We start from the raw sequence: 230,686 nt of genomic DNA, 5'->3' as shown, positions 1-230,686 counted from the left end.
AAAAATATTTGATTCAGGCAGCTCAGGATTTTAAAAATGCTGATAAAACAGTAATCACCGATCAGAATTTTAATCTATATGAGCTGAAGGAAGGCGGTAAAATATATTATTGGAATGGCAGTCCGGATGAAATTGTTTCCAACCTTACCGATTTCTACTTTGAAAGTTTCGGAGCAAATGAATAACTGAAGCCATGCTTATAAAGAATAGAAAGTCCCGATTTAAAGGGACTTTTTTTATTTCACATACTTTACGTATTTTTGAGAAAAACCGATCAGTATGAATTTTAAACCTATATTGTTAACTGCTGGAGTGTTATTTTCAGCATCTTTTTATTCTCAGAAAATGAATTATCCTAAAGCATTAAAAGGAAGCCAGACAGATACCTATTTCGGAACTGCCGTTTCTGATCCTTTCAGAGATCTGGAAAATGATTCTGAAGCTACAAAAAAATGGGTAGATGAAGAAGTTGCCTACAGCCAGAATTATCTTTCTAAAATTCCGTTCAGGGATAAAATTAAAAGCCAGTTGAAAGACATCTGGAATTACGAGAAAATTTCAGCACCTTTCAAGGAAGGAGACTATACCTATTATTATAAAAATGATGGTTTGCAGGCTCAGTCTGTGTTATACAGAACCCATAACAAAACCAATGCAACGGAAGTGTTTTTAGATCCTAATAAATTTTCAGAAAAAGGAACTACTTCTCTTTCCAATCTGTCATTCAACAAAAAAGGAAATCTTGCAGCGTATTCTATTTCTGAAGGAGGAAGTGACTGGAATAAGATCATTATCATTGATGCAATTACCAAAAAACAGATCGATGAGACAATCGTGGATGTAAAATTCAGTGGGATTTCATGGCAGGGGGATGAAGGATTCTATTATTCAAGCTATGACAAACCGAAAGAAGGAACTGTACTTTCCGGAATGACGGATAAGCATAAAGTATACTTCCATAAACTGGGTACAAAACAATCTGAAGATCAATTGATTTTCGGAGGAGATAAAACACCAAGAAGGTATCTAAGCGCCGGAGTTTCTGAAGATCAGAGATACCTTATCATTTCTGCGGCTAATGCTACAAACGGAAATGAATTGTATATCAAAGACCTTAAAAAAGGAGGAGACTTTGTGCAGATTGTCAATGGGTTTGATATCAATGCCAGTATTGTTGATACACAGGGAGATGATCTCTTTATTTTTACTGATAAAGATGCTCCTAATATGCGTCTTGTAAAAACAACGATAAGCAATCCAGCTCCTGCCACATGGAAGGATGTGATTCCGCAGACTGAAAATGTATTGGGGATTTCTTCTGGTGGAGGGTATTTCTTTGCAACCTATATGATTGATGCGATAGACCAGGTGAAACAATTTGATAAGACAGGAAAACTGGTCAGAGAAATTACACTACCCGGTAAAGGAAATATCTCAGGATTCGGAGGAAAAGAGAAAGAGAAAGATGTTTATTACTCTTTCAGTAATTATATTACCCCGGGAACTACTTATAAATTCAATGTAGATTCAGGAAAATCTGAAGTTTATCAGAAACCAAAAGTGAAGTTTAACCCGGATGATTATGTTTCGGAACAGGTATTCTATACTTCAAAAGATGGTACAAAAGTTCCTATGATGATCAACTATAAGAAAGGAACTAAACTGGACGGTAAAAATCCTACTATTCTTTACTCTTATGGAGGTTTCAACATCAGCCTTCAGCCGTCATTCTCTGTAGTCAACGCTATCTGGATGGAAAATGGTGGTATTTATGCTGTTCCAAACATCCGTGGAGGAGGAGAATATGGTAAGAAATGGCACGATGCAGGAACAAAACAGCAGAAGAAAAATGTTTTTGAAGACTTTATCGCAGCCGGAGAGTACCTTCAAAATAAAGGCTATACTTCAAAACAATATATGGCACTTTCAGGAAGGTCAAACGGAGGATTGCTGGTAGGAGCAACAATGACAATGAGGCCGGACCTTGCGAGAGTAGCCTTTCCGGGAGTAGGAGTTCTGGATATGTTGAGGTATAATAAATTTACTGCCGGAGCAGGATGGTCTTACGACTATGGTACTGCGGAAGACAGCAAAGAAATGTTCGGATACCTTAAATCTTATTCTCCGGTACACAATGTAAAAGCAGGAACTTGTTATCCATCAACAATGATCATCACCAGTGATCATGATGACAGGGTAGTGCCGGCTCACTCATTTAAATTTGGAGCAGAGCTGCAGGAAAAGCAGGCATGTAAGAATCCTATTTTGCTGAGAATTGAAAAGAATGCAGGCCACGGAGCTGGAAGATCAACAGATCAGGTGATCAGTGAAAATGCAGATCTTATATCATTTGCATTGTATGAGATGGGAATAAAAAAATAAAAATAAAAAATATAATATTCAAAAAAACGGCTTTTTTTATTTAAAATTAGTCGTTTTTTTTGTTCTATTGTGTTTATAATTCTTATTTTTATGGCGGATATTTAAAGTTTATTAATTCTAAATTAATTAAGTAATTATGAAAAAAAGAATTTTACTGGTTTGTGCACTGGCGGCTGGGTTTTCCAGTTTCAATGCACAGAGGTGGCTGCCAGCCTCACAAAAAACATCTGAAATCAGAAAAGAGGTACAGGTACAGTATTCTTATAGGCTGGATTTACAGTCTTTAAGAGATGTTTTAAAAAATGCTGTAGAAACAGGAAAAGGTGCACAGGCTGTTATTGTTTCTTTACCTACCGCAGAAGGGAAAATTGAAAAGTTTGCAGTATACAGTGATCCCGTTGTTGAAAAATCAATGGCGGACAGGTACCAGCTAGGATCTTATGTTGGGGTAGGAGTTGATGATCCGGGTAAGTATGTAAGGTTCAGTACTGCACCTACTGAGTTGCAGTCTATGATTATCAAAGATGGCAAATTTCAGTTCATAGAACCCATTACCGCAGATAAACAGGTTTATGGGGTTTTTTATAAAACTGAAAGAGCTGCTGGAGATCATGGATTCGAATGTACTACAGAAGAAAAGAACTTTAAGGATATAAAATCATTAGAATTCAACGGAAAAAAAAATCTTTCTAATGTAGGAATTACGAACAGACCGGCAAGTACGAAATTCAGAACTTATAGATTAGCACTGTCTACCACAGGAGAATATACAAAGAAATTTGATCCGGCTGGAGGAATCACAAACACCGTTATTCAGATGAATGCTACGATGACCCGTGTGAATGGTATTTTTCAAAAAGATTTTGCCATTAAGCTGATCATTCAGGACTTACCTAATATCATATTCCTTGACCCTGCAACAGATCCTTACACAGGAAACTTAAATTTACAGCTTCAGCAAACTTTAACAAACACGGTAGGAAATGCTAATTACGATATGGGGCATGTTTTCAATGCTGCAGGAGGTAACGGTAATGCTGGTTCAATAGGCTCTACATGTGTTGATCCCGCCACTACAACTTCATTAGCAAAAGGATCTGCATTCACACAGAATACAAATCCGGTTGGAGACTCTTTTGATATAGATTATGTGGCTCATGAAATGGGACATCAGTTGGGAGGCAACCATACTTTTTCGCACGTTTCAGAAGGTTCCGGAGTAAATATAGAACCGGGAGGAGGAACTACTATCATGGGATATGCCGGAATTACCGGAGATAATGTTCAGGCTTATACTGATGCTTATTTTCATTACTCCTCTATTAATCAGGTTCTTAATAGTTTAGACAGCAAGCCTGGATGTGGAACCTCAGAAAATATAACTACGAATACAGCTCCTGTAATTTCACTTCTTCCTACCTACAGTATTCCAAAAGGAACAGCTTATTATCTTGATGCTACAGCTACAGATAATGATCCTGTTAAATATACATGGGAACAATATGACAGTGTTGACTCTTATAATTCAATCTCAGGAGACAGCGGTTGGGGATATAATGCTCAGGGAGCTTTAACAAGATCTTATTTTGGTACTGCAAGTGGAAGGAGGTATTTCCCAAGCCTTCCAATAGTAATGGGAGGATCTTTAACTGATAAGACTAAATGGGAAACAGTTTCTTATATTCCAAGAGTACTTAAATATGCAGTAACAGTTAGAGATGAGAATGCTACTACGCCAATGCTTGTATCCGCTGAAACTACTGTAACAGTTACAAATGACGGTCCTTTCAAATTTAATGGTCTTATTGATAGCAAAACATTATATAATAATGCAGCCAATACAATTTCATGGGATGTAGCTAATACCAATACTGCACCTTATAATGTAGCTAATGTAAAGATCGAATATACGACAGATCTTGTCAATGGATCAACATGGACTGAACTTGTAGCTTCTACTCCTAATACAGGAAGTTATACAGCACAAATGCCTTCTGGATTAACAGGTCCTATTAAATTGAGAATTTCAGCTATTGGTAATGTATTCTATGCTGTATCTCCTAAAATTATAGTGGGAGCTGCTCCAACTTCAACGACAGATGCTCCAACAGGAGTGGGTTCAATAGCAACAGAAATCTTAAAAACATCTGCTACTATCGGATGGAATAGTGTCCCAGGGGCTACTTATGCTGTTAAATATAGAAAATTGGGGGAAACAAACTGGACAAATGCTACAAGTACCACTAATTTTATATTATTGAATTCTCTTGAAGATGAAACAAACTATGAAGTTCAGGTAGCTGCAGTAGTGAATACAGTACCTGGAGCATTCTCTTCTACTTATACATTCAAAACAAAAGGTTTGAGAACTGGTTCAGATTATTGTTTAATGACAACAGGTGGAAATAGCTTTGCAAGTTTCAGCTTTAACAGTGGCTTAGCCCAGTTAAACTTAGCTAACCTGGCTTATTCTCAATTAACATATAAAACGATTTTCAGTACGTATCAGGATTTTACTGAAGATGCAACGAAAATAGTTAATTTAACAAAAGGAACACAGTATACGCTATCTTATTTCAATGTTGGTAATACAGCAGGGTATAATGACAGAATGGAAGTTTGGATCGACTTTAACAGAAATGGAGTTTTTGAAGCTTCAGAGAAAATAGGCTCTAAAACAACTATTCCTCCTTCAAGCGGTCAATATACAGGAACGATTGTATTTACTGTTCCTACTACTGCATATACAGGAGATAAATTATTGAGGATGAGAGTAGCAAATACTTTCTTTAATGCTGCTACCGGTCCATGTGGAAGTCCATCAGTTCCTGTACAGGGAGGTGGGGTTATCTCTCAGGGGTCATTCAAAGATTTTTCTGTGAAGATAACAGATAATCTTGCTGTGGATGAAACAAAAGATGTAAAATCATCTGAAATTTCAATTTACCCGAATCCAGCGGATACTTTCGTAGAAGTGAAGAATCTTAAAGGAAAAGCAGATTATAAAATCTATACTGCTGACGGAAGATTAGCTCAGGAAGGACAGATTGACGGACAAAGAATCAATGTTGCTTCATTAATCAAAGGTATGTATGTGATCACGATAAAAGATGACAAAAATACCTACAATACGAAGCTTATCAAAAAATAAGCAGACTATTTACCAATAAGAAGGGCCGGGCATTTACCCGGCCTTTCTCTTTTACTAAAACATAGAAAAACAGCATGTTAACAGAAGTTTCATGTTTCGTTCAAAAAAATTAACTTTACGGGGACAAAAATAATTGGAATGCGAAAGATAATTTCTGTGAAAAAACCGGATTTTAGTGTATCACCTCATGAAAAAGAGATTTATGACTTTGAAAAAGACGGGCTTGAACTCAAATCATCCTATGAGAAAAAAGATGTTAAAGATGAATCCTTAACGCAGACTTCTCCGGGAATTGAGCCCTATCTGAGAGGACCATATTCTACGATGTATGTACAGAAACCCTGGACGATCCGCCAATATGCCGGATTTTCTACTGCTGAAGAATCCAATGCTTTTTACAGAAGAAACCTTGCTGCCGGTCAGAAAGGACTTTCAGTCGCATTTGATTTAGCAACGCACAGAGGGTATGACTCTGATCACTCAAGAGTGGTAGGAGACGTAGGAAAAGCGGGGGTTGCCATTGATTCAGTGGAAGACATGAAAATTCTTTTCAATGAAATTCCGTTAGACCAGATTTCAGTATCTATGACCATGAATGGTGCTGTACTTCCTATTTTGTCTTTCTACATCGTAGCTGCAGAAGAGCAGGGTGTAAAGCAGGAGCAGCTTTCAGGAACCATTCAAAATGATATTCTGAAAGAATTCATGGTAAGGAATACCTATATTTATCCGCCGGCACCTTCCATGAAGATCATTGCAGATATTTTTGAATATACTTCGCAAAACATTCCAAAATTCAATTCCATCTCTATTTCCGGATACCATATGCAGGAAGCTGGTGCTACTCCAGTGCTCGAAATGGCTTACACTCTGGCAGACGGTCTTGAATATGTGAGAACCGGAATCAAAGCAGGAATGAATGTTGATGATTTCGCACCAAGGTTATCATTCTTCTGGGCAATCGGGATGAACCATTTCATGGAAATAGCTAAAATGCGCGCTGCAAGATACATATGGGCAACGCTATTAAAACAGTTTAATCCCCAGAATCCGAAATCGCTAGCATTAAGAACCCATTCTCAAACTTCCGGATGGTCCCTGACAGAACAGGAACCTTTCAATAATATCACAAGAACAGCCATTGAAGCTTTGTCTTCAGCATTAGGAGGAACTCAGTCTCTCCACACCAATGCATTAGATGAAGCCATTGCTCTTCCTACAGATTATTCAGCGAAAATTGCTAGAAACACACAGATCATTCTTCAGCAGGAAAGCGGGATATGTGATGTGGTAGATCCAATGGGAGGAAGCAATCTTGTAGAAAGCCTTACCCAGCAGATGATTGAAGAAGCGATGAGGTACATTGATGAAGTAGAGCAGGAAGGGGGAATGACCAAAGCTATCGAAGCCGGAATTCCGAAAATGAGAATTGAGGAAGCTGCCGCTAAAAAACAGGCTAAAATTGATAGCGGAGAAGAGTTCATTATCGGTGTGAATTCATTCAAATCCTCACTGAAGCAGGACCAGATAGAAATTTTAGATATTGACAACACAGAAGTTCGAAGAAAACAGATCGAAAGGCTGAATACGATTAAAACAGAAAGAGATCCTGAAGCCGTTGAGCAGATCCTGAATGAGATCCGTGAAAGCGCAAAAACAGGAAAAGGAAATCTTCTGGCATTATGCATCGAAGCGGCAAGAAGGAGAGTTACTCTTGGTGAGATGAGTGATGCTATGGAAGAAACCTTTGGAAGATACAAAGCTAATATTAAAACAATCTCTGGGGTATACGCAATGAATGCCGGTAAAAACGAATATTTTGAAAAAGCTCTTCATCTGACTCAGAAATTTGAAGAAGAGGAAGGACGCCGTCCAAGATTAATGGTTGCTAAAATGGGACAGGATGGGCACGACAGGGGAGCTAAAGTGGTAGCAACAGCATTTGCAGATATGGGATTTGACGTAGATGTAGCTCCGTTGTTCCAGACACCGGAGGAAGTAGCTAAACAGGCTGTAGAAAATGATATCCACATTTTAGGAGTATCTTCATTGGCTGCAGGACACAAAACATTGGTGCCGCAGGTTGTGGAAGAATTATCCAAATTGGGAGCAGATGATATTACCATTGTTGTAGGAGGTGTAATTCCACAGCAGGATTATGAATTCCTGTATGCTAACGGTGCAGACTTTATTTTCGGACCTGGAACCAACCTTCCGAAATGTGCCGTAGAAATTCTGGAAAGATTTTTAGAGAAATAAATAGAAAAGCTTTAATTTCAGCACGGAAATTAAAACATAACTATGAATCTGAAAAAAATTATAAAGTCTACGAGGAAAAAAATACTTCTTCTCGTAGGCTTATTTATTGTTATATGTTTCTTTCTGGTAGTTTCGGGGAAGAATAATCTATCAGCACAAAGCTCTCCGGTTGTAGCAGACACCGTTTTGGTAAAAAAGCATTTAGCAGCACTTACCCAAACTCCACAATTCAGGAATCATAAAAATATTGATCAGCTTAATGCCGTTGCAGACTACATCCATCAAACCTTTGCTGCTTATGATGACAGTACCTCTTTTCAGGAATATAAAGTAGACGGAAAAGTCTACAAAAACGTCATTACTTCCTTCGGGACAGAAAATACCAAAAGGATTATTATTGGAGCGCATTATGATGTTTGCGGAGACCAGCAGGGAGCAGACGACAACGCAACCGGAGTTACAGCCCTCCTGGAACTGGCAAGAATGCTGAAAGGGCAGAAGCTGAAGTACAGGGTAGATCTAGTTGCGTACACGTTGGAAGAACCACCTTATTTCAGAACAGAAAATATGGGAAGCTATGTCCATGCAAAATATTTAAAGGATAACAAGATCGACGTATATGGAATGGCCAGTGTAGAAATGATAGGTTATTTCCGTGACGAAAAAGGTTCTCAGGGTTTTCCTATAGGGTTTCTTTCTTGGTTCTATGGCGATAAAGGAGATTTTATTACTTTGGTCAAAAAATTCAGTGGTGCAGGTCAGTTTGTAAAAAATTTCATTGAAAATTTTAAAGGGTCAGAACAGATAAAAACAGAAACTTTCTCAGCCCCCAAATTTGTTGCGGGTATAGATTTTTCTGATCATCTTAACTATTGGAATTTTGATTTTCCTGCACTTATGATCACTGATTCTTCCTTCTTCAGAAATAAAAACTATCACGAACCCACTGACACTCTGGAAACGCTGGATACCAATAGGATGACAAAGGTTATAAATGCTATATTTCTCAGCATTATTCACCTTAAGTGAAAAAAATAATTTTGATTGTCAGAAAAATGTATATATTTGCACCTGAAAATCAAGTTTAACCATTAAAAACAACGAAGCAATGTTCAGAACAAATCAGAATTCTACAGTTGGATTACCGCTTATGGTGGTAACGCTTCGTGGTTTGGTACATTCTTAGAATAACAGTACAATGAAATATCAAAACCCGAAGTCGTAGAGATTTCGGGTTTTTTATTGCGCAATATTTCAAACTTCAAGTTTTCCCGAAATCTTTTTTAGTGTCATTAAAGGCAAAATAGGATGAGAAATATTCCTCAGAACTATTTCGTCTATTATTAATTCATTCAACTGATATTTTAGTTGATTAAAAGCTGTGCGAGATAAAAAATTAAGATCTCACATCAGGCTTGTGTGAACAATGGAAAATAATAACCTTCTGTTTTCCCGGCTGAGAAGCATGAGAAGCAGAAAAAGAGCAATTAGAAAAGATGTAGAAAAGCAGATAAGAAAACAATACAAACGTAGTAGAGAACTCTGGAAAATAAGAAGAAATCTTCCGTTGATTCCATTAGATAAACCTTATCAAAAAGGATTTGTAAGATTCTTTGTAGTGAGGGATGATGTAAAGCAATCCAAAGATGGAGATTTTTTCGAAGGAATTTTAAAGAAGATCAATACCTATTCGTATTCTGAAAACCGCAAGTTTCTCAAAAAGAAAAGAAAGTTCGGAAGAAAGATATATGTAGAAAGAGAACAGAAGCTCAGGTATATCACTTCATTTTCCTGGAATGATCCGAAATTGGGGCTTACCGACAGAGAAAGACAATACTTTGAAAAGAAAGAAGACTATTGCCCTGTTCGTAAGATATTCGGAACCTACTATAAATTCACTGAACCGTGGAGATTTACTCTGAGAGTAAAACCCAACATGATTACTCATTACAAACCCTTGGATCTGGAGCTGGAAAAAGAATATGCAGTGCTGGATTCCTATTTGGGAGAGTATAAGGTGATAGGGATTATGAACAAGACTATTTTATGTAAGTCAAATCCATGGAAAGAAACGTATCAAAGAAAACTTATCAAAAGCAGGAAATATGTGACCTGCACAATGTCTGCAACAGAGATTGCAGAAAGCTTACAGGACGAATAAGTCCAACTGTTATTTAAAACAAAAACAATGGGAAATTTAAAACTAAAAGGAAAAGATATATTAAAACTGGGCTATCCAAATAACCAAAGCGTAAACGTAGCATTGGAAGTCATGAAAAGAAATTTTGCAACGAAGAATATTCACCACGTAAAATCTCTTTTAAAGGAAATCCTGTTGAATCCGGAAGAATTTGAAAAAGATCTCACCTTCGGACAGATTGCAGAAACCCTGCTTTCATCCAAAAAAACTGAAAAGCGGATGCTGAATTCCCAGCGGGCTTCATTTCAGATTTTTGGTACTAATATCTCAGAAGAGGCAAAAAATCAGCTGTATACTGCTTTGAAACTGCCTGTTTCTACTCAGGGAGCATTAATGCCGGATGCCCACAGCGGCTACGGACTTCCCATAGGAGGAGTGCTGGCAGTAGAAAATGCGGTAATCCCTTACGGTGTAGGTATGGATATTGGCTGCAGAATGAGCCTTAGTATTTTGGATACACCGGTTTCTTATCTTGAAGGAGCAAGAGATAAATATGAAAAAGCGCTTGCTGAGCATACAAAATTCGGGATGTATGAAACGCATAAATCTCACATAGATCATGAGATTTTCGACAGGGATACATTTGATATGATTCCAATCTTAAGAAGATTAAAAGGAAAAGCGATCAAACAGATGGGGTCCTCGGGCGGCGGAAACCACTTTGTAGAATTCGGGGAAGTGGAAATCACTGAAGAAGACGAACAAATTGGCCTGCCAAAAGGAAAATATCTGGGAATTCTTTCTCATAGCGGCTCAAGAGGATTGGGAGCAGAGATTGCCCAATATTACTCAAGAATGGCTGTAGAACAGTGCCCGTTGCCAAAAGAAGCTCAAAATTTCGCATGGCTGGATCTGAGTACTCATCTGGGACTGGAATACTGGACCGCAATGAATCTCGCCGGAGATTATGCTTCAGCCTGTCATGATGATATTCACAGAAGGCTCGTTAAAGCGGTTGGTGGAAGAGTAAAAGCCAGAATTGAGAACCATCACAATTTTGCATGGAAGGAAATCCATAATGGAAAAGAAGTGATTGTTCACCGCAAAGGAGCAACGCCTGCCAATGAAAATGAACTGGGCATGATTCCGGGGTCTATGACGGCAAAAGGATTTATTGTTCGCGGAAAAGGAAACCCCGAATCCCTTAACTCAGCATCGCATGGAGCGGGTAGAGCCCATTCAAGAGGAGAATGCAAAAACCTTTTCACTCAGCATGATATCAAAAAAGAACTGAAACTGAAAAATGTCACACTGATGGGCGGAAATGCAGAAGAAGCACCAATGGCCTACAAAGACATTAATGAAGTGATGAATGCACAGAGTGAACTGGTAGATATCCTGGGAACATTTCAGCCGAGAATTGTGAGAATGGACAGGTAGCCAACCTGATATTTTACAACCTTACAGGTTTCAAAAACCTGTAAGGTTTAATAAATAAAATATTTAAAAACAAAAAAATGGGAGCACCACATAACATAAAAAGATACGGTGAAGTCTGGCCGGAATTCAGAATCCGGTTAGGGCTTGAAATTTTAGATAAATTAAGAGATAAAGTCATTTTATCAGGTGGCTGGGCATGGCATTTTATGTCAGAAACAGGACATATGGAATATAAACATGCACATGACCATAAGGATATTGATGTTTTTGTAAAGAAAGAAAATATAGCAGAGGTAGTGATCATTCTTCAGAAGGAAGGATTTCAGAAAGTCTGGACCCGGTATGATCATTTGCCCAGTGAGGAAAACTTTCGCAGATATGAAAAAACAGTTGAGCTGGAAAATGAAAAATTTCACAGAATTACCATTGACTTCTTTGAAAAAGATGATCTTGAAACAGTTGAAGCCAATGATTTTACCGTTGTGAGACCTGATATTTTACTTTCATTTTACAGGAATATTCACTCCAGTGACAAATGCTGGGCAGTAATGGCCGCAAAAGATTTATTACAAAAAGGGATAGATCCGGTGGGGCACCCTTTATTAAGTAAAATGCCAATATAAAAATGGAAAAATTAATACAGATCACTTCAGGAAGAGGTCCTTTGGAATGTCAGTGGGTAGTAGCCAGGGTTTTGAAGACCTTTCTTGAAGAGGCAAAACAAAATACAATAGAATACGAAATTATTCATCGTGAAAACGGTGATGAAAACCTGACATTAAAATCTGTGACTATCCTTTTGAAAGGAAAAGAAATAAATCTTTTCTTAAAAAACTGGCTGGGAAGTGTTTGCTGGATAGGGAAGAGTACATTCAGGAAACTGCATAAAAGAAGCAATTGGTTTATTGGAATTTTTGAATTGGAAAATATAAAAATGATCGATTTCAATGAAAAAGATATCCGGTTTCAGACTGCGAGAAGTCAGGGAAGTGGAGGGCAAAATGTAAATAAGGTGAATACTGCCGTGCGTGCTACCCATATTCCCACTAAGGAAACTGTTTTTGTACAGGATTCCCGTTCGCAGCTGGAAAATAAAAAACGTTCCGTTATCAGACTCAAAGAAAAGGTAATGGCAGCCTATCTGCAAAATTTGGAAAGAAACCTGAAAGAAACCTGGTCTCTTCAGATGCAGATAGAGCGTGGGAATCCGGTTCGTACATTCTCAGGAACAGATTTTAAAAAGAATTATGAAGACAGGACATTCAAAAAACAAAGGAATGCCTTGAAAAATGAACTTAAAAACTACAGAAATGACCTTAACTAAAAGTAAATATTATTTTGAAGCGCTGGACTACTTTCCTTTCAACCTTGCGGAGTGCATGGATGCGCTGAACTATGCCTTATCCTACGAACCGGAAGATGCAGACAGCCTTTGTCTGATGGGAAGAATATATTCAGAAGAATTGAAGGATTATGAAACGGCTAAGAAGTACTTTGATGAAGCAATGCAGAATAACATTGGAAATGTAAATACTCCAAAATATTATATTGAGTGTCTCCTGAATAATGAAGATTATAAAGAAGCAGAGAAACTGATTGAATTTGCTCTAAAGCTGAAAGGAATTGACAGATCGGAAATTCTCAACTGCCTGTCGCTTCTGCAGGAAAGAAACTTTGAGTACAAAAAAGCTTTAGCAACCCTTAAAGAGGCCAAAAAGTTTGCTTACAGCCGTGCTGCTCTTGAATTCATTGAAGATAGAGAAAAATTAATCAAATCAAAGACAACCAGAACAGGAACTGTAAAAAAGACAGAATAATCTGTTTTAACCTGATATCATTAAAGGAAAATAAGCTTTCAATTGAAAGCTTATTTTTTATTTACGGAAATCAGATAATCGTATACCATTTGATGTTGGTCATCCGTCAGCTTAGCCTTTGGAGCCATCCTGCTTAAGGTGTTGATCCATCCTTTGTCATCGTGCTTGGTAGGTTCCGGCAGCTTATGACATTTTGCACAGGAATTTTCGAAAATCGTTTTTCCCTGTGCCAATTGCTCAGATGAGGTATACTTAGGCCCTGTTACAGCCACACTTTTTGGTCCGCATGATACCAGAAATGCTGATGTTGCGATACCGGCTAAGATGATTTTTTTCATACTATTTTTGTTTGTTGATTACTTCTTCACAGAAACAATATAGTCATAAACCCATTGATGCTGTTCATCCGTCAGTTTAGCTTTTGGCGCCATCGAATTCATGATTCCTACCCATTGTACAGGGTTATGTGAAGCAGGATCCGGTAATTTATGGCATCTTCCGCAGGAATTTTCAAAAATGGTTTTCCCCTGAGCAATCTGTTCTGCAGTAGACGTTGCAGCGCCTGGAGTAGCAGTGGATGTAGCAGCTTTCGGCGTACATGAAACCAGCAGGATAGCAGTTAACGAAGCCGCAGCAATAAGTTTTTTCATGTTTCTTTTTTGATATATAACAAATGTAATAAATTCCTTAAGCTGTTGACATAGGGCTCTGTAGTTTTAATTTAGAAGAAATAAAAATTACCTTGATAAAAAAAATTGTTAACATCAGATCAGGACAATTTACGCCTTTTGCCTTATCAATATAAGACGGCTATTGACCATTCCCATTTTAATTATTAATTTTGAATCAATGAAATTTTCTACAGAAGAGTTAATAGAAGGAATACAGTCAGGAAACAAACGCCTGATTGCAAAAGCTATTACATTGGTTGAAAGTAAAAAAGCAGAACACAGGGTACAGGCAGAGGAACTTTTGAAGAAGATCATGCCCTTTACCGGAAACTCTGTGAGAGTAGGAGTTACCGGAGTTCCGGGAGCAGGAAAATCTACTTTTATAGAAAACTTTGGCAGATTGGTTATTGCTCAGGGAAAAAAAGTAGCAGTTTTAGCGATTGATCCCAGTTCGGCAATCAACAAAGGAAGTATTCTAGGGGATAAAACCAGAATGGAAGAACTTGCGAAAGAGGAAAATGCCTTCATACGCCCTTCACCAAGCTCTGGTTTTCTGGGTGGAGTGGCCAATACTACTTTTGAAACCATGATGATCTGTGAGGCCGCAGGATATGATTACATTTTAATAGAAACAGTGGGAGTAGGACAATCGGAAGTACTCGTGGCGGATATTACTGATGTTTTCTTATTCCTTAAAATCATTGGAGGTGGAGACGAACTTCAGGGTATAAAGCGCGGCATTATGGAAATGGTAGACGTTATTTTCATCAACAAGGTAGACCAGGATAATCTTCAGAAAGCAAAAAATACAAGGCTTGAATTAAAAAGAGCTTTGGACTTTATTCCTCCTAAGGAAAAAGGCTGGAAAATCCCTGTTCTGCTGGGCTCGGCCCTTCATAATGAAGGCTTGCAGGAGGTTTATGATAAAATATTTGAATTTATTGATCTGAAAAAGAAAAGCGGCCGTTTTGAAGAAATCCGCGTCCAGCAGGCTGAAAAACGTTTTGAATACTGGGTTCAGGAATATATTTTATCATTGATGAAAAAAGACAATTCTTTGGAAGAGGCTTATGATATGCACAAAAAAAATGCTTCAGCAATGATCTCTAATCCAAGTACTGAAGCAAAATTATTTGTTGAAAAATTTTTATCGGGAAAAAAGAGTGACTAAGGTTTTTCTTTTTCCTTTTTTTCCTGCATTTTTGAAATATATCCGTCGTAGCTAATCGGTTGCCTGTCATTACTTCTCATAGAAACTAAAGCTTTACCGTTTTTAAAAATTTCGATATTGATCTGATCCACATTTCTTGTATCATTAGGCTTGAACTTTAATGTCCAGGTTCCTTTTTTATTCTGAGTTTTCGTTACGGTGAAATCTTTTGAAGTAAATCTATAGCTGTTATCACTTGTATTTCCGTATGTTGGATTGAACAGTCTTCCGAAATAAGGCAACACTACATCAAGCGTATTTTTGCTAACATCAATGGTATAATCTCCGCTCAGGTTAAGTATTCTGGTGGCAGTAGCGTTAGGCATTGAATTCAAAACATTGATAACATCATAATTCGTAGGATTGGCTCTTTCTGCATGGAAGGTAAATTCCTGAGAACTTACTAAAGTGTCCACGGTTTTCGGATCTAATGAACCTTGTGACGCACAGCTCTGAAAAAAGAACAGGAATCCAAAAATCATCAGCAAAGAAATATACTTTTTCATAATGATATAATTGTTAAATTTAAACAGCAAAATGTATGCAAATATATTCTTTCTGAAATATTTTGGAATAAAAATTGTTAAGGTTGAATTATTAACACTCAAACTATGAAAGTTACACATCTATTAGGAATAGGAGCTATTGCTCTGTCGGCCGTTGCCTGTACTACAAACCCGATTACGGGAAGATCTTCTTTACAGCTGGCCAACAATTCAGAAATTTTAACAATGTCTTCACAGGAATACAGAACGACATTGTCCAAAGGTAAAGTTATTACCGGTACAGCAGATGCAAAAAGAGTGGTAAATGTAGGAAACAGAATTAAAAGTGCTGCGGAAAGATATTATCAGAGCATAGGAAGATCAGCAGATCTTGCCAACTATAACTGGGAATTTAATCTTCTGCAGAGTAATGAACTCAATGCATGGTGTATGCCTGGAGGTAAAGTAGCAGTATATACAGGAATACTACCGATCACAAAAGATGATAACGGACTTGCCGTCGTGATGGGACATGAGGTTTCCCATGCATTGGCAGGCCATGGAAACGAAAGAATTTCTCAGGCAATGGTAGCTCAGTATGGAGGAGCTATTCTGGGAGGCACCATTTCAAATTCCCAATGGGCCAGTGTTTTCCAGAAGGTTTATCCTATCGGTTCACAAGTCGCTTTATTGAAATATGGAAGAAATCAGGAATCAGAAGCTGATGAAATGGGGCTTTATCTGATGTCTATGGCAGGATATGACCCGAGGGCAGCGATCCCTTTCTGGAACAGAATGGAAGCAGCATCTTCAGGGTCCAGACAACCTGAATTCTTATCTACCCACCCGAATCCTGAAACAAGAATTTCAGATATCAACAAAGATCTTCCCAAAGCTTTGGAATATTATAAGGCTGCAGGAGGAAAACTATAATTAGAATTTTAATCTTGAGTAAGGCCTTATTAAATTTTTAGTAAATTTGGTAAGGCTTTTTTATGTAACCACCTAAACACAATATTATGAAGAGTTTATCAATTACCGGACTTATACTTTTAGCTGTTTCTGCATTACTTTTCTATCTAACGACCGATTTTGCCGTAGAACAAATAAAAATTTCCCACATTATGGGAATGATGGCAGGAGTTGGGATAGGACTTATCATTGGAGGAATGGTGGGGTATGTAAGTAAAGGCAGCGCTATCAGAGCAGAACAGAAGAAAAAAGAATTCAAGCAGCTGCAGAAAGACAAAGAAGAACTTGAGAAACAGGCTGCAGAAATTGCAAAACGTCAGGCTGAACTTGAAGCACAAAATAAAAACCCTCAAATATAAAATTTGAGGGTTTAAAGTTGTTATTTTCGATATTAAATTAGAATTTATATCCTAAACCTACCATAAACAGGTTGGGTCTGTTATCATATCTGATTTCCGAACCGGAAACTCTGTTGATAAAATTTCTCTGATCTTTACTGAAAGCTCCTTCATATTTTGCATTTACAATAAGCTTTTTGATTTCAAGCTGTGCGCCAAACTGATATCCTACTGTAAAGTCATTTTTAGCATTTTCTTTGAAATCGTTGTAAGTATTGTCTTTATTCAAGTTAAAACTTCCAACGGGTCCTACAAAAACCCCAAGCATATTCCCCAAAAGGTTATATCCTAAAAGAACCGGAACATCAATACGGTTGCTTTTTACATCAAAAGTAGTATTATCTGTAGTAAACTCATTTTTAAAGTGAGTATAATAGATTTCCGGCATCACAAACAATGAGGTAGGAAGCCCTACTTTTAAGGAAAGCCCAACATTGAAACCTACATTATTTTTACCTGTCCCTTCAATGGCATCATTCACTGTTCCTTTGATGTTGGACCATGATGGAGAGCCTGTAGGAAAAATTAAATTTGCCTTACCTGCCAGAGAGATCTGTGCAGACGCCCACATTGAAAACCCTATTAAAGCTATATTAAGTACCTTTTTCATTATCGTCTATTTTTGTATTCTCGATCGTTTTATTATTCTCAAGTAAATATTCTCTCAGTTCTTTAAAGAGCTCTGAAGAATAAACGAAATCAATCAGATTTTTATTGCCTGCTGTGATCAGAATGTCCTTATTACCTTCCCATTCTTTGATTCCTAATCTTAGGTATACAATTTTCTCGCCAATTGTCATTACCGAATTCATATCATGGGTATTGATGATGGTTGTTGTGTTGTATTCTTTTGTGATTTCATACAGGAGATCATCAATTACCTTTGAGGTATACGGATCCAGCCCTGAGTTGGGCTCATCACAGAACAGATACTTAGGATTGTTAACAATGGCCCGTGCAATAGCAACTCTTTTCTGCATTCCTCCTGAGATCTCAGAAGGATATTTTCTTTCTGCTTTATCAAGATGTACTCTTCCTATTACCTCAAAAACCCTTTTCTTTTTTTCTCTGTAAGTAAGGTTGGTAAACATATCGAGAGGGAACATAATATTTTCTTCTACTGTTAAAGAATCAAATAATGCGCTTCCTTGGAATACAGTCCCGATTTCCGAGCGGAGATGTTGTTTTTCATCTCTTGTCATGGTATTGATATCTTTTCCATCAAACAGGATTTCTCCTGATGAAGGCATATATACATTCAATAAACTTTTAAGAAAAACCGTTTTTCCCGAACCACTCTGCCCAATGATCAAGTTTACTTTTCCTTTATCAAATGAAGTTGAAATTCCCTTAAGTACTTCAACATCTCCAAAACTTTTCTTAAGATCTTTTACCTCAATCATCAGCTTAATATTAATTGGGTTAAAATTAATTCGGAAATGATAATGAATACCATTGTCCATACTACAGCCTGTGTACTGGCTCTACCTACTTCAAGTGAGCCTCCTTTCACATTATATCCGAAATAAGAAGGTACTGTGGCAATGATGAAGGCAAAAACGATTGTTTTGACAAATGCATAATAGATGAACAGATTGGGCATATACATTTGAATTCCTACGATATAGTCGTTCTCGGTCCAGTTTCCGGTCAGAATTCCGGCAATATATCCTCCGCCAATACCAAATACGATACTGATGGCGATAAGTAGCGGATTAAAGAGCATACAGGCAGCAATTTTAGGGAGAATCAAAAAATTGGGGGAGTTGACTCCCATGATATCCAGTGCATCAATCTGTTCGGAAACCCTCATCGTTCCAATACTGGATGCAATATAGGATCCTACTTTACCTGCCAGAATCAGACTGATAATAGTTGGTGAAAATTCCAGAACCAATACTGCCTTTGTAGCGTATCCTACAAATGAAGTAGGAATAGGAAATGAAGAAGCATCAAAGTTATTGAACATCTGAATAGCAACTACAGCCCCCACAAATATTGATGTAAAGACTACAAGCCCGAAAGAATTTACTCCCAAATCATTAATTTCTCTCATGAACAGCTTCCAGAAAACCCTCATTTTCTGAGGTTTCTGTAGGGATTTTCCCAAGAGGATAATGTATTCCCCTATCGCTGTGAAAAACTTTTTTAACATACTGCTAAATTAGACTTTTTTATTTAATTGGGCTAGAGTCAGGGATAAGACTCAAGCTTGGTTTTTTGTATTAAAATTATATACTTTATCCGGTTTTTACTTGGCATTTTTATCTCCTCCGATAACCAAAAAAATAGTTTTTAAAATTATCACCAGATCCAGTACAAAACTCCAGTTCCTTACATAAAATGTATCTGCCAGCACTCTTTTCTTCATCTCTACCTCCACATCCCCTAAGTCACCACGCAGCCCGTTTACCTGTGCCAATCCCGTAATGCCTGGATTAACCATGCTTCTTAAGCTGTATCTCCCGATCTTTGGTTTATAATAATTATCAACCGACAGCATGTGCGGACGTGGGCCTACCACAGACATGTCACCCTTCAATACATTAATGAACTGTGGAAGTTCATCAAGACTGGTTTTTCTTAAAAACCTACCCACTTTGGTAATCCTGGAGTCATTCAATGATGTGGTTTTGGTGGTAGACTCATCATTGACGATCATTGTTCTGAACTTAATACAATTGAAGACTTCCTCGTGAAAACCATACCTTTTCTGAAGGAAAAAAACCGGGCCTTTGGAAGTTGTTCTGATTAAAATGGCGATGATGGGAAATACCCATGAACATATAAAAATAAGTATAAGGGCAGAAAAGAAGATATCAAATGTTCTTTTCATCAGGTAATTAGAATAATAATCCAGCGGATACCGGGCCTGATTAAGTACCGGCTGAGTCTGTATATATCCAAGGTCATAAAGGAAAAAATCACTTTGTGTGATACTTGGGATGAGTGAGATATGAATCTTATGATCTTCTGCCAGCTTGAAAATTTCATTCTCAATCCTTTTATCATAAGAATTTTCCATAGATAGAAATAAAGTATGAATTCCGTTTTTTTGCCAGAAAGAAACCAGCTCACTGATATTGAGCTCAGGATTTTCATATTCAAATATCCGGTATCCATAATCTTTACGGTCGATAAAAATATTTTTAAGAATCTCTATAGAATGAGTGTCTCCAAGAAACATTACATTTCTGTAGTTGGCACCCAGGGATCGTAAATATTTGATCGCAAAATAGATCAGTGACTTTGCCAGAAATATGAAAATAAAAAGATAAAGTGAGAGCCAGTAAATATCCGAATTGAAAAATACATTCTTACTTACCTTTCCTATAAGCAGAACGCCAAGTATAAAAAATAGAAAATGAATTAAAAGGCGTTCAAGAAACAGGGTATAGGTGAGATTCCTCGGAATATTGTATATTTTTGTTCTGCCGCTCAAAAGCACCCAGAATAAAAATAACAGAATCAAAGAAAAAATATTCTGATACCAGGTTTCTTTATGGTATTTTAAACTTTCGTTTCTGCTTATAAAAAAGAATATAAAGACAGATGCAATAACCATGAGGTCAAGCAACATAATGATCGATTTCAGGTATCTGGAGTATCGAATTCTCTGCATCTATCGGTATTATAGCGGATAAGACCAGCTAATTTACACTTTTTTACGGTATGTTCAGATATTTGTGTGTCTGAACTGAAGCCTGCCATTCCGGATGTTCCAGAATGAAATCTGTGATCTTTGGATACATATCATTTCTTTTGCTCCACTCACTCTGAAGATAAAGTCTACAGTTTTCAGAAACTTTAGCTGCCTGCTCCTGAGCAAACGTAAAATCATGCTGATTGAAAACGATTACTTTAAGTTCATTGGCTTTTTGATAAATCTCTTCTTTAGGAAGTCCTGTTTTCTTAGGTGAAAGTGTAATCCAATCGAGATGCCCGCTCATAGGGTAGGCTCCTGAAGTTTCGATATGAATTGTGCATCCTAACTCTTTCAGTCTGGAGGTCAGTACATCTAAGTTCCACATTAAAGGCTCACCACCGGTCAGCACAATTGTTTTACAGTGTCTGGCTGCTGTTTCTGCAATTTCTGCAGCATTCATCAAAGGATGGAGCTTAGGGTCCCAGCTTTCTTTTACATCGCACCAGTGACATCCTACATCACACCCTCCCAGCCTGATAAAATAGGCTGCTTTTCCGGTATGCGCTCCTTCTCCCTGTAAAGTGTAAAAATGCTCCATGACAGGGAGCATTTTACCTTCTTTTAATAAAATATCTTCTTCTTTATTCATTGTAAAAATTAGTCGTTATAGACCGAAGTTTTGTAAGCAATGATGGTGTTTTTCATCAGCATCGCTCTCGTCATTGGGCCTACTCCTCCAGGTACCGGTGTGATCCAGCTCGCTTTTGCTGCACAGCTGTCAAAATCTACATCACCTGCAAGATAATAGCCTTTCGGAGAATCATTGTCTACTCTTGTGATACCCACGTCAATGATTACTGCTCCTTCCTTGATCATATCTCCTTTTAAGAAGTGAGGATCTCCCAAAGCTGTAATAACGATGTCTGCTTTTTTTGTATATTCTTCGATGTCTTTTGTATAAGAATGGGTAAGGGTAACAGTAGAGTTTCCGGGGAAATCTTTTCTTCCCATAAGGATACTCATCGGTCTTCCTACAATTTTACTTCTTCCGATAATTACACAGTCTTTTCCTTTGGTCTCAATATTATATCTTTCCAATAGTGTTAGAATACCAAAAGGAGTGGCTGGTAAGAAAGTATCCATTTCAAGAGCCATTTTTCCAAAATTTTCAGGATGGAAACCATCCACATCTTTTCTTGGATCAATAGCATTGATGATCTTTTCCTGGTCAATCTGGTCCGGTAAAGGCAACTGTACGATAAACCCATCCACTGCTTTAGATTTATTAAGCTCATCAATTTTTTCCAACAATTCAGATTCGGAAACTGTACTTGGAAATTTGATTAAGCTGGATTGAAATCCTACTTCCTCACAGTCTTTCACTTTAGAGTTTACATAGGCTTTGCTCGCTCCGTTATTTCCCACAAGAATGGCTACCAGATGTGGTGCTCTTCTTTTGCTTTCGAGAATCTTTTCTACTTCAACCTTGATCTCTGCTTTAATTTCCTTGGATACTTTAAGTCCGTCAAGAATTTCTGCCATTTTTACTTTTTTACTTTTATTTAGATTTTATTGAATACAACGATATCCTGAAATTCATCAGCATTTTCTTTATTTACATCATTTCTCCAGAATCCTTCTTTTATAACCGTTACTTTCATCCCGGCATCGTAAGCCATCTGATTGAGTAGCGGTAAGCTTACCGCTATATTGGCGGCAGTTACTTTATCATCCATTAATTTATATCCTTCATACTGATGAGGAAAGTGCATGCTTCCTTCCTCATTTTTAGAATGATCATACAGAAAGAAAGTAGCCAGACATTGTCCGTTGTTTTTAAGAACCCGGCTTATTTCTTTTAGGTATTGTCTGATCTCCGGGATCTGCATATGGGTGAAGACCGAGAACAGAAAGACTTTATCAAACAGTTCGTTTCCATAAGGAAATGTAAAATCTTCAGCTTTTTGGCTGTAGGTGTTATACAGATCATTATAAATTGGGGTGAACTTAAAATTGAAATTAGGATACTTTCTGTGAATATGCTTTTCACACCAAACAATTCCTTTTTCAACAGCATCAAAACCATCATAACTTCCTCTATCAATAAATCCCGTTAAAGCTATAGCCGTTCTTCCTATACCGCATCCAACATCCAGTACATGATCCGTATTGCTGAGTGAAATGTATTTTTTTAATACATTCATCTGCCGGATTCCGTGGGGAATAAAGTCGCTGCTTCCTACATAGATATCACCCTTTTTGGGCTCATTTTTAGCTCTTTTTCCAATAAGTCCTTCATAAAGATCTATAGGGAAGTAAAAAATTTTTCTTCCTAGAAGCCTGAAACCGGGAGGGAGTTTATAATAATATGATCTTAATGCAGACATCTGCTATTTATTTTGTTTATAATAACTAATCAGGCCGTTGGTAGAACTGTCGTGAGAGGTTATTGTTTCATTGTTTTCAAGTTCAGGAAGGATTTTATTGGCTAATACTTTTCCTAATTCCACTCCAAACTGGTCAAAGCTGAAAATATTCCAGATCACTCCCTGTACAAAAATTTTGTGTTCATACAAAGCGATAAGCTGTCCCAGTGAAAACGGAGTTAACTCCTTGAATAGTATTGAGTTGGTAGGGGTGTTTCCATGGAAGACCTTGAAATTGATCAGTCGGTCAATTTCTTCATCTGATTGGCCGGAATTTCTTAGTTCTTCCTCCACTTCTTCTTCCAGTTTTCCGAAGGCAAGTGCTTCAGTCTGAGCGAAAAAATTAGCTAATAATTTATCCTGATGGTCGGAAACTTTATTCGGGCTTTTTGCATAGGCAATAAAATCTGCCGGAATCAATTCAGTTCCCTGATGGATTAATTGATAGAATGCGTGCTGGCCATTCGTGCCTGGCTCTCCCCAGATGATAGGTCCGGTTTCATATTCTACAAATTCACCATTTCTGTCCACACATTTTCCGTTACTTTCCATATCTCCCTGCTGGAAATATGCTGCAAATCTGTCCAGATATTGAGAATAAGGCAGAATTGCATATGTAGTTGCTGCATAAAAATTGCGGTACCAGATTCCTAAAAGCCCCATTAATACAGGGATATTTTCAGAAAATTCTGCAGTCTGGAAGTGTTGGTCAGTATCAAAAGCACCTCTTAGAAGCTGTTCAAAGTTTTCATATCCTACAGAAAGAACAATGCTTAACCCGATGGCACTCCAAAGAGAATATCTTCCGCCTACCCAATCCCAGAACTCGAAAATATTTTCTTCTGCAATCCCGAACTTCTTAACTTCTTCAATATTAGTAGATAAAGCTACAAAATGTTTCGCGACATCCTCCTGTTTTCCTGCTTTCAGGAACCAGTCTTTAGCGGAGTTGGCATTGGTCATTGTTTCCTGAGTGGTAAATGTTTTGGAAGCAATGATGAATAAAGTAGTTTCAGGATTTAAATCCTTCACTACTTCTGCGATATGATTTCCGTCCACATTGGAAACAAAGTGAGCGTTTAATCTTGTTTTAAAATGCTTTAAGGCAGAGCAAACCATTACGGGACCTAAATCTGATCCTCCAATTCCGATATTGACTACATCTGTAATTTCTTTTCCACTGAAACCTTTATGCTCTCCTGAAATCACTTTTTCTGAAAAAGATTTCATATGTTCAAGAACTCTCTTGATCTGCGGTTTGATGTTTTCTCCGTCTACAAGGATCTCACGGTCTGAGAAATCTCTTAATGCAGTGTGTAATACGGCTCTTCCTTCCGTTTCATTGATTTTATCTCCGGAGAACATTTTGGAAATAGCATCTTTTAACTGACATTCTTCAGCCAATTGTAATAAAAGATCTTTTGTTCTTGAGTCAATTAAATTTTTAGAATAATCAAAAAGATAGTTGTCCTTTTGCAGGGAAAACTCGTTAAAACGGTTTGGGTTATACTGGAAAAGAGTTCTAAGATCAAAGTCATTTCCAGCGAAGTGTTCGTCAAGTGCTTTCCAGCTGTTAGTTTGTGTTGGATTTATTTTTGATAGCATATTACAGAATTTTTATCGTTCAGAAAATCATTTATGGATGATATAGCTAACAAACCATAATCATTTATTTCTGATTTGCAAATTTACGGAAAAATAAAACCTCAGATAAATTTGGAGATGATAAATAACGATTTTTTAAAAAAACAAAACCTCAGAACAGGTCTGAGGTTTTATAATAAGTCTTTTATGAGAGAAGCTCTGCTCTTATTCATCTATTTCGTTCAGGATGTTTTCCAGTTGCCGGGCGCTTCTTCCATAGACATATTTTGTCCATAATACAATACTTATTATGAATCCTAAAGTTCCGATGAGCACTATAATAATTAATCCCAGTTGATAAGAGTCGGTAAATCCTGCTAAAGATTTCCCTTTTTCTTTCATCGTGTTGTAGAAGATCAGTCCTATAGTTAAAAGTACGTGAGGGAGTAATAAAAACCCGAAAGACTGATATCGTTCCATATTCAGACGCAGTTCATGATATATTTTCCAAAGGCTGTTTTTGGTATTTCCTGTGTAAAGTTCTGTCTGTTTGTAAAATTTATAAAATCCAAACAGATAATACGAAGAGATAACGACCATCATGGTATAGGATACATAATAAATAATGTACTGTGATGAAGGAAATTTAAACTGAAAAGGGAAGAAAGCGATAAGAATGATGGCAAGAATCTGCATAGGAAATTCTTTTTTCATGTTTTTTTGGATTCTTTCTATAGGGTGTTTGCTTTCCTTTAGCTGTTCTATCGTATCAGGAATGTTGACATGATTGTCTTCTTTATTCCATTGTTCTTTTAATTGATCAAAATTCATAACCTGATTTTTTTATGATTTGCTGTATTTTTTCTTTTGTTCTGTTGAGTTTTACCCGGGCATTACCTTCGCTGAGGCCCAGATTGTTTCCAATCTCCTTATGTGACATTCCTTCCATGAAATAAAATATGACGGCTTTTTCTAATGAATTAAGTTCCTGAACCGCGCTGTAAAAAACTTCCAGCTGCCTGTCTTTGGTGGGATTATAATCTTCCTGCTGTAGTTCAAAGTAACTGGGAGCATCCGTTTGATTATCAGATCTTTGTTTTTCTTTTTTCAAAAAAGTAATTGCGGTATTGATTGCAACCCGGTACATCCAGGTGGAGAATTCACTGTTTCCTTTGAAAGTCTGATAAGATTTCCACAGCTGGATAAGAATCTCCTGCTGCAGGTCTTCCCGATCCTCTACAGAATCCGCATAGATTCGCGAGGCTTTGTATAAGATGCCTTTATGCTGGTTGACAAGCTTTAAAAAAGCAGTTTCTGTTGAATTACTCACAATCTTTCATGGTTTGGTTACAGTTATAAGTTTGATACAGGTTTTACCGTATAGCCTTTTGCTTGCAGAAGAGGGATAATTCCATTTTTACCCATAAGGTGTGATGCTCCAACAGCAAATAAAGAACTTTCTTTTTTCATCATGGCAGGCATTATTTTTACCCAGTTTTGATTTCTGTCGGTCAGCATTGCTTTTTCCTGTTGGGAATTCATAAATCTTTCATCTTTAAAAAGACGGTAAAGAGATTGTACATTTTCATTTTTAAAAGCTTCAATCATCTGTCCGAATAATATTTGATATTCCCTGCCCATTTTCAATTGAGCAATGGTGCTCTTAAGATCGTAAGCCTTATTAATCGATTTCATCTGATCTTCTACTTTTTCAAGCCCTTTGATGCTTTTTTTATCTTTCATTGCTCTCTGAAGAAGTTCCATTTCATAAAGCTTTACTTCAGTCTTTGGACATGGAGTGGCTTTGGTGGAAAGCAGCGCATAAAGTGACTGGGGACTTGAAGAATCAACACTTTTCAGATCAGTTCCGTAATTGGCAAGAATTGTATTTAATTCTTTAGCTTCTTCCGGGGAAAGCTGATCAGATATCTTGCTGTCAGCCTGAAACATTTTTTGCAGTGATACCATTTCAGCAGGATCTGTATAGTTAATTTCCATAATAAAGCTTTCTGTATTTTCAAGAGCTTTCAGAACCTTAGGTTTGATCTCAAAATCTTTACTGCATAAGATATGAAAAGTTCCGGTAATGTAAGATGGTTTAGGGAGACCGTTCCCCGAGACTTCCCAAAGCAGACTGTTGTCTTTTCCGTTGTTTGTGTTCTGTGCTTTTGCAGTCAAAGAGTTCACTGATAATAATGCGGCGAATCCAAGTTTTATTAAATTTTTCATAGTAGTTATTTTTTTGATTCTCTGTTCTTTTAAACAGTAGGTAAAACAGGAGTTGTAATCGTTACAGTTTTTTTTTCAAAAAAATAAAACCTCCCGAAAAAAGGAGGCTGTAAAATCTAAAATTATGATGATAACCAGTTGGTTATGAGTATTCTTTTATTCCTGGATTTTTGAATGTTCAGGTTTTGAAGTTTTTCTTTTTTTCAGAAAATAGATCAAAGCAGCTGCAATTAATAAGATCGGCCAAATGTTGATAAGAGCAACGATAATTCTCTGGATAAGGTAAAACCCATAGATGAAACCGTCTTTTGCGTCATAGATGAAATTGTATTTATATTTATTATCAATGCTTGTAGTATTGGTAACGGCAATTTCAGCAATACGCAATTGAGGCTCTTTGATGTAAATATCAACTGTGCTGTACTTCAGATCATCTGTCATATTCATACTTTGCAGCTTTTGAAGATTTCCTTCAGACATATTCTCATTATCCAGCGTTACTTTATCTTTATTTGTTTTCAGCTTGCTGATGTTTTCGGCGGTCTTTTGATTTCTTTTTCCTTCCAGTTCAGAATATTTGATGTTGGCTGTCACATCTTCCGCATTGATGGATCTTGAATTAAGGAATAATTTGTTGGCATTGATGGCTGTTAAAAGGTCACCCAGTTTTTCAGTGGGAATACGAACCTGCATTGTGTTTTCCGTTTGATATTTTTTAACAAGCATCGCTTCTTCATTAGAAGTATTATAGGTACTTTCAGAAACCACATTACTTTGAAGATTACTGTTGGTAACAAAACCACCGAGTTCCTGCACCGATTTTTCAATAGCGATGGTTGCATTATATACGTCTTTTACTTCCATACTGACGTCTCCTGTCTTGATGAACTGTTTGTCTTTTACCTTCATACTGGCTACTGATGAAATGCTGTCTGAAACAACAGCGGCAGTTGTATCACTGGTGGCATAAGCATCAAGATCAGTTGTGGCAACTTCTCCTTTTTTACATGAGTATATTCCTAATAAAAGAACAGCTGATAGGGATAATGTAATATAAGTGGTTTTCATAGCGTTGATTTTAAATGTTTTCCTTGAGCCAAAGTTCAGTCAGGATCTTTTGTAACGCTTGAAAATCAAAAGTAAAAAGTTTGTAAATAAATTTTCAGTTGTAATGGATTGAAATTGAATTCTTTGTAAAACAGATCTGTGTTCCTGCTATTGGTTTCGGAGCAGTTTTTGCTTATCTTTTACAAACCAAAACTACAATCTATCACTATGTCAAATACGTTTTCCAAAATCAGAGACGCAATAGGATTATTTACATCCATAGATTTTGATCAGTTGAGTGCTATTTCTCAAAAAGTAGATCTGCCCAGGCTGATGCATAATTTTTCAAAGCTGGATGACAAACAGCTTTCAGGATTGATGAAAATGCTTGATCCGGAAAAGAAAAAAAAAGAACTTCCGCCTATAGATGGTGATTTCTATGATATTTACCATACACTGACCCCTGAACAGCGTGAAATTCAGCTTAAAGTAAGGGCGTTCATGGAAAAAGAAGTAAAACCTCTTGTGAATCATTACTGGCTCAGAGATGAATTCCCTTTCGAGCTGATCCCTAAGTTCCAGAAACTTGACATCTGCGGTGTTACCTATGAAGGATATGGCTGCCCGGGAATGCCCTTCCTGATGGAGGGTGTTATTGCTATGGAAATGGCGAGAATTGATGCTTCAATTGCTACATTTTTTGGAGTACAGTCAGGGCTGGCGATGGGATCTATTTATATCTGTGGCTCGGAAGAGCAAAAACAAAAATGGCTTCCGCAGATGCAGAAATTTGAAAAGATAGGAGCTTTTGGGCTCACGGAACCGGAGGTTGGCTCAGGAGCTGCAGGCGGGCTTACAGTAACCTGTAAGAAAACTACTGAAGGGTGGGTGCTTAACGGCCAGAAGAAATGGATAGGCAATGCCACTTTTGCTGATCTGATCATTATCTGGGCCAGAGATCTGGACAGTGGTGAGGTAAAAGGATTTATTGTGGAAAAAGATAATCCAGGATATTCTGTAGAAAAGATTAAAGGAAAAATGGCTCTAAGGATTGTCCAGAACGGCTTGATCACCTTAAAAGACTGTCTCATAACTGAAGAAAACCGTCTGCAGAATGCTAATTCCTTCAAAGATACAGGAAAAGTCCTCAGAATGACCAGGGCCGGAGTTGCATGGATGGCCACAGGCTGTGCACGGGGAGCTTATGAAAGTGCACTGGAGTATACCCGAAAAAGAGAACAGTTTGGAAGACCTATCGCCTCATTCCAAATGATTCAGGGGCATCTTGTGGAAATGCTGTCTAACCTCACCGCAATGCAGACCATGGTTTTCAGATTGTCCGAAATGCAGGATGAAGGAATTTTAAAAGATGAACACGCTTCACTGGCAAAAGTTTTCTGTACGCTGAGAACAAGAGATATCGTTTCCAGGGCCAGAGAAGTGATGGGAGGTAACGGAATCCTGCTGGAATACGATGTAGCCAGATTTGTTGCTGATGCAGAAGCGATTTATTCTTATGAAGGTACAAAAGAAATCAACTCGCTCATCGTTGGACGATCGATTACAGGTTTCAGTGCTTTTGTATAGAGAAGAGGTCGGATGGCAGGTAATAAGTTGTAGGTACTGCAACCTGCAACCTATCATCTGTGACCTTACGAAACTAAGTGTTTATATTTTTCCCTATTATCAATAATCATCCAAAGGTTAATCAGAAACATCACTCCGGCAATACCCATTCCCATCGGAGATTTGTCCAAAGTGAAGACGTGAGCAACAATTCCTACCATAACAGGTAAAATAACGATAGCTCCTAAGGCTCTTGTTTTAGGAAAAATGAATAATAATCCGCCGATTACCTCTACAGTCCCTACTAGAGGCATCAGCCAGCTGATTTCTCCAAAAGCAGAAAAAAGTTTCATTTGTTCAGGTGTAGGTTTCTCCATCGGCATGTAATTAAAAAACTTGTTTAATCCGGCATTAATAAACATAAGTCCGAAAAGTAAGCATAAGATGAATTTTATTACTTTCATGATTGATGATTTTATATCAAATGTATAATAAAAATAGGATTCGTTGATTATATTTTTATAAGAAATATGCAATTAATGTTAATGTAAGGTTAACGTTGTGTTTTGAATAATTTTATTATTTATATTTGAAATGCAAACTAAACTAATAATATTATGCTGAAAAACCTTAAAAAGTTAAACCGTAGAAATCTGAGAGAAATCCATGGAGGAATTGATAAATGTGATATAGGGCCAATAGACTGTCCATGTAAAATTCCACCTGGGCATCCTTGCCTTGGGGGTGGAGGAGGTGGGAATCCTGAACCGGATAAAGGATACTGCCCGGACAGCCAAACGTATATTTTCTGTACAGAAACCTGTCCAAATGGAATGAGTCCTTTGTGTGCTATTTCATCATAAAATAAAACGACCGCCTTGAAAAAGGCGGTCGTTTTATTTAAGAGGTAAACAAACAATGTTGTAGGGTTATGTCAACTCTTACTCATTTTTCATTACTCATATTCTAGTCCATTTCCTTAAGTGTAATATTCTTGGAAATTTTATAACTTTTCTTTTTCTTATTAGCTTTCTGTTCCTCACCAAGAAGTCTTCCCCATGGTTTGAGATCATCTACCTTTTCACAGATAATTTTTATAATAGCTATTGCCGGAATGCAAAGGAACATACCCGCAATTCCCCAAAGATGTTCTCCTAAAAGAATGCCGATAAAAGAAAATAAGGCATTGATCTTTACTTTAGAACCCACCACAAATGGCAGAACGATATTGCCGTCTACAGCATGAATGGCAATATACCCCAATGCAACGTAAATACATGTTGAAGGAGTAGAAGTGGCAAATGCTATAAAGCAGGAGATTAAAAGAGAAATAAAAATCCCCAGATACGGAATGACATTTAACAGCCCGGTAAGAACTCCTAAGAGAATGGCGTATTTCACTCCCAGAATCGTAAGAAGAACAGATGTTAAAATGGAAACGATAATAACCTGGAGAAAAAGTCCGAAGATATATTTCTTGGTCATAATACGGATCTCATTTACAGCTTCCACTACGCTTGCTTTATGTCTTTCATTGAAAACCGTAACAATAAAATTATTTAACAGTCTTCTGTAATTTAAAATAAAGATAAAAAACAGCGTGAAAAATATAATAAACCCAAAGCCTGTTGAAAAAATTCCGAAAGTAAACCCTAAAATCATCCCTGAAGAAGATAACAGTTTATTCAATCCCTGATTGATATAATCTACCTGTTCATCCACTTTTACATTGAAGGTTCTTGAAACCCAGTGCTGAAGACTATTGAAAACAGTAGTAAACTGTTCCTGAAGATGAGGAAGATCTTTACTGAAATCAGACAGCTGGTTGGTAAAGAAATAGATAATACCACCCAAAATCATCAGCATAATGAATACCGAAGTCATTGTAGACATTGATCTCGGAAATCTTAGTTTTCTTTCCATAAAAGTGGCCGCCGGTAAAAACAGCATAGCCATAAGGAATGCCAGGAAAAAGGGGGCTAGAATAGTCTGTCCTAATGCCAGAAGATAGCCAAGACCAATGACAGAAACTACCACAAGGGTTAGCTTGACAAGGAAAGGAAGTCTAAGAAAATTCATAATCTAAAAAATCTGCAGTGTGGAATAAAAATAAGAAAAACCCGTGTGAATTGAAAAAAATTATTCAATCCTGCAGGATTTTCTTGTATTGAAGCAAATTTTATTCCACCTAAACAGGAAAATTGCACTTTTTTGTTCCTGAAAGAAAAAACACGCTCTGATATGCAGAACGTGTTTTCTTATGAGAAGTTGATATGTTATAAATTGTTTTATTCTTCGATGGCGATATCTATCACTTCTTCCATTCTGTTGACATAATGGACTCTCAGGTTTTTCAGATAATCTTTTTTGATTTCTTCCACATCTTTTCTGTTAGCCTCACAAAGGATAACATCTTTGATTCCTGCTCTTGTTGCCGCAAGCAGTTTTTCTTTAATACCTCCTACAGGAAGTACTTTTCCTCTCAATGTAATTTCTCCTGTCATCGCAAGGTGAGGTTTCACCTTTTTATTTTTAAATGAAGAAACCATGGAAGTCAGCATGGCGATACCTGCAGACGGCCCGTCTTTAGGGGTTGCTCCTTCAGGAACGTGTACGTGAATGTTTTTCTTATCCATGTCTTCCTGCGGAATCCCCAGCTCGTCATGTTTTGCTTTTATATATTCCAGGGCAATAGTAGCAGATTCTTTCATGACCGTTCCGAGGTTTCCGGTCATCGTTAATGCTCCTTTACCATTGCTTAAAATACTTTCAATATAAAGGATGTCTCCTCCTACACTTGTCCATGCAAGACCTGTTACAACACCTGGAACTCCCGTGATTTCCGACAGGCTTTTCGGTCTTGGTACTCCAAGAATTTCATCTACTTTTTCAAGTGAAATTTTGGGATCATATTCTTTTACCAGAGCAGTCTGAAGAGCTACCCATCTTGCAATGGCAGCAATTCTTTTTTCCAGGGTTCTCACGCCACTTTCTGAAGTGTGTGCTTCTATAATATGTTTAAGCTCTGCGTTTCCGAGTTTAAATGATTTTGCATCCAGACCATTTTCATCCTGTTGCTTTTTGATCAGATGTCTTTTAGCGATCTCAATCTTTTCCTCCAGCGTATAACCGGCAATCTGAATGATTTCCGTTCTGTCCAGAAGAGGAGTCTGTATTGTTGAAAGTGAGTTGGCCGTAGCAATAAACATTACTTTTGATAGATCATACCCCATTTCCAGGAAGTTGTCATAAAATGACTTATTCTGTTCAGGATCAAGGACCTCCAGTAATGCGGAACTTGGATCTCCATGCAGACCCTGTCCGATTTTATCTATTTCATCAAGAACGATTACCGGATTCGAAGTACCGGATTTCTTGATGGATTGCAAAATTCTGCCCGCCATGGCTCCAATATAGGTTTTTCTGTGTCCGCGGATTTCGCTTTCGTCATGGAGACCACCCAGTGATAATCTTACATATTTTCTTCCCAAAGCATCAGCGATGGATTTTCCTAAAGAAGTTTTACCAACCCCCGGAGGCCCTACCAATAAAAGGATAGGAGATTTCATGTTGTTTTTTAATTTTAAAACAGCCATGTGCTCCAGGATTCTTTTCTTGATATCTTCCAGTCCGAAATGTGCCTTATCTAGTACTTTCTCAGCTTTTGCAATATCAAAAATATCTTTTGTGTAGGTTTCCCAAGGAAGGTCAGTAAAGAAATCCAGATAATTTCTCTGCACATTATAGTCCGGAGAATTAGGGTTCTGGCGCTGAAGCCTGCTGATTTCCTTTTGGAAATATTCTTCTACTTCCTTGCTCCATTTCTTGTTTTTGGCTTTTGCAAGCAGATCTTCAACGTCACTTTCAGGGCCTCCACCCAATTCTTCCTGAATGGTTCTGATCTGTTGGTTCAGAAAATACTCTCTTTGCTGTTTGTCAAGATCTTTTGACGTTTTCTGGTGAATCTGGTTTCTCAGTTCAAGCTTTCTGAAATCCTCATGCATCATCTCATAGCACTGGTTGGCTCTTGTCATCAGGCTTTTCTCTTCGAGAAGCTTCTGCTTGGCTATCGAAGAAAAATTAGCGTTGGTGCAGATGAAATTCAGAAGATCATCATTATTATTAATATTTTTAATCGCGAAGTTTGCGGCATTAGGAATATTCGGATCAAGTTCAATAATCTTTAAGGCAAGGTCTTTGATGTTCTCCAGCAATGCTTCATATTCTTCCTGATCTTTGGGCCGGGTATCTTTTAATTTTGATATTTCTGCTTTGAAATATGGCTGGTTTTCAACAATTTTTTTGATCTTAAACCTATGAAATCCTTTGGTAATCGCTGTAATATTACCTTCCGGCAGCTTGATGATTTTAATGATCTTTGCCAATGTGCCGGTCGTATAAATATCTTTTTCGGAAGGTTGTTCCAGATCCGAATTTTTCTGGCTTACAATTCCTATAAAATCACCATTCTTCTGGGCTTCTTCAAGAAGCTGTATTGAGGTTTTTCTTCCTGCAGTAATGGGAATTACCACATTAGGGAACATCACCATATTTCTTACGGGAAGTATAGGGAATATCTTCTGTTCGGAATTTTTATCAGTCTCTGCAAAGTCTGAAAGATTGATTTCTTCAGTTACGATATCAAATCCGTCACTGATCATTTCTTCTAAACTAATATCTTCAAATTCTGTCATAGTCAATCGAATGACAAATTGTCATTTTCGTTTTTTATCGTTAAAGGGATTTTTTACAATATGCTCTGAAAACGTGTGGCATCTTATAATGTCTAAAAAATGCACAATACTTATGCCATTTGTTTTTTACTTAAAAATACGGCCAAAATTTCCTTTTTTAGATAATCTTTACATTAAAAATCAAAATAAAGCAGTTCTGTTTCTGTAATTTCTTAAAAATGTGTATTTTCGCAAACTGATAAAAAACTATAATTTATAAAATGGCAATTTTAGGACAGATTAGGAGTAAGCCTTGGCTTTTAATGGGAGTAATAGCCTTAGCGCTTTTAGCGTTTTTGGTGAACCCGGATAGTATTGACAAGGTTTTTGGTAAGAATCCTGATGTTTTAGGAAAAGTAAATGGTGAGAAAATCACCCGCGAAGAGTTCAATGATCAGCTTTTCGTGTTGCAACAGCAGGCTGAACAGCAAGGTCGTCCGAAAAACGGTCTTGAAGAGCAGGCTTGGCAGTTACTTGTACAATCTAAACTTATCAAGCAACAGTTTGAGAAACTGGGCTTTGAAATGACTGATGATTATTTCTGGAATCAGATCCAGTATGATCAGATGTTTGCTCAGAATAAGCAGTTCTTTGATGAGAAAGGTAACTTTAAAACTCAAGAGCTTAAAAAAGAAATTGAAACATTACAAAACACCAACCCACAAGGATATGCTCAATGGCTGAAAACCAGAAAGACAATTGAGTACAGACTAATGGCCAGACAGGTGTTTACTAATCTTTCAGTAGGGATTACTACAGGAAAGAAAGAAGCTGAAGAATTAATGAAGCAGAGAGATCAGCTTGCAGATATCGACTTTGTAAAAGTAGATTATGCAGCATATCTTCAAAAAACAAAGATCAATGTGACTACACAAGATCTTGCTGACTATATCAAACAGCATCCTGTAATGTTCAAAGCTGAGCCAAGCAGAAATATAGGGATTGTATTCTTCCCATCTAAGCCTAGTGCAGCAGATGATGCCGCAACTCTGAAAGAAATTACAAAATTATATTCAGGGGGTACGGATGCAAGCGGAGGTACTGAAAACTTCCAGAATACCAAAAATGACTCTATGTTTGTAACGGCGAATTCTGACGCGCCATTCAATCCTCAATATGTCAATCCTGCTCAATTGCCTCCAACGATCAAAGATCAGATCACTGCAGCAGCAGTAGGTCAGACTTTTGGCCCTTATAAAGAGCAAGATGTTTATGTCGTATCTAAGCTTGTAGGTAAAAGACCTTCAGACTCTACTTTATCAAGACATATCCTTATTGCATTCAAAGGAAGCCCTGCAGGTGAAGGAGTGACAAGAACCAAAGAGCAGGCTAAGAAATTAGCAGACTCAATTGGTGCTATTGTAAAGGCTACTCCTGCCAAATTTACAGAATTCCTTAAGCTTTCCAGCGATCCGAATTCTGCAGCTCAGGGAGGAAGTCTTGGATGGACCACTCCGGAAACACCTTTTGTTCCTGAATTCCTTGCTTACCTTGCAAACAATCCTAAAGGAGCTACAGGAGTAGTGGAAACTCAGTTCGGTTACCATATCATCAATATTGAAGATAAAAAATCCGGATCAATGGGGTATAAAGTTGCTAATCTTGTGAAAGCAATTAAACCTTCTGATGCTACTGAGGCTGAAACAGACAAAAAATCAAGAAAATTCATTCAGCAGGTTCAAGGGAAATCTTTCAATGATTTCGTAAACATTGCTAAGAAAAATAACTATCAGTTCTCGAATCCAAAAGCAGCTAAAAGATTTGAAGGTCAGCTTCAGGGCTTAGGTACCGAAAAAGATGCAGATATCCTTACATGGGCTTTCGATAAAAAAAGAACAAAAGGAGATACTGAATTATTTACAGTAGATGGAACAGGTGATAAAATTGTAGTTTATCTGAATGGAAAACAGGAAGCTGGTCTTGCTGATCCTGAATCTGTAAGAGATCAGATTGAAGTTATCGTTAAAAATAAACTGGCAGCAAAACAAATTTCTGATAAAATTACAGCAGCAAAAGCTTCCAGTTTAGATCAGATTGCTAAGTTATTTGCAGCTCCAAAACAGTCAGCTCAGGTAAACCTGCTGAACCCTTCAGTAGCTGGTGCTATGGAACCTAAAGTTGCCGGTGCAGCATTTGGTGTCGCAAAAGGTAAGCTTTCCAATCCGGTAGAAGGAGGAACAGGTGTTTATGTTCTGATCAAAAAATCAGAAACAGTCAACAAACAGCCTGGAGATCTTAAGCAGTTTACAGAATCTCTTACTCAAAGAAATGCCGGAATGTTCGGACAGGCTTGGATGAAGAGTCTTCAGGACAACGCAGATATCGAAGATTACAGAATCGAGATCTGGAACAAACTGGGAAATCAGCAACAATAAGAAATTCATTTCAATGATATAAAAAGCGACAAATTTTTTTGTCGCTTTTTTTGTATTTAACGCAGAATAATAAAGGAAAAGATTTATTTAAAATGTATTATATTTGCTTATTAGAAAAAAATTAGCAAGTGAAGTTCAGTAAAGAATTAAAAGCTGGTGTGATTGCACTTCTAGCTATCGTAGGCTTTGTGGTATTGTTTCAGTTTATGAAAGGGAAAAGCCTTTTTACTACCGACAATATATTTTACGCAAAATATGACAATGTAGAAGGTCTGGCGCAGTCTGCGGCAGTTTCTATCAATGGCCTTAAAGTGGGGCAGGTAGACAAGATTATTCCTATCACCTCAAAAGATGGAAAAATTAATTTTGTTGTAAAAGTTACTGTCGACAATAAATTTGAATTTTCAAAAAACTCATCACTGGAGATCTTTGAACCGGGATTAATGTCCGGTAAAGAAATGAGAGTAAACCTTATGTATGGAGGGCCAACTGCAAAAGACGGTGATACATTAAAAGGAGCTTTCAAACTGGGGACGCTGGGAAGCCTTTCTTCTCAGGTAGGCCCTGTAAAAGATCAGTTACAGGTGGTTCTTCATAGAGTAGACTCCCTGATGGCCAATGCAAACCAGGTTTTTGATGCTCAGAACAGAGCTGAAATTAAGGCTTTGTTAGCTAACCTTAACAAAACGGTTGGTGCATTACAGGCTACAGCAGGAAGTGTAAACAATCTGGTAGGACATAATGATCCAAAACTGCAAAAGGTGCTGGATGATGCAAGCCTTACCATGCAGAGCGGAAAAGTAACATTAGATAAATACGGACACCTTGCAGAAAGTATCGACACTAAACAGTTGAATGCTACCATTGCAAGTTTAGATGCTACAGTAGGAAAATTGAATCAGGTGATTGGTGGAATAGACAAAGGAGAAGGAAGTTTGGGTAAACTGATGAAGGATGATCAGCTTTACAACAACCTGAATTCGGCATCTTCCAATCTGAATACATTAATCGAAGATATGAAAGCGAATCCGAAGAGATACATCAACTTCTCGGTTTTCGGTAAAAATAACAAAGACTAATACACCTTATGCAGTACATCGATAACATTATTTTCCTGATTTTATTAGTGGCCGGATTTGGACTGTTTGCCAAAAGCCTGCAGAAGATCTACAGAAATATCAGGCTGGGTCGTGAAATCAATAGAAATGACAGAAAATCTGAACGCTGGAGTACCATGGCCAATGTAGCTATGGGCCAGAGTAAGATGGTAAAACGTCCTGTTGCAGGAATTTTACACATTTTTGTTTATGTTGGTTTTATTATCATTAATATAGAACTCATTGAAATAATTGTTGATGGAGTGTTTGGAACTCACCGTTTTCTGGCCTCGGTTTTGGGACACGGATTCTACAGTTTCTTTACAGCTACATTAGAAGTCCTGGCACTTTTGGTTGTAATAGGGGTCGTTATATTTTTTATCAGAAGAAATTTTTACGGGGTCAAAAGGTTAACAATGAAGGAACTTTTCGGATGGCCAAAAGAAGATGCCAACTGGATTCTTATCATTGAATTTGCCCTGATGATGGCTTTCTTTAAAATGAATGCTTCAGATTTTATTTTACAGTCAAGAGGCGTTTTACCAGTACATGGAAGTTTCCCGATCAGTGAAATGACATTGGTTCCGTTTTTGGAAACCTTCAATTTTGATAACGGATTTTTGATGTTCACAGAGAAAGCAGCCTGGTGGTTCCACTTTGTAGGGATTCTTTTCTTCATGAATTATCTTTATTATTCAAAGCATTTACATATTATTCTTGCATTTCCGAGTACATGGTATGCAAATCTTGAGAAAAAAGGGAAATTCAACAATCTTGAGTCCGTAACAAAGGAGATCAAATTAATGATGGATCCAAATGCAGATCCTTACGCTGCACCGGCTGAAGGGTCAGAAGCTGATGTGCCTTCGAAATTCGGGGCAGAAGATGTTTTTGATCTGAACCAGGTACAATTGCTTAATGCCTATTCATGTACGGAATGTGGACGTTGTACTTCAGTGTGCCCGGCCAATATTACCGGTAAAAAACTTTCTCCGAGACTAATCCTGATGAAAACCAGAGACAGGTTGGAAGAAGTGGGAAGAAACATAGATAAAAATGGAAAATTTGTAGACGACGGTAAAAAACTGTTAAACGATTATATTACAAAAGAAGAACTTTGGGCCTGTACAACATGTAATGCGTGTACAGAAGCCTGTCCGGTATTACTTGATCCGCTTTCCATTATTTTTGAAATGAGAAGATTCCTGGTAATGGAACAGTCTGCTGCTCCTCAGGAACTTAACCTGATGATGACCAATGTGGAAAACAATGCTGCCCCTTGGCAGTACAATCAGGCTGACCGTCTGAACTGGGCCAATGAAAATTAATATAACAAAGTAAAATAATGCAGCAATGTAGCAATCATTGGTAAATTGGTACATGAGCATATTGATAAATTTGAAAAGATGGATTTCAATATAAAAACAATGGCAGAATATGCTGCCGAAGGAAAAGCACCGGAAGTTTTATTTTGGGTTGGATGTGCGGGAAGTTTTGATGACCGTGCCAAGAAAATTACAAAAGCATTCTGCAAGATATTAAATAAAATAGGCGTTGAATTTGCCGTTCTGGGACAGGAAGAAAGCTGTACCGGAGACCCTGCAAAAAGGGCCGGAAATGAATTTGTTTTCCAGATGATGGCGCTTACCAATATCGAAGTACTGAACGCTTATGAAGTAAAGAAAATCGTAACAGCTTGTCCACATTGTTTTAATACTCTTAAAAACGAATACCCAAGCTTAGGCGGGCACTTTGAAGTAGTACATCATACCCAGTTCCTTAAAACCCTCATGGAAGAAGGAAGACTGAAAATTGAAGGAGGTGCATTCAGAGGGAAAAAGATTACCTTCCATGATCCATGTTATCTGGGCCGTGCCAACGATGAATATGAAGCTCCAAGAATGCTTCTTGAAAAGCTGGATGCGGAGCTTGTGGAAATGAAGCGTTGCAAGACCAATGGGCTTTGTTGTGGAGCAGGAGGTGCACAGATGTTTAAAGAACCTGAAAAAGGAAATAAAGACATCAATATTGAAAGAACAGAAGAAGCTTTATCTTTTGAACCTAAAGTAATTGCTACAGGATGTCCTTTCTGCAACACCATGATGACAGATGGGGTAAAACACTTTAATAAAAATACTGAAGTAGCCGTAAAAGATATCGTTGAACTTCTTGCTGAAGCAGAAGATTTATAATAACTTTTTACATACAGATTTAAACTCAGGAGTCATCCTGAGTTTATTGTTTTTATTTACTCTGAAGAAAAAATCGTAATTTTACAGTCTAAATTGAAGGATATGAAAATCGAAGAATCTAATATTGTAGAAACCAACGACTACAGAGTCATTATATATCCGGCTTCAAGGCCTTTTGAAACCAAAGAAGCAAAAGCCATTACTGAAAAATTATTTGATTTCCTTGCAACATGGGCAGCTCATGGAAAACCCCTTTCTTCTTCATTTAAAATTGAAAAAAATCAGTTTATCATCGTATGTGTAGACGAAGAAAAAAAAATGGCTTCGGGATGCAGTATTGATGCCTTAGGAAAAGTAATGAGAGAAATTGATGAAGAATATCAATTAGGCCTTTTCGACAGAATGAAAGCAAGTTTTGTAGAGAATGGTGAAGTAAAAACTTTAAAATTAATGGATTTCAAGACAAAGCTGAGAAACGGAGAACTTTCAGATGATATCCAGGTTTTTGACTTCTCTAAAAATACTTATCTGGATTTTTTGAGCCACTTCCTTCTTCCTTTGGAGAAAAGCTGGGCGGCCTCTATAAAATAACTGCTGTAAAGCAATACAGCAGAATAATCATAAAGTGGAAAATATATTTCCACTTTTTTGTTTTAATGTATCTTTGTGTAGATTCGAGTAGAGACTAATGCCTAAAGTACTTTTTTTAACGACATCCCACAGCTATAATGATGACCGTATTTTCTATCATCAGGCAAAAGCTCTTAGAGATAATGGGTATGAAGTGAAGATATGCAGTTTATATACAGATTACAGCGGTGGTATAGATGGCATTGACATAGAATCTTATGCTGTGCTGGAAGAAAGTATTGAAAAGAAAATGGAAACTTTCAGAAAGGTTTGCCATACGTTTCAGCCTCAGTGTATCATTTGCTCCGAACCTCTTGCAGTGGCAGCAGTAAGAAAATTTGTAAGGCAGCATAAAGCAGCTTGTATTTATGATGTTACAGAATGGTATCCTTCCATGTCAATGCTCCAAAAGTACCGGTTTCCTGTTAAAATTTTTCAGGCCGTGAAATTTACTTTTATTCAGCTGTATGCAGGATTTTTGAGTACCCGTTTTATTTTTGGAGAAACTACAAAAAAGTTCCCTTTAGCCTATTTTTTCGGATTTAAAAAGCATATGGTTCTTCCTTATTATCCGGATACCCATTATATTAGAGAAAGTGTTAAACAGCTTGAACTGGGTAGAGTTACCCTTTGCTATACCGGTCAGATTTCTAAAGATAAAGGAATTGATAATTTTTTTAAGACTGCAGATAAACTCCGCCAAAAAGCTTCTTCGCTTCATATCAGAATCCTGATCATCGGGTCCGCTGTAGAAGAAAGGGATAAACTTTATTTCTCAGCGTTACTGAAGAAATATAATTTCGATGATATTGAGATAAGAAAACCAACGGTTTTTGAACAGTTTACAGAAGAATTGGCTGATGCAGATATCTGTTTTGATCTTCGTGAAATCAACTTTGAAAACAACCATTCTCTGCCGATAAAGCTGTTTTATTTTATGGGAGCAGGTAAACCGGTAATTTATTCAGATCTGAAAGGGATCCGGAAACATATGGGAAAACTTTCTTTTGGGAGCTTGGTAGATCCTCATAATGCTGATGGGATCTCGGATGTTATTATTAATTATATCAGGAATCCTGAGTTGTATCACGCTCATGCGCTCAATGCTGTAAAAGAATTTAAAGAAAAATACAATTGGGAGATGATAAAATATTCCTTTGTTGATTTTGTGAAAAAATCCATTGATAAATAATCACCATGCAGCTTACTATCATTAAAACATTTGTCTCACGTTTTCTTATTCTGATCCTCAGTTTCGGGCTGGTGATCTATTCTACGAATATGTGGGGAAGTGAGGGTAAGGGAACTATTTCCATCGTAATTGCGAATGCAGCTGCAGTGAGTTTCTTCAGTAATATTTTTTCAGGGAGCAGCGCTTCTTATTTTGCTTCAAGATTCAAAATAGAAAAAATCTTACTTTATGCTTATCTTTGGTCACTTCTGACAGGACTTTTAATTCCTTTTTTATTCAGTCTGGCTTCTATTCAGGGAGAATACCTTTTCTATCTTATTGGAATCTCCGTTTTTTCTTCGCTTTTATCTACTAATGTCAGTTTATTTATTGGAACACAGGATATTAAAAAGTTTAATCTTTATACGGTTTTACAACAGCTTGTTCATATTATCTTTTTAGGAATACTGGTGTATGGGTGTGGGAAGAAAGATGTTTCTGTCTATTTTCTTGCACAGATCAGCTGTCTGGCTCTTCTTTTTATCTCCAGTTTTTTTCACATGATCAAAAAATGTAGGATTTCTGAAATATCATTCTGTAAAGATGTTGCTAAGAATATGTTTGAATATGGCTGGAAAACGCAGCTGAGCGCGTTTATTCAGTTTCTCAATTACAGGCTCTCGTTTTATTTTTTAGAACATTTTGAAGGGATTGCCAGTGTAGGAATATTTTCCATTGGAGTTACATTTTCAGAGGCCATATGGACTATTACCCGAAGTATTGCTGTCGTTTTATATTCAGATGTCGTCAATAGTAAAAGCCGGGAAGAATCTATAAGAAAAACCAAAGAGTCTTTAAAGCTGACCTTTACCCTAATGATAGGCTTCATTTTGGGGATTATTATTATCCCGTCACAGATTTATGAGATGATTTTTGGGAAAGAATTCAGAGATACCAAAGAAATTATGCTTCTTTTATCTCCAGGAATTTTTGCCATAGCCTTAAGTGATATGATTGGACATTACTTTTCAGGAATGAGAGACCTGAAGATTCTTAATATTAAATCAATTGTTGGGCTGGCAGTTACAGTGGTGTTTTCTTTTATTGCAATACCCGGATGGGGAATTTTAGGAGCCTGTATTGCCACTACGTCATCCTATTTGGTTTCAGCTTTCCTGTTGTTTCAAAAATTTTATCGCTCTACAGCATTTAGTTTGAAAGACTATTTTGTTTCAAAAGAAGAAATACAGCTTTTAAAAGAAAAACTTCTGAAGAAATAATTCTTTCGCAGACGCAAAGAAAATAATGTCATTTTCTTATTTTTACAAATCTATTAAGTATTACTATGTGCGGTATCAGCGGCTATTATTCATTTCATAAAAGTATTTCCTCTACAAATATTATGGAAATGAATCAGGCGATCAGACACCGCGGGCCGGATGATGAAGGGTTCTGGCTGTATGACCTTGTACGGGCAGTCTCTTTTTCAGGCAATGATTCTACCCAAAAGATAAAAAAGCAATTTCCGGTTTTACAGGATGAGACTTCACAGATTGCCCTGGGTTTTCGCAGATTATCCATTATTGATCTTTCTGAAAAAGGACACCAGCCAATGCTTTCTGAAAATGAGCAGATTATCATCACATTTAATGGTGAGATTTATAATTTTAAAAAACTAAGGAAAGAACTTGAAAGTTTAGGATATACCTTCCAAAGCACTTCGGATACTGAAGTTATCCTTGCGGCTTATGAAGAATGGGGGACTGCCACCTTTGAAAAGCTGGACGGAATGTTTGCCATTTGTATTGTGGATCTTATTTCACAAAAGCTTATCCTGGCAAGAGACAGAGTAGGGATGAAACCTTTGTTTTATCATCAAAGTGAAGAAGGACTGGTCTGGGCTTCAGAAATAAAAGCATTACTGAAAAATGAGTTTGTAAAGCCTGAAATCAATTGGAATGGAGTGTATACCAATTTTCTTTTTCAGACAACACTGAGCCCGCAAACCTGCTTTCAGCAAATTTTTTCTCTGGAACCTGCTTCCTTTATGACGGTTGATCTGAAGAGTAAAAACATTATAAAAGAAAAATTCTGGACACTGCCTTTCCCAGCTACAAAAAATATTTCTGAAGAGGAAGCTGTAAGAATAATAGATGAGCTGATTTCTGAGAGTATTTCAGAACAATTATATGCAGATGTTCCGGTGGCGGTTATGATGAGCGGAGGAATAGATTCTACCTTAATTGCTTCTAAAGCAAAATTTTTCAATACTGATATTAACACATACACTATATCCTATCCGTTTTCTGAAGAAGAAGTGAAAAATGCATCTATAGCGGCTAACTATTTTGGTGTTTCGCATGAGGTGAAAGAAGTGAGTGATGAAGAAGCTTTGGAACAGCTTAAGGAAAATATCCAGCATTTTGAAGAACCCTACAGTAGCATTGAAGTGTTGATCAATGCAGCAAAATATGCCCATGATAAAGATTTTAAGGTCGTGCTAAGCGGAAACGGGGCTGATGAGCTTTTTGCAGGCTATTCTCATACGCTGAAGCTAAATAAGTGGCTTCTGATGAGGAATTTTAATTTTCTAGGTCCACTTATCTTTACAAAAGATAAATTTTCACAACGGGTAAAAAATTATTTCTCTAAGGATGATATGTTTGATTTTTTCAGACAGAATCAGGTCAGTATGATGCCTCTGGAAGTTAAAACCCTTATAAAACAGGATATTTACAGAACAATTCATTCAGACCTTTCCCAATATCATCTTTCAGAAACAAAAAGCTATTCCGGTTATTTTGAATATGACATGAAATATTCGCTGTCCTCCCATCATGTTTTCCGGGATGATCTGAGTGCCATGAAATACAGTGTCGAATTTCGTTATCCTTATCTGAGCAACAGCCTGATAGATTATGTGTCAGCGCTACCTGAGAACATAAGATTTAATGGAAATCAGAATAAACCGTTATTGCGTAAAACCGCAGAAAAATATCTTCCCGAATCAGTTTTGAATATGCCTAAAAAAGGATTTTCATTTCCTGTCAATTATTTTATTAAAAACGAAAAAAAAGTTAGAGACTTTATTGTTGAAAATCTTGAAAGGTTAAAAAAGAGAAATTTCTTCAATGCTTCTGTAATTGATGAGTGGTGGAATCATCAGGAGCACGAATATGATTGGGTAAAAATATGGCAGCTGGTAACTTTTGAGTTATGGTATCAGAAATATTTTGAAAAATAAAGGAGGAGCCTAAAGATTAATATTTTACCTTTGTAGTCATGATGAAATATTTTTGGAGTATACTTGTTGCGGTTTTTGCACTGATAAGTTGCAAAAGTGATGATGATTCTTTGCAGAGAATAGATCAGTTGCTGAATATCTACATGAAGAACAGTGCCGGTCAGGATTTGCTGAACAGCAAGAAAACAGGATCTTATACTGGATATTCCGTGAATGATATTTTTGGAACCAAGGACATTTCTCCGGTAAGTATTCCGTTGAAAATGACAACAGACTCCCTGTTTTATATGGAATATCTGGCAGGTGCCAAAAGAAGAAGACTGGATTCTATAAGCCCTGACAATCCGGGAACAGGAACTTCTTACTATTCCAGAATGAAGATTACCTATACGAAAAGTACGAATGCAAATGATAATGTTATAGATACTTTGGAGGTTCAGTATCGGAATACACCAACGGTATTTCAGGTTTCAAAAGTTTTGTATAACAGGGTTCAGGTATTTTCAAAAGATGCTGATGCTCCTACTTCGATAAATACTGTTACGATCACAAAATAATTTTTAAATTTGTACAAGTGTTAGCTGATTGTAAGCTAACCATCTAATATTTAACATCTCAATAAAATGTTACAAGTCAATTTTTTGCGCGACAATAAAGAACGCGTTTTAGAAGGTCTTAAGAAAAGACAATTCAAGAATCTTGAGTTGGTAGACGAGGCTATCGCTGCCGATGACGAAAGAAAAAGAATCCAGTTTGAACTAGATTCCCAGCTTTCCGAAATCAACAAAATTTCGAAAGAAATCGGACTTTTGATGAAAGAAGGAAAAAAAGAAGAAGCGGAGTCAGCAAAATCTAAAACAGCACAATACAAAGAGTCGAGCTCAGAATTGAAATCTCAGTTAGAAGTTAAAGAAAATGACTTGCTGAATATCCTTTACCAGCTTCCCAATATTCCAAATGAACTGGTGAAGAGTGGTGCTTCTGCTGATGATAACGAAATTATTTTCCAGTCTCATCCTGTAGAAGGACTTGGTGAAGGTGCAATCCCTCACTGGGAACTGGCTAAAAAATATAACCTTATCGATTTTGAATTGGGGGTGAAAATTGCCGGAGCGGGTTTCCCTGTTTATTTAGGAAAAGGAGCCAGATTACAGAGAGCTTTGGTTCAGTATTTCCTGGATAAAAACGTGGAAAAAGGATATACGGAAGTGAATCCTCCTCACGTGGTAAATGAGGCTTCAGGTTTTGGTACCGGACAGCTTCCGGATAAAGAAGGGCAGATGTATTATGTCAATGAAGATAAATTATATCTTATTCCTACAGCTGAAGTTCCTGTAACCAATCTTTACCGTGATGTTTTGTTTGATGAAAAAGATCTTCCGGTTAAAAATACAGCATTCTCTCAATGCTACAGAAGAGAAGCAGGAAGCTATGGAGCTCACGTAAGGGGACTGAACCGTCTTCATCAGTTTGAAAAAGTAGAGATTGTAAGAATTGAGAAACCGGAAAATTCTTATGCTGTGCTGGAAGAAATGGTAGAACACATCAAAGAAATCCTGACAGACCTTGAACTTCCGTTCAGAGTATTGAGACTTTGCGGTGGTGACACAGGTTTTGCCTCTGCAATGACCTATGACTTTGAAGTGTGGAGTGCAGCTCAGGAAATGTGGCTGGAGGTAAGCTCTGTGTCTAACTTTGAAACATTCCAGGCGAACAGGCTGAAGTGCCGTTATAAAGCTGATGGCAAATCTCAGTTGGTTCACACCTTGAACGGTTCTGCGATGGCACTGCCAAGAATTATGGCAGCATTACTTGAGAATAATCAGACTACGGAAGGTATCAAACTTCCTAAAAAGATTGCAGAATATGCAAGATTTGACGTGATCAACTAAGTGGATCACTTAATTCAGTATATTATTATAAAACCCACCGGAGTCCGGTGGGTTTTGCTTTATTCTGTAATGATTATAATCTTTTTATCAGCGTTTTTAAGTTTTACATCTTTATCATAAATGGCTTTCAGATCATATTCTATCCTTATCGAATGATCATCAATCTGCTTCAGCCAGTCATGTTTCCCTGAAATTGATTGTATGGGATTCTCGAACTTTAAAGTAGTGCCTATTTTTTTGAAAAACATGACCATCATACCGGCAATTTTTTCAGCTTCTTCCTTTGAGCTTTTGGTTTTGATCGCTTCTTCAATGCTTTTAAGATTGAAATTTTCAGTATCAATTGTCAGCGTTTTTCCATCCCAGTTATTGTAAATATTCTGATCCAGCGGTATTTTTTCGGTTTTGGTAAAACTTTTCAGTACTTTATAATCATCTGGAGCAAAATGTTCCATCTTAAAAGAAAACCCAGCCAGTTTATTGTCCTCTTTTGCAGACTTCATGAAGATCTTTTTCATAATCCTGATGGAATCCGGATTTTCAGTTTTTAATTTTCCTTCCTTTTTGGCAAGATCATACATGCTTGTCCAGATCGTTGGAAGCTTATCTACTTCTCCAAATTCTTTCTCCTTTAATGAATCAGGTGTCATAGCCATCATTTCTGCCATAAACTCTCTTGTATCGATATCGGTAACAGAAGTAGAAGCGGCATCCTTATGATAAACAATTTCAGAATTCACACTGCAGGACTGCATCATAAAAAGGCTTATCAGGAATAAGACAATGATTTTCTTCATGGTTATGTAAATATAAATTTAATGGCAGTTAACAGCTCCGTTCGGATCTTTAACGATTGTCATAGCTTCTGCTTTCGGAGAAACGTATGGGATGCCCAGTTCAAGACCTCTCAGTATGAATAATCCTCCCAGAATAATCATAATCACCGGGACTGCTTTCAAAACTTTTATTCTGAAGGCCTGATTCATGAGATTACCGGCTAAGACGATGGCAAACATGAAGGGAAGAGTACCCAGACCAAATAAGGCCATATATAAAGCTCCCTGCCATATTCCTCCGCCTGCCAGACTTGCGGTAAGAGCCATATAAACCATTCCACAGGGTAAGAAGCCATTAAGTAGTCCTGTCGTAAATCTTGAACGGTAGTCTGCTTTCTGAAGAAGCCTTCCCAGATTCATTTTTACGCTGTACAGGAATTTAGAAAGAAAAGGAATTTTTGAAGCAAAATCTTTTCCTCCAAATGAAAATACAGCCATGATAATCAGAAGAACTCCGGCAGTAATAGTCAGATATTTCTGAAAGCCCGCCATTTCAAATCCCTGACCGATGATCCCCAGAAGTGCACCTAATAACGAATAGGTGAAAATTCTTCCGAATTGATAGGTAAGGTTCTGAAGATAGAAATTGGCAGCCTGTTTTTTGGTTAATCCCATCGATAATGCAATAGGACCGCACATTCCGATGCAATGAAAACCGGAAGCAAAGCCTAAAGCAATAGCCGACACAATAAGTCCTATTTCCATATCACATCATAATCCATTCTGTAGTCTGTTTTATCTTTCGTCCAGCTCAGTCTCAGGGTGTAGTTTCCTACTTTCAATACCTGTGCAGGAATTGTGAAAGACTGTCCGGCGTCAAGCTGTACAGATTTTTTAATGTCTAAATTCTGGTCGTCGGTTCTGTTTAAAACAAATTTTACCGTAGTATTGGAGTTGTTATAATCTTTTGGAAAAGTAATTTTAATTCCCTTGGTATCCTGGCTGTATACAGGTTTTTCCTGTAGTTCATCCGCTTTTTTCTTCGCATCAATAACGTCCTGATACTTCAACTCTTCTTCATAATAATTATCCGTTACCATTTCAGAGTTCTTCTGTCCGTTTGGAAAAAGAAACATCATGGATAATATAAAGATAATAAATGCTAATAATGCAATGACAACACCATGTCCCCAACTAAAGTTCTTCATTTTTTCTAATTAAAATTGCAGTTTGAATGGTCCTTCAAAATAGGTCTGATAAGAATCAATCAGTTTACCCTTCATATCGTAAACACCAATTGTGATATTCTGTTTAGAAAGCTTCATTTCATCTTCAGGGAAGCTGATATTGATTGTTCCTTTGGAAATTTTATCTCTGTCAACCTGAATTTTACTTGATGCACTGTAAGTAATTTCTCCATGCGCAGGATCGATTACTTTGATCGTAACAATTTTCTTATCATTCGTTTTATTAAGGAAAGTATAATTATAGGTATTGGTAATTTTACCGTCTCTTACAAAAAATGTACTTCCTGCCGGTTTAATGAATTTAGCCTCCATTTCACCACGGCTGTACAGAAGATATCCTAAGAAACCTACCAGTAGAAATAAGAATATTGAGAATCCTTTCATTCTTCCGGTAAACCTGAATGGGGTTTCTTTTTCAATTTCGTTCTCAGAAGCATATCTGATCAGTCCTTTTGGCAGACCTACTTTTTCCATAACTTCATCACAGGCATCTATACAGGCTGTACAGTTGATACATTCCAGCTGTTGTCCGTCCCTGATGTCAATTCCGGTAGGGCATACCACTACACACTGATGGCAATCAATACAATCACCCTTTCCAGCAGCTTTCCGGTCTTCTCCTTTTCTCCATTTCGCTCTGTTTTCTCCTCTTTTAAAGTCGTAGAAAACATTGATGGTATCTTTATCAATCAGTACTCCCTGAAGTCTTCCATAAGGACATACTAATGTACAAACCTGCTCTCTGAACCATGCAAATACAAAATAAAATGCAGCAGTAAGAAGAATCATTACAATAAAATTGGTAGGATGGGCAAATGGTCCTTCACCAACAATCTTAAATACTTCTTCATACCCTACAATGTACATAAACATAAAGTGAGTGATGATCAATGAAATGATGATATAAACAGTCCATTTTAAACTTCTCTTCCAGATTTTCTCACTATTCCATTCCTGTCTGTCCAGTTTCATCTGCTTATTTCTGTCACCTTCAATCAGATATTCTATTTTACGGAAGATAGATTCCATAAAAATTGTCTGAGGGCAAATCCACCCGCAGAAAATTCTTCCGAATGCAATCGTAAAAACAATAATGAAGATTAAAGATGCGATGGCACCTAAAGTAAGGATAAAAAAGTCCTGTGGATAGAAAGGCTGTCCAAAGATGAAAAATTCCCTGTCTATGACATTGAACATCAATAATGGATTACCATTGATTTTGATGAAAGGTAATGTAAAATAAATAATTAATAACAGATAACTTACAATATTCCTATAGTTGGTGTATTTTCCTTTGGGTTTTCTTGGAAATACCCATTTTCTTTTCCCGGATTGCTCCATTGTCCCTATAGAATCTCTGTAAGTTTCAGGGTCCAGAACCTGTCCCTGTCCGCCTCGTACTTCTATTTCTTCTATGTCTGACATATGTAATAGGTTTTAAAAAAGAAAAAACATAATTCGTTACTATTTTAATCTAATAACAAATTATGTTTTTTTCATATGTTTTCTAATTTTTTAAATTATTCTTTTTCCCAATGCGCTTCAGTTCCTTGAGGAGCTGCTCCTCCCTGAGCTGGAGTCACTGGTGGCTGCTCCTGATTGATGTGATATACATAAGCTGCAATCTTTTCAATCTCAGCACCTGAAACTTCTCCGTTCTTACCGAATGGTCTCATCGCAGGGTTAGTTGGAGAACCATTCCAGTCCATATGGAATACGTTTTTGAATAATGTCTTCTCAGGCTGGTTGATCCAGTAGTTATCAGTAAGGTTTGGACCAATACCTCCACTACCATCTTCCTTGTGACAAGATGCACAGTTTGTTTTGAATAATTCTTTACCTTCTGCGATATTATCAGCTGAATATTTAGCTGTTTCAATCGTTACAGGAGGTTGAGATTTCTGATATTCCTCAATACTTGCCAACTGCTCTTTATATTCTTTTTCATATTCGCTTAGTGGGTGAGCGAAATCTGTGAAAGAGTAAGCTGCAATATATACAATACAAAAAGCGGTCCCAAAATAGAATAAACCTACCCACCATTTCGGTAACTGGTTATCCAACTCCATGATTCCATCGAAACCGTGGTCGATAAGGATATCTTTTTCCTCAGAAGCAGATTGCTTTTTGAATGCACTTTGGTACAATCTTTTGAAATAAGGAACTTTCTTTTCAGCTAAATAAGCTGCCTTCTCTTCAGGAGATAATTTCTTGAATTTGTTGTTCTCGATAAGGTCTCCGATAGCACTATGAATGTAGGCAAGGATACCGGCGATCACAACAGTTCCCCAGAAGTAAGGTGAAGAAAGGAACGCGTAGCTCTGTACAAATAAATAATAAAAAACTATTAAAAGTCCGATTATTATTAAGATGTTTATAACAACAGGTGTTCTTTGTTTCATAAAAAATAGTTTAATTTTTTAAATTAAAATCGTCATCTTCATCATCCCCAAGAGGAGCCTCTTCTTCTTCTTTGTAATATTTTTTAGGTCTGCTAAAAACATAGATTACCAAAGCGATGAAGAACAGCATAAAGAAAATCAGAGCCAGTGTCTGGTAGAAGCCAGCATTTTCTGTATTGGATAATATATCTTTAAAGTTCTGAGGAATCATATGAACCTTTTAATGTTTAGTTATTACTTGCTGTTTTGATTTCAGTTGTTTTGATATCTGTACCTAATCTCTGAAGATAGGAAATAAGAGCTACAATTTCTTTTTTCTCTAATTCTCCCTGAGGTCTCTTAGCATAAGCCTGCTTAAGGTCATTTGCTTCAGAGAAGATATCTTTTACAATTTTTGCTGATTGGTTGTTAGCCCATTTGTCTGCAGAATCGATTTCAGCCTTGGTATAAGGTACATCGAATACATTTTTCATCAGCTTCATTTTGCTTACCATTTTAGATCTGTCCAGATCAGTCGCAATTAACCAAGGATAACGAGGCATGATGGAACCTGCAGAAGTAGATCTTGGGTTATACATGTGTTTGTAGTGCCAAGAACTTGGGTTTTTACCACCTTCTCTATGTAAATCCGGTCCTGTTCTCTTAGAACCCCATAGGAATGGTCTGTCGTATACAAATTCCCCAGCTTTGGAGTATTGTCCGTTTTTACCGTTAAATCTAACAATCTCGTCTCTGAACGGTCTTACCATCTGAGAGTGACAAGCGTTACATCCTTCACGGATATAGATATCTCTACCTTCTAGTTCCAGTGGTGAATAAGGTTTCACCGCAGAAATGGTAGGTACACTTTTCTTAAGAGATAGTGTAGGGATAATTTCAATTGAACTACCGATAGATATTGTAATGAAAGATAGAATTCCTAATAATACAGGAGTTCTTTCTAACCAAAGGTGAGTCCCTTCTCCTTCTTTTCTGTTTTTACTGATATTTGCCAACGCAGGTGCTTCAGCAGGAACTTCTTTCTGGAATGATCCTTTTCTTACTGTAGCAATTACATTGATGATCATTAGGATAGATCCTGAGATATAGAATAAACCTCCTACGAATCTCATTTTGAAGTAAGGAATAATTGCCGTTACTGTATCCAACCAGTTTTTCCATAATAGGGTTCCGTCCGGGTTGAATTGCTTCCACATTAAACCTTGTGTAAATCCTGAAATATACATTGGTACTGCATAGAAGATGATTCCTAAAGTACCTAACCAGAAATGCCAGTTAGCTAATTTTACAGACCAAAGTTTTGTTCTCCACATGATTGGTACCAGGTAATAGATAACCCCGAATGCCATGAAACCATTCCATCCAAGAGCTCCTAAGTGTACGTGACCGATAACCCAGTCTGTAAAGTGACCAATTTTGTTGATGTTTTTAGTTGCCAAAAGCGGTCCTTCAAACGTTGCCATACCATAGCATGTAACAGCTACTACGAAGAACTTAAGGATAGGATTTTCTCTTACTTTATCCCAAGCTCCTCTTAAGGTAAGAAGACCATTTAACATACCTCCCCATGATGGTGCAATAAGCATGATAGAGAAACCTGTTCCTACCGCCTGAGCCCAAGCCGGAAGAGCTGTATACTGAAGGTGGTGAGGACCAGCCCAGATATATACGAAAATTAATGACCAGAAGTGAATAATAGACAGTTTATAAGAGAATACCGGTCTGTCTGCTGCCTTCGGAAGGAAGTAATACATTAAACCTAGAACCGGAGTTGTCAATACGAATGCTACCGCATTATGTCCGTACCACCACTGTACAATAGCATCTTTTACCCCCGCATATGCTGAATAGGATTTCCAGCCTGTGAAAGATAAAGGTACTTCAAGGTTGTTGAAGATGTGAAGCATTGCTACTGCAATCCAGGTACCGATATAGAACCAGATGGCAACATACAGGTGTCTCACTCTTCTCTTCGAAATAGTCAGGAACATATTGATACCAAAAATGATCCATGAGAATGCGATCAATATGTCGATCGGCCACTCGTGCTCAGCATATTCCTTAGAGGTATTGATCCCCATAAAGAATGTAATGAACGTAGCAACGATCATAAACTGCCAAGTCCAGAAATGTAGCCAAGACAATGTATCACTGTACATTCTTGTTTTTAATAATCTTTGTAATGAGTAATAAATACCCGTGTAAACAATGTTACAAACGAATGCAAAGATTACGGTATTGGTGTGCAACATTCTGATTCTACCAAAACCAAATGCACCATGTGTGTTTATTAACCCTTGAATATTACCTGATGCCAAACTTTTAATGGTTGTATCATCTGTCCCGAAAAAGAATTCAGGTAACTCTGGGTAGAAAAGCATTAATGCCGCCGTAAGTCCAAACGTAAATCCTATAAGACCAAAGACAATGGTCGCATATAGGAACGCACGGACAATACTGTTGTCATAACTAAACTTCTGTGTTTCCATATCAACTATTCACTATTTTTCTCAATTTTATTATTTTCTCCTATTTCTTTCTCGTCTTTATTTTTGTCGCCAGTTTCATCATTTTCTTTGATTTTTTCATCATCAAAAAGGATTCTGACAGCAGGAGATTCATCATCCTCAAACTGTCCTTTTCGGGCATACACTATAAATACGACCAAGAAAATCGCAGCCAAAGAAACACTGCAGAGGATCATTAAATATAGAATATCCATTGGACAACAAAATTAACCTATTTTCGGGGTTCAAATTTAGTGAAAAATAATGACATTCATCACGAAATGCCGATTTCAGCTAATTTAAAATCAGTCTAAATAAGGGCTTTTACGCCTGTTTTTTGAAATGTTTGCGACCTAAAATCCATGTTGAAAGTGTAGTAAAGGTAACCACTGTGATCGAACTGATTGGCATAAGGATTGCTGCAAAAAGCGGATGCATATGTCCTGTAACAGCGTAACTTAAACCAACGATATTGTACAGAAAACTGATTATAAATGTCATTTTCACAATGGTGATAGACCCTTTGCAGACATTCAGGTAGTTATCAAGGGTAGCCACTTTTTCACCATTCATGATTACATCAGAAGAGGGTGTGAAACTGTTGGTGTCGTCAGCAATGGCGATTCCTACATTACTCTGTTTTAGGGCTCCGGCGTCATTAAGACCGTCTCCAAGCATCGCTACTTTCATGTGCTGATCCTGAAGGGATTTAATATAATTCAGTTTGTCTTCCGGGCTTTGGTTAAAGGACATTCCTTTGTAATTTGGGATAAGCTCTTTTAGCTGATTTTCTTCTGAGGAATTGTCTCCGCTCAGGATAAATATTTTGTATTGGGTAAGTTTTGTGAAAAGTTCTTTCAGCTTCGGACGGTATTCATTTTTAAAGATGAATTTACCTAAGTATTCGTTATTTTTGCTGATATAAACTGCTGTTTCAAGATTTTTAGGTTCCTGATTATTGTAACGGGCAGAGCCGATCTTATAAAGATTTCCTCTTACCCTGGCTTCATATCCTTTTCCTGAAATTTCAACGAAATTTTCTACCGGAAAATAATCATCATTTACTTCGATGAATTCATATAATGATTTTGAAAGCGGGTGATTGGAGTTCTTTAGTAAAGTCTTAATATTCAGAGAGTCAAATTCGCTGATCTCAGATCCTTCGTACTTGATGTTTGATTTTTTTCTATGGGTGATGGTTCCTGTTTTATCAAAAACAATCGTGTCCAGTTTCGCGATTTTTTCAATTGTCAAAGTATCTTTTACGTAAAATTTATTTCGGCCTAAAATCCTCATAATATGTCCGAAAGTGAATGGTGCAGACAGTGCGAGCGCACAGGGACATGCAATGATAAGGATGGCTGAAATAACCTGGAACATTTTCTCTAGATCAATAAATGACCAGTAAATCCCGGAAATTAAAGCGATACCTAAAATAATGAATGTGAAATATTTACTAATGTTGTTTGTCAGGGTGTCAAGCCCGGTCTCATGTTTTTTGAAAGCTTCTTTATTCCAAAGCTGAGTTAAATAACTTTGATCTACGTTTTTAATCACTTCAAGCTCTAAAGAAGATCCGATCTGCTTACCTCCGGCAAAAATCTTATCACCAGGCTGTTTGCTGATGCTTTCGCTTTCTCCGGTAATAAAACTGTTGTCGATGTTTCCTTCCCCGTTAATCAGAATGGCATCTACAGGGATGATTTCCTGGTTTCTAACTAAAATTCTGTCTCCTATTTTTACCTCTGAAAGAAGGATGTTTTCCTGTTTTCCTTCAAAATCTACCTTGGTAACAGCAATTGGGTAGAAAGATTTATAATCTCTGTCATAGGAAAGAGCACTGTATGTTCTTTTCTGAAAGATCTTCCCGAGAAGCATGAAGAATAAAAGTCCACAAAGTGTATCGAAATATCCCGGACCATAATCTGTTACCACTTCATAGATACTTCTTCCGTATAGGACAAGAATTCCTAAAACAATCGGAACATCAATGTTGACGATCTTATTTTTTAAACCATACCATGCAGATTTGTAATAATCTGAAGCTGAATAAAATACAACAGGTGTTGCCAGGAGGAATATTAAGGTTCTGAATAAACCTTTATAATGTTCCATCCAATAATCTTCCCCTCCAATGTACTCGGGAAAGGCAAGGAACATTCCATTACCAAAAGCAAAGGCGGCAATGGCAAATTTTACTAATAAAGATTTGTCAAGATGGTCTTCATTTTTATCAGCAGTTTCAAGACTGATGACAGGTTTGTATCCCAGATTGGTTAAAAAATTAGCTAGTTCGCTTAATTTCAAATCATTATGATTGAATGAAATCTGTAAGGTCTTCCTCGTGAAATTAACCTGAGAATATTTGATGTGCTGATTTAATGTATGGAGGCTTTCCAATAGCCAGATGCAGGAAGAACAGTGGATTACAGGAATTTTGAATGTGACAAGGCTGGTGTTTCCTTCAGAGAAATCGGTTACTTTTTCAAAAATTTCAGGAGTATCCAAATAGTCAAACTGGGTAGAATTTTCATCACTCGGACGAATTCCTGCCCCTTTGTTAAGCTGATAAAAATTGCTTAAGTTATTTGTATTCAGAATTTCATAAACAGACTTGCAGCCATTGCAACAGAAAGTCTTCTCATCAAATAAAATTCTCTCTTTTTCTATACCTTGACCACAATGAAAACAGTTCTCGTTCACCACCATAAAATATTGAACTACAAAATTATAACAATTTTTTTTGTTTATCGCGTTAAAAAGTTCTATTTTTGTGATAAATATCATATAAAATGCCGCAGGAACAACAGATAGCAATTGAAGAGAGGTTCGCCAGAGTTTTTAATGATAAATCATTTAAGGAAAGACTTTCTAGCGCAGATTTTGAAAAATATATTAATGGCAAAAAGAAACTGAGTTTTCAGAAACATGAAACCATTTTCGAGGATGGAGAAACTCCCAAAGGAGTGTTTGTCCTGGAAAAAGGTGCTGCCAAACTTTCAAAATCAGGAGCATTCGGGAAAGACCAGATTTTAAGGTTTATCAAAGAAGGGGATATTATTGGCTATCGTTCTTTGCTTTGCGGGGAAAATTTCCAGGCTAAAGCTGAAGCCATGACAGATATCGAATGTGTTTTTTTACCTGCTGATATCTTCATGTATCTTCTGGAAGTAGATCCACAGCTGTCTTTCGTAATGCTTCAGAAAATTTCTTACGAATTGGGAGAATCATCCAATACCATTACTTTCCTTGCTCAGAAAACGGTAAGAGAAAGACTGGCAGAAATCCTGCTGCTTCTGGAGCAGAAACTGGGAGTAGATCCTGAAGGGTTCATCAAAATCTCATTGACGAGAGAAGAAATTGCCAACATTATCGGCACTGCCACAGAAAGTGCCATCCGTCTGATCTCTGAATTCAAGCAGGATAACCTGATTGAAGTGGACGGGAGAAATATCAAGATTTTAAATCACGATAAACTCATGAAACTCGGTCACGTAGTTTTATAAAAATCATACAAAACTTAAGTCGGCTCAGGCCGACTTTTTAACTTTTAAAAATAGATAAATTATGTCTGTTCACTCTGAAATTAAAAAAGTTACGACTGAAACCTTGCGTAAAATGAAATTCGACAAGGAGAAAATAACAATGCTTACAGCTTATGATTTTACCACAGCAAAGATGGTAGATGCGGGCGGAGTAGATGCTATTTTGATTGGAGACTCTGCAGCGAATGTAATGGCCGGTTTTGAAACTACATTACCCATTACGCTGGATCAAATGATCTATCATGCTCAAAGTGTGGTAAGAGGAACCGACAGAGCTTTGGTGGTAGCGGATCTGCCTTTCGGGACCTATCAGAGTAATCCTGAAAAAGCATTGGAATCTGCGGTAAGAATGATGAAAGAAGGTGGGGCACATGCTGTAAAAATTGAAGGCGGAAAAGAAATTTCCAAATCAATTAAAAAAATCATCAATGCCGGAATTCCGGTAATGGGACATTTGGGATTAACACCACAGTCGATCTATAAATTCGGAACGTATAAAGTAAGAGCAAAAGAAGAGGCAGAAGCTGAAAAACTGATTGCTGATGCACAGTTATTGGAAGAACTGGGATGTTTCTCAGTCGTATTGGAGAAAATTCCTGCAGATTTAGCAAAGAAAGTGACAGACAGTATTTCCATTCCAACGATCGGAATCGGAGCCGGAGCACATTGTGACGGACAGGTTTTGGTATATCATGATATGGTGGGAATGAACAAAGGGTTCAGCCCGAAATTCCTGAGAAGATATCTTGACCTTTACACAGAAATTACAGGAGCTGTTTCCCAATATGTAAAAGATGTAAAAAGTGTAGAGTTTCCAAACGAAAACGAAAGCTATTAATCTATGCAAAATCAACAGTCTGTCCAGGGAATATTATCTATCGCAGCCTTGATTTGTCTTGCTGTGGGCTGGTTTAATCTATTTTCTCCGGAAATTAATCATTTGCTTTCAAGAAAAGTTTTTTATGTTTTGATCGGAGCGAGCTTCTTTATTCAGGCTCCGTTACTTACGAATAAGAATTTTGTCTATGCGATGTATGCCGCCGCCGCAATCTGTGTATTTGGAGCATTCATTCCGGAAGGCTCAAAACTTTCAGCCATCAAAACAGTTGGGCTTCTTGCAGGAATTATCCTGTCATTATCTAATAGAAGAAGATAAACTGAAGAGGTATGAAGGAGCAGATTATATATGAGGACAATCATCTTCTGGTGGTCAATAAAAAAGTCGGACAACTTGTTCAGGGTGATAAGACCGGTGATGAATCACTATTAGAATCCATCAAGAACTTTATAAAAATAAGAGATGCTAAGCCGGGAAATGTTTTTCTCGGCTTGGTGCATCGTATAGACAGGCCTACTTCCGGGCTGGTGATCTATGCAAAAACATCTAAAGCACTTTCCCGGCTTACGCAGATGGTGAAAAACCGTGAAGTGAAAAAAACATATTGGGCAGTCGTGGGAAAAGAATTGATTCCGCAAAGCCAAAGGCTGGTTCATTATTTAAAGAAAAACGAAAAAAATAATAAAGCCATTGTTTTTCCAAAAGCTACGGAAGGAGCCAAAGAAGCAATCCTGACGTATCATGTAATCAAAACATTAGACAATTATTTGTTGCTGGAAATTGATCTTGAAACGGGAAGACATCATCAGATCAGGGCTCAGCTGTCTAAAACAGGAGTTCCCATTAAAGGAGACTTAAAATATGGAGCACCTCGCTCTAATCCGGATGGAGGTATTAATCTTCACGCCAGAAAACTGGAATTTATTCATCCGGTTACTAAAGAAAACATAGAAATCATAGCTCCTGTTCCGCAGAATGATGCGATCTGGAGAGCTTGTGAAGAATAAACATATCATAAACTATAACATGAAACTCAAATCACTTTTATTAGCCACATTGCTGGTTATGGCATCTTGTTCAGACAATGATGACTTGCCGCTTGATAATTCGCAACAGACGATTCCTGAAAATATAAGTAAAATATCATGGAATTATCCTGTTTTGTCACCTGTCTTCAATGGGTTGGAACAAAATTATATGTTCGAATATGATACTCAGGGAAGGATTATAAAAAAGATAGGAGGAAAACTGGAACATTCCGGAGGTACGGGATTTCCTTATGCTTATTCAAAATCTGTCTATACAATGGTAACATATACAGGAAATACAGCGATTATGAGAAATTATAGCTCTGACCCTGGTTTCACTGTTCAGTTGAAGGAAAGAAGGTTTGAATTTGATAATCAAGGTAGAGTTATTAAAGTAGTTATTCCACAGGTTAATAATTCATATATGGATAAGTATTTGACCTATACTTATGATGCTTCAGGAAAGTTAACTGAGATTTTAACTGAATATCCAAATATTCCATACGATCCAACTGATCCTCAAGATTATATTTTGACATACGTAGAAAAGTTTATTTATAACACGTCAGGAAATCTAGAAAAGGCAATTAAAACTGAAAAGCATAATAATATTGATGCTTACATTACCAATGAAATTATATTGGATAATTTTGATTCTGCACAAAATCCATTTAAGAATCTGGGTATTTTTGAAGAGTATTTCTACTTTTCATTATCAAAAAATAATCCTCAGAGAAAAATTTCAAAAGAGTTTAAACCTTATAGCTCCGAATTTTTTCTAAGCCAATCAAATTGGACTAATCAATATAATTCTGATGGAAGCCTGAAGCTTTTTTACTAAGGAACTATTTAAAATAAAAGTGAAGTCCGTCTCAAAATTGAGATGGTCTTTTTTCTTTAAATTCATTTGAGATTTTGCTTATTCTGAAAAAATGTCTAACTTCGTTCCAAACTTTAGGGGTGTCTGTTGCCAACAGACTGAGACTTTACCCTTTGAACCTGATCTGGATCATACCAGCGTAGGGAAAAGTAGATGACTTTTGCTGTACATTCTATTGTACAATAATGGCCATTCCTGAAGTGATTTAATTTATTTAGGAATGGAACTTATAATTAACCACACCCGAAAAACATTCGATGTACTTCCCGAAAATCTGGAGGCATTACTGGCTATTGAGCTGCCAGGAAAGAGAAAGGGCATCGCTGTAGCTCTTAACAACCGTATTATTCCACTGTCCGCCTGGGCGGAAACCATCCTCAGTAATAACGATTCTATTTTAATCATCACTGCCACTCAGGGCGGTTAATTCTCATATTAAATACCAATACTTATGGCTCACTCCATTACATGTTCGCCATTTCCGAACTCAAAGAAAATCTATGTTGAAGGAATATTACATCCTATCAATGTAGCCATGCGTGAAATACAGCTTAGTCCGACCAAACTGACCAATGGCGGCTTTGAACATAATGCCCCGGTAACAATTTATGATACTTCAGGGCCTTACACCGATGAAAATGCAACCATTGATATTCAGAAAGGACTTCCGAGAATCAGAGAGCAATGGATTCTGGATAGGAATGATGTGAATATCCTGGACGGAATTACTTCTGAATACGGGAAAGCCCGTTTGGCAGATCCACGTCTTGATGAACTGAGGTTTTCCTATGACCATAAACCTAAAGTGGCCAAAGAAGGAAAAGAACTTACCCAGCTTTATTATGCCAAACAGGGAATCATCACTCCGGAAATGGAATATGTGGCGATCAGAGAAAACCAAAGGATAGAGCAGCTGGATTCCGTATCTAAAGAAATGAGCTTTCAACATCCGGGACACAGCTTTGGAGCGAATACTCCGAAAAATAAGATCACTCCGGAATTTGTAAGAGACGAAATTGCTGCAGGAAGAGCCATTATTCCGAATAACATCAACCATCCGGAAAGTGAACCGATGATTATCGGGAGAAATTTCCTGGTAAAGATCAATGCCAATATCGGAAACAGTGCCGTTTCATCCAGTATTGAAGAGGAGGTGGAAAAAGCGGTCTGGGCTTGCCGATGGGGAGCAGATACCATTATGGACCTTTCTACAGGGAAAAATATTCATGAAACAAGAGAATGGATTATCAGAAACAGTCCGGTTCCGATAGGTACCGTTCCTATTTATCAGGCATTGGAAAAAGTGAAAGGTGTTCCGGAAGATCTTACATGGGAAATCTTCAGAGATACGCTGATTGAACAGGCTGAGCAGGGAGTTTCTTATTTCACCATCCACGCAGGGGTTTTATTAAGATATATTCACTTGACAGCTAACAGAGTAACCGGAATTGTATCCAGAGGAGGATCGATTATGGCAAAATGGTGTCTGTTTCATCATAAAGAAAGCTTCCTGTATACCCATTTTGAAGAGATTTGTGAGATCATGAAAAAATACGACGTGGCTTTCTCTTTGGGAGATGGTCTTCGCCCGGGATCTATTGCAGATGCCAATGATGCAGCACAGTTTGCAGAGCTGGAAACGTTAGGTGAACTGACTAAAATTGCCTGGAAGCATAATGTGCAGGTAATGATTGAAGGTCCTGGACACGTTCCGATGCACATGATCAAGGAAAATATGGATAAACAGCTGAAAGAATGCCATGAAGCCCCGTTTTATACCTTAGGCCCTTTAACCACGGATATTGCACCGGGGTATGATCATATTACTTCCGGAATCGGAGCAGCTATGATCGGATGGTTTGGCTGTGCCATGCTTTGCTATGTAACACCGAAGGAACATTTGGGACTTCCGAATAAAGATGATGTAAAAGTTGGGGTGATCACCTATAAACTGGCAGCCCATGCGGCAGATTTGGCAAAAGGTCATCCAGGCGCACAATACAGAGACAATGCATTAAGTAAAGCAAGATTTGAATTCAGATGGGAAGACCAGTTCAATCTTTCATTAGATCCCGAAACAGCGAGAGCGTATCATGATGAAACTCTTCCGGCAGAAGGAGCAAAAATTGCCCATTTCTGTTCCATGTGCGGACCGAAATTCTGTTCTATGAAAATCACCCAGGAAATCCGTGAATCTGCAGAAAAAGGAATGCTGGATAAATCGCAGGAATTTATTGAAAAAGGAAAAGAAATCTATATATGATCCTTGTTATCACCCCTGAAATGATCTTTCCTGAAGAAACGGATATTATTAATGTAATGTTTCAGGAAGGTCTTGATCTGCTTCATATCCGAAAGCCATGGATCAGCCGGGATGAAATGATTGAATTGATCAGTAAAATTGATGAAACTTTTCATTCACAGCTGGTGCTGCATACGCATTATGATCTTGGAAAGGAATATCAGATCTCAAGGTTCCATTTCAGGGAAATTGATCGGCAGGAAGAAATGTATAAGTCTTTTGTGAAAGAAAATACCATTTCAACTTCAGTACACGATATCACAACCTACAATACTTTGGATAAAGAATGGGAATATGCTTTCATAAGCCCGTTCTTTCCAAGTATATCCAAAAAAGGGTATGGACTGGATTCTACCATTAAGGAAGAAATAAAACACAGGAATAATCCGGATGTGAAATTAATTGCCCTTGGAGGAATTGATCAGGATAATATTCATGAAGTCTTCGAATCAGGTGCAGACGGAGTCGCTTTATTGGGAGCTGTCTGGGAAAGTGAAAAACCAATAACAGTATTCAGAAAATGCAGGAACGTCCTTATGTCATAAGTATTGCAGGCTTCGATCCCAGTGGTGGAGCAGGCTTATTATCAGATCATAAAACTTTTGAACAATCCAAAGTAATGGGATTGGGAGTATGTACTGCACTGACATTGCAAACTGCTTCCCAATGCCTGAGTTTAGAATGGCGTCCTATAGAGCAAGTAAGTGAAGCCATTGAGATATTGATGGAAAACTATCCCGTTTCAGCAGTAAAAATCGGAATTGTAAAGGATGCTGAATTTTTAAGCAAAATTGTACAAACAGTTCAAAAGAATAATTCTGAAGTTAAAATCGTTTGGGATCCTGTTCTGAAAAGTACTTCTGAATTCACTTTTTTTGATCTTGAAACACTTCTTCAATTAAAAAATACCATTAATAAGCTCAGTTTAATAACTCCCAATTATAATGAATACAATGTTTTAAAGGAAAATAATCTTTTGCCGGATACCCATCAGTGCGCATTGCTGATGAAAGGAGGGCATAGAAAAGATCTGTTGGGAACGGATATTTTAGTTGAAAACGGAAAAGAAACTCTTTTCGTTCCAGCCGAAAACAATACAGTATATTTTCCTAAACATGGTTCAGGATGTGTTTTATCCTCAGCTATTACTGCAGAACTTGCGAAAGGGAAAGATATGGAAGCGGCCTGCCGGAACGGAAAATTATACATCGGAAAATTTTTAAAAAGCAATCCCTCTTTACTGGGAACACATTCATAGAAAATATGGAAAAATTACAATACATATCGCAGGGAAATACAATGCAGGAACAGGAACTGCATATCCGTAACGCTTTGGATAACGGAATCCAATGGGTTCAGGTACGATGGAAAAATGCGCCTGAAAATGAATTAATCAGCCTTTGTAAAACTTCAAAGAAACTTTGTTCAGAATATCAGGCGGTTTGCATCATCAACGACCATGTACAAATAGCTAAAGAGATCGATGCTGAAGGTGTGCATTTAGGACTAGATGATTGCTCTGTTGATGAAGCGAGGCTGGTCTTAGGTGAAAACAGCATTATTGGTGGAACAGCAAATACGCTTTCAGATGTGATCCGGAGAATTAAAGAACCCTGTGACTACATTGGTTTGGGGCCATTGAGATTTACGACAACAAAAGAAAAGTTAAGCCCTGTTCTTGGATTTGAAGGATATCGGAATATCGTTGAAGGGTTAAAAGATAGATCAATAGAAATTCCTAAAATATTTGCAATCGGTAGCGTTAACCCTGAAGATATTTTACCATTACAGGAAATTGGAATTTATGGTGTTGCGGTTTCCGGGATTATTACCAGGCAGCCAGCGATTATTAACGAATTAAAAAAAGTAATGATATGAACCATCAGAAATTAGAAATAGCAGGAAGAACTTTTGAATCAAGACTGTTTTTAGGAACAGGAAAATTCGGAAGTATGAGAGATATGGTACAGTCTGTTATCGCATCGGAAACTAATATGGTAACTATGGCGCTCAAAAGAATTGATGCCCAATCCAGCGGGGATGATCTGCTTGATTCATTAAAAGAGACTAATGTTCATCTTCTTCCTAATACTTCCGGAGCCAGAACTGCTAAAGAGGCTGTCTTGGCAGCACAGTTAGCCAGAGAAGCGCTGGAAACAAACTGGGTAAAACTGGAAATTCATCCGGATCCGAAATATTTACTGCCAGACCCCATTGAAACCTTATATGCCACTGAAGAACTGGCTAAATTAGGATTTATAGTAATGCCTTACATTCATGCTGACCCGGTTCTGTGCAAACGGCTTGAAGACGCCGGCACAGCAGTGGTTATGCCTTTGGGAGCACCTATTGGAACGAATAAAGGATTAAAAACACAGGACTTTCTTGAAATAATCATCAGCCAGAGCAACGTTCCTGTGGTGGTAGATGCAGGAATAGGGGCACCATCTGATGCTGCAAAAGCTATGGAAATGGGAGCGGATGCCGTTTTGGTGAATACTGCGATTGCTGTCGCGAGAAATCCACTGAATATGGCGGTCGCTTTTAAAGAAGGAGTTATTGCCGGAAGAAGGGCTTTTGAATCGGGGTTGGGAGCCATTTCCAGTCACGCTGAAGCTTCAAGTCCGCTGACTTCGTTTTTATTTGAATAAATTAAGATTATGAAAAGCTTTAAAGAGGTTTTTGAAAACTACCAATGGGATGAGGTAAAGGATAAGCTTGAAAAAGTAAACCCAGCTGATGTAAGGTACAGCCTTCAGAAAAAGAATAAAAATCTTGATGACTTCCTGAATCTTCTGTCACCTGCCGCTTCTGGGGAACTGGAGCTGATGGCAGTGATGACGAGGGCACTTACCCAGAAACGATTTGGAAAAACCATTCAGCTTTATGCCCCACTGTACCTCAGTAATGAATGCCAGAATATCTGTACGTACTGCGGATTCAGTCTTGATAATCATCTGAAAAGGAAAACCCTCTCCGATACGGAGCTGATGATAGAAGCATCAGTTCTGAAATCAATGGGTGTGAATCATGTACTGCTGGTAAGCGGTGAGGCCAATAAAATAGTAGGTGTACCTTATTTTCAAAATGCTGTCCGTAAACTAAAGCCTCATTTTTCCAATATTTCCATCGAAGTTCAGCCTTTAATGGAAGAAGAATATAAACTGCTTCATGAAGAAGGAGTACATTCCGTATTGGTCTATCAGGAAACCTATCATGAGGATGTCTACAGGGAATACCATCCGAAAGGTAAAAAATCAAACTTCCATTTCCGCCTGGAAACTCCTGACAGGATAGGAAGAGCAGGAATTCATAAAATAGGGCTGGGAGTCCTGCTTGGACTGGAAGACTGGAGAGTGGACAGCTTTTTCAATGCCTTACACATCGATTATCTTCAGAAACAATACTGGAAAAGTAAGTTTTCGGTTTCCTTTCCAAGGCTCAGACCCGCTGAAGGAATTATTGAGCCCAATTTTATTATGGAAGATAGAGATCTTCTTCAGCTGATTTGTGCCTACAGAATCTGGAATGAAGATGTTGAGATCTCTATTTCTACCAGAGAAAATGAAGTGTTCAGAAACAATATTGTGTCTCTTGGAGCAACAGCCATGAGTGCGGGTTCAAAAACCAATCCGGGAGGTTACGCTGTAGATAAAGAATCTCTGGAACAGTTTGAAACCAGTGATGAACGAAGTATGGAAGAGATTAAAATCATGATCAAAAAGGCAGGCTATGATCCTGTGATGAAAGACTGGGATTCTGTTTACAGTGGATTTTAAAATTTTTAAACCGTTAAGGACTTTGAAGAAGTGAAGCTGAATTAAGAAAAATCGAAGATTTTTAACATAGCATCTTTTAACGCGAAGCCCAGCTTAACTCTTCACGAATCTTAATGGTTCAATTATCATAAAGTATGAAAAAAGAAGATTATTTTTCACGGTACAGCCGGCAGATATTTATTGAAGAAATAGGATTGGAAGGACAAAAGAAGATAAGGTTCTCCAAAGTTCTTGTCATCGGGGCAGGAGGCTTGGGAAGTCCTGTTATTCAATATCTGGCTGCTGCAGGGGTAGGAACTTTAGGTGTTGCAGATTTTGATGAGGTTGAACTTCATAATCTGAACCGGCAGATTATCCATACGGAAAACAGAGTAGGATTATCCAAAGTAAGGAGTGCTGAAACCTTTGTAAAAGAACTCAATCATCAGGTTATATTCAAAGGGATTGAAAAAAAAATCAATGAAGATAATGCCGAAGAAATCCTTGCTCAATATGATATTATTATTGACGGTTCAGACAGTTTTTCAACAAGATATCTGGTGAATGATACCTGTGTGCAACTGAAAAAAACGCTTGTTTACGGGAGTATCTTAGGTTTTGCAGGGCAGGTTGCCGTATTTAATCATAATGGAAGTAAAAACCTCAGAAATATTTTCCCGGAGCCGCCATTTGATGAAGATATACCGGATTGCGACAGCCTTGGGGTATTGGGAGCTCTTCCCGGAGTAATAGGAAGTATGATGGCGCTTCAAACCCTGAAAATTATTACAGATCTTCCGGTGAGTGTTAATCAGCTGACATTGGTAGACACACTGAACTGGAGATTTCAGACGATCGATTTTTGATATAGATGAACACTAATGTCACAAATGTTTTTACAAATAATACTAATTCAATATCCATAGGAACTGGCTTTAGCCCATTTTAATCTGTTAATATTCTTCCATTGGCTTTAGCCAAAACTTATCCAACAAATAAAAAAATAGGCGCAAACAAATCATTTTACGCCTATTTTTATTTATATATTGTAAAGAAGAATTACTGTGCCTGCTGCATTACACCTCCGGTATCTTCTTTTTTGGTCTGATTTAAAATATTCGGATCCTCTTTTGCCAGTTTATTCCTTGTTGGGATTTTATAGTTGATGGAAAGTCCGAAGTTTCTTGTGTCATACTTACTGTAGATCATCACTGGATTTCCTGATGGCGGATTAGAACGTACCTGCATCACCTGTCCGTTGAAAATATCATTGGCAAAAACAGAAAGTGTCAGACGGTTGTTCATAAACTTTTTCGTTAATGTAATATCAAAAGAGTTGTTGAACGGCTTCTCTGCAGTGAAGTAGAAATATCCTGCTTTAGGAGTCAGATAACTGTAATTGGCCGTCAGTTTGATATTTTTAGGCAAAATAATCTGCGTCATGATATTGAAAATCCAGAATCCTTTATTATTCAGATTATCGATTTCATGTTTCTGATAGCCGGCGTATAAGTACATGAAGTTGATTTTGTCAGGATTGAAATCGAATTTCATGATCTCACTCAAAGGCTTGCTGAAAATCATAAAAGGAACCGGTAGCCCAACATTGAAGTTGTGAATTTTCATATTCGAAATATTCACCTGCTCATTGAAGAGTTTTCTTCCGTCTTTTCGGATGATCTGTGCTACCTGATTGCTTGCTGAGCTTACACTGTACCCAATAAACGCATAATCAAAAGCTGATATTTTCAATTCATAATTATCAAAAATAGTAGGCTGGAGATTCGGGTTACCGTTTACTTCTGTACTTGGCCCGGAGAATGTTACGTTATTCGGGTTCAGGGCAGAAATACTTGGCAGGCTGATTTTTCTGTTGTAATTCGCGGCAATATAAACCTGATTCATCATGTTATACTGTACGCTTGCATTCGGAAAAAACTTAAATTTATTGAAAGGAATCAAATTGGCCTCCACCAGTTTTGCATCTTTATCAAAATACCTTGTTATCCCGGAAATATCATAGTTTTCTGCACGTGAACCCAATGTGAAATCAAACTTTTTCAGCTTAGCCTGGAATTCTAAATAGGTTGAAGCGGTCTGTCTCTGATATTCAAGATTGGTCAAACCAAAACTTTCAGTGTGATAATCCTGTCTTTCATATAGACCACCAAAGCTTACTTTCCCTCCGTCAAGAAGCTTGATAGGCTGGGCATAATCTACTTTAAAGTTGGCAATATTCATCACAGATTTATTGTTCAGAATGTCTTTTAATCCATTGGTAGGGCTGTCAAGGGGCTCAGTGGGATCGTTTACAAATGTTCCATCCTGAAAATAATTGTCCTGAGAAAACTTGCTGTCTGATCTCGTATATCCAAACTGGAAGTCCAGTTTTTGAGATTTATCAGCAAAACGTTTCTGATACGTTACCACAGCTTCCTGTCTCAAATTATTGGTATGGGCAACGTCAGAAGAAGTATAAAAAGCTTCTCTTAAATCCTTCGGATCTCTTCTGAAAGGTAAATCTCCATGCCCGTCACTTAAAGTATAGTTGTCATTATTATTGTGGTAAATATCGTAGTTTAGTAATAACCTGTCCTGTCCCAAATCGAAAGTTAATCCGGATTTTGCAAAATATCCACGTCCGTATCGATCGGTATGACTTGTTAAAAGCTCGTCCTGCTGGCCGTTCAGCATACTTTCACGATAATTCTGCCCTACATTCAGCTGCCATCCGAAATATTTATTTCTCGCATTTAAATTAACGGAATTTGTAGTTCTGCTTCTGTATTGGTCATAATTTGTAAAAGAATAATTTCCTGAATAAGTAGCCGTTAAGTATTTGTTTGCGTTTTTGTTGGTGATGATGTTCATGATGGCACCTCCGGAAGTTGCCGGAAATTCTGCGCCTGGCTGCGTGATTACTTCTATTCTTTCTACAGAGTTGGCCGGCATCCCTTCAAGGAAGGAGTTCAATTCATTGGAGGTAATGTTCAATGGTCTTCCGTTAAGGTATACTTCCAGCATTTTTCCCTGGTACATCATTCCTGCAATATCGGTAGATACAAGCCCTGGAAGCTTTTTTATCCCTTCCAGAACATTTCCGTTGTTCAGCTGAGGCTGCTCAGAAAAGTCAAAAATAGTACGGTCTGCTTTTTGTTCAACGGCTTTTTTAGTTTTGGTGATCACTACGCCTTCAATTTGCTTTTCCTGAGGTTTATTATTTTTTTCCTGTGAAAAAACAAAAACAGAACTTAATAAAGATAAAGCGAAAATCGTTTTTTTCATAATGTTTTTACTGTTATCAGGTTAGACGCTGAAAAAGATAATTTGTTACGCTAAAATGTTGAAAATCGAAAAATTAGGCTAAATATTTTTTTATTTCCGAAATAATTATATCTTTGCCAGGTAATTATCAAGAATCTCTAGATGGGATAGCAACCTGCAAAAACAAGCAAGGTGCTGCAATCGATAAGCCGGATCTACCGGAAAAAATGTTTATCATTCTATCATTACTCCCATCTTGAATTTTTGTTTTAAAGTTAGAATCAAATGTTTAAAGACAAGGGAAATCCCCCAACATCAGTATTTTTTTATTCTTCAGATCATGAAGTAAATCTTCATTATTCTGATATGTTCTCATGCCATTTCTACATGCGCATGTGTTGTTGTTTCTAGCCTTTTCTATTTCTAAAAAATAATACAACATTCCGGAATTTATGGTAACCTTAGTATATAGGGTTACAGGATGTGTATTGCTCAAAAAACAATTTTTAACAACAAAAAACACAACATACGCTATGCAAAATTTTAAAAAAAGAATTTTTATCCCTTCTATTGCGCTTATTTCTACATTTTATTATGCGCAGACAGATACCTTACAATCTAAAAAAATAGATGATGTGGTCATCCTTGGATCAAGAGGTTCGGGGAGATCGCTTACAGATACTCCTGTGCCGGTAGATATCATTAATATATCAAAAATTTTAAAACAAAGTCCGTCTAACAATATCAGTCAGGCTTTAAATTATATCGTACCCTCATTTTCATCCACCTCTCACACAGTGAATGACGGGACTGATTTTGTAGACCCAGCTCTCCTGCGGGGATTAGGACCGGATCAGGTTTTAGTTTTACTCAATGGAAAAAGAAGATATCAGTCTTCGCTTATTAATGTTACCCTTACTCCCGGAAGAGGTTCTGTGGGAACAGATCTTAATGCTATTCCTGCTTTTGCATTAGAAAAAATAGAGGTTTTAAGGGATGGGGCTTCTGCGCAGTATGGATCTGATGCTATTGCGGGAGTGATAAACCTTGGGCTGAAAAAAAGATTGGGGCTTTCCGGACAGGTATTTTTAGGAGGATATGCTTCTCCTGTTACCAATAATTTCTCCGGAGGAGTAGACGGGCAGACGATTTCTGTAGATCTCAATTACGGAGCTAAAATAGGAAAAACCGGATTTTTTAATGTTACCGGTTCTGCTCAATACCGTGATCCTTATTCCAGAGCCGGAGTGAGAGAAGGTGATATCTTCAATGCTTATAATGCTATTAATTACAGAGCATTACAGGATGGAGTGAATATTGATGGACTCTATAAAAATATTACCAATACTCCCAACACTCAGCAAATTATCAACACCATTAAACAGTATGCCACCAAAGTAGATTATTTCGGGAATGATTTTCAAACTCAAATATCGGGAGCAAACAGCATTTCTGAGCTTCAAAAAATATTGGGTAAAGATTTTACCTCCCAGGAGCTTAATTACAGGGGATTGGAGAGAAAAGATTTCAGTCTGAGAGCCGGGCAGTCAAAACTACAGTCCGGACAGCTCTTTTTCAACTCTGAAATTCCTGTTAATGATGAATGGAAAGTTTATTCATTTGGAGGCTACAGTTACCGTCTTGGAAATGCGGGAGGATTTTACAGGCTTCCGAATAATGAAAGAAATATCAATGGAATTACCCCCAATGGATATCTGCCCCAGATAGAAGCCACCGTAAATGATTATTCCCTTGCTGCCGGAATTAAAGGAAAATGGAATGGATGGAATGTGGATTTCAGTAATACATTCGGGAAAAATGTTTTCGGTTTTGGTGTTGTCAATACTTTTAATGCATCCCTTACAGATGGTTCTCCAAGAACTTTTGATGCCGGAGGATCTGAGTTTTCACAAAATACCGTCAACCTGGATTTCTCCAAAAAATATGATGTCCTGAAAGGGTTGAACATTGCATTTGGTGGTGAATACCGACACGAAAATTATAAAGTAAATGCTGGAAAAGAAAATTCTTATGCTTCTTATGATATCTATGGCCGTGTAGTGACATCTAAAACTCCTGAAAATCAAAAGGTAACCGATTTTTTTGGAAGTGTAAGACCCGCAGGAGCTCAGGTTTTTCCGGGATTCAGCCCTGAAAATGCAGTCTCCGGTAACAGAAACAGTATTGCAGCTTATGCCGATGCAGAACTGGAAATTACGGACAGATGGCTGTTGGAAGGGGCTGTACGATATGAGAATTATTCAGACTTCGGGTCTACGTTCAATTATAAGGTGGCAACCAATGTAAAACTGGCTTCCAATCTCAACTGGAGAGGTGCTGTTTCTACAGGGTTCAGAGCACCTTCATTGGCTCAAATCTATTACAGTTCTACCTCTACGCTGATTCAGCAGGGAAAGACAACACAGGTAGGTACTTTCAGAAATAATTCTGAGGCTGCACAGGCATTGGGTATTCCAAAATTAAAACAGGAGACCTCACAATCCTACAGCACAGGAATTACATGGAAGATCCCGGCATTAAGCCTGACCTTTACAGCAGATGCTTACTTAATAAAGATTAAAGACAGAGTCGTACTGACTGATCTTTTCTACCGTCCTGATGGTAGTTTTACTCCTGGCTCAGATCAGGCCGTTCTACAGGATGCTTTTGATCTCGCAAGAGCCAGCGCAGCCAATTTCTTTGCCAATGCCGTAGATTCTCAGACAAAAGGGTTGGATATTACCATTTCCCAGAACTCAAAAATCTCATCAGGGGTTTCTTTGGAGAATAACCTGGGAATCAACTTTAATCAGACCAAAAGAATAGGGGATATTCATGCATCTCCTAAACTGGTAAGTCAGATCAATAATTATTTTTCAGAGCCCAACAGAATATATTTTGAAGAAGCTGTACCCCGTGTAAAAGCTACATTGGGCAATACTATAAGAGTTTCCGGTTTTACTTTCGTACTGCGTAATTCTTTCTTTGGTAAAGTGACCGATGCAGATGTTGTGGATGCTAACTTTGATGGGGTAACAGGAAGTACAGAGCACTTCATCCTTAACAGCCGCGTGATAACAGATCTGTCAGTAGGTTATAATTTTAATAAAAATATTTCAGCAACAGTAGGAAGCAATAATATCTTTAATATTTTGCCTTCTAAAAGCCCTGCTATAAGTTCATTAACAGCTGATAACCAGTTTGTCTATTCCAGACAGGTTTCCCAATATGGTATAGGCGGAAGGTTCTTGTTTGCAAGAATTGAATTCAGTTTCTAATATAAAGACTGACGTTTTGATTAAAAAAGACAGAGGTTCAATCTCTGTCTTTTTATTTATTTCAGTGAAGAAAACTCAGTGAAATCATATTCTGCGGAAGAGGTAAAAAGCTGTCTTAATACTGCGGCATGTCCATTTCCGGCAATCACAAGAATTCTGTCTTCAGTGTTGTGAGGAATGTTTTGAATATTACGGAACATTCTCAGGTTTCTGCTGTACCAGTAAAGCGCAAGCATATCTGCACCGTCATGTTCTCTCAGTTTAAAATCGCCGCTCAAATAGGCTCCGTATCCATATTGATGGCTTTCTTTGGAATTCATATAAGTAAAAGTGTCCAAAAGAGATTTAAAATTTTTAGGCTCGGAACTCTTGTAGAAAGCAATAAACTGTTGGGAGATAGGGTCATCACTTCTGAAATCATAATCTTTACTAAGACTTTTAAAAAATGCAGAATCAGTTTTCCCAAAATGTTTTTCAAGATCATCCAGAACAGATTCTGCGTCAATGCTGAATAGTTCGTTTATTGTAAGTTCACTGGCTAGTCTCATGGCAAGTTGGTAACGTTCATCTCTTTTGTCACGGTGTTTGCCTTCGTTGTATTCCTTTAGCTTTTGATTGGCGTTCCAGCCTGGCCAGGCTTCTATCGCAATCTTTGTCGGCTTAAATTTTTTAATATATTCTACAAGTTCTGTGACTTCTTTTGCTGTTTTAGGAGAGAGTACATCTACCTGATCTTCCTTATTGGTTTTATGAGCATCCAGATTAGGATAATCAAAATGAAAGGTGCCTACCACCAGGACTTTTGTCTTTGGATTTTTAAAATAATCTGAAGGTTTTTTTTGAGCAACTACTGATGTAGAAAGACATACAAGAAGGATATAAATAAAAGTTTTCATAAGTTTATTTTTTAAATTACTGTTAATTATTATTGTGCGCGGTTTTTTTCTTCGAAATTCACCGCTCTGTTATTGGATTTAATTTTCTGGTTTCCAAAATTATAAGTGATGCTGAGTGTCATTCTTCTGGCATCCCAGTAGTTGTTGAATGACTGTGTATTATCTGTAAAATACATATCTCCCTTATATCCGGACTGTTTAAAAATATCACTCACCGAAAGGTTAACCTGAAGTGCTTTTTCCACAAAGCTCATCTTTATTCCAGCATCAAGGCTCGCTCTGTTCCTTACAGCGGTGTATCCGTCACGGGAAGGAAGATTATGCCAGTAGTTAACAAATAACATGAACGTTTTAGCTTTATTTAATTGAAATGTATTATTGAGTGAATAATAGAACGACTGTCCGTTTTTAGGAACCAGATTGAATCTTGTAATCTGAGTTTCATTATAACTGAACGAAGTTGAAATATTGCTTTCCCATATTTTGAAGAAAGTATCTGTATAGTTCAAATTAATTCCATAATTATCCTGATTATAGTAATTCTCAAACGTGCTGATGAGGTTAATCCCGGTCAGAAATGTAATCTGATCAAAATTATTCGTCGTTCTCTGGTAGTAAAGATTGGCAGAAAATTTACTTTTAAACATATAGTTAAGTTCTATATTATGATTAAAAGAGGGCTGGAGACTCGGATTTCCGGAATAGTAGGTGTTTGGATTGGAATACCATCGGAAAGGATCCAAAGCCCGGAAATAAGGACGGTTAATTCTCCGGGAATAATTAACGCTGAACTGATTATCCTGATTGGCTTTATAAGACAAATAAGCTGTTGGGAAGAACTTACCATAATTATTTTCGGACTGCGATTGTGTAGTAGGGGAAAATCCGTTGGTTTGTGTATATTCGTAGCGGAGTCCTGCTTTCACAGACCATTTTTCGCCAAGATCTTTACTGGCACCCAGATAGGCAGCATAATTCTTTTCATTATAATCAAAAAGATTGCTTCTCGAAGGATCTATAAGGTAATCACCATTGATAAAATTAAAATATCCGATGTCTGAATTATTAGAAAACTGGCTGTATTTTGCTCCGGTTTCCAGCTGTATTTTTTTGAAGTTTAAAGTTAAATCTGCCTGCCCTGAATATATTTTATAATCCACTGACGAAAGATTTCTTACCACCTGTGCTGAATTGTTGGCAACATTTCTCGTCGTAAAATTTACCTCTGTATCCGGAAGATTTCCATAATAATTGGCTCCCAGGCTTAGCTTATGTTCTCCGAATTTCTGATCAAAATATAAATTCAGCATCTGTGAAGTAAAAGAAGAACGATGCCTGGAATCCGTATCTGTTTGTAAAGTAGGAGTATTGTCGGTAAAATAGTTTTGTTTAGAGTTGATATCCATATTGGAATGTCCCTTCGAAATATCATAAACCAATCCGATATTGGAATTTTTGGAAAGAGAATAATCAACATTAACATTCAGTCCTAATCCGTCATTCATATCCCGTCTTTCATCCCTGCTGACGGAAGAACTTTGGCCGATTATCTTATAATTTTCTACCGATCTTTTGTCTCCGTCATATCCCTGAAGTTTTATTGAGGCTTTCACTTTTTCATTCTGATAGTTTACGCCTGCCACACTACTGAATGCAGCATAAGTTTTTTGCGTATAATTCGTGTTCAGGTAACCATTCCATCCAAGATTCTGATTTTTTTTAAGAACAATATTGATAATTCCGCTGTTTCCCTGAGCTTCATATTTAGCAGGTGGTGTGGTAATCACTTCAACTTTCAATATGTTTTCGGAACGCAGGTTTCTCAGATAATTGATCAGTTCAGTCCCGGAAAGATTCAGCATTCGGTCATTGACCATTACAGAGACTCCATTTTTCCCTGCTATGGAAAGCAGTCCTTTGTTTTCATCTACCTGCAGTAGAGGTGTGCCGGCTAGAACCTCAGTTCCTGAACTTCCCTGTGAAAGCATAGAGTTCTGAACATTGTAGACAAGACGATCTACTTTACGCTCTATCAGTACCTTTTTACCATTCACTGTAACCGCTTCTATTTTGTTGACATTGGCGGTGTCTTTGGTTTGTGCTGCTGAAAAAGAACAAATCAGGGTAGCGATAAATAAAATGTGTTTTTCCATATTATAAATGACAGATTGAATGATATTTATATTACATTTCTTCTGCAAAAATACAGGCTGTAATCAATCAGTAAAACTGTTTTTAGATGAAGTGCAGAATTCTGTGTATCAAATAAATTTCGTCGGAAAAAAACAGGTTTTTGTCGAAAACAATTGTTGAATTATGCCTTTAGAGATTTATATTTGAATATGAATAAAAAGCAAATTATCTGGCTTCAAATTATTTACTGGGGCTTCAATTTCATAGGAACTGTCATTACGCCTAATTTTTTTGTTCCGGAAACTAACCGTCGGGAAGTACACATTCTGAGGGTCACTTTTTTTATTGTGAAAATTGTCACATTTTATATATCGTATTTCTTTATTTTCCCAAAAGTTTTTAAACTTGAAAAACTGTATTCGGCAGTTTTCGTTTTTATACTGACTCTGCTATGTTTTGCCGGGATGAGATATGCTTTAGAAGAAATTATTCTGCCTTCTACTCTTGGTTTTCGCAATTATGATGAAAATACAGGACTTCTTTACTATCTTTTTGATAATATATACAATAGCTCTCTCACTACTTTCATTGCCGGGATTCTATGGATACTGGAGAAATATGGAGTGGCTGAAAATGATAAAAAGCAGCTTATGATCGAAAAGAAACAGGCAGAGCTTCAGGCCCTTAAGACCCAGATCAATCCTCATTTTATTTTTAATTCATTAAATAATATTTATTCACTTGTCTATCAGAAGTCAGATAAAGCGCTTCCCGCTATAGAAGAGCTTGGACAGTTGTTGAGATACAGCACGAAAGACCTTGAAAAAGACTCGATTTCTCTGGATAAGGAAATTGGATATATTGAAAGTCTGATTGCACTGGAGAAACTCAGGATCAGAAACCCTGAACTGTTAATCATAGAGAAAAATATTCAGCATCCTCATCTGAAGATTTCACCCATGCTGCTGGTCCCTTTTGTAGAGAACGCCTTTAAACATGGAGATTTCCGTGATAAGGGTTTTGAAATGAAAATATCAGATAATGACAAGATACTGTATTTTTATCTTTTTAATTATAAAACACAGAAAATGAAAGATGTTGTTTCAGGAATTGGAATTCAGAATGTGAAAAAAAGGCTGGAAATATTATATCCTAAGCATCAGCTTGAAATCCGGGATTCGGAAACAGAATTTATTGTAGATTTGAAAATTGATTTAAAGGATGAATAAGATAAAATGCATTATCGTTGATGACGAGCCATTGGCAATTTCTCTTCTCGAGCATTATGTAGAAAAAATACCTTTTCTTGAACTGGTTTTTTCTACAGAAAATCCTATTCAGGCTTTGGAATATCTGCAGAAAAATGATTCTGACCTTATCTTTCTGGATATCCAGATGCCGGAACTTACAGGGATCAACTTTATGAAAATTGTAGGAACCAATCAAAAATATATTTTAACAACAGCCTATTCGGAATATGCACTGGAAGGGTATGAGCATAATGTGGTGGATTACCTTATGAAACCTGTTTCTTTTGAAAGATTTCAAAAAAGTGTTTTAAAGGCTCAGGAGCGTTTTTCTTTTCCACAGGAAGAAAATACTCATTTCTTTGTAAAGTCTTCGGGACAAAAGCATCGCATAGGCTTTCACGAGATTCTTTACGTTGAAAGTATCAAGGACTATGTCAATATCCGGACGGAAAATAATGAATTTATTGTTCTTGATACCCTTAAATCAATGGAAAACCAGCTTCCTGAAAGATTTGTGCGGATTCATAAATCTTTTATTGTCAATCTGGATAAAGTGAAAAGTATCGGGGCTAAAAAAGTGATTCTTCCTGATTATGAGATTCCTATTGGAGAAAGCTATAGAGCAGGTCTTCTTGATAGAATATCATAATATACATATGAGAGCTAAACCTTACAGGTTTCTAAAACCTGTAAGGTTTGGAGTATGTACCCACAAAGTTCAGCAAAGGAAAATTTAAAGACATTTAAAATAAAAGACGGCTTCAACTGAAGCCGCCTTATATTAATTAATCTAACAATTAACCTTATTTTTCCTGTTGTTTGATCAGGTTCAGAGCAGAACCCGCCTTAAACCAATCAATTTGCTGATCGTTGTAAGTGTGGTTTGCCATGATGATATCTTTAGTTCCGTCTGTATGGATGAACTCTAGAGTCAGCTGTTTTCCCGGAGCGAACTGATCAAGATCTAAGAAATTAACGATGTCGTCTTCCTGGATTTTGTCATAATCTGCTTCGTTTGCGAAAGTGATTCCCAGCATTCCTTGTTTCTTAAGGTTGGTTTCGTGGATTCTCGCAAATGATTTTACCAGTACAGCTTTCACGCCAAGGTGTCTCGGTTCCATCGCAGCATGTTCTCTTGAAGAACCTTCACCATAGTTTTGGTCTCCTACAACGATGGTTGGGATACCCGCCGCTTTGTAAGCTCTTTGTACTGCCGGAACTTCACCGTATTCACCGGTTAATTCGTTTTTAACTTTATTGGTTTCCATGTTGTAAGCATTTACCGCTCCGATCAACATGTTGTTTGAAATATTGTCCAGGTGACCTCTGTATTTCAGCCATGGCCCCGCCATAGAAATGTGGTCGGTAGTACATTTTCCGAAAGCTTTGATCAGTACTCTGGCTCCTGTAATGTTTTTACCATCCCAGGCAGGGAATTCTTCCAATAACTGAAGTCTGTCTGAAGTTGGGCTTACATTCACAACAACTTTAGAGCCGTCTTCTGATGGAGCCTGATATCCGTTGTCGTCTACTGCAAAACCTTTTGAAGGCAGTTCATACCCTTTAGGTTCATTAAGTTTTACCTGTTCACCGGCTTCGTTAGTTAATGTATCTGTAATTGGATTGAAGTCAAGTCTGCCTGATATCGCAACCGCAGCAACCATTTCCGGAGAAGCTACAAAAGCATGGGTATTCGGGTTACCGTCAGCTCTTTTAGCAAAGTTTCTGTTGAAAGAGTGGATAATAGAGTTTTTCTCTCCTTTTTCAGCACCTTCTCTGTCCCATTGTCCGATACATGGTCCACAGGCATTGGTAAAGATTCTTGCGTTTTCAAATTTTCTGAAAGAATCCAGGAATCCGTCTCTTTCTGCTGTGAATTTTACCTGTTCGGAGCCTGGGTTGATCCCTAAGATTGCTTTAGGTTTTACTCCTTTTGATACAGCATCTTCAACAATTGAAGCTGCTCTTGATAAATCTTCATAAGAAGAGTTGGTACAGGAACCGATAAGAGCCCATTCAACTTCCAGCGGCCATCCGTTAGCTTCAGCTTTAGCTCTGAATTCAGCAACCGGAGTTGCCAAGTCCGGAGTGAAAGGTCCGTTTAAATGTGGAGTCAGCTCAGATAGGTTGATTTCTATTAATTGGTCAAAATATTGTTCAGGATTGGCATATACTTCAGCATCACCTGTTAGATGTTCGGCAATTTTATCAGCGGCATCTACTACGTCCTGTCTTCCGGTAGCAGCAAGATACCTTCTCATAGAATCATCGTATCCGAAAGTAGAAGTTGTAGCCCCGATTTCAGCACCCATGTTACAGATAGTTCCTTTACCGGTTGCTGAAAGAGATTCTGCTCCTTCCCCGAAATATTCTACGATACATCCTGTACCTCCTTTTACCGTTAGGATCCCTGCTACTTTTAAGATGACGTCTTTTGCAGAAGTCCATCCGTTCATTTTACCGGTTAATTTTACTCCGATAAGTTTAGGCATTTTAAGCTCCCAGGCCATTCCGGCCATTACATCTACTGCATCTGCACCTCCTACACCAATGGCGACCATTCCAAGCCCTCCGGCATTTACTGTGTGAGAGTCAGTACCGATCATCATACCTCCCGGGAAAGCATAGTTCTCCAATACTACCTGGTGAATGATCCCTGCTCCCGGTTTCCAGAACCCGATTCCGTATTTATCACATACAGAACTTAAGAAATTGAATACTTCGGAGTTTTTGTTGATCCCCTCCTGTAAGTCTTTATCAGCACCTACTTTTGCCTGGATAAGGTGATCTGCGTGCGCAGTAGAAGGAACAGCTACTTTAGCCTTTCCTGCCTGCATGAATTGTAAAAGTGCCATCTGTGCTGTGGCGTCCTGCATCGCTACTCTGTCTGGTGCGAAGTCTACATAAGAGTTCCCTCTTTCATGTGCTTGTGTAGCATTTCCTTCCCAAAGGTGGGTGTAAAGGATTTTTTCTGAAAGGGTAAGAGGTTTTCCAACGATTTGTCTTGCTGCTGCAATTCTTTCAGGATAACGCTCGTATACCTTTTTGATCATATCAATATCAAAAGTCATATCGTATTTAATTTTGTTCTTGTCTGTAAAGTCTCATTCTTTGATGATAAAAAAGAAAAACTATTTCTTTACATATCAAAAAACGTTCCTATTGTCCATTAATAGGAATGATTTTGACTATAAAATCAAGAGATTTTATAACTTTCAATTTAAGAAAAAATAGATTTCGTTTTTCAGGTTATATTGAAAAAAAATCGTATTTAACTTAAAATAGAAACATTCTAAACAAAAAATTGAAAGATCTTAAATCCTAAAGGACTAAAATCTTTCAATTATATAGTTTTCAAAAGTCTTGCGACTTATTTGTTAATTCTCTTAGTGAGCGCTTGTACTGGTCAGTTCTTTAATAGACGGTACAAACGTTGTAAGATCAATGCCTTCAACGGCTGCTTTATACTCATCGATGCTAGGAATTCTACCGATAATTGCAGATAATACCACAACCGGAGTAGAAGCAAGCAGGGATTCTCCTTTCTTACGTTCAGAATCTTCAACAACTCTTCCCTGGAAAAGACGGGTAGAAGTTGCTAAAACAGTATCTCCTTTAGCAGCTTTTTCCTGGTTACCCATACAAAGGTTACATCCCGGACGCTCAAGGTACATGACGTTTTTGTACTCTGTACGCGCTTCTCCTTTTGGAGCATTGTCGTCGAATTCAAATGCGGAATATTTCTCTAATAATTCCCAGTCTCCTTCTGCTTTTAATTCATCAATGATATTATATGTAGGAGCCGCCACTACAAGTGGTGCATTAAATTCTACTTTTCCTTGTTGTTTTTCAAGGTTTCTAAGCATTTGAGAAACAATCTTAAGATCCCCTTTGTGAACCATACAAGATCCAACGAAACCAAGGTCTACTTTTTTCTCACCTCCATAGTAAGAAAGATCTCTGATGGTATCGTGTGTATATCTTTTGGAAACATCTTCATTGTTTACATCCGGGTCAGCAATCATGGGTTCAACGATAGCGTCAAGATCTACAACTACTTCAGCATAATATTTAGCGTTTGAATCCGGAGTCAGGGCTGGTTTTTCTCCTGATCTGATCTCTTCAATTCTCTTGTTGGCTTTATCAATTAATCCCTGAAGAACTTTATTGTGGTTATCCATACCCTTGTCGATCATGATCTGGATTCTGTTTTTTGCGATTTCCAGTGATTCGATTAATGTATTATCTTCAGAAATGTTGATCGAAGCTTTTGCCTTCATCTCAGCCGTCCAGTCTGTAAAGGTGAATGCCTGGTCAGCAGGAAGTGTTCCGATGTGAACCTCAATGATTCTTCCCTGGAATACATTTTCTCCTCCAAACTGCTTCAGCATCTGAGCCTGCGTTGCGTGTACCACATCACGGAAATCCATGTGTTCTTTCATGTTTCCTTTGAAGGTTACTTTTACAGATTCAGGGATTGGCATAGATGCTTCACCGGTAGCCAATGCAAGCGCAACAGTTCCTGAGTCAGCTCCGAAAGCGACACCTTTTGACATTCTTGTGTGAGAGTCACCACCAATAATGATAGCCCACTCGTCTACAGTGATATCGTTAAGAACTTTGTGGATAACATCAGTCATGGCATGGTATTCACCTTTCGGGTCACGGGCTGTAATCAGACCGAACTCATTCATGAATTTCATCAGCTTCGGAATATTAGCCTGAGCTTTTTTGTCCCAAACAGAAGCGGTGTGGCATCCGGACTGGTAAGCTCCATCTACAGTAGGGGAGATTACGGTTGCAGCCATAGATTCCAATTCCTGAGCAGTCATCAAACCTGTGGTATCCTGTGAACCTACAATATTTACTTTTACACGAACATCTGAACCTGCGTGTAATACTTTTCCTGGAGTGACTCCAACAGCATTTCTGTTGAAGATCTTTTCTACAGCGGTAAGCCCCTGTCCTTCGTGAGAAATTTCTTTTGATGGAGCAAAAACAGAAGGTGCTTCAATTCCTAAAAGCTGAGCGGCAAATGTCTGTAGCTTCTTACCAAATACAATGGCATAAGAACCACCCGCTCTGATGAATTCCATCTTCTGCGGAGTGAAAGATTTGGTAAGGTCGATAAGTTCTTTATCTCCGTTGTATAATTTTTTTTCTTTTGTATTGATTGTTAAAACAGTTCCTGTTGCTACAGAATAAGCTTCTTCAAGAACGGGTTCACCGTTTTCGTTAAGAACAGGGTTTCCGTTCTCATCTACTTTCTTTACCCAGTTTTTAAGGTCAATCCCAATACCTCCGGTAACGTCTACTGTCGTAAGGAAGATCGGAGAAATACCGTTTGTTCCTCCTACAATAGGAGCAATGTTTACAAATGGTACATATGGGCTGGCTTGTTTTCCTGTCCAAAGAGCAACGTTGTTTACTCCTGACATCCTTGACGATCCTACGCCCATGGTTCCTTTTTCAGCAATAAGCATAACGCTTGCATCAGGATGTTGTGCCTGTAAAGCTTTAATCTCTTCCTGGGCCTGTGGAGTGATCATGCATTTACCGTGAAGTTCACGGTCTGATCTCGAGTGGGCCTGATTACCTGGAGAAAGTAAATCTGTAGAGATGTCTCCCTCACCGGCGATGTATGTTACCACTTTGATTTCTTCAGCAACTTCAGGAAGCTGGGTGAAGAATTCCGCTTTTGCATAGCTTTCAAGGATTTCTTTGGCAATTTCATTACCGCTTTCATACGCATTTTTCAGACGGGTAGTATCTGCTTCATAAAGGAAAACCTGTGTTTTAAGAACATTGGCCGCTTCTTTAGCAATAGCTGCATCACTCCCTAAAGCAAGGTCCAGCAGCACTTCAATAGAAGGTCCGCCTTTCATATGAGATAATAGTTCAAAGGCAAATGCCGGGGAAATTTCTTCTACTACGGATTCACCTAGAATAATTTCTTTTAAAAATTTAGCTTTCACTCCCGCTGCACTTGTTGTTCCGGGTAATGTGTTATAAATGAAAAATTTAAGAGAATCCGCTCGGTCAGGATTACCTGAGTCTTTAATTTGTGTAATGATTTCGCTTAGTAATTCAGCACCATCAATCGGCTTTGGATGAAGCCCCTGGGTTTTTCTTTCTTCAATTTCTTTGATGTAATCCTTATAAATACTCATAATAGAAGGTCTTTCAAAATTAAAGGTAGCCCTGCTTTTTCTTTACCGGTCTGTATAAATACAGTTAATGACATTTTGAGTTCTCGCATTTTGACGCAACATTAACCGAATAAAGTCAGCATAATCTACACTTTTTTTAAAAGTTTTTTAAAATTATCAAACATTTCAAAATGTTCCCAAAATTACGAAATTTTAGAATTTTATAAGGATGAAATTATTTAGATTCTTTATAAATATGAATTTTATAATATCTATTTTTGGCAGAAGTTTTGTAAACAAATGCCGGATATGAAAAATATACTGAATATTTTATGTGTTTTTATTTCGATTTTCGTTTTCTCGCAGGCTAAATCTGTGAAGAAAGGTAGTGCGAAGAAAGGAACAAAAAATACCGTAAAAAAAATTACAGAAACCAATAAGCCCAATCCTGATCTAGTAGTGATCAATAAAGATATCCCGGTTTTGATTCCTAAAAAGAAAGGCGATCATTTCGGATATGTCAACCAAAACGGGAAATTTATTATTCAGCCCGAATATCATATTGCTGTATTTTTTTATGAAGACTGTAATCTTTTGAATTCACCTAATGAGAAAGTAAGAAAATTCGGAACAAAAGAGTATGCTACAGTAGAAAAAGATATGATTTCTTACCGGATAGACCAGTCCGGGAAAAGGGTATATCAGTTCAAGGAAGCAGATTTCGGAAAATGTAAATTCGAAGAATATAAACAGCAGTTGTTTCAAGCGTATATTCTGAACGGCTTTTACGGAATCATTGAAAAATCAAAATTTGTAAATGCTGCTGATTACAGACAGTATCAGATCTATCCCCAATATCAGTATCTGTTTATTCTGGAAGGAGATGATGTGGCCAACCCCATGATTATTGCTTCCAATAATGATAAATTCGGTGTTATTGATGTTAACAATAAGATTATCATACCATTTGAATATGCTAATATAAAAAGGAATTTCAGCTGGAAACTGGGTAAAATGTTTGAAGTAACAAAAGATGGCCAGCATTACTATTATATAGATGCAAACAATAAAACGTACTAGAAAATTATAAATGATGATTGATGATTGATTCATCTGATAACTCCTGTTTCCCGTGAAATTTTTTATCCCAGATCCCGGATCCCGCAGTCCGAATTTACATTCATATTATTTTTTGTAATTTTGCCGCTGAAATAAAGGGGTGCTTTAACAGGCTGAGATTATACCCAATGAACCTGGAACAGGTAATGCTGTTTAGGGAATTGAAAATGTACCAATGAAACAGTATAACAATATACCAATTCTCATTGCTAGACTGTTAAATTAATAAAATTGTTACATTATTGCTCGACCCCTTTTATTCATTAAATGTTAAAAATTTATAGAATGAAAGGATTATTTTTTTTAGGGCTTAGTATAGGCTCTGTAGCCTTTATCCAGGCTCAGAATAAAGATTCCCTGAAAGTAAGGGAAATAGAGGCTGTCAACTTTACCAAAAGGTTACCGGTAGCTAAGGAGATCATCAACGTACAGAAAGATTTAGACGGAAAAAACCTGGGTCAGGATCTTCCTATTCTTTTGAAAAACCAAACTTCCATTATTTCTACTTCAGATGCCGGAAACGGAGTCGGATATACCGGGTTCAGAATCCGTGGTGTTTCGGGAAGTGCAATCAATGTAATGATGAATGGTGTTCCATACAATGATTCAGAAAGCCAGGGAACCTTTTTTGTCAATGTTCCGGACTTAACCAGTTCTGCATCGCAGATTGTAATTCAGAGAGGGGTAGGAACTTCCAATAATGGTGTTTCCGCATTTGGGGCGAGTATTAATGTGCTTTCTAAAGATCCGGAAGAAAAGTTTTATTTTAAAACGGACGACAGCTATGGGTCATTCAATACCTACAAATATTCAGCAGAAATAGGTTCTGGAAAGTTCTGGAAAAACCGTCTTTCCGTAATGGGAAGATATACGCATATTCATTCTGACGGCTATATTGACAGGGCTTCCTCAAATTTACATTCCTATAACTTTACGGCTTTATTTGAAGAAGGAAATACAAAACTGCGCTTAATGGCCTTCGGAGGAAAAGAAAAAACCTATCAGGCCTGGAATGGGATTGACCGTAAAACCTGGGAAACCGATCCGAAATTCAATATTTCGGGAGCCATTTATGATGCCAATTGGGAAAATATTGTTGGTTTTTATGACAACGAAACTGATAATTACAGACAAAACCATTATCAGTTGCTTTGGGAACAGAAATTCAGTGACCGCTGGAATCTTGAAACCACATTCCATTATACAAAAGGAAAAGGATATTACGAAAATTATAAACAGGGAAACCCTTTTTCAAGGTATAACCTTCCTGATATAATTGTAGATGGAGAAACTGTAAAATATTCCGATTTTATCAGAAAAAAATGGCTGAACAATGATTTTTATGGGGTAGTTTCCACGTTGTACGGAAAATTCGAAAACCTGGATGTGAATATTGGAGCAGTTGCCAACCAATACTATGGGAGACATTACGGAAATGTTACCGGTGTATTTTTTCCTCAGATTGATGAAAGTGAATATTACAGAAACCGCTCTGTGAAAAATGAAGTCTCGGGTTTTGCAAAAGCATTATTCAGAGTAGATAACTTTGAGTTTTTTGGTGATTTACAGCTCAGAAAAATTAACTATAATACCAAGATCCTGATGGCAGGAGATGGTGAAGGAGCCGATCTAAGTAAAAACTGGCTCTTCTTTAATCCGAAGGCCGGAGTGAATTACAAAATAGATGGAGGTAAAATATTTCTTTCCTATGCTCATGCTCACCGCGAACCGAACAGAGATGACCTGATGGCCAATAATGATGTGAAAGCTGAAAAGCTTCATGACTTTGAAGCAGGTTTTGAAAAACAGTTTGGAATACTGTCATTTACCGCGAATGTATACTATATGTACTATGTTAATCAGTTGGTTTTGAACGGAGAGCTTAACAATGTAGGAGCATTTATCAGAACAAACTCAGGAAAAAGTTATAGGAGAGGAGTTGAGCTCGGTGCTTTGGCTAAACTATCCAGGCAATGGGAGGTTTCCGGAAATGTAACACTAAGCCAGAACAGAAATCAGGACTTCAATATTCAAAATGGTGATGTGCCTAAAAGTCTTGGAAATACCCAGATCTCTTTCTCACCGAATGTTATTGCCAATGTAAGCTTGAAATTCAATCCTACAAAAAATTTCCAGTTTGCTTTAATGAATCAGTATGTCGGAAAGCAATATCTCGACAATACACAAGATGCAAACCTTCAGCTTAAAGATTATTTCCTGACGGATTTCAACGCTCAATATCAGTTTAAAATAGCCAATAATGAAATTGCCTTAAAGCTGTTGGTAAATAACCTGTTCAACAAGAAATATGTGAATAACGGATCTGTTTATGAAGGACAGCCTTATTATTTTTCACAGGCAGGAACAAATTTCATGTTTGGAGTGAGCTGGAAAATACAATAGCTGGCAAAATGGTAAAGTTGCAAGATCGGATCTAGATCGATATTAATTTACGAATCAGCCTTTTGCTTTTTATCGGTTTTATTCTTTTTAAGCTTAAAAAAAGAAGTTTAAATAGCCGTATTCCTATTTTAATAAAGAATAATTAAAAGACTGTTTCGGCAGTCTTTTTTTATAAAGGTTAAATATCTTAAAAAGTCATGAAAAAGTTATAAATTTGCTGCCAAATGAATATTTCAGCATACATTTTAGAATACTTAAAACAATTTGGAACTGCCACAGTTCCAGGCTTTGGGGTGTTTTCACTGAAAAATTCTAAGGCGATCATCAATTCCGAAAACGGAAGTATTTTACCTCCGGCCAGTCAGATTGAATTTACAATAGATTACGAAGTACAGACTGAAGATCTTACTGCTTTTATTGCAGAACATAAACAGATGTCCCTGGAAGCTTCCAAAAGTGATCTTAAAATCCAGACTGATTTTTGGAAGAAAAAGCTTCAGGCCGAACAGGTTCTTGAAATTCAAAACCTTGGAACTGTTTTCATTGAAGAAGGACACACCCATTTCAAGGGGAAAAGAATAGAATCCGGGCGTCCTGACTTTTATGGATTGGAAGAAATCAGATTTTCAGATATCAATAACGGAGAAAAAGTGAATGCAACAGTGAATCGTGAAAAGGATTTTAAATTCAAAAAAACAATTCTCTGGATTTTCCTTCTGATTATTCCGGTTCTGGGGATTGTATATCTGGCATTGACCCAGCAGGAGCTTCTTTTTGGGAAAAAATCTTTCAATAAGGTTTCTGTACAGACATCTACCCACAGAATCGTAAAAGATACGGTTAAGATGATGGTACACCCTACAGAAACACCTGTTTCAGATTCTTTGAAAAAAGATTCATTAGTAACACCTGCCGGAAAAGAAGCGAAACCCGCTCCGGCCGTTCCAAACAACACTAAGACTAGATGGCAAAAATAAAAAAAGCGTCAGAATCTCTGACCATTATGACCAATATCGTTCTTCCGAACGAAACCAATTCTTTAAGAAACCTTTTCGGTGGTGAGCTTTTGGCAAAAATGGACCGTTGTGCGTCTATTTCTGCTGCAAGACATTGCGAACGAAGAGTAGTTACAGCTTCTGTAAACCACGTATCTTTTAATCATCCGATTCCGGAGGGTGGAGTAGTGGTTTTGGAATCTAAAGTTTCCAGAGCATTCTCTACTTCTATGGAAGTATATGTGGATGTATGGTTGGATGACCCGATCAATCAGAAGAAAGTCCACACTAATGCAGGAATTTATACTTTCGTTGCAGTGGATGAATTCAACCGTCCGATTCCTATTCCTGAAATGATTCCCGAAACAGATGAGGAAAAAGAAAGATTTGCTGCTGCATTCCGTAGAAAAGAACTTTCACTGATCCTTTCCGGAAGAATGAAGCCTTTGGAATCTGTAGAACTTAAAAAGTTATTCCAGGAGCCGCAGGAGTCTAAGAAAGACAAAAAATAGAGTTATATACTTTATCCATAAAAATGCTTTTAAACTTTGCTGAGTGCTAACGCCTTTGTGAGCTTAAAAGCATTTGTTTTTTCAGAAATTTGCGAACTTTGCGGTAGAATAAAAACAGTAATCTTAGGAATATGTTCCTATCTCTAAAACCATTAAATAAAAAATGAAAATACTTCTTTTAGATAAAAATCATCCTCTTATCACTGAACAGCTTTTAGCTCAGGATTTTATACTGGAAGAGGATTTTACGTCATCCTATGATGAGGTTTGTAAGAAAATTGAGAATTATGACGGAATTATCATCAGAAGCCGTATTCCATTAGACAAAAACTTTCTGGAAAAAGGGAAGAACCTGAAGTTTATTGCCAGAGTAGGAGCGGGAATGGAAAATATTGATATTCCTGTGGCTGAAAAACTGGGAATCCAACTGATCAATTCTCCGGAAGGAAACAGGGATTCTGTGGCAGAGCACGTAGTAGGAATGCTGCTGGTTATCATGAACAGGCTTTTCATTGCCTCCCAGGAAGTGAAAAGCGGGATCTGGAAACGTGAAGAAAACAGAGGGGATGAATTGTTAGGAAAAACAGTCGGGTTGATCGGATATGGAAATATGGGTAAAGCTACAGCCAAAAGACTTTCCGGATTCGGTTGTAAAGTGATTTTTCATGATATTCTTCCTGACCTTTCAGATGAATATGCCACTCAGGTTTCCCTGGAAGAACTGAAACAGTCTGCAGAGGTTGTAAGCTTACATATTCCTTTGACTTCTGAGACGCATTACCTTATTGACGAAACTTTCATTAATGGGATGAAAAACGGGTTTTATTTTGTCAATACAGCAAGAGGGAAAAATGTGAAAACTAAAAGTTTAGTAGAAGCGTTGAAGTCCGGAAAAGTAAAAGGAGCATGTCTGGATGTACTGGAATATGAAAAATCTTCTTTCGAACACCTTGAAGCAGAAAATGAAGATTTAAAATATCTTCTTGAATCTGAAAAAGTGATTGTAACGCCGCATATTGCCGGCTGGACCCATCAGAGCAAAGAAAAACTGGCTCAGTTCATTGTAGATAAAATAGTTGCTTCACATTGTTAACTATTTTAAAAAATAAAATATAAAAAAGCGGATTTACAAAAAGTGAATCTGCTTTTTTATTAACTTTCACTTTATAATAATTTTGAAAAAGCAATTAACTATATATCATGATCTGGACACCAATAACCATTGAAGAAATATTTGCAAAAATTTACTCCGCAGAAAAAGACTTCAATGGAAATCTTTTAAACTTCTGGGATTTAATCAAAATATATCCTGAAAAATGGGACGAAGTAGATTACGGACGGGAAGGAGGTGGTTTTTGGGTGGTAGGATTAATAGGTAGAAGAGTAATTTATTACAATGATATTGAAGAGGGATTTAATATTTCAGAGTATTCAACCTATGGAACAATTGATGATTATTACTGTAATCAGGATGATTTGAATGTTGCTGTTTTAAGTCTTTACGGTCTTATCACATTTGGTGGAAGGATAATAGGGCAGGCCGGTCCTCCCATTTGATTCTAAAAGAAATTTGCTTTCTCTATTTTGTCCTTTTGCAATTTTAGTTATGCCATATTTTTACTTCTCCATTCATTTATGTTAAATAATTCATAATATCCAACTCATATTTATTATTTATTTTGAGTTTTATTAAATTGCCGCTCATTTTTGAATCTCATGACGACGCGTAATTTAGTACTTATCTTAACTGTTTTTTTATCCCTGTTTTCTTGTAAAAAAAAGTCTGAAGCCAAAGAGGTTTCAGTAGAAAATACCACCAATCTTCCTAACTATGGAAACGTAGATCTTGGAAATGTTTTCACGAAAGGTGACGGACAGCTTCTGAACAGACAGACTACGGTGAGTTATATAGACCAGTATTATAAAAAAGTATGGGAAGGAGGAAATCTGAGCGGAGGAATTCTTGTTGCCAAAGGTGATGAAATTCTATACGAAAATTACAGAGGTTTCGGAAGAGAAGGAAACCAGATGCCAATTGATAAGAATACTCCTTTGCACGTAGCTTCCGTTTCAAAAACATTAACAGCTATGGCCATGATGAAGCTGATAGAGGCCGGGAAAATAAAACTTACAGATCACCTGACTCAGTTTTTTCCGGGATTTCCTTATCCCAATGTTACAGTTCAGACTTTACTGGATCAAAGAAGCGGTCTTCCAAAATACGAATATTTTATTACCAAGATACAACCGGCTCCGGCAGAGCTTTCCAAACCGTTTATTACGAATCAGGATGTATTGAATATGATTATCAAGTATAAACCGGACCTGGCAAGGGATACGGATACCGGATTTATGTACTGTAATACGAACTTTGCTTTATTGGCTTTATTGGTTGAGAAAGTGACCAAAACTCCTTTTCCTCAGGCGATGAAAGAAATGGTTTTCATCCCATTGAAAATGAATAATACTTACATCTTCCAGGAAAAAGATATTCCTACTGCTTCACAGTCTTTCTATTACGGCGGAAATAAGCTTTATCCTCTGGACAGGCTGGATCTTATCTACGGAGATAAAAATGTATATACGACCCCAAGAGACTTATACAATTTTTCAAAAGCAATGTTTTCAAAAAACTTCCTGAAGCCGGAACTGATGCAGATGGTTTTCACTCCTTACAGCAATGAAAAAGCAGGTATGAATAACTATGGATTAGGCTTCAGAATGAAAATATTCGACAATGGAGAAAAGCTGACTTATCATAACGGATGGTGGCATGGTACAAATTCTGTATTTGCTCATCTTTTAAAATCTAAAGTGACCATTGTAGCCATTGGAAATAAATATTCAAATAAAGTGTATACGGCTTTGGCTTTATCAGGATTATTCGAGGATTTTCCTTTGCAGAAAGATAAGCTTCATACAGTGATGAACGACAATAAAGATAGTTTGAATTCCGGACAGGAAGTTTTTGGAGAATAATGTTTACTTTTGCTTAAACATTTTCATGAAAAGGTTTCTTTTATTATTCATTATCTGTTTTCTTGTACACTCATGTGCAAGAGTAGGGTCTCCTGTTGGTGGGCCTAAAGATACTTTGGCACCAAGATTTTTAAGTTCGAACATTGATACAACAAGAATTAATGTTAAAAGGGATATTCGCGAACTCCGCCTGGATTTTGATGAATATGTAACATTGAAAGATATCAATAAAAATCTGATTATCTCGCCTCCTATTAAGGGAATAACGAGAATCCTTCCCTCTAATATTGCCAACAGGTTTGTGCTGATTCAGTGGACAGATACTCTTCAGGCTAATACTACCTATAATTTTAATTTCGGGAATTCCATTGTTGATAATAACGAGTCGAATGTGCTGAGGTATTTCAATTTTGCTTTTTCTACTGGAGATAAACTGGATGATCTGTACATCAGTGGTGAGGTAAAGGATGCATTAGATACTAAAAAGAAAGCTGCTGCGTCAGCTGAGAATAAACTGGTGGTTGGATTGTATCAGGTAAAAGATACCATGGATTATAAGAAGAAGCCTTATTATATTACTAAGGTAGATGAAGACGGATATTATGAATTAAACTATCTTACCCCAGGAAAATATAAAATTATCGCTTTCGAGGATGAGAACGGAAATTCTATGTATGATCCAGGAAAAGAAAAAGTAGGTTTCCAGAAAGATCCGATCAATGTTGAGAAATCGATTTCAGGATTAAATTTAAAAGTATATCCTTCAAAAAAACCTGTGAAGTATGTTGAAATGAAAGAGATCGCAGGAGGTGTTCTGATGACATTTGAAGGGAACCCTGAAGACGTAAAGGTACAGTCACTGAACGAAAAACTGAAGGACGTTAAAATAACGCACAACCCGAAATCTGATTCTGTCAGAATATGGTTTGATGCCGTAAAAGATGATGTCGGACAGACTGCTAATGAAAAACTTATCTTTACTCATAATAAAGGGCCGAAAAAAGACAGTGCCTATAGTGTTTCTTTATTTTACAAATATAATAAGAAGAATGCGATGGATGTTTTTAGTGATAACGGCGGAAGTTCACTGGCGCCAAAATCAGATTTAAAAATTGCATCCAATTATATTGTTGATAAAATTGATCCTTCAAAATGGACATTGAATATCAAAGGAGACAGTTTAAACGTTTTGCCATTCAATGCTAAAATCTCAGAAACAAATCCATATCAGATACAGATTCAGTCAGATTTTATACCTGGAAAAAGCTATGAACTTACTGTTCCTAAAGAAACGGTGTCTTCATTCTTTACAAAAAATACCCAATCAAAGCGTTTTGATTTCGATGTGGCAAAAGTAGATCAGTTCGGAAGTGTTGAATTCTCCATTTCGAATGCTCCGACTGCAAATTATTGGATCCAGTTGGTTGATTCTTCAGACAAAATAGCCTATCAAAAGTATTTGAAAGGAGATAAGGTGAAATTTGATATTCTGCAGCCGGGAGAATATATTGTGAGAATTCTGGTAGATAATAACGGGAATAAATATTGGGATGAGGCAGATTTTGCCAATGATATTTTCGCTGAAGATGCTTATATTTTCTATAAAAAAGTTATTGTCAGAGCTTTATGGGAAACGAGAGAAGATTGGGACCTAAAGGACACAAGAACGCTGGATAGTCCAAAATCACCAACTGCAGCACCTGCTTCAACTTCTGTGCCTGCTCCTTCTTCTACATCAACAACTCAGCTGCCTGCTGAATCTGCGACAACAAAACAGGTATTGAAGAAAGAATTTAAATCCGGCAATGCCGTTTTAACTCCGGCAAAATAAACAGATGAAGACCGCTAAGAAAATACTATTCTGGACATTGGTAGCGTTTGCACTGATTCAGTTTTTTCCTGTTGACAGAGTTAATAAACCTGTTGATCCTGCTGTAAATTTTGTAGATGCGAGAAAATCACCGGAAAAGATCAGAACACTGCTTAAAAATGCTTGTTATGACTGTCATTCCAATGAAACAGTTTATCCTAAATATGCATTTATTGCTCCTGTTTCGTGGTCGGTAAAAAGCCACGTGAATGAAGGCAGGGAGCATCTTAATTTTTCTGTTTGGGGAAGCTATAATAAGGATTTGAAAAAGAATATGCTTACTCAAGCTGTTCAAACGATCCAGAACAGGACAATGCCAATGCCCGGTTATATAGTTTACCACAGAGAAGCTAATCTTTCAGAAGCAGAAAGAGCATTGCTGATTCAGTATTTTGAAGAAATACTGACTGCCAAAACATATTAATTTCTACAATAAAAAACTCCCGCAGACTTTACAAACTAAACAGATGGTTTAAAATATCTGTTGATCTGTAAAGTCTGCGGGAGAATTTTTACAAAAATTATTTTTTTAAATAGCCCTCAAAAAATCTCTTCTGAGAATCAAAAGCAATATCTTCAAGATCCAGATCCTGTAAGGGAATCCAAACCGCTTCTGAGATCTCGGAGAGTTCGAGACTTACCTTAAATTTTTCCGAAACATTGTACTCATAAAAGAGATCGATTGTATTGTAATCAATTTCCTTATATTGATAGATATTAGGAAGGCTGGTAAGGTATTTCAGATTAGAAATATCAATATCAAGCTGAAGTTCTTCAAAAAGTTCTCTTCTACAGGTTTCCTCTGCACTTTCTTTAGGGTCGACAAATCCTCCCGCAAGATCGAGTTTCCCTTTTTTAGGATCTCTGTTTCTTCTGGTAAGATAAATTTCGTCTCCGTATCTGATGACTACTGCTACAGCACCTGCCACATTATTATACAAAGTAAAACCGCATTCCGGGCAGCTCCATTTCTTTTCACCATCCCAGTGTAAGGACTCTTTGCCACAGCTTGGGCAATATTTCAATACTTTCATTGAGCGATATTAATATTTCTCGGGTGATAACTCAAAATAACATCCCTTAATTCTTCAGTTTTCAGGTGCGTATAGATCTCTGTCGTTGTAATGCTGGAATGGCCCAGCATTTCCTGAATATAACGTAAATCTGCTCCATTCTGCAATAAATGCGTAGCAAACGAATGCCTGAATGTGTGTGGAGATATTTTTTTGTTAACCCCTGCTTTATCTGTAAGTTCTTTAATGATAAGAAATACGATTACTCTGGACATAGAAGTCCCGCGGCTGTTCAAAAACAGAGTGTCTTCATATTTCTTATTGATTTTACCCTTAGAACGCACCTCTTTGATATAGCTTTCGAGCAGATCAGCGGTATAGTCGGCCAAAGGAACAAAACGGGTTTTGTTTCCTTTTCCGTGTACCTTGATGTATTGCTCTTTAAAGTTGATATTGGAGATCTTCAGATCAATCAGTTCAGAAACACGTAGTCCGCAGCCATATAGTACCTCTATGATGCATTGGTTTCTTTTTCCGAGATCTGTATTGACCTCAATAGCAGCAATAATTTTGTTGATATCAGGCAGGCTTAAAGTGTCCGGTAGGTATAGCCCCAGTTTAGGGCCTTCAAGTAGTGCCGCAGGATTGTCCTCACGATATTCATCCTCAAGCAGAAATTTGAAAAAGGCTTTGATGGAGGATATCCATCTCGCTTGTGATCTCTCACTGAATTTCTGTTTGGAAAGATTGAAAATGTATTCCTGCAGGTTTTCGTAGCCGATAGAGTCCGGACCGACATTTTCCAGATCCTCTTCTGCGTAATCTTTTAATTTTTTAATGTCCCGAACGTAGGCGTCGAGTGTGTTTTCTGAAAAATTTCTTTCGAAACGAAGAAATATTTCAAAATCTTTGATCTTTTCATCCCAAGTCATTTGTGCTTATTTTTTTAGTTCACAGTCCGATATTTGTTCTATTTCAATATTATGGTTTCTCAGGAACGATATACCATCGTCATCCGAATACTCATTAATATACACCAGTCTCGTAATTCCTGCCTGTAAAATCAGCTTGCTGCATTCTTTACAGGGTGACAGCGTCAGATATAACGTTGCCCCTTTTGCAGATTGTGTGGAAGCAGCCAGCTTTAATATAGCATTGGCTTCCGCATGTAATACGTACCAGTGTGTTTTTCCCTCTTCATCTTCACAGCAGTTTTCGAATCCCGAAGGAGTTCCGTTGTAACCATCTGAAATAATCATCCTATCTTTTACGATAAGAGCTCCTACCTGTTTTCTCTTACAGTAGGAGAGTTTTGCCCATTCCTGAGCCATTTTTAGATAAGCTTTATCAAACTTATTCATACCACAGCATTGTTTTTTCGAAATAATTTGGATTAAAATCTAGAAGTTCGGCTTTCTTTTCTCCAGGAAAGCAGTTACTCCTTCTTTCTTATCTTCCATATCAAAAAGTTCACCGAAATACTTGATTTCAGTTTCAAAACCTTTTTCTGTGTCAGATAAATTCACGGCGTTGATAGCCTTAGATATTGCCATTGGTGAGTTGTGGGCAATCGTGTTTGCTAATTCTTTCGTTTGGGTTAATAATTCTTCTATAGGGTATACTTCATTGACCAGTCCGATCTCTTTTGCTTTTTGAGCAGGGATCATTTTGGCAGAGAAGATCATTTCATTGGCAATACCTTTTCCGACAAGTTTGGGAAGCCTTTGGGTTCCTCCATAACCCGGAATTAATCCGAGCGTTACTTCAGGAAGTCCTAATCTGGCGTTTTCCGATGCATATCTGATGTGGCATGCCATAGCAAGCTCTAAACCTCCTCCTAATGCAAAACCGTTCACGGCCGCAATGACAGGTTTAGACATGTTTTCAATTTTGTTGAACAACTTATTTTGTCCGTTTCTCGCAAGTTCTTCAGCTTTTTCCTGTCCGAAATCACTGAATTCCTTGATATCAGCTCCCGCTACGAAGGATTTTTCTCCACTTCCGGTAAGGATGATCACCCTACAGGAAGTATCAGTGTCAAGCTCGTCCAATGCGGTACTGATTTCCTGAATTGTTTTTGCGTTTAAGGCATTTAAACTTTCAGGTCTGTTTATGGTAATGATAGATAATTTATCTTCTTTTTTTAATAATATGTTCTCGTAACTCATTTTTCCACTTTAAAATATCATCCTTTGCAAATTATGAATTTTTTACAAAAAAAAGGAAAAAATATTATTTTTTTTTCCTTTTTTTTAATTTATCGTTCAATATGATTATTTGGAATGATTCATCATATTTGCATCAATATTGACATTTAGCTGAGAAGCTACTTTCATGCCAAGCTCAATGTTGGCACGGAAAAAATGACACAGTTGACGGTTAATAATCTCGTCTTTTTTAGGTCCGCTTATGCCACTCATACTGCCTACTATATTTTTGATCAGATGATCTCTGTCTTCTGCATTCATTGCTTTTGAGTAAAGCAGCCCCGGCTGTGTATAATGATCACTGTCGTTGTCATTTCTGTTGTAACTGGCAACATGAGCACTGTCTAGCTCATACTCAAAGTTTTTGTAGGATGGGTCAGGTTTGATATCATCAAAACTGTTCGGATGATAATTCGGTTTGTCCTGATAGGAGCTTGAGTCTGCCATATAACCATCTCTCTGATAATTGTTGACTGCAAAAGGACATCTGTTCACTTCCAGCTGATGTGAATTGACCCCCACTCTGTACCGGTGCGCGTCAGGATAAGAGAATAATCTTCCCTGCAGCATTTTGTCCGGTGAAAAGCTGATCCCGTTAATCAGGCTGCTGGGTGAAAAAGTAGACTGCTCCACATGGGCAAAGTAGTTGACAGGGACTTCGTTAAGTTCCATTTCTCCTACTTCAATTAAAGGGAAATCATCATGGAACCATACTTTGGTAACATCAAAAGGATTCCATCTGAAATCTTTGGCCTGTTCTTCTGTCATTACCTGAATATACATCGTCCACTTCGGGAAATTTCCGCTTTCAATAGCATTGCAAAGATCTTCCTGTGCAAAATCAGGGTTTTCCCCAGCCATTTTTACTGCTTCTTCATCGGTGAAGTTTTTGACTCCCTGCTTTGTTTTAAAATGGAATTTTACCCATACTCTTTCATTTTTATCATTGATCATGGAGAAAGTGTGGGAGCCGAATCCGTGCATATGACGGTATCCGTATGGAGTTCCTCTGTCAGACATTAATATAAGAACCTGATGAAGCGATTCCGGATTTAAACTCCAGAAATCCCACATCATCGTTGCGCTTTTTAAATTGGTTTTTGGAACCCTTTTTTGAGTGTGAATAAAATCAGGAAATTTTTTAGCATCTTTAATAAAGAATACAGGTGTATTGTTTCCTACAAGATCCCAGTTTCCGTCTTCAGTATAAAACTTTAAGGCAAAACCTCTCGGGTCTCTTGCGGTATCTGCGCTTCCTTTCTCGCCGCCCACAGTAGAAAATCTTGCAAACATTCTGCATGAATTTCCCACTTTTGAAAACAGCTTTGCTTTCGTGTACTGGCTGATGTCATGGGTTACAGTAAATGTGCCGTATGCTCCGCTTCCTTTGGCATGCACAATCCTTTCAGGAATTCTTTCCCTAACGAAATGTGCAAGATTTTCCTGAAGAATAAAGTCCTGCAGTAATACCGGGCCTCTTGGTCCTACCGTCTGTGAATCCTGATGTTCAAAATAAGGTGCTCCGTTACTTAACGTTAATTTTTTAGAATCCATATAATTGATGATTTGAATAATTGTTCTTTTTCTAAATCCAAGTGTAAAGGTAGTGAATATCAAATTTACTTGAATTTTTAATTGCTAATAGCAAAAACGTTATATCTTTGTAATAGATAATATTAATCAAATGAACATTCAGCAACTGGAGTATCTTATCGCTGTTGATAAGTATAAACATTTTGGTAAAGCCGCTCAGGCGTGTTTTATTACCCAACCTACGTTAAGTGCCATGATACAGAAATTTGAGGATGAACTGGATGTGAAGGTTTTCGACAGGACGACTCACCCGATCCGTACTACAGATGTAGGTCTTCAGATTATTGATCAGGCAAAAGTAATTATCGAGTCTGTGAATGAGTTGAAAAACAAGGCTAACCTGTTGAATAATATTTTAGGAGGAACCATTAACCTGGGAATCATTCCTACAGTTTCTTCTTTCATACTGCCTACGGAAATCTTCAAGTTTCTTGAAGAAAATCCAAAAATCCAGATGAATGTAAAAGAAATGACTACGGATAATATTATTAAAGCTCTAAAAGCGGGAGAACTGGATGCGGGAATTATCTCTACTCCTTATGATACGGCTGACGAGTTTTACCAGGATTTCTTATTCAATGAAGAGCTGATGATTTACAGTTCCAATACGGAAGCCAATAAAAAGAATTCTTATATCATTCCTGAAGAACTGAATGTAGAGAAAGTATGGCTTCTTGAAGAAGGAAACTGTCTTAGAAATCAGTTTGAGAATATCTGCCATCTGAAGGAAAATACATTGAAACCCAAAAATCTGGATTTCCTTGCTTCCAATATTCAGACTTTAGTACATATGGTAGATAAGGTAGGGGGAATCAGTATTCTGCCTGAGCTTGCATTGAGCCAGCTTTCTGAGGAACAGAAGAAAAATGTTTTCAGATTCAAAAAACCTTTCCCTTATCGTGAAATCAGTATTATTTACTATAAGCCAACCTTTAAGCAAAAAATCATTGATGAATTATCACATTCCATCAAAAATTCTTTAGAACTTAAGCTGAATTATCACGAAAGTCCAAAAGAGTTTGTAAGCATTAAGCCACAGTAATAAGAATGCCTTAAAGTGATAGAAATCATCAATTTAAATAAAAGCATAATTAGTAAACAAAATTTTTGAGTATTACGAAAATAGTACTTAAATTTGCTGACGTTTATTACGAGGAAAAATTTGACCTGATTGCAACCTCTATAAAAAAATGCTAAAACAGTATTCTTTTTTCTGGGCAATTTCATTCATATTTTTCGCAAACAAAATTTTAAATCTTTAAAACAAAAGAATTATATGTCTTATTTATTTACATCTGAATCAGTTTCAGAAGGACATCCGGATAAAATTGCCGATCAAATTTCCGATGCATTAATTGACCATTTCTTAGCATATGATAAAGATTCAAAAGTAGCATGTGAAACTCTTGTAACTACCGGACAGGTGGTATTGGCAGGAGAAGTAAAATCAGATGCTTATCTTGATGTACAGACCATTGCCAGAGAAGTAATCAACGGAATTGGATACACAAAAGGAGAATATATGTTCAATGGAGATTCTTGCGGGGTGATCTCTGCAATCCATGAGCAGTCACCTGACATCAACCAGGGGGTTGACAGAGCCGTAAATGACGAATCTTTCGAAGCTAAAGCGAATGCACAGGGTGCCGGAGATCAGGGAATGATGTTTGGATATGCCACTAATGAGACGGCTAATTATATGCCTCTTGCGTTGGATCTTGCCCATACGATCCTGAAAGAACTTTCTGCCATCAGAAGAGAAAATAAAGAGATTACTTACCTTCGTCCTGATGCAAAAAGCCAGGTTACTATTGAGTATTCTGATGATCACAAACCTATCAGAATTGATTCTATCGTAGTGTCTACTCAGCATGATGACTTCGGAACAGAAGAAGAAATGCTGAATAAGATCCGTGAGGATATTAAAAATATTCTGGTTCCAAGAGTCGTTGCTCAGCAAACAGAGGAAATCAAAGCTTTATTTAATGATCAGATCAAATATCACATTAATCCTACAGGAAAATTCGTCATCGGAGGACCTCACGGAGATACTGGTCTTACAGGAAGAAAAATCATCGTTGATACATACGGTGGCAAGGGAGCCCACGGTGGTGGGGCCTTCTCAGGAAAAGATCCGTCTAAAGTAGACAGAAGTGCTGCTTATGCAACAAGACATATTGCTAAAAACTTAGTAGCTGCAGGAGTTGCTGATGAAGTTTTGGTACAGGTTTCTTATGCAATTGGGGTAGCTGAACCTTGTGGTTTATATATCAACACCTACGGAACTGCAAAAGTAGATCTTCATGACGGTGAAATTGCTAAAAAAGTTTCTGCCATCTTTGATTTAAGGCCTTATGCTATTGAGCAGAACTTAAAACTGAGAAACCCTATCTATCAGGAAACAGCATCTTACGGGCACATGGGGAAAGAACACTATGTAGCTGATAAAACTTTCAATAAAGGGCATAAAAATGAGCTTACACTCAAAGGCCTTGAGTTTTTCACTTGGGAGAAATTAGACAAAGTAGAGGAAATTAAAGCCGCTTTCGGAATTTAATTTTCCCTTTAAAGAATAATAATGAACTGCTTTATCTTTCGATAAGGCAGTTTTTTTTAATTTTACACCTTAATAATATAGAAAGATGATGAATTTTCGAACTGTAGTTGCCATCCTGTCCCTGTCTTTGCTAAGTACGTTGGTAAAAGCTCAATATACCATGCACAAAATGATCACTGTGGGGTATACTTATCAGAATCAAAGTTTTGGCGAAGTAGGAGGTAAATTGCTTTTCCTTAAAAATGATGATGTGATTTACAGATTGGGAGGATCTGCCCTGATGGGGTCTGTGGATTCCAGATTTGCTGTTATGCCAAAGCTGCAGGCTGATGTTTTACTTAATTTTGAAAAGAATGTGGATTTCTACCACTCATATTATTTTCTAGCGGGAGTGGAAGGGACCAATAAATATATTGCCCCTAAGATAGGGGTCACCTTATTTGGAATGCTGGATCTTACAGGGGGATATGCTTTTCCTGTCGGAGACACCCGATTAAACGGAAAAGAAATGAAAGGCTTGAATATTAATTTTACATTAAATATCCCTACGGTCTTCATTCATGACATGTTTAAGTGATTTTTTTTAAATTTTTCTTTCGGAAATTTAATAATTGGTTAACAGTTATTAAAAAATTATTATATTTACATCATAATAATTTGTACCGCCTATAGAATAGACTCTACTCTAGAACTGTTTTGTTTATACAGCAAAGGCCAGATATCATATCTGGAGGAATACCTGTCTGCAAATATTTATATTGAGAAGAGTTATGAAATCAAAATCGGATAGTTTACTAATTTCCCTTTACCAGAAAGGAGACGAGGGTGCATTGTCAACCCTTATTCACCGACATCAGAGAGAACTTTTTACATTCATTTTTTACAAAATTAATGATGAAGATTTGGCCAACGATATCTTTCAGGACACTTTTATGAAGATTATTGTTATGCTGAAAGAAGGGCGCTATAACGAAGAAGGTAAATTTATTCTTTGGGCAAAAAGAATTTCTCACAATTTAATCATTGATCATTTCAGATCAAAAGCCAAGAATATCAAAGTTTCAGAAACTACTTTTGAAACGGACGAATATTCTATTTTTGATTTAATCAGGGAGCCTTCTGAAAATATTGAAGACCAGCTTGTCACCAACCAGATACAGGAAGATCTTATGAGAATGCTTCAGTTTTTGCCACCCAACCAGCAGGAAGTCATCAAGCTGAGATTTTTTGATGGTTTGAGTTTCAAAGAAATTGCAGATCATACGGATATGAGCATTAATACTACACTGGGCAGAGTAAGATATGCACTCATAAACCTGAGAAAAATCATGGATGAAAATAATATAATATTAACGAGATAAATAATATTTAGCAAAATTTCACGTTTTAAAGAAAAACATACTTCGCCTATGAAAAAAAATGATTCTTTAAAAGTGAAAACTTTGAAACCTAAGAAACAAACCATTGATTTTTTGCTTAATTTTTCCAAAAACCTTGAAGTTGTGAAGAGCAAAAGCAAAAACTACCCTATCTCGAAAAATTAAAATTATTAACTTTGTGCTGTATGAAAATGCAGCACGTTTTTTTTGACCTGGATAATACACTCTGGGATCATCGCAGAAATGCCTATCTTACCATCAAAGACCTTTTTGAAAAACAGGAAATTACTTCAAAGTACCATATCGATTTTGAAGAGTTTCATTCTGTTTATCATGATATCAATGAAGAATTGTGGGAAAAGATCAGAGACGGAATTATTGGCAAAGAATATTTGAGAGAATACCGTTTTTATCACTCATTTAAACATTTTGGTGTAGAGAATAAAGAATTGGCCCTTTATTTTGAGGAAAACTTCCTTGATAATATTGTAAGTCATAACGAATTGGTGGAAGGAGCAGAAGATGTTCTGGAATACCTGAAAGCCAAAAATTATACATTGCATATTATATCCAACGGATTTCAGGAGGTAACAGAAAGGAAATGTATCCTGTCCGGAATTGCACCCTATTTTAAAACTATTACCAGTGCGGATTCCGTAGGAGTACGAAAACCAAATCCAAAGATTTTTGAATACTCTCTGGGGCTTTCTGAAGCCAGAAAAGAAGAAAGCATCCTTATCGGGGACGACTGGATTGCTGATGCGATGGGCGCTACAGATTTTGGAATGGATGCTATTTTCTTTGATGTTTATAAAGAAGATAAGCAGAAGGAAGGATTAAAAGCTATTACCCATCTGCACCAGATCAAAGAATACTTATAAATATAAGATTATAAAATCTCATAAAAGCTGCTAAACTCAATTTAGCGGCTTTTTTATTCTCAATGTATTTTAAAAACCCATGCTAAGATCTTTGATCATCTGCGTCAACCCATAGTTACATTAAATTTTGAGTCTATTTATTTTACCATAACCATTTTCCTAATTCTTTCCCAAATTGATGATGAACTTTGCTCCATATTAACAATAGAAAATGTAATAGTATGAAAAATGCAAAGAAAATCACCGGAGTATTGATGATCATATTTTTATTGATGGGAAGCCTGGCTGCTGCGCAGGACAGGGCAATAACAGCCAATCAGCTGCCTAAGACAGCTAAAAACTTTCTTTCTGTCCATTTTAAAGGCATCCCTGTAAACTCTGCCATAGAAGACAGAGAAATCTATGGCGTGGATGAGTACAAAGTATACCTGACCAATGGAATGAAAATGGAGTTCGACAGCAGCGGTAACTGGAAAGAAGTGGATGGCAGGCATCAGAAAATCCCGTATGGCTTTATTCCCATGTCAATCAGAAATTACAGTACGAAAAATTTTCCTAATACTTATATCATCAAAATAGAAAAGAAAAGATGGTCTTACAAAGCAGAACTTTCCAATGGATTAGAGCTTGAATTTGACAGGAACGGAAACTTTAAAAAAATTGATGACTGATTAAAACGAAGTATAACAATAAAATTAGTATGATGGTCAACTGGAGCTTAATTAGAAGTAATGGAGGAAGAGATTCTTCCAATAAGATTAGAAAGAGTATTGTGTCTTTTATGACAAAGCACCACCCCGGCAGTGTAATAGACTCTATTGAAAGGAAATATAACGCTTATAAAATTAATCTGATGAATGGCTTATGTCTCGTTTTTGACGAAGATGGAAGATATGTGAAATCGAATTGATTTTAAGGAAGCTGGAAACAGGAAGGGGAAAGAGCGGAAAACTACAGATGTTATAAGCTGTACACATTACTTCCGGCTTCCCTCTTCAATCCTTCCGGCTTTTAATTTCATATATTTGATATAAGTTTAATCCTGTAACAGAGGCTCAAATCGCATATGAAGATATTAATAGTAGAAGATGAACCGGAATTAAAAAATACGGTGCAGAAATTTCTGGAAGCAGAACATTTTGTGGTGGAATATGCTGATACATATTACTCCGGACTGGAAAAAATTATTTCTTACGAATATGACTGCATTCTTTTGGATATCATGCTTCCCGACGGTAATGGAATTGATCTGTTGAAAGAGATAAAACAAATGCATAAAAAGGACCCGGTGATCATTTTGTCTGCAAAAGATTCTGTAGATGATAAGGTCACAGGGCTGGAGATTGGTGCAGATGATTATCTTGCGAAACCTTTTCATCTTGCAGAGTTAATGGCGAGAATAAAATCGGTCATCAGACGCAATCATCAGGATGGGGAGAATATTATTAAATACAAAAATATCAGTATTGATCCGGATAGCAGAAAAGTTTTGGTAGGAGGCGAGGAGCTTATACTGAATCGTAAGGAGTATGATTTGTTATATTATTTTGCCATTCATCCGGAGAAAACATTACAAAAAACTACACTCGCAGAGGCGATTTGGGGAGATTATATTGATCAGGCAGACAGTCTGGATTTTATTTATTCCCAAATTAAAAATCTTCGTAAAAAGTTAAAAACAGTCAACGCTGAAGCAGACTTTCAGGCTGTATATGGGATAGGCTATAAATTTGTCTGATGAAAGTTTCATTAAAATATTACACGATAAAATACCTTATCATGATCCTGTTGCTGATCATTGCGGTATGGGCGGGCCTTTTTTATGCTTATATCCTGGATGAAGTACATGATAATGTAGATGATGGATTAAGAGACAGAAAAATACAGATTATCAAAGCTGTATACCTAAATCCTCAGTTGCTGAAAAATAATGAATTTGGATTCAATGAATTTAAAATCAATCCGGTTAAAGCTCAGGATTATCAGAACAAAAGCAGGCTTTACAACAAGATGTATTATATGGAGTATGATGATAAAGACCAGCCTTACAGAGTTCTGGAAGCAGACTTTATGGATCAGTTCAAAGGCCATCAACGACTTGTTATAAGAACTTCAACGGTAGAAGAAGACGAATTGATCTATGATCTTACTACTGCTTTAATTGTACTTTATATCCTTTTGGTCATAAGTATTGTAGCAGTCAACGGATATTTGTTGAATAAGGCGATGGGACCTTTCTATCAGATTCTGGACAAGCTTAAAAAATATCAGTTTGGAATTCCTTTTTCTCAGGAAAAGCAGAATTATAAAATCACCGAGTTTGAAGAGCTCAATGTAGAAATCAACGAAATGATTGCACGTAATGAGATTGTATTTCATCAGCAGAAACAATTCATTGAAAACGCTTCTCATGAACTTCAAACCCCTTTGGCCATTGTCATCAATAAAATAGATCTGCAAATTCAAAATGAAGAACTTGATGAAAAAAGCATCAGTCTGCTTTCGGAGGTGAAAAATGATCTCAGAAGAATGGTAGGGTTAAATAAATCTTTATTAATGCTTTCCAAAATTGAAAACAGCCAGTTTAATACAACTTCAGATATTGATTTTAACGGAATGATTATCCAGTTGGTTCAGAATTACGAAGACTTTATTGCGTTTAAAAAAATAAAGGTCAGTATTATTGAAAAAGGAAAATTTATAGCTGATTTTAATCACGATCTGGCAGGCATTCTACTGTCCAATCTCCTTAAAAACGCAGTCAAATACAATAATGAAGAAGGAACATTAAATATTATCGTTGAAAATAACAGGATCATATTTCAAAACAGCGGAACTCCTGTGCCTCTGGATCAGTCAAGGATATTTAACAGGTTCTATAAACAGGGATCAGACCGTACATCTACCGGATTGGGGCTGTCTATCATCAAGACCATTATCAAACAATATCCGGCTTGGGATATCGCCTATGAATATGGAGATCATATGCATTACTTTATCCTGACTAAAAATAATAGTCGCTACAATGAATAGAGAAAGCCTTTCCAATGAAAGGCTTTCTTATATTTTAAAACTCAGAATTAAAATCCTAAGCTTGTTCTTACTCTTTTAAGAGTTTCCTGAGCAATAGGTCTGGTTTTCTCAGCTCCCTGCTGAAGCTTTGCTTCAAGCTCATCAAGATTATTCATATAATAATTGAACGTTTCTCTTTCCTTCTCAAAACGTACCAGAATCAGATCCAGCAATTCCTTTTTAGCATGTCCGTATCCGAAGTTTCCGGCAAGATACTTGGCTCTTAATTCCTCGGTCTGTTCCGGAGTAGCAATCAGCTGGTAAATGGCAAAAACTTTATCCGTTTCAGGATCTTTAGGGTCTTCTAAAGCTTTAGAATCCGTTTCAATGCTCATCACCTGTTTTTTAAGTTCTTTTTCCGGTAAGAAAATATTGATGATGTTTCCTCGGGATTTTGACATTTTCTGACCGTCTGTTCCAGGAACATATTTGGTGTCTTCCTGAAGTTCAGACTGTGGCAGTACAAGAATTTCACCCATCTGGTTGTTGAACCTTGAGGCAACATCTCTGGCGAATTCCAGGTGCTGAAGCTGATCTTTTCCTACGGGAACGATCTCTGCATCATACAGTAAAATATCTGCAGCCATAAGAATAGGGTAAGTGAACAGACCTGCATTGACATCCTGAAGTCTGTCTGCCTTATCCTTGAATGAATGGGCTAATGTTAATCTTTGATAAGGAAAAAAACATGATAAATGCCAAGAAAGTTCACAGGTTTCAGCGATATCACTTTGTCTGTAGAAATATGTTTTTTCAGTATCTAATCCACAAGCAAGCCAAGCCGCAGCAATCTCGTAGGTATTTTGTCTTAAAATCTGCGCATCTTTAATCTGTGTAAGGGTGTGAAGATTCGCAATAAATAAAAATGATTCATTTCCTTCCTGCTTAGATAGTTCGATTGCAGGAATAATTGCCCCCAATAAATTTCCAAGATGGGGTGTTCCGGTGGCTTGAATGCCGGTAAGAATTCTTGACATTTGTTTAAAATTTATATTTAAAAATTAATGAATTGCAAATTTACAAGGTTTGCCGGGAATAACGAAAGATAAAAGATAAAAGATAAAATATAAAAGATGTTCCTTTGAATATCTGGATTCAATAGGGGTGGGCTTTAGCCCAGCCAGCTTAAAATTCAACATCCGTCTATTGTCTTGAGCCAAAATCTATCAATCCAAAATCATCAATCTGCCTTTCAATTATCTGTTTCAATCTGTGAAATCCGCGGTTAAAATAACTAAGGAATCACAATCTTCTCTCCTCCAAATTTAGGTTCTATCCCAAAAAGAAGATCCCAGTACGCTTTAGCTTTCGCAAAATACTCTCTCAAATTGGTCTTTAAGCCTGCATACTTATTCACATCTGCGGCATTATATCCAAATGCTTCCATTCCATTTTTTTGGGCCAGGAAAACGGCTCTTTCATTGTGAAACTTCTGAGAGATAATAATCAGTTTTGTCTGGCTGAAAATATCTTTCGCTCTTACAACAGAATCCAGCGTTCTGAATCCGGCATGGTCTAAAATAATTTTATCCTTTGGAACTCCATTCTCCATCAATGCCTGCTGCATATCTTCAGGTTCATTATAATCTTTGGTACTGTTGTCACCGCTGACAATTATATATTGTATTTTTCCGCTTTTATATAAATCGCTTGCGGCTTTAATTCTGTTGTAAAAATATGCATTAGGGGTTCCGTTGTTCAGTAATTTCCCGGTTCCCAGTAACAAACCTGTTTTTGCTTCCGGCACATCAGCAATATTGTAGGAAACGAATGGCCCGCTGTCTTTTTTGATGCTGTAATTAGCCCAGGCAATAAAAATAATTCCTGCAACAAGAAGAAGCAGGAAAATTTTAAAAATATTTTTGATTATTTTTTTCATCAGAATATATCCTTTAAAATTCCAGACCGTTCGGGAAAGCTTTTTTTCTGAATATTAATAAGAATGCTGCACCTACGGTAATGGCAGAATCGGCAACATTGAAAATATATTTGAAAAACTCAATATGTTTTCCACCTATCAGAGGCCAGCTTTGAGGAACATTCCAGTCTACTAACGGGAAGTGAAGCATATCTACAACACATCCTTTCATGAAAGTGGAATATCCATGACCAAAAGGAGCAAATTTTGAGATGCCTCCATAGCCGATCCATCGGTCAATGCTTGGATCATAAACAGTCCCGCTGTCGAAGATCATTCCGTAGAACATTCCGTCAATAAGATTTCCGATCGCCCCTGCAAAGATCACTGCCATTGGGATTAAAAGATAGTTGGAAGCTCCTTCTTTCAGCCATTTTTTGAACATATACACCATTCCTCCGATCAGGAATATTCTCAGGATTACAAGGAAATATTTTCCGATAATCCCTCCGAAGTGAAACCCGTAGGCCATTCCGGGGTTTTCTACAAACGTCAGTTTAAAGCCTGGTAAAACAGTGATGCTGTCGTCCAGATTAAAATGGGTTTTAATATAAATTTTCGAAGCCTGATCAATTAATAACACAAGAAATGTTATGGCTAATATCTTTTTCATTACTGTCCTTTAGGTTTTGAAGGCTTTGCTGCCGGCTTTACATTTTTGTTATCGCTTGCTTTCTTGACCACTTTCTGTCCGTTGAATGAACTTTTAACATGTGCTTTTTCAAATTTAATACCCATCTCTTTCAGCACACTTTTCAGTGCACTCAGTTCCATAGAATTTTTAGGATGTACTATGATAGATTCCATTTCTTATATTTAATTGTTACATTTTAGACAGCTCATCGAGTCTTTTTCTGTCTTTTTCAGAGAGATCATTCACTCCGTTTTTGCCCATCTTACTCAAAAGCCTGTCAATTTCTTTCTCCCTTTCACGTTTATCGGAATTGAATTGATCATCAATAGTATAGTTTTTCTGTGGATCAGGAAAGAACCTGCTTTTGATCCACTCTCTGTTGAAAAATAATAATACTATTGCAATAATAGCTCCCAAAATTAATAATTCGCTCATGGGTATACATTAAAAATTAGGTTTATAAAGTATCCGTGAATACGATATAAACCCAATATTATTTTACAAACCTTACGGCTATTTTTGCATATTTTTCGCTTCGATGCTCAGCGTAGCGTGAGGAACGGCTAAAAGTCTTTCCTTAGGAATCAGTTTTCCTGTTACTCTGCAAACACCGTACGTTTTATTTTCGATTCTGATCAAAGCATTTTTAAGATCACGCACGAATTTTTCCTGTCTTCCTGCTAAAATAGAGTTCTGTTCTTTGCTCAGCGTTTCTGCTCCTTCCTCAAAAGCTTTGAAGGTAGGTGAAGTATCATCGGTTCCGTTATTCTGGTCGTTGATGAAACTTTCTCTGATCAGCTGAAGATCTTTTTCTGCTTTCTCTATTTTTTCTTTAATGACCGCTTTAAATTCCTGTAAATCAGCATCGCTGTATCTAACTCTTTCGTCTGACATATTCTTTCTCTTTTTTAATAAAATTATGAAATGGAATTTGAAATACAATAACTACATGTTAATTTTTTTCAATATTTATCTTAAAATTAACCTCATCTATTTCGATTTCGTTAAAATTTGAAAGTGAAGATACAATTTCTATTTTATTTGACAAGACTTCAGAAGAAATATATTCCTCATTTTTCTTAATATCATTCAAGAAAGGAGAGCTTTCTTCCAATGCAATTGAAATTTTGTCTGTCAGTTCAAAGTCTTTGTCTTTTCGCAGGTTTTGAATTCTGTTAATGAATTCTCTTGCGATTCCTTCAGATTTTAACTCATCGGTTAACGTCAAATCTAATGCCACAGTTGTTTTTCCGTCAGAAGTTACTGTCCATCCCGGGATATCTTTGGTAGAAATCTCTACATCATCAAGAGTAATTTCATATCCCTGAACGTCTGTTTTTCCTTCTTTTTCTAGACGGGTAATCTGTTCTGCACTAAGATTAGCAATCTCTGCACCTACCATCTTCATGTCTTTTCCTAATTTAGGACCAAGCGCTTTGAAGTTAGGTTTTATCTGCTTTACAATTAAGTGCGATGCTTCTTCAGCATTAATTAACTGTAATTCTTTTACGTTTACCTCCTGCTTGATCAGATCTGCAACAGCAAGAATCTGTTCTTCTGTTTTAGAATCCAATACAGGAACCAACACTTTCTGTAACGGCTGACGAACTTTTACATTTTCTTTCTTTCTCAGAGAGAAAACCATACTTGTAATGTTCTGAGCCAAATGTGTTTTTTCAACCAGATCCTGATCAATTAAGCTTTCATCAGCTACCGGGAAATCTGTAAGGTGTACAGATTCACAGTTCTCTTTTCCTGTTACTTTATTCAGGTCCTGGTACAATTGATCCATAAAGAAAGGAGCAATAGGAGCAGAAAGTTTAGCTACTGTTTCAAGACAGGTGTATAAGGTCTGGTAAGCAGAGATTTTGTCATCAGAATATTCTCCTTTCCAGAAACGTCTTCTGCACAATCTTACATACCAGTTACTCAGATTATCATTTACAAAAGTGCTGATCGCTCTTGCTACTCTTGTCGGTTCATAATCTTCATAGAATGCTTTCACTTCCTTGATCAGAAGATTCAGCTCAGAAAGGATCCATCTGTCAATTTCAGGACGGTTTTCCACTTCTTTTTCTGAATAGTTAAAGCCGTCTACATTTGCATATAAAGCAAAGAATGAATAGGTATTGTAAAGTGTTCCGAAGAACTTTCTTCTTACTTCATCGATTCCTTCAATGTCAAACTTCAGGTTTTCCCAAGGGTTGGCATTGGAGATCATATACCAACGGGTAGCATCCGGCCCGTACACAGAAAGGGTTTCGAACGGATCTACTGCATTTCCTAAACGTTTTGACATCTTTTGTCCGTTCTTATCCAGAACAAGACCGTTACTCATTACATTTTTATAAGCAACCGAATCGAATACCGCAGTTCCGATCGCGTGAAGCGTATAGAACCATCCACGGGTCTGGTCAACACCTTCCGCAATAAAATCAGCCGGGAATGCTTTGTTGTTGTCGATTAATCCTTTATTTTCAAAAGGATAATGCAACTGGGCATAAGGCATAGACCCTGAATCGAACCAAACATCGATCAGGTCGCTCTCACGTTTCATTGCTTTTCCTGAATCAGAAACCAATACCACTTTGTCTACTACATTCTTGTGAAGATCCACAAGCTCATAGTTAGACTCTGCCATATTTCCGATAATGAAACCTTTGAATGGATTTTCAGTCATCAGTCCTGCTGCAATTGATTTCTCAATTTCGTTATAAAGTTCTTCTACAGAACCTATGATTTTTTCTTCTTTCAGGTCATCCGTTCTCCAGATTGGTAACGGAATACCCCAATATCTTGAACGGGATAAATTCCAGTCGTTTACATTTTCCAGCCAGTTGGCAAAACGTCCCTCTCCGGTAGCTTTTGGCTTCCAGTTGATTTCTTTGTTCAAATTAACCAGTCTTTCTTTTACAGCGGTCATTTTCACAAACCAGGAATCCAGCGGATAGTATAACACCGGTTTATCTGTTCTCCAGCAGTGTGGGTAAGAGTGGACATATTTTTCTACTTTGAAGGCTTTATTTTCTGTTTTCAGCAGGATCGCCAATTCTACATCCCATGATTTCTCAGGGGCTGTTCCTTCATCATAATATTCGTTTTTGATATACTTTCCTGAAAATACCTCTGGAACATTTTCTCCTTTGATGAATCTGCCCTGTAAATCTACCAATGGTACAAGATTGTCATTTTCATCTTTTACCAACATTGGCGGAATCTCAGGCTGAGCCATTTTAGCAACTCTTGCATCATCCGCACCAAAAGTAGGCGCCGTGTGAACGATACCTGTACCGTCTTCTGTCGTTACGAAATCTCCTAAGATTACTCTGAATGCGTTTTCAGGGTTGTCATTAGGTGTAAACCAAGGAACTAATTGCTCATATCTTGTGTCAACAAGTTTCTCTCCGGTAAATTCTTTTAATATCCTGAAAGGAATTACTTTAGTCTCCGGAGTATAGTTGGCAAAATCCTCATCTGTACCTTCTGCATATTTTTTACCGAAAACTTTAGGTAAAAGAACACTTGATAAAACTACAGTTACAGGTTCAAATGTATACTGATTGAAGGTTTTAACCAAAACATATTCAATATCTCTCCCTACGGTAAGAGCAGTATTGGATGGAAGCGTCCATGGAGTGGTCGTCCAGGCAAGGATATGAACATCCCCGTCAACATCATTGAATAATGCTGAAGAGTCTTTTTTCACTTTAAACTGAGCTACAACCGTTGTGTCCGAAACATCACGATAGGTTCCAGGTTGATTCAGCTCGTGAGAAGAAAGTCCTGTTCCCGCTTTTGGAGAGTAAGGCTGGATCGTGTATCCTTTGTACAATAAGTTTTTATCATACAATTGCTTCAACAGCCACCAAACTGTTTCCATATATTTTGACTTGTACGTGATGTACGGATCATCAAGGTCTACCCAATATCCGATTTTCTCGGTAAGGTTATTCCAGACATCGGTATAACGCATTACCGCTTCACGACAAGCTTTGTTATAGTCTTCAATAGAGATTTTTTTGCCAATATCTTCTTTTGTGATTCCTAATTCTTTTTCTACACCCAGTTCCACAGGAAGGCCATGCGTATCCCAGCCCGCTTTACGGAAAACCTGCTTTCCGTTTTGAGTCTGGTAACGGCAGAAAATATCTTTCAATGCTCTTGCCATTACGTGGTGAATTCCAGGCATACCGTTTGCTGAAGGCGGACCTTCATAAAAAACAAACTCAGGATTTCCCTGACGGATCTCAACACTCTTACTGAAAGTTTTATTTTGTTTCCAAAATTCCGCTACATTCTCTGCTACGTCAATAAGGTTGAGGTTTTTGTATTCTTTAAATTGGCTCATTGTAAATATCTCAATATCGTTGATTAATTAAGTCTGCAAATTTACTAAAATTTGTCGGTTTATAATATATGTTTTATTTTGATATCATCTATTAAAAAGTTCAATTTCAGAAATATAAATGAAGAAAGTGAGAAAAAGTGAATGATGAATGATCAATAAGTGAATTTTTCTGGGTGTTTTTATATAAAATTTAGCGTGATTTATTTAATAGGAGCGGGCTTTAGCCCGCTTAAATAATAAAAAACAAATCCCACGGCTCTAATGATTGCGCAAAGTTCACAAAGATCTTATGAATGGGTTAAAATTGTTCGTAAAGGCGCTTCACTCAGCAGAGGAATATGGGTAAAAAACAAAATTGGTTTGAAAAAGGTCGGTGCAGTAACCGCTTATTGGCCGGAATGTTGTACATTTAAGTAAACCTATAAACCCAAATGCTGTATGAAAAACTTTCCCAAGCTGATATTTATTATTTGTTTAATCAATAGTATTATTATACAGGCTCAAAATAATTACCCTCAAAATTATTTCAGAAATCCACTGAATATTCCCATGCAGCTGGCCGCTAACTTTGGCGCTATCCGTACCAATCACTTTCACATGGGATTGGATCTGAGAACAAATAGTCAGGAAAACTTACCTGTTTTAGCTGCAGCAGAAGGTTATGTAAGCAGGATAAAAGTAGAAAGATATGGTTTTGGTAATGCTGTTTATATCACTCATCCCAATGGTTATACTACAGTATATGCTCACCTGAATAAATATTTCAATCAACTCGATGAATATGTAAAGGAAAAGCAGTATAAAGAGGAAAAGTGGGAACAGGATATTACTTTTCAGCCCGGACAGTTTCCGGTAGAAAAAGGACAGCAGATTGCATTGAGTGGAAACACAGGAGGTTCAGCAGGCCCACACCTGCATTTCGAAATAAGAGATACCAAAACAGAAGAATGTCTCAACCCGCTACTTTTCGGTTTTGCCATTCCTGATACTGTTGCACCAATTATCAGTGGACTCTACTGGTATGACAGACGTTTCAGTACTTACGAACCTGGAGCTAATGGAATTGCAGTGAAAAAAGCAGGAAATATTTATACTTCTAATCTTGTTCAGGTTAATTCTCCAGAAATAAGTTTTGCCATTAAGGCTGTAGATAAGGCCAATCAAGGTTTTAATCTGGGTATTTACAATGCAGAATTATTGATGGATGGGAAGCTGATTTACAGTTTTAAAATTGATAAAATACACTATGATGATACCCGTTATATTAACGGCTGTATAGATTATACTAAATTCATCAGGGATAAAATTGGGATTCAGCATTTATCTGATTTACCGGGAATGAAACTGCAGAATTATAGTCTTTCAAATGCAACAGGGATTATCAAATTGCAGGATGAAAATGTTCACACCATTGAAGTTGTTCTGAAAGATGTAAAAGGAAATACAAGCCGTTTAACAACAAAACTCCAGTTAAGCAAAACCTCAGACAAAATATCTCCTACGGCAAAAACGATAATAGCTAATGAAGCGAAAACAATTACCACAGAAAATGCGGAAATCAGTTTCAGTAAAAATGCCGTCTATGATGCTGTAAATTTCAATGCCTATGAAAAACCGGATACAGATCCAAATGCTGTTTCAAATACCATTGTTTTGCATAGTCCATATATTCCCGTTCAGGATGAGTATTCTTTAAAAATAAAACCGAATAGAAAATTAACCAATACAGAAAAAGACAAAGCTGTTATTATTCTTGATTACGGAAGTGATAAAGATTTCGTAAAAGCAAAATGGAATGCTGACCGTGCAGAAGGACAGTTCAACAGATTGGGCACAGCGAAATTATTAATAGACAATACCCTGCCGTCTGTTTTATCAGGATGGGCAGAAGGAGCATTGGTAAACAACAGTTCTTTATTGTTAAAAGGAACAACGAAAGTGGGTGATATTATTTCATTCCGGGCCGAACTGGACGGAAAGTGGCTTCGCTTTGCCCGCATAAAAGATAATTTTGTCTACATTTTTGATGAAAAATGTCCAAAAGGATCAGGTGCCCATACTTTAAAAGTAACCACCATCAATACTGCCGGAAATATCAATACACAAACTTTTACCTTCCAGAGATAAAAGCTGTGGTAGAAATCATGAATACATTTTACATGAATACATCTTACAATCATGTAATTTTAAATACATTTGCCTTTTAAAAATTAAAATCATTGGAATTTCATCCGTCAATCGAGAAAGCAGGCATTCAGGAAATTAAAAAATTTCAGGAAGAAAAGCTTCGTGAGCTTTTGGTTTATCTTGAAAGGCATTCACCTTTTTATCAGAAGCTGTTTAAAGAAAATAATATTAATACTGCTGACATTCTTACGCTGGAAGACCTTCAGAAAATTCCTACCACCACAAAGAATGATCTTCAGCAGCACAATCATGATTTTTTCTGTATAACACCGGATAAAATTGTTGATTACAGTACCACTTCCGGAACGTTGGGTGATCCGGTTACTTTTGGACTGTCTGACAGCGATCTTGAAAGACTTGCTTACAATGAAGCCATTTCCTTTGCCTGCGCAGGCATTCAGAAGGGAGATGTTGTACAGATGATTACAACCATAGACAAGCGGTTTATGGCTGGACTTGCTTATTTTTTAGGCTTAAGAAAAATGGGGGCAAGTGTGGTGAGAATGGGGCCGGGAATTCCTGAACTGCAATGGGATTCTATTTTCAGATACAAACCGAAATACCTGATCACAGTACCTTCTTTTCTGCTGAAAATGATTGATTATGCTGAAAAGCATGGATTGGATTACAAAAATTCAAGTGTCTACGGAGCTGTATGTATCGGAGAAAGTATCAAAAATCAGGATTTTACGGATAATATTCTTTCGCAGAAAATTAAGGAAAAGTGGAATATCAAACTCTTTTCAACCTATGCTTCTACCGAGATGAGTACTGCTTTCACAGAGTGCGAATTCCAGATCGGAGGACATCACCATCCGGAATTAATTATTACAGAAATTCTGGACGATAACGGAAATCCAGTTAAAGAAGGAGAAAGTGGGGAGCTTACCATTACAACTTTAGGTGTTGAAGCCATTCCCTTATTAAGATTTAAAACAGGGGATATCGTAAAAGCTCATCATGAGCCGTGTCAGTGCGGAAGAAATACAATGAGGTTAGGACCTGTGCTAGGTAGAAAACAGCAGATGATCAAATATAAGGGAACAACGCTGTATCCGCCGGCCATGAATGATATTTTGAATGATTTCAACAATATTTTATGCTATCAGATTGTTATTCAGGCCAACGAAATTGGTCTTGATGAGATTATTATTAAACTAAGCACAGAAGAAGAACACGATAGCTTTGTGAACGAAGTCAGAGACCATTTCAGGGCAAAATTGAGAGTAAGCCCAAAAATTGAAATCATTGATTTTGATATATTATCTAAAACCGTTTTTAATCCAAACAGCAGAAAACCAGTTACTTTTATTGACTTGAGATAAAATTAAATTAAAGAAAGACCGGGAAATACATTTTTAACATATCTTTGGTCGCTTAAATGTTAGAACTAATACACTATGAAAAAATTATTACTGCTGCTTTTTGTAGCAATTACAACATCAACATTCGCCCAGAATAAAATTAATTTTGAACAGGGGAATTTTGATTTTTTAAAAGATCAGTCTGAAGTAAATGTACAGCTGGTATTTGATAACGCTGTTTATCAGGAGAAAAACTTTACAGAAGCCCAATATCTTGAAAACAGAAAGGCTGATATCACAGCTAAAAAAAGCGAAGCTGTTTGGAACAACTGGATTTATCAGTGGGATAAATTTAAAACTTCAGAATATTTGGATTATTTCCTTAAAGGGATCAATGGAAAGTCAAAGAAAGTAGTTTTCAAAGGTGGTGCGAAAACAAAATACACTTTAATCATTGATGCAAAATGGATCTACGCCGGGTGGTATGGAGGAATGATAGGCTCCCAGGAAGGTAAGCTGACTGCAGACTTACTATTCGTGGAAACAGATAATCCTTCGAAAGTTGTGATGAGACTGAAGGCCGATAAAATTGGGGGGAAGCAGATGAATAAAGATTTTGCCTGGGAATACGGAAGAATAGCTGCGGCTTATGAAGTTACAGGGAAAAAATTAGGAAAGGAAATTAAAGCAGTTATAAAATAACAAAAAACGGTCTGAAAAATTCAGACCGTTTTTTATGCTTGATTTTGCTGTTCCTGTTTTTCTAGTTTGATCAGATTCGCAAGATTTTTAATCACTGTATCATGTTTTTTTACAAAAGGATTGTCCTTATTCCAGACATAGCCTGCTAAAACTGCACATATCTTTTTCTTTACATCAGGGTTTTCCGGCTGGTGGAAAAATAATTCCTGAAGATTTCCGGTATACCATTCTTTTACATATGTGGTGAAAACATCCACTCCGTATAAAATATAATCAGTGTACTCTGTCTGCCAGTTGATTTTTTCTCCGTTTAATTGTTTTAACGCCAGTTTTGCTGCCAGCATTCCCGATTCTGTAGCGAAAGCCATTCCCGAAGAAAATACCGGGTCAAGGAATTCCGAAGCATTCCCCGTTAAAGCAAATCCGTCTCCGAATAAACTTTTTACCGAGCAGGAATAATCTTTCAGATGCTTTGGTTCAAAAAGGAAATCTACATTCCCAAAACGTTTTACATAATAATCAGAAAGAGAGATTGCCTTTCTTAAAGCTTCAGTGGGGTCTCCGTTTTCAGATAATCTGTCAATATAGTCAGTAGGGCCTACAATTCCTAAACTTGTGTTTCCGTTGGAAAAAGGAATTACCCAAAGCCATACTTCTGTTTCAATAATATCAAAAGAAATCAAAGTTCCTTCTTCTCCCGGCTCTCTGTTAATATCGTTGACATGAGAGAAGATTGCAGAGTGAGGAGACAGTTTTGAAGGCTTTTCAAGATCAAGCAGGCGGGGAAGTACTCTTCCGTAACCGCTGGAATCAATAACAAACTTCGCATGAATTTCTTTCGTTTCTCCATCTTTATTTCTTACTGTAGTCACAGAATCTGTTCCGTCAAACTTAATATCAATAACTTCAGTCTCGAATTCAAGATCAATGCCTTTATTAATCACTTCCTGAGCAAGAGCATTGTCAAAATCAGCTCTTGGAACCTGCCAGGTCCAGTCCCAGCCTTCTCCGAATTTGTTGCTGAAATCAAAAATACAGACTTCATCACCACGAAGGAAGCGTGCTCCAAGCTTTTTTTCAAAACCCATTTTGTCTAATGCAGGGAAAAGGCCGGCCTCTTCAAAGTGGTCCATTACCCTTGGGATTAAGCTCTCTCCAACTACCAGTCTGGGGAATTTTGTTTTTTCGACTACTTTCACGTTGACGTTATTCTTCTTTAAGTACGAAGAAGACACGCATCCGGAAGGTCCGGCTCCGATTACAAGAACGTCAACAAATTCTTTGCTCATCTTTGATTTTTTATTTTAATAATAACTTTTATCTTTGCCGCAAAATTAGTGACAAATAATTAATATTTTACAAAATTATCAACTATTACTTTTAATTGATGAAAATAAATAACTTTTTAGAACTGAAAGACTTTCAAAAAATTATCATTGAGAATGAAAAAATAGAACTGGATGAATCACTTTTATCAAGAGTGGATAAAAGTTTTCAGTTTTTAAAAGAGTTTTCAAAAAATAAAGTAATATACGGTGTGAACACTGGTTTTGGCCCGATGGCCCAATTCAAGATCAGTGACGAAGACACACACCAGCTTCAGTATAATCTTATCAGAAGCCATTCTTCAGGAATAGGCAATCCTTTGCCTGCAGAAGAAGTAAAAGCATGTATGCTGGCGAGGCTGAATACTTTATCATTAGGGAATTCAGGAGTACATCAGTCTGTCATCTATCTTCTTCAGGAATTGATCAACAGAGATATTACTCCACTGATCTTTGAACATGGAGGAGTAGGAGCAAGCGGAGATCTTGTTCAGCTGGCTCATCTGGCTCTGGTACTGATCGGAGAAGGAGAAGTGTTTTATAAAGGAGCAAGAAAATCTACAAAAGAGGTTTTTGAAGCAGAGAACTTAGCACCGATAAAAGTAGAGATCCGTGAAGGTCTCGCCTTGATGAACGGAACTTCGGTAATGTCAGGGATTGGTATTGTGAATGCTTACAAAGCTAATCAGCTGACGGATATTTCTTTAAGGCTTTCCTGTGCAATCAATGAGATTGTTCAGGCTTATGATGATCATTTATCAGAAGCGTTGAACGGAACAAAAAGACATGCTGGCCAGCAGAAAGTGGCAGAGAGAATGCGCGCTCATTTGGCAGACAGTAAACTGATCAGAAAAAGAGAAGATCACCTTTATACTCATTTCGAGGAACAGGAAAAAGTATTCAAGGAAAAAGTTCAGGAATATTATTCTTTAAGATGTGTTCCTCAGATCTTAGGCCCGGTATTGGATACGCTGGAATATACAGAAAAAGTTCTTGAAAATGAGATCAATTCAGCCAATGATAACCCGATTATCAACGTGGAAGACCAGCACGTCTATCACGGAGGAAACTTCCATGGAGATTATATTTCCCTGGAAATGGATAAACTGAAAATTGTGGTAACGAAGCTGACTATGCTTGCAGAAAGACAGCTAAACTATCTTCTGAATGCTAAAATCAATGAAATTTTACCGCCTTTTGTCAATTTGGGTAAATTAGGTTTCAATTTCGGGATGCAGGGTGTACAGTTTACGGCAACTTCCACTACAGCGGAAAGCCAGATGTTGTCGAATTCTATGTATGTTCACAGTATTCCGAATAATAATGATAACCAGGATATCGTTAGTATGGGAACCAATGCTGCGGTAATCTGCAGAAAAGTCATTGAAAATGCTTTTGAAGTATTGGCGATAGAAGCCATTACTATTGTTCAGGCTATTGAATATCTTGGATTCCAGGATAAGATTTCTTCATCTACAAAAGAATTGTATCATGAAATCAGAAAAATTATTCCTGCCTTCTCAAGTGATATGGTCATGTATCCATACCTGGAAGAAGTAAAGAAATACCTGAAAGGAATGTAACGATTAGCTGCCATGGATTGTCTATAAAGGGATCCGGTACAACTTAAAAAAACTAAAAACGATATAAACACTAACGCATGAAATGTGCAATTGTAACAGGGGGCTCCAGAGGAATCGGCAGAGCAATCTGTATAAAACTGGCTGAAGAGAAAAACTATCATATCCTTATCAACTACGCTTCAAACGAAACGGCAGCAAAGGAGACATTGGCTAAAGTAGAAGAGCTGGGAACAACAGGGGAAATTCTTAAATTTGACGTAGGCAATACCGAAGAAACACAGGCTGTTTTAACGGAATGGCAGGAAAGAAATCCTGATGCGGTGGTAGAAGTGATTGTCAATAATGCCGGAATCACAAGAGATGGTCTTTTTATGTGGATGCAGAAAGAAGACTGGAACCATGTGATCAATACCAGTCTGGATGGGTTTTTCAATGTGACCAATTTTTTCATCCAAAAGCTGCTTCGTAACAAATACGGAAGAATTATCAATATGGTTTCTGTATCCGGAGTAAAAGGAACAGCCGGCCAGACGAACTACTCTGCGGCAAAAGGAGCCTTGGTAGGGGCAACGAAAGCTCTTGCACAGGAAGTTGCCAAAAGAAATGTTACAGTAAATGCTGTGGCTCCCGGTTTTATCAGGACAGATATGACCCAGGAATTCAATGAGGAAGAACTGAAGGCAATGATTCCTGCCAACAGATTCGGAGAAGCAGAAGAAGTGGCAGATCTTGTCGCATTTTTAGCGTCTAAAAAATCATCCTACATTACAGGAGAAGTAATTAATATTAACGGAGGAATTTACTCATAAATAGTCTAACAATATACCAATGTACCAGTGTAACAATGTTAGTTGATCTCAATGAAATATGGTTACATTGCTAGACTGATACATTACTAAATTCAATATAAATAAATGGAAAATAGGGTTGTAATTACCGGAATGGGAATTTATTCCTGCATCGGGACGTCTTTAGAAGAGGTCAGGGAATCCCTATATCAAGGAAAATCCGGTATTGTTTTAGATCAGCAGAGAAAGGAATTTGGGTTCAGGTCAGGTCTTACGGGTGTGGTTCCAAAACCGGATCTTAAAAATCTTCTGAACAGACGCCAGCGTGTCAGCATGGGAGAAGAAAGTGAATATGCTTATCTGGCGACCATTGATGCATTGAAACAGGCGAATCTGGATGAGGAGTTCTTAGATTCCCATGAGGTGGGAATTTTATACGGAAATGACAGTGTTTCTCAGGCAGTTGTAGAGTCTATCGATATTGCAAGGGAAAAGAAAGATACAACATTGATGGGATCGGGAGCGATCTTCAAATCAATGAATTCAACAGTAACAATGAACCTTTCAACCATCTTTAAACTGAAAGGGATCAATCTTACCATCAGTGCAGCATGTGCCAGCGGCTCACATTCTTTGGGACTGGCGTATATGATGATCAAAAATGGATTTCAGGATATGATCATCTGTGGCGGGGCTCAGGAAACCAATAAATATTCCATGGCGAGCTTTGACGGATTGGGAGTTTTCTCAGCCAGAGAAGATGAACCTACAAAAGCGTCCAGACCTTTCGATGCCGCAAGAGACGGATTGATTCCAAGTGGGGGAGCAGCTACTTTGATTGTGGAAAGTTTAGAGTCGGCTCAAAGAAGAGGGGTTCCGATTATTGCAGAAATTATCGGGTACGGTTTCTCTTCAAACGGAGGGCATATTTCAACGCCGAATGTGGATGGACCGGCTTTAGCAATGGACCGGGCTTTAAAACAGTCAGGCTTAAAAGCTTCAGACATTGATTATATCAATGCTCATGCAACTTCTACCCCAATTGGGGATGCTAATGAAGCGAAAGCCATTTATGAAATCTTTGGTGGTGAAGTTCCGGTAAGTTCTACCAAATCCATGACCGGACATGAGTGCTGGATGGCGGGCGCAAGTGAAGTTATCTACTCTATTCTGATGATGCAGAACGATTTCGTTGCTCCGAATATTAATCTGGAAAACCCTGATAATGAAGCACAAAAGATAAATTTAGTTGCAAAAACAAAAAATCAAAAAATTGATGTATTTTTGTCGAATTCTTTTGGGTTTGGGGGAACCAATTCTGCATTAATAGTTAAAAAATTTGATTAAAAACATGGAAAGGGAAAAAATTGTTGCTATTGTTAATGATTTTCTGGTCAATGAATTCGAGGTTGACGGGGATGAAATCAGTAATGATGCCAACCTTAAAAATACTCTGGGCTTAGACAGCCTTGATTATATCGACATGGTAGTCGTGATCGAATCCAATTTCGGGGTGAAATTAGGAGAAGCAGATTTCAAGAAAATGGTAACATTTGACGATTTCTATACAACGATTGAAAATAAGATTGCTGAAAAAAACGCATAGTTATTGAGTCAATCTTTATTCTATAAAATGTGCCAATGTAATAATATCGCAGTGCTTCGGTAATGAGCACTTAAAGATAATATTACATTGGTTCTCTGTTATATTAAACTGCATATATGAACAAGTGGAAAGGTAAATCTAAAGGAACAGTACTCGGATACAGAATATTCGTCTGGTGTATTAGAAATATCGGCATCAGAAGTTCATATGGGGTGCTTTACTTTGTAGCGGCCTACTATTCACTGTTTCAGAAAAAAAGCAACGAATATATTCTTTATTACTTCAGAAAAAGACTGAACTACGGATACTGGAAATCCAAAATGTCTGTTTTTAAAAGCTATTTTACCTTCGGAAAAGTTTTGATTGATAAAACAGCTATTTCTGCCGGGCTCAGAGAAAAATATACTTATGAATTTGATGGTATTGAAAACCTGAGAAATCTTTTAGCCGCTAAAAAAGGAGGCGTTCTCATCAGTGCCCATATTGGTAATTTTGAAATTGCAGAACACTTTTTTGCTGATATTGACTTCGACTGCCAGATCAATCTGGTGACCACAGATCAGGAAGTGACGGTAATCAAGGAATATCTGGAAAGTGTTGCTGTAAAAAAGAGCAACATTAAATTCATCTATGTCAAAGATGATATGTCGCATATCTTTGAGATTAACAAAGCTTTGTCAGAAAATGAACTGATCTGTTTTACCGGAGACCGCTATTTTGAAGGGTCAAAATATCTGGAAGCGGAACTGCTTGGTAAAAGTGCAAAATTTCCGGCCGGCCCGTTTTTAATTGCTTCAAGATTAGGTGTTCCCGTTGTCTATGTGTATGTGATGAAAGAGAATAACCTCCATTACCATCTGTATGCAAGAGTCGCTCAAAATATTAAAAACCGAGATTCACAGGGGCTTTTACAGTCTTATGTTCAGAATCTTGAAGCCATGGTGAAAAAATATCCGCTTCAATGGTTCAATTATTTTGATTTTTGGGATGATGTTGATTAATTTTTCTATTTTTATCCCATAAAAACTAACAAAAAACTAAAAGCCATTAAGAGGTACCGAGAATTAAGATCATGAAATAGTATTTTTTCAGATAAAATCTTTACTTACTATACTAAAGTCATCTTTAAATATCTTAAATTCCCTGTTTCTTAATTATTAAAAGCACATTCTCTTTTGAAAAAAGAATATGACATACTTGTAATCGGCAGCGGGTTGGGAGGTCTTGTTTCGGCTCTTATTTTGGCGAAAGAAGGTCTGAAGGTATGTGTTCTTGAGAAGAATAACCAATATGGAGGAAATCTGCAGACCTTTTCGAGAAACAAACTTATTTTTGACACCGGAGTTCATTATCTGGGAGGTTTATCAGAAGGTCAGAACCTGAACCGTTTCTTTTCCTATCTCGAAATTATGGATGATCTTGAACTGCAGCTGATGGATGAAGACGGCTATGACAGGATCAGTTTTGGTGATGATGAAATAGAATACCCACATGCACAGGGTTATCAGAATTTTGTGGAACAGCTTTCAAAATATTTTCCGGAAGAAAAAGAAAACCTTGAGAACTATTGTGAAGAAATTCAATATGTCTGTAGTCAGTTCCCAAGATACCATGTAGTAGGAAAAGACAGTTACAATGAAGAAATCCTGCATCTCAATACGAAAAGATTCATTGAATCTGTTACCCATAACAAAAAGCTTCAGTCGGTTTTACTGGGCTCCAACTTTTTATATGCCGGAGACTCTGAAAATATTCCTTTTTATATACATGCCTTAACAGTAAATTCCTACATCCAAAGTGCCTACAAATGTGTAAAAGGAGGAAGCCAGATTTCTAAACTCCTGATCAGAAAGCTTAGGGAATATGGAGCTGAAGTCCACAAGCATTCAGAGGTTTCTGGATTTGTTTTTAATGAAAATAACGTGTTGACATCTGTAAAAACAAAGACAGGAAAAGAATATGCCTCAAAACAATTTATTTCCAATATTGAGATTCGTTCCACCATTAAGCTGATAGGTGAAGAAAGACTGAAGAAATCCTTTCTGAACAGAGTTTTAAGCTGGAAGCCGGTTTCATCCTGCTTTAGTATTTATCTGGTTTTAAAACCTCACAGTCTTCCGAATTTTAATTATAACAGATATCATTACTCATCAGAGGATCTGGTCTGGAACGCATTCCAATATCAAAAAGAATCATGGCCGGAAACCTATATGCTTTCCTCCACGCCTTCGAAACATCATCCTGAATTTGCAGAAAGCCTTACCGCTATTTCCTATATGGATTTTGAGGAGGTTAAAGCATGGGAGAATACTTTCAATACAGTAGCAGATGAACATGAAAGAGGAGAGGCTTATGAAAGATTTAAACTTGAAAAGACGGAAAAGATGCTGGATGCCCTGGAAAAGAAAATTCCGAACATAAGGCATGCCATCAAAACAATATATACGTCTTCTCCTTTATCGTACAGAGATTATATCGGTAATTTTGAAGGTAATATGTACGGATACATGAAAAGTTCAGAGAACCCGCTTAAAACAATGGTTTCTCCCCGCACCAAAATTGACAATCTCTATCTGACAGGACAGTCTGTCAATATGCATGGAATTTTAGGAGTGACCATCGGTGCTTTTAATACCTGTGCGGAAATTCTTGGAAAAGAAACGATTGATATGAGACTGGCCCGAATGATTAATAAAGACTAAAGTGAAAAAAACTAATACCATCTCTTCATCCCATAAAAACAATCTCCTTTATCTTGCTCTTTGCTTTTCCCTTACGTCCTGTGGAATATCAAAGTCTGTACATCATGTTCCTGATGTACAACGTTATTCATTAGATGTTCCTAAAGTAGACAGAATGAATGACAGCACTTTCAGCTACAATCAAAACTATCTTACCAAAAATAAACAGCAGCTCTGGGAACTTTATATCAAAGGAAATCCTTTACAACTGGGGTATAATAACGGAGCTTTGACACAAAGCTTAATGCAGAAGCAGGAAGAAATTTTTTTCTCAAAAGTGGAAGGATTTGTGCCATCAAAATTCAAGCAGCGGCTTTTAAGAGGTTTTTTAAAATGGTATAACAGAAAAATGTACCTCAATGTAAGAGAAGATTATCAGGCAGAACTATATGGTCTGTCACAATATTCATCTGACCGTTATGATTTTATTGCTCCTAAATATTTAAGAAACCTTTACCTGCACGGAGCTCATGATATTGGGCATGCCATGCAGGACCTGGCAATGGTAGGATGTAGTTCACTTGCCGTGTGGAACGAAAATACTGAAGATGGAGATCTGTTAATAGGAAGAAATTTTGATTTTTATGTAGGTGATGATTTTGCAAAGAACAAACTGGTAGAATTTGTTCAGCCGGACGAAGGAATTCCTTATATGTCGGTAAGCTGGCCGGGAATGATTGGGGTCGTTTCCGGAATGAATAAAGAAGGAATTACTGTGACCATTAATGCCGGGAAATCAAAAATTCCTTTGACAGCAAAAACTCCGATTTCATTTGTTACAAGAGAAATTCTGCAGTATGCAAAAAATATAGAAGAGGCGATTGTGATTGCTAAAAAAAGAAAAGTATTCGTTTCCGAATCTATTCTGGTGGGAAGTGCCGCAGACAAAAATGCAGTAATCATTGAAGTTTCGCCTAAAAATTTCGGAGTGTACAGCGTTCAGAATACCAGTAGGGTGGTTTGTACCAATCATTTTCAGTCGGAGGCATATAAGGACGACAAAAGAAATCATAAACATATTGAAGAAAGCCATTCCGAATACCGTTATGAAAGACTTCAGGAGCTTTTGCAGGAAGAAAAAAAATTAACTCCTGAAAAAATGGCTTCTATTTTAAGAAACAGGTCCGGCTTAAAAGATGAAAACATCGGTTATGGAAATGAAAAAGCGCTGAACCAGCTTCTGGCACACCATGCCGTTATATTTTCACCTCAGAAAAAGCTGGTCTGGGTTTCCTCCAATCCGTATCAGTTAGGAGAATTTGTTTGTTACGACCTGAATGAGATTTTTTCAGGTAAGCCATTATCGCAAAGTCTGAAAGCCAGAACAGAACTCAATATTGTAAAGGATCCATTTGCCGATTCTGAAGAATTCCAGAACTATGAGCACTCTAAAATGTATGGTAAAGAAATAGACGAGGCTGCTAACGATAAAAATATACTGTTGACAGACGATCTGATTTCTTCTTATCAGGCTATGAATCCCGACTTTTGGCTGGTGTATTATCAGTCAGGGAAATATTACTTTAGCAAAAAAGAATATTCACAGGCAAAAAAAGCGTTTGAAAAAGCCCTTACAAAAGAGATTACAACCGTCCCGGACAGGAAAAATGTAGAAAAATACCTGAAGAAAACTTTAAAGAAACTGAAATGATCCCCAAATACATAAAACTGCTGTTCTGCATTCCTTTTGTCATTATCATTTGTTATTCGGTGTACTTATGTACGGTGTACAGCTCGATACCTGCCGTCATTCCGATTCACGGATATGGAAATATGAAAGATAACTACGGAAGTAAAATATTTCTGGTGTTTCCGATTCTGATGAACCTGGCTGTACTTATTTTTATCTGGCTGGTTATCAGGAGGCCGGATAAAATAAAGTTTACCTTTGAAATCAACGAAAACGAAATAGAAAGAACATACCATATCACACAGTTGGCTCTGGTAATTATTGCGATATTTGTTACCATAATGATGACTCCGCTATCATTTTCTGATGTGGTTTATAAATAATTGATTATGAAAAAACTTTTAACCCTATTGCTTACCATCTGGTTTCTATTGTCATTTTCTCAGGACAGAAAAGAGATCGGAAATATTTTCATCAAAACATTATTGGTTGACAAAAATGCAGAGAAGGCCCATTCTTATTTTGATTCTTCCGTTGCCGGCCAGATTCCTGTGGAACAGCTCAAAGCTCTTCCAGAACAGCTTCAGGGGCAGATTGGTGCATTGAAAAATGTCCTTGAAGTGAATAACGAAGGAAATATTTACTATTACTATACTGAATTTGAAAAGACAAAACTTGATGTCCAGCTTACCTTTGGTGAGAACAATAAACTACTGGGTTTCTTCTTCGTCCCTCATAAAACATTTGAAAAGCATGATGAGAAGACAGTACTCAAAATAAAGAGTGACGCTATTGAACTGAATGGTACGCTGTTGGTTCCCCCTTCCAACAATAAAAAGAGACTGGTGATTTTTGTACATGGTTCGGGAGCCCATGACAGAGACGAAACAATTGGTGAAAACAAACCCTTTAAAGATATCGCAGAGTATCTTCTCACCAACGGAATTACCTCCTACCGGTATGATAAAAGAACTTATTCCTATTCTGAAACATTTAATGACCAATCTACTGTGGAGGAGGAAACAATTAATGATGCGGTAAATGCGGCTCTTTATTTTAAAAATCTTCCTGATTATAAAGGCTACGAGATTATTATCCTGGGACACAGTCAGGGTGCTTATCTGATGCCTGAAATAGCAAAGAAAGCCCAGGTGTCGAAATATATTTTTATGGCTGGGAATGCAAGACCTTTGCAGGACCTGTTAGTTGAACAGTACGAATATCTTCACTCTTTAGACCCGACAAAAGTCCCAGCAGAAGCAGTTCAGGAAATAAAAAAGCAGGTTGCTTTTTTAAACTCATCCAAATTCAACTTAAATTCACCTAAGTCAGAACTTCCTCTGGGGCAGTCCGCTGCTTACTGGAAATATTTGAAGGATTACAATCAGCTTAATGAAGTGAAAAAAATCCAGGCTCCCATGTTTTTTGCACAGGGAGGAAGGGATTATCAGGTAACCGAAAAAGATTTTAATCTTTGGAAAAATACTTTGAAAAATGATAAAACAGCTGTTTTCAAATTTTATCCGGCATTAAGCCATTTATTTATTGCAGGTTCCGGAAAACCTTCACCAAAAGACTATGAAATAAAAGGAAAGGTGGATGAGCAGTTTTTAAAGGATCTTACTCAGTTTATTCTGAAATAGTTTTTAGATTTTGAAAAACGGTTAAATAAATGCAATACATATCATTTGGTTTGGACTTTTAAATAAATATTGTGGAAATATGTAACATTTTAGATTATTTTCCTACTAACTGTTGCATCTAATCTATTAATATTTGTTAAAAGTAATCTAAATGAAAAAAATTCGACTAAGTGTTAAGCTGTTGTTATGTTGTTGTCTTTTCGGCGTAAGTGCATTATCCGCACAAAAATATGAGCAGACTATTAAGGACTATGTTAATTCCGCTCAGGGATCATTTCAAAGAGTAAATCCTGAACTGAAAGTATTTAAAATCATCAATGTAGATCCTTCCAAAAGCTTAAATGGAGATGTTGTAGGTATACAGCAAACAGTTAATGGAATTCCTGTTTTTGGGAGCTCTGCGAATGTTTTAATCCGAGATGGAAAAGTTTTAAACTTTGCAGATACTTTTATTAAGAATTATCCTTCTGCCATCAAAGGAAAAGAAAGTGGCAGAAAAGCTGCTTTAGTAGCAGAAACTATTACAAAACTGAATGGTTTATCAACAGTAAAAGATATCAACGGAAAAGAAAAGCCAGTAGAGGCTAATTCTGTTTATTTTGCAAAAGGAGGAGAATTGTTATTAGGGTATCAGTTTTATGTAGAAGAAAAAGGAACCGGTAACGTATGGAACACTATTGTCAATGCAGAAGACGGGACCGTTTTATATAAGGAAAATACAACATTGTCATGCAGTTTTCATGATGAAGCTTATGACCACCACTCTGGTTCATCTGCACAAAATATTGCGGCTTCTTTACCTGAAAATATTGCTGCAACAGATCTGCAGAGGACTGCAAATTTTGTACTGGCACCTGATAATGCTTCTTATAACGTATTTGCATTCCCTACTGAAGCTCCTACATTTGGTACAAGAACACTTCTTACAAACCCGTGGGACCTGACAGCTTCACCGGAAGGTTGGCATTCTGATGGAACCAATCATTATACAATAACAAGAGGGAATAATGCCTTTGCATATACTGACGAAAATAATACCAATACACCTCAATTTTCTCCTGACGGAGGTACAAACCGCGTATTTGATTTTCCTTTAGATGTAACAGCAGCTCATACAACCTATACCTCAGCAGCGGTAACCAATTTATTCTACAACGCAAATAAAATGCACGATGTATTTTATAAGTTCGGATTTACAGAATCTGCAAGAAATTATCAGGTAAACAATTTTGGCAACGGGGGAACAGGTAACGATCCTGTTCTTGCAGAATCAAGAGATGGGAGCGGTCTGAACAATGCAAACTTTAATCCAGGGGTTGACGGAACAAGCGGAAGAATGCAGATGTTTCTTTTTTCACCGAGTGGAAATATAAGATATCTTTATTATAATTCACCTTCAACTTATACTTCCAGAGCTCCACTCACTGCACCTGCCAATTTTGGACCTCAGATTATGGGAAATCCACCTGTAACGGGAGATCTTGCTCTTTCAACTCCGGCCGACGCATGTACTGCAGTTACTGCAGGAAGCCTTACAGGAAAAATTGCAGTAGTAAATGCAGCAGGATGTAATTTTTCTGTTAAAACGAAGAATTTGCAAAATGCAGGAGCGGTAGGTGTTATACAATACCACCCGTCAAGTAATACTCCTGTAGGAATGGGGGGAACAGATGCTACCATTACCATCCCAACAATAATGGTAGGCTTATCAGAAGGACAGTTTCTAGTTAATGAATTAACCAATGGTGTTGTTGGAAATGCAACATTAAAAACTACAGCGGTTTATAAAGATGCCAGCTTAGATAACGGAGTAATCAGCCACGAATATGGTCATGGAATTTCTAACCGACTTACCGGAACAGGAAGTTCATGTTTGTCTTATATTTCTTCCAATGAGCAGATGGGGGAAGGATGGTCTGACTTCTTTGCATTGATGATGACAACCAGACCTGGAGATACTTCTTCTATGGCCAGAGGCGTAGGAACTTTTGTTTCAGGGCAGACTACTACAGGAGGAGGAATCAGACCTGCAAAATATTCACCTGATTTTGCCATCAATGATTATACTTATGGACGTACAAACGGGATGAAAATAAGCACAAGTATTCAGGGGATCCCTGTTACGGTGCCAGATGTTCATAGTATCGGATTTATCTGGGCTTCAATGCTTTGGGATCTTAACTGGAAATATGTAGAAAAATACGGGTATAATAGTAATGTTCTTGCAGATCCGAACAGTGGAAGCGCAAGAGTTCTACAGTTGGTAATGGATGCTCTCAAATTACAGCCATGTAACCCTACGTTTGTTCAGGGGAGAGATGCAATTCTTGCTGCTGACCAGGCGTCCACAGGAGGACAGAACAAATGTATGATCTGGACTGCATTCGCTAAAAGAGGGTTAGGAGTGAATGCATCTGCAGGAGGCCTTAATGGTTTGGAGTTTGGTGCGAACCAGCCGTTAGCGGACATGAGTGATCAGGTAGAAGATTTTACTGTTCCTGCAGAATGTGCGCTGGCAGTGAAAGAAATCAACAGCTCTAAGGGAATATCCATCTATCCGAATCCTGTAAGAAATGAATTCACGATAAAAACTCCATCGGATGTTAATCTGTCAGGAATTACGACTGTTTCTATCTTTGATTTTACAGGAAAACTGATATCCAAAGAAAGTATCAATCTTAATAAGCAGAATACGATCAGTGCTGAGAAGCTGATTAATGGTACTTATATTGTGAAAGTTAGTAACGACTCAATGGATTACTCTCAGAAAATTATAGTTTCAAAATAGAAAATAATACCTAATTATGATGAGCCTGGAACAAGTTCCAGGCTTTTATCTTTTAATTGGTTTCAGGACTTACTTTATTCAGAAACAGAAAAGAAGTTACTCCTGCAACAGCTGAAAGAGCTGTGCTTAATATAAAACTGCCTATGACATATTGCAGCAGGTTGTTCTTGATCAGTTCAAAATTTAAATCCTGATGTAAAATATTGCTGTCTCCACTTACAAATGGTGCTCCCAGAAATAGAGAAGCTGCAATAATGAAAGGGATAAAAGGAGGAAGACTCACATTGGAAGCTACAAAAGCAAGGACTTTATTGAGTTTAAAAAGCACGGACAGGCTGATCACAAGAAGAGTCTGGAATCCCCAGAAAGGTGAAAGCCCTATAAATACTCCCAATGCAATGGAAAAAGCTTTTGTACGGTTGCTACCGTCACTTTCTAAGACATCTTCCTGTATGAATCTTTTAAAGCTTTTTTTTTTGAAATTATTCACAAAGTTTCTCGGAATAATATAAAGCAGAGTAATCGTTACCAGTATCGTATTCAGAATACTGATCCTTGTAAAATCCTTGAAAGGTCTGAAATGGGAAACCCGTTCAGCAGGGTCATACAAGACCTTGATCGGAACATTTTTTACCGGAACATGTCTCCATGCAGTTCTTACAATGATTTCAATTTCAAATTCAAACTTAGGGGTAAAATATTTCTTTGGAATTTTATGTAAAGGATAGAGCCTGTAGCCGGATTGTGTATCTTCCAGTTTGATACCTGTTTCGAACCAAAACCAGAAATTGGAAAAACGGTTCCCGAAACTGCTTTTTTTAGGAATGCCATCCTGAGACATATTTCTGTTTCCAATCAGGAGAACATCTTCTTTTTCCTGCAGCAGTGCTTCTACAAATACAGGAATGTCATCCGGGTAATGCTGACCATCTGAATCAATGGTGATGGCATAATCATATCCTGATTTTTTTGCTTCTCTGAAGCCTATTTTAAGCCCGTTTCCTTTGCCTTTGTTCTCCGGTAAAGAGATTACCGTGATCTGAGGATATTCAGCAAGAATCTGATGTGTAGAATCTGTAGAGCCATCGTTGACCACAACAATACTTCCGGTGTAGTTAAGAACACCGTCAATTACCCTTCTCAGGGTTTTTTCATTATTGTAGGTAGGTATTAAAACGCATATTTTCTTTTCAGAAATTGCATTTTGTACTTCAGCAAAGGACATTTTTTTATTTTAAAGTGGCTCTTTCTGCCTCTGTAATGGTTTTAGACTGCATAGCAAACCTCTTGATATAGCCTTTCAATGCTGTATTCTGTTTGCTGTAATTATTCAACAGGAAAGCTTTATCATCTTTCAGGCTTCCTCGGTATCCTACAATTTTTGGAATATTTTCCTGAACACTTAATCTGATCAGACGAAGCTCTGCATTGTTGGGATTACTTTTGATAATGCCTTCAAGACTTGTTGCTCCTGTTTTTACCAAGGCTTTTCTATTGCTTTTGGCAATTTTCGCTTCCATGATTTTCGCTGCTGCCTTATATCCTAAAGTTACTGCATCAGATCCGGATTGTTTTTCCGCTGTATTGATGAAACTTTCCGTATTGCTATTGGATTCGTTGGCTTTGGCATAACTGTTTCTCAATGTTTCAAGATCAGATTGAAAGAAAAAAATAAATGCCGTTAAAAATGACAAAATTAGTTTCATAACGTTATTTTTTTATAGCTTACAGACAGTTTCAATGCAATAGTCTCGCCAAAAGAAGTTGTATTTTTTACTTTAACATCCTCGCCGTTTTCATCAATATCAAGCTGAAGCTGTAAATCAGGAGTTTCAAAAGGATTGATGATCGCCATGAATTTTACATTTGATGCTGTTTTTAAGAATAATTTTGAACCTGTAAGCTCCTCCGTCAGTTCTTTGATAATCTGCATCATGCATACGCCGGGCGTTACCGGATTTCCGGGAAAGTGGCCTTTGAAAATATCATGGTCTTTATTCAGATGAATGTAAGCAGTAAACTTTCCGTCTTCTGTCTTTTCGTATGATGTTAAAGTATAAAAGTCTGTAAGAATGGTTTGCATGATCTTATTTTTTTAAGATTAAATGTATCATCAGTTTCTTTCCGGGAACTACATGGATATTTAGGTAGTTTTTCCTGTGAAATTACTCCGTTTCGGTTATTTGAAATAGTTTTATGTTGATCTTAAAGTCTTTGTGCTGCAGATTTAAACTATCCGCGAAGATAGTTTTTTTTGCATCAAAAGTAAAATCGATTTTTTCCTTGTTATTTTTCGTGTAAATAATCTGCTTCAGCAAATTATTTTCTTTACTGAAGAATAAATAATAGCTTTTATTATCAATTTTGGAAAGATAGATGTTAGCATTTTTATTCTCAAAGCTTTCATTTACCGGATATTGTCTTTTCAGTAGCTGTTGGAAGTCATTTTTCAGAAAGTTGATGACTATTTTTTTATCCAGATCGGGGAGTACATAATTCAGTTTGAAATCATTGTCTGAGACTTCAAAATCAATCAGTTTATTCCCGAAGTCAGAAGTTAAAGCGACGCGGTGTGTCGTTTCATTCAGTTTTTTGATAATCAGAATACCACTCACATGGTTTTTATAGATATCCATCTGACACTTGTAAACATAATCTTCACCAGAAGCAAAATATAAGTTTTCCACCGTTTTTTCAGAGAAAGAAACAGGCTTTACATCTGTTAACTTATACGTCTTACAGGAAACAGCCAGTGCAAGAATCAGGCTATAAAGAAAACTCTGACGCAGGAATGGAAGCATTGATCTTTGTATTTTTAAAAACAATATTCGTGGTATCTCCGGAAGCCTCAGTCATATTCACCTGGGAAACTGTAGACTGATTCCTGGGGAAATACAATTCAATCTGTTTGATGTATTTTAAAAGCTGGGGTGTTTTAGGAATAAACTTTGCCACATTATAATTCCCATTTTTAAAATAAGTTACGGTAAATTCAGGATCATTGAACATCGTTCCGTTGGAACTTCCGACAATCAGTTTATTGATTTTTTCAAAGGTTTTGCTCTTGGCATCTACAGAAGATTTTTTCCCCTGGTCATTGATGTAGATCTTATTGCTTTTAAAAACAATGCTGTATTGGTAAGGTTTGGTATATTTCCAGCTCAGCATATTGGGGGTCTGCAGTGACATTTTCCCATAGGTGACAATATTTTTATCCAGAAAATCCATCTTTTTAGTCTGGGTAAAATCACTCTGTAAAGTTTTGATCTCTTTGGTGTCTGAAGAAACTTTAGACACAAATGCCTTAGCTTCAGCTCCTGACATTGCTGTATTTTGTGCAGAAAAGAATCCTGAAACCAGTATGAGTGCTCCGAAAGCAATATTTTTAATCATTTCTATTTGAATTTATCACTGTATCAACAGTAAAAGTTGAATATTTTTTGTTCTTCAAAAATACTAATAAATCTGCCAGTACGCGACAGGTCTTTTCCGAAGTGTCATGAAGAAGGATAATACTGCCCTTTTTCAGGCCTTTAGTTACTCTGTGATAGATTTTCTTTTCATTGTCAATGATGGTGTCCAGAGAGCGTACATTCCATCCTATGCTTACTTTATGGGTTCTTTTGACCGCTTTTGCAATATTGGGATTGGTAACGCCAAAAGGAGGTCTGTAGAGGGTGGTCCTGATATTTCCAATATTTTTTATGACTTCATCACATCCTTCAATTTCCTCAATCATTTTGGAAGTGGACAAAAATCCCGTGGAATTGGAGTGTGATAAGGTATGATTCCCGATAGTATGCCCCTCTGCGATGATTCTCTGAAACGTTTCAGGATATTTTTCAATCTGTTTTCCAATACAGAAAAAGGTGGCTTTTACCTGATGTTCTTTAAGAAGGTCTAAAAACTTTGGCGTAAATTCAGTAGGTCCGTCATCAAAAGTAAGGGCAACTTCCTTAATTCTGGTGCGTTTATGGGTTATACTGTTGATAAAATATCCCAGTTCAATATCAAAAGAACCCCAGATAATCACTGCGAAAAAAGCAAAAAAGCAAAACAGATATACCCAAAAACTTCCATGGAAGGCGTAAATAAAAACGTTACAGAAAAGATAGAACAGGATGAATGGGTAGTGCTTCATTGCTGGGTGTTTAATATGGTTAAACTTTCTTGATTTATATGCTTTTTGTCATTCTGAGTGTAGCGGAGCAGAATGAAGAATCTATCATATAAAAGCAGAGATTCTTCCTTCGTCAGAATGACAACAGTACTGCTTTTATTACCTCTCATCAATTATGCTTTTTCCAATAACACCAAACTATGATCATTGCCCCCAAGATGATTGTAAAGAAGAACATTCTTCACATTTTCTTTTTTCTCAGAGTTGATCATCATTATTTCCGGGATCTGCTGTTCCTTAAGGATATGACAGGCTATAAATGTTGAAAAACCACTTGCCGTGTTGAACTCTCCACTCAGATGTTTATAATACAGCTGTGATGAGCCATGAAACAGATCTATTGCTTTTGTATAATAAACATCGGATTCTGCGTCTCCACTGAATCCAAAGATTACAACATCAATATCATGATTGGAAAGATTATTTTGGGTCAAGAAATTCTGAATGAAATCCTGAACGTCATTCAATTCAACTTTGTTACTGATGCAGATATTGTGAAGTCTGGCGTAAGAACTTTCAGTTTTATCTTTACCTATTATAAAAAAGCTGGCACCTTCACCCCAAATCACTCCATTGCTGGTGGAATGCAGATAATCAGCGGGAAGATCTGCTTCTTTTTTTATAGTATTATTTAAACAGTAAAGTTCCATTGTTCTGGCAGTCTGCTCATCTGTAGAACCCACAAGAACATTTTCTGCTTCTCCGTCATTGAGCTGAAGCTGAGCATCCAGTAATGAAAACTCCAGTGAAGAAGAAGTGTTTACGTAGGTGAAGTTATAAGCATGGCACTGTAATCCCAGAGCAATCTGTCCGGCTACTGTGTTATGGGTAGATTGTATAAAAAAAGTAGGCGTTAGGAACTCTTCATGATTGTCGATCACATTTTTAAGAAACTTTTCAGAATCCTGGGAACAACCCATTCCGGTTCCTACGATGATGGCGTCCGGCTGCTCAATGCCGGCTTCTTTCAATGCATAATGCGACGCTACAGAACTCATTTTTACGGTTTTAGACATTCTTCGGATCATAGCAGGCGGAATGAACTCTTTGTAATTGGGTTCTACAGCCTTGAGGATGTTGGAAGAAATTTCAGGAATAAGGTTCTGAAGGATATTTTCGTTTAAAGTGTCCTGAACAGATATACAGGATGCACTGTTGATGTATACCGGACTCATGATTTTGAGAAAATTAAAGTTGAACAGTTTCCTCCAAATCCGAATGAATTGGAAAGCACATGATTGATGTTCTTTACTTTCAGTTCAGTGACAGGAACAAGGTCAAACTCTTCCATTTTAGTTTTGAAATTCAGATTCGGGAAAATAAGACTTTGCTGCATCGCTAAAATTGAAAAAACGGCTTCAATTCCGGCAGCGGCAGCTAATGTATGTCCTGTAAATGCTTTCGTAGAGCTGAATTCAGGGACCTGATTTTCACCAAAAATTCTGATCATGGCAATTCCCTCAGATAAGTCATTATTGGGGGTAGCTGTCCCATGAACATTGATATAATCTATGTTTTCCTTATCCAATCCGGAGATTTTCAAGGCTTTCTGCATAGCTAAATATGCTCCCTGTCCGTTTTCAGAAGAGGCTGTCTGATGATGGGCATCATTGGCATTTCCATACCCGGAAAGATAAGCCAGGATTTTTTTATTTTCTTTTTTGACTGTTTCTTCAGATTCAAGGACTAAAAAAGCAGCAGCTTCTCCAAGATTAAGTCCTTTTCTGTTATTGTCAAAAGGAGTATTGTAAGAGTCCGTAAGGATCATCAGGGTATTGAATCCGTTCAGGGTAAATTTTGAAAGAGAATCTGTTCCTCCCACAATGACACGGTCCAAAACTCCGTTTTTAATCAGTTTAGCCCCCATCATAATAGCATTGGCTGCTGATGAACACGCCGTACTGATGGTAGAAACCATTCCTTTTAATCCAAGATAATCAGCAATGGCTAATGAAGAATTTCCGGCATCGTGGGCGTCAATATACTTTTGCTTTTCGGGGAAGTCTTCGTATGAGTAGAAGTACTTTTCAGTGATATCCATTCCGGCTACACTGGTAGAAGATATCAGGCCGGTTCTGTAACTATTGATATCTGAAATTCCTGCACTTTCTACAGCTTCTTTAGCTGCAATCATTCCCAGTAAAGACGTTCTTGTGACATTGTTGTCTTCATCAAGATGAAGTTTCTGTACAAGTTCTTCGTTGGATAATTTTATTTCACCCGCTTTAATGAGCCCGGTATGCCGGGTTTCAAACATTTCAATATCTGAAATCCCATGTTTTCCGGACCGTAATGAAATAAAATTTTCCTCCACATTGTTTCCGATGGAGGAAATGATGCCCATTCCCGTTATGGCAATTTTTTGACTCATGGTATTATATAATGTACCAATGCATCAATCTAACAATTTACCAATAATTGCTACATTGATACACTGTTAGATTGTTACATTCATTTATTTTGTTCTGTTGTTCTCGATGAAGGCAGCCATCGTATCGATAGATTGGAAAATTTCCTTTCCTTTTTTAGGATCAGCTAGTTTTATTCCATAGTCTTTATCAAGAAGAACGATTAATTCCAAAGCATCGATTGAATCCAGTCCTAGTCCTCCTCCGAATAACGGATCAGCATCTTTTATTTCCTCCACAGATACGTCTTCAAGGTTAAGGACTTCAATAATTTTGTGCTTCAATTCTGTTTTTAAATTTTCCATAAATATTATTTTAATGTAACAATATATCAATGTACCAGTTGACCAATAGTTGTTATTGCCTTTAGCATTGGTACATGATCAGATTGGTACATTGTTGAATTATAATGTGAGCAAATATACAAAAGCTTTATAATTTTCCTGATACAATTCCATCCAGCCGCATAATACTTTGTCTGCCTTTCCGGATCGCAGAATCTGTTCAGAATAGTCGTTTAAAAAACTATCGTCAGGTTCATCCAAAACAAAAAAGGCATTTTCTGTCTGCATCTTATGCTTGATGCTGATTTCCCCGACACAGATGTTGGGTAAAGTATAAACAAAAACTGCGGGACTCGGATAGAAATTATCAGGATCATTGATGCTTTCCTGATATTTAAAATCTGTATCCAGGCTGGATGATCTATTGGCAAAAACAATAGCCGTTCTGCTGTGATCTTCATCTTTCAAGATGGGCTCGGCAGAAAGAAACGCCAGTTTACTCAGATGATCCATTTTATGAAATTTAGGATAGCTAAGATCTAAACTCTTATAGGCTTCCTTGGCAAACTCCTGGAAGGTTTCGCTTTGGCTTTCAAAAATAAGATTTCCGTCAACGGTTATTTTTGAATGTTCTATAGTACAGCTGTTTGTTTTCTTCATGACATTCATTTTAACATTTTTCCAGCACAACTGCCGCATTACAGCCTCCAAAACCGGAAGCAGTCTTTAGAATATATTTAATTTCTGCCATTTGATTTTCTCTGATGATATTCAATGGCTGGGTTACTCCCATTTCTCCAAAATTCTTTGAGGGAAGCAAAGTACTGTGAAGAGAACTTTCCATAGAAATAATACTTTCCAAAAGTCCGGATGCACCCAGACAATGTCCGTAATAGCCTTTCATACTGTTGAGGGGAATATTCTGAAGTTCCATTCTGTTGAAGGCAATTGCTTCCATTTCATCATTATATAAAGTGGCCGTTCCGTGAGCAGAAATAAAATCAATCTGTTCAGAAGAAATATTTGCTTCAGCCATGGCATTTCTGATACTGGCGTATAAACCGTCACCTGTTCTTGAAGGTCCGGAAATGTGGTTGGCGTCGTTAACAGCGGAATCTCCGAGAACTTTAAATCTAAATTTTTCGTTTTCGGAGGGTTCTGAAGTGATATAAGCAGAAGCAGCAGCCTCGCCAATATTGATTCCGTCTCTGTCTTTATCATAGGGTTTGCATGGTCCTGATCCTATTGCCTGAAATGAATTGAATCCTGAAATAACAAATTCAGATAGCTCATCTCCGGCTATAATGAAAGCATCTTTATATTTTCCTGCCTGAATCATGTTTTTGGCAACAGCAATTATCATTACTCCTGAAACACAGGCATTGGAAACCACGATTGGCTTTGTTTTAAATCCAAAGAAGTCTGCTATTTTCTGTGCCAGTGTTGATAAGTAAACGCCTTCCGGCAGTTCAGGCTGGTTTTTTAACAGGCTTATATTTCCTTTTGTTGTTGAAAGAATAAAAGCAGTATCTTCTGATAGGGTGTGTCTTTCTACAAGAGGCTGTAAGCTTAAAAGAAGCATTTTCTCCAGTCTTGTAAAGGTATAGTTTTCATTCTGATCGTAATATCTGTTAAATGTTTCATTAAGCTGATCAGAATCAATCATGGAAGCATAAAAAGCCTCCTGATTATCTATGATGCTATGTAAAGCAACCCCTGATTTTCCTTCCAGAAGGGCATTCCAGTTGGAATCTACATTGTAGCCCAACGGAGTTACACAATTGTAATCTGTGATGTAAATTTCTTTCTTCATGATAACCCCATTTTATCTTTCCAGTTCTGAAAAAATTCCGGATTGTACAGGCATAAACTTCCATTACTGTCCAGAAATACCTGAATGGTTTCACCACTGCATACCAATTGGTTTTCCTGATTGAAAAGTTCATATCGGTAGATCAGCTTGGCGGAAACAGAATTAATGAACGTTGTTACAATTCTGAAGGTTTCTCCATATTTTAAAGGAAGAAAATGTTCACAGGTACTTTTTACTATGGGGGTTACATATCCCGCGTTCTGAATGTCAAGATAAGTAAGACCATGCTGGCGCCCGAAAGCTTCTCGTCCATCTTCAAAATACACGATATAATGTCCATGCCAGACAATTCCCAGCGGATCCGTTTCATTGAACCGAACTCTGACTTCCTCAGTACAGGTTAATATATTTTCTTTAGACTGCATTTTGTTTCTTTTCGTAAAATAAGGAAACAGCCACTGTGGCAAGGTAAAATAAGAACAGTAAAACCAGTTCTTTGGCAATTCCACCAATGCCGCTGTTTCTTAAAATAATATCATAGTAAGCATTCAGTCCCCAGTTCATTGGAGAGAATTTGGCTACAGTCTGCATGAATTCCGGCATTAAAAATACAGGAACCCAAATTCCTCCCACAGCAGCCAGAACCACTACAGAAGTTGCTCCGAAAGGGGCAGACTGTTCCTGAGTATCAGCAACAGTTCCCAATAGGACACCAAATCCGATGGCTGCCAACCCGGCAAAGAGGGTTACAATCACAAGCGGGAACATCTTTCCGGATACATCAAAGGCCGGAAGATCCATGTAAGGGAAAAGATAGATTCCTACGGCAACCATCAGTAAAAACTGAATGATACAGATGATTAGGTAGGTAAATGTTTTTCCTAAAATATGTACAAAGTAGGGAGTAGGACTTATTCTTGCCCTTACGCTTGTTCCCTGGCTCTTTTCTTTAACCAGATTGATGGATAAGGGAACCACAATGAAGAAAATTGCAAAAAGAGTCCATGCGGGAACGTTGTGCTGAACAGAATTCGGCATAACATCCATTTCTCCTTTCTTTGGGGTGATTTCTTTAAAACTGATCAGGTTTTTATTCTCGTCAAGATTTTCTGTGGTACCCAGCTGATCCTGGAATGCTTTGTAGATCTTTTTGTTTTCAATCTCGAAAACCATTTTATTGACGGAATTCATGACAGAATTTTTGAATCCTATATTGGTTGCAGGATCAAAGTATAAATGAATTTCTTTCGCTTTCGGTGCTATTTTATGCACCTTTGCGGAATCTCCTTCCAGCCCGAATGAACTTACAATAGTTTGAACTTTAGAATCAATATTGGAGTTTAAATCTTTCGTTAAGTTTTCGGGGATGACAATAGCCATCTGATAATCTCCGGAGAAAACGGCATCCTGAGCAGATTTCTCATTGAAGTTGGTCAGCAGCTGGAATGTTTTACTGTTTTCCAGTTCTGCTTTTATATTTTTGGAAACATCAGATTTGTCATTATCAATGAAAATAATCGGAATCTTTGAACCTTCAAGGTTTTTAAAGGTAGAATCCTGAATAAGGGTAATGGTTACAATCAGAAGTAGCGGCATCACAAAGATGATGACAATCCCTCCGATATCTCTTTTCAGCAGAAGAATTTCTTTAATAAAGCTTCTCCACAGTTTATACAACAACATCTCTTAGTTCTTTTCCGGTTAATGAAATGAAAACATCTTCAAGGTTTTCTGCGCTTGCTACTCTGTTCACCAGTTCTTCAGGGGTCCCTACCGCATGGATTTTTCCATGGTCAATAATGGCAATTTTAGTACAGAATTCCTCTGCTTCTGAAAGATGGTGTGACGTGTAAATAATACAGGTTCCCTGTTTATTTAAATCCAAAAGATAGTCAATAATCGCTTTTTTAGATTGAACATCTACCCCAACAGTAGGTTCATCGAGAAACAGAACTCTAGGATTGTGAAGCGTTCCGGCGATGAGGTTGCAGCGGCGTTTCATCCCTCCTGAAAACTGTCCTACCTGCTTATTGGCAAATTTCGAAAGTCCCATGATTTCCAGGGATTCATCAATCGTCTTTTTTAGCTGGTTGTGCTTTAATCCATACAAACTTCCAAAAAACATAAGATTTTCTTTAGCGGTAAGGGTAGGATATAAAGCATATTCCTGAGGAACAATTCCGATGATCTGCCTGATTTTAAAGCCATCTTTCTGCGGAGATAAACCATTGATGGTAAACTGACCTGAAGTAGGCTTTATCAGACCTGAAAGCATGGAAATTAAAGTCGTTTTTCCAGCGCCGTTAGGTCCCAGAATTCCGTAGATTTCATTTTTGGTGATCGTTAATGAGATATCATTTACCGAAAAATCTTCAGAATTTTTGTATTTCTTATATAAGTTCCTGATCTCAATCATATTTTCCGCCATATCAGATCGCTTTTCTCAGTTTTTTATAGAAAGCTTCTTCCAGATCTGCAATGTGCAGCATTGTTTTTGAAAGTTCATTGTAGATATTACTTTTCGAGTTTCGGTTTTTATAAACTCTGGCAATATCCACGGCAAAATCTCTCCAAAGGTCACCAATAGAGGTAATTTCTTTGGACAATTCCTTAAGCTCATCATTTTTAAGAATAACAGCCGCTTCCTGAAGAAATGCTCCATAGATAAATCTGAATCCACCACCTCCGGTTCCGATCTCCTCCTGCATTCTGATCAGCTGTCCCAAATAATGATTGGTTACTTTTGTGCCTTTTTTCTCTGCCCATTTAGGGATACTTTTCGCTACCCATCTCATGGCTTTTACGCCAATAAGCGGTACCGGAGCGAGCATATTTTTGCAGGTATCTTTTATTCCCTTTTTAATGGCTTCTTCAAGATTGATGTTTTCCGGAACATAGATAGGATAGTACATATGTCCTTTGGGAGGCAACGCACCTTTTGCATATCTTACTTTTTCAAGCTCTGCTTCTGAAAGACTGGTCACATAATCCATTACCGGATCGCTGATAAGAAATTTTCCGTTTTCTTTTCCGTAGACCACCAGGTTGTGGGCATTGAAATGGAATTTGTATTCTTCCGGGAAGTAAGTAAGATTGAAAACACCCACCTGAAGTCCCGTAGGTATATTTTGTTCCAGATTTCTTTCCAGCGCTTTCTGGGCATCTTTAGGATTTGAGAACTTTTCTCTTTTGATTTTAATTCCTAATCTTTTGGCAGCTTTACTGAAAATAGCACCCGGCATCGGGCGATAGCTGAAGCCAGGAGCAAAATTCACCTTTAAAAAAGGAAGGTAGACAAAAAAAAGCCCGGAACCGATTCCGAAGATCATGGGCTCACTTAGTTTCAGTCCTTTATTAAGCAGTAGATTAGAAGCAACACCGTTTTCGCAATGCGCAGTCTGATGGTGTTCAAAGTTTAATTTCATTTGCAGCTTTTATCTTTTTCATTGGTTAAATGAAACAGGCATTGCGTTTTAGCCTTGTTCATTTATTTCCCGTCGAAGTTTTTTAATTCATCCACTGAAATTCCGAATGCATCAGCATATTTTTTCAGTGCAGTTTCGCTTAGTGTATTAAATATTTTGGGTTTAAAATGTCTTTTTACCCTCCATTGCCACATTCCTACATAAGAAGCAAGAACGCCAATGTCCATTTTATTCAGTTCCATGAAATAAACGATGGGGCTTACTGTATTATTGGCGACATTTTGCTTTGCTTCCTCAATTCTTTCATAAATAAGTTCCATCGATTCATCCAGAGCAGCTTTCTTGGCATCCCAGCCTGTACTGTTTGCTGTCGTGTAGTTGTCGTTCTCATCCGTTACGTACAGAACTTCTGTCATGTTAGCGGATTTCAGGTTACTTTCATCTTGAGGTAGGTCTTGTTTTTTCATCTAAATAATATTATTTTTTAGATTCCAGATGAAAATGGTTCACCTGTTTTTTGATTCTTTTAATCAGGTGGCTAAAATAGTGAAAATACATTATATGTAAATCATATTAAATCTCAGTGGATTATTGCTTTGAAATAAAGGCTTTACCGACAAAATCCACATATTTCTGATTGAAAGGTCTTTCTTTTTCCTCATTTTGAAAGATGACTTCTTAACTAATTCTATCATAAAGCATCTTAAATGAACTGTTGGCTGATTGTTTATGCCTGTAACAGTTTTCCTGTAACAAGTGTCTATATAAATAAGACTAATAGTTAAGAAATTTGGATAGAAAAAATAATTATTAAATAACAACTATGAAAAAGTTTTTTATTTCTGTTTCGCTTTTCTGCATGATCAGCGCAATGGCACAGAAATTTGAAACCCAGAAGCAAACTGATGCCCAAGGGTATACTTATGAAACTGTAAAGAATGATCAAGCCGGTGTACGCGTTTACACTTTGAAAAACGGGCTTAAGGTTTATCTTGCAAAAAATGAAGATGCACCGAGAATTCAAACATATATTCCGGTAAGAACAGGATCTAATAATGATCCAAGTGATAATACCGGATTGGCTCACTATCTTGAGCACATGGTTTTCAAGGGAACTTCACATCTGGGAACCCAGGACTGGGCAAAGGAAAAAGTTTTATTACAGCAGATCTCTGATCTTTATGAGCAGCATAAAGCGGAGAAAGATCCTGTAAAAAAGAAAGAGCTTTACAAAAGAATTGATGAAGTTTCTCAGGAAGCTTCTAAATATGCGATTGCGAATGAATATGACAAAGCAATTTCTTCGCTGGGTGCTACAGGAACAAACGCACATACATGGCTGGATGAAACGGTTTACAAAAACAATATTCCTTCTAATGAACTGGAGAAATGGCTGAGAGTGGAAAAGGAGCGTTTTTCAGAATTGGTGCTGCGTCTCTTCCATACAGAGCTTGAAGCCGTATACGAAGAATACAACAGAGCTCAGGATAATGACGGACGTCTTGTAAACTATGCTTTGATGGAAGCTCTTTTCCCGAAACATCCGAATGGCCAGCAGACAACAATAGGAACTTCTGAGCACTTAAAAAGTCCTTCGATGGTAGCCATCCATAAATACTTTGACACGTATTATGTGCCAAATAATATGGCTGTGGTATTGGTTGGGGATCTTGATTATGATAAAACTATAAAATTAGTTGATCAGTATTTTGGAGGATTCAAGTACAAAGAGCTTCCAATGAAAAAAATGGTTACCGAAGAACCGATGACCCAGATTGTTTCGAGAACAGTAAAAAGCCCATCTACTCCGAGAATGACCATTGCCTGGAGAACAGATTCTTATGGAACGCAGGAGGCCAGATTAGCAGATGTTGTTGCTGGAATTTTGAGCAATAGGGGAGATGCAGGGTTAATTGACCTTAATATTAATCAGAAACAGAAAACGCTTGGAGCAGGTGCTTATGAGTCACCATTCAAAATGTACGGTTCATTTTCTTTGGTAGTAACTCCTAAGGAAGGACAAAGCTTTGATGAAGCAAAAAAATTATTAATGGATCAGATGGACCTGATAAAAAAGGGACAGTTCCCGGACTGGATGCTTAAAGCTATTGTAAATGATAAAAAAGTTCAGCGTATGAAGGACTGGGAAACGGCTGATGGGCTGGCGACAGAACTTTATGATTCTTATATCAATGGAAGAAGCTGGGAACAGGAGCTTGACGAAATCAATCAGTACGAGAAGATCACGAAGGCGGATGTTATAAAATTTGCCAACAGTTTCTTTAAGGATAACTATGTGGTTGTTTATAAAGAAAAAGGAGTGAATGATAAGCTTGTCCGTGTAGAAAATCCGGGAATTACACCGATTAAACTGAACAGAGAGGCACAGTCTCCTTTCCTTAAGGATATTCTGAATACAAAAGTACCTGAGATCAAGCCAGAATTTATTGATTATAAAACAGCTATTCAAACTTCTCAGATCAAAGATAAAAAAGTAAGCTTTGTAAAGAACAGGTATAATGATATCGCTCAGGTAAGTTATGTATTTCCTTTCGGGACAGATCATGATAAGGAACTTTCTGTTGCAGGAACTCTTTTTGAATATCTGGGAACGGATAAATATACTCCGGAGCAGTTGAAAGAAGAGTTTTATAAACTGGGAATCAGCTATAGCCTTAGAACTGGCAATGATCAGATCGTGATCACCCTGAGTGGGCTTGAAAGCAATATGAAGAAAGGTGTTGAGCTGATGAACCACTGGATGAGCAACGTAAAAGCTGATAAAGCGATCTATGCTCAGACTGTAAAAACCATCCTGGAATCAAGAGCTGCTGCAAAGAAAGATAAGGTGAGAATTATGGCAGCGCTTTCGAATTATGCCAAATTTGGTAAAAACTCAAGAATGACAGATATTGTTTCCAAAGAGCGTCTTGAGAGTATTGATGCTTCAGAACTGATGAAAAAAGTGAAGACCCTGAACCAATATCCTTATCAGGTATTGCTTTACGGACAGGATCAGGCAGGGTTGGAAAAAGCTGTGAAACCATTTATTTCCAATACAACACTTCAGCCTGCACAGGCTAAAGTATATGCAGAGCCGGCTACCGAAGGAAAAGTATATTTTACCAATTATGATATGGTACAGATGGAAATGTCCAAGGTAGCGAAAGCCAATACGGTAAACCTTGGTAACTTTGGTAAAGCAAACGTTTTCAATGAATATTTTGGAAGAGGTTTATCCTCAATCGTTTTCCAGGAAATCAGAGAAAGTAAATCATTGGCTTATACAGCGTATGTTTCTTATGCTAATGCTTCGGAAAAGGGTAAAGCGAATTATGTAACCAATTATATCGGAACACAGGCTAATAAGCTTCCTTTAGCGGTAAATGCAATGAATGATCTTATGGTATCGTTGCCACAGATTCCTGCGCAGTTTGAAAATGCAAAAGGTTCCGCATTAAAGCAGATTGCTTCCAACAGAATCAACAGAACAAATATTTTCTTCAATCAGCTGGCATTAAAAAAACTGGGAGTTGATTATGATATCAGAAAAGATATTTATGCCGAAATTCAAGGACTGTCATTACCGCAGCTTACAGGATTCTACAATACAGAAGTGAAACCTGTAAAATATAATACAGCCATTATCGGTAAAAAAGAAAACCTTAACATGGAATCTGTTAATAAAATGGGAGAATTTCAGGAAGTATCTCTTGAAGAGATCTTTGGGTACTAATTCTTTTAAAGACAAAATAATTTTAAAAGTGAGGCAGCAATGTCTCACTTTTTTGTTGTCTGAATATACTTCTCTCTGATAATAGGTGTTCCACGGATTTGTCTAATGTTTCACGTGAAATAATTCATGTTATGATGAGGTTTTGGTACTTGTAGTAAATTGGTTATCAGTTGTTTTGCTGTAATGTAATAAATGTAGAATATAGCAAAAAAATGGATATTTCTATTGTAATGTTTTTATAATCAGTTCAATAGGAGCAGCCTTTTAACTGAAACTTAATTCAATACAAAATTACCAATGGATTGCACAAAGCTTCACAAAGCCACTGCAGAATAATATGGAGTGTTAGCAACAAAAAAGCTGTACGTTTTGTACAGCTTTTCTATTTTATGTTGAATGGGTCTTTACGACTTTACTTCCTGAATAAAAAGATTAATTTCCGCTCTGATCAATAATTCGTCATTATTGAAGGTTTCGCAGAAGATGTGGCAGATGTTTTCAAACTGGGAAATCAGGGATGCTTTTGAAATGATCTTGTCATTTACTTTTGGAAGAGCAAAAACTTCGATTTTCTTGATATTGGTGATAAAGCCTATTACTTTGGTATCTGCTTCAGGATTTTCAAAGAAGCTTTGCCCAAGGATAGATGAACAGGTTTGCGCAAGATTTTCAATTAATCCTGCCTCAGCGAACTCATTATTGTGAACAAATATATTGTCTTCTTTGATTTCAAAGGAAGTTACTACTTTTTCCTTGGTCAGTTCCAGGATATAGTCTGCCATAAGCATCGGTTCGCGATGCGGTAAAAAGTTGTGTATATTAATGATATTATCTTCCTTTATTTCCATTTCCTGTTTATTTTACAGCAGTTTTCATTTGGGATTTTGCAATCACTTCACCGTTCAGTTTGGTAACGATATCTACAAGGGTCACTCCCATTACTTCGTTGAGGATGGTTACTTCAGATGTCAGCTGATCACCTATTTTAGGTAATACTTCAGCTTCAAAAGATTTAATGGCGCCTATATAGCCTGTAGGAGCTTCTCTTCCCAATAAATAATATTTATATCCTGTGTGCAGTGCAACACTCTGTGCCTGGTGTTCAATCAATCCTGAAGCCTGAAACAGGCCATCCTGAATGAAAAGATTGTCAGCCTTTATTTCAAAGCCTGACAGAAGATGATTTTCAGAATATTCTGTCAATTCGTGTACCATCACAAATGGATATCTTTGCGGAATTAGGCTTTCTACAAAATTTGTATCGGATGTGGGCAGTCTGGTTTCCATTAGCAAACTGTTAATAAGGCACAGGAATAGGCAAATCTTCCGCTTTCAGGGACACAAAGAAGTACTTTTTCTCCTTTTTTCAGTTTTCCCGAATTCATCAGTTCTTCAAGAGCGATAAAAATAGACCCGGCTCCGATGTTTCCTACTTCGGAAAGGTTGTAGAACCATTTTTCTGCAGGGAAATCCATTCCTTTTTTGGCAAATTCTTCTTTCAGTCCATCTTTAAAATACCCTGAAGAAATATGAGCCAGTACGTGATCAATTTTTTCAGGATCCAGATTATGTTTGTCAAAAGAAGACCTTAAACTTTCCGCTCCTTTTACAAGGATGTATTTATCAAGGATTTTAGTATCCTGTTTGATGGCAAAAATAGATTGTTTCAGCCATTCATCAGAAGGGTAATCTGCCCATGATTTCAGACTTCCGTCTTCCTGCTTGTCACATCCTGCATACATGCATGCTTCAATTTCGTGAGCATAAGAATAAAAATCAATGAACTCTATTTTTAAAGAAGTACTGTTTTCTCTCGGTTTATTTTCCAGAAGGAAGGCTCCTGCTCCGTCAGAAAGCATCCATCTCAGGAACTCTCTTTTGAAAGCAATAATAGGTCTTTCTTCCAGCAATTTTAAATTTTCAGCTTCATGGTTGAATTTATCAGCTGTCATCCATGCAGACATTCTTTCAGAACCTGCACACACTGCATTTTCCTGCACGCCGGCTTTTACGGAAAGAAATCCGTAATTAAGGGCATTCATTCCTGAGTTACAAAGACCTGTTGAAGTATTAATTTCAATAGATTTTCCGATATTCAGCTCACCATGGACCATAGAAGCATGAGAGGGCTGAATCTGGTCTGGTGAAGTAGTTCCTACAGATAACAGTTTCATATCTTCCTTTTTGAAATTTTCATCAAAAAGACCTTCTATTGCTTTTGCTGTAAGCTGCGCATTGGAATGGGTAGGGTTTCCTTCTTTATCTAAAGCGTAGTATCTTGTTGTGATTTTATTATTTCTTAGGATAAGTGATTTTGCTTTAGATGGCGCATCATTGATAAGCCCAAGATAAGTCTCCATTTCATCATTCGCTACCGGCTCATTGGGTAAGTATTTTGATGCTTTTGTTATAAATACGTCGTACATTCTATTTTAAATTAATTCCTTGTAAATATCTTTTTTGTTTTTGTCTTTTAAACCAAAATATAGGGGTTGTAAGCAGGTGTAATACCAAAACGACAGGTGAGATAATCCATATCGCTGCCATCAAATATACCTTAAAGAATTTTATCAGCAATGGGCGTTTCTCTTTTTTCTTGATAATCAGATTAGACCATACCGTAAAAATTTTATTTCCAACCTTTTCTACCCGCACCAAAAACGCACGGATTTCAATAGCTCCGTTTTTCACAAGATCAGGCTGCAGATTATTCAGATCATTATTATGAAGATGTCTTTCAATAATCTCGCCATACTTTACCGAACCTGAAATTTCTTCATCGGAAACTCCTGCGGCCGGAAGCATTCCCGATTTTTCTTTTTGCCCTGTAGTAAGCCATCTGAGAATAGTCAGCACGCTGGTATAATTGTCATGTCTGTCTACCAGTGCTATATTTCCGACAAGTTTCGCCTGTAAATCTCTTAAGTATACTTTTAATTTTTCCTGGGAAAGCATCCACATATTTCTGGTTCCGGAAATGGTGACTACAGCAGTATCTTTAAGGATGCGTCCGGCATAGTCACTCTTTAAGAATGAAATAATAGGAATGGATGGTGTGAGATACCATACCTGATATCCAAACAGAATAAGATCATATTTTTTGTTCAGAATTTCTTCTGACGGGGGAAGAATTTCTCTGGGAATCTGCAGATAAGATTCCGGAAAAGTGTTGAAAAAAACATCACCTGGCCACGGAAACGGAAAATCCTCCTTTAGCTGAATATTGTAATAAGTAACGTCATACTGCTCCTTCTGGGCTTCAAAAGGCTTAGCTATATTTTTCACAATATCTTCGAGCTGACCTGTTTGTGAATAATATATGACAAGTATATTTTTTTTCATTAGTTTTCTTTAGCGTTTACAAAAATATGTTTTTCATATTTATTATTTGGTTTTAAATATTTTTATGGACTCAGAGTTCCATTTTAATATATAATTTTCACTTTCAAATAAGGTGTTTTTTATATTTACAAAAATGATGGTTTCGGGAAGTTCATGCAGGTCATTCATTGGAAAGTGCTCATCAGAGACAAGCAATACATCAATCTTTTTATTTATCGCGGAAAGATCTTTTATATAATGTATCTTTCTTCTCTTTATCAGATAGCTGTGTGCTGCTGTTTCTCTTTTTTCGTTATCTCTGATCAGAGAAAAGACTCTTCTGCCTGCCTGATATAATGTTAACAATGCATCCTTTTGTCCAAAATCATCAGCGATATGAAGAATATTGGCTTGGCTGGAGATATGTTTGTTGAGCTCAAAATACACCGATTTGTTGGTGTTGAAGTCTTCTTTTACTTCTTTTACCACTTCGCTGTCTTTATACAGGTAGCTGAGGAACAGTTTCTTTTTAAAATAATTTTCATCCTCAATCTCTTCACGCAGTTTTGCGAATTCTTCCCTGAAATAAGCATTGATTTTTTTTGTTCTCTCAGAATAATTTTTGCCGAAACTCACATTGTCTTTACTGATTCTGTCACCTACTTTTACAGTAATGCTTCCATCGTAGATAATAAAATCACCTTTAGGCAATACCTCAGAATTTCCATGAATGTAAATTGGAAGAATATCCAGTCCGAACTGTTCTGCCAGATAAAATGCTCCTTTATGAAATCTTTTGATATCATTGGTATAAGAACGTTCAGCTTCTGGGAAAACAACCAGTGAATAGCCTTGTTCAACTTTTTCTCTCAGCTTTTCCATCCCATTTTCAATTCCCTGTGAAACAGGATAAAACCCAAGAGCTCTCACCAGCTTTCCAAAAATAGGCGACTGGTACACCCAGTCATTTACAAGATAGATGATTTTATGGGTGGCCATTGCAATAGCCAGCGTATCCAGGAAGGAAGTATGATTGGCAATGATTACAGCAGGCTTACTGAAATCTTCTGCCGGATTTTTAATGACCTTCTTCTTTACAAAAGGATTAGAATAAAGGACAGAAGTTAAAAATCGGGCTAAAATAATTTTGATAATATTCAGGATATTTCCGCTGGAGTTTTTGACAAAGAAACTTCCGAAAGCAGAAAACAGCAGCCCGCCTACACCATAATACAAAAATGAGAAAACTGCCCATATAAACATTCTGAACGTGATGGGGGAAAGTCCTTTTTTTGCCCTGTTGGTTATCAGGAGTCTGAACCAGAAAGGATATAAGGTAGAGGTGATAATAATTACTGAAAACATTCCAATCAATGCTACTAAAGCCAAAGAATGCAGAGCCGGATGCTTGGCAAAAATCAGGGAGCCAATAGAAAGGATAGTCGTGAATACGGCAAGAATAATGGAGATCCTATAGGTAGGCAGTTCGTTTTTCCCTGTAGTATGTTCCTTCTGCATGGCTTGGGTAAGAAAAATGCTGAAATCATCTCCAACCCCAAATACCAACGTACACACTACTGTGCTGAAAATATTCAGTTCTAGTCCCAGAAAATAGAGGATTCCGGCTGTCACAACTCCTGTTAAGACGATCGGGAACATGGTAAGAACAGTTAATTCAAAATTTCTGAAGAAAACGATAATCGTTAAAATGATCGCAAGAAGAGAATAATTGATTAAGGTATTGAAGTCTCTTTTCAGCAAACCAAGGAAATTTTCATTCATCTGCTGGCGGTCAATAGCAATGGCATCATGTTTCTTCTCAATATCTTTGATGAAAATATCCCGCTTATTTTCATCTACTTTTACGACGTTGGAAACGGTATAGAAGCCGTTTTCGTTGCTCATGAATTCTGAAATCTGAAGCGCTTTCACTTTTTGATAGTCTTTCAGACTCAGGGCCGTATAATTTTTGTGCAAAGCTTCATTGAAATGATCAAAGGCAGAACCGTTGAATCCGAATTTATTTCCATTACTGATCAGCTCTGAAATAGTGTGATTCTTTTTTTGTTCATCCCAGAAATGGTTCCATTCATCAAGCTTTTTCTGCTGATCTTTTTCTGAAAGTACAATACTTCCGATCGAATTATAGCTTAGAATCTTACCTTCTTTTTTCTCGCTTTCAAGAAAACGGCTTAGTTCAGAATTTCTGGTTAATGCCTCTTCTTCAGAATTTCCGTAAGAAATGGTATAGATAGATTTTGAAGTGATGTCGGAAAGTTTCTGCAGCTTTGCTTCACTTATTTTTAATTCTTTTGGGATATAATTCAGATCGCCGATGTCTTCATTGAAGCCTACATGCCTGAATCCAAACAGGCAGGCAAGGATAATAATGGAACAGCCTATGATCAAAGGCTTGTTTTTTTCGTATGGATAAGACCCGATCCTATCGATAAAATTAGTGTTGAGGTGTTCTCCTTTTTCTTTTGGTTTATAAAGTTGGGGGACGATAATCAATGCTGTGATTGAAGAAAGAATTACTGTTATAGCGGCAAAAAGTCCTAAGTCCTTCAATGCTTCAGAACGTACAAAGACCAGGCATAAGAATGAAACGGCAGTCGTTGCACTGCTTAATATAATCGGCTGGGTGATCTCTTTGTAAAGCTCTTCAATATTATTGTTGTGCTTGTAATGCGTAAGAATATGCAGGGCGTAATCTATTGTGATCCCAATCAGAATAGCACCTACACTTAATGAAATGGCTGAAATTTTGTCCTTAATAAAGTAAAGGACCAATAAAGCAAGCAGTACTGAAAATACGGTGGGCAGAAATACTATGATGGGTGTAAAGAAATTCCGGAAATAATAAATCAAAAGAATTAAAAGAACCGTCATTGAAATGACTACCGTATTCTGGATGTCCTTTTTGATCTGTTGGGCATTGGCCACGGCAATGACAGGGGAACCGAAATAACTGATTTCTGTTTTTCCTCTGAACTGTTTATTGATGCTGTCTTTAATAGAATTAAGCTGGTCGACAAATGTTTCGTTTGCCTTTGTATCATTGCTTTTGTTTTTGGGATCAATGAACAGTAAGAGATTTTTGCCGTCTTTGGTTACAATATAGCTGTCTTCCAGTTTGAAATCTTTACTGATATTCAGGGCATTCAGTTTTTTAATTCCTAAAAAAGTAAGTCCCAGAGGATCCTTTTTAATGAATTCTTTTGTAACAAGACTTGTCGGAGAAACCAGAGAGATGTAATTATTCTCTACCTGCCTGGCAATGCTGTCTTTCTGAAGCTTTCCGTCAATTTGCTTATAATCACTCTCATTAAGGAATAGTGGCAGGTTTTGATTCACAAAATCAAAGGTTTCAGAAATCTCATTATCATTCACTTTACCCTGAACGGAACCAATGTATTTTTGCAGAGGTTCGATTTTTTTCAGGAAAGTATCTGCCGTTTCAGAGAGCAGGAAGCTGTCTTCACCTGATCTGTTCTCAATAATAACAATGATCTTATCCGAAAAATTGAGCTGTTTAAGAACCTTTGCTGTGAGATCGGATTTTTCATTTTTTGGGATAATCTGATTGATGTCTTCCTCAAAATTGATCTTTGATGCAAAGAAAATGCATAAAAAAGCAATTCCCACAGCTGTCAGTACAGAAAGGATTTTATTTTTGGAAATCAGATAGTATAAAAATATAAAAAAGCGATGCATTGCATTTAAATCAAGTCTGCAAATTTAATTTTTTAAGTATTAGTTCAAAATAGTTAAGGATAAGTTTTGGCTGAAAATCAATAAAATATTCTAGGAAGATTCAAAAAATATTCTACTTTTGCAAAAGTTCCCTTTTGAAAAAATGTATTTTAAACCACCATTATTATTAAATAAATAAGAATCTGTTTTAGATATGTTGAAAAGAAATGATGAAAAATTAAACGGATTTCTATTTGTAATAGTACTTCCGCTTCTGTTGTTTGCGATGTCTTATTATGGATTTGAATCTTCCTATACAAGACTTAAGACGTCAGAAACCACCCCCGAATTTTTATTTTCCTCGGTATATGCTTACAGGGTAATCCCCAATTATCTGAGTGTGCAGATGACAGATCTGATGTACCATCTGATCAACGGCCCCCTTTCCTTCTTCAAAGATTTTCTGTCAAAGAACGGAACCCCTTTCTATCATGGGCTTTTCCTGATGAACAGTGTTTTCTTTATTGGGTGTTCTTTGATTTTAAATGCTGTTTTCAAAATGAAATCAACAGGACTTCTTCTGAATATTAATGCCAGAAGGATTATCCATCTTTTATCTGTTTTTTTTATTGTAATCACACAGTATGCGCCAACCAACTGTGACACGATAGCACTTTTCTGTTATCTGGCAGGTGTATTCCTAACGTTGAAATATTTAGACACCGGAAGAAATATTTTCTTTTTTATTCTCATTGGCCTGATTGGGATCTCTACACTGGTAAGAGAAACGGCCTGTCTGAATATTGCTTTTTTTGCGGCAGTATTTTTTGATATTGATGAGCTTAAAAAAAGAAATTATCAGGTAATCTGGAAAACAATTCCGCTGGTGATTGCTTTTCTTATTCCGTATCTTGGATTGAGAGCGGTACTTGTACAGGATGAAACTACTTTTGTGGAAGGGTTCTACATCAACAGAAATTTTTCCAGCCCCTTCAATCTTGCCGGACTTGTCTTTGCGCTTATTGTGATTTATTTTATATACAGGCTTTGCACAGAAGAAGAAAACAGAAGTATTTTTGGAAAATACTTTTTCTTTTCCATTCCTTATCTTATTATGATTACTTTAGTAGGGCTTTTTTGGGAAGTAAGACTTTTTTTACCTTTAATCCTGACCGGAATTATCACAGCATATCATCAGTTTAAAAAAACATCAGAGATTTAGCATGAGTTTACTACATCCGTATTATTTAATTGCAATCCTTTATATGCTGTTCTTCAGTGTTCAGGAGGTGTTTGGGAAAAAAGTTGATAAAAAATGGTTCTGGTTCCTTGCTGTTTATTTTATTATTATTGTTGGTTTTAGAAAAGATGTAGGACCGGACTACGGAAGTTACAAAGGAATTTATATTTACTCGGATACCAAAAGCTATTACAGCATATTTATGAAAATGCTTCACATGAAGGGGACGGAAAACCTGGATGTGGAATGGCTGTATACACTGATCAATAAAATTCTGCTCAATGTTTTTGATGCTCCTTTTTATATGGTGACTCTGGTTATTGCTATTTTTGCAATGATCCTAAAGGTGGAATATACAGAAGATAATACCTTTTACCCTTTTACTTTTACCCTTTTCATGTTTATTCCCAATTTTTTTATCGGAGAAAGCGGGCAGATCAGACAAAACCTGGGAACTTTTATTGTTTATTTTGCCATACGGTATATCAAAGAACGAAAATTCTGGCATTACTTATTTTTCATATTTATAGGGTCCGGGATACACAGTGTTTGTTATTTATTCCTGCCAATGTACTGGCTGGCTCGTGTTCCCCTGAATAAGACAGTGATGCTGGTTATGATTATTGGCTCGGTTTTCCTGTCTCCATTTGAAATATACCGAAGTTTTGGTAGCTTTTTAGATGGGATGGCCTCTGATAATATGCTTGTGGAAGGGTTTAACGGGTATATGGATGAAACGGTGCAGCGACTGAACGGAGGTATTGGAATTCCGGAAGTCATGATGGCTATCCTGACATTCTTTCTTTTTGCTTTTGATAACAAGATGAAAGCGCTGTATCCTTATTATGAATATCATAGGAATTATGCTGTAATAGGAATATGCCTTTACTTTATTTTTAGAAATAACCCTATATTCTCGTCGAGGCTGGCAGGCGCTTTCATTGGCTTCTCATACATCATTATTCCCAATGCAATGTATGTTGTTTCCGGAAGGGTCAGAAATATGATTTATGCCTTCATTATTTCACTCGTCGTCTTCAATTTTGTCGTTTTTGCGATTTTTAATAATATCAAGGCCGGACGATTTTCAATAGAACGTTATCAAAATTATATTCTTCCATAGGATTTCGGAGATTAGATATAATCAGATAAAAAAAGACAACTGTAAGGCTGTCTTTTTTTATGAAAGGTTTGTTCATGTTTATACTGTTTACTAGTTTTGTTTTTAAATTATTAATAACATATTTAATTTATGTTGTTTTTATTTATAAAATAAATCTCTTTTTGTTGAGATAGGCTTAAAAATTGTATTTGGGTAATGACACTAAATTATAAGGTATGAAAAGGTTAGCTGAAAAATTAGCGACAGTCTTCTGTCTGATATCATTGGGAATCTGTTCTAAAGGAAGCACCAGAGAGAGTCTTTCCTCACATGGACCTATAAGAGCAGTATGGATTGCTGAAAATACGGACTCACTGGCCAGACCGTTACCCGAATTGGCAAAATTATTCCTTCCGGATTGGAAAAAAGCTCCTAACAGTTACATTTTTGATCCCGGTCAGAATAGCGAGGGATTACTGGTTCCGGTAAAGAAGGCCTACGCCATGTGGGAAGGAGGGGGGTATCTTAATGGGAGTGGTATCCCGGCTGGTACCGTAACGGCGGATGTTTTATGGGAAGATGTTCATGGACTTATAAAATCCGGAGTAAACTACGCTCTTGAAATCACAGGAACCGGACAGGATGCCAAAATAAAAGTTCCGGTCAATAAAACAAAAAAAGGAAATGCCGTCATTGCTTTCAAAGTAAACGGAGAAATTTATTGGAGCTGGCATATCTGGGTGACTGATGATCCCACAAACGGAGCTGCTTACAGAAGTTTCAGCAATGTTAAAAGAATGAAATCAGACGGGAGTACCGAAGTTATTCCTGACTCCGACTGGAAGTGGATGGATAGGAATCTTGGAGCAATTACAAGCTCTATCACTGCATCAGACTGGAATAGAAGCATTGGGCTTCTTTATCAGTGGGGACGAAAAGATCCTATTCCTCCATTAGTTACCAGAGGAAATGATTTTTATGAAGCCTCAGGATCTATAGGCAGAATCAGGCATAGAGGAGCAAAGAATATGACCAATGCTGTAAGTATTGATGACCTCAGGAAATTCGTTCTGCTTTCTGAAGCAGAAGTAACCAATAATATAAGACTTTCTGTAAAAAATCCTTTGAGCCTTATTTATGTGAACAAAGATGATAACTCTGGCCAGGCTTATTACAACAATAATCTTAATCTCCCTGTCAATTGGTTTGGAAAATCGACAGCTTTACCGAATAACAGGCTTTCAGAGCTTAATCTCTGGTCTGATAATGCACAAGGAAAAATAGAATCTGTTTACAATACTGATGATAAAGCAAAACCTTATAGAGATAAATCGCCATATGATCCATGCCCCAACGGATGGCGTGTACCCTCTATGCTTGTTGCAAATCTTGCTTCCTCATCTTATGTAGATGATATAAGAATAGACTTTTCACCCTTCGGAGTGAGAACCAATATGGCGAAAAATGTTTTTGAAACCAATAAATATCACATTATAAAACCTACTGATGCAGGCGTCCCTGCTTTCATGACAGGATTTAAAATTTATCCCAATTGGGGTTTTGATCTTTCATCTGTGGGGGGATATAATATGGGAATCTTCCCCGGAAACGGGCAGCTTATCAGGGGTGCTCACCAGGGGCAGTATACTGATCAGCACCACACGGCACTTTGGACGGCTACCATGGCCCGGCAGTTTGATACTTCTCCTGCCGTTACGGTCAGAGGACTTTCTATGATTCCGGACAAGACACAACCTGATGTCCCGGATGCAAACTACCCTAATATTAAAGGACGCTATTATTATTTTCCAATGTCCATAATGTACACTTCGGATGCGAATGGCTGCAGATGTATAAAAGATCCACTCTATGTGATCAATGACTATGATTTTCCAATTGAATATCTGCCTTCAGCTGCAGAATATAAAGAAGGATTCAATAATCCGAATACCTACCAGATTGTAAAAAGCGGGGCTGTGACTACCATCGAAATTCCGGTCAGTAAAGCATTTTCTGTGCAAAGTCAATTATTGAATAATGCTGAAATACTAAATCCTTCCAGTTTTAACAATTTAAAAGGAAATGTTCTCTGGACAACCAATGCAGGCCTTGTCAGTAAAATTTCAGTAGTGAACCCTTCACCTTCATCACTGCAGGATATTGTCAATTCTAAATTATCTGTAGAAATTGCTCCCAATGAGAGTGGAAATGCAGTTGTGACATTGCATAACGGCAGTATATCTTCACCGGTATACTGGAGCTGGCATATCTGGGTGACAGATTCTCCTGTAGGATCTTATACTTATACAACTGAAGCTCCGGCAACAGTTACGAACTATGTAAATTATGCAGATAAAGCCGATGTAGTTTTCCAGACGACTTTTATGGATCGGAATCTTGGGGCTACAGATGCTTTTCCTGCAATTGCCAATCCGCAGGCACCTACCGCTGATGAACTTTTAAAAATACGCGCCTCTACCGGCCTGCACTATCAATGGGGAAGAAAAGATCCTATTCCTGTATTTCAATATGCAGATAACAGAAGTTTCTATAATGTGTTTTTAGGGACAGCAGCAGCTAATGGAACTGTTACCTACAGTACACTCAATCCCACGGACTACAATAATCTTTCAGGAAGTTATATTGTGCCTTACAATACTTATGCTGCATCATCTAATGTACAGGTTGTAGATAAACCGGCAGACAAAATTTCCAAAATATTATCTTATTCTGTGAAGAACCCTTTGGTGTATATGATTCCCAGTTCTTTTGCCCCTTACAACAGCACGACACCTAATTATACCAACGGAACAGACTGGCTTGCAACAGAGCCTAACTTAGCTCCGGACAGATGGGGGAGAGGAGGCAGGAAATCACCTTTTGATCCTTGTCCTGAAGGATGGAGGGTTCCTGATCTTACCAATGTCGCTTTGGTTTCAGGAACAGATTTCGGGCAGACTCCCTGGTATAAAAAAGATAAAAATGTAGCAACGTCATACAGTATTGCTACGGATTATTCAGGTACAAGAGTGAGAAACTCTGCCAATGCTACGGTAGGATATACCTTCAATAATCCTGTATATCCTTTGGGAAATTATCCTGATTCCGGATCAAGAGGATTCAGAAGTGTGACCGCGAATCAAACAGCACAGGGAACATTTAATGTTCTGAACTTTCAGTATCCTGCTGTCTGGACGGCTGCTTTAAATTCTAATTATCTGGGAAGATCAGTCAATGTCTTATTTGATGCAGCTGCTACAACTAATAGAATAATAGTTTTTCATGATAATAATGATCCTTACTTCGGAACAGGATGCCGATGCGTGAAAATAGAATATGATGCCAATGGTAATGAAGAAGGACCGGCTTCAAGAACTACCATAATACCCAATGGTCCTACATTAAGTACTGCAAATACAGTATTTAAGACTGTTGAGAACAAGATATCCCTATATCCAAGCCCTGTATCCAATATTCTCTATATAAAGGCAACGGAAAATAAAGAATATAATTTTCAAATTTTTAATGCCTTGGGACAGCTTGTAAAATCAGGAAAGTTCATCAATAATCAGACAGATCTTTCATCTTTAAATACAGGCGTGTATTTAATAAGGATAAATAATTCAGAGGCAATGGTAAAAATTATAAAACGGTAATACTGAAAAAAAGACAGTAAAACAGCGGTATAAGATCTCTTATTCCGCTGTTTTACTAATATGCATATTTCTTGCATCTATCATGAATGATGAAAAATTCTATATCATTATATGTTGATATGTTCATAACAGCCTAAAACCTATACTGGAAAGGCATTTGTTTGTTTTAAAAAGAGGTGTTGAAATAGTGAATAAACTAATTTGTTTGTTAAATTAAAGCCGTTTAACAAAAAGTATATAATAAAAAAGCTTTACTTTTGCAAAAATTTTTAGTTAGAATGTCGAAAAATTTAGTAATCGTAGAGTCCCCGGCTAAAGCAAAAACTATTCAAAAATATTTAGGAAAGGATTTTGAAGTGAAATCCAGTTTCGGGCATATCCGGGATCTCCCTAAAAAAGGAATGGGGATAGATCTTGCTACCTTCAGTCCTGATTACGAAGTTTCAGCAGACAAAAAGAAATTGGTAACCGAATTAAAGGCCGCTGTAAAGAAAGCAGATATGGTATGGCTTGCTTCCGATGAAGACCGTGAAGGAGAGGCCATTGCATGGCATCTTGCGGATGAACTGAAGCTGAAGCCTGAGAACAGAAAGAGAATTGTTTTCCATGAGATTACTAAAAATGCCATTCTAAAGGCAATCGACAATCCCAGAGATATTGATCAGAATTTGGTGAATGCCCAGCAGGCAAGAAGAGTGCTGGACAGAATTGTAGGTTTTGAAATGTCACCCGTTTTATGGAAGAAAGTAAAACCGGGACTGTCTGCAGGAAGGGTACAGTCTGTAGCGGTAAGACTGATTGTTGAAAGAGAAAAGGAGATCCGTGAGTTTACGCCAAAGGCAAGTTTTAAGCTTGATGGGATCTTTTTAAATAAAGCTGAGCAGGAAATTGCTGCCAAGCTGAAAAAAGACTTTGAAAAAGAGGAAGAAGCAGAAAAATTCCTGGAACAGTCCAGGACTACGGAATTTAAAGTTCTGAATGTTGAAACCAAACCAGGTACACGTTCGGCTTCAGCACCTTTTACAACATCTACTTTACAACAGGAAGCTTCTTCAAGACTTGGATATAACGTAACCAATACGATGCGCCTGGCTCAGAGGCTATACGAAGAGGGTTTCATTACCTATATGAGAACAGACTCTGTGAATCTTTCGCAGGAAGCTATTGAAGGAGCGAAAAAACAAATTGTATCAGAATATGGAGCAGAATATTCTTCTCCGAGAAACTATACTACAAAGTCAGCTTCAGCACAGGAAGCTCACGAGGCCATCCGTCCTACGGATTTTGGAGTGAAAAGTATAGGAGATGCGCAGCTCAACAGGTTGTATCAATTAATATACAGAAGAACACTGGCTTCTCAGATGGCTAATGCCAAAATTGAAAAGACAGTGATTGAAATAGGCAATACATCATTGCCGCATCATTTTGAAGCACAGGGAGAGGTTATTATATTCGACGGTTTCCTGAAAGCTTATGGAATTGTAAAAGCGGAGGACGATGATGAAGAAAACAATGAAAAATTACTTCCGAAAGTAAAGGTAGGTGAGATCCTGAATTATAAATCTATAACAGCCACTGAAAAATTCACAAGGCCAAGCGCAAGGTATACAGAAGCCGGATTGGTGAAGAAACTTGAAGAACTGGGAATTGGGAGGCCTTCTACTTATGCGCCTACAATTCAGACGATACAGAACAGGGAATATGTGGATAAAAGAGAAATAGAACCACAAACCCGTGAAGTAATCAAAATGTCTCTGCTGAATGACAAGATCAAAAAAGTGGTTCTTGAAGAGAAATTCGGTGGTGATAAAAATAAATTTGTGCCTACAGATATCGGTGAAGTTGTCAATGATTTCTTAACAGATAACTTTAGAGAAATTCTTGATTATGGTTTCACAGCAAGAGTGGAGGAAAGCTTTGACGAAATTGCAAGCGGTGATCAGAAATGGAAGGAGATGATGACGAATTTCTACTCAAAATTCCACCCGAGAATTGAAGACGTAGAAGAAAATGCAGACCGTGCAACAGGAGACAGACTTTTAGGAGTAGATCCTAAGACCGGTAAAAATGTACATGCCAGAATCGGAAGATTTGGAGCAATGATCCAGATTGGAGAAACAGATGATGAGGAAAAACCGATCTTTGCCTCCTTAATGGCTGGACAGAATATTGCAACCGTTACTTTTGAAGAAGCTTTGGAATTGTTCAAATTACCTTTTGACTTAAATGAAGTTGACGGACAACCGGTTTCTGTTGGAGTGGGCAGATTTGGACCTTATGTAAAATGGGGAGAAACTTATATCAGTATTCCGAAAGGTGAAGATCCGCTTTCTGTAGATCAGAAACGTGCTGAGGAAATTATCAGTGAAAAGAAAATTGCTGATGCTCCGATTGCAACGTATAAAGGGGAACCCGTAACAAAAGGTACAGGAAGATTCGGGCCATTTATCAAGTACAGGGATATTTTCGTAAATGTTCCTAAGAGATATGATTTTGAAAACCTTTCTCAGAGTGATATCAATGAACTGATTGATGCTAAACTTGAAAAAGAGGCGAACCGGTACATCCAACAGTGGGAAAAAGAAAAAATTTCCATTGAAAACGGAAGATGGGGACCTTTCATCAAATTCGGAAAAGCAATGTTCAAAATTCCAAAGAAAGCTGATGATACAAAATATGAATCAGATGAACTGAAAGAAATTTCTTTAGATGAGGTTAAAAAATGGATTACTGATCAGGATCCGAAAGCCTTTGCGGAAAAGAAAAAACCAGCAGCTAAAAAAACTGCTACTACAAAGAAAACAACAGCGGTAAAGAAAACCGCTGCCAAAAAGAAATAAATAGTTTTTAATACAATATGAAAGCGCAGACAAAGTCTGTGCTTTTTTGCTTTTATAAAGCTGGCTGCTAAATGATGGTTATATGGGCTAGTGCTTTTCATTGAGAATCATTAAAAAATATAAAAAGACCTATGATAACAGTTAACTAAATTCTCTTTGTAGGGATTTAACCTTGCGGATGGCGATGATTGCTTAGTTCTAAGTATAAATACGTAAATGAAAAATACAGTACTAAGACTGTGATATTCAGTATTTTAAATCTGTAGTTTTACATCGTAATATTACAGTGAGTGGAGTTCAGAAACCACTTTAAAAACGGGGCGGATTCTGAAAAGCCATATGAGTAAGAAAACAAAAACTATAAGATCATGTCAGAATTTAATTTTAGCAAAGAAGCTATCTCACACGCATTAGAAGCAGCAAAAAGATCACACGATGACAGCCAGGCAAGTCGCCGTGCGGTAGGAGCAGAATCAGATTTAAGCCTGGTGAATGCCAGTGCCGGTTATCTTCTTGTAACGGCAGAGTGTATATCAATTACTGTTGAGAATAACAAAGTCTGTATCAATTTACCGTTAGGTTTTGGGAAATATTGCTTTAGCATCCCATTAAGTATTCCTAATGGAACAGCGGGTCAGGCTTGTTTATCAATATGTACTACCTGGGGGATCCCAACAGGAATTAGAGTTAATATTAATATAGCCGGAATAACAATTATCAGCCAGTCATTCGGAAAGTGCTAATTAATCGTTTCTGATTAGAATAAAATCCGTCTCATATGCTATATGGGACGGATTTGTTTTTGAAGTCTTAGGATGTAAAAAAAATGAATGACACCTGAAAATAAAAATTATTTTAATTTAAAATCTTGTTGTATGATAATTTTCCTTGGCAGAATAGGTTTTTTGGGATACTGAAACTTTTGGTGAAAATGAAATTCCAGCTGCTAATAGAAATGTAACAGAATAAAGGAACTGCTAATGTTGTTTATTCGTGGTTCCTTTATAATTATTGTAGGAAAATTTTTTCATTAGTTTTATGATGAAATCTCTACCTTTGACCGTTTAAAAACTAACTAATAACCTGAAATGTATTTTAAATTGAGGCTTATGTATAAAATTCTATCTGTTTTAGGGCTTTTCATCACTATGAATGTCTTCGCACAGGAAAACCTGCTGGACACAACGTATGGTTTAAGCGGTGGGTATACCGATTTTGCTTTTTATAATGGCAGTCAAATGTCTGGAGGGCTGGAAATTCAGGCTACAACAAAACTTCCTGATGGAAAAGTTTTGGCAGTAGGAGTAAGCTTCATTGCCCGTTTTACTTCTAATGGGATATTAGATACTTCATTTTCCAATGGTTCCGGATATAAGCTTTTTTCCCAGAAAAACTATGGTCGTATAAAACCTGCAGGCGATGGTAATTATATTATCATGGATATAGGATTCGGAGGGGTACAAAAAATAGATGAAAATGGAAATTTTGTCAATAATTTTACTCCCTACACCCAATCTGCATCCTATGCAGATATAGATATAGATCAAAGTGGAAGAATTTATCTTCTGAAATATACAACATCCAATTCCGGCTCAGATTACAGCCTGGTACGTCTTTTACCAGACGGAACCGTAGATGCTTCTTTTGGAAACGGAGGTACACTGGCTTTAGGGTTTACGTATCGGTACAGAAAAGTAAGCGTAAATAACAATAATGAAATCTTTATGGCTGGCCAGAAAATTGTTGCAGTGAGTGATCAGAGGATCGTGGTTACAAAGCTTCAGGCTAACGGTAGTTTTGATATGTCTTTCGGAAATGCAGGTACTTTTCTGTATTCACCAGGGCAGAACGTAAACAGCAGTGCTCATTTAATGTTTTTGGATAATGGAAAAATATTGGGATTAACTGCTGGAAGTATTTGTAACGGAAATAATTGTTTTGGACTGATTACCTATCGGCTGAATGCAAACGGAACTTTAGATACAACATTTAAAAATACAGGAATTAGTGTTATTCCGGTCCAATCTGATTCAACTCCTATGAAAGTGATTCGCCTTCCGGATGGCAGCTTTATGATTTCAGGAACAGGTTGGTACAATACCTATGCTTTGAAGATGGATGAAAATGGAGATCTTGATAACTCCTTTGGATTAAATGGTAAAATCATTACCCCACAAATGCTGAATAAGAGTGTGTACAATGGAGGATTCGAACTGTATGGAAATTCAATCGTTTTATTTGGGGTTTATTCAATCTGGTATGGAGCGCAAACTCGTTATGTAGGAACTGCCCGTAAATATTTTTTCAATGCAAGCAGTCTGAAAACCTCCGAAACAGCAGTGGAAAGAATAGGGCTTTACCCAAATCCTGCTAAAGATTTTCTGAATGTTACATCAATTGATAAAATAATGGGTTATGCTATATATGACGCAAATGGCAGAAAAATAATGTATTCGGAAACTCAATTATCAGAAGGGGGGATTAATGTAAGTAGTCTTCTTTCAGGGCTGTATTTTATCGATATGAAAACAATTAAAGGAAGTGTTGTATCAAAATTTATAAAAAAATAATTGATAAATAATTCTTATCTTAACAAAAGTCTTCTTCCAGGAAGGCTTTTTTTGTAAGTTTGTTAGATCAAGCAATTAATCATTTATTACATTTCAAATTAAAATATGGATTTCGAAGACTTTATCATTTCACCAAGAAATTTCAAAACAGAAAGCTGGCAGATAGGAAATCGGATTACTAAAGATATCAGAGAGGACAGCATTGTTCTCTTGTTTGTGTCAGATTACAGAGGAGCTGGCGGAGATGCGGAAGTGCAGGACTTTACAGCAGTAAGAAAAGAATTTTACAAGCTCTCACAAATGGACTTTGAAATTCCTGTAGTAGATCTTGGAGATCTGGTATCAGGAAAATCAGTTCAGGATACCCACTATATCTTGCAGGAAGTTCTGTCAGCATGTCACTACAAAAGAGCTATTCCGGTGATTATCGGAGGTTCCAATGATTTTGCCTTTTCATTATTTTCAGCATTGAATTTTCACAAGAAAAGTCTCAATTATACCCAGATCAGCAACATTATTTCTCTCCAGCAGGGAGAGACAATCAATGAACATACCTTTTTAAGCAAAATTTTTGGTGCCAAAAATTTTTCCATTAAAAATTATCATCATTTAGGTTATCAGAAACATTTGAACGAAATGGATTCTGTAAGACTGATCAAAGAAGTGGAATTTGATATTATCCGTCTTGCTGAAATGATGAACTCAACAGAAAGAACAGAGCCTTTCTTCAGAAAAGCAGACCTGGTGACTGTAAACTGTGATGCTGTCGAAAGTTTCAGTGAGCCTTTTTCTATGAATCCACAGGTCAACGGATTGAACAGAAGAGAAATCTGTGCCTACATGAAGGAAATAGGACTGAGTGAAAACCTGAAGTCTGTCGGGATCTTTAATTATAATATCTATTCGGAAAACCAGCTGAACCATCAGCTTTTAGCGCAGATGTTATGGTATCTGATTGAAGGGATCAACATCCAGCACTCTCATCCGAAAGAAAGAAATTATGAGCTGTTCTATGTCTTAATAGATGACAGGCAGTATGCATTCAGGCGTGATACTTTCAGTAATTTGTGGTATTTTGGTGATGATGAAAATATAGAAAACTGCATTCCGTGTTCCAGAAAAGATTTTGACGAAGCTAAAAAAGGATGGCTGAATGCAAGACTGACGAAAATTTAATGTATGACAAATGTTCCCTCAAGAGTATCCATTATTGTTCCCGTTTACAATGTAGAAAATTATCTGACAAAATGCCTTGACTCTCTGGTAAACCAAAGTCTCCCGGATATTGAGATTCTTGTTGTGAATGACGGAAGTAAAGATCGTTCTGAAAAAATCATTACAGAATATGCTCAGAAATATCCGGATAAAGTAAAAGCTTTTACCAAAGAAAATGGAGGTTTAAGCGACGCCCGTAATTTTGGGATTGATAGGGCGACCGGTGATTATATAGGATTTGTGGACAGTGATGACTATGTCACAGAAAATATGTTTGAGGAAATGCTTCTTTTAGCAGAAAGACATCATGCAAAAATGGTGATCTGTAATATTCAGAAAGTGGACGAAAACGGAAAAGTCACCCAAAAACTGACTCAGCTTCCCAATATGCCTGAAAAAATTATCCTTGAAAGTAACTTTTCTGTATTTTCTGATATCAGCTACTTTGCATGTAATAAGCTGTTCAAAAAAGAACTTTTTGACCGGAAAAGATTTAAAAAAGGAATTCATTTTGAAGATATTCAGCTTATTCCACAGCTTTTGCTGGAATGTGATGTTATAGCACAGACGCAGAGTTTCCATTATCAGTACTTTGAACGTACAGATTCTATTACAAAGACCCATACAGAAAAAGGACTTGATATGCTGAAAGCGGTATCAGATGTAGAAAAGGTGTTCAGAGAGTCCCCATATGCCAGCAAACAGGAAGAACTGAAAAATTTTCAGATTTTTGAAGGAATATATTCGTTTCTGGCCTATCTGGCCTTCGTGAAAAAAGAAGAAATATTCTATGAAATGTCTGAGCAGCTGGTTCTTTTTATGAAAGAAAGACAGATAAAAATTCAAGATATATTGAAGTATAGTCGTTTTGGTAAGAATTATCTTTTATCTTTGCCCTTGAAGAAAAAAATTTTTTATCTGTTATTTTTTGCGGGACAGAAAAAATTGATAAGAAAACTGATTTAGTAAACACAAATGTAGTACTATTGTTTCGGTCAATAAAAAATAGTAGTGAGGTTTTTGATAACAGCCGGCGTTATAATTTTTTATTCACAGGATACAAGTGCTGAGTAAGAAAGAATGAAAAACTTTGAATTGTTCTTAAGCGGATCGGGAATACCTATTTTCTATATAAAAATAGGATTAGGCTTTGTATTCTCCTTTTTAATTACATTTTTCTCCATTCCTACCATTGTCAAGATTTCAAGAAGAAAAAATCTGATGGATGAGCCTGGAATAAGAAGCTCTCACCTTAGAGAAATTCCTAACTTAGGTGGGATCGCTATCTTTTATTCGATAGGAATCTGTGCTTCTATTTTTGCCTATGAGCTGTTTGATCTCTACAAATTTTTATTTGCCTCACTGATTATCCTTCTGTATGTGGGAGTGATGGATGATATTGTGGTGATGAGAGCTTATAAAAAGCTTGTTGCACAGATTGTAGTTTCCGCGTTGGTGGTTATTGGTTCAGATATCAGGATCAGAAGTTTATTTGGAATATTCGGGGTTTATGAGCTGGAGTATTTTGTAAGTGTGATATTCAGTATTATTACTTTTATTATCCTGATCAATGCTTTCAATCTGATAGATGGGATAGATGGATTGGCCGGTGGATATTCCGTCATCTGCAGTGCCTTATTTGGAATAAGCTATTATCGGTTGGGAGAATATAATTATCCGCTGGTCGTATTGTCTGTGGTTATTATCGGGACAGTGCTGGCATTTCTCTATTATAATCTGTCCAATTACAGGACCCGTAAAATATTTATGGGAGATACGGGGTCTATGCTGCTTGGTTTTTTACTTGCCTTTACTTCCATTTGTTTTATAGATATTTTTATAGATAAAAAACTGGCAGATGTGCCAAGATATCATCTGCAGTCTGCTCCTGTAGTAGCTGTGGCTATTCTTATTCTTCCGATTGTAGATACATTGAATGTAATTATGATCAGGCTTTACAACAAGAAATCACCATTCGACGCCGATAAAAACCATATTCACCATAAGTTGCTTAAGCTGGATCTTACCCACAGAAGAGCTACTTTTTATATTATTCTTTATTATCTGATGATTGTAGGGGTAGCTTATTACTTAAGACACATGAATGTCAATCTTTTATTATTGGTGATTATTTTATTAGGATTTTTCGGTGCTTACCTCCCGGATTTGCTATATCGGTTAAGAAATAACAAAAATTAACAATTAAATATTACTTTTGTAAACAATATTATATATGATGAAGAACTTTAAATATTTATTTCTAATATTCCCTCTTTTAGTTACCTCATGTATCACAACAAAGGATGTAAGATATTTACAGCCAAGTGAAAGCCTTGTGATTAATGAAGAAGGTCTTGTTCCCTACAACATTCCTGTATACAGAATTACTAAAAATGATATCCTTAATCTTAATATTGTGACAACTCCCAAAGGAGATGCTGCACAATTTTATTCCTCTTACAATACTTCCGGTGGAATAGCCGGCGGAAGTGTAACAAGTTCTGCGATTTCTGGCGGAGGGAGTGTAGCAGGATCAGCCGGTATTAATTCCGGAGGAAGCAGGGGAGGAAATATGAATTTTTATTTCAATGGTCTGAAAGTTGACGGCAATGGGGAAATCAATGTTTTTGGAATTGGCTATGTCAAAGCTGAAGGAAGAACCCTTGATGATATTTCAAAAGAAATACAGGAAAAAGTAAATGAAAACTTCCAGGAAGGAAAATCTGAAGTACGACTGAATATAGACGGTATTACTTATTATATTCTGGGGGATGTTGAAACCACAGGGCTTTCCGGAGAAAAGGTGGTTCATAAAAATACGCTTACCATTACCGAGGCACTGGCCATTAATGGAGGATTGAACAGAACCATTGATAAGAGAGAGATCGTTATTCACAGAAAGCTCCCGGAAGGAATCAAAATTGCCAAAATAGACCTTACCCGGGAAGATCTTATGAATTCCCCTTTTTATTATATCCAGAACGGAGATGAAATTTATCTGAACACAAGAGCGAAAAGCTTGAATGGATTCGGTAAAGATCCGATTCAGACTTTGACTACCGGAGTTTCAGTGATTACTACTGCATTGTCTATTTATTTACTTCTTAAAAATCTATAGTCATGATTCCAGAAAAAGTAACCGCTGCAGAGAAAAATTCTCAGAAAGACAAGTATGGGTCGTTCGCATTATTTGACATAGAACACTTTTTAAGAAGAATTCTTAAAAACTGGTACTGGTTTGTGTTCATGTTTTTTATAGGCTATGCCATTGCCTGGATATACAGTAAATATTATGCACAAAATATTTATGCGTCGGATTTATCACTAAGCACTTCCAGCAAAGGGTCAGAATTCCTGCCAACCCAATCCAATCAGTCTATTAATTTCATTTGGGGTGATACAGGAAACCAGGATGGGCTTTATCTGAAAAAAATGCTCCTATCCAGATCTCATAATGAGTTCCTGGTAAAAGAATTGGATCTTTTTGTGAACTATTCTACCAAAGGACTTATAAAATCTACTTACCTGGACAAAGATGATTCCCCTGTTTTTCTTCAGATAGACAGAGGCCATCTTCAGCAGATCAATTATCCTATTACTTTGATTCCCAAAGATAATGGAGCCTATGAGGTGGTTTTGCCTGATGAAGGTGAGTCTACAAGCTTATATAATTATGAAGTTGAAGGATTCCAAAGCATCAGCCCTTACAGCAGACCGGCTAATAAAGTGATAAAGATCAATGAATGGTATAATTCTCCCAATCTTAGATTCAGATTGCTTAAAAACCCCGTTCCCACTAAAATCAAGCTGGATAATATCATTATAAGCCTGAACTCTGTGAATCAGAGTGTAGATGAAATTGTATCTACAACCGGGGTAGATTTTGATAAAGAAATCAGATCTATTATGGTTATTACCAAAAAAGGGTATAATCTTAACAGTACGGTTAATTTCCTGAACAAATCCGTTGCAGAACTGCAGAAAAAGAGACTGGCTGATAAAAACATTGTTAATAAAAATACAGATGTATTTTTAAAAGAAAACCTTGGTAATATCCGTAAAAAACTTGATTCAAGTGCAAATGTGCTGAATTACCTGAAAACTTCAGAAAAACTTTATAATATTAAAGACAGAGACGAAAAATCTCTGGAAAGAATAAAAGAACTGGAAGCAAAAAAAGCAGATATTATTAGTAAAATCAGTTCTCTTAACAATATCAAAAATACTCTTCAGTCTCAGAATTTTGACAAAATGATCGGAACAAATGCTGCTGGTTTTGAAGATGGTGTCTTCTCTGCCACTGTTTCTGAATTGAGAGCATTGTATACCAAAAAAGCAGAAATGGCTACCATTTACAAGCCTTCATCAGAACCAATGAGAGAAATCAACAGGCTGATTGATGAAGCGAGAATGGGATCATCCAATAGCCTGAGAGGTTATTACAACAGATATTATGATGAAATCAATAAAATAGACCGCGAAATAGCGGGAGCCAACTCAGATTTAGCTTCTTACCCTGAAAAAGAAAGAAGATATTTGGATGCAGAAAGAGGTTATAATATGATTGAGGCCACTTATAACAGTCTTTTGGGTAGACAGAGCGATACACAGATGAGAATGGCAACCAATCAATCTGATATCACAGTAATTGACCCTGCTAAAAATGTAGGACAAAGACCTATAGGACCTAATGTAAAGCTGGCAAAGACGGTGATTATTTTAGGACTGCTTCTGCTTCCGTTGTTATTGATCCTTGTTGGAGAAGTGTTGGATAATAAAATAAGAAATATCAAAGAACTCTTAAGTGCTACGAAAATTCCGCTTCTTGGGGTCATTGGAAATAACAGTAATGAAAATATGCTTACCGTTTTGGAGCAGCCAAAATCATCGGTATCTGAAGCTTTTAGGGGAATACGGGCAAATATGAGATTTCTCATGGATAATGAAAATGAGAAAGGTAAAGTCATTTTGATTACATCGTCCATAGGAGGAGAAGGAAAAACATATATTTCCATCAATTTAGCTTCAGTTATAGGGTTGAGTGACAAAAAAACAATCTTGCTGGGTATGGATCTTAGAAAACCGAAAATCTTTGGAGATTTTAAGATTGATAATAAATATGGGATATCAAATTACCTTACGGGTGAAGTGGGAATTGATCAGATTGTAAACAAAACAAAAATCCCTAATCTGGATGTTGCTACTTCGGGGCCCATCCCGCCAAACCCCTCTGAGCTTTTAATGAGCCAGAGAAATATCAAATTTATAGAAGAACTTAAAGAAAAATACGATTTTATTATTATAGATTCACCACCGGTAGGATTGGTAGCAGATTCATATGAACTGATGAAGCTTTCTGATGCTAATCTTTATGTTGTACGCCATGAATACACAGAAAAGTATATGCTGAAAATGATTACAGAGAAATATCATAATGATGAAATTGACAATCTGGGCCTTATTTATAATGACTATAATACAAAACAGGGATATGGTTATGGCTACGGTTATGGCTACGGTTACGGTTATGGTTACGGCTATTTTGATGAAGATAAAAATTATAAAGAGCCATTGTTGATAAGAATCAGAAATAAAGTACGGGTGTTATTTAATAAAAAATAAAGCATTAAACCCTCATTTAATGGGGGTTTTTTCATATTTATTATATTTTCATTCTATGAAAAAAAGAATATTTTTGCCACTTTGCCGTTTACTTTATAACAAATTATGTTTTTTTGTTTATTTTTAACTAAACATTAAGATTATCATTAATATAAAAATGTTTTATATTTGCAAAAATTAAATTTTAAAATAACCATAAATCCATATTCTTTTATGAATAAAAAATTATTGTTTAGCTTCCTTGCCTTCCTTGGAGTGGTAAGTGTCAAAGCACAAAGAAACGAATTGGGAGTTCGTCTAGGTATGAGTAACCTAGTGGGAGATGTAGGAAGGACAAATTATATTTTACAAAAGCCGTTGGATTTAAGCAGAACGTCAGATTGGGGTGTCCCATTTTATGGTGGTTTATTATATAGATTTAATTTTAACCCGCATCAGACCGTTAGGTTGGATTTAGGATATAACCAGATTCAGTTTAGCGATAAAGCGGCAAAGGAAGATTACAGAAGAAATAGAAACTCATACGGAAAAAACAATGTGTATGAGGCGAGTTTAATGTTTGAATATAACTTTTTCCCTGTCAATAATGAGCAGATCAGCATGCTAAGCCCTTACATCTTCGGAGGTGTTGGTGCTTTGATGTTTGATGCGCCGAAAGCTACACTTATGAATGATTTCAGAAGAGATGCCGATGGTGTAGCACAGGCTCCGATCAATGAATTGGATTTTACCACTACAACAAATTATTCATTGGGAAAAAAAGTAACTATGCATATCCCTTTTGGTGTCGGTCTGAAGTATAAATTCAACCATTCCTGGGCTATATTTGCAGAAGCTACGTTCAGATATACATTGACGGATCAGTTGGATCACAGTAAGATCCTTTCCAAAGATGTAAAAACTTCTTTTAATGCTGATATCTTGGACCCTGCTACCGGTGGTTCATTATTACAGTCTGGAAATTACTATGCAGTTTCTAAAGAAAGAGAAGCAGAGTTTATTAAAAAGAGAAATATTGGAGATGACAGATCTAATGACTGGATCAATACATTCAGCTTAGGACTGACGTATTCGTTCGGAAGACCTCCATGTTATTGTGAATAATATGTCGTTGATTAAAGATAAAATAAATTCTGAGAATTTACCGAAACACGTAGCCATCATTATGGATGGTAATGGAAGATGGGCAAAATCTCGTGGCGAAGAAAGAACTTTCGGTCACAAAAATGCCATTAATGCAGTAAGGAATGCCATTAATGCCTGTAATGAGATCAATATCCCTTACTTAACACTGTATACATTCTCTTCAGAAAACTGGAGCCGTCCGGCAGAAGAAGTGAATACCCTGATGAATCTGTTGGTAGAAACCCTGCTGCTTGAAGCAGAAGAGATCTTCAGCAAAGGATTGAGAATGCATGTGATAGGGAATCTGGAAAAACTTCCCCCATTAGTAAGAGAACAGCTGGAACGTGTAGTAGAACTTACAAAAGAAAACACAAAAGGAAACCTTGTATTGGCGATAAGCTATGGCTCACAAAATGAAATACTGGAAGCCGTTAAAAATATAAGTTCTGATGTAAAAGAAGGAAAAGTAGAGCTGGAAGATATTAACGAAAGTTTATTTGAAAGTTATCTGTATACAAAAGATTTTCCTCCTGTAGATTTACTGATCAGAACCAGCGGTGAAATAAGAATAAGCAATTTCCTGCTTTGGCAGATCGCTTATGCAGAATTACAGTTTTTAAATGTTCTGTGGCCGGATTTTACCAAAGATATTTTCTTCCAATGTATTGTTGATTATCAAAACAAAGAGAGAAGATACGGTTTAACCGGTGAGCAAGTAAAAGGCCAATAAAATTTTAAGAAAAGAAAGACTCGATAAAATGAAGTTTAGACTATTACCCATCATTATGTTTGCTGCTTCTGCACATTTTTATGGACAAGTAACTCCACAAGACAGCACAAAAGTAAATAATGCTGTACATGCAGAAAATGAGGCAGGTACTTACACACTTAAAGACATCGTTGTAGATGGGGTAAAAAAATATACACCAGCTCAGATCTTAAGATTTACGGGCCTTACAAAGGGAGAGAGTGTAGACATTCCGGGACAGAAAATCAGCAATGCTGTAAAAAAGCTTTGGGATACCCAATCTTTTTCTGAGGTGGAAGTTTATGTTCAAAGCATTGAAGGACAGACAATCGTTCTGAAATTTTACCTGCAGGACCTGAAGGAACTTGGAGAAGTAAAATTTACAGGGAAAGGAATCGGTAAATCTAAAAGTGAGAAACTGGCAAAGGATAACAACCTTAAACCTGGAACCAAAATTACTCAAAACCTGGTTTCAAGCCTTAAAACCAATGTTCCTAAAGATTATATTAAAAAAGGTTTTGCAGATGCCAAAATCAGTATCCAGGATAAAGTAAATGCGGGAGATCCTGCCTTAGTAGACTGGACAATTAATGTAGATAAAGGGAAAAGAATTAAAATTGACCATATTGAATTCGAAGGGAACGAAAATGTTTCCGATAGAAAACTTAGAAACAAAGCTTTCAAAGAAACAAAACAAAAACGTTTCGGTATCGGCGGGATTCTGAAATCCTCAAAATTCATTGAAGATAAATATCAGGAGGATAAGCAAAGCCTTATCAGTTATTACAACTCCCTGGGATACAGAGATGCTAAAATCGTTTCTGATTCTGTTTGGAGAAACAAAAGAAATAACTACGAAATCAATGTAAAGCTTAACGAGGGTAAAAAATATTATATCGGGGATATTACATTCACGGGAAATACAGTATACGCTACAGAATATTTACAGCGATTACTTGGATATAAAAAAGGAGATATCTACGATGCTGTAGGTTTCAACAAAAAAGTAGGAGAAGACGGAGGTAAAGAAGACGATTCAGATATCAAATCTGTTTATATGAACAATGGTTACCTTTTTTCCAACGTAACACCTGTTGAAAAATCAGTATCAGGAGATGCCGTAAACCTTGAAGTAAGAATTAATGAAGGAGAGCAGGCTACCTGGAATAAAGTAACATGGCAGGGAAATACAACTACCCATGACCACGTAATTCTTAGAGCACTGAGAACAAAACCGGGAGAATTATTCAAGAAAACAGAAATTAAAAGAACATATTTCGATCTTGCAGGGATGTCATTCTTTGATCCCCAGCAGATTGGACAGGATATCCAACCAAATCAGCAGGATAATACTGTAGATATCAACTGGAAACTGGTAGAAAAAGGATCTTCTCAGGTACAGCTGCAGGCAGGTTACGGTGGTAACAGCTTTATTGGGACTTTAGGACTTACATTTAATAACTTTTCATTAAAGAACTTCCTTAAGTTCAAAGATTTCAAACCGGTACCTCAGGGAGACGGACAGACTTTCTCTATTCAGGTACAGGCAGGACAGTACTTTCAGAACTATGGAGTATCATTCACGGAACCTTGGTTATTCGGTACAAGGGCAACTGCTCTCTCTGTAAGTTTGAACAACTCAAGAGTAAGATATACAGACCAATATGGAAGTGCTCAAAAATTGAACATTTTCTCTGCATCAGCAGGATTGAACAGATTATTGAACTGGCCTGATGATTACTTCTCCCTGTATACAGGATTACAGTTCCAGAAGTATGACTTCAACAATTATCCGTTCCAGTTTGGTGATACTACAGAATATAATGGTACAGCCAATAACTTCAGTGTCAATTTGGGGCTGAGCAGAAACTCAGCAGGTATTGACCCGATCTTCCCGACAATGGGATCCAATATAGAGCTTTCAGCAAAACTGACTCCTCCGTACTCTTTATTTAAAAGTAAAGATTACTCTACGATGTCACCAATTGACAAGTACAAGTGGATGGAGTTCTATAAAATCAAGTTTAAAGCAGATGTTTACAATGAAATCATCGGAAAACTTGTGTTGAGATCATCTGCTGAAATGGGATTCATGGACGGATATAACAGTAAACTGGGAGCACCGCCATTTGAAAGATTCTATATGGGAGGTACAGGACTTTTCGGAGGAAGATATGACGGTAGAGAATTGATTCCTTTAAGAGGGTACGAAAATGCCACCACAGAAGGAGGTCAGGCAGAAGATATTACCCAGAAAGGAGGAGGTACCATCTATAACAGATTTACCTTAGAATTAAGATACCCGATCTCAATGAGCCAGACTGCAAAAATTTATGCATTGACATTTGCTGAAGGAGGTAACGTATGGAATTCATGGAGTACTTACAGCCCGTTCCAGTTGAAAAGATCAGTCGGTGTAGGAGTAAGGGTTTATATGGGAGCATTTGGATTAATCGGATTTGACTTCGCGCTTGGTCTTGATAAAACATTGTCAGGTGACAAGTCCGGATGGCGTAACCACTTCTTGATGAACCAAACATTATAATTACAAATATGAAGCACTTTAAAATAACTTTCACATTCATATTACTTCTGATTTTCGGATTGGGCAATGCTCAGAAAATAGGAGTAGTGGATACTAATGAAATTTTGAATAAATTACCTCAGTATAAAGAAGCTGAAGCAAGATTAAATTCTCAGATCGATACCTGGGAATCTGAACTTCAAAGCCTTCAATCTGAATATGAAAGAAAAAAGGCTGCTTTTGAGAGTGAAAAAGTTTTATTGATAGGGGACCAGCTTAAACTTAGAGAAAAAGAAGTAACGGACCTTGATAAAAACATTAAAACGACAACAAGCTTACGTTTTGGAGCTAACGGTGAAATCACAAAACTGAGAACCAATCTGGTGCAGCCTTTTCAGGACCAGATCTGGGGAGCCATCAAAACAATGTCCGAAAAAAACGGCTTGGGCATAGTTCTTGATAAAAGCAATAACATTAGTGTTATTTTCCTTCAGTCAAAGTATGATTATACCGAAAAAGTATTATCTATTCTGTTAAAAGGAACAGATAAGAAGGAAAAAACAAATAGCAAAAGCAAAAAATAATTTTAAAATTAACTTTTGCTATATTTTAAAATCTAAAAACAAATTAAATTATTTATTTACCAGTTATGAAAAAATTAAGTGTATTATTTGCAGCAGTAATGATGGTTGTATCTGTAGGTATGGCAAAAGCTCAAAAAATTGCTACTTTAGATGTAATGGGAGTTCTTAACGCTATGCCGGAGAAAAAGAAAGCAGATGCTGATCTAAAAACATTCTTAGATACTAAACAAGCTGAGATTAAGAAAAAAGCAGACGCTGCTCAGACTAAATATCAGCAATATCAGACAGAAGCTCCTAAAAAAACAGCTGATGAAAACAAAGCAAGAGAAGAGGAGATGAAAAAATTAGCAGATGAAATCCAGCAAATGCAGGACAAAGCTCAAAAAGATCTGCAGTCTAAGCAGGATGTAGCTTTCGGACCTATTGAAAAGAAATTAAATGATGCTGTAGAAAAAGTAGCTAAAGCTAACGGTTATGACTACATTATGGATGCAAACTCAACGGCATTCCTTTATAAAGCAGGACCAGATGCTACTGCTGCTGTAAAAAAAGAACTAGGAATTCAATAATTTCGGCAAATTAACAAAGATTTATAAAACTAACCACCTCTTTTAGAGGTGGTTTTTTTATTTTTGCGGAATGGAAAAAGAAGTATCAACCACGGTAAAAGTGAGGTTTAGTGACTGTGATCCGATAGGACATTTGAATAATGTGAAATATCTTGATTATATGTTCAATGCCAGAGAGGATCATGTAGAAACATTTTATGGTTTTACCTACGAAGAATATACCAAGAAAACAGGCTGTACATGGATTGCAATTCAAAATGAAATAGCCTACCTAAAAGAAGTAAGATACAACACTCAGGTAGTAATCAGCAGCAAAACCATCGATGTACAGGACAGAACGGCAAAAGTCGAAATCCTGATGAAAAGCCTGGATGAAAAAACAATTCATGCCGTACTTTGGGTGACTGTTATTTATTTCAATGTTAAAACAAGAAAATCTGAAGTGCATCCGGAAGAGATCAAAGGAATTTTTGATAAATTCTATGTAGATCTTATTCAGAAAGACTTCCAGTCAAGAGTGAAGTTCTTGAGAACCCAAAATGCTAAAAACTCTTAGATCCATTTCTTATTGAGGTTCCAATTAAATTAAATAATAAATAAATGAAGAAAATAGCAGTAATAGGTAGTAACGGGCAATTAGGAAACTGTATAAAAAAGATAGCTCCTGATTTTGAACATCAATATGAATTCTTATTTACAGATTCATCCACCTTAGATGTTACCAATGAAGAGCAGGTGAACGATTTTTTTTATGATAACAAACCTGATTACTGCATCAATGCTTCTGCATATACAGCGGTTGATCTGGCAGAAAAAGAAAAAGAAAAAGCCTTTGCGGTAAATGCAAGCGGAGTAGCTCATCTTGCTCAGGCTTGTGCAGACTATAAATCTACTCTGATTCATGTTTCAACGGACTATGTTTTTGATGGAACCACTAATCTTCCTTATTCTGAAGATGATTTTACCAATCCTATAGGAGTTTACGGAGAATCAAAAAGAAAGGGAGAGGAGCTTGCTCTGGAAATTAATCCCAAAACGATCATTCTGAGAACTTCATGGTTATACTCTGAATTCAATAAGAATTTTGTAAAAACAATGTTGAATCTGTTCTCTCAGAAAGATGAGTTGGGAATCGTAGCTGACCAGTACGGGCAGCCTACTAATGCCAATGATTTGGCAGAAGCCATTATAGAGATCATTCAGGCTCCACAAAAAACCTATGGAATTTTCCATTTTTCAAACTATCCGGAGACGACCTGGTTTGAATTTGCAAAAAAAATTGCTGAGTTCTCAAAATCAACGATAAAACTAAATGCTTTAACAACCGAACAGTATCCCACTCCTGCCAAAAGACCAGCGAGAAGTACAATGTCTCTGGACAAAATAGAGGAAACATATCACATAGAACCAAGGCATTGGGAAAACAGTCTTGAAGAATGTGTTGAAATACTTTCACATCAATAATATATATATGAAGAATATTGCAATCATCTTTTCTGTAGTATGTATCCAGCTGTGGAGCGCGCAGAATGTTTATATGACCAGGGTGGAAAAGACAAATGATAACACAGATAAATTCTTCTACAGAAAAGAAGATGCTACAGATGCTGTTTATTTAGGAGAAATAGAAGTACAGGGATTTTCAAAAGATGATGCACTTGTATTTTCTTCAGTATATAAAAAGGCAAAAGAGATCGGTGCCAATACGTTTGAGTTAAAGCCTTTCGAAAATATTGACGGCACACCCCAGCCATTCAATGCTGCGAATTATAAAGTTGCTTTATACTATACGCCCAAAGAAAAATTAGCTGCTAAACATGGCGATATGTATATATTTGCCTCTTCTGAAAAAGATCAGAAAATAAGTGTCAACCGAAAAGATTATACTATTTCGCCCAGATCGTTTTTAAAATTAAAAATTGTTCCGGGAGAAATCTATACCATCTCAACAAAAAAATTGTTAGGGTCTACAGTTAAAGTTCAGCCAAAAGCCAATGATGACAATCTGTATTTCCAGGTTTCTTCTTTAAAAGTAAAATCCGATAACTCAGGAGTAGGAGGTTTAAACCTGAAATCCGGAGATATTATTGGTCTTGAAAAGTCTTATGCAGAATTTTTGAGCGTAATCTATAAAGAAAAGAACCCATAAACATCAATTATAGCCGTTTTTTATGGTTCATATTGGAAAGAATGGACTGAGTAATTTTTGTTAGTTAAATTTTTCTTCCTTATTTTCAGTGGTTTAGGGTTTAATATTACGAAACGGCAAAATTTATGTTCAATAAACTTGTTTTGCGTTATGAGAAGTTGCTATCTTTGCCCCACTGAAAACGAGAGTAGATCAGTAAGCGCAAAAGAGCTTTTAGTTAAGCAGGAACATTATTTACTTCACAAGAGACAGGCGAAAAAAAACTTTAAACTTTTTTTAAAAAAAGAGTTGCGAGATAAAAAAGAGTTTGTATCTTTGCAGTCCCAATTAAGGGAGCGCAGGAGTAGGATGATTGAGGGTTAGTAAAGGAATTAAGGTTACTTAAAAAACTTTAAAATTTTCTTTAGAAACATTTGGTCATTAAGAAATAAAGTTTTACTTTTGCACTCGCAAATACGGAGTGACACTGACAGAGAGATTGCTTCGTTAAAAAGCGAAAGATATAAAGATCATTGACATACAATATAACAACCAAGTAAGGAAAAACTAAAGCGTTAAAAACTTTGAGTGAGTCAGACAAACATACAATGGAGAGTTTGATCCTGGCTCAGGATGAACGCTAGCGGGAGGCCTAACACATGCAAGCCGAGCGGTAGAGATCTTTCGGGATCTTGAGAGCGGCGTACGGGTGCGGAACACGTGTGCAACCTGCCTTTATCAGGGGGATAGCCTTTCGAAAGGAAGATTAATACCCCATAATATATTTGTCGGCATCGATGGATATTGAAAACTCCGGTGGATAGAGATGGGCACGCGCAAGATTAGATAGTTGGTGAGGTAACGGCTCACCAAGTCTGCGATCTTTAGGGGGCCTGAGAGGGTGATCCCCCACACTGGTACTGAGACACGGACCAGACTCCTACGGGAGGCAGCAGTGAGGAATATTGGACAATGGGTGCGAGCCTGATCCAGCCATCCCGCGTGAAGGACGACGGCCCTATGGGTTGTAAACTTCTTTTGTATAGGGATAAACCTAGATACGTGTATCTAGCTGAAGGTACTATACGAATAAGCACCGGCTAACTCCGTGCCAGCAGCCGCGGTAATACGGAGGGTGCAAGCGTTATCCGGATTTATTGGGTTTAAAGGGTCCGTAGGCGGATCTGTAAGTCAGTGGTGAAATCTCACAGCTTAACTGTGAAACTGCCATTGATACTGCAGGTCTTGAGTGTTGTTGAAGTAGCTGGAATAAGTAGTGTAGCGGTGAAATGCATAGATATTACTTAGAACACCAATTGCGAAGGCAGGTTACTAAGCAACAACTGACGCTGATGGACGAAAGCGTGGGGAGCGAACAGGATTAGATACCCTGGTAGTCCACGCCGTAAACGATGCTAACTCGTTTTTGGATCGCAAGCTTCAGAGACTAAGCGAAAGTGATAAGTTAGCCACCTGGGGAGTACGAACGCAAGTTTGAAACTCAAAGGAATTGACGGGGGCCCGCACAAGCGGTGGATTATGTGGTTTAATTCGATGATACGCGAGGAACCTTACCAAGGCTTAAATGGGAAATGACAGGTTTAGAAATAGACTTTTCTTCGGACATTTTTCAAGGTGCTGCATGGTTGTCGTCAGCTCGTGCCGTGAGGTGTTAGGTTAAGTCCTGCAACGAGCGCAACCCCTGTCACTAGTTGCCATCATTAAGTTGGGGACTCTAGTGAGACTGCCTACGCAAGTAGAGAGGAAGGTGGGGATGACGTCAAATCATCACGGCCCTTACGCCTTGGGCCACACACGTAATACAATGGCCGGTACAGAGGGCAGCTACACTGCGAAGTGATGCAAATCTCGAAAGCCGGTCTCAGTTCGGATTGGAGTCTGCAACTCGACTCTATGAAGCTGGAATCGCTAGTAATCGCGCATCAGCCATGGCGCGGTGAATACGTTCCCGGGCCTTGTACACACCGCCCGTCAAGCCATGGAAGTCTGGGGTACCTGAAGTCGGTGACCGTAACAGGAGCTGCCTAGGGTAAAACAGGTAACTAGGGCTAAGTCGTAACAAGGTAGCCGTACCGGAAGGTGCGGCTGGAACATCTCATTTTAGAGCGTCTTTGGACGTTAAACAAAATCAGTATCGTAAGATACATAATACTTACTTAAAGTATAGCTTTAGTTTTTTGTTTGGTTGATTTGTAAGTAAAAAGGTAAAAGTAAAAAGAGCCAGGTAATTGGATCATTTAAAACTACTCATTACCCATTACTTATAAATATATTAAAAATAAAACCCACTAGAAATTAGTAAAGGGATAGAGAGATTTTAGATTATAAATTATAGATTTTAGATTTAAATAATCATTTAAAATTTTCAATTTAAAATTTAAAATTAATAATGAAGTCTCGTAGCTCAGCTGGTTAGAGCGCTACACTGATAATGTAGAGGTCGGCAGTTCGAGCCTGCCCGAGACTACTAATTAAGTGATTTGAAATTGGATATTTGAAATTTGAAATTCGTTATGTATGAATCTCAAATCTCAAACTTGAAATCTCAAATCAACCTAGAGGGGGAATTAGCTCAGCTGGCTAGAGCGCCTGCCTTGCACGCAGGAGGTCAAGGGTTCGACTCCCTTATTCTCCACAGTTTTGGAATACTGATTTAAAAGTTACGGATGGAGCCAACAACAACATCTGTTCATCAGTAGGAAAAGAAGACATTAAGATCATTGACATTAACGGTAAAGACATCACAAAGAGAAAACCGAGCGCATAAAGCGCTTGAGTAACCAATAGGAAAGAAATCGTTAAGGGCGTATGGCGGATGCCTAGGCTTTCAGAGGCGACGAAGGACGTGGTAAGCTGCGAAAAGCTGCGGGGATTGGCACACACGAATTGATCCGCAGATATCCGAATGGGGCAACCCGGCATGTTGAAGACATGTCACCTCGCAAGAGGAGCAAACCCGGAGAACTGAAACATCTAAGTACCCGGAGGAAAAGAAATCGAAGAGATTCCGTAAGTAGTGGCGAGCGAAAGCGGATTAGCCCAAAAGTCTATTTATGTTTAGAGGAATGTTCTGGAAAGAACAATCATAGAAGGTGATAATCCTGTACTCGAAAGGCATAATTAGATGATAAATGAGTAGGGCGGGACACGTGAAATCCTGTCTGAATATGGGGGGACCATCCTCCAAGGCTAAATACTCCTGAAAGACCGATAGTGAACAAGTACTGTGAAGGAAAGGTGAAAAGCACTTCGAATAGAAGGGTGAAATAGAACCTGAAACCGTACGCCTACAAGCGGTCGGAGCAGCATAAAGCTGTGACGGCGTGCCTTTTGCATAATGAGCCTACGAGTTAATTTTACTAGCGAGGTTAAGGTATTAAGTACCGGAGCCGAAGCGAAAGCGAGTCTGAATAGGGCGCTGAGTTAGTAGGATTAGACGCGAAACCTTGTGATCTACCCATGGGCAGGTTGAAGCTCTGGTAACACAGAGTGGAGGACCGAACCGGTTGACGTTGAAAAGTCTTCGGATGACCTGTGGGTAGGGGTGAAAGGCCAATCAAACTGGGAGATAGCTCGTACTCTCCGAAATGCATTTAGGTGCAGCGTCGATGTTAAGTTTATTAGAGGTAGAGCTACTGATTGGATGCGGGGGTTTCACCGCCTACCAATTCCTGACAAACTCCGAATGCTAATAAATGTTCGTCGGCAGTGAGGGCATGGGTGCTAAGGTCCATGTCCGAGAGGGAAAGAACCCAGACCAACAGCTAAGGTCCCCAAATATATGTTAAGTTGAAACAACGCGGTTGGACTGCATTGACAGCTAGGATGTTGGCTTGGAAGCAGCCATTCATTTAAAGAGTGCGTAACAGCTCACTAGTCGAGCGGTCCGGCATGGATAATAATCGGGCATAAACATATTACCGAAGCTATGGATTTGTATTTATACATCTGGTAGGAGAGCATTCTATTTGCGCCGAAGCAGTACTGTGAGGTATTGTGGAGCGGATAGAAAAGAAAATGTAGGCATAAGTAACGATAAAGCAGGCGAGAAACCTGCTCACCGAAAGACCAAGGCTTCCTCAGCCATGCTAATCAGCTGAGGGTTAGTCGGGACCTAACGCGAACCCGAGAGGGGTAGTGGATGGACACAGGGTTAATATTCCCTGACTTGCTCACAATAAAAGGGGACGGTTGGATGTATCTGCTGGAGACTGACGGAATAGTCAAGGCCTAGCCTTCGGGCGAAGCTGCTGTAGAGTAATCTGATCCAAGAAAAGCCGAAGTGAAGCAACCCGTACCAAAACCGACACAGGTGGTCGAGGAGAGAATCCTAAGGTGCTCGAGTGAGTCGTGGCTAAGGAACTAGGCAAAATAGTCTCGTAACTTCGGAAGAAGAGACGCCATCAGCAATGGTGGCCGCAGTGAAGAGGCCCAGGCGACTGTTTATCAAAAACACAGGACTCTGCTAAATCGAAAGATGCTGTATAGGGTCTGACACCTGCCCGGTGCTGGAAGGTTAAGGAAGGTGCTTAGCGTAAGCGAAGGCATTGACTGAAGCCCCAGTAAACGGCGGCCGTAACTATAACGGTCCTAAGGTAGCGAAATTCCTTGTCGGGTAAGTTCCGACCTGCACGAATGGTGTAACGATCTGGGCACTGTCTCAGCCACGAGCTCGGTGAAATTGTAGTATCGGTGAAGATGCCGATTACCCGCAATGGGACGAAAAGACCCTGTGAACCTTTACTATAACTTCGTATTGACTTTGAGTAAGTAATGTGTAGGATAGGTGGGAGGCTTTGAAGCAGGCACGCTAGTGTTTGTGGAGCCGTCGTTGAAATACCACCCTTTACTTACTTGGAGCCTAACTTCTTTCAGAAGGACATTGCGTGGTGGGTAGTTTGACTGGGGTGGTCGCCTCCAAAAAGAGTAACGGAGGCTTTCAAAGGTACCCTCAGCACGCTTGGTAACCGTGCGTAGAGTGTAATGGCATAAGGGTGCTTGACTGTGAGACCTACAAGTCGATCAGGTGCGAAAGCAGGACATAGTGATCCGGTGGTTCCGTATGGAAGGGCCATCGCTCATAGGATAAAAGGTACTCCGGGGATAACAGGCTAGTCTCCCCCAAGAGCTCACATCGACGGGGAGGTTCGGCACCTCGATGTCGGCTCGTCACATCCTGGGGCTGGAGAAGGTCCCAAGGGTTGGGCTGTTCGCCCATTAAAGTGGCACGCGAGCTGGGTTCAGAACGTCGTGAGACAGTTCGGTCTCTATCTATTGCGGGCGTTAGATGTTTGAGAGGGCTTGATTCTAGTACGAGAGGACCGAATTGAACAAACCTCTGGTGTATCAGTTGTACCGCCAGGTGCACCGCTGAGTAGCTACGTTTGGAAGAGATAAGCACTGAAAGCATATAAGTGCGAAACTCGCCTCAAGATGAGACATCTTTTAAGGGTCGTTGTAGATGACGACGTTGATAGGCTACAGGTGTAAAGACAGTAATGTCATAGCCGAGTAGTACTAATTACCCGTAGATTTATAGTCTATGGTTGCTATATCAAATTTATAAAAAATGACAAGTACTTTATGCGCAGTAAAGGTTTTGTCTTTGTGAAAGTTTTTATCGCTTAAAACTTGTAAAATGTAATATGTACAAAGTATAATGTAACGACATTGTAGATGATACAACTGACATTTTACAATATATACCTTCTTTAGGGTGGTTTTAGCGGTGGGGCTCACCTGTTCCCATTCCGAACACAGAAGTTAAGCCCACCAGCGCCGATGGTACTGCTAACGCGGGAGAGTAGGCCGCCGCCAGTTTTTATTTTATTTTTAAAAATCCTTTATCATGACGATAAAGGATTTTTTGTTTTATACCCATCCCGGTTTAAAGTAACAGAAGTAATCAGTAATGAGCAATGAGTAATGAGTAATAAATGATGATTGATCAATGATAACAATACATCGATTACTGATCTTTCATCAATTATCATTCATCCCCTAGCCCCGATAGGACTGGTTACCCCGCAGCAGGAGGTGGAAGCACTGGGGTTAGCTGGGAAAATAAACCCTGGCGCGAGGAGTAGGAATGGATAGCGGGACAAAGCTTCTGAAATTTTCGAAAGTTGGTGGACAACTATTTCCTTACCTGCAATGCATATAAATTATTCCTCTTTTTTAAGCGCATAAATCGCCTACAACGTACAAAACCTAAATGGGTGAAGAAAAGATCTACAAACTGTCAGGATCCATCTTATTTTAATCCAGAAGAAATAAAAAGGTCTCAACAAAGAAACAGTTTCCTTAATGACATCTTGCTTTTAATTTGCTCCTATGGTGAAAACTATTTGTGTACTGTATGTTGCAGCAGGGATTGTTACAGATATACCTCCTATTTGTAGCTGTACACTGATAGCTGAGTAATCTACACTGTTGTTGACCCCTAATACTCCTCCGAATGTTATTGTCGAAAGCGTTGCAGAAGTGCCTTGTGGTATTTCTATATAATTCGCAGTTCCACCATTTATGGTGGCACTGCAGAGTACACAGAGTCCATTAATGACTGTAGTACCATTACTTCTTTTTGCATAAAGTTTCATAGAGCTGTTCCAGGAGGTAGGAACATGCTGCATGCTGATTCTGGCACCTGAGCCTGACAGAAGATTCAGGAAAGATCCTGGTAAATGACCGGATAATGTTAACAGGCTGGGATTATCATAAGTTCCTGCATAATTGGTTCCGGCTTCTGTGATCGTGGGTACTCCTACAGTCCAGCTAGTTCCTGTAATATTTATGGTTTGTCCTTGAATAAAATTTCCCATTATTAAAGTAATAATGTATAGATATCTTTTTAAGAAATGCTCTATGAGAATTGGACTTTTAATTTTCATTTTTCAATTTATTCTGTAATGGTGTAGGTGATGACAACAGCAGTATTAGCCTGTGCCTGTAAATTGGCATAAGTACCGGTTGCGAGAGAAATGGTAAGTGCGTGACCGTTATTGGCACCATTGCCAGTATATGCTCCTCCAATGCCACTTATAATGGTAGTGGGTGTTGTGGTAAGAATTACCTGACCTGATGATGTTCCCAGTGTTCCTCCGCCGGCTCCTGAAGCTGCTGCTGCCTGGATCATTATATTGACCCCGGCAATAACTTTATTTACTGAGGCTGTAATTCTTCTGGAGAGGCCGCCGGATGCGATGGCTGATGTATAATTAATCCATTTTGATGTATTGGGAGTAGGGGTTCCCAAAGGATTTCCTGCTTCGGTAGGAGCCGCAAAATTCAAAGTAATACTTCCTGTAGGTTCAATATCCATTAGTGTTACTACGGGTAATGTCAGACTTACAGTAGTACTTGCAGTCTGGGAATAGAGAGAACCTGATATTATCATCAATGGTATTAATATTATGGAACGGATCAGCATCATTTCTTCTTTTTTATTTCATTATACCCTACTTTCAAGGATTCCTGTTGATATTTGATTTCTATCTGATGTTTTACAACGTTGACAGTTAGCTTCTTTGTTTCTGAGGGTTTTAAAGTAAACAGAAATTTGTCTGTTGAGATTTTATAGCGCTTATCCAATCCGTTGCGGTAAACCTTAACGGTCCAGTCTCCGGGCCTGAGATAAGTGAAATCAAAATCTTCCCCTATGAAACATACCTTGCGAAAAGTCTGATCATTATTGGTGGCTTCAACAATGATACTTTCTTTTTTACTTTTTCCTTTTACAGATTGTATCTGCCCAAAATCTGATTGATCTTTCTCCCCAGTTTCTAAGAATCTGACGTGTCCCTGAACACTTGCTGCTGCTGTTAATCCGAAATTAAAAATATTCTCTTTGTTGATCAAAGAAAGGGCTGTAGGAAAGGTGTGAGTCGGTATATCATTGATTTCTGTTGTTGAACGGTCTATTTCAAGGAAATAATTACCTGGAATAACATTTTTAAATACATAATTTCCATCCTTATCCGTTACAGACAGATAACTCCCAAGCATTAATCTGATTCCTTCTGTTTTTTTTATACCTAAGTTCCCGATATTACCTGATAGTGAAACATAGTCAGCAATTTTCTGTACCGGAATGTTGGGGCGCCAGGTATAACGCATGGAGAATATAAAGTCTTTATCCCCAATTTCTCCTCTCTGTAATGAATATCTTCCGGAAAGATCAAGTTCATTTCCGGGAAATAGCCGCTGGTGAAAAAGGAGTTCAAAAAGATTTCTGTCCTTAAAATATTCCTCAGGCATATAATTGTTCTGATAAAAAACGCTTAGACTGGTCTTATCAGAGAACTGGCTAAATATCCTTGCTCCATAATAAAGGTTTTTCTGATTCTGAAGCTGATATCTTGAGCTGATGGCATAACTTCCGAAGATGTTAAAAGATGTTCTGAATTTTTGAAATGAAAGGTTGGCAGAATAAAAACTTGAATTTCCAGTGAATCCGGTCAGATAATTGTCCGTTTTTCCAAACTGTCCATCCAGATTTATCTGAAAAACTCCAATCTGCTGATTAACGCTCACCTTGAAATAACGTTCATAATAATCAAACTGTTTAGGTTCTAAACGGTCTTTATAGGTTTGATAGCCATTATTAAGAATGATAAAACCACTGGGCAGATACTTATACTGTACACCGTACTGAAAATACTTTCTGTAAGGTGCAGCCAGTAACAGGGTATCTCTTTGGAAGTTTTTGGCATCCTGCATATAGTTGGCAAAGACACTGATTTTTTTGGTGATATTATAATAAATATTACCGTTAAAGGTATTGGTATTGGTAAAATATCCGGCAAAATCAGGGCTGGCTCTCATGTACATTAAGCTTCCGTTCAGCCTTTTAAAAACTGCTTCAGCCTGCAATAAATAAGCTGTTCCATCTGTTTTCTGTGTCGTGCTGTATGCCAGTTCTCCGGAAAGAGTAATGCTATTTGAAATTTTGAATTTTCCTTTGGTATAAGGGAGGTGGGCATCTGAGTCTAGCCTTACATCTCCATATCTGATTTCTTCCTTTCTCGGAGTTTTGTAGAGATATCCTGCAGAAATTTCAGATTCTTTCCGGATCTTAAACGTTGAATAGATATTAAATTCATCTTTTATATCTCTGAAAAATCTGGGATGATTATAGAATCCGCCAAAGCTCACTTTATTAAGATCATACCGGATTTCTGCCCCCCGTCCGTATCTTGCGAATTCTGTGAGATATGATGATGAATAGGTTTTATCTCCAAGATGAAGAAAAAAACGATCCCGTTTATAATTCACAAAATATTCCTCATATTGAGTAAAAGTGTTAAGCTCTACAGGATTGTGTGTTACGGCCCTGAATTCAATCTGATTTTTATTGTCTTTATCAAGCGCTCCTTTGCCATAGATTTCCCCCTGGAAGCCATCGTGATAAACTCCCATATTCTGCATCCCAATAAAAGATAACGAGAAAGCAACAGGCAGCCTGTGATAAATGTCGTTTTCAGAGGGCTTTACTGATATAACCTGAGTACTTGCATAGACATCCTGATTTTCCTTGAGTTTATTCTTCGGGTGTATCGAAAGATTGAGATTCTGAAATTCATTTTGAGCGAGTTCAGGACTTGTTAATTTGTGGATGGTAATAATTTTTGATTCATTAGGCCCCAATATCAGTGATGACTCATTATCAAGAATTGCATTTTTACTTTCCAGTGCAATATTTTCAGTTATATTACCATTATTTTTTAAAAGAAAAGAAGCCCGGATCGTTTCTCCGGCTCTTATAAACTCCGGTGCGTTTAAAACTGTAACCAAAAGACTGCTGTTTCCGGAAACCGTGATTTCTGAAGTTTTGGTAAAGGATATTCCGTTGCTTCGATCGGTGATATTCAAAGTCACAGAGTAATTACCTTGCCCGGTTTCTGCTCCTATACGCAATGGTACCAGATAAGCAGATGTTTCATAAGGAGCCATCTGAAATTCTCCTTTGGCTAAAATAGGTTTAATAGACGGGCTTGATGTAGATACTGAAATAGTATAGGTCTTACTTTCAGCTGAATTATTTTCTAATGTAAAGGGAATAGAGGTGGACATCCCCGGCATTAAACTATCTTTTTTACTGATCAATCGGTTGGATTGCTGTTGAGAAAAAATAAATACCGGGAATAATAATATGATAATAAATAATGTCCAAGTTCTAATCATTTTTTACATCTAATTCCACATTGAGTGCAAATGCATTCTCTTCTTCATCCGTAGCTATGATGGCAGCTCTGTATGTATCCGGGGGGACTGCATTGATATCAATGTAAAATGTTTTGGAGGTATCCGGCAAGAGCCCCATTGTTAAACTGGAGTATGTTCCCACTTTTTCACCTGTTTTGCGATTATAGATTTCAATGGCTGCAGTCGGTTTACAGTACAGATTGCCATTATTGGCAATCGCGATTTTTACCATTTTTTTTCCCTCCTGTTTTTCTACTTTTACACTTTCAAACTTAAGGTCTGGTTTAGCCTTTTCCGTATCAAAGTCTGTTATCACCTGAATTGCATACCGTATAACAGAAGTGATACTCACTCCCGGCTTATTGTCACTAGGTTTTATCTCCTCTACAGGTTCTACCATGATAACACTCCAATAGCTTCCCGGATCTGTTACCTGATTGGGAACTGTGATTTCATAAAATACCTCGGTCTTTTCTTTGCCTTTAAGAGTAACCAGATTGGTATTGAGTTTCAGCCACTGTCCGTTACTGCGTTTATTCGTACGCAGTGCTGAGTAATAGATCGTTCCATCAGCATGGTAGGTATAATCCTGTAAAAATAATTTTACGCTTTGAGGATTGCTGCTCGTGTTTTCAATGGCAACTTTTCCTTTATAAACCTTTCCGTTTTCTATTTTGTAAGAATGCGTAAGCCCGTTGAGAATCACAATGCCCGCATGTAAAAAGCTGTACTGCAAAATCAGGGTGACCAAAAGAAGAATACGCTTTATCATTATATAAAGTTTGGAGTTAAATTATTAATAATACAAGACAAGGAAGAAACTGATAACAGCTTCTTCTTGTTTTTTTGAATTGGAAAATAGAATCTTTGTTTAAGTTCTAGTTGTCTGATATTGTATAAGTAACGGTAGCAACTACAGTGGCTGTTGCCTGTAAATCTGCATACGCTGCTACGCCTCCGGGACCACTTCCTGCTGCAAGTGCATAGGTCAGGTTGTGACCGTTATTGGCCCCATTTCCTGTATAAGCACTTCCAATTCCGGAAATAATAGTCTGGTCAGCTGCACTTAATGTCAGAAGACCTGCAGAGGTTCCTAATGTTCCTGCTCCTGATCCTGTAGCTGCAGCCGCCGTTACGTGGATATCAACACCTGGGATGATCGCATTCATTTTTACGCTCACGTTACGGGTAGGATCTGCAACAGATTTGATGGAAGAATAGTTAAGCCATAAAGTAGTATTGGCTGCGGCAGGAATAATAGGGTTCCCTGCTTCTGTAGGTGCTGTAAATCCAAGCGTAATGTTTTTTGTAGCAGCCGGCTCAATATCTACCAGGGCCACTTCAGGAATGGAAACTGTGACTGTGTGGTTGTCTGTATTGGTATCCTGTGCGCTCAGATTCCCGGATAGAACAAGCGTAAATAAAGACGCTGCAATAGTTAAATTTAATTTTTTCATGACACTGTTAATTAGTTAAGTGAATATAACAAAATTCAGCATACTGTGAAAAAAATGTACCATATTTTTTTTATAAATACTTATTTATCATATGTAATACATTATAGTTATAAAATAACTCAAAAAAAATCCCATACGATTTTGTACGGGATTTTATTGATATTATCAGCCTTTTCTATGCCCAGTGCGGATCAGAAACAGAAACTTTACCAGTTTCTATTCTTCCGGAAAAGTGCCATAGATGATTATTAAACGTTAATTTCAGATCATACCAGCCCTTATATTTATCAAGATCGATAATGATTTTTTCTTCCGTTTTTTGCACCGAAATTGACTTCTGTGTTTTTCTGTAAAGGTCTTCCAGGCTTATGGAAAGATTTTTATTTTTATGAGCTCTGATGGTCAGTTCAACCTGATTTTTTAAAGGAATATTTGTCAAAATGACCTCCGTTTCCGGAATATTATCTCCTTTAAATTTCCTGAAAAAACCATTGGGACCGAAAATTTCGTAATCATAGGCTCCGGAATGTACAGCATGGGATAGTGTCTGTTTGGAATATAAGGCATATGAAAAATGGTACTTGTTATGGTCAAACTGAGTCCTGTCATAGATGAGCAAAGGAACTCCATTTTCTTTCAGATTGGTCATCTTTATATGACCGCCTTCCAAATTGACATGGAAATGATACGGCAACGGATTGGATGGTTTCAAGCCTCTTTCCTGAATATCAAGTAAATTTTCATTCAGCTCATTTTCAGAATACCATTTCAGGTTGGGTACCGGTTTATTTTTGGCAGCATTAATGGTTTTAGCATAGTCTTTCTGATTGAGATAATCCATTTGTGGAGCTTTTACACTGGAAGAATTGAAAGCTGATGTGAGATCTCCGCATATTGCTCTTCTCCAGTCACTGATGTTGTCAACATGAACATTCTTGCTGAATTTTTTCATGATGAATTTTTCAAGGAACTGCAGTACCGAAGTATGATCTGATACCTCGGAATTGACAAAGCCACCTTTTGTCCATGGTGATGCGATAATCATGGGTACCCTATAGCCCAATCCCACGGTTCCTTCAATTTTTTCATAATTTTTTAAAGAAGGATCAGACATATATTCCTGGGATTTGTCTACATATTCCACACCTTCTTTTCCATTCATATCAACAGGCTGGCTTGGATTTACTGGTGGTGCGAAGGGCAGTACATGATCAAAGTATCCGTCATTTTCATCATAATTGATGATGAATATTGTTTTTTTCCAGGTTTCAGGATCTTTGGTCAAAATATTCAAAACCTCGGAAATATACCATGCTCCATACCATGGTGATCCCGGATGGTCTGAAAAATGTTCGGGTGCTACCAGCCAGGAAACCAGCGGAAGTTTTTTCTCTTCTACATCTTTACGGAACTGGAATAATACATCGCCTTTAGGAACGACCAGCCTTTCTCCGTTTTCATCCTTTCCGATCTCCAGTTTCCAGTAATCAGGATCATTTACATTGGTGGTGAAAGCTTTTTCGTGAAGGTTTTTCTCTTCTTCTGAAAGTTTTGAATAATTATCCGGATGGTATTTCACCTGGTCTCCCTGAACTTCAGCCAGCATAGCTTCCAGCCGTTCTTTCTGGTTAGGATTTTTTTCAATTTCCTTTTTAAGGTAGGTGATAATGTTGGGGATGTTTTCATAGTATCCTTTTGAAAACTTAACATTGAATTTTGAAAACCATTCTATCGGGTTATCAGTAAAATTACTCAGCCAGGCTTCCTGTTCCCCGGACATCCCTTTTGGAAGGCTGATTTCATTCTGATAAATTCTCCACGAAACATTCTGCTGCTCCAGAATCTCCGGGAAGGTTTTCCATTTTGCCTGTCTCGCTTTATCATAATCAATATTTTCATTCACAACGTTAGCCTTGGCTTTTCCGTTTTGCTGTTCCCTTAATGTTCCGGACCAAAGGAATAGTCTGTTCGGAGTTGTTCCGGTAAGGGAAGAACAGAAATACTGGTCGAATATGGTAAATGCATCAGCCAGCTGATAATAAAACGGAAGGTCCTCACGGTTGTAATAACCTAATGTCAGCGGAATATTTTTATAATCTTTATTGCCTGAAGCTTTAGCCTGAAGCCACTGGTCAAATTTTCCTTTGTTAAGAGCCTTTTGCTGATCTGCCCATGAATGTGGCAGAGAACTCATCCAGGTAGATTTCGTATTTCTTAAATCCAGACGGGCAGGAGAGGCATATTTTCCTTCGTCATTCTTTTGAAAGAAAACGGAATGTCCATCCTGTTTTATAAAAGCCCTCTTATCCAAAAAGCCCCTTACTCCTTTAAGAGCCCCAAAAGCGTGATCAAATGAACGGTTCTCCTGCATCAGGATCACAACATGCTCTGCATCATAAAATGTAGATTGGGCAGCTGGATCAATGGCTAAAGCTTTTAAAATGGAAGGGTGCAGAACACCTGAAGTTCCGAGTCCCGCTAATAAAAGGCTTGATTTCTCTAAAAATTCTCTTCTGTTCATAATCAATCGTAATAAGAAAGAAACCGCAAGTTAATAGGATTTTCCTGCGATTTCTTTGTTTTTATATAAAAATAATCAGATTTTTATTGTAACCACCAGGGTTTAGAGTTGATATTGTCATTTCCTCCATATTGAGCAGCTAATGCCGCTTTTAAATTACTGCTGTTATAATTGTATTCAGACTGAGGATATCTGAACCTGAAAGGAGCTGCAACTCCAGATTTTAATGGGTAATTAGGGAATCCTGTTCTTAAATAATCATAATAAGAGGTCCATTGTGCCTGATGGAACATGGTCATATATTTTTGAGTCATGATCTTTTCCAGCTGTGCCTGTAAAGGATCAGCTTCATTATAAACGACCAAAGGAGTCGCAAGATATTGATTTACATCAAAGCCTGAGAAATATTGTCCCGGATTTTTTACATACGTCTGATAAAAACTGAAACTAGCTTTGACCGCATTATCATAATGTGTTTTTGCAGATCCGGAAATCCAGCCCCTAGCTGTAGCTTCTGCCAGGATAAACTCAAGTTCTGAATAACTTAATACAGAAGCTGGCTCATTGGTAGGGTCTTTATAGAAACGATCGTTTACTTTGGAAATATTTTTAGCAGTGATCAGAGCCGCATTGTCAGAATAAGGGGAAATAGGATTTCCGCCATTATATCCTGTATAATCTGTGATGGCTTTTCCTGCTTCTTTTGCTCCGGTAGTTTGTGCTGCAAAAGTGAACAGGCGTGGATCATGTCTGTCTTTGAACATATTAATGAAATAATCAGCCATATACAAACTTGAACCATATCCACTGTTGTTAAACATCGTGTATCTGCTGTCTGCAGCATCAGCAAACTTAAGTTCACCATTATCTGCAATGGAGGTCATAAGCGACTGGCTTCCGGCAATTGAAGCAAATTCTGAGGCAATGTTATAACTTCCTACCGTTGTTTTTTTAGATAAAGTAATCAGAATTTTCAGACGGAAGGAGTTGATCAGTTTTTTCCACTTTAATGCATCTCCATTGTATACAATATCCCCTTCAATTTTGTCGCTGGTATTAATAAGATCATTGGCTTCTTTTAATTCTGATAAAATTCCGGCCATGATGGTTTCCTGTGTATCATATTTAGGCTGTGTGATCCCGGATTCACCCTTTGCTGCCTCAGAATAGGGTGCACTTCCCACTTTAAGGCTGATGTTGAAGAAATGATAAGCTCTCAGAAACTTTCCGATGGCCAGATAATTTTTATTTCCTCTTTTCTCTGCTTCCTGCATCATTTTCCCTGTATTGAGGAGCCCTTTGGTATAGACTTCAAAAGAAGCATCATTCCATTTCATATACTGGTATGAATTTTCACCATCAGTACCAATCATCATTCTTGAAGCATACATATTGTCACCGTTGACCTGAAATGTATATTTTTCCACATAGGTTAAAAGAAATTTAGGGTCAATGCTGGCCTGATCATTAGGATTTTCATTGATGGTATCAAGGTTAGATTCGCATGAGCCCAATGTCAGAATTCCTGCAGCAACTATAGACCTCATCAGCCATTTTGCTGTTTTACCTTTTTGTCCCTTCACACTGTTTATAGTATTTTTCATTGTCTTGATGTACTTTTTAGTTAAAACTTAAGGTTAAAGCCGATTCCGAACCATCTGCTGGATGGATCCTGAATATCATTTTCTGTTTTGGCCTGGAAGTCAGGATCAGAATAAAGGTTCTTGGACTTTTTCCACATTGCCAGATTATAAGCCGAAATATTGGCGGTGAAACCTTTTACCATACCCCTTGGGTTGAGTAAAGAAGAAAAATCATATTCCAATACAACAGATCTCAGTTTGACGAAAGTTCTGTCGAAAACATTGGCAAATTCTTCACTTTCATCCTGTGTTACCCTTGCCTGATAAGGATAGTTCTGTGCCCAGTCCTGGAAGCTGATTGCTTTGGTGTGTGGAGTATAAACACCTGTAGCAGGGTTGTAATTTACCCCATCTGGTACGAAATAGTATGTTCCCGGATTGGCATATTCAAGATCTCTGTATGCTATAGAGTTAGGATGTTTTCCTCCCCACCACATCTTTTCAACAACCTGTGATCTCATGACCCCGCCGATACTGCCATCGATTCCGATATTTAGAGTAAATTTTTTATATTTAAATGTATTGTTGAAGCCGAAAGTCCAGTCGGGATTGAAATGTCCTAAGTTAGTTGGAGCATTAGCTCTTGTTGGCATTCCTGTATTGGCATCAAGAATGACTTTTCCGTCCGGAGATTTTTGCCAGGTGTAATCATAGTAGCTGTCCATTCTTTCGCCTAGCTTAATGTTTTTATAATTCGGCATATTGTCGTAGATAGAGGTCAGCTTTTGCTCATAAGTACTCCAGTTGATCAGAGTTTTCCAACTAAAATCAGCCGTTTTTACCGGAACCAAACCAAGAGTGATTTCAAACCCTTTTGTGGTATACTCATTCCCGTTTACATATTGTGAGGTGAAACCGGATGATTCTGCGGCAGGGAACTGAAGGATATTATTATAATCTAATGTTCTGAAATAAGTGGCGTCTAAAGTAATTCTGTTATTCAGGAAGCCGGCGCTTAAACCTAATTCATAGGACTTTGTCTGCTCCGGTTTTAAAGAATTTTCTACGTTCAGGGTCGTAGGATAGTAATAAGTAGGGTTGCCGTTAAAAGTGATTCCCTGATTATTCAGATAATAATTTCTGATGGAATAAGGCTGGAAGTCATACGCTACTTTTGCCCAGGAAGCGGAAAGCTTGAGCATATTGATAGACTCCGGCATTTTTACCAGGTTTGAAATTACGGCGCTGATGGATGCAGAGGGGTAAAAGTAAGACCTGTTGGCTTTAGGGAGGGTAGAAGACCAGTCATTACGCCCTGAAATATTGATGAAGAAAGCATTGTATAATCCGATATCAATGGTAGAATAGGCACTGTAAATCAGCTTTTCCTTCAGGTAGGTATAATTCTTAAGGGCTCCGATAGAGTTCTCAAAAGTGTATACTTCAGGAATTTTCAATCCATCTGTAGATCTTTCATTGTTATTGTTTTTATAATAAAAAGCTGAACCTCCTGCATTGATTGTAAAATCAAAGTTTTCAGATATTTTTTTCTTGTACGTTGCAAGGACATCGTAGTTCAGGTTCCATGTTTTATTATCTTTCAGAATGTAGCCACCACTTCTTGGCGCGCTGTAGTTGAAATAAGAGTAAGGGCTCAATACTTCCGTTTTGCTGTGATTTTCCACCAGGGAAATTTTTCCTTTTACCGAAAGATCCTGTGTCGCCTTATACTCTAAACCTGTCTGTGCATTGATGATATTCGTTCTGTTTTGATTCTTATAATATTCAGCTCCAAACCACGGATTATTGTACCATGCGTAGTTCCAGTTGGCTTGCGCCCTTCCTTCTTTTCCAGGAATCCACATATGATTTTTAAGTGCTTTGCCGTCTACATCACCTCCCATCCAGATCAAGATAGTGTACATGTGACCGCTTGGGTTGTAATCATAGTTGGGAATATTAGGAGTAAAAGCCTGGTTAAAATTAAATTTTGTATCGAATATCAATTTATTTCCGAGATGGTTTTCAGAAGAAAAGTTGATTCCGTATTTCTGAAGATAGGAGTTCGGAACCCTGTCGTCATAATTCATGAAATTCCCGGAGAATCTGTAAACATCTTTGTTATTTCTATAGCTGATCGCAAAATTATTGTTATTGATTACCGCCGGTTTTAGGAAAGTACTTAAGTTATCATGGTATTTCCAGTCGATTGGAACTCTTTCATATCTCGACTTATCATCATACTGAGTTCCCGTTACAGCCCCATACCACGGAACTACCTGTCCTGTTATTTTATCTCTGATCGGGCTGTTCCACTGGGCAATCTGTAAACCGGGAACAAATTTTGGGCCCCATATCATATCTCCGTCATTGACTCCGCCATCGGCACCATCCCAGAATTCATATTTCCCATGAGAACCGTTCCCATATTCGGTCTGGGTTTTCGGGAGATTGGTAAACCCTGCCGTAATCATGGTATTTTGAGAAAATTCTACAGAGAATCCTTTTTTCTTAGCATTTTTCGTAGTGATCAAAATGGCTCCGTAGCGGCCTCTTGATCCATATAAAGCAGATGCTGTAGCACCTTTCAGAACGTTGATATTTTCAATATTGTTAGGGTCTAAATTCTGAAAAACTTCTTTTTCCACAATGACACCATCAATAACAAAAACAAGATTTGAGTTTCCTCTCAGTGTAAATTGTGGAGCCTGCTGCATTCCCGTTGGATTAGAAACATTAAGGCCAGCTACCTGTCCGGAGAATAAATTCCCGATACTTGGTGTGGTGATCGTTTCAAACTGTTTCGTTCCCACTTCCTGGGTAGAATAGCCAATCTTTTCTTTTTTCTTGGCAATACCCAAAGCGGTGATAACCACCCCTTCAATCTGCTTTTCGTTTGACTTTTTTAAAACAACAGAATATTGTCTTCTGGAAGAAACCTCAACGGTATAAACAGAAAAATCAGGAGCAAAAAATTCAAGAATATCTTTGGGGTTTGCAGAAATGGTGAAATTACCGTTTTCATCAGTAGTTGCTGTCTTGCCTGTATTTTTGTCGGTGATATTCACCCCGGAAACACTGGAACCGTTTTCTGATTTTACATTTCCGGTAATATTAATTTCCTGAGCAGAAAAATAAAGAGGAAGTAAAAAAACGGCAAAAGTGGCTAGAGTTTTCTTCATTTTTTTGAAGACAAATTTAGCAGTGCACTGTTACCTGTATTTTAATGAGGTATTAAAATAAAAATACGATTTAATATTTTTTAACAGGAAGAATTAATAGAAAGGTAAAACTGAAAATGTCCTTTATATAAGTGATTTTGCTTTATTATATATTATTATTTATTATAAGGTAAGGAAGCTAGGAGAGGGAAACAGGACGTTATTGTGGTGGTCTTAACTTCTTGAAGCCCTTAGTAATAAATTTTTGAAGAAAATCTTTCTATAGAAATAGCAGGATAGTAAAAACAGGAACTTAATAACTTCCAGCCCTGATCTTCCTTCTTCCTTTCTATTTCTAAAACCTGCTCAGGATTCCCCAGTGAATTTTGGTATCATTAAACTTAAAAGGATTTCCAAACTCATTACCGTTAGACAGCTGGAAACTCATCAGACCGATGGGGATAAAGAAATTGAAACCAAGCCCGACACTGTAAAGTTTGGGTCTTACATTTAACGATTTATTATTGAGCTGTCCATACTGTCCGAAGACATCGAAGAAGGCCTGATTACCGATCAGATAACGGTATTCCAGACTGCCATAATAGTAGAAGTCGGCAGCAAGCGAGTTTTCATTGAATCCCCGCATAGAATTCCAGCCACCAAAACGGTATAATTCGTTGGTGGAAAACTCTATTTTTGAATCCATCATGGCGCCTTCTCCCTTGATATTCAGGAAATGATTTCCGGAAATATGATAATTGTGCTCCCCAAAGAAATAAAACTGGTTTTGATTCGCTTTGGTATTCCCTTTTGTATAGGTGGTTGTTAAGAAGTCATATCCTGCATTGATTCTTGTCTTATAAAGAAAAAGATCAATATCAGTAGGTTCTGTCATTTCAAACCATACCCCGATTCCTTTTTTATTATAGTCTTTCCCCTGAACATATAGGGAGTCGATGATGGTAGAGCTTTCAAGAGTTCCTCTTAACCCTATTTTGTTTCGGTTGTTGATGTGATAATAGAAAGCAGGAAGGAACTTTACATTCGCAAATGTAGAATCCTGCCTATAGATATTCACTTTGGCATTCATTCCGACATTGGATTTGAACAGGTATGGAATATCCACCTGAAGATCAAAAGTCTGTCCTTTATCAGGATTTCGCTGCCAGTATAAATTGACGGTCTCAAAACCGTTGAACATATTTCTGAAATTCACATTCATCGTTCCGTTTAATGTAAACTTGGAAGTTTTGTCATTTCCAAAACCGATTACCCCGTCAAAAGTATTGGTCTTTTTCTTTTCCAGAAACAGGAAAATGCTTGTGGAATCTTTTGTGAATAAAGTCTGCGGCTGTCTTTCGAGGGTTAAAAAAGGATGGCTCTGGAAGGTTTTATTAATGGCCAGAAGATTCTTGTCATCATAGTTTTTACCTTTGAATTCCTTTTCAAGGTTTTTGATAAATCTTTTGGGTACTTTTTCGTATCCTTTTACCACAAATCCGTTGATCGTTCTTTTATCATTTTTGTTGATGTCAAGTTCTACAATCGGATAGCCGTTTTTCTGCCCTTTGTATTTAGATTTGATTCTGCTGAAAGAATAGCCTTCATCAATATAAGTCTTGTTAATGCTTTTCTTAGTGGAATCTAAATTTTTAGTGAAAAAATCTTTCTGGATTTTCAATTTCTGAACCAGAGAATCCGTAAGGTTTACATAGGTTTCATTAAAATTTTTGCCTTTATCATAAAAAATTTCGGTGCTGTCTCCCTTTACTTTTACATCTTTCAGTTTGGTGAAGAAATAGTTATTCTGAGCTAATGAATCCAGAAATTTTACCGCTGAAGTAGAATCCTTTACTTTTTTTCTGATCTTGGTTTCTGTATCAATAAGCCAATATTGCTTTTTCTGCGCTTGTGTAAAAACGCAGAACAGTATAAAAAATATTTTCAGAAACAGTTTCAATCCCAAATATATCTACGCCATAAGCAAGCGACGAAATTAAGCGTAATTATTTTTGATTTAAGATAAAACTTAAAGCGAAGCTTGTCTTAATCATTCCTTACAACTTACCTCTTCTTAATGGTTTAAAAAAATTATATTATTAAATGCTTTCTATACAACTGAAACTAATCCAGTTTATTATATTTCTTCATCAAATTCTCATAAGTTCCCTGCGGAAGAATCCATTTCAGAGGAACCCCGATTTTCTGCCCGAATTTACCAAAATAATAATGCGCTTTCCATTTATCTTTTGCTAAAAGCTTTTCAATATATTCTGCTACTTCCAAAGGCTCTGTTCCGTCATTCACATGGGAATTCATTAAAGCATATACTTTATCAAAAACATTTTTATAAGGTTCAGAAACCTGTGCAATCACTCGGTTGTCTGCTATATTGGTTTTGATATCCCCAAGATGCAATGAACAAACGTCAATATTCCACGGGTAAACTTCATACCTCATTGCTTCGGTTACTTTATCCAGAGCAGATTTTGATGCCGAATAAAACCCTCGGAAAGGCAGTCCCATTTCACTTCCTATACTGGAAACATTGATAATTTTTCCAAATCTATGTTCACGCATATTCGGAAGAACGGCACTCATCATCTGTACAGGTCCGGCAAGATTCAGGCTGAAAAGTTTCAGAATATCCTCTTTCGTAGAATCTTCCACTGCACCTACCATTCCCATTCCGGCATTGTTGATCAGAACATCAATTTTGCTTTCTGTTTTTAAAACCTCAGCAACAGCATTCTGAACGGCAGTGTTATCCGTCACATCTGTTGGAATTGATCTGAAATATCGACTTTCTGTATGTTTTCGGCTTAGTCCGTATACTTTATGCCCCTTTTTACCAAAATATTCGGCCAATGCAAACCCAATTCCTGATGAGGTTCCTGTTATAATGATGGTCATTGAATTCTTATGATTTTATTGTTTTTATTTTTCTTCTGATGCCAGTAAGACGTTTTTAAAGGTCTGTGTTCAAAAAGTAAAATCTATTTTCAGCAAATGTAAAAAAAGAAAAATGAACTCGCTCACTTATTATTCGTGAAATAAATTAATGATTTCTTCATCCGTTATCATTAACGGATGATAAATTTAAAATAAAGTTAATCTGAATCATGCAGAGAATGTTTGGAGAATAATTACTTTTAAATACTTATGTTATTGAAATACAAATGTTTATTTGTTTTGTGTGGGAGGTGCGATTTAAAAAAGCCTAAAATTTCTTAATAAAAACGTAAGAAAATCTTAATGATACCACGGAGCTGGCTGCTCTAATTTTGCACCTAATCAAAAAGGAGATCATGAATGTATTTAAAATCCCTGTATCCGTAACTTATTTAACGGGAAGGGTATTACTTATTGGTGCAATATCAGCTTCACCGATGTTCCTCGCTCAGAAAAAAGACAGCTTAAAAGAAAAATCCATCGACGAGATTGTCGTGGTTGGATACGGAACACAGAAAAAAAGTAAAGTTTCCGGGGCTGTTTCAGAAGCTTCACTGGATAAGCTTACTTCCAGATCTTTGTCTGGAGTAGGAGAAGTTCTTCAGGGTAAAGCTCCGGGGGTAACGGTAGTGAATGAAGGTGGAGATCCCAACGGAGCCCCTAAGGTTAATATCCGTGGTCTGGGAGGTATCAACGGAGAAACTCCTCTGTATGTAGTGGATGGAGTGGTCTTTAACGGAACACCTTCTATCAATCCAAACGATATTCAGGATATCTCTGTACTGAAAGATGCTTCTGCAGCCATTTACGGAGCCAGATCTTCCGGAGGAGTTATCCTTATTACCACAAAAAAAGGGAAAAAAGGAAATCTTACCGTAGATTTTGATGTTAAATATGGCGTAAACCAGGCGTGGAGGCTGAAAGAATCCCTGAATGCAGCAGAATTTCAGGATGTCATGTACAAAGCCTATGAAAATGCCGGAAAACTGGGAAGCTTACCGATGGCTTTTAATCCCAGTCAATATCCTGACGGAAGAGTTACCAGAACAGACTGGATGAAAGAAATTTTCAGAACAGGAACCATTCAGGAATACAATGTAAATCTGAGTGGAGGAAGTGAAAAATCCAGGTATTTTGTGGGCATGAATCACAGAAGCCTGGAAGGAATTTTATTGAATACTCAGGCAAAACGATACAACTTCAGAGTCAATTCTGAACATAAAGTAAAAGACTGGCTGACGATCGGAGAAAACATGTATTATAATTACTCTGACGGGAACACAGCAGATACTAAGAGTGGTTATACCGGAGCTTTGGTAGCTGCCATGTATTATCCGCCCAATGTTCCGGTATATACACCCAGCGGTGCTTTCTCAGGATTGCCTATTGATGTGGCAGGTGGTTACGGAGATATGATCAATCCTGTTGCTTATCTTAAAAGAATCAGTATCAGAAATCCTACCCATGAGATTTTGATCAATCCTTATGCGGAAATCACGCTGGCCAAAGATTTAAAATTCCGTTCCAACTTCTCACAGACTTTTAAACTGGGAGATGTAAAGAACTTCACGTACAGAGTTCTGGAAGTCGGGAAAATTTTTGACACCAATAATCTGGAATACCAATCCAACAATTCTTCTACAGCGCTTGCAGAGCAGTTGCTGACTTATAAAATAGCTTTAGGACAACATAATTTTGACTTCCTTGGCGGTTTTACTTTCCAGAAAACAATTGATGATGGTTTTGTGGCAAAATCCTATGATTTCAGAAGTGAAGCTGAGGTTTTCCAACATCTTCAGAATGCAGCAGACACCAATAAAGATGTTTCCAGTTACCGGTTCAAACAGTCTTTGGTTTCTTACCTGGCAAGAGTAAACTATGACTATGCCGGAAAGTATATCGTAAGTGTATTGGGCAGACGTGATGGTTCTTCATTGGTAGCCAAACAAAACAGATTTGCCAATTATTATGCAGTTTCCGGTGCCTGGGTAGTTTCGAAGGAAAACTTTATGAAGGATATTTCATGGCTTTCAAGTCTGAAACTGAGAGGAAGTTACGGTATCTTGGGTAACCTTGGAGGAATTTCTCCTCAGGCTGTAAATCCTTTGATGACGAGAGATAACAACGTTATTTTCGGACAGGATCCTTCTCAGAATATTGCTTATTACGCTACGACACGTCCCAACCCGGATCTGAAATGGGGGAAATCTGAGCAGACCAACTTCGGGGTAGATGCTTCATTTCTTCACAACAGTCTTTCCTTACAGTTTGACTACTTCGTGAAAAATTCCAAAGATCAGATCTTCAACGTAAGCTTACCAAGTACAGCAACGTACAATAATCAGTATGTAAATGCCGGATTATTCCAGGATAAAGGGTATGAACTGGGAATCAATTACAATAAGATAATTTCGGGTGATTTCACGTTCTCAATAGGAGCTACGATGAGTCAACTAAAAAATACGGTGAAGCAGCTTGCCAATGTGGATGAGATCTTTATCAATGACAATGGGGTAAGAGGGGTATTGAAACCAACCCGGGTGAAAGTAGGTGATCCTCTGTATTCTTTCTATGGTTATAAGACGGGAGGAATTTTCCAGACTCAGGAAGAAATCAATAATTACAAAGATGCCAACGGAAATCTTATCCAACCGAATGCAAAACCCGGAGACATCAAATTCCTGAAGAAGGAAGGAAACACAGGGGTGCTTAATAATAACGATTTTGTCAATCTTGGGAGTCCGTATCCTAAGTTCTCTTACGGATTTTCTTATAACATGACATGGAAAAACTTTGACCTGAACTTATTCTTCCAGGGAGTATACGGAAATAAAATATTCAACGGGATGAAGTTTATTTCTTTGAATCCGGGCGGTACAGGACAGAATTACAACATGGACAGAGATATCCTGAATGCATGGACCCCTCAGAACACCAATACCGATATTCCAAGACTGGTACATGGAGATCCGAGTGGAAATTACTCAAAAGTATCAGATTTCTATGTGGAAGACGGATCGTATCTAAGGCTGAAGAACCTTACCATCGGGTATTCATTACCAAAAGAATTGTACAATAAACTGGATGTAAACAAAGTGAGAGTGTATATAACCACCAACAACCTGTTTACGATAACGAAATATACAGGATTTGATCCTGAAGTAGGGATGAACTCTTACGGAGTAGATACCGGAAGATATCCTCAGGCACGTTCATTCATCTTTGGAGTTGAGATCGGACTATAATTTTTAACTAACAAAAAGTAAGAAAATGAAACTTTTCAATAAAATATTTTTAATATCAGGAATATCCGCAATGCTTTTATCCTGTACAGGAGAGCTGGATGTTCAGCCGGAAGGAACACCTACTGAAGCCAGCTTCTGGAAAACGGAAAACGACCTGATTACCGGGGCAAATGCCATGTATAAGCCTTTGTTTGACGGAGAATTCTACGGAAGAGGTTTGTTCTGGTTTATCAATGCCAGTGATGATATGGTAACAGGAAGGGCAAAAAGTGAGGCAGATAATGCCAAAAACTTCAGCAGCAATTACATCGCAGCAGGAGACCTTGAAACCCAGTGGAACAAAAGATACAATGTGATCGGAGTGGCCAACCGTGTGATCCGTAATGTTGACAATATCCAGACTTCACAGGCTACCAAAAACAAATACCTTGGGGAAGCTCTTTTTATGAGCAGCAGAATGTATTTTGAGTTGGCCTATTCTTACGGAAATGAAAAAGCAGGAGTTCCGATCATCGACCGTTCAAAAGATCCGGATCCTAACCCAATTCCAAGAGCAGCTAACGTAATGGAAAACTACACATACATTGTGAATGACCTGAAAAGAGCAGCAGAATTATTACCTACCCAGGCAGAACTTCCTGCAAAAGATTATGGAAGACCTCATAAAGCTGCAGCATGGGCCCTTTTGGCAAAAGTATATCTGTATATGAAAGACTGGAATAACGCAGAATTCTGGGCAAATGAAGTCATGACAAAAGGAAACAGAGCCTTATTGGGAAATTTTGCTGATGTTTTCAAAGCTGAAAATAACTACAGTTCAGAGTATATCTGGTCAATCCCCGGAACACCTAAGTTTACAGCCTGGGGTAGTATTCTGCCAGGGGTAATGCTTGAAAATAAAGGTTGGGGAGAATATAATGGATGGGGATATTTTCAGCCGACGAAAGAGCTGTATGATGAATACGAAACCGGAGATCTTAGAAGAAGTGCTACCATTCTGAAAATTGGAGACAAATTTACCTTCAACGGAAAAGAAAGAATATACGCTTCTACAAATTCTCTTACCGGATACCAGTTCAATAAATATATGGATGCCTTCAAATATCAGCTGAATAGTGGGCATGTGAGTGCCAACGGAGATTATCCATGTACAGATCTTGCCGTTCCGATCATGCGTTATGCTGAGGTAATCCTGATCAAAGCAGAAGCTTTATTGATGCAGGGAAAATCTGCAGATCAGGAAATCAATATGATTAGAGTACGTGCAGGTCTATCCCCGAAAAACGGATGCACAATGGCAGATCTGAAGCATGAAAGACGTTGCGAACTGGCGGGTGAATGGGCAGACAGACACAGAGACCTTGTGCGTTGGGGAGATGCTCAGACAGCTTACGCGAAACCTCTGCATGGTATCAACGGACAGGTGGTCTGGGCAGCAAGAAACTTTAATCCAGCTGTACATAATGTTTGGGCAGTTCCACAGGCTGAAATCGTAAACAGTCACGGGATCATTAAACAAAATGAGGGCTGGTAAAATTTAATCTTTATATATAAGACACTCTATCATTACAGAACATTCTGTGATGATAGAGTTTTTTCAAAAATAGGTTGTTCCATTCGACCTATAAAACAAAAGATCTACAAATGAAATTATCAAAAATTGTAGCCGTTCTGGCACTGGCTGTTTTTTCCGAAAATCAGGCACAGAATTATTTAAATTATAATGTCGGGAATGCACATTCGCATAATGATTATATGCAGGAAATCCCATTTTGGCAGGCTTATTATGCCCATTTTGGTTCTATTGAGGCAGATGTTTTTCTGGTAGAAGGCAAACTTTGGGTGGCTCATACGGAAAAGGAACTTTCTGCAGACAGGACATTGGAAAGTCTTTATCTCGATAATATTTCAAAACAGATTAAGCTGAACAGGGGAAATATTTATCCTGATGCCGGTAAAAAACTTCAGTTGCTGATCGATATTAAACAGGATTATAAAACATCACTGGCAGCTTTGGTCAATACATTAAAAAAGTATCCTGAGATCACCGGAAATTCAGGAATTAAAATTGTGGTTACCGGAGGACGTCCCCAGCCAGGAGATTTTAAAAACTATCCGGGTTATCTTTATTTCGACGGAGATCTTGGTAAAGATTATTCTGCAGATCAGCTGAAAAGGGTCGGAATGTTCAGTGCGGATCTTCCAGGGTTAGTAAAATGGAACGGGAAAGGAATTCCAAGGGATGAAGAAACCCAGAAAATCAAAAGTGCAGTTGAAAGGGCACATTCCCAGCAGAAACCTGTTCGTTTTTATGGAGCTCCGGATTTCCCGAATGCATGGGTAAATCTGATGGATTTAGGAGTGGATTATATCAATACCGATCATATTCCGGACCTTAAAAAATTTATGAATGCTATCCCGAAAAACTTTTATAAAAATACAAAAGAGTACAGCACTTATACCCCTACCTATAAAACAGACGGAGTGGAGAAAAAGGTAAAGAATGTGATCCTTCTTATACCTGACGGAACTTCTTTACCTCAATATTATGCTGCCTTTACCGCGAATAAAGGAAAGCTGAATGTTTTCAACATGAAATCCACAGGCCTTTCCAAAACCAATTCATCCAATGCGTATATTACAGATTCAGCACCAGGTTCTACAGCATTTGCCACAGGTGTGAAAACCAAAAATACTTTTGTGGGGGTGGATAATATGGGGAAAGCATTGGCACAAATCCCTGATATAATTGCCGAAAAAGGGTTGGTTTCCGGATTGATTTCCACAGGGGATGTTACAGATGCCACTCCTGCAGATTTTTATGCTCATTCAGATAACAGAAACAGTTCGGAGCCTATTCTGAAAGATTTTGCAGCTTCAAAAACGAAAATATTGATCGGTGGTCCTACAAGTGGATTGTCTCAGGAAAATATACAGAAATTCAAAGATGCCAAAATCGATCTCTATCAGGATTTGAAATCAGTCAATAAAATCAATAACCGCACCCTTGTGATTGATCCTCTGGCCTCACAAAGAATCAGCAATGGAAGGGGAAACTGGCTGGCTGATGCATTTGATCTTACTTTAAATGATTTAAAAAACAGTAAGGAAGGCTTCTTTATGATGATTGAAGCTTCGCAGACAGATGGCGGAGGACATAGCAACAATATAGAGCAGCTGGTCACAGAATTACTGGACTTCGATCATGTGGTAGGAAAAGCTATGAAGTTTGCTGACGAAAATAAAGAGACATTAGTCATTGTTGTAGGAGATCACGAAACAGGTGGTTTAACGCTTCTGGACGGAAGTCTCAAAGATGGCTGGGTATTCGGAAACTTCAGTACAAATGACCATACTTCCATTCCATCAAGTGTTTTTGCGTACGGACCTAATTCAAAAGAGTTCACAGGACTGTTTGAAAATACAGAGATCTTCAATAAAATACTGGCAGCTTACGGAATTCAGAAATAGTTTTTGATTTACATTTTTTTACTTTACAAAGAGAGACTGTTTCGGACTGAAGCAGTCTTTTTCTCTCAATTCATTTTAAAATAAAAAGGCTGCCTCAAAAAAAGACAGCCTTTGAATAAATCTAACAAATAATAATTTAGAAATTGGTGTTAACGATCAATTGAGAAAGTTCAGCATTTACAAAATCAATCGGCATGATTCCAAATGATCCCTGAGTATTGGTCTGGAAGAATGTTTTAAGTCTTGGATTAATATTGTTGGATACTGTTGGAATGCTTGGGATACCGAAAATGCCAGGCTTATAACCACTGGTGAAATTCACGAAAAGCTTGCTGTTCGTATCAGTTTTAGCTTCATTAAGAAGACTGGAAATTCCGTTCCATTTATCATCATTGTTCGTTACTTTATAATAGTCCTGAACCTTAAGTTGTACTCCGGAATTGTTGATATCAAAAGTTGTATTGTCTGCCCATGGCGAAGCATTGATTCCTTTGGTTGTTCCCGAAGAGAACCTTCTGAATAATTTGATCTTTCCTCTTACAGCTCCCAGTGTGGGAATATTGGCTCCAAGATCCCATTTTGAAGGATTTTTCTGAACATAAGAATCAAACGTTGCTTCAAAACTTCTGGTTGTGTTGGACGCGTCATATTCTTCTTTTACAGACATAATGATCGTTTCAGACGGATTGCTCTGAAGGAATGCATAACACGCATTTAATACGTCATCAAAATTCATATTCTGGTAAATCGAGCCATGATGAATGGCGAAAGCATTATCAATATGTCTGCAGCGGATATCCAGAAAACGTACACCGGCATTCAGCTGTTCTGCAATGCTGAGGTCCTGAGTTTTAGCTGTACCAGATACAACGGGGGCATCTATACGTGCTCCGGAATCATGAGTACCGGGTATGGAGATCTTTGAAATGGAAATATTATCCTGAAGACCGGACATCCAGCTATTCAGGGCAACAGGCAATAATGAAGCTCTGTTGCTTGCTTTTGCTAAAGAAGCAGTCTTGATTTCATTAGAATCTCTTTCCAACATACTGTCGTTTGAACAGGAGAAAAAAATAGATGCGGTTACCACACCAAGAGTAATGTTGGTAAAACGTTTCATGCTTTGTTTGAACATAGTTTTTTTATTTTTAATGTAGCTTAAAAATAAGAATATATCAAAGCACAAGGAGTTAATTTAACTTTAAGAGATAATTAAGTTGGTATAAATTCAGGAAATTGGAAGCTGGAAGAAAGAAGGTTGTCCATACTTACAAAGATTTTAAAAATAACAAATTTACCATGAAATACTGATCAAGAAGTAGTTGCCGGAAAATAACTTCGAGCCTCCTGCTTCATGCTTCCTTCTTAAAATACAAAATCCTCCTTCAAACCGGGAAGCCTGAACTTGTGGTCTCCGATAAAGAAATCATTCATCTTAATAAGAGCCGGGAATTGATGAGTAAACTCTTTGTGTGAGTTTTCGGGTACTTTGGTGTCCTCATCACAGGATGAATATTCTCTGTCAACAATCACTTGGCCTGTAGAAAAATTGATTTCATTCGTAAAACTGAAATCGCAGGTGTCTTCAAAATGATCGTACAAACCGATCAGATAAAAATCTCCGTTCTGAAATCTGAAGGTATGCTGATATTGCTGGGTATGCCTTGAATTGGTAAAAAACAGCTGTTCAATAATAAGACAGTTATTTTTTATATGGATTGTAAGAGTATTATTGGAAGGATAAAATCCGAATCCGCTTGAAAAAATGATGTCAGAATTTTCTTTCCATACTTTCAGGCCGTTATTTTCCTTTTTCAGAATATAGAAAACCCTTTTATAGTCAATTGTACCTTCCGGGTTTTGCTCGTATGATACCTTTATATCCGTATCAAATACCAATACGGTTTCCTCTTTTCCATCTCTGTCAAGATCGCCTTTGGCTTCTGCAATTTGGGTATATCCTTTCGGAACTGAAAATACTTTCAGATTCTGAGCAGATAAACCCGAAACCGATAAAACAAGCAAAAAGGAAAAGAAAGGTTTCATCATTATTATATAAAATTAAAATGTGGTAATCTGAAATAAAAAATCATTTTCAAATTACCACATTTTTATGACATTAATGAGTCAGTATGCTTTCAAGATCTTCCCAGAACATTGGATAAGACTTTTCCACTACATCTTCATCTTCAATAGTAAGTTCTTTAATCAGACAAAACGGAGCAAAGCTCATTGCCATTCTGTGATCCTGATACGTTTTGATAGAAATGTTATCTTCTGGCTCTTTGAAATTGGTGGATTGAATAGTTAAATCTGTAATTTCTGTTTCAGTACCCAGTTTTTGAAGTTCATTATAGAGTGCAAGAAGTCTGTCGGTTTCTTTTACCCTTAACGTTCCCAATCCGGATATTTCAAAAGGAATTTTTAAAGCTGCCGCCGTTACACAGAGCGTCTGAGCAATATCCGGACAGTCATTCATATCCAAGACAATTTTTTCCGGGAAAGAAAAATCAGGCTGAGGTTCCAGCGTTAGTTGATGCCCATCTTCTGAGAATGTAGTTTTGATTCCGAAGAATTTCTCGTAGATACTGGCAATTGCAGAATCCCCCTGTGTTGATTCTTTGTAAAAGCTTTTCAGATGAATAGTTTCTCTTCCCAAAGCACAGATAGAATAGAAATAAGATGCCGAACTCCAGTCGCTTTCCACTTCATAATAGACCACCTCGGAATTGTTATCGGGAGTGAAAGGTTTTACCTTAATGGTGTTTCCTTCAAAACTGCTCTGGATACCAAATTTAGTTAGAATATCCAGTGTCATTTCAATATAGGATCTTGAGGTTACTTCTCCTACAAGGTTAATCTGAAGCCCGTTTTCAAGCTTTCCTGCAATAAGAAGCAGAGATGTGATAAACTGGCTGGAAATATTGGACGGAACATTCACGGAAGTCTGGGTAATCTTTCTTCCGGTAATTTTTAAAGGAGGAAACCCTTCATTTTCCATATATTCAATATCTACTTCAAGATCCCTCAAGGCGTTTACCAGGTTTTTGATGGGTCTTTCTTTCATTCTTCCCGAACCGGTAAGGATAGTTGTCTTTCCTTCCTGGATAGAATAATAAGAAGTAAGAAAACGCATGGCTGTTCCTGCGTGATGAATGTCTACCACTTCTGTATTCTCGGATAATGCTTTTTTTAACAGTTGCGTATCCTGAGAATTGGACAGATTTCCGATTTTTATATTGCTAAACAGACTTTCCAGAATCAATAAACGATTCGAGATACTTTTCGAACCGCTGATCTGTACTGTTTTATTGCTTACTAATTTTGATTTTTCTAGCTTCATTATAATCTACATTATCTTAAAAAATGATGAGTTAAAAATTCATTTGTAATTCATAACCCATCATTTATTATTATTTTAATTTTTCATTATTCTGATGCCGGTCTTTATCCCGGTCAGTTTTGATTTTCATTTTTCTGTCAAAAGCATCCTGAAGATTCACTCCGGTTTGATTGGCCAGACATAATGTTACAAAAAGGACGTCTGCCAGCTCTTCGCCAAGATCTTTGCTTTTGTCACTTTCCTTTTCACTTTGCTCACCATATCTTCTTGCAATAATTCTTGCGACTTCACCTACTTCTTCTGTCAGCATCGCCATATTGGTCAGCTCATTAAAGTATCTTACACCGATGGTTTTGATCCATTCGTCAACCTGCTGCTGTAACTGGGTAATTTCCATTATTGATAAGCTCCGAGAGTTGGGTTAGTTGTTCTGGATACATTCACAATATCAAAAGGGACCGTTGCCGCAACAGCTGTATTTCCTTTTCCAAGAGCTGGCGAGCCGGGTTTTACTCTTAAATTCATTTTTGCCATAAAATAATTGACAAACTGTGGATCGGTATTTTTAGTGGTTTGGATCACACGTGGATTGTTATCAAAAGTGAAGCCTGATCCTGTTGCGCTGGTATATTTTATTAATGAATTTTGAAGTAGGAATTCAAACTGCTGCCCCGGGGTCTGTTCAAAATGAATAGCGTCATCTCTGTCAGAATATACGATACTGTTTTTGATATCAAGCTGTTGTAAGGCCCCCTGCTGTGTCTGTCCGGCATCATTCTTCCATTCATTGGCTGCAAAGATCCCAGCCCGGTCAAAAGAACTCATTGTTTTAGAATAATTGGCAATAGTAGCGTGGGTATAGCTGTGTTTTCCGCCAAGGAAGACTCCGATACATGATAAGCCACAGTTATTCATCACCAGGTTGTTGGCATTTACTGTAGAACCTACAGCATAAATTCCATATTCAAAGAAGGTGTGGATGAATGAATTGGTGATCGTCGCATTGGTCTGTCTCATGTCAAGTCCTCTCGTTCCCCCGAAAAGCCTTGCATGGTTCATCTTCAGTGTGGAATTGGCTTCAAACCTGATAGAGTTCCAGTTTTTTGGAATCGTATCATAACGGGGATCATTTCTGTCGCCACGAAGGATAACCTGGTCAGTCTGGGTTCCGTTGATGTTCAAAACAGCTCCGGAAGAAACCTTCATTCCACTGTTTTTATGGAAATATACCTTGGTTCCGGGGTTGATATCCAGGGTTACACTTGGATTGATGGTGAGATTTCCATAGATGATCTTTGCTTTATTATTATTCCATGTAGTGGAATTGGCAATGACATTAGGATTGCCAGGAGTCTGAATAAAAAATTCTGCATCCTGAACCACGGAAAATAAAGTCACATGCTGCTGCCCGGTAGGGCCGGTAAATAATATCCTGTCCTCTGCAATGGCTTCCGGTCCCGTAGCTTCCGGGGCAATTTCAACAAAAATATAAAGACTGTCCTTTTTTCTTAAAGGAACATTCTGAAAATCATATCCGGGCTTCCCGTCTACATTGATTCTATATAATGAAGCAGCACCTTTTTCAAGGTTGACTCTCGGAATCATAATATCCTTGTCTTCATCATTATATACTTTCACAACATAGGTTTCTGAACGTACCTGATGATATACTGTATCACAGAATACTGTATCCCTTGAAAAGCGTAACTGCTGTGTAGGGCTGTCAAAGGTAATATCATCTTTATTGCATGATACAGCCAGAAGTAACATCCAGAAGGAGAAAGCCAGTAATAATTTGAATTTCATTGAAATTAAAGTTTAAGTAAGTTCCAAATTTAACGAAAATACTTTAAATTTCTTATCAATAAAAAAATATTGAATCCACTATTTGGAAATTAGAAAAAATGTTGTATTTTTGCAACCTAAAATTTAGCAGAGAAATATCCATTACTATTTCGAAAGCAAACTTTAATTTTTTAAAAATAGTATTATGAAAAACGGAATCCACCCAGAAAATTATAGACTTGTTGTTTTCAAAGATATGAGTAACGACGAGGTGTTTCTTTGCAAGTCTACTGCAGAAACAAAAGACACTATCGAGTATGAAGGACAAGAGTATCCTCTAATCAAAATGGAAATCTCTTCAACTTCTCACCCTTTCTACACTGGTAAAGTGAAACTAGTTGACACTGCAGGTAGAGTTGATAAGTTCATGAACAAATACAAAAAATTCGCTAAGTAATTTTTGTATAATTAAAATATTAAAGTCTTCCAATTTTTGGAAGACTTTTTTTATTGTAAATTTGTTAACCTTGAATTTTAAACCTTAAACTAAAAAAACTGAATGATGCAGTTAGTATTTTCAGACGCACAATATTGGGAAGACTTTCTTCCGCTTACTTTTACCCGTCCGGTTGCCGCTATGCGATGCGGAATTCTTACATTTTCTGAAAGGTGGCAGAAAATCCTGGAAAACACTGAGGTAACCTACTTCACAGAAATGTATCTTCAGGAGAAATTTAAAAGCCCGGAGGAGAAAGAAAGTCTTTTTCTGGTTCCAAATTTTCTTCCGACAGAAACCGTTATTCAACAGATTAAAGATCTTAAGCAGGGAGAAGCCCTGGTTTATGAAGATGAATTGATCGCCGCTAAAATCAATATGAAAGGCTTTTCTCTGAACCAGATTGAGAAAATGACAGATATCAAAGAAGACCTCATCTTCTTTAAGAGACCGAAAGATCTGTTTACCTATAACCATCACGCAATTAATTTTGACTTTGATCTGCTGACGAAAGGAAGAACTTCACAGGAATTGTCTTCAACCAATGGATTTTTAGGAGATAAAAAAGATCTGTTTATTGAAGAAGGAGCTTATATTGAATTCTCCACGATCAATACAAAAACAGGTAAGATTTATATCGGTAAAAATACTGAGATCATGGAAGGCTGTCATCTTCGCGGACCGATAGCGCTTTGTGATGATTCCAAATTTAATCTTGGAGCTAAGATCTATGGGGCAACTACGGTAGGGCCACATTGTAAAGTAGGAGGTGAGGTAAACAACATCATTATATTTGGATATTCCAGTAAAGGACACGAAGGTTTTGTAGGAAACTCTGTGATTGGAGAATGGTGTAATTTCGGAGCTGATACCAATTCTTCGAACATGAAAAACAATTATGGAAACGTAAAATTCTGGAACTACAGAGCGAAAGCTTTTGAAGATACAGGATTGCAGTTTGCCGGCCTTATTATGGGAGATCATTCCAAAACAGCAATCAATACCCAGTTGAATACAGGAACGGTAGTAGGGGTAGCATCCAATATCTTTAAACCAGGCTTTCCACCCAATCTTGTAGAAAACTTTTCATGGGGCGGATTGAAAGATGATGAAAGGTTCAAATTGGATAAAGTATATGAAGTAGCGGAAAGAGCCATGGCAAGAAGAAAAGTCACTTTAACAGAAGAGGATAAAGCGATTCTGAAACATATTTTTGATGCGTATTAATTCAATAGATATAGATAGAACCCTCAGAAAATTTCTGAGGGTTTGCTTTTTAGTTTGAGAATAATAATTGCAGACTATCCAGATATTCTTTACCAGATATAATTTCTGCTTCCCTATCCTTGAAAAAGAAATATTGATAATTTGGATTTTCTTTTTTCAACGTATCAAATTTCTTTTCACTCATACTTTTTCCATTGAAATAATAATAATCAGGTGGGCTTTCAGACATAATTGCTACACCTCCTATATATGAAGGTTTAGAATCAATCTGAAATTCTTTCTCATTTATTTGTTCATTTTTGGAAAAGATAATTGAAGTGTTTTCGTAAATATCTGCATTTATTGTATTGGGTACTTCTCTGTTGGAATTTTTATAGGTTTCATTATTTAATTTGTCAAAATTAAAGTACAAAACATTTTTTCTTTTAATCAACTCACTGGGTATTTCTAAAGTGAAATTTCAATTTTCATCTGTTATTGTTTTTATATATTTTGATTTGCAGATGAAGAAAACTTCAGCATTGGATATTTCCTTTTTTGTTCTTTTGAAGATCAGTTTTCCTGAAACTTGTGTGATAGCTCTTCCTTTTTGTTCAGTGGTAATCTCAGAATTGTTTTGAGTCTGCGCCTGAACAAAAGTAAGATTGGTAATTAAAATAATTCCTGCAGCAGCTATAGCTAATGATCGTTTTGAAATTCTTCCGCAGATTTCCTGTCCATTAGCCATCTGAAGAATTTCATTAATTTGGATATCTGTTTTATCAGTAAAATCTATGACACATTTAGAACATTTTTCGCAGAATTTCCCGGAAGGAAAGTCTTGCATATTTTTCCAGTTTTCAGGGCACGGGCTTGGGATTTTAATTTGGTTTTTCATAATTTCTCATCGATAATATTCAATTTCTCTCACCCATTTATAAAGATCTTTTCCGTCCACATTCTTAATCATTTCTATCCAGTTTTTTTGTTTGTCAAACTTATATTTGAAAGTTATTAATTTAGGAACTATGTTTTTATCTTCCATTCCGATTTTATTAAGGTAAGTCATATTGGTGATATAATTACCTTTATATTCAAATCGGATATCATACCAAATATTATTATTGTAGTGTGCTGTTGTTCTTTCTAATTTTTGATCTTTGGTATAAGTATAAGTGATTGACATGGGTTTTTCATAATTACCATCTTTTTCTTCTGCGATTATTTTACCCTTTTCAAGTATAGTATAATAATGATACTTTCCGTCTTTAATTTCAGCTCTCTGTATTAGATTTCCGGATTTATCATATTCGTATTTCATATGCTTGCTTAAAAATATTTTTTTGTTTTCATAATCAAGTTTATGGTCAAAAGATTTTTCTTCAATTACCCTATATTGATTATCATAAATTTTTATATGATTTAGTTTCTTATGATAAATAGAATCTTTAACCTCAGTATAAGAACGCTCACCTACCTTTTTCCAAATATCATTTGTTATTGTAAAAATACTGTCTGTTCTTGTTAGAGTATCAAATTTAGTTATATATAGAGGTTTGAAACTTTCAAGATTGCGTATGTATTTTTCCATAGGCTTATCCTTAGTTTTGTAGTAGGCTTCTTTAAATTTTACGGTTTTATTATTTCCATTGTAAAAATAATGATAAGAGATTTCGGAGTATTTGTTTTTCCTTTTTTCTTCAATTAACCTATTAAGACTATCAAATGTATAATCATAATCATCAACAATTTCTCCTGATTTGTAATACCACGTTTCTTTTGTTATATTCCGGTTTTTATCATAGTAAGTTTCATTATTTATATACCGGCAGAAATCTGTTTCAAACCATGTCTCCCACATTCTGCTTCTTAGATTTTTGGGAGTCATGATTACAGCATGTCCATATTCATCATCACCCTTCATAAAGGTAAATGGACCAGAATTATTTAGAAAAACTACGTATTCTTTTACGAATTTTGGTTTCCCTAAAATTGAATCTTTTATAACCTGAGCGTTAAACCAAGCAGATAAAAAGATTAAAATAAATAATATTTGTTTCATTTCATCATTTGAAAAAGCCTCCGAAGAGCCTTTGTTTATTGTTTTATTAATATAATTTGTTTTGGCAATGGCTGAGGAATCGCAGTATTGTAATAAGGGCAATCTGATGTTATAATCTCATTATTATAAAGATATTTCCAGTCTAATTTAGTTTTACTAGAGTCTGTGAAATTAATGGCAATACTACCAGTAGTATTACATAAATCTGGATCAATAAAGACAAGAGAATATTTGTCTCCATATCTCCTAAAACTTACACCTTTAATTTTAGCTGTATCATCTGTTAAGTTTGTATTATCAAAAATTATATTATTATTTAAATCTATAACTTTAAATTTGGCTATTAGATAATCTTTATAATGTTTAAAATTATTATCATATTTATTAGTAATCTTTTTAAAAGTAATAAAAATTGTTTTATTATCCCATGCCCCTTTCCAAGTTCCCTCATAAGCAGGTAGTTCATTGTTTGTATCTTTTTGGTAAGAATTTTCTGGGAGGTCAATTTCTGCCGGTCTTAATGAATAAATTTGTTGTGCTCTGCATGAAATGGCAGATATAAATAGTATAAGTAGGAGTACATTTTTCATAATTAAATTTTTAAATTTTTATGGACATGGTATTGTTTGTATTGGATTATCTTTTCCATTATAGTTAAGCTTACTTGTGTCACCTGTAGTTTTATCAGATTTATATACTTCCAAACCGTTAATTTTAACCTGTTCTTCCAAAAATTGTGTAAATATTTTTTCTACAATATTTGAATTAGACAATTCGCTGTCTTTAAGTTTACTATATTCATCCCTATACCAGGTTTGCCAGTTGTTTAGTTGCCCATTGGTAATTGCAAAGTTACCATCTCCTGAATATTTTAGGATATAGTTTCCTTGTGAGGTTATGACCATTGCATAGGCATCTGTCATACTCCCCTTTAATTTTGCATTAGTTACACAGCTTGTTAAAAAAGTAACGATATCATAAGGTGAGAATATTTTTACTACTCCATCTAGATTTAGATGAGAATGCATATATCCAAAATATTTGTTTCCATCAGGTAATCTTACATTTCCATCAGAAGTATTAGACATTTGTTCAAAAGGTTGGGTTCCATAGGCTGCTGCAAACCCAGTTTCTTGGCTTTTATCGAAAATTTCACTTTTGTCTAATGATGAAACTTTAGCTTTAAAATTGGGATCAGCATTTTGTGTTTTCAATTTTTTGCAAGGATCTTTCGGATTCTCTAAAGGAGACAGATTTTCCCCTGGATAAGGAAAACCTCCTTCTCCTGGTATATCGTTGCCTGTTCCAGGACATTCTCCATTAGGACCTAATACGCCCTGACAGTCATTTAGATCGGGACGTTCTTCACATTTTACCACAGAATAACTTTCCCAGTGCCCTGGCCCTGTATCAGGATCAGGATTGTTTTCATTATCCGGCATCCATACAGAATAATAACTTGTTGTACATATAATGTCCCTTGCGGCAAGGTTGGCGTTATTATTTGGATATACCTTTTTCTTATATTTTGAAAAAAGAAGATTTTGAAAAAAAGCAATATGGTTACTGAAATCAGTAAAATAGAAGTAGATATTATTATTTTTTCTTGGAACCTGTAGTACAGAGGTCACCTTCCCGTTTTCTACTACAGGTACCATCAGAAAATTTTCATTATAAGTTCCTACTGTAGTGGCATAATCCCAGTAAATAATCCCATTTACTTTTTTAATTTTTGATTCATTCTCAAAGTAGACTTTCATTACATTTTTAATATAAGTCTCATCTTCTTTCCAAAGACTTTTGGAAGCATATTCTTTCGATGTGGGATCTACAGAAGAATAAATTTCATCCTGTATACAGGAATGAAACAGGGTAAAAAGAAACATCGGCAGGAAAAGCCGGAAAATTAAATTTTTCTTCATAAGCATTTGTTTTTTGGTAGTTAAATATATACTTTTTTTATTACTCTACAAATGTGTGAATAATAAACTGAAACAATGCAGTAGAAAAATACTGGTTTCCGTATTATTTTTCTAAAAGAAAAAAATATGTAATTTTGGTAAAAATACATTGTGCTATGACGCTAGGAGAAAAACTGAAAAAAGCGAGGATCAATAAGAACTTTACCCAGGAGTATCTTGCGGAAGTATTGAATGTCTCCCAGAAAACCTATTCCAATTTTGAGAACGATAAAAGCAAGCCCGCTTTTTCTCAGGTAGAAGATATAGCAAAAGTTTTGGAAGTAAGTGTTCTTGATTTTTTAAGCGGAGATGGATTATCTTTTAATTATGATAACGTTCATGGAGGTAATAATGGGTTTATTTATCAAAATCAACTTCCTGAAAAGTTAATAGAGCAATACGAACAAAGGCTTAAAGACAAGGATGCGGAGATTGCATTTCTCAAGCAGCTTCTTGACAAAAAATAAAAACTTCAAATTTTTTTTGAAGTTTTTTTATTTTTGATGTAATAGATATGTAACGGCAGTTGTCTTACCTATAAGAAACAAAACTCATGACCCAAGAAACTTTCAAGAATACGGTGTTTATTCTCAAAGACGAGATGTATCGTTTTGCGAAACGGTTTGTCATGAGCAGTGATGAAGCAGAAGATGTTGTACAGGATCTCATGATGAAGTTTTGGCAGAAGAGGGATGAGCTTGAGCAGTTCGGGAATTTTAAATCCTATGCGCTGAAGTCTGTCCGGAACGAATGCCTGAACCGGCTGAAGCATCACGATGTAAAGATCGGCTTTGCGGATATGCAGCTTCATCGCTCGGAGCTTTACAGTATGGAAGTTGATAACCTTAAGGAACATATTGTAGGATTTATCAATCAGCTCCCTGAAAAACAGAAGATGGTCATCCACTTGAAAGATGTAGAAGAATATGATGTTTCCGAAATTTCTGAAATGCTGGAAATGGAGGAAAATGCGGTAAGGGTAAACCTGATGCGTGCGAGACAAAAAGTAAAAGAACAAATCTCACAACTGATGAGCTATGAAAAAAGATCAATTACAAGATAAATACAACGAAATCTTCCAGGAGATCAGGGAAGAAAAAATGGACTGGAGCTTTGAAGACTTTCTTCAGACTACAGAAGGTGCGGAACCTGAACAGGATATTGCACCTGTTATTCCATTGGATGGAAAAAAGAAACCCTCCTTTCCCAAATGGTTCTGGATGGCCGCCGGTGTAATACTGGTTTTCAGTATCGGTTTTTTCCTGAATACCTATAATACGGACGTTCAGGATAGGGAAAAATTGGTAAAGGATGAAATCCTGAAGCAGAAATCAGGGTTTATTGAAGAGAACAGTGATCACCAGGAGCAGGTAGCTGTTAACCATACAGATTCTATTTCCGGTGCGAAGAAAGATTCTGTATTTCAGGAAAACCAGGTGGCAGAAAAAGATGTAATGGATGACATTTTACCCAAAAGAGGAAGACTTAAAAAGGAAACAAGACCCAGATATGTCAGCAATGCCTCCGGTAACAGAAGTGTAAATGATTCTACGACAGCTTATAATGACTCCTATGTAATTGTCAACGGAAAAAGAATCAGCAGTGAAAAAGAAGCCATAGATGTTGCCAAATATTCCTTTATGAAATTAGGAAATGAATTTAAAAAAACAGTAGCATCTTCTCAGAAAAATGAAAATCTTGACAGCGAATACTAAAAATCAGATCAATCCCATGAAAAAAATATTTTTTATAATAGCCATAATGTTAAGCAGTTTTGCAACCTATTCTGCACAGACTGATAAACTGGATAAGCTTTTTCAGGATTTTGAAAAAAACGGAGGAGTAACCTCTATCAATATCAAAAAACCGATGTTCAAACTATTGAACACCATTGATGTGAATGATGCCTATGTAGGGAAAATAAAACCTATTTTGAATGAAGTAGATGGCCTTAAGATCCTGATTATCCCCAAAATTACTTTTCCGGATCGTCTTAAAGATGAAAACCTGGCCAATATAAAGATGAATGAGGAGAAAACGGATAGAGTGAACAAAGCTTTAAGGTCTCTTAATTTCAATGAGCTGATGTCCATGAACAGTGAAGGAACTTCTATGAAGTTTCTTGCTGAAGATGAAAAAGATAATTATCTGGAAAATCTTGTGTTCAACGTTGACTCAAAGGAAGAGAATATTATTTTTATTCTTAATGGAAAAATGAAACTGTCTGATGTAAACAAAATCATCAATTCCGGTGAAACAGCAACATCATCTGTTACCTCTTCCATGAGAAGCAGCCTTACGTCAGATAACACCTCTTCCTATTTAAATGGTGACAGCAGAAATGTAGGGGAGTTCTCAAGAATAGATGCCAGTGTAGGAGTGAATGTTACTTTTAAGCAGGAAAATCCGAGAAGTGTAAAAGTCATTGCAGATGCCGACAAGCTTCAATATGTGATTACCAGAGTGGAAAATGGAGTTTTAAAGATATATGTTGATAATAAAGGAGTACGTAATCTTAGATTTAGAAACCTTAATGTGAATGTTTCAGCACCTAATCTTTATGGGATTAAGACTTCATCGGGAAGTGTTTTTACAGCAGTGAATCCTGTTACAGAAAACAGTATGGAGATTGATGCGGGATCAGGTTCCATTATTAAAGGGACATTCAATGTGAGACAGGCAGCAGCTGTTGCAGTGAACTCCGGTTCCGTTTTGAATGCTGAAATTAAAGCCGATAAACTGGTATTGGATGCTTCAAGCGGAGCCAGCATAAGCTTATCCGGAGCCACAAATTCTGCCGTAATTGATGCGAGCAGTGGGGCTTCCTGTAAGGCAGATGACCTTAAGATTGCAACGGCTGTGGCAGAATCTACTTCTGGAGCAAGTCTTTCTTTGCTGGTTACCGATAAACTAAAAGTAAGTGTTTCATCAGGAGCATCTGTGAAGCTGAAAGGAAATCCGGAACTGGATGCAAAGGTAGATAAAGTTTCAGGAGGAAGTTTCAGACAGATCAAATAATAAGCCCAACTATGAAAACTCTTAAAAACATTTTCCTCGTTATTCTGACCATAGGTATGCTGCAGTCGTGTATCGTTTCGGAAAAGCCTAATATTGATTTTTTTCAGAATTCAAAATATGATTTTAAAGGAGCTCAGTTTGCAAGTATTAATGTTCCGATGGTTCTTGCCAAATCATATATTAAAAAGGCTCTGAGGGAGGACGGAGAAAGTGAAGAGACGATCAGTCTGATCAGGAAGGCTTCAAAAATAAAGCTGCTTACGGTTACCAACGGAAGTCAGCAAATGCTCAACGACTATGTCCAATATCTGAATAATCATCATTATGAAGAATGGGCAACTATAAAACATGATGGAGATAATATCAATATAATGGTAAAGCAGGATGGAGATGTTATTAAAAATATGCTGCTTACCGTAGGTTCCAATGCCAATGAAATGGTGTTTGTAGATGTAAAAGGAAATTTTACAGCAAATGATATCTCAAAGATGATCAACTCTGTTTCTACCCAATAATCAACGTATAAATCTCTAAACTGTCTGAACATGGAAAAATTAATGAGAGAAGTCAGGATCCTTAAAATCTATGCCGTTGTACTTACTGTACTGTGTGCTATGTTTTTCTTTCTCGCATTTAAAAATCAGTCTTCCAACGAACGTTTTAAAGAAATAGATGTAGAGCGCATCAATGTCGTAGAGAAAGATGGAACATTAAAAATGGTGATCAGTAACAAAGAACGTCAACATCCCGGATTGGTAAATCATAAAGCGTTAAAACCTCGTGAAAGAGCTGCAGGAATTATTTTCTTCAACGCTTTGGGAGACGAATGTGGAGGTCTTGTATATGATGGTAATGAAAAAGAATCGGGAATGGTGTATTCTGTAGATCAGAGGAAGACCGATCAGATCATGCAGCTGCAATATTCCGAATCAGCAGGGAATGATAAAAAAAGAGTATATGGCTTGAAACTCTGGGACCGGCCTGATGATTTTCCACTGGAAGCAATGATTAAGTTTGAGGATTCTTTGAAAAAATTAAATGATCCCGTTGCAAGCAAAAAAGCATATGCAAAACTCAGGGAACAGGGAAGATTAACCAATGAACGTTTATTTGCGGGTAAGACAGCTAATGGAGATGTGGGTATTTTTATCCGTGACAGTAAAGGAAAAGTAAGATTACAAGTATATGTCGATAAAAATAATCAGACACACATTGAAAATCTGGATGAAAATGGTAAGGTTATTAAGTAGGCTTTTAATCAAAAATTATAATATATAACAAGTAGTTTCTACATATTCAATTATTTTGTACCGTAACCGTTCTGATAAAAGAACGGTTTTTTCGATTTAAGTTATTGATTATTAAATTTTATTTAAACTATCAAAAAGGATTTTCATATCTCGTTAAAATAACCTAATTTTGCAAAGAAAGTAAAGATGTCTATTCATAACAAAATTGTAGAGACAGCCATCACTTTCGATGACGTTCTTCTAGTCCCTTCTTATTCAGAAGTTTTACCTAATCAGGTTTCATTAAAATCAAGACTTACCGACAAAATCACGCTGAATGTTCCGATAGTTTCCGCTGCGATGGACACTGTTACTGAAGCTGATCTGGCTATTGCTTTAGCGAGAGTGGGAGGGTTAGGCTTTATTCACAAAAACATGCCGATTGCTGAGCAGGCTGCTCAGGTAAACCGTGTGAAACGTTCCGAAAACGGAATGATTTCGGATCCGGTAACTTTATCTAAAGACCATACTTTAGGACAGGCTAAAGAAATGATGGCTAAATTCAAAATTTCTGGCTTACCGGTAGTGGATGCTGATAATGTTCTGATCGGAATTATTACCAACAGAGATGTAAAGTATCAGGAAAATCTTGATATGAAAGTGGAAGAGATCATGACCAAAGATAATCTGATCACTTCAGATAAAGATACCAATCTTGAAAAAGCTAAAGAAATCCTTCTTAAGAACAGGGTTGAAAAACTTCCTATTGTAGATAAAGATAATAAACTTGTAGGATTAATTACCATCAAGGATATTGATAATCAATTGGAATATCCTAATGCCAATAAGGATGAGAATGGACGTCTTATCGTAGGAGCAGGAGTAGGAGTAGGAGAAGATACGCTGGCCAGAATTGAAGCTTTGGTACAGGCAGGTGTTGATATCGTAGCAATCGATTCTGCACATGGTCATTCTAAAGGAGTTTTAGACAAAATCTCAGAAATCAGAAAAGCATATCCGAATCTTGATGTTGTAGGAGGAAATATTGTAACTGCCGAGGCAGCTAAAGATCTTATTGAAGCAGGTGCTAATGTGCTGAAAGTAGGAGTGGGACCAGGTTCTATCTGTACAACCAGAGTGGTTGCAGGAGTAGGAGTACCTCAGTTATCCGCTATTTATAATGTTTACGAATATGCCAAGTCTCAAAATGTCACGGTAATTGCTGACGGAGGTATCAAACTTTCAGGAGATATCGTTAAAGCGATTGCTAGTGGAGCAGGTGCAGTAATGCTGGGTTCGCTTTTAGCAGGAACCGACGAAGCACCGGGAGAAGAAATTATCTTCCAGGGAAGAAAATTCAAATCTTATCAAGGGATGGGTAGCCTTTCAGCAATGAAGAGAGGAGGTAAAGAAAGATATTTCCAGAGTGAAGCTAAGAAATTTGTTCCGGAAGGAATTGAAGGAAGAGTTCCGCATAAAGGAAAATTGGAAGATGTAATTTTTCAGCTGACAGGAGGTCTGAGAGCAGGTATGGGATACTGTGGTGCAAAAGATATTGAAACACTTCAGAAAGATTCTAAACTGGTCATGATTACTGGAAGCGGACTGAAAGAATCCCACCCGCACGATGTGATTATTACACAGGAAGCTCCGAATTATTCTTTATAAGACTAAAATATTCAATAAAATGTCTCCATTCCAATGGAGACATTTTTTATTTAACCTTTATATATTTGAATCTGGGCTTGATAACTTTATTCAGGAATTGCCCTTTAGATCTTGCTTTTCCAAATTTTTGAACAATATCAGCAGGAACCTTCAGATAGTCATAAACCGCTCCTGACTGATATATAATTCTCAATATTTCAGTTTCAGGGATATAAATGAAATGGTTTACAACACTTGATGGCATACTCCGGTTCATGCAAAAAATATTCCTTCTAAAAAAATAAAGCTTCCGGTATTTCCGAAAGCTTTAAATGTTTTTATTCTTTAAAAGTAATTTATTTTTTCACGAATTTAAACTGGTGAGTCTGAAAATTTCTGGTACTTATCTTTAAAATATACCCACCAGGAACAAGTTGTGAAACATCAATTTTTGAATCAAATGCTTCAGATTTTACCAGGCGTCCATCAATATTATAAATCTGAACAGACAGTCCGTCATCAATACCCGAAATACGGATAAAATCGATCACCGGATTAGGGAAGATCTGGATTTTATTTTTAGAAAGCTCTGAAGTTCCCAATGTTGTAGTCTGTACATCACCTGTCATGGTGGAATTTCCTGCAGTGAGATTTCCTCCGCATTGTCCATTTGTAACAGCTGTATTTTCTACCCACGTTCCCACAGTATTGCCTGGGGGAATAGGAAGTGCATTATTTCCTGTCGAATTATAATAAAGTAAAGAGGGAGTGGTAAATGTTCCATATCCTTCATCACCAAGAAATTCCCACCTTGTAAGAGCATTGTTCCACTGAATTTTGAACTCACAGGTTCCCAGTCCGCTACAATCCTGTCCACCATCAATAGGAGTGGTCATATAGATGTTTTTATTAAAAGTATCTACTCCGGTTTTATTAAATATATACGTATTGGGAGGACTGCTAAACAGATTAGAACATCCGGTAAAAGTTATCGTCTGCGCAAAAGCTGAGCTTCCGAGAGCGAGACCTACTAAGTAAAGAATTTTCATAATAATTAGTTTTGGGTTGGAAAGACTCCTACCAATGAAATAATACATTTCAAGGTTATAAACGGGGGTCTGTTTTCGTGAGGCTGACCTCCTCCCGTATTATTCACCATTGTACTTTTCATTGTGGTATTGGCTGCAGCATCAGAATATTCTTTGTCAAGAATTTTGGTGTCAGCAGGAAGACTGTTGGTTGGGGAATTTTGATTCCCATCAGCGGTTACGGCATTTACCGTGTGATTGTGTGGTGGTATTTGTGTTACCGTTAATGTCACACTTTCTGTTCCTCCGATTTGGCCCATGGTATATGTTGTAGGGCCTCCGGGAGCCTGGCCGTTATGTACAAGTACCCTTCCCCTCATATCGGGTAAGGCAAATGTAGTTGTTCCGTTTCCTCCGTAAGTAGTCCCTAGAAGAGCAAAAAGAGCTTGGTTTTGAGCGATAGGAAGAAGTTGTCCGTTGCATTCTGCCCAGTTTTTCGGGGCAAAATTATAAGGAACAAAAGCAATTTGTCCCAAATATGGATCTGATGCCTGAGCTTTTAGTGTAGGAGCAAATGCACTGCATATCAGCAGCGTACATACAAAAAATAAGTTTTTCATGATAATAAAGATTTTAAGTAGTATAAAATTAGAAAATATTTCGCATAAAATACTTAAATAAAAGAAAAACCTTTTACAGTAGTGTAAAAGGTTAGATTTTATTTATTGAAATTTATATTATTATAGATTTTTTCTCTAATCTTTAGAGAAAGTTGGTACTGTTTATTTTTTTAAGTGATCTTTAAAATTCTCGATTCTGAAGTCTGTCAGAGCATTTCCTTTTTCAATTTTTTCTTTGGAGTATAACCTGAAATCATTTTCTGTTTTTTCTAAAAGATAATCATATGGACCTATGTGAGAAATTAATTTTACCAGTACCGGAGAGATTTCAAGACAGATAAACAATCCCATGATAAAAGTGGCTGCAAGTCCTATGATAGCAGAATTTTTACCAAGCTCATCCAATGCCTGAAGCCTTGCTGCAAATCCATTAAATTTATCTTCAAAAGTTTCTGTAGATTTTCTTTCTGTTTCCAGGTTGGTATATACCTTGGATATTTCTTTATCGAGGTATTCCAGTCGTGGAGCTGACTGTTTTTGGAAGTTCTCGAGGTCCTGCCTGCGCTGCTCTTTCAATTCCTGTTTACGCTTGGCGTTTGGACCGTAACCTTCTTTTCCACTGGTTAAGCCGGATTGTTTTCCCAGAATTTCTTTTTCAAGCTCTACCGAAGCGGAATCATATGCTTTCTGATACTGGGCAATTTTTCCTGAAATCTGTTGTTTTTCAGTCTCAAAAGGACCGCTCTGCTGAAGAATCCTTCCATTCATTTCTCCCTGAAGTTGCTTTTTATTTCTTTGGATAATCGTATTCAGCTGTTTGTTTACTTCTTTTTCAAAAATTTTAAGCTCTAAAGGTTTAGAAATAATGATCCCTAAAAATGTAGCAAGAATAAGACGGGGAATGGCCATCAGAACCTGATTCCACCACGTTCCGGTTTTCTTAATGGAAGAAACAATATAACGGTCAAGATTGAAGATCATCAATCCCCAGAGAATTCCAAAACCTACAGATGCCCAGATATTATCAAATACCGTATACATGGCATAGCCTGCAGATAAAGTCGCAAATACTGCAGTGAAAAGTACAATTCCTCCAATTCCTGAAAATTTATTCCATTCGCTCGGAGTCTTTCTTAAGATGTGAATATTCCCTCCGGAACAGACCATCAGGAATTTTTGGAACCAGTTTATTTTATGAGTCCCTTGATTTATAGTTTGTTGGTTTGTTTTCATACCTGAAAATTTATACAAAGGTAATACTAAAAATCATACCAATGTAAAAGATAGTATTATGTTTTACCAAGTAATTATGCCTGTTTGTATAAAATACTGTTTTTAAGGCGGTTAATTTTACTTTATAGAAATTTTCAATGTGAATATGAAAACTATTTCAATCGATCCGGGTTCTGCTTCAAAAAGCTTTCCCAGCCTGAATAGGATTTAGTATCAGTAATGGCTCCGGAATTGAAATGATGGCATACTGCAACAGCAAGACCATCAGAGGCATCTAAATATTTTGTTGGGAATTCCTTTAACTTAAGAAGATTCTGCAGCATTCCGGCTACCTGTTCCTTACTGGCGTTTCCGTTTCCGGTGATCGCCATTTTTATTTTTTTGGGAGAGTACTCAGTAATGGGAATATTTCTGTAAAGGCTGGCGGCCATGGCAACTCCCTGTGCACGTCCTAGTTTCAGCATACTCTGTACATTTTTTCCATAGAACGGAGCTTCCAGAGCTACTTCGTCCGGATGGAATTCATCAATAAGAGATAAGGTTCTTTCAAAAATGTATTTGAGCTTAGTCTCGTGATTAGGATATTTTTTCAAAATAAGTTCATGGATAGAGACCATCTCCATTTTTCCTTTCTTTACGGAGATGATGCCAAATCCCATTACCGTTGTTCCCGGGTCAATTCCTAAAATTATTTTCTCTGAAATCATTGCTCCAAAGATAGGACTTTCTATGTTGCCAGTATAAAAAAGTATCTTCAGTGATTTTTATTTATTTCTAAAACTTTAGTACCTTTAAATAAAAATGATTATGAAAAATGTATTACATGCACTCATTGTTCCTGTCTTTCTGTTGTGTAGTTTTCAGAAAGAAAATAATGTACCCCTAAACAGAGGTTCAAAAATTGTGGCTGCGAAAAACGACCGGATTATTTATTTGTTTTTCAGGGCCGATAAAGATCAGTCAGGAAATCCCAAGATTTTCCTTCAGAGCACTAAAATTACAGACGGAAGACTGAAACATGTCCCATCTTTTGAAAGAAACGAAATTCACAGAGGAGATCTTATTATTACACTGGCAGGTTCTGATGGTAAAGAAGTAGGGAAGCAGCTGGTAAAGGATCCTTTTAATCCGGAACTGGAAGTATATGAAAAAGAAGGGATTTCAAGACATAAAGCTTCTCTTCAGAGCACTGAGTTCAGTCTACGGTTTTCTTATGCTGGAAATGTGCAGTCTGTAAAAGTTGAAAAAGCAACTGATGATGGTGTACAACTAATATTCACACAAAAACTATAACAATGAAAAAAACTTTATTATCCCTTTTGGTAGGTAGCTGCTGTTTTGCCCAGACATTCGAGACTGTTCCCCTTTTACAGAACGGAGATAACAGTAAGCGTATTGTTATCGCAGTTTTGGGAGATGGGTTTACTGCAGCACAACAAACTGCTTTTACGACATCAGCTCAGAATACTGTCAATTATCTCTTTACAAAAAGCCCCTATACAGAATATAAAAATTATTTTAATGCCTATGCTGTAAAAGTGGTTTCTACAGAATCCGGAGTAAAGCATCCGGGAACAGCGACTGATGTCACAGAGCCTGTAATTCCTGTGACTAACCCTGATAACTACCTCGGATCTACTTTCGATGTAGGAGTTCACAGATGTATATACAGTAATACAACCAATAAAGTAGGACAGGTTCTGGCCGCTAATATCCCTGATTATGATATTACCTATGTATTGGGTAATTCTACTGAATACGGAGGCTGTGGTGGTACGTATGCTTTTGCTTCATTAAATGGCTCTTCGAATGAAATTGTAGTGCATGAGCTGGGGCATTCGTTTGGGAAACTGGCTGACGAATATTGGTTCTCAGGTTCACTGGAGTCCCCTAATAAAACACAGAATTCAAACCCTGCAACGATCAAATGGAAAAATTGGGTAGGATTGAATGGAGTAGGAGTGTACCCCCATGCGGAAAGCCCAACCTGGTTCCGGCCGCATCAGAGTTGTGAGATGAGGTATCTTAATCAGCAGTTTTGCTCCGTATGTAAAGAGACAATTATTGAAAGGATCCACAGCTTTGTTTCTCCTGTAGATTCTTATACTCCGGGAAACAATACTTCTGTTGATGCGACTTCCAATATTACTTTCACGGTCAACGAAATTCTTCCTGTACCCAATACATTGGTCAACACCTGGACATTAAATGGTACTGCTCTGGGAGCCACTGGAAATAGTATTACGGTTACTCCGGCACAACTCAACAGCGGAAATAATACTTTGACATTTTCTGTAGTGGATAATAATCCGCTTTTGAAAGTTGACAATCACAGCACGCTTCATGTTACCAATGTTTCCTGGACGCTGAATAAATCAACTCTCAAGATTTCAGAAGTAAAAGCTGAAGAGAGACGGTTCAGTATCTATCCAAATCCGACGGACGGAGAATTTTTCATTAAAGGAAAACAGGAGTTTGCAAAAAATATAAATGTTGAAGTTTATGACGCTTCAGGAAAACTGATTCCATCCAGATTTGAACTGAAAGATTCTGCAATAAGGGTTGATATTAAGAACTTTCCTGCAGGTACATATCTGTTGAATGTAAAGGAAAATAAAAATCTGATTATTTCTCAGAAAATTATAAAAGAATAATTAAGTGAAACCGGCTGCACAAGCCGGTTTTATTTTTCAAGCTTCTTTTCTGCAATAGGAACCCATTGTCCATCATGGCGCAAGAGCAGTATTTTATCAACTAAGAATTTCGTTTTGTATTCCTTGGTTTTATATTTTTCCCAGGCCTTGAGATAATTCTCCCAGGTTAAATTTCTGTATCCAACAGTCATATGTGGATTAAAAGAATATTGGCCAA

198 protein-coding genes, 2 tRNA genes, 3 rRNA genes and 2 riboswitches (2 of these 205 only partly in view) are annotated in these 230,686 nt (G+C 37.3%); of the genes, 111 read left to right on the top strand and 92 right to left on the bottom strand.

The features are described from left to right. The 10 genes from AC3FI7_RS15160 to AC3FI7_RS15115 all read left to right on the top strand — a co-directional run. Nucleotides 1–185, top strand: the final stretch of a protein-coding gene (locus AC3FI7_RS15160) for a hypothetical protein (protein WP_343661034.1). Its footprint begins 493 nt before the window's first position; only the last 185 of its 678 coding nucleotides appear in the window; its start codon lies beyond the left edge, outside the window; it ends in the stop codon at nucleotides 183–185. A gap of 94 nt (nucleotides 186–279) precedes the next feature. After that, nucleotides 280–2,382, top strand: coding sequence for a prolyl oligopeptidase family serine peptidase (locus AC3FI7_RS15155; RefSeq protein ID WP_491460426.1), 2,103 nt, complete (start codon nucleotides 280–282; stop codon nucleotides 2,380–2,382). A gap of 136 nt (nucleotides 2,383–2,518) precedes the next feature. After that, the gene (locus tag AC3FI7_RS15150; RefSeq protein WP_491460425.1) at nucleotides 2,519–5,533 is read left to right on the top strand and encodes a reprolysin-like metallopeptidase; all 3,015 of its coding nucleotides are present in this window, start codon (nucleotides 2,519–2,521) and stop codon (nucleotides 5,531–5,533) included. 138 nt (nucleotides 5,534–5,671) lie between these two features. Next, on the top strand, nucleotides 5,672–7,792 hold the full coding sequence (scpA, locus tag AC3FI7_RS15145) for a methylmalonyl-CoA mutase (protein ID WP_491460424.1): 2,121 nt from the start codon (nucleotides 5,672–5,674) through the stop codon (nucleotides 7,790–7,792). A gap of 42 nt (nucleotides 7,793–7,834) precedes the next feature. Next, the gene (locus tag AC3FI7_RS15140; RefSeq protein ID WP_491460423.1) at nucleotides 7,835–8,821 is read left to right on the top strand and encodes a M28 family peptidase; all 987 of its coding nucleotides are present in this window, start codon (nucleotides 7,835–7,837) and stop codon (nucleotides 8,819–8,821) included. Nucleotides 8,822–9,218: 397 nt separating this feature from the next. After that, nucleotides 9,219–9,953, top strand: a complete 735-nt coding sequence (locus AC3FI7_RS15135; RefSeq protein ID WP_142725151.1) for a hypothetical protein — start codon at nucleotides 9,219–9,221, stop codon at nucleotides 9,951–9,953. A 27-nt stretch (nucleotides 9,954–9,980) separates the two neighbouring features. Next, nucleotides 9,981–11,372: an RtcB family protein gene (locus AC3FI7_RS15130; protein ID WP_491460422.1), complete on the top strand. Its 1,392-nt coding sequence runs from the start codon at nucleotides 9,981–9,983 to the stop codon at nucleotides 11,370–11,372. A 77-nt stretch (nucleotides 11,373–11,449) separates the two neighbouring features. Continuing rightward, nucleotides 11,450–11,995, top strand: a complete 546-nt coding sequence (locus AC3FI7_RS15125; protein WP_491460421.1) for a nucleotidyltransferase family protein — start codon at nucleotides 11,450–11,452, stop codon at nucleotides 11,993–11,995. A 2-nt stretch (nucleotides 11,996–11,997) separates the two neighbouring features. Beyond that, the gene (gene prfH, locus AC3FI7_RS15120) at nucleotides 11,998–12,696 is read left to right on the top strand and encodes a peptide chain release factor H (protein WP_142725148.1); all 699 of its coding nucleotides are present in this window, start codon (nucleotides 11,998–12,000) and stop codon (nucleotides 12,694–12,696) included. Next, nucleotides 12,683–13,189 (top strand): tetratricopeptide repeat protein, encoded by a 507-nt coding sequence (locus AC3FI7_RS15115; RefSeq protein WP_491460420.1) that lies wholly within the window; start codon nucleotides 12,683–12,685, stop codon nucleotides 13,187–13,189. Before prfH ends, AC3FI7_RS15115 begins: the two co-directional genes overlap by 14 nt. A gap of 50 nt (nucleotides 13,190–13,239) precedes the next feature. Here AC3FI7_RS15115 and AC3FI7_RS15110 read toward each other — a convergent pair whose 3' ends face one another. Further along, entirely contained in the window at nucleotides 13,240–13,527 is a 288-nt protein-coding gene (locus tag AC3FI7_RS15110) for a c-type cytochrome (protein ID WP_142725146.1), read from the bottom strand. 18 nt (nucleotides 13,528–13,545) lie between these two features. Then, entirely contained in the window at nucleotides 13,546–13,839 is a 294-nt protein-coding gene (locus tag AC3FI7_RS15105) for a c-type cytochrome (RefSeq protein ID WP_491460419.1), read from the bottom strand. 199 nt (nucleotides 13,840–14,038) lie between these two features. On the opposite strand from AC3FI7_RS15105, the gene meaB reads away from it, so the two are divergent. Next, a complete protein-coding gene (gene meaB, locus AC3FI7_RS15100) occupies nucleotides 14,039–15,031 on the top strand; it encodes a methylmalonyl Co-A mutase-associated GTPase MeaB (protein WP_343661046.1) in 993 nt (330 codons plus the stop codon). On the opposite strand, the gene AC3FI7_RS15095 is transcribed toward meaB, so the two are convergent. Further along, nucleotides 15,028–15,576 carry a DUF4251 domain-containing protein gene (locus tag AC3FI7_RS15095; RefSeq protein WP_142725143.1) on the bottom strand — a complete coding sequence of 183 codons (549 nt, stop codon included), beginning with the start codon at nucleotides 15,574–15,576 and terminating at the stop codon, nucleotides 15,028–15,030. The genes meaB and AC3FI7_RS15095 overlap by 4 nt on opposite strands. Before the next feature lie 105 nt (nucleotides 15,577–15,681). On the opposite strand from AC3FI7_RS15095, the gene AC3FI7_RS15090 reads away from it, so the two are divergent. Both AC3FI7_RS15090 and AC3FI7_RS15085 read left to right on the top strand, forming a co-directional pair. Next, complete coding sequence (locus AC3FI7_RS15090; protein WP_142725142.1) at nucleotides 15,682–16,488, top strand: M48 family metallopeptidase; 807 nt, start codon at nucleotides 15,682–15,684, stop codon at nucleotides 16,486–16,488. Between the two features lie 86 nt (nucleotides 16,489–16,574). Then, on the top strand, nucleotides 16,575–16,886 hold the full coding sequence (locus tag AC3FI7_RS15085) for a hypothetical protein (protein WP_142725141.1): 312 nt from the start codon (nucleotides 16,575–16,577) through the stop codon (nucleotides 16,884–16,886). Nucleotides 16,887–16,923: 37 nt separating this feature from the next. Here AC3FI7_RS15085 and AC3FI7_RS15080 read toward each other — a convergent pair whose 3' ends face one another. The 12 genes from AC3FI7_RS15080 to AC3FI7_RS15025 form a co-directional block, all read right to left on the bottom strand. Beyond that, the gene (locus tag AC3FI7_RS15080; protein WP_491460418.1) at nucleotides 16,924–17,535 is read right to left on the bottom strand and encodes an outer membrane beta-barrel protein; all 612 of its coding nucleotides are present in this window, start codon (nucleotides 17,533–17,535) and stop codon (nucleotides 16,924–16,926) included. After that, nucleotides 17,519–18,328, bottom strand: coding sequence for an ABC transporter ATP-binding protein (locus AC3FI7_RS15075; protein WP_142725139.1), 810 nt, complete (start codon nucleotides 18,326–18,328; stop codon nucleotides 17,519–17,521). Before AC3FI7_RS15075 ends, AC3FI7_RS15080 begins: the two co-directional genes overlap by 17 nt. Beyond that, complete coding sequence (locus tag AC3FI7_RS15070) at nucleotides 18,328–19,080, bottom strand: MlaE family ABC transporter permease (RefSeq protein ID WP_142725138.1); 753 nt, start codon at nucleotides 19,078–19,080, stop codon at nucleotides 18,328–18,330. Before AC3FI7_RS15070 ends, AC3FI7_RS15075 begins: the two co-directional genes overlap by 1 nt. Before the next feature lie 96 nt (nucleotides 19,081–19,176). Continuing rightward, complete coding sequence (locus tag AC3FI7_RS15065) at nucleotides 19,177–20,547, bottom strand: exopolysaccharide biosynthesis polyprenyl glycosylphosphotransferase (RefSeq protein WP_491460417.1); 1,371 nt, start codon at nucleotides 20,545–20,547, stop codon at nucleotides 19,177–19,179. 43 nt (nucleotides 20,548–20,590) lie between these two features. Then, nucleotides 20,591–21,220, bottom strand: coding sequence for a 7-carboxy-7-deazaguanine synthase QueE (locus AC3FI7_RS15060; protein WP_491460416.1), 630 nt, complete (start codon nucleotides 21,218–21,220; stop codon nucleotides 20,591–20,593). 8 nt (nucleotides 21,221–21,228) lie between these two features. Next, complete coding sequence (locus AC3FI7_RS15055; RefSeq protein ID WP_002983915.1) at nucleotides 21,229–22,113, bottom strand: bifunctional 5,10-methylenetetrahydrofolate dehydrogenase/5,10-methenyltetrahydrofolate cyclohydrolase; 885 nt, start codon at nucleotides 22,111–22,113, stop codon at nucleotides 21,229–21,231. Between the two features lie 20 nt (nucleotides 22,114–22,133). Further along, nucleotides 22,134–22,958 carry a class I SAM-dependent methyltransferase gene (locus AC3FI7_RS15050; RefSeq protein WP_491460415.1) on the bottom strand — a complete coding sequence of 275 codons (825 nt, stop codon included), beginning with the start codon at nucleotides 22,956–22,958 and terminating at the stop codon, nucleotides 22,134–22,136. 3 nt (nucleotides 22,959–22,961) lie between these two features. Continuing rightward, complete coding sequence (pgi, locus tag AC3FI7_RS15045; RefSeq protein ID WP_142725134.1) at nucleotides 22,962–24,602, bottom strand: glucose-6-phosphate isomerase; 1,641 nt, start codon at nucleotides 24,600–24,602, stop codon at nucleotides 22,962–22,964. 204 nt (nucleotides 24,603–24,806) lie between these two features. Continuing rightward, nucleotides 24,807–25,412 carry a hypothetical protein gene (locus tag AC3FI7_RS15040; RefSeq protein WP_142725133.1) on the bottom strand — a complete coding sequence of 202 codons (606 nt, stop codon included), beginning with the start codon at nucleotides 25,410–25,412 and terminating at the stop codon, nucleotides 24,807–24,809. After that, complete coding sequence (locus tag AC3FI7_RS15035) at nucleotides 25,402–25,911, bottom strand: RNA polymerase sigma factor (protein ID WP_491460414.1); 510 nt, start codon at nucleotides 25,909–25,911, stop codon at nucleotides 25,402–25,404. The genes AC3FI7_RS15040 and AC3FI7_RS15035 overlap by 11 nt, the downstream gene beginning before the upstream one ends. 23 nt (nucleotides 25,912–25,934) lie before the next feature. Then, the gene (locus tag AC3FI7_RS15030; protein WP_343661054.1) at nucleotides 25,935–26,810 is read right to left on the bottom strand and encodes a TraB/GumN family protein; all 876 of its coding nucleotides are present in this window, start codon (nucleotides 26,808–26,810) and stop codon (nucleotides 25,935–25,937) included. A gap of 156 nt (nucleotides 26,811–26,966) precedes the next feature. Then, the gene (locus AC3FI7_RS15025) at nucleotides 26,967–27,878 is read right to left on the bottom strand and encodes a DUF4349 domain-containing protein (protein ID WP_142725130.1); all 912 of its coding nucleotides are present in this window, start codon (nucleotides 27,876–27,878) and stop codon (nucleotides 26,967–26,969) included. A gap of 207 nt (nucleotides 27,879–28,085) precedes the next feature. On the opposite strand from AC3FI7_RS15025, the gene AC3FI7_RS15020 reads away from it, so the two are divergent. Then, a complete protein-coding gene (locus AC3FI7_RS15020) occupies nucleotides 28,086–29,444 on the top strand; it encodes an acyl-CoA dehydrogenase family protein (protein ID WP_343661056.1) in 1,359 nt (452 codons plus the stop codon). Nucleotides 29,445–29,509: 65 nt separating this feature from the next. Here AC3FI7_RS15020 and AC3FI7_RS15015 read toward each other — a convergent pair whose 3' ends face one another. Then, complete coding sequence (locus AC3FI7_RS15015; RefSeq protein WP_142725128.1) at nucleotides 29,510–29,887, bottom strand: DoxX family protein; 378 nt, start codon at nucleotides 29,885–29,887, stop codon at nucleotides 29,510–29,512. A gap of 153 nt (nucleotides 29,888–30,040) precedes the next feature. On the opposite strand from AC3FI7_RS15015, the gene AC3FI7_RS15010 reads away from it, so the two are divergent. After that, nucleotides 30,041–30,286, top strand: coding sequence for a bacteriocin-like protein (locus tag AC3FI7_RS15010; RefSeq protein ID WP_343661059.1), 246 nt, complete (start codon nucleotides 30,041–30,043; stop codon nucleotides 30,284–30,286). A 103-nt stretch (nucleotides 30,287–30,389) separates the two neighbouring features. Here the strand turns inward: AC3FI7_RS15010 and AC3FI7_RS15005 are convergent, their stop codons facing one another. Both AC3FI7_RS15005 and lon read right to left on the bottom strand, forming a co-directional pair. Continuing rightward, the gene (locus tag AC3FI7_RS15005; RefSeq protein WP_142725126.1) at nucleotides 30,390–31,502 is read right to left on the bottom strand and encodes an AI-2E family transporter; all 1,113 of its coding nucleotides are present in this window, start codon (nucleotides 31,500–31,502) and stop codon (nucleotides 30,390–30,392) included. Nucleotides 31,503–31,711: 209 nt separating this feature from the next. Continuing rightward, nucleotides 31,712–34,117, bottom strand: a complete 2,406-nt coding sequence (lon, locus tag AC3FI7_RS15000) for an endopeptidase La (RefSeq protein ID WP_491460413.1) — start codon at nucleotides 34,115–34,117, stop codon at nucleotides 31,712–31,714. A gap of 260 nt (nucleotides 34,118–34,377) precedes the next feature. On the opposite strand from lon, the gene AC3FI7_RS14995 reads away from it, so the two are divergent. The 10 genes from AC3FI7_RS14995 (at nucleotide 34,378) to serS (ending at nucleotide 46,757) form a co-directional block, all read left to right on the top strand. Continuing rightward, nucleotides 34,378–36,531, top strand: coding sequence for a SurA N-terminal domain-containing protein (locus AC3FI7_RS14995; protein WP_343661061.1), 2,154 nt, complete (start codon nucleotides 34,378–34,380; stop codon nucleotides 36,529–36,531). Nucleotides 36,532–36,659: 128 nt separating this feature from the next. Next, entirely contained in the window at nucleotides 36,660–37,610 is a 951-nt protein-coding gene (locus AC3FI7_RS14990; RefSeq protein WP_002983898.1) for an MlaD family protein, read from the top strand. Nucleotides 37,611–37,618: 8 nt separating this feature from the next. Further along, on the top strand, nucleotides 37,619–38,956 hold the full coding sequence (locus AC3FI7_RS14985; protein ID WP_142725123.1) for a 4Fe-4S dicluster domain-containing protein: 1,338 nt from the start codon (nucleotides 37,619–37,621) through the stop codon (nucleotides 38,954–38,956). A 78-nt stretch (nucleotides 38,957–39,034) separates the two neighbouring features. Next, complete coding sequence (locus tag AC3FI7_RS14980) at nucleotides 39,035–39,820, top strand: (Fe-S)-binding protein (RefSeq protein WP_047428861.1); 786 nt, start codon at nucleotides 39,035–39,037, stop codon at nucleotides 39,818–39,820. Between the two features lie 102 nt (nucleotides 39,821–39,922). Next, nucleotides 39,923–40,411, top strand: coding sequence for a hypothetical protein (locus AC3FI7_RS14975; RefSeq protein WP_491460412.1), 489 nt, complete (start codon nucleotides 39,923–39,925; stop codon nucleotides 40,409–40,411). A 97-nt stretch (nucleotides 40,412–40,508) separates the two neighbouring features. After that, complete coding sequence (locus tag AC3FI7_RS14970; protein WP_491460411.1) at nucleotides 40,509–41,642, top strand: glycosyltransferase; 1,134 nt, start codon at nucleotides 40,509–40,511, stop codon at nucleotides 41,640–41,642. Between the two features lie 5 nt (nucleotides 41,643–41,647). Continuing rightward, complete coding sequence (locus AC3FI7_RS14965) at nucleotides 41,648–42,901, top strand: lipopolysaccharide biosynthesis protein (RefSeq protein ID WP_142725121.1); 1,254 nt, start codon at nucleotides 41,648–41,650, stop codon at nucleotides 42,899–42,901. 122 nt (nucleotides 42,902–43,023) lie between these two features. Further along, nucleotides 43,024–44,865: an asparagine synthase (glutamine-hydrolyzing) gene (asnB, locus tag AC3FI7_RS14960; RefSeq protein WP_491460410.1), complete on the top strand. Its 1,842-nt coding sequence runs from the start codon at nucleotides 43,024–43,026 to the stop codon at nucleotides 44,863–44,865. 38 nt (nucleotides 44,866–44,903) lie between these two features. Further along, nucleotides 44,904–45,422, top strand: coding sequence for a hypothetical protein (locus tag AC3FI7_RS14955; RefSeq protein ID WP_343661067.1), 519 nt, complete (start codon nucleotides 44,904–44,906; stop codon nucleotides 45,420–45,422). A gap of 66 nt (nucleotides 45,423–45,488) precedes the next feature. Further along, nucleotides 45,489–46,757 (top strand): serine--tRNA ligase, encoded by a 1,269-nt coding sequence (gene serS, locus AC3FI7_RS14950; RefSeq protein ID WP_491460409.1) that lies wholly within the window; start codon nucleotides 45,489–45,491, stop codon nucleotides 46,755–46,757. Between the two features lie 59 nt (nucleotides 46,758–46,816). Here serS and AC3FI7_RS14945 read toward each other — a convergent pair whose 3' ends face one another. The 9 genes from AC3FI7_RS14945 to AC3FI7_RS14905 form a co-directional block, all read right to left on the bottom strand. Further along, nucleotides 46,817–47,554: a hypothetical protein gene (locus AC3FI7_RS14945; protein WP_142725117.1), complete on the bottom strand. Its 738-nt coding sequence runs from the start codon at nucleotides 47,552–47,554 to the stop codon at nucleotides 46,817–46,819. An 18-nt stretch (nucleotides 47,555–47,572) separates the two neighbouring features. Next, nucleotides 47,573–48,298, bottom strand: coding sequence for a sulfite exporter TauE/SafE family protein (locus tag AC3FI7_RS14940; protein WP_131436537.1), 726 nt, complete (start codon nucleotides 48,296–48,298; stop codon nucleotides 47,573–47,575). Next, nucleotides 48,289–48,741 (bottom strand): FixH family protein, encoded by a 453-nt coding sequence (locus AC3FI7_RS14935; RefSeq protein WP_142725116.1) that lies wholly within the window; start codon nucleotides 48,739–48,741, stop codon nucleotides 48,289–48,291. The genes AC3FI7_RS14940 and AC3FI7_RS14935 overlap by 10 nt, the downstream gene beginning before the upstream one ends. A 9-nt stretch (nucleotides 48,742–48,750) precedes the next feature. Continuing rightward, nucleotides 48,751–50,205, bottom strand: coding sequence for a cytochrome c oxidase accessory protein CcoG (gene ccoG, locus AC3FI7_RS14930; RefSeq protein WP_142725115.1), 1,455 nt, complete (start codon nucleotides 50,203–50,205; stop codon nucleotides 48,751–48,753). Nucleotides 50,206–50,300: 95 nt separating this feature from the next. Continuing rightward, on the bottom strand, nucleotides 50,301–51,182 hold the full coding sequence (locus tag AC3FI7_RS14925; protein ID WP_142725114.1) for a cbb3-type cytochrome c oxidase N-terminal domain-containing protein: 882 nt from the start codon (nucleotides 51,180–51,182) through the stop codon (nucleotides 50,301–50,303). Between the two features lie 10 nt (nucleotides 51,183–51,192). Then, nucleotides 51,193–51,393 carry a cbb3-type cytochrome oxidase subunit 3 gene (locus AC3FI7_RS14920; protein WP_002983870.1) on the bottom strand — a complete coding sequence of 67 codons (201 nt, stop codon included), beginning with the start codon at nucleotides 51,391–51,393 and terminating at the stop codon, nucleotides 51,193–51,195. A gap of 16 nt (nucleotides 51,394–51,409) precedes the next feature. After that, entirely contained in the window at nucleotides 51,410–53,671 is a 2,262-nt protein-coding gene (gene ccoN / locus AC3FI7_RS14915; protein WP_142725113.1) for a cytochrome-c oxidase, cbb3-type subunit I, read from the bottom strand. 5 nt (nucleotides 53,672–53,676) lie between these two features. Beyond that, nucleotides 53,677–53,904: a cbb3-type cytochrome oxidase assembly protein CcoS gene (gene ccoS / locus AC3FI7_RS14910; RefSeq protein WP_142725112.1), complete on the bottom strand. Its 228-nt coding sequence runs from the start codon at nucleotides 53,902–53,904 to the stop codon at nucleotides 53,677–53,679. A gap of 109 nt (nucleotides 53,905–54,013) precedes the next feature. Continuing rightward, nucleotides 54,014–56,392: a heavy metal translocating P-type ATPase gene (locus AC3FI7_RS14905; RefSeq protein WP_343661073.1), complete on the bottom strand. Its 2,379-nt coding sequence runs from the start codon at nucleotides 56,390–56,392 to the stop codon at nucleotides 54,014–54,016. A gap of 89 nt (nucleotides 56,393–56,481) precedes the next feature. Between AC3FI7_RS14905 and AC3FI7_RS14900 the strand changes: the two genes are divergently transcribed. The 13 genes from AC3FI7_RS14900 (at nucleotide 56,482) to AC3FI7_RS14840 (ending at nucleotide 66,906) form a co-directional block, all read left to right on the top strand. After that, nucleotides 56,482–57,195, top strand: a complete 714-nt coding sequence (locus AC3FI7_RS14900) for a Crp/Fnr family transcriptional regulator (RefSeq protein ID WP_142725110.1) — start codon at nucleotides 56,482–56,484, stop codon at nucleotides 57,193–57,195. A 61-nt stretch (nucleotides 57,196–57,256) separates the two neighbouring features. Then, nucleotides 57,257–58,072, top strand: a complete 816-nt coding sequence (panB, locus tag AC3FI7_RS14895; RefSeq protein ID WP_142725109.1) for a 3-methyl-2-oxobutanoate hydroxymethyltransferase — start codon at nucleotides 57,257–57,259, stop codon at nucleotides 58,070–58,072. Nucleotides 58,073–58,075: 3 nt separating this feature from the next. Next, a complete protein-coding gene (locus AC3FI7_RS14890; RefSeq protein WP_142725108.1) occupies nucleotides 58,076–58,390 on the top strand; it encodes a hypothetical protein in 315 nt (104 codons plus the stop codon). 11 nt (nucleotides 58,391–58,401) lie between these two features. After that, entirely contained in the window at nucleotides 58,402–59,079 is a 678-nt protein-coding gene (locus AC3FI7_RS14885; RefSeq protein ID WP_343661074.1) for an RluA family pseudouridine synthase, read from the top strand. A gap of 19 nt (nucleotides 59,080–59,098) precedes the next feature. Next, the gene (locus AC3FI7_RS14880) at nucleotides 59,099–59,941 is read left to right on the top strand and encodes a hypothetical protein (protein WP_491460408.1); all 843 of its coding nucleotides are present in this window, start codon (nucleotides 59,099–59,101) and stop codon (nucleotides 59,939–59,941) included. A gap of 105 nt (nucleotides 59,942–60,046) precedes the next feature. After that, a riboswitch (TPP riboswitch) is annotated at nucleotides 60,047–60,143 on the top strand. 57 nt (nucleotides 60,144–60,200) lie between these two features. Continuing rightward, entirely contained in the window at nucleotides 60,201–60,407 is a 207-nt protein-coding gene (thiS, locus tag AC3FI7_RS14875) for a sulfur carrier protein ThiS (protein ID WP_142725105.1), read from the top strand. A gap of 24 nt (nucleotides 60,408–60,431) precedes the next feature. Then, on the top strand, nucleotides 60,432–62,243 hold the full coding sequence (gene thiC / locus AC3FI7_RS14870; RefSeq protein WP_142725104.1) for a phosphomethylpyrimidine synthase ThiC: 1,812 nt from the start codon (nucleotides 60,432–60,434) through the stop codon (nucleotides 62,241–62,243). Continuing rightward, the gene (locus tag AC3FI7_RS14865) at nucleotides 62,240–62,827 is read left to right on the top strand and encodes a thiamine phosphate synthase (protein ID WP_491460407.1); all 588 of its coding nucleotides are present in this window, start codon (nucleotides 62,240–62,242) and stop codon (nucleotides 62,825–62,827) included. The genes thiC and AC3FI7_RS14865 overlap by 4 nt, the downstream gene beginning before the upstream one ends. Next, nucleotides 62,803–63,540 carry a hydroxymethylpyrimidine/phosphomethylpyrimidine kinase gene (locus AC3FI7_RS14860; protein WP_491460406.1) on the top strand — a complete coding sequence of 246 codons (738 nt, stop codon included), beginning with the start codon at nucleotides 62,803–62,805 and terminating at the stop codon, nucleotides 63,538–63,540. Before AC3FI7_RS14865 ends, AC3FI7_RS14860 begins: the two co-directional genes overlap by 25 nt. A gap of 5 nt (nucleotides 63,541–63,545) precedes the next feature. Next, nucleotides 63,546–64,160, top strand: coding sequence for a thiamine phosphate synthase (locus AC3FI7_RS14855; RefSeq protein WP_491460405.1), 615 nt, complete (start codon nucleotides 63,546–63,548; stop codon nucleotides 64,158–64,160). After that, nucleotides 64,157–64,933, top strand: a complete 777-nt coding sequence (locus AC3FI7_RS14850) for a thiazole synthase (RefSeq protein ID WP_343661084.1) — start codon at nucleotides 64,157–64,159, stop codon at nucleotides 64,931–64,933. Before AC3FI7_RS14855 ends, AC3FI7_RS14850 begins: the two co-directional genes overlap by 4 nt. A 9-nt stretch (nucleotides 64,934–64,942) precedes the next feature. After that, nucleotides 64,943–66,061, top strand: coding sequence for a 2-iminoacetate synthase ThiH (gene thiH / locus AC3FI7_RS14845; protein WP_343661086.1), 1,119 nt, complete (start codon nucleotides 64,943–64,945; stop codon nucleotides 66,059–66,061). A 134-nt stretch (nucleotides 66,062–66,195) separates the two neighbouring features. After that, nucleotides 66,196–66,906: a HesA/MoeB/ThiF family protein gene (locus tag AC3FI7_RS14840; protein WP_343661088.1), complete on the top strand. Its 711-nt coding sequence runs from the start codon at nucleotides 66,196–66,198 to the stop codon at nucleotides 66,904–66,906. Between the two features lie 193 nt (nucleotides 66,907–67,099). On the opposite strand, the gene AC3FI7_RS14835 is transcribed toward AC3FI7_RS14840, so the two are convergent. Beyond that, nucleotides 67,100–69,325, bottom strand: a complete 2,226-nt coding sequence (locus AC3FI7_RS14835) for an outer membrane beta-barrel protein (protein ID WP_491460404.1) — start codon at nucleotides 69,323–69,325, stop codon at nucleotides 67,100–67,102. Between the two features lie 119 nt (nucleotides 69,326–69,444). Beyond that, nucleotides 69,445–69,542, top strand: a riboswitch (SAM-I-IV-variant riboswitch). Nucleotides 69,543–69,837: 295 nt separating this feature from the next. Here AC3FI7_RS14835 and AC3FI7_RS14830 point away from each other — a divergent pair. Continuing rightward, entirely contained in the window at nucleotides 69,838–72,582 is a 2,745-nt protein-coding gene (locus tag AC3FI7_RS14830) for a TonB-dependent receptor plug domain-containing protein (RefSeq protein ID WP_491460403.1), read from the top strand. A gap of 56 nt (nucleotides 72,583–72,638) precedes the next feature. Here the strand turns inward: AC3FI7_RS14830 and AC3FI7_RS14825 are convergent, their stop codons facing one another. After that, nucleotides 72,639–73,478 (bottom strand): DUF5694 domain-containing protein, encoded by an 840-nt coding sequence (locus tag AC3FI7_RS14825; RefSeq protein WP_142725095.1) that lies wholly within the window; start codon nucleotides 73,476–73,478, stop codon nucleotides 72,639–72,641. Between the two features lie 29 nt (nucleotides 73,479–73,507). Further along, nucleotides 73,508–75,631 carry a TonB-dependent receptor domain-containing protein gene (locus AC3FI7_RS14820; RefSeq protein WP_491460402.1) on the bottom strand — a complete coding sequence of 708 codons (2,124 nt, stop codon included), beginning with the start codon at nucleotides 75,629–75,631 and terminating at the stop codon, nucleotides 73,508–73,510. A 189-nt stretch (nucleotides 75,632–75,820) separates the two neighbouring features. Between AC3FI7_RS14820 and AC3FI7_RS14815 the strand changes: the two genes are divergently transcribed. Beyond that, nucleotides 75,821–76,840: a sensor histidine kinase gene (locus AC3FI7_RS14815; protein WP_491460401.1), complete on the top strand. Its 1,020-nt coding sequence runs from the start codon at nucleotides 75,821–75,823 to the stop codon at nucleotides 76,838–76,840. Further along, nucleotides 76,833–77,510 (top strand): LytR/AlgR family response regulator transcription factor, encoded by a 678-nt coding sequence (locus AC3FI7_RS14810; protein ID WP_491460400.1) that lies wholly within the window; start codon nucleotides 76,833–76,835, stop codon nucleotides 77,508–77,510. The genes AC3FI7_RS14815 and AC3FI7_RS14810 overlap by 8 nt, the downstream gene beginning before the upstream one ends. A gap of 154 nt (nucleotides 77,511–77,664) precedes the next feature. On the opposite strand, the gene AC3FI7_RS14805 is transcribed toward AC3FI7_RS14810, so the two are convergent. Beyond that, nucleotides 77,665–79,932, bottom strand: a complete 2,268-nt coding sequence (locus AC3FI7_RS14805) for an aconitate hydratase (protein WP_142725091.1) — start codon at nucleotides 79,930–79,932, stop codon at nucleotides 77,665–77,667. Between the two features lie 315 nt (nucleotides 79,933–80,247). Further along, nucleotides 80,248–83,031 carry a bifunctional aconitate hydratase 2/2-methylisocitrate dehydratase gene (locus AC3FI7_RS14800; protein WP_491460399.1) on the bottom strand — a complete coding sequence of 928 codons (2,784 nt, stop codon included), beginning with the start codon at nucleotides 83,029–83,031 and terminating at the stop codon, nucleotides 80,248–80,250. A gap of 288 nt (nucleotides 83,032–83,319) precedes the next feature. Here AC3FI7_RS14800 and AC3FI7_RS14795 point away from each other — a divergent pair, with 288 nt between their 5' ends. The 9 genes from AC3FI7_RS14795 (at nucleotide 83,320) to AC3FI7_RS14755 (ending at nucleotide 93,312) form a co-directional block, all read left to right on the top strand. Further along, nucleotides 83,320–84,090 carry a WG repeat-containing protein gene (locus AC3FI7_RS14795; RefSeq protein ID WP_228451280.1) on the top strand — a complete coding sequence of 257 codons (771 nt, stop codon included), beginning with the start codon at nucleotides 83,320–83,322 and terminating at the stop codon, nucleotides 84,088–84,090. 324 nt (nucleotides 84,091–84,414) lie between these two features. Beyond that, complete coding sequence (locus AC3FI7_RS14790; RefSeq protein ID WP_142725088.1) at nucleotides 84,415–86,532, top strand: TonB-dependent receptor; 2,118 nt, start codon at nucleotides 84,415–84,417, stop codon at nucleotides 86,530–86,532. A gap of 224 nt (nucleotides 86,533–86,756) precedes the next feature. After that, on the top strand, nucleotides 86,757–87,509 hold the full coding sequence (locus tag AC3FI7_RS14785) for a hypothetical protein (protein WP_491460398.1): 753 nt from the start codon (nucleotides 86,757–86,759) through the stop codon (nucleotides 87,507–87,509). Continuing rightward, nucleotides 87,497–88,039: an acyl-CoA thioesterase gene (locus AC3FI7_RS14780; RefSeq protein WP_002983813.1), complete on the top strand. Its 543-nt coding sequence runs from the start codon at nucleotides 87,497–87,499 to the stop codon at nucleotides 88,037–88,039. The genes AC3FI7_RS14785 and AC3FI7_RS14780 overlap by 13 nt, the downstream gene beginning before the upstream one ends. Before the next feature lie 163 nt (nucleotides 88,040–88,202). Further along, complete coding sequence (locus AC3FI7_RS14775; RefSeq protein WP_491460397.1) at nucleotides 88,203–89,132, top strand: 2-hydroxyacid dehydrogenase; 930 nt, start codon at nucleotides 88,203–88,205, stop codon at nucleotides 89,130–89,132. A gap of 107 nt (nucleotides 89,133–89,239) precedes the next feature. After that, nucleotides 89,240–89,596, top strand: a complete 357-nt coding sequence (locus AC3FI7_RS14770; protein WP_228451279.1) for a hypothetical protein — start codon at nucleotides 89,240–89,242, stop codon at nucleotides 89,594–89,596. Between the two features lie 159 nt (nucleotides 89,597–89,755). Beyond that, nucleotides 89,756–91,018: a serine hydrolase domain-containing protein gene (locus AC3FI7_RS14765; protein WP_491460396.1), complete on the top strand. Its 1,263-nt coding sequence runs from the start codon at nucleotides 89,756–89,758 to the stop codon at nucleotides 91,016–91,018. 25 nt (nucleotides 91,019–91,043) lie between these two features. After that, nucleotides 91,044–92,849, top strand: a complete 1,806-nt coding sequence (locus AC3FI7_RS14760; protein WP_491460395.1) for an Ig-like domain-containing domain — start codon at nucleotides 91,044–91,046, stop codon at nucleotides 92,847–92,849. 4 nt (nucleotides 92,850–92,853) lie between these two features. Beyond that, the gene (locus AC3FI7_RS14755) at nucleotides 92,854–93,312 is read left to right on the top strand and encodes a heme-binding domain-containing protein (protein ID WP_142725083.1); all 459 of its coding nucleotides are present in this window, start codon (nucleotides 92,854–92,856) and stop codon (nucleotides 93,310–93,312) included. Between the two features lie 97 nt (nucleotides 93,313–93,409). Here the strand turns inward: AC3FI7_RS14755 and AC3FI7_RS14750 are convergent, their stop codons facing one another. The 5 genes from AC3FI7_RS14750 to AC3FI7_RS14730 form a co-directional block, all read right to left on the bottom strand. Beyond that, nucleotides 93,410–93,922 (bottom strand): NUDIX hydrolase, encoded by a 513-nt coding sequence (locus AC3FI7_RS14750; RefSeq protein WP_291902993.1) that lies wholly within the window; start codon nucleotides 93,920–93,922, stop codon nucleotides 93,410–93,412. Then, on the bottom strand, nucleotides 93,919–94,833 hold the full coding sequence (gene xerD, locus AC3FI7_RS14745; RefSeq protein ID WP_110009878.1) for a site-specific tyrosine recombinase XerD: 915 nt from the start codon (nucleotides 94,831–94,833) through the stop codon (nucleotides 93,919–93,921). The genes AC3FI7_RS14750 and xerD overlap by 4 nt, the downstream gene beginning before the upstream one ends. A gap of 6 nt (nucleotides 94,834–94,839) precedes the next feature. After that, complete coding sequence (locus AC3FI7_RS14740; RefSeq protein ID WP_002983800.1) at nucleotides 94,840–95,262, bottom strand: deoxycytidylate deaminase; 423 nt, start codon at nucleotides 95,260–95,262, stop codon at nucleotides 94,840–94,842. A gap of 39 nt (nucleotides 95,263–95,301) precedes the next feature. Then, entirely contained in the window at nucleotides 95,302–96,069 is a 768-nt protein-coding gene (locus AC3FI7_RS14735; RefSeq protein ID WP_142725080.1) for an enoyl-CoA hydratase/isomerase family protein, read from the bottom strand. 105 nt (nucleotides 96,070–96,174) lie between these two features. Next, a complete protein-coding gene (locus tag AC3FI7_RS14730; protein WP_142725079.1) occupies nucleotides 96,175–97,662 on the bottom strand; it encodes a catalase in 1,488 nt (495 codons plus the stop codon). A 130-nt stretch (nucleotides 97,663–97,792) separates the two neighbouring features. On the opposite strand from AC3FI7_RS14730, the gene AC3FI7_RS14725 reads away from it, so the two are divergent. The 9 genes from AC3FI7_RS14725 (at nucleotide 97,793) to AC3FI7_RS14685 (ending at nucleotide 105,551) form a co-directional block, all read left to right on the top strand. Continuing rightward, nucleotides 97,793–98,743: a LysR substrate-binding domain-containing protein gene (locus AC3FI7_RS14725; RefSeq protein WP_065396444.1), complete on the top strand. Its 951-nt coding sequence runs from the start codon at nucleotides 97,793–97,795 to the stop codon at nucleotides 98,741–98,743. Between the two features lie 234 nt (nucleotides 98,744–98,977). Then, nucleotides 98,978–100,258, top strand: coding sequence for a methionine adenosyltransferase (gene metK, locus AC3FI7_RS14720; protein WP_142725078.1), 1,281 nt, complete (start codon nucleotides 98,978–98,980; stop codon nucleotides 100,256–100,258). An 85-nt stretch (nucleotides 100,259–100,343) separates the two neighbouring features. Further along, entirely contained in the window at nucleotides 100,344–100,835 is a 492-nt protein-coding gene (locus tag AC3FI7_RS14715; protein ID WP_142725077.1) for a hypothetical protein, read from the top strand. A 193-nt stretch (nucleotides 100,836–101,028) separates the two neighbouring features. Further along, nucleotides 101,029–101,619 carry an RNA polymerase sigma factor gene (locus tag AC3FI7_RS14710; protein ID WP_142725076.1) on the top strand — a complete coding sequence of 197 codons (591 nt, stop codon included), beginning with the start codon at nucleotides 101,029–101,031 and terminating at the stop codon, nucleotides 101,617–101,619. Between the two features lie 203 nt (nucleotides 101,620–101,822). After that, the gene (locus AC3FI7_RS14705; RefSeq protein ID WP_142725075.1) at nucleotides 101,823–102,518 is read left to right on the top strand and encodes a YjjG family noncanonical pyrimidine nucleotidase; all 696 of its coding nucleotides are present in this window, start codon (nucleotides 101,823–101,825) and stop codon (nucleotides 102,516–102,518) included. Between the two features lie 221 nt (nucleotides 102,519–102,739). Continuing rightward, nucleotides 102,740–103,189, top strand: coding sequence for a PepSY-like domain-containing protein (locus tag AC3FI7_RS14700; protein WP_491460394.1), 450 nt, complete (start codon nucleotides 102,740–102,742; stop codon nucleotides 103,187–103,189). 29 nt (nucleotides 103,190–103,218) lie between these two features. Further along, entirely contained in the window at nucleotides 103,219–103,428 is a 210-nt protein-coding gene (locus AC3FI7_RS14695) for a PepSY-like domain-containing protein (protein WP_142725073.1), read from the top strand. A 156-nt stretch (nucleotides 103,429–103,584) separates the two neighbouring features. Next, nucleotides 103,585–104,256 (top strand): response regulator transcription factor, encoded by a 672-nt coding sequence (locus AC3FI7_RS14690; protein ID WP_142725072.1) that lies wholly within the window; start codon nucleotides 103,585–103,587, stop codon nucleotides 104,254–104,256. Further along, a complete protein-coding gene (locus AC3FI7_RS14685) occupies nucleotides 104,256–105,551 on the top strand; it encodes a sensor histidine kinase (protein ID WP_343661123.1) in 1,296 nt (431 codons plus the stop codon). Before AC3FI7_RS14690 ends, AC3FI7_RS14685 begins: the two co-directional genes overlap by 1 nt. A gap of 47 nt (nucleotides 105,552–105,598) precedes the next feature. On the opposite strand, the gene trpS is transcribed toward AC3FI7_RS14685, so the two are convergent. The 7 genes from trpS to ileS all read right to left on the bottom strand — a co-directional run bounded on the left by trpS (nucleotide 105,599) and on the right by ileS (nucleotide 112,490). Next, on the bottom strand, nucleotides 105,599–106,567 hold the full coding sequence (gene trpS, locus AC3FI7_RS14680; RefSeq protein WP_142725070.1) for a tryptophan--tRNA ligase: 969 nt from the start codon (nucleotides 106,565–106,567) through the stop codon (nucleotides 105,599–105,601). A gap of 257 nt (nucleotides 106,568–106,824) precedes the next feature. Then, entirely contained in the window at nucleotides 106,825–107,469 is a 645-nt protein-coding gene (locus AC3FI7_RS14675; protein ID WP_343661125.1) for a SanA/YdcF family protein, read from the bottom strand. Nucleotides 107,470–107,482: 13 nt separating this feature from the next. Then, complete coding sequence (locus AC3FI7_RS14670; RefSeq protein ID WP_343661127.1) at nucleotides 107,483–108,121, bottom strand: lipoprotein signal peptidase; 639 nt, start codon at nucleotides 108,119–108,121, stop codon at nucleotides 107,483–107,485. Further along, nucleotides 108,121–108,315: a DUF2683 family protein gene (locus tag AC3FI7_RS14665; protein WP_002983775.1), complete on the bottom strand. Its 195-nt coding sequence runs from the start codon at nucleotides 108,313–108,315 to the stop codon at nucleotides 108,121–108,123. Before AC3FI7_RS14665 ends, AC3FI7_RS14670 begins: the two co-directional genes overlap by 1 nt. Nucleotides 108,316–108,331: 16 nt before the next feature. Then, nucleotides 108,332–108,577, bottom strand: a complete 246-nt coding sequence (locus AC3FI7_RS14660; RefSeq protein ID WP_343661128.1) for a DUF6576 domain-containing protein — start codon at nucleotides 108,575–108,577, stop codon at nucleotides 108,332–108,334. Nucleotides 108,578–108,655: 78 nt separating this feature from the next. Further along, nucleotides 108,656–109,036 (bottom strand): TraR/DksA family transcriptional regulator, encoded by a 381-nt coding sequence (locus AC3FI7_RS14655; RefSeq protein ID WP_050019754.1) that lies wholly within the window; start codon nucleotides 109,034–109,036, stop codon nucleotides 108,656–108,658. Nucleotides 109,037–109,094: 58 nt separating this feature from the next. Then, entirely contained in the window at nucleotides 109,095–112,490 is a 3,396-nt protein-coding gene (gene ileS / locus AC3FI7_RS14650) for an isoleucine--tRNA ligase (protein WP_491460393.1), read from the bottom strand. Nucleotides 112,491–112,928: 438 nt separating this feature from the next. Here ileS and AC3FI7_RS14645 point away from each other — a divergent pair, with 438 nt between their 5' ends. The 3 genes from AC3FI7_RS14645 to AC3FI7_RS14635 all read left to right on the top strand — a co-directional run bounded on the left by AC3FI7_RS14645 (nucleotide 112,929) and on the right by AC3FI7_RS14635 (nucleotide 116,683). Continuing rightward, the gene (locus AC3FI7_RS14645) at nucleotides 112,929–114,617 is read left to right on the top strand and encodes a M23 family metallopeptidase (protein WP_491460392.1); all 1,689 of its coding nucleotides are present in this window, start codon (nucleotides 112,929–112,931) and stop codon (nucleotides 114,615–114,617) included. 92 nt (nucleotides 114,618–114,709) lie between these two features. Next, entirely contained in the window at nucleotides 114,710–116,002 is a 1,293-nt protein-coding gene (flxY, locus tag AC3FI7_RS14640) for a flexirubin biosynthesis putative acyl-CoA ligase FlxY (RefSeq protein ID WP_491460391.1), read from the top strand. A gap of 75 nt (nucleotides 116,003–116,077) precedes the next feature. Further along, nucleotides 116,078–116,683: a hypothetical protein gene (locus tag AC3FI7_RS14635; protein ID WP_491460390.1), complete on the top strand. Its 606-nt coding sequence runs from the start codon at nucleotides 116,078–116,080 to the stop codon at nucleotides 116,681–116,683. 32 nt (nucleotides 116,684–116,715) lie between these two features. On the opposite strand, the gene AC3FI7_RS14630 is transcribed toward AC3FI7_RS14635, so the two are convergent. Beyond that, on the bottom strand, nucleotides 116,716–117,972 hold the full coding sequence (locus AC3FI7_RS14630; protein ID WP_491460389.1) for an NAD(P)/FAD-dependent oxidoreductase: 1,257 nt from the start codon (nucleotides 117,970–117,972) through the stop codon (nucleotides 116,716–116,718). 98 nt (nucleotides 117,973–118,070) lie between these two features. Here AC3FI7_RS14630 and flxA point away from each other — a divergent pair, with 98 nt between their 5' ends. The 10 genes from flxA (at nucleotide 118,071) to AC3FI7_RS14580 (ending at nucleotide 130,787) form a co-directional block, all read left to right on the top strand. Then, the gene (gene flxA, locus AC3FI7_RS14625; protein ID WP_172617095.1) at nucleotides 118,071–119,591 is read left to right on the top strand and encodes a flexirubin biosynthesis tyrosine ammonia-lyase FlxA; all 1,521 of its coding nucleotides are present in this window, start codon (nucleotides 118,071–118,073) and stop codon (nucleotides 119,589–119,591) included. A gap of 77 nt (nucleotides 119,592–119,668) precedes the next feature. After that, nucleotides 119,669–120,400 (top strand): flexirubin biosynthesis SDR family reductase FlxB, encoded by a 732-nt coding sequence (flxB, locus tag AC3FI7_RS14620; protein ID WP_491460388.1) that lies wholly within the window; start codon nucleotides 119,669–119,671, stop codon nucleotides 120,398–120,400. A gap of 105 nt (nucleotides 120,401–120,505) precedes the next feature. Beyond that, entirely contained in the window at nucleotides 120,506–121,726 is a 1,221-nt protein-coding gene (locus AC3FI7_RS14615; RefSeq protein WP_142725059.1) for a beta-ketoacyl-[acyl-carrier-protein] synthase family protein, read from the top strand. A gap of 4 nt (nucleotides 121,727–121,730) precedes the next feature. Continuing rightward, nucleotides 121,731–121,985, top strand: a complete 255-nt coding sequence (locus AC3FI7_RS14610) for an acyl carrier protein (protein ID WP_047377388.1) — start codon at nucleotides 121,731–121,733, stop codon at nucleotides 121,983–121,985. A 116-nt stretch (nucleotides 121,986–122,101) separates the two neighbouring features. Continuing rightward, a complete protein-coding gene (locus AC3FI7_RS14605; RefSeq protein WP_343661138.1) occupies nucleotides 122,102–122,986 on the top strand; it encodes a lysophospholipid acyltransferase family protein in 885 nt (294 codons plus the stop codon). A 174-nt stretch (nucleotides 122,987–123,160) separates the two neighbouring features. Beyond that, complete coding sequence (locus tag AC3FI7_RS14600; RefSeq protein ID WP_343661139.1) at nucleotides 123,161–124,687, top strand: phytoene desaturase family protein; 1,527 nt, start codon at nucleotides 123,161–123,163, stop codon at nucleotides 124,685–124,687. 1 nt (nucleotide 124,688) lies between these two features. After that, nucleotides 124,689–126,377, top strand: a complete 1,689-nt coding sequence (locus tag AC3FI7_RS14595; RefSeq protein ID WP_491460387.1) for a C45 family autoproteolytic acyltransferase/hydrolase — start codon at nucleotides 124,689–124,691, stop codon at nucleotides 126,375–126,377. After that, nucleotides 126,374–126,739: a hypothetical protein gene (locus AC3FI7_RS14590; protein WP_491460386.1), complete on the top strand. Its 366-nt coding sequence runs from the start codon at nucleotides 126,374–126,376 to the stop codon at nucleotides 126,737–126,739. The genes AC3FI7_RS14595 and AC3FI7_RS14590 overlap by 4 nt, the downstream gene beginning before the upstream one ends. A gap of 6 nt (nucleotides 126,740–126,745) precedes the next feature. Further along, nucleotides 126,746–127,999, top strand: a complete 1,254-nt coding sequence (locus AC3FI7_RS14585) for an alpha/beta hydrolase (RefSeq protein WP_491460385.1) — start codon at nucleotides 126,746–126,748, stop codon at nucleotides 127,997–127,999. 151 nt (nucleotides 128,000–128,150) lie between these two features. Continuing rightward, entirely contained in the window at nucleotides 128,151–130,787 is a 2,637-nt protein-coding gene (locus tag AC3FI7_RS14580) for a T9SS-dependent M36 family metallopeptidase (protein ID WP_343661145.1), read from the top strand. A 52-nt stretch (nucleotides 130,788–130,839) separates the two neighbouring features. On the opposite strand, the gene AC3FI7_RS14575 is transcribed toward AC3FI7_RS14580, so the two are convergent. The 16 genes from AC3FI7_RS14575 to DarG all read right to left on the bottom strand — a co-directional run bounded on the left by AC3FI7_RS14575 (nucleotide 130,840) and on the right by DarG (nucleotide 143,364). Continuing rightward, nucleotides 130,840–132,012 (bottom strand): DUF2062 domain-containing protein, encoded by a 1,173-nt coding sequence (locus AC3FI7_RS14575; protein ID WP_491460384.1) that lies wholly within the window; start codon nucleotides 132,010–132,012, stop codon nucleotides 130,840–130,842. 4 nt (nucleotides 132,013–132,016) lie between these two features. Further along, nucleotides 132,017–132,493: a hypothetical protein gene (locus AC3FI7_RS14570; protein WP_142725051.1), complete on the bottom strand. Its 477-nt coding sequence runs from the start codon at nucleotides 132,491–132,493 to the stop codon at nucleotides 132,017–132,019. Beyond that, the gene (locus tag AC3FI7_RS14565; protein WP_142725050.1) at nucleotides 132,490–132,870 is read right to left on the bottom strand and encodes an ApeI family dehydratase; all 381 of its coding nucleotides are present in this window, start codon (nucleotides 132,868–132,870) and stop codon (nucleotides 132,490–132,492) included. The genes AC3FI7_RS14570 and AC3FI7_RS14565 overlap by 4 nt, the downstream gene beginning before the upstream one ends. Nucleotides 132,871–132,952: 82 nt before the next feature. Continuing rightward, nucleotides 132,953–133,588, bottom strand: coding sequence for a flexirubin biosynthesis protein LolB2 (gene lolB2, locus AC3FI7_RS14560; RefSeq protein WP_343661150.1), 636 nt, complete (start codon nucleotides 133,586–133,588; stop codon nucleotides 132,953–132,955). Beyond that, entirely contained in the window at nucleotides 133,554–134,180 is a 627-nt protein-coding gene (lolA2, locus tag AC3FI7_RS14555; RefSeq protein WP_343661151.1) for a flexirubin biosynthesis/transport protein LolA2, read from the bottom strand. Before lolA2 ends, lolB2 begins: the two co-directional genes overlap by 35 nt. Continuing rightward, nucleotides 134,173–134,928: a polysaccharide deacetylase family protein gene (locus tag AC3FI7_RS14550; RefSeq protein WP_491460383.1), complete on the bottom strand. Its 756-nt coding sequence runs from the start codon at nucleotides 134,926–134,928 to the stop codon at nucleotides 134,173–134,175. Before AC3FI7_RS14550 ends, lolA2 begins: the two co-directional genes overlap by 8 nt. 152 nt (nucleotides 134,929–135,080) lie before the next feature. Beyond that, nucleotides 135,081–136,142 carry a beta-ketoacyl synthase N-terminal-like domain-containing protein gene (locus AC3FI7_RS14545; RefSeq protein ID WP_343661153.1) on the bottom strand — a complete coding sequence of 354 codons (1,062 nt, stop codon included), beginning with the start codon at nucleotides 136,140–136,142 and terminating at the stop codon, nucleotides 135,081–135,083. Next, a complete protein-coding gene (locus tag AC3FI7_RS14540; RefSeq protein WP_343661154.1) occupies nucleotides 136,139–137,338 on the bottom strand; it encodes a beta-ketoacyl-[acyl-carrier-protein] synthase family protein in 1,200 nt (399 codons plus the stop codon). The genes AC3FI7_RS14545 and AC3FI7_RS14540 overlap by 4 nt, the downstream gene beginning before the upstream one ends. An 84-nt stretch (nucleotides 137,339–137,422) precedes the next feature. Continuing rightward, nucleotides 137,423–137,680, bottom strand: a complete 258-nt coding sequence (locus tag AC3FI7_RS14535; protein ID WP_002983724.1) for a phosphopantetheine-binding protein — start codon at nucleotides 137,678–137,680, stop codon at nucleotides 137,423–137,425. A 99-nt stretch (nucleotides 137,681–137,779) separates the two neighbouring features. Beyond that, nucleotides 137,780–138,319, bottom strand: a complete 540-nt coding sequence (locus tag AC3FI7_RS14530; RefSeq protein WP_291903150.1) for a 3-oxoacyl-ACP synthase — start codon at nucleotides 138,317–138,319, stop codon at nucleotides 137,780–137,782. 10 nt (nucleotides 138,320–138,329) lie between these two features. Continuing rightward, nucleotides 138,330–139,472, bottom strand: a complete 1,143-nt coding sequence (locus tag AC3FI7_RS14525) for a beta-ketoacyl synthase N-terminal-like domain-containing protein (RefSeq protein ID WP_491460382.1) — start codon at nucleotides 139,470–139,472, stop codon at nucleotides 138,330–138,332. Then, nucleotides 139,469–139,897, bottom strand: a complete 429-nt coding sequence (locus AC3FI7_RS14520; RefSeq protein ID WP_142725042.1) for an acyl-CoA thioesterase — start codon at nucleotides 139,895–139,897, stop codon at nucleotides 139,469–139,471. The genes AC3FI7_RS14525 and AC3FI7_RS14520 overlap by 4 nt, the downstream gene beginning before the upstream one ends. Next, nucleotides 139,887–141,155: an ABC transporter permease gene (locus AC3FI7_RS14515; RefSeq protein ID WP_142725041.1), complete on the bottom strand. Its 1,269-nt coding sequence runs from the start codon at nucleotides 141,153–141,155 to the stop codon at nucleotides 139,887–139,889. The genes AC3FI7_RS14520 and AC3FI7_RS14515 overlap by 11 nt, the downstream gene beginning before the upstream one ends. After that, nucleotides 141,142–141,900, bottom strand: coding sequence for an ABC transporter ATP-binding protein (locus tag AC3FI7_RS14510; RefSeq protein WP_491460381.1), 759 nt, complete (start codon nucleotides 141,898–141,900; stop codon nucleotides 141,142–141,144). Before AC3FI7_RS14510 ends, AC3FI7_RS14515 begins: the two co-directional genes overlap by 14 nt. A gap of 1 nt (nucleotide 141,901) precedes the next feature. Continuing rightward, the gene (gene darH / locus AC3FI7_RS14505) at nucleotides 141,902–142,897 is read right to left on the bottom strand and encodes a BtrH-related acyltransferase DarH (RefSeq protein WP_142725039.1); all 996 of its coding nucleotides are present in this window, start codon (nucleotides 142,895–142,897) and stop codon (nucleotides 141,902–141,904) included. 62 nt (nucleotides 142,898–142,959) lie between these two features. Next, nucleotides 142,960–143,364: a flexirubin biosynthesis protein DarG gene (DarG, locus tag AC3FI7_RS14500; RefSeq protein WP_291903160.1), complete on the bottom strand. Its 405-nt coding sequence runs from the start codon at nucleotides 143,362–143,364 to the stop codon at nucleotides 142,960–142,962. A gap of 356 nt (nucleotides 143,365–143,720) precedes the next feature. Between DarG and AC3FI7_RS14495 the strand changes: the two genes are divergently transcribed. Beyond that, on the top strand, nucleotides 143,721–146,633 hold the full coding sequence (locus AC3FI7_RS14495) for a M16 family metallopeptidase (protein WP_491460380.1): 2,913 nt from the start codon (nucleotides 143,721–143,723) through the stop codon (nucleotides 146,631–146,633). Nucleotides 146,634–147,037: 404 nt separating this feature from the next. Here the strand turns inward: AC3FI7_RS14495 and AC3FI7_RS14490 are convergent, their stop codons facing one another. Genes AC3FI7_RS14490 through AC3FI7_RS14470 form a run of 5 tightly spaced genes read right to left on the bottom strand, consistent with a single transcriptional unit; the run spans nucleotide 147,038 to nucleotide 153,671 of the window. Further along, a complete protein-coding gene (locus tag AC3FI7_RS14490; protein ID WP_142725036.1) occupies nucleotides 147,038–147,481 on the bottom strand; it encodes a hotdog family protein in 444 nt (147 codons plus the stop codon). 7 nt (nucleotides 147,482–147,488) lie between these two features. Further along, nucleotides 147,489–147,920 carry a hotdog family protein gene (locus tag AC3FI7_RS14485; protein WP_491460379.1) on the bottom strand — a complete coding sequence of 144 codons (432 nt, stop codon included), beginning with the start codon at nucleotides 147,918–147,920 and terminating at the stop codon, nucleotides 147,489–147,491. Next, a complete protein-coding gene (darB, locus tag AC3FI7_RS14480) occupies nucleotides 147,920–149,059 on the bottom strand; it encodes a dialkylresorcinol biosynthesis protein DarB (RefSeq protein ID WP_142725034.1) in 1,140 nt (379 codons plus the stop codon). The genes AC3FI7_RS14485 and darB overlap by 1 nt, the downstream gene beginning before the upstream one ends. 1 nt (nucleotide 149,060) lies before the next feature. Beyond that, nucleotides 149,061–149,975, bottom strand: a complete 915-nt coding sequence (locus tag AC3FI7_RS14475) for a dialkylrecorsinol condensing enzyme DarA (RefSeq protein WP_343661160.1) — start codon at nucleotides 149,973–149,975, stop codon at nucleotides 149,061–149,063. A gap of 42 nt (nucleotides 149,976–150,017) precedes the next feature. After that, nucleotides 150,018–153,671 carry an MMPL family transporter gene (locus AC3FI7_RS14470; protein WP_491460378.1) on the bottom strand — a complete coding sequence of 1,218 codons (3,654 nt, stop codon included), beginning with the start codon at nucleotides 153,669–153,671 and terminating at the stop codon, nucleotides 150,018–150,020. A gap of 193 nt (nucleotides 153,672–153,864) precedes the next feature. Between AC3FI7_RS14470 and AC3FI7_RS14465 the strand changes: the two genes are divergently transcribed. From AC3FI7_RS14465 to rrf, 24 genes are all read left to right on the top strand, one after another. Beyond that, entirely contained in the window at nucleotides 153,865–154,872 is a 1,008-nt protein-coding gene (locus AC3FI7_RS14465) for a hypothetical protein (RefSeq protein WP_491460377.1), read from the top strand. A 1-nt stretch (nucleotide 154,873) separates the two neighbouring features. Further along, nucleotides 154,874–156,013 carry an EpsG family protein gene (locus AC3FI7_RS14460; protein ID WP_228451277.1) on the top strand — a complete coding sequence of 380 codons (1,140 nt, stop codon included), beginning with the start codon at nucleotides 154,874–154,876 and terminating at the stop codon, nucleotides 156,011–156,013. 215 nt (nucleotides 156,014–156,228) lie between these two features. Next, nucleotides 156,229–159,648: a T9SS type A sorting domain-containing protein gene (locus AC3FI7_RS14455; protein WP_491460376.1), complete on the top strand. Its 3,420-nt coding sequence runs from the start codon at nucleotides 156,229–156,231 to the stop codon at nucleotides 159,646–159,648. Between the two features lie 278 nt (nucleotides 159,649–159,926). Next, entirely contained in the window at nucleotides 159,927–162,488 is a 2,562-nt protein-coding gene (gene topA / locus AC3FI7_RS14450) for a type I DNA topoisomerase (protein WP_491460375.1), read from the top strand. 368 nt (nucleotides 162,489–162,856) lie between these two features. Next, the gene (locus AC3FI7_RS14445; RefSeq protein WP_142725028.1) at nucleotides 162,857–163,231 is read left to right on the top strand and encodes a hypothetical protein; all 375 of its coding nucleotides are present in this window, start codon (nucleotides 162,857–162,859) and stop codon (nucleotides 163,229–163,231) included. Between the two features lie 366 nt (nucleotides 163,232–163,597). Next, on the top strand, nucleotides 163,598–165,058 hold the full coding sequence (locus tag AC3FI7_RS14440) for a T9SS type A sorting domain-containing protein (protein WP_343661166.1): 1,461 nt from the start codon (nucleotides 163,598–163,600) through the stop codon (nucleotides 165,056–165,058). Between the two features lie 105 nt (nucleotides 165,059–165,163). Further along, complete coding sequence (locus tag AC3FI7_RS14435; RefSeq protein ID WP_491460374.1) at nucleotides 165,164–166,234, top strand: formimidoylglutamase; 1,071 nt, start codon at nucleotides 165,164–165,166, stop codon at nucleotides 166,232–166,234. Nucleotides 166,235–166,237: 3 nt separating this feature from the next. Then, on the top strand, nucleotides 166,238–167,239 hold the full coding sequence (locus AC3FI7_RS14430; RefSeq protein ID WP_491460373.1) for a glycosyltransferase family 2 protein: 1,002 nt from the start codon (nucleotides 166,238–166,240) through the stop codon (nucleotides 167,237–167,239). 114 nt (nucleotides 167,240–167,353) lie between these two features. Beyond that, nucleotides 167,354–168,472: a glycosyltransferase family 4 protein gene (locus tag AC3FI7_RS14425; protein ID WP_142725024.1), complete on the top strand. Its 1,119-nt coding sequence runs from the start codon at nucleotides 167,354–167,356 to the stop codon at nucleotides 168,470–168,472. 34 nt (nucleotides 168,473–168,506) lie between these two features. After that, on the top strand, nucleotides 168,507–169,391 hold the full coding sequence (locus tag AC3FI7_RS14420) for a polysaccharide biosynthesis/export family protein (RefSeq protein WP_142725023.1): 885 nt from the start codon (nucleotides 168,507–168,509) through the stop codon (nucleotides 169,389–169,391). 2 nt (nucleotides 169,392–169,393) lie between these two features. After that, nucleotides 169,394–171,895, top strand: coding sequence for a polysaccharide biosynthesis tyrosine autokinase (locus AC3FI7_RS14415; protein WP_491460372.1), 2,502 nt, complete (start codon nucleotides 169,394–169,396; stop codon nucleotides 171,893–171,895). Nucleotides 171,896–172,108: 213 nt separating this feature from the next. Next, entirely contained in the window at nucleotides 172,109–172,999 is an 891-nt protein-coding gene (gene porG / locus AC3FI7_RS14410) for a type IX secretion system protein PorG (protein WP_142725021.1), read from the top strand. Between the two features lies 1 nt (nucleotide 173,000). Then, nucleotides 173,001–173,750, top strand: a complete 750-nt coding sequence (gene uppS, locus AC3FI7_RS14405; RefSeq protein ID WP_142725020.1) for an undecaprenyl pyrophosphate synthase — start codon at nucleotides 173,001–173,003, stop codon at nucleotides 173,748–173,750. A 28-nt stretch (nucleotides 173,751–173,778) separates the two neighbouring features. Beyond that, nucleotides 173,779–176,313: an outer membrane protein assembly factor BamA gene (gene bamA / locus AC3FI7_RS14400; RefSeq protein ID WP_142725019.1), complete on the top strand. Its 2,535-nt coding sequence runs from the start codon at nucleotides 173,779–173,781 to the stop codon at nucleotides 176,311–176,313. An 8-nt stretch (nucleotides 176,314–176,321) separates the two neighbouring features. Then, nucleotides 176,322–176,876 (top strand): OmpH/Skp family outer membrane protein, encoded by a 555-nt coding sequence (locus tag AC3FI7_RS14395; protein WP_343661173.1) that lies wholly within the window; start codon nucleotides 176,322–176,324, stop codon nucleotides 176,874–176,876. Between the two features lie 65 nt (nucleotides 176,877–176,941). After that, entirely contained in the window at nucleotides 176,942–177,445 is a 504-nt protein-coding gene (locus AC3FI7_RS14390) for an OmpH/Skp family outer membrane protein (RefSeq protein ID WP_142725017.1), read from the top strand. Between the two features lie 70 nt (nucleotides 177,446–177,515). After that, nucleotides 177,516–178,001 (top strand): acyl-CoA thioesterase, encoded by a 486-nt coding sequence (locus tag AC3FI7_RS14385; RefSeq protein ID WP_142725016.1) that lies wholly within the window; start codon nucleotides 177,516–177,518, stop codon nucleotides 177,999–178,001. A gap of 44 nt (nucleotides 178,002–178,045) precedes the next feature. Then, nucleotides 178,046–178,909, top strand: a complete 864-nt coding sequence (gene rfbD / locus AC3FI7_RS14380; RefSeq protein WP_142725015.1) for a dTDP-4-dehydrorhamnose reductase — start codon at nucleotides 178,046–178,048, stop codon at nucleotides 178,907–178,909. Between the two features lie 7 nt (nucleotides 178,910–178,916). Further along, entirely contained in the window at nucleotides 178,917–179,594 is a 678-nt protein-coding gene (locus AC3FI7_RS14375; RefSeq protein ID WP_142725014.1) for a hypothetical protein, read from the top strand. 584 nt (nucleotides 179,595–180,178) lie between these two features. Continuing rightward, a 16S ribosomal RNA gene (locus AC3FI7_RS14370) occupies nucleotides 180,179–181,695 on the top strand. 292 nt (nucleotides 181,696–181,987) lie between these two features. Next, nucleotides 181,988–182,061 (top strand) — tRNA-Ile (locus AC3FI7_RS14365). Between the two features lie 94 nt (nucleotides 182,062–182,155). Next, nucleotides 182,156–182,229, top strand: a tRNA-Ala gene (locus AC3FI7_RS14360). Between the two features lie 153 nt (nucleotides 182,230–182,382). Then, nucleotides 182,383–185,135 (top strand): 23S ribosomal RNA (locus AC3FI7_RS14355). A 171-nt stretch (nucleotides 185,136–185,306) separates the two neighbouring features. Next, nucleotides 185,307–185,414 (top strand): 5S ribosomal RNA (gene rrf / locus AC3FI7_RS14350). The 16S, 23S and 5S rRNA genes sit together here with 2 tRNA genes alongside, the layout of an rRNA operon. A 500-nt stretch (nucleotides 185,415–185,914) precedes the next feature. On the opposite strand, the gene AC3FI7_RS14345 is transcribed toward rrf, so the two are convergent. The 10 genes from AC3FI7_RS14345 to AC3FI7_RS14300 form a co-directional block, all read right to left on the bottom strand. Then, a complete protein-coding gene (locus tag AC3FI7_RS14345) occupies nucleotides 185,915–186,415 on the bottom strand; it encodes a hypothetical protein (RefSeq protein ID WP_291900355.1) in 501 nt (166 codons plus the stop codon). Nucleotides 186,416–186,492: 77 nt separating this feature from the next. Further along, entirely contained in the window at nucleotides 186,493–186,990 is a 498-nt protein-coding gene (locus tag AC3FI7_RS14340) for a hypothetical protein (protein WP_491462098.1), read from the bottom strand. A 32-nt stretch (nucleotides 186,991–187,022) separates the two neighbouring features. Then, complete coding sequence (locus AC3FI7_RS14335; protein ID WP_491460371.1) at nucleotides 187,023–189,776, bottom strand: COG1470 family protein; 2,754 nt, start codon at nucleotides 189,774–189,776, stop codon at nucleotides 187,023–187,025. Then, a complete protein-coding gene (locus AC3FI7_RS14330; protein WP_343660048.1) occupies nucleotides 189,769–190,569 on the bottom strand; it encodes a WxL protein host-binding domain-containing protein in 801 nt (266 codons plus the stop codon). The genes AC3FI7_RS14335 and AC3FI7_RS14330 overlap by 8 nt, the downstream gene beginning before the upstream one ends. A 106-nt stretch (nucleotides 190,570–190,675) precedes the next feature. Further along, entirely contained in the window at nucleotides 190,676–191,254 is a 579-nt protein-coding gene (locus AC3FI7_RS14325) for a hypothetical protein (protein WP_142725535.1), read from the bottom strand. 175 nt (nucleotides 191,255–191,429) lie between these two features. After that, complete coding sequence (locus tag AC3FI7_RS14320) at nucleotides 191,430–193,775, bottom strand: phosphocholine-specific phospholipase C (protein WP_491460370.1); 2,346 nt, start codon at nucleotides 193,773–193,775, stop codon at nucleotides 191,430–191,432. A gap of 83 nt (nucleotides 193,776–193,858) precedes the next feature. Then, nucleotides 193,859–195,379 carry a SusD/RagB family nutrient-binding outer membrane lipoprotein gene (locus tag AC3FI7_RS14315; RefSeq protein WP_491460369.1) on the bottom strand — a complete coding sequence of 507 codons (1,521 nt, stop codon included), beginning with the start codon at nucleotides 195,377–195,379 and terminating at the stop codon, nucleotides 193,859–193,861. A 20-nt stretch (nucleotides 195,380–195,399) separates the two neighbouring features. After that, on the bottom strand, nucleotides 195,400–198,540 hold the full coding sequence (locus AC3FI7_RS14310; RefSeq protein WP_142725532.1) for a SusC/RagA family TonB-linked outer membrane protein: 3,141 nt from the start codon (nucleotides 198,538–198,540) through the stop codon (nucleotides 195,400–195,402). A 334-nt stretch (nucleotides 198,541–198,874) separates the two neighbouring features. Beyond that, nucleotides 198,875–200,479, bottom strand: coding sequence for an autotransporter assembly complex protein TamA (locus AC3FI7_RS14305; protein WP_373995768.1), 1,605 nt, complete (start codon nucleotides 200,477–200,479; stop codon nucleotides 198,875–198,877). 164 nt (nucleotides 200,480–200,643) lie between these two features. Continuing rightward, complete coding sequence (locus AC3FI7_RS14300) at nucleotides 200,644–201,432, bottom strand: SDR family oxidoreductase (RefSeq protein ID WP_142725530.1); 789 nt, start codon at nucleotides 201,430–201,432, stop codon at nucleotides 200,644–200,646. Nucleotides 201,433–201,827: 395 nt separating this feature from the next. Between AC3FI7_RS14300 and AC3FI7_RS14295 the strand changes: the two genes are divergently transcribed. The 3 genes from AC3FI7_RS14295 to AC3FI7_RS14285 all read left to right on the top strand — a co-directional run bounded on the left by AC3FI7_RS14295 (nucleotide 201,828) and on the right by AC3FI7_RS14285 (nucleotide 208,187). Continuing rightward, nucleotides 201,828–204,716, top strand: coding sequence for a SusC/RagA family TonB-linked outer membrane protein (locus AC3FI7_RS14295; RefSeq protein ID WP_343660043.1), 2,889 nt, complete (start codon nucleotides 201,828–201,830; stop codon nucleotides 204,714–204,716). A gap of 25 nt (nucleotides 204,717–204,741) precedes the next feature. Then, the gene (locus tag AC3FI7_RS14290) at nucleotides 204,742–206,250 is read left to right on the top strand and encodes a RagB/SusD family nutrient uptake outer membrane protein (RefSeq protein ID WP_343660042.1); all 1,509 of its coding nucleotides are present in this window, start codon (nucleotides 204,742–204,744) and stop codon (nucleotides 206,248–206,250) included. 110 nt (nucleotides 206,251–206,360) lie between these two features. After that, the gene (locus AC3FI7_RS14285) at nucleotides 206,361–208,187 is read left to right on the top strand and encodes an alkaline phosphatase (protein WP_491460368.1); all 1,827 of its coding nucleotides are present in this window, start codon (nucleotides 206,361–206,363) and stop codon (nucleotides 208,185–208,187) included. Between the two features lie 136 nt (nucleotides 208,188–208,323). Here AC3FI7_RS14285 and AC3FI7_RS14280 read toward each other — a convergent pair whose 3' ends face one another. The 5 genes from AC3FI7_RS14280 to AC3FI7_RS14260 all read right to left on the bottom strand — a co-directional run bounded on the left by AC3FI7_RS14280 (nucleotide 208,324) and on the right by AC3FI7_RS14260 (nucleotide 213,336). Next, nucleotides 208,324–209,322, bottom strand: coding sequence for a phosphatidylinositol-specific phospholipase C (locus AC3FI7_RS14280; protein ID WP_228451296.1), 999 nt, complete (start codon nucleotides 209,320–209,322; stop codon nucleotides 208,324–208,326). A 230-nt stretch (nucleotides 209,323–209,552) separates the two neighbouring features. Beyond that, on the bottom strand, nucleotides 209,553–210,236 hold the full coding sequence (locus tag AC3FI7_RS14275) for a hypothetical protein (RefSeq protein WP_142725526.1): 684 nt from the start codon (nucleotides 210,234–210,236) through the stop codon (nucleotides 209,553–209,555). A 70-nt stretch (nucleotides 210,237–210,306) separates the two neighbouring features. Next, a complete protein-coding gene (locus AC3FI7_RS14270; RefSeq protein ID WP_343660039.1) occupies nucleotides 210,307–211,530 on the bottom strand; it encodes a 3-phosphoshikimate 1-carboxyvinyltransferase in 1,224 nt (407 codons plus the stop codon). Nucleotides 211,531–211,600: 70 nt separating this feature from the next. Further along, nucleotides 211,601–211,927, bottom strand: coding sequence for a nucleotide pyrophosphohydrolase (locus tag AC3FI7_RS14265; RefSeq protein ID WP_065395382.1), 327 nt, complete (start codon nucleotides 211,925–211,927; stop codon nucleotides 211,601–211,603). Then, nucleotides 211,927–213,336 carry a hypothetical protein gene (locus AC3FI7_RS14260; protein WP_343660035.1) on the bottom strand — a complete coding sequence of 470 codons (1,410 nt, stop codon included), beginning with the start codon at nucleotides 213,334–213,336 and terminating at the stop codon, nucleotides 211,927–211,929. The genes AC3FI7_RS14265 and AC3FI7_RS14260 overlap by 1 nt, the downstream gene beginning before the upstream one ends. Nucleotides 213,337–213,520: 184 nt before the next feature. Between AC3FI7_RS14260 and AC3FI7_RS14255 the strand changes: the two genes are divergently transcribed. After that, entirely contained in the window at nucleotides 213,521–213,772 is a 252-nt protein-coding gene (locus AC3FI7_RS14255; RefSeq protein ID WP_002976190.1) for a type B 50S ribosomal protein L31, read from the top strand. A 105-nt stretch (nucleotides 213,773–213,877) separates the two neighbouring features. Beyond that, a complete protein-coding gene (locus AC3FI7_RS14250) occupies nucleotides 213,878–215,038 on the top strand; it encodes a putative sugar nucleotidyl transferase (protein WP_343660068.1) in 1,161 nt (386 codons plus the stop codon). A 49-nt stretch (nucleotides 215,039–215,087) separates the two neighbouring features. Here AC3FI7_RS14250 and AC3FI7_RS14245 read toward each other — a convergent pair whose 3' ends face one another. From AC3FI7_RS14245 to AC3FI7_RS14225, 5 genes are read right to left on the bottom strand one after another with little or no spacing between them, the layout of a single operon-like run. Beyond that, entirely contained in the window at nucleotides 215,088–215,471 is a 384-nt protein-coding gene (locus tag AC3FI7_RS14245; RefSeq protein WP_491460367.1) for a hypothetical protein, read from the bottom strand. 27 nt (nucleotides 215,472–215,498) lie between these two features. Next, the gene (locus AC3FI7_RS14240; protein ID WP_491460366.1) at nucleotides 215,499–215,915 is read right to left on the bottom strand and encodes a hypothetical protein; all 417 of its coding nucleotides are present in this window, start codon (nucleotides 215,913–215,915) and stop codon (nucleotides 215,499–215,501) included. Between the two features lie 6 nt (nucleotides 215,916–215,921). Next, nucleotides 215,922–217,079 carry a hypothetical protein gene (locus AC3FI7_RS14235; protein ID WP_491460365.1) on the bottom strand — a complete coding sequence of 386 codons (1,158 nt, stop codon included), beginning with the start codon at nucleotides 217,077–217,079 and terminating at the stop codon, nucleotides 215,922–215,924. Between the two features lie 35 nt (nucleotides 217,080–217,114). Further along, complete coding sequence (locus AC3FI7_RS14230; protein ID WP_491460364.1) at nucleotides 217,115–217,669, bottom strand: DUF6705 family protein; 555 nt, start codon at nucleotides 217,667–217,669, stop codon at nucleotides 217,115–217,117. A gap of 18 nt (nucleotides 217,670–217,687) precedes the next feature. Further along, nucleotides 217,688–219,001, bottom strand: a complete 1,314-nt coding sequence (locus AC3FI7_RS14225) for a hypothetical protein (protein WP_491460363.1) — start codon at nucleotides 218,999–219,001, stop codon at nucleotides 217,688–217,690. Nucleotides 219,002–219,156: 155 nt separating this feature from the next. Here AC3FI7_RS14225 and AC3FI7_RS14220 point away from each other — a divergent pair, with 155 nt between their 5' ends. The 7 genes from AC3FI7_RS14220 to guaB all read left to right on the top strand — a co-directional run bounded on the left by AC3FI7_RS14220 (nucleotide 219,157) and on the right by guaB (nucleotide 224,955). Next, nucleotides 219,157–219,507 carry a helix-turn-helix domain-containing protein gene (locus AC3FI7_RS14220; protein WP_491460362.1) on the top strand — a complete coding sequence of 117 codons (351 nt, stop codon included), beginning with the start codon at nucleotides 219,157–219,159 and terminating at the stop codon, nucleotides 219,505–219,507. An 86-nt stretch (nucleotides 219,508–219,593) separates the two neighbouring features. Next, a complete protein-coding gene (locus tag AC3FI7_RS14215; protein ID WP_002976192.1) occupies nucleotides 219,594–220,103 on the top strand; it encodes a GFO_1088 family ECF-type sigma factor in 510 nt (169 codons plus the stop codon). Next, on the top strand, nucleotides 220,078–220,755 hold the full coding sequence (locus AC3FI7_RS14210; RefSeq protein ID WP_142725523.1) for a hypothetical protein: 678 nt from the start codon (nucleotides 220,078–220,080) through the stop codon (nucleotides 220,753–220,755). The genes AC3FI7_RS14215 and AC3FI7_RS14210 overlap by 26 nt, the downstream gene beginning before the upstream one ends. 16 nt (nucleotides 220,756–220,771) lie before the next feature. Beyond that, nucleotides 220,772–222,058 carry a DUF4252 domain-containing protein gene (locus tag AC3FI7_RS14205; RefSeq protein ID WP_228451295.1) on the top strand — a complete coding sequence of 429 codons (1,287 nt, stop codon included), beginning with the start codon at nucleotides 220,772–220,774 and terminating at the stop codon, nucleotides 222,056–222,058. Nucleotides 222,059–222,069: 11 nt separating this feature from the next. Continuing rightward, nucleotides 222,070–222,573 (top strand): DUF4252 domain-containing protein, encoded by a 504-nt coding sequence (locus AC3FI7_RS14200; RefSeq protein WP_491460361.1) that lies wholly within the window; start codon nucleotides 222,070–222,072, stop codon nucleotides 222,571–222,573. Nucleotides 222,574–222,603: 30 nt separating this feature from the next. Further along, on the top strand, nucleotides 222,604–223,308 hold the full coding sequence (locus tag AC3FI7_RS14195; RefSeq protein ID WP_142725521.1) for a hypothetical protein: 705 nt from the start codon (nucleotides 222,604–222,606) through the stop codon (nucleotides 223,306–223,308). Between the two features lie 186 nt (nucleotides 223,309–223,494). Continuing rightward, complete coding sequence (guaB, locus tag AC3FI7_RS14190; protein ID WP_142725520.1) at nucleotides 223,495–224,955, top strand: IMP dehydrogenase; 1,461 nt, start codon at nucleotides 223,495–223,497, stop codon at nucleotides 224,953–224,955. A 46-nt stretch (nucleotides 224,956–225,001) separates the two neighbouring features. On the opposite strand, the gene AC3FI7_RS14185 is transcribed toward guaB, so the two are convergent. The 5 genes from AC3FI7_RS14185 to ruvC form a co-directional block, all read right to left on the bottom strand. Continuing rightward, nucleotides 225,002–225,199: a KTSC domain-containing protein gene (locus AC3FI7_RS14185; protein WP_142725519.1), complete on the bottom strand. Its 198-nt coding sequence runs from the start codon at nucleotides 225,197–225,199 to the stop codon at nucleotides 225,002–225,004. A gap of 91 nt (nucleotides 225,200–225,290) precedes the next feature. Beyond that, nucleotides 225,291–225,983, bottom strand: a complete 693-nt coding sequence (locus AC3FI7_RS14180) for a T9SS type A sorting domain-containing protein (RefSeq protein WP_491460360.1) — start codon at nucleotides 225,981–225,983, stop codon at nucleotides 225,291–225,293. A gap of 5 nt (nucleotides 225,984–225,988) precedes the next feature. Next, complete coding sequence (locus tag AC3FI7_RS14175) at nucleotides 225,989–226,582, bottom strand: phage tail protein (RefSeq protein WP_142725517.1); 594 nt, start codon at nucleotides 226,580–226,582, stop codon at nucleotides 225,989–225,991. 162 nt (nucleotides 226,583–226,744) lie between these two features. Then, nucleotides 226,745–227,815, bottom strand: a complete 1,071-nt coding sequence (locus tag AC3FI7_RS14170) for a DUF4407 domain-containing protein (RefSeq protein WP_491460359.1) — start codon at nucleotides 227,813–227,815, stop codon at nucleotides 226,745–226,747. Nucleotides 227,816–227,967: 152 nt separating this feature from the next. Next, nucleotides 227,968–228,522, bottom strand: coding sequence for a crossover junction endodeoxyribonuclease RuvC (ruvC, locus tag AC3FI7_RS14165; protein WP_142725515.1), 555 nt, complete (start codon nucleotides 228,520–228,522; stop codon nucleotides 227,968–227,970). 100 nt (nucleotides 228,523–228,622) lie between these two features. On the opposite strand from ruvC, the gene AC3FI7_RS14160 reads away from it, so the two are divergent. Continuing rightward, a complete protein-coding gene (locus AC3FI7_RS14160; protein WP_142725514.1) occupies nucleotides 228,623–229,108 on the top strand; it encodes a hypothetical protein in 486 nt (161 codons plus the stop codon). Nucleotides 229,109–229,110: 2 nt separating this feature from the next. Then, nucleotides 229,111–230,469, top strand: a complete 1,359-nt coding sequence (locus AC3FI7_RS14155) for a T9SS type A sorting domain-containing protein (RefSeq protein ID WP_491460358.1) — start codon at nucleotides 229,111–229,113, stop codon at nucleotides 230,467–230,469. A gap of 29 nt (nucleotides 230,470–230,498) precedes the next feature. On the opposite strand, the gene AC3FI7_RS14150 is transcribed toward AC3FI7_RS14155, so the two are convergent. Beyond that, a protein-coding gene (locus AC3FI7_RS14150; RefSeq protein WP_142725512.1) for a 2'-5' RNA ligase family protein crosses the window boundary here: on the bottom strand, nucleotides 230,499–230,686 show its final stretch. Its footprint extends 337 nt past the window's final position; the window shows 188 of its 525 coding nt (coding positions 338–525); its start codon lies off the right edge, out of view; its stop codon occupies nucleotides 230,499–230,501.

It is taken from the genome of Chryseobacterium sp. TQ-BC-N36, from assembly GCF_058382295.1.
The sequence above is the reverse complement of the archived record's forward strand: the minus strand, read 5'-3'. Positions and strand labels throughout refer to the sequence as shown.

What these genes read in the sequence shown, in the direction of transcription:
- AC3FI7_RS14525 (WP_491460382.1), bottom strand. Translation starts at nt 139,472, where the DNA reads ATGAAGAAAGAAATTTACATCACAGATTACAATTGTGTAACTCCGTTG.
- AC3FI7_RS14485 (WP_491460379.1), bottom strand. Translation starts at nt 147,920, where the DNA reads ATGGAAACCAGACTGCCCACATCCGATACAAATTTTGTAGAAAGCCTA.
- AC3FI7_RS14945 (WP_142725117.1), bottom strand. Translation starts at nt 47,554, where the DNA reads ATGAAGAAAATCATTGTCTTATTCCTGATAAGCCTTTTTATGATGCAG.
- AC3FI7_RS14655 (WP_050019754.1), bottom strand. Translation starts at nt 109,036, where the DNA reads ATGTCAGACGAAAGAGTTAGATACAGCGATGCTGATTTACAGGAATTT.
- AC3FI7_RS14935 (WP_142725116.1), bottom strand. Translation starts at nt 48,741, where the DNA reads ATGAAGAACTTTAGTTGGGGACATGGTGTTGTCATTGCATTATTAGCA.
- AC3FI7_RS14665 (WP_002983775.1), bottom strand. Translation starts at nt 108,315, where the DNA reads ATGGAATCTATCATAGTACATCCTAAAAATTCTATGGAACTGAGTGCA.
- AC3FI7_RS14890 (WP_142725108.1), top strand. Translation starts at nt 58,076, where the DNA reads ATGCAAAATCAACAGTCTGTCCAGGGAATATTATCTATCGCAGCCTTG.
- ileS (WP_491460393.1), bottom strand. Translation starts at nt 112,490, where the DNA reads ATGAGCCAATTTAAAGAATACAAAAACCTCAACCTTATTGACGTAGCA.
- AC3FI7_RS14660 (WP_343661128.1), bottom strand. Translation starts at nt 108,577, where the DNA reads ATGAGCGAATTATTAATTTTGGGAGCTATTATTGCAATAGTATTATTA.
- AC3FI7_RS15090 (WP_142725142.1), top strand. Translation starts at nt 15,682, where the DNA reads ATGAAAGTTACACATCTATTAGGAATAGGAGCTATTGCTCTGTCGGCC.
- AC3FI7_RS14395 (WP_343661173.1), top strand. Translation starts at nt 176,322, where the DNA reads ATGAAGCACTTTAAAATAACTTTCACATTCATATTACTTCTGATTTTC.
- ccoG (WP_142725115.1), bottom strand. Translation starts at nt 50,205, where the DNA reads ATGTCAGACATAGAAGAAATAGAAGTACGAGGCGGACAGGGACAGGTT.
- AC3FI7_RS14980 (WP_047428861.1), top strand. Translation starts at nt 39,035, where the DNA reads ATGGATTTCAATATAAAAACAATGGCAGAATATGCTGCCGAAGGAAAA.
- AC3FI7_RS14690 (WP_142725072.1), top strand. Translation starts at nt 103,585, where the DNA reads ATGAAGATATTAATAGTAGAAGATGAACCGGAATTAAAAAATACGGTG.
- ccoS (WP_142725112.1), bottom strand. Translation starts at nt 53,904, where the DNA reads ATGGATATTCTATATTTAATGATCCTCTGCAGTGTTTCTTTGGCTGCG.
- AC3FI7_RS14475 (WP_343661160.1), bottom strand. Translation starts at nt 149,975, where the DNA reads ATGAAAAAAAATATACTTGTCATATATTATTCACAAACAGGTCAGCTC.
- AC3FI7_RS14590 (WP_491460386.1), top strand. Translation starts at nt 126,374, where the DNA reads ATGATCCCCAAATACATAAAACTGCTGTTCTGCATTCCTTTTGTCATT.
- AC3FI7_RS14325 (WP_142725535.1), bottom strand. Translation starts at nt 191,254, where the DNA reads ATGAAAAAATTAAATTTAACTATTGCAGCGTCTTTATTTACGCTTGTT.
- AC3FI7_RS14780 (WP_002983813.1), top strand. Translation starts at nt 87,497, where the DNA reads ATGGCAAAAATAAAAAAAGCGTCAGAATCTCTGACCATTATGACCAAT.
- AC3FI7_RS14320 (WP_491460370.1), bottom strand. Translation starts at nt 193,775, where the DNA reads ATGAACAGAAGAGAATTTTTAGAGAAATCAAGCCTTTTATTAGCGGGA.
- AC3FI7_RS14585 (WP_491460385.1), top strand. Translation starts at nt 126,746, where the DNA reads ATGAAAAAACTTTTAACCCTATTGCTTACCATCTGGTTTCTATTGTCA.
- AC3FI7_RS14900 (WP_142725110.1), top strand. Translation starts at nt 56,482, where the DNA reads ATGCCGCAGGAACAACAGATAGCAATTGAAGAGAGGTTCGCCAGAGTT.
- AC3FI7_RS14730 (WP_142725079.1), bottom strand. Translation starts at nt 97,662, where the DNA reads ATGGATTCTAAAAAATTAACGTTAAGTAACGGAGCACCTTATTTTGAA.
- AC3FI7_RS14160 (WP_142725514.1), top strand. Translation starts at nt 228,623, where the DNA reads ATGAAAAATGTATTACATGCACTCATTGTTCCTGTCTTTCTGTTGTGT.
- AC3FI7_RS14800 (WP_491460399.1), bottom strand. Translation starts at nt 83,031, where the DNA reads ATGAGTATTTATAAGGATTACATCAAAGAAATTGAAGAAAGAAAAACC.
- lolA2 (WP_343661151.1), bottom strand. Translation starts at nt 134,180, where the DNA reads ATGATTAAAAATATTGCTTTCGGAGCACTCATACTGGTTTCAGGATTC.
- AC3FI7_RS14290 (WP_343660042.1), top strand. Translation starts at nt 204,742, where the DNA reads ATGAAACTTTTCAATAAAATATTTTTAATATCAGGAATATCCGCAATG.
- AC3FI7_RS14180 (WP_491460360.1), bottom strand. Translation starts at nt 225,983, where the DNA reads ATGAAAATTCTTTACTTAGTAGGTCTCGCTCTCGGAAGCTCAGCTTTT.
- AC3FI7_RS14440 (WP_343661166.1), top strand. Translation starts at nt 163,598, where the DNA reads ATGTATAAAATTCTATCTGTTTTAGGGCTTTTCATCACTATGAATGTC.
- xerD (WP_110009878.1), bottom strand. Translation starts at nt 94,833, where the DNA reads ATGACTTGGGATGAAAAGATCAAAGATTTTGAAATATTTCTTCGTTTC.
- AC3FI7_RS15110 (WP_142725146.1), bottom strand. Translation starts at nt 13,527, where the DNA reads ATGAAAAAAATCATCTTAGCCGGTATCGCAACATCAGCATTTCTGGTA.
- AC3FI7_RS14760 (WP_491460395.1), top strand. Translation starts at nt 91,044, where the DNA reads ATGAAAAGGTTTCTTTTATTATTCATTATCTGTTTTCTTGTACACTCA.
- AC3FI7_RS14570 (WP_142725051.1), bottom strand. Translation starts at nt 132,493, where the DNA reads ATGAAACTAATTTTGTCATTTTTAACGGCATTTATTTTTTTCTTTCAA.
- AC3FI7_RS14775 (WP_491460397.1), top strand. Translation starts at nt 88,203, where the DNA reads ATGAAAATACTTCTTTTAGATAAAAATCATCCTCTTATCACTGAACAG.
- AC3FI7_RS14185 (WP_142725519.1), bottom strand. Translation starts at nt 225,199, where the DNA reads ATGCCATCAAGTGTTGTAAACCATTTCATTTATATCCCTGAAACTGAA.
- AC3FI7_RS15065 (WP_491460417.1), bottom strand. Translation starts at nt 20,547, where the DNA reads ATGCAGAGAATTCGATACTCCAGATACCTGAAATCGATCATTATGTTG.
- AC3FI7_RS14725 (WP_065396444.1), top strand. Translation starts at nt 97,793, where the DNA reads ATGAACATTCAGCAACTGGAGTATCTTATCGCTGTTGATAAGTATAAA.
- panB (WP_142725109.1), top strand. Translation starts at nt 57,257, where the DNA reads ATGTCTGTTCACTCTGAAATTAAAAAAGTTACGACTGAAACCTTGCGT.
- AC3FI7_RS14170 (WP_491460359.1), bottom strand. Translation starts at nt 227,815, where the DNA reads ATGAAAACAAACCAACAAACTATAAATCAAGGGACTCATAAAATAAAC.
- AC3FI7_RS15155 (WP_491460426.1), top strand. Translation starts at nt 280, where the DNA reads ATGAATTTTAAACCTATATTGTTAACTGCTGGAGTGTTATTTTCAGCA.
- AC3FI7_RS15040 (WP_142725133.1), bottom strand. Translation starts at nt 25,412, where the DNA reads ATGAATTTTGATCAATTAAAAGAACAATGGAATAAAGAAGACAATCAT.
- AC3FI7_RS14750 (WP_291902993.1), bottom strand. Translation starts at nt 93,922, where the DNA reads ATGAAAGTATTGAAATATTGCCCAAGCTGTGGCAAAGAGTCCTTACAC.
- AC3FI7_RS14830 (WP_491460403.1), top strand. Translation starts at nt 69,838, where the DNA reads ATGCAAAATTTTAAAAAAAGAATTTTTATCCCTTCTATTGCGCTTATT.
- AC3FI7_RS14860 (WP_491460406.1), top strand. Translation starts at nt 62,803, where the DNA reads ATGCAGGAACGTCCTTATGTCATAAGTATTGCAGGCTTCGATCCCAGT.
- AC3FI7_RS14840 (WP_343661088.1), top strand. Translation starts at nt 66,196, where the DNA reads ATGAAAAAAGAAGATTATTTTTCACGGTACAGCCGGCAGATATTTATT.
- scpA (WP_491460424.1), top strand. Translation starts at nt 5,672, where the DNA reads ATGCGAAAGATAATTTCTGTGAAAAAACCGGATTTTAGTGTATCACCT.
- AC3FI7_RS14300 (WP_142725530.1), bottom strand. Translation starts at nt 201,432, where the DNA reads ATGACCATCATTATAACAGGAACCTCATCAGGAATTGGGTTTGCATTG.
- AC3FI7_RS14215 (WP_002976192.1), top strand. Translation starts at nt 219,594, where the DNA reads ATGACCCAAGAAACTTTCAAGAATACGGTGTTTATTCTCAAAGACGAG.
- AC3FI7_RS15150 (WP_491460425.1), top strand. Translation starts at nt 2,519, where the DNA reads ATGAAAAAAAGAATTTTACTGGTTTGTGCACTGGCGGCTGGGTTTTCC.
- AC3FI7_RS14965 (WP_142725121.1), top strand. Translation starts at nt 41,648, where the DNA reads ATGCAGCTTACTATCATTAAAACATTTGTCTCACGTTTTCTTATTCTG.
- pgi (WP_142725134.1), bottom strand. Translation starts at nt 24,602, where the DNA reads ATGCTATCAAAAATAAATCCAACACAAACTAACAGCTGGAAAGCACTT.
- AC3FI7_RS14705 (WP_142725075.1), top strand. Translation starts at nt 101,823, where the DNA reads ATGAAAATGCAGCACGTTTTTTTTGACCTGGATAATACACTCTGGGAT.
- AC3FI7_RS14295 (WP_343660043.1), top strand. Translation starts at nt 201,828, where the DNA reads ATGAATGTATTTAAAATCCCTGTATCCGTAACTTATTTAACGGGAAGG.
- AC3FI7_RS14970 (WP_491460411.1), top strand. Translation starts at nt 40,509, where the DNA reads ATGCCTAAAGTACTTTTTTTAACGACATCCCACAGCTATAATGATGAC.
- guaB (WP_142725520.1), top strand. Translation starts at nt 223,495, where the DNA reads ATGTCTATTCATAACAAAATTGTAGAGACAGCCATCACTTTCGATGAC.
- AC3FI7_RS14670 (WP_343661127.1), bottom strand. Translation starts at nt 108,121, where the DNA reads ATGAAAAAGATATTAGCCATAACATTTCTTGTGTTATTAATTGATCAG.
- AC3FI7_RS14535 (WP_002983724.1), bottom strand. Translation starts at nt 137,680, where the DNA reads ATGGAAAATTTAAAAACAGAATTGAAGCACAAAATTATTGAAGTCCTT.
- AC3FI7_RS14545 (WP_343661153.1), bottom strand. Translation starts at nt 136,142, where the DNA reads ATGAGTCCGGTATACATCAACAGTGCATCCTGTATATCTGTTCAGGAC.
- AC3FI7_RS14715 (WP_142725077.1), top strand. Translation starts at nt 100,344, where the DNA reads ATGATGAATTTTCGAACTGTAGTTGCCATCCTGTCCCTGTCTTTGCTA.
- AC3FI7_RS14520 (WP_142725042.1), bottom strand. Translation starts at nt 139,897, where the DNA reads ATGCAGTCTAAAGAAAATATATTAACCTGTACTGAGGAAGTCAGAGTT.
- asnB (WP_491460410.1), top strand. Translation starts at nt 43,024, where the DNA reads ATGGAAATGAATCAGGCGATCAGACACCGCGGGCCGGATGATGAAGGG.
- AC3FI7_RS14605 (WP_343661138.1), top strand. Translation starts at nt 122,102, where the DNA reads ATGAACAAGTGGAAAGGTAAATCTAAAGGAACAGTACTCGGATACAGA.
- AC3FI7_RS14425 (WP_142725024.1), top strand. Translation starts at nt 167,354, where the DNA reads ATGAAAAACTTTGAATTGTTCTTAAGCGGATCGGGAATACCTATTTTC.
- AC3FI7_RS14445 (WP_142725028.1), top strand. Translation starts at nt 162,857, where the DNA reads ATGTCAGAATTTAATTTTAGCAAAGAAGCTATCTCACACGCATTAGAA.
- thiC (WP_142725104.1), top strand. Translation starts at nt 60,432, where the DNA reads ATGGCTCACTCCATTACATGTTCGCCATTTCCGAACTCAAAGAAAATC.
- AC3FI7_RS14230 (WP_491460364.1), bottom strand. Translation starts at nt 217,669, where the DNA reads ATGAAAAATGTACTCCTACTTATACTATTTATATCTGCCATTTCATGC.
- AC3FI7_RS15135 (WP_142725151.1), top strand. Translation starts at nt 9,219, where the DNA reads ATGGAAAATAATAACCTTCTGTTTTCCCGGCTGAGAAGCATGAGAAGC.
- AC3FI7_RS14240 (WP_491460366.1), bottom strand. Translation starts at nt 215,915, where the DNA reads ATGAAAAACCAAATTAAAATCCCAAGCCCGTGCCCTGAAAACTGGAAA.
- AC3FI7_RS14260 (WP_343660035.1), bottom strand. Translation starts at nt 213,336, where the DNA reads ATGAAATTCAAATTATTACTGGCTTTCTCCTTCTGGATGTTACTTCTG.
- lon (WP_491460413.1), bottom strand. Translation starts at nt 34,117, where the DNA reads ATGACAGAATTTGAAGATATTAGTTTAGAAGAAATGATCAGTGACGGA.
- AC3FI7_RS14510 (WP_491460381.1), bottom strand. Translation starts at nt 141,900, where the DNA reads ATGGCGGAAAATATGATTGAGATCAGGAACTTATATAAGAAATACAAA.
- AC3FI7_RS14580 (WP_343661145.1), top strand. Translation starts at nt 128,151, where the DNA reads ATGAAAAAAATTCGACTAAGTGTTAAGCTGTTGTTATGTTGTTGTCTT.
- AC3FI7_RS14955 (WP_343661067.1), top strand. Translation starts at nt 44,904, where the DNA reads ATGATGAAATATTTTTGGAGTATACTTGTTGCGGTTTTTGCACTGATA.
- prfH (WP_142725148.1), top strand. Translation starts at nt 11,998, where the DNA reads ATGGAAAAATTAATACAGATCACTTCAGGAAGAGGTCCTTTGGAATGT.
- AC3FI7_RS14940 (WP_131436537.1), bottom strand. Translation starts at nt 48,298, where the DNA reads ATGGAAATAGGACTTATTGTGTCGGCTATTGCTTTAGGCTTTGCTTCC.
- AC3FI7_RS14755 (WP_142725083.1), top strand. Translation starts at nt 92,854, where the DNA reads ATGAAGACCGCTAAGAAAATACTATTCTGGACATTGGTAGCGTTTGCA.
- lolB2 (WP_343661150.1), bottom strand. Translation starts at nt 133,588, where the DNA reads ATGCTTCCATTCCTGCGTCAGAGTTTTCTTTATAGCCTGATTCTTGCA.
- AC3FI7_RS14540 (WP_343661154.1), bottom strand. Translation starts at nt 137,338, where the DNA reads ATGAGTCAAAAAATTGCCATAACGGGAATGGGCATCATTTCCTCCATC.
- AC3FI7_RS14375 (WP_142725014.1), top strand. Translation starts at nt 178,917, where the DNA reads ATGAAGAATATTGCAATCATCTTTTCTGTAGTATGTATCCAGCTGTGG.
- AC3FI7_RS14820 (WP_491460402.1), bottom strand. Translation starts at nt 75,631, where the DNA reads ATGGAAAAACACATTTTATTTATCGCTACCCTGATTTGTTCTTTTTCA.
- AC3FI7_RS14175 (WP_142725517.1), bottom strand. Translation starts at nt 226,582, where the DNA reads ATGAAAAACTTATTTTTTGTATGTACGCTGCTGATATGCAGTGCATTT.
- AC3FI7_RS14645 (WP_491460392.1), top strand. Translation starts at nt 112,929, where the DNA reads ATGAAAAACTTTCCCAAGCTGATATTTATTATTTGTTTAATCAATAGT.
- AC3FI7_RS15060 (WP_491460416.1), bottom strand. Translation starts at nt 21,220, where the DNA reads ATGAATAAAGAAGAAGATATTTTATTAAAAGAAGGTAAAATGCTCCCT.
- AC3FI7_RS15025 (WP_142725130.1), bottom strand. Translation starts at nt 27,878, where the DNA reads ATGAAAACCACTTATATTACATTATCCCTATCAGCTGTTCTTTTATTA.
- AC3FI7_RS15080 (WP_491460418.1), bottom strand. Translation starts at nt 17,535, where the DNA reads ATGAAAAAGGTACTTAATATAGCTTTAATAGGGTTTTCAATGTGGGCG.
- AC3FI7_RS14155 (WP_491460358.1), top strand. Translation starts at nt 229,111, where the DNA reads ATGAAAAAAACTTTATTATCCCTTTTGGTAGGTAGCTGCTGTTTTGCC.
- AC3FI7_RS14280 (WP_228451296.1), bottom strand. Translation starts at nt 209,322, where the DNA reads ATGTTCAAACAAAGCATGAAACGTTTTACCAACATTACTCTTGGTGTG.
- AC3FI7_RS14310 (WP_142725532.1), bottom strand. Translation starts at nt 198,540, where the DNA reads ATGAAGAAAACTCTAGCCACTTTTGCCGTTTTTTTACTTCCTCTTTAT.
- AC3FI7_RS14855 (WP_491460405.1), top strand. Translation starts at nt 63,546, where the DNA reads ATGGAAAAATTACAATACATATCGCAGGGAAATACAATGCAGGAACAG.
- AC3FI7_RS14635 (WP_491460390.1), top strand. Translation starts at nt 116,078, where the DNA reads ATGAAAAAATTATTACTGCTGCTTTTTGTAGCAATTACAACATCAACA.
- AC3FI7_RS14865 (WP_491460407.1), top strand. Translation starts at nt 62,240, where the DNA reads ATGATCCTTGTTATCACCCCTGAAATGATCTTTCCTGAAGAAACGGAT.
- AC3FI7_RS14490 (WP_142725036.1), bottom strand. Translation starts at nt 147,481, where the DNA reads ATGGAAATAAAGGAAGATAATATCATTAATATACACAACTTTTTACCG.
- AC3FI7_RS14920 (WP_002983870.1), bottom strand. Translation starts at nt 51,393, where the DNA reads ATGATTCCTCAGAACTTTAAAGATATATTATCCAATACAGAAAATGCT.
- AC3FI7_RS14435 (WP_491460374.1), top strand. Translation starts at nt 165,164, where the DNA reads ATGGATTTCGAAGACTTTATCATTTCACCAAGAAATTTCAAAACAGAA.
- AC3FI7_RS14340 (WP_491462098.1), bottom strand. Translation starts at nt 186,990, where the DNA reads ATGATAATATCAGGTTCTCTCTATTCCCAGACTGCAAGTACTACTGTA.
- AC3FI7_RS14795 (WP_228451280.1), top strand. Translation starts at nt 83,320, where the DNA reads ATGAAAAATATACTGAATATTTTATGTGTTTTTATTTCGATTTTCGTT.
- AC3FI7_RS14265 (WP_065395382.1), bottom strand. Translation starts at nt 211,927, where the DNA reads ATGGAAATTACCCAGTTACAGCAGCAGGTTGACGAATGGATCAAAACC.
- AC3FI7_RS14550 (WP_491460383.1), bottom strand. Translation starts at nt 134,928, where the DNA reads ATGAAGCACTACCCATTCATCCTGTTCTATCTTTTCTGTAACGTTTTT.
- AC3FI7_RS14740 (WP_002983800.1), bottom strand. Translation starts at nt 95,262, where the DNA reads ATGAATAAGTTTGATAAAGCTTATCTAAAAATGGCTCAGGAATGGGCA.
- AC3FI7_RS14315 (WP_491460369.1), bottom strand. Translation starts at nt 195,379, where the DNA reads ATGAAAAATACTATAAACAGTGTGAAGGGACAAAAAGGTAAAACAGCA.
- AC3FI7_RS15030 (WP_343661054.1), bottom strand. Translation starts at nt 26,810, where the DNA reads ATGAAAAATTTAATAAAACTTGGATTCGCCGCATTATTATCAGTGAAC.
- AC3FI7_RS15055 (WP_002983915.1), bottom strand. Translation starts at nt 22,113, where the DNA reads ATGGCAGAAATTCTTGACGGACTTAAAGTATCCAAGGAAATTAAAGCA.
- rfbD (WP_142725015.1), top strand. Translation starts at nt 178,046, where the DNA reads ATGAAGAAAATAGCAGTAATAGGTAGTAACGGGCAATTAGGAAACTGT.
- AC3FI7_RS15015 (WP_142725128.1), bottom strand. Translation starts at nt 29,887, where the DNA reads ATGAAAGTAATAAAATTCATCTTATGCTTACTTTTCGGACTTATGTTT.
- AC3FI7_RS15085 (WP_142725141.1), top strand. Translation starts at nt 16,575, where the DNA reads ATGAAGAGTTTATCAATTACCGGACTTATACTTTTAGCTGTTTCTGCA.
- AC3FI7_RS14195 (WP_142725521.1), top strand. Translation starts at nt 222,604, where the DNA reads ATGGAAAAATTAATGAGAGAAGTCAGGATCCTTAAAATCTATGCCGTT.
- flxA (WP_172617095.1), top strand. Translation starts at nt 118,071, where the DNA reads ATGAAAATAAATAACTTTTTAGAACTGAAAGACTTTCAAAAAATTATC.
- AC3FI7_RS14330 (WP_343660048.1), bottom strand. Translation starts at nt 190,569, where the DNA reads ATGATAAAGCGTATTCTTCTTTTGGTCACCCTGATTTTGCAGTACAGC.
- trpS (WP_142725070.1), bottom strand. Translation starts at nt 106,567, where the DNA reads ATGTCAAGAATTCTTACCGGCATTCAAGCCACCGGAACACCCCATCTT.
- ccoN (WP_142725113.1), bottom strand. Translation starts at nt 53,671, where the DNA reads ATGGAAACACAGAAGTTTAGTTATGACAACAGTATTGTCCGTGCGTTC.
- AC3FI7_RS14430 (WP_491460373.1), top strand. Translation starts at nt 166,238, where the DNA reads ATGACAAATGTTCCCTCAAGAGTATCCATTATTGTTCCCGTTTACAAT.
- AC3FI7_RS14880 (WP_491460408.1), top strand. Translation starts at nt 59,099, where the DNA reads ATGAAACTCAAATCACTTTTATTAGCCACATTGCTGGTTATGGCATCT.
- AC3FI7_RS14385 (WP_142725016.1), top strand. Translation starts at nt 177,516, where the DNA reads ATGGAAAAAGAAGTATCAACCACGGTAAAAGTGAGGTTTAGTGACTGT.
- AC3FI7_RS15130 (WP_491460422.1), top strand. Translation starts at nt 9,981, where the DNA reads ATGGGAAATTTAAAACTAAAAGGAAAAGATATATTAAAACTGGGCTAT.
- AC3FI7_RS14885 (WP_343661074.1), top strand. Translation starts at nt 58,402, where the DNA reads ATGAAGGAGCAGATTATATATGAGGACAATCATCTTCTGGTGGTCAAT.
- thiS (WP_142725105.1), top strand. Translation starts at nt 60,201, where the DNA reads ATGGAACTTATAATTAACCACACCCGAAAAACATTCGATGTACTTCCC.
- AC3FI7_RS14225 (WP_491460363.1), bottom strand. Translation starts at nt 219,001, where the DNA reads ATGAAGAAAAATTTAATTTTCCGGCTTTTCCTGCCGATGTTTCTTTTT.
- uppS (WP_142725020.1), top strand. Translation starts at nt 173,001, where the DNA reads ATGTCGTTGATTAAAGATAAAATAAATTCTGAGAATTTACCGAAACAC.
- AC3FI7_RS15005 (WP_142725126.1), bottom strand. Translation starts at nt 31,502, where the DNA reads ATGAATTTTCTTAGACTTCCTTTCCTTGTCAAGCTAACCCTTGTGGTA.
- ruvC (WP_142725515.1), bottom strand. Translation starts at nt 228,522, where the DNA reads ATGATTTCAGAGAAAATAATTTTAGGAATTGACCCGGGAACAACGGTA.
- AC3FI7_RS14470 (WP_491460378.1), bottom strand. Translation starts at nt 153,671, where the DNA reads ATGCATCGCTTTTTTATATTTTTATACTATCTGATTTCCAAAAATAAA.
- AC3FI7_RS14285 (WP_491460368.1), top strand. Translation starts at nt 206,361, where the DNA reads ATGAAATTATCAAAAATTGTAGCCGTTCTGGCACTGGCTGTTTTTTCC.
- AC3FI7_RS14995 (WP_343661061.1), top strand. Translation starts at nt 34,378, where the DNA reads ATGGCAATTTTAGGACAGATTAGGAGTAAGCCTTGGCTTTTAATGGGA.
- AC3FI7_RS14420 (WP_142725023.1), top strand. Translation starts at nt 168,507, where the DNA reads ATGATGAAGAACTTTAAATATTTATTTCTAATATTCCCTCTTTTAGTT.
- AC3FI7_RS14735 (WP_142725080.1), bottom strand. Translation starts at nt 96,069, where the DNA reads ATGAGTTACGAGAACATATTATTAAAAAAAGAAGATAAATTATCTATC.
- AC3FI7_RS14415 (WP_491460372.1), top strand. Translation starts at nt 169,394, where the DNA reads ATGATTCCAGAAAAAGTAACCGCTGCAGAGAAAAATTCTCAGAAAGAC.
- AC3FI7_RS14815 (WP_491460401.1), top strand. Translation starts at nt 75,821, where the DNA reads ATGAATAAAAAGCAAATTATCTGGCTTCAAATTATTTACTGGGGCTTC.
- AC3FI7_RS15070 (WP_142725138.1), bottom strand. Translation starts at nt 19,080, where the DNA reads ATGTTAAAAAAGTTTTTCACAGCGATAGGGGAATACATTATCCTCTTG.
- flxB (WP_491460388.1), top strand. Translation starts at nt 119,669, where the DNA reads ATGAAATGTGCAATTGTAACAGGGGGCTCCAGAGGAATCGGCAGAGCA.
- porG (WP_142725021.1), top strand. Translation starts at nt 172,109, where the DNA reads ATGAATAAAAAATTATTGTTTAGCTTCCTTGCCTTCCTTGGAGTGGTA.
- AC3FI7_RS14460 (WP_228451277.1), top strand. Translation starts at nt 154,874, where the DNA reads ATGAGTTTACTACATCCGTATTATTTAATTGCAATCCTTTATATGCTG.
- AC3FI7_RS14235 (WP_491460365.1), bottom strand. Translation starts at nt 217,079, where the DNA reads ATGAAACAAATATTATTTATTTTAATCTTTTTATCTGCTTGGTTTAAC.
- AC3FI7_RS14700 (WP_491460394.1), top strand. Translation starts at nt 102,740, where the DNA reads ATGAAAAATGCAAAGAAAATCACCGGAGTATTGATGATCATATTTTTA.
- AC3FI7_RS14695 (WP_142725073.1), top strand. Translation starts at nt 103,219, where the DNA reads ATGATGGTCAACTGGAGCTTAATTAGAAGTAATGGAGGAAGAGATTCT.
- AC3FI7_RS14835 (WP_491460404.1), bottom strand. Translation starts at nt 69,325, where the DNA reads ATGAAAAAAACGATTTTCGCTTTATCTTTATTAAGTTCTGTTTTTGTT.
- AC3FI7_RS15115 (WP_491460420.1), top strand. Translation starts at nt 12,683, where the DNA reads ATGACCTTAACTAAAAGTAAATATTATTTTGAAGCGCTGGACTACTTT.
- AC3FI7_RS14255 (WP_002976190.1), top strand. Translation starts at nt 213,521, where the DNA reads ATGAAAAACGGAATCCACCCAGAAAATTATAGACTTGTTGTTTTCAAA.
- AC3FI7_RS14565 (WP_142725050.1), bottom strand. Translation starts at nt 132,870, where the DNA reads ATGCAAACCATTCTTACAGACTTTTATACTTTAACATCATACGAAAAG.
- AC3FI7_RS14765 (WP_491460396.1), top strand. Translation starts at nt 89,756, where the DNA reads ATGACGACGCGTAATTTAGTACTTATCTTAACTGTTTTTTTATCCCTG.
- AC3FI7_RS14530 (WP_291903150.1), bottom strand. Translation starts at nt 138,319, where the DNA reads ATGAAGAAAACAAACAGCTGTACTATAGAACATTCAAAAATAACCGTT.
- AC3FI7_RS14270 (WP_343660039.1), bottom strand. Translation starts at nt 211,530, where the DNA reads ATGAAGCTAGAAAAATCAAAATTAGTAAGCAATAAAACAGTACAGATC.
- AC3FI7_RS14210 (WP_142725523.1), top strand. Translation starts at nt 220,078, where the DNA reads ATGAAAAAAGATCAATTACAAGATAAATACAACGAAATCTTCCAGGAG.
- AC3FI7_RS14925 (WP_142725114.1), bottom strand. Translation starts at nt 51,182, where the DNA reads ATGAAACAAAGAACACCTGTTGTTATAAACATCTTAATAATAATCGGA.
- AC3FI7_RS15075 (WP_142725139.1), bottom strand. Translation starts at nt 18,328, where the DNA reads ATGATTGAGGTAAAAGATCTTAAGAAAAGTTTTGGAGATGTTGAAGTA.
- AC3FI7_RS14810 (WP_491460400.1), top strand. Translation starts at nt 76,833, where the DNA reads ATGAATAAGATAAAATGCATTATCGTTGATGACGAGCCATTGGCAATT.
- AC3FI7_RS14465 (WP_491460377.1), top strand. Translation starts at nt 153,865, where the DNA reads ATGTTGAAAAGAAATGATGAAAAATTAAACGGATTTCTATTTGTAATA.
- AC3FI7_RS14205 (WP_228451295.1), top strand. Translation starts at nt 220,772, where the DNA reads ATGAAAAAAATATTTTTTATAATAGCCATAATGTTAAGCAGTTTTGCA.
- AC3FI7_RS14615 (WP_142725059.1), top strand. Translation starts at nt 120,506, where the DNA reads ATGGAAAATAGGGTTGTAATTACCGGAATGGGAATTTATTCCTGCATC.
- topA (WP_491460375.1), top strand. Translation starts at nt 159,927, where the DNA reads ATGTCGAAAAATTTAGTAATCGTAGAGTCCCCGGCTAAAGCAAAAACT.
- DarG (WP_291903160.1), bottom strand. Translation starts at nt 143,364, where the DNA reads ATGAAAAAACAAGACCTACCTCAAGATGAAAGTAACCTGAAATCCGCT.
- AC3FI7_RS15125 (WP_491460421.1), top strand. Translation starts at nt 11,450, where the DNA reads ATGGGAGCACCACATAACATAAAAAGATACGGTGAAGTCTGGCCGGAA.
- AC3FI7_RS14710 (WP_142725076.1), top strand. Translation starts at nt 101,029, where the DNA reads ATGAAATCAAAATCGGATAGTTTACTAATTTCCCTTTACCAGAAAGGA.
- AC3FI7_RS14825 (WP_142725095.1), bottom strand. Translation starts at nt 73,478, where the DNA reads ATGAAAACTTTTATTTATATCCTTCTTGTATGTCTTTCTACATCAGTA.
- AC3FI7_RS14790 (WP_142725088.1), top strand. Translation starts at nt 84,415, where the DNA reads ATGAAAGGATTATTTTTTTTAGGGCTTAGTATAGGCTCTGTAGCCTTT.
- AC3FI7_RS14975 (WP_491460412.1), top strand. Translation starts at nt 39,923, where the DNA reads ATGAAAATCGAAGAATCTAATATTGTAGAAACCAACGACTACAGAGTC.
- AC3FI7_RS14200 (WP_491460361.1), top strand. Translation starts at nt 222,070, where the DNA reads ATGAAAACTCTTAAAAACATTTTCCTCGTTATTCTGACCATAGGTATG.
- AC3FI7_RS14345 (WP_291900355.1), bottom strand. Translation starts at nt 186,415, where the DNA reads ATGGGAAATTTTATTCAAGGACAAACCATAAATATTACAGGAACTAGC.
- AC3FI7_RS14335 (WP_491460371.1), bottom strand. Translation starts at nt 189,776, where the DNA reads ATGATTAGAACTTGGACATTATTTATTATCATATTATTATTCCCGGTA.
- darB (WP_142725034.1), bottom strand. Translation starts at nt 149,059, where the DNA reads ATGTACGACGTATTTATAACAAAAGCATCAAAATACTTACCCAATGAG.
- AC3FI7_RS14455 (WP_491460376.1), top strand. Translation starts at nt 156,229, where the DNA reads ATGAAAAGGTTAGCTGAAAAATTAGCGACAGTCTTCTGTCTGATATCA.
- AC3FI7_RS14685 (WP_343661123.1), top strand. Translation starts at nt 104,256, where the DNA reads ATGAAAGTTTCATTAAAATATTACACGATAAAATACCTTATCATGATC.
- AC3FI7_RS14275 (WP_142725526.1), bottom strand. Translation starts at nt 210,236, where the DNA reads ATGATGAAACCTTTCTTTTCCTTTTTGCTTGTTTTATCGGTTTCGGGT.
- metK (WP_142725078.1), top strand. Translation starts at nt 98,978, where the DNA reads ATGTCTTATTTATTTACATCTGAATCAGTTTCAGAAGGACATCCGGAT.
- AC3FI7_RS14390 (WP_142725017.1), top strand. Translation starts at nt 176,942, where the DNA reads ATGAAAAAATTAAGTGTATTATTTGCAGCAGTAATGATGGTTGTATCT.
- AC3FI7_RS14610 (WP_047377388.1), top strand. Translation starts at nt 121,731, where the DNA reads ATGGAAAGGGAAAAAATTGTTGCTATTGTTAATGATTTTCTGGTCAAT.
- AC3FI7_RS14675 (WP_343661125.1), bottom strand. Translation starts at nt 107,469, where the DNA reads ATGAAAAAAATAATCAAAAATATTTTTAAAATTTTCCTGCTTCTTCTT.
- AC3FI7_RS15105 (WP_491460419.1), bottom strand. Translation starts at nt 13,839, where the DNA reads ATGAAAAAACTTATTGCTGCGGCTTCGTTAACTGCTATCCTGCTGGTT.
- bamA (WP_142725019.1), top strand. Translation starts at nt 173,779, where the DNA reads ATGAAGTTTAGACTATTACCCATCATTATGTTTGCTGCTTCTGCACAT.
- serS (WP_491460409.1), top strand. Translation starts at nt 45,489, where the DNA reads ATGTTACAAGTCAATTTTTTGCGCGACAATAAAGAACGCGTTTTAGAA.
- AC3FI7_RS15050 (WP_491460415.1), bottom strand. Translation starts at nt 22,958, where the DNA reads ATGTCTGCATTAAGATCATATTATTATAAACTCCCTCCCGGTTTCAGG.
- AC3FI7_RS15020 (WP_343661056.1), top strand. Translation starts at nt 28,086, where the DNA reads ATGTCAAATACGTTTTCCAAAATCAGAGACGCAATAGGATTATTTACA.
- AC3FI7_RS14495 (WP_491460380.1), top strand. Translation starts at nt 143,721, where the DNA reads ATGAAAAAGTTTTTTATTTCTGTTTCGCTTTTCTGCATGATCAGCGCA.
- AC3FI7_RS14850 (WP_343661084.1), top strand. Translation starts at nt 64,157, where the DNA reads ATGAACCATCAGAAATTAGAAATAGCAGGAAGAACTTTTGAATCAAGA.
- AC3FI7_RS14805 (WP_142725091.1), bottom strand. Translation starts at nt 79,932, where the DNA reads ATGACTTTTGATATTGATATGATCAAAAAGGTATACGAGCGTTATCCT.
- AC3FI7_RS14770 (WP_228451279.1), top strand. Translation starts at nt 89,240, where the DNA reads ATGATCTGGACACCAATAACCATTGAAGAAATATTTGCAAAAATTTAC.
- AC3FI7_RS14785 (WP_491460398.1), top strand. Translation starts at nt 86,757, where the DNA reads ATGAATATTTCAGCATACATTTTAGAATACTTAAAACAATTTGGAACT.
- AC3FI7_RS15095 (WP_142725143.1), bottom strand. Translation starts at nt 15,576, where the DNA reads ATGAAAAAGTATATTTCTTTGCTGATGATTTTTGGATTCCTGTTCTTT.
- AC3FI7_RS14575 (WP_491460384.1), bottom strand. Translation starts at nt 132,012, where the DNA reads ATGTCCTTTGCTGAAGTACAAAATGCAATTTCTGAAAAGAAAATATGC.
- AC3FI7_RS14985 (WP_142725123.1), top strand. Translation starts at nt 37,619, where the DNA reads ATGCAGTACATCGATAACATTATTTTCCTGATTTTATTAGTGGCCGGA.
- AC3FI7_RS14630 (WP_491460389.1), bottom strand. Translation starts at nt 117,972, where the DNA reads ATGAGCAAAGAATTTGTTGACGTTCTTGTAATCGGAGCCGGACCTTCC.
- AC3FI7_RS14220 (WP_491460362.1), top strand. Translation starts at nt 219,157, where the DNA reads ATGACGCTAGGAGAAAAACTGAAAAAAGCGAGGATCAATAAGAACTTT.
- thiH (WP_343661086.1), top strand. Translation starts at nt 64,943, where the DNA reads ATGAAAAGCTTTAAAGAGGTTTTTGAAAACTACCAATGGGATGAGGTA.
- darH (WP_142725039.1), bottom strand. Translation starts at nt 142,897, where the DNA reads ATGAAATTAAACTTTGAACACCATCAGACTGCGCATTGCGAAAACGGT.
- AC3FI7_RS15010 (WP_343661059.1), top strand. Translation starts at nt 30,041, where the DNA reads ATGCTGAAAAACCTTAAAAAGTTAAACCGTAGAAATCTGAGAGAAATC.
- AC3FI7_RS14250 (WP_343660068.1), top strand. Translation starts at nt 213,878, where the DNA reads ATGCAGTTAGTATTTTCAGACGCACAATATTGGGAAGACTTTCTTCCG.
- AC3FI7_RS15140 (WP_491460423.1), top strand. Translation starts at nt 7,835, where the DNA reads ATGAATCTGAAAAAAATTATAAAGTCTACGAGGAAAAAAATACTTCTT.
- meaB (WP_343661046.1), top strand. Translation starts at nt 14,039, where the DNA reads ATGAAATTTTCTACAGAAGAGTTAATAGAAGGAATACAGTCAGGAAAC.
- AC3FI7_RS14515 (WP_142725041.1), bottom strand. Translation starts at nt 141,155, where the DNA reads ATGTTGTTGTATAAACTGTGGAGAAGCTTTATTAAAGAAATTCTTCTG.